Here is a 179699-nt window from a genome sequence, read left to right as displayed (position 1 = left end):
CTCCAACCGATCCAGAGGACCGGCCGGGGATGTCAACATATCTGGCGTTGACTTTTGGCACGCTGTTGAGTTCTCAAGGAACGGACACTTCCTTCAGGCGGCCTTCCGACCGGCCCTCCGGGCGCTTCGTTCTTTCGTGTTTCCAGCTTATCAGATGTTTTCCGCTCCGTTTTCCGGAGTTTCGATCCGACTCGCTTTCGTCTTCTGCGACCTGACGGCCTGTCCGACGTTTCAAACTCTAGCCGATCCCCGCTCCGAAAAGCGAATCCGCCGCAATCTCCGAAAACGCGCACAGCAAATACGAACGGAGACGCGAAAAGGACGCGACCCGTCACGGATCAACTGGGTGGTTCTTGAGGATTGGCCGCCCCGGGACCGTCCACGCAGATGCGTGTCCGGTGCTCCCTGCCGAGCGACTAGGTAACACTACGCCGATCGGTGGGCAGGTGCAAACGCGTCCGTACGGACCACCCAGTCGCAGGTTGGCCGGGTGTTCTCCACGTGAGCCGCGTTGGGCTGGTCGTTGGTGTCGATCCGGTGGCGTGCGGTGGGGCGGTCCTGACCGCCGGCGGTGTGGCGGGCGAGTAGGCGGGCGTCCCGGGCGACGGGGTCGGCGTCGACGTACCAGAGCTCGCGCAGCAGCGCCCGGGCGTCCTTCCAGGGGGTGGTGGGCGAGGCGAGGTAGTTGCCTTCGGTGACGACCAGGCGGGTGCAGGGGCGGATCAGGTGGCGGGCGGCGACGGGTTCGTCCAGCGTGCGGTCGAAGTCGGGCACGTAGATGTCGTGGAAGCGGTCGGCGGCGACGCGCTGGACAAGGGCGAGGTAGCCGCGGGCGTCGAAGGTCTCGGGGGCGCCCTTGCGGGAGCGCAGGTCGAGGCGGTCGAGCTGGGCGTTGGAGAGGTGGAAGCCGTCCAACGGGAGGTAGGCCGCGGTGTCGGGGCCCTCGTGGCGGTTGACCTCGTCGATCAGCAGGCGGGCGAGGGTGGACTTTCCGGCGGCGGGCGGGCCGGCCAGGCCGAGGAGTACTCGGCCGGTTCCGCTGCCGGGGCCACGCAGCAGACCGAGTGCGCGGGACACGGCGGTCGCTGCGGGGGCGGAAGTCGGCCGGGCGGACGGTGCGGTGGGAGACGTTGCTGCAGCGGGGGTGCCTTCGGCGTGCATGGCCCGCCACCCTACGCGTCGGTGGGGGCGGTGAGAACGGGCGCATCGAGCGTGAGCGTGGCAGCGTCTGCGTCCAGCGTGGCGGGGACGCCGAGCGGGACGGTGATCGAGGACGGGGCGTGGCCGAAGCCGAGTTCCCAGACGACCGGGACTCCGAGTTCGCCGAAGTGGTCGAGCATCACGGCACGTACGCCGTCGAGCGGCCCGCACAGGTCCCAGGAGCCGAGGACCACGCCCGCAACTCCCTCCAGGGCTCCGCTGCGTCGCAGCTGGGTGAGGATTCGGTCGAGTTGGTAGGGCTGCTCGTTGACGTCCTCCAGGATGAGCAGCCCGCCGGCGAAGGACGGGCGGGCACCGGGGGTACCGCGGTCGGCGGCAAGCAGGGAGACGCAGCCGCCCATCAGGACGCCGTGTGCGCGGCCGGGAACCAGCGTCGCGGCGTCGGGGCCCGCAAGGACGGTCGTGGTGGCCGGCTCGAACAGAGTGCGGCGGAGGTGCTCGGCGGTCGGCGCGTCGGTGCTGAAGACGCCGGCGCCGGGCATCGGGCCGTAGAGAGTGGGGACGCCGAGGCGCTGGGCGACGGCCTCGTGCAGGACAGTGATGTCGCTGAACCCGATCAGGGGTTTGGGCGGGGCGGCGCGCATCGCGGCCCAGTCCAGGAGGTCGACCATCCGGTGGACGCCGAAGCCGCCGCGCACACAGAGGACGGCGGCGATGTCGGGGTCCAGCCAGGCCGCCTGCAGGTCGGCGGCACGGTGGGCGTCGATGCCCGCGAGGTACGGCAGGGTGGGGTGGGTGTCGTGGACGTGCGGGAAGACCACCACCTCCAGACCCCAGGACCGGAGGATGTCCGTTCCGAGGGCGAGTCGTGCGGAGTCGACCGCGCCGCTGGGGGCGACGAGGGCAATGCGGTCACCGGGACGGAGCGGGCGCAACGGCATCAGGAGACTCCTTTGTGGTGTGGTGCGCGGGTGGGACCGCGAACTGGGCACGGCACGTGAGCCGGCGGATGGTCTGCCTGCGGATCGGTGGTCTGCCTGCTGACGGTATCCCCCGGCAGTGAACTCGCCACCCTGTTGCGGTTGCTGCCGATCTGCCAGGTTTCCGGGGCGGAGTGCGCGGGCCGCTGCGGGCGGACGGCCCGCGCACCGGTCGGGTCGGTCAGAAGGTGCCCATCGCGGTGCGGACCTCGGTGAGGGTGCGGTCGGCGATCGCGTTGGCGCGGGCGTTGCCGGTGTGCAGGACTTCCCGGAGCAGCGCGCGGTCGGCGGCCAGTTCGGCGCGGCGGGTCCGCAGGGGGCGGAGGTATTCGTTGACCGCCTCGGTGGCGGTGCGCTTGAGCCGGGCGGCTCCGCCGGAGCCGATCTCCTCGGCGACGGCGTGCGGGTCGCGGTCCTGGCAGAGGGCGATCAACAGCACCAGGTTGGAGACCCCGGGGCGGGTCTCGGGGTCGTAGCTGATGTAACGGTCGTTGTCGGTGACCGCGCCGCGCAGCAGTCGCGCGGTCTCGTCCTCGTCGGCGCCGAGGGTGATGGCGTTGCCCCGGCTTTTGCTCATCTTTCCGGCGTCGGTGCCGAGGAGCAGCGGGGCTTCGGACAGCAGGGCCTGCGGTTCGGGGAACAGCGGGGTGTAGCGGTCGTTGAAGCGGCGGGCGATGGTGCGGGTGGTTTCCAGGTGCGGGAGTTGGTCCTGGCCGACCGGGACCAGGTCCGCTTTGCAGAACAGCAGGTCGGCGGCCTGGTGGACGGGATAGGTGAACATCAGCCCGCTGACCGTCGCCTGCCGGGAGTGGGCGATCTCGTCCTTGACGGTGGGGTTGCGGGAGAGTTCGGCGACGCTGATCAGGCTGAGGAAGGGCAGCATCAGCTGGTTGAGGGCGGGGACGGCGCTGTGGGTGAAGATCGTGGCCCGGTCCGGGTCGACTCCGGCGGCCAGGTAGTCGAGGACCAGGTTCTCGGCGTGCTCGGCGACCCGGTCGGCCCGGTCCCGGTCGGTGATCACCTGGTAGTCGGCGATCACGATCATCAACTCGATGCCCTGGCGCTGGAGTTGGACCCGCTTCTGGAGCGTGCCGAAGTAGTGGCCGAGGTGCAGAGGTCCGGTCGGGCGGTCGCCGGTCAGGATGCGGCGGTGGCCTTCGGCGCTGGATGCGATCAGCGGGTTGGCGGTGCTGGGCGCGGCGTCCGAGACGGCGGAAGCGGCGGAGACGGCAGAAGCGGCGGTCATGGCGGGAGTTCTCCTCCGATTGCGGTGGTGACCGCCCGCCGGGGTGGGCCCGGGTCCGTCGAAGGTGCTCACGCCGGGGCCGCCCGTACGGACGGCCCTGGAGTCATGCGAGGGGATCGGCCGTCCTAGGACGGCCACCAGCACAGGCATGACGAGAGAGACATGCCCTCACCATAACGTGGCGGCCAGGTCGACGGGCGGGATTCGGGCAGGACGGGGCGGAACCGCCAGGCTGTGCAGGCACGTCCCTTGGCCCGGCGCGCACTGGTGGTGCAGGATCGGGCGAGCCGAGAATCCGGAGGATTTGCAGCCATGACCTCGCTCGACCAGAACGCGCCGAACCGGCCGGACGCGAACGCCAGTGGCGCTGTGGCGAGCGCGGATCCGGCAGGCCCCGGCGCGGGGCATGGCTCGGCACTGTCCGGGTCGGACCTGGACGGGTCCGCCGACGCCGATGCGGACGGTCACAGAGCACCGGACGCCCGCGACGGGACCGCCGCCGGGTTGCCGGCAGTGCCGGGCCCGGCGCGGGACGCCGACGGTCTCAGGCCGTCGGGTGCCGAGAACGTGGTGCCGGGCGTGACGGGTGGGATGGGCATGGCGGCCGGGAGCACAGGCACTCCTGGGTCGCCCGGCTGGTCGTCAGGGGCGTGGGGCGCGGGCGCGGTGGCAGGACGCACGCGGCTGCCACGACGGCCGACACCTTCACGGCGGCTGAGTCAGGTGCGCGCCGTTCCGCCCGCGTCGGCACCGTTCGGCGGCACCGCGCCGACCGGACTGGTCGCCGCCGAAGTGGAGACCTTGCCGGCTGCCCCCGTGGGTGTGCCGATGGGCGTGCTGATCGGCGGGTCGCCCGGGCCGATCGACAGTGCCGGCCCTGGTGTGGCGCGGGTCGCGGAGCGTCGGGTGTCCGCCCGGTTGCTGCGGTTCGGCTCCGGAACCTGCCAGGTGGTGCTGCCGGAGTGGCGGCCGGCCATCGCAGTGTCGGTCCCCACTGAGCAGTTGCAGCGCTCGACCGGGATGAGCCCGGAGGAGCTGCGCTCCGCCCTGCTCTCGGTGGTGATCAACCCGGAGGCTGTGCACGACCGCGAACTGGGGCTGCGCGACTGGCAGGCCGAGGTCCCGGCGGCTCGCGGACGCCGGAGGGGTCGACGCCAGGTCCGTTGAGCGGCTCACTCGGCTGCGGCTTCGGCATCGGCTGCGGCTTCGACGCAGGCGCGGACGCAGTTGTGGGCGCGGTTGCGGGCGTCATCACGTCGGCACTGCGGGTGCCGTGACGGGGCCGGGTGACGGGTGACGGGTGCGAATGCTCGGGGACGGGCGGCTCCTCCGCGCGTGCTGCCGGAGTCCGGTGTGGCCGGGGTGTTGCGGCCTGCCGGGCCTTCCGTCAATTGCGCTGTTTCGTATCGGAGTTGGGCACGTAGCCGAGGTGGACGGGGACGAGCGGACCGGGTTCCGAAGACCGGAGTCCGGCCACCAGCTCCGCCAGGTTCGGCGGCCACAGCGGATCGGCATCCGGCGCGGCCAGCTCGGCGGGCGTCCACCAACGCCACCCGAGGATGCCGTCGGCGCGGTGGGCCGCCGCCACGTCTCCTGGCTCGCGTCGCGGACCGTAGGTCAGGAAGATGTGCTCGCTCTGGCGAACGGGTATGCCGTGCCAGGTGAAGTCGTGCTCCCAGGTGCAGAGGAGTTCGCCGGGCCGGAGGTCGGTCCAGCCGGTCTCCTCGCGCAGCTCACGGAGCGCTCCTTCGGCGGGCGTTTCACCCGACTCCAGGCCGCCGCCCGGGGCGTTCCAGTGCACCCCGACTTCGGAGTTGTCCGATCGGAACAGGAACACCTCACCTTCCGGCGAGAGCACCACCGTTCGCGCCGCTCGACGGGGTAGCCGCTCGCCCTTGGGCTTCTGACGTCCTGTGATCCACTGCACACGGAGAGCCTGACAGGACGACTGCCGAACTGTCGATCGAGTTTTCGGTCGCAGCGGCGGGCCGGAGGGCTCCGGACCCGACGACGTGCCGGGCCCGGAGCTGTGGCGGGGGCAATCAGCCCGGTACCGGGGCTGGGTGTCCCTCCGCGATGAAGGCGTTCCACAGCTTGGCGTAGGCGCCGTCGCGGCCGAGCAGGTCGGCGTGGGTGCCGTCCTCCACTATTCGTCCGTGGTCGAGGACGACGATCCGGTCGGCGCGTTCGGCGGTGGTGAGCCGGTGGGCGATGACCAGGGTGGTGCGTCCGCCGCTGAGCCGGTCGGCGGCGTGGTTGACGGCTGCTTCGGTGGCGAGGTCGAGCGCGGCGGTGGCCTCGTCGAGAAGCAGGATGTCGGGATCGACCAGTTCGGCCCGGGCGAGGGCGATGAGCTGGCGCTGGCCGGCCGAGAGATTGCGGCCGCGGCCGGCAACGGTGTGTCGGTAGCCGCCGGCAAGCCGGGTGATCATGTCGTGCGCGCCGACCGCCTTGGCCGCGGCTTCGACTTCGGCGTCACTCGCATCGGGGCGGCCGTAGGCAATGGCGTCGCGGACCGTACCGGCGAACAGGTACGCCTCCTGCGGGACGACACCGAGCCGGTGCCGGTAGTCCTCCAGGTCGTAGCGGGTCAGGTCGGTGCCGTCGACCCGGACGGTGCCGCCGGTGGCGTCGTAGAACCGGGCGACCAGCTTGACCAGGGTGGACTTGCCGGCGCCGGTCTCGCCGACCAGCGCGACGGTCTGGCCGGCCGGTATGTGCAGGTCGATGCCGGAGAGCACCTCGGGACTGCCCTCGCCCCCGCCGTTGTAGGCGAAGCCGACGTTCTCGAAGGTGATCTCGCCGCGCAGCGTCCCGACCGGGAAGGGCTGTTCGGCCTGGGGCGTGCTGGTGGGAGTGCGCAGCAGCTCGCCGATCCGGCCGAGGCCGACGGCGGCCTGCTGGTAACCGTCGAAGATCTGCGAGAGCTGGCTGACCGGGGCGAAGAACAGGTCGATGTACAGCAGGTACGCGACCAGGGCGCCAATGCTCAGGGTGCCGTGATCGACCCGGGAGGCGCCGGCGATCAGCACCAGGGTGGCGGCGACGCTGGACAGGAACTGCACGAACGGGAAGTACAGCGAGATGTACAGCTGGGCCTTGACCCGGGCGTGCCGGTAGGCGAGGCCGCGTTCGACGAACCGGTCCGTGTTGGCGTCCTGGCGGCGGAAGGCCTGGACGATCCGCATGCCGGCGACGTTCTCCTGCAGATCGGCGTTGACGGTGCTGATCAGGTCGCGGGAGATCTGGTACTGGTGCGCGGACTTCTTGCGGAACACCAGGGTGGCGATGATCAGCGGCGGCAACACCATGAGGACCATCAGGGAGAGGCCCGGATCGATCACGACCAGGGCCGCGAAGATTCCGAGGAAGGTGAACAGGCTGACCACGGCCGTGACCACACCGGTCTGCAGGAACGAAGATATGGAATCCACATCGGTCGTCATGCGGGTCATGATCCGACCGGTCAGCTCGCGCTCGTAGTAGTCGAGGCCGAGCCGGTTGAGGTGGGCGAAGATCTTCAGGCGCAGGGTGTAGAGGACGCGTTCGCCGGTACGCCCGGAAACCTTGCTCTCGGTCGCCTGCACCAGCCAGTCCAGCAGGACGATGACGAGTGCCAGCAGGGCGGCGATCGCGACGCCCCCGATGGCGGCCTTGTTGACGCCGTCGTCGATGCCGTGCCGGATCAGGACCGGCAAGGTCAGACCGGCCGCGGTGTCCAGCGCGACCAGCAGCAGCGCAAGCAGCAGCGGGCGGCGGAACGGGGCGAGCAGCCGGGCGAGGTTGAAGCCGGGGTCGGCGGCCTCGGCCTGCGCGATCGGGATGTCAGGGGTGTCGGTCGCGGGTGCCAGCGCGGCGACCTTGGCGAGCAGTTCGGCGTCGGCACCGGGCTTCGCGGCGACCGGCTCGGCCTTCTCGGCCTTCGCGGGCTCCTCGTCCGGCTCGGGCCGGGCGGCGGGGGCGGCCAGCGCGTCAGGGTCCGTGATCAGCGAGCGGTAGCGCGGACATCGAGCGGTGAGTTCCTCGTGGGTGCCGATGTCGATCAGCCGGCCGGCGTCCAGGACAGCGATGCGGTCGGCGAGTTGCAGGGTGGAACGGCGGTGCGCGATCAGCAGGGTGGTGCGGCCCGCCATCACGCTGTGCAACGCATCGTGGATCTCCGCCTCGATCTGCGGGTCGACCGCCGAGGTGGCGTCGTCGAGCAGCAGGATGCGCGGGTCGGTGAGGACGGCTCGGGCCAGGGCGATGCGCTGGCGCTGGCCGCCGGAGAGGGTGAGGCCCTGCTCGCCGACCTTGGTGTCGTAGCCGGCGGGAAGTTCGCGGATGAAACCGTCGGCCTGGGCGATCCGGGCGGCAGCGAGGATCTGCTCCTCGGTGGCCTCGGGGTGGCCGTAGGCAATGTTGGTGCGGACCGTCTCGGAGAACAGGAAGCTCTCCTCCGGCACGATGCCGATGGCGCCGCGCACCGAGTCGAGGGTGGCCTGGCGGAGGTCCTGTCCGAACAGTCGGACGGTGCCGGAGGTGGGGTCGTAGAAGCGGGGCACCAGCTGGGCGACGGTCGACTTGCCGGAGCCGGAGGCGCCGACCAGGGCCAGGGTCTCCCCCGGCTCGATCCGCAGGCTGAGGCCGTCCAGCACCGGGACGCCGTCGGGAACGCTGCCGGGCTCGGGGTGTTCCTCGGCCCGGTAGTGGAAGGCGACCTGGTCGAGCTCCAGCGCGGGTGTTCCGACCGGGGCCGCATCCGGATCGAGCGGCCGGGCGTCCGCGATCTCGGAGACCAGCGGGCGTTGGTCGATCAGCTGAAGGACTCGTTCGACACCGGCGCGGGTCTGCTGGGCGACGGTGATCACCATGGCGAGCATCCGGACCGGGCCGGTCATCTGCGCCAGGTAGGTGGAGAAGGCGACAAAGGTGCCGAGGGTGACATCGCCCCGGACGGCCAGCCAGCCGCCGATGGCGAGCACCGCGACCTGCCCGAGTGCGGGAACGGTCTGCATCGCCGGGGTGTAGCGGGCATTCAACCGGATCGAACGGAGCCGGGCGGCGAACAGCTCCCGCGAGGCCCGCTCCAGCTTGCCGCGTTCCTGTGCCTCCTGGCCGAAGCCCTTGACCACCCGGACGCCGCCGACTGCGGCATCCACCACGCCGGCCACCTCCGCGGCCTGCTGTTGGGCGGCCCAGGTCGCCGGGAAGAGGCGCTTGCGGCTGAGCGTGGAGAGCCACCACAGGGCCGGAGTCATCACCAGCGCGATCAGGGTGAGCGGCAGTGACAGCCAGAACATGACCAGCAACGACATGCCGAACATCAGGGCGTAGCCCGTCATCATCGGCAGCATCGAAAGCAGCCCGTTGACGAGTTGCAGGTCGGAGGTGGCACGGCCGACCACCTGCCCGGTGTCCAGCCGGTCCTGACGGTGCCCATCGAGTCCGGTCAGCGAGCGAAACAGGTCGGCGCGCATGTCGTGCTGGACGTCCAACGCGAGCTGCCCGCCGTAGTAACGGCGGATCTGCGTGCACAGGAACACCGCAGCGGCCGCGACCAGGAGCAGCACCGCCCAGGGCATGAGCGGGCGACGGTGCGTGGTGATCACGTCATCGATGATCAGCTTGGTGATGAGCGGGACGATCGCGGTGATCGCCATACCGACCAGCGACGACCCGAAGGACAGCGACAGGTTGCGACGGTAGCGCCAGCAGTAGCCACCGAGCCGGCGGAGCCAGCCTTGCTCTGGGAAACCTTGAGTCTCGGGCATATTTAGTGATGCTAACCATTCGGCCGATTGAGCGTCCATCGGATTCGACAGGCGCATAGGAGGCTGAACGACCCGTGGTCGAGCTTCCTTCCCGTCTTCAGCCTGCCCACGGCACGCGGGGGTGCGCCTCCTACGGTCGGCTGCACTTGGGTCGGCCGATCGTCCTAGGCGGGGGTACAGCCAGCTTCAACTCGGGCACTGGAGCTGCCCTGAAATTCGCAGGTCAGACGGTTGAGCGCGGCTCCACCACCGCAGCGGCGGCCGCCCCGAACGCGCCGTGGGCCAACGTGCGCAGCAGTGCCGCCATCGCGTCACGGGTCAGGCCGGCCCGCTCGGCGGCGAGGTCCGCCGGAGCGGCCTGCGGCGCAGCGCTGTGCGGGGTGGAGTTCAGCAGGCCGAAGACCGCGTGCACGGCGGCGCGGGCGACCGGTTCGGCCTCGGCGGCGGCCAGCGCGGCGAAGGCCTCGCGCACCACCGCGACCCACAGCTCGACATAGCCGCGCTGCAGCCGACGGACCCGGCGACGGTCCTCCTCCTTGAGGTGGAGCAGCTCGCGGTCGTGCAGGATGATCAGGTCCCGGTCGTCCAGCGCGAAGTCGATGTGGCCGTCGATCAGGGAGTCCAGCGCGGCCTGCGGCCCGGCGGCCGCCCCGGCCCGGCGTCGGCCCTCCTCCAGCAGGCGCTCGCTGATGCCGACCAGGAGGTCGGCGAGCATCGCGTCCTTGCCCGCGAAGTGCCGGTACAGGCCGGGCCCGCTGATGCCGACCGCCTTGCCGATCTCGTCCACGCCGACGCCGAGGAAACCGCGGGCGGCGAACAGCCTGGCGGCCTCCTTCCGGATCTGGTCACGGCGTGGGAGCACGGGGGCGGCGGGGCGGTTGGGCATGCTGCCCATCGTAGACAGTCGGGTTATCGCTGGTTAACCTGGCCGCAGAGTTAACGCTCATTAACACGGGCTGGCCGGCTCGCCCTTCGGCCTGCCCGGATCCGAATCCGAGGGCAAGGGAGCTCTTGGGATGGTCCCCTCTTCGGCACCGACCTCATCGTGGTCTCCGGCTTCGCCTCGAAACGCTTCCGCATCGACGCAGCCGGCAACGCTGTTCGACGCCGCCGCCGCACCGGCGCCCCGTCTGGAGAGCGCGGTCGACCCGGCGTCACCCGCCGGTCTCGCCAACGCGCAGGCCCACCGGGCGCTGGTCTCCGAGCTTCGCGAGAAGCTCGCGACGGCAGCACTCGGCGGCGGCGAGAAGGCTCGCACCAAGCACACCGCCCGCGGCAAGCTCCTGCCGCGCGACCGGGTGGACACGCTGCTCGATCCCGGTTCGCCCTTCCTGGAGCTGGCCCCGCTGGCGGCCGACGGCCTGTACGACGGGGCCGCCCCCGCCGCCGGTGTGATCGCCGGCATCGGACGGGTCGCCGGACGCGAGGTCCTGGTGGTGGCCAACGACGCCACCGTCAAGGGCGGCACCTACTACCCGATGACGGTGAAGAAGCACCTTCGCGCGCAGGAGGTGGCCCTGGAGAACCGGCTGCCCTGCATCTACCTGGTGGACTCGGGCGGCGCGTTCCTGCCGATGCAGGACGAAGTGTTCCCCGACCGCGACCACTTCGGCCGGATCTTCTACAACCAGGCGCGCCTGTCCGCCGCCGGGATCCCGCAGATCGCGGCGGTGCTCGGCTCGTGCACCGCGGGCGGCGCCTACGTTCCCGCGATGAGCGACCAGGCAGTGATCGTCCGCAACCAGGGCACCATCTTCCTCGGCGGCCCACCGCTGGTGAAGGCAGCCACCGGCGAGGTGGTGACCGCGGAGGAACTCGGCGGCGGTGACCTGCACTCGCGGACCTCCGGCGTGACGGACCACCTGGCGGAGGACGACGCGCACGCGCTCTCCATCGTCCGCACCATCGTGGCCGGACTCGGCCCGCGCGCCGCGAAGCCCTGGCCGCTCGCCCCGGTCGAGCCGCCCGCGGTCGACCCGGCCGGCCTGTACGGCGTGGTGCCGGTGGACCCGCGCACCCCTTATGACGTGCGCGAGGTGATCGCCCGCCTGGTCGACGGCAGCCGATTCGCAGAGTTCAAGGCGGAGTACGGCACCACCCTGGTGACCGGGTTCGCCCGCATCCACGGCCACCCGGTCGGCATCGTCGCCAACAACGGCGTCCTGTTCGCCGAGTCCGCGCTCAAGGGCGCGCACTTCATCGAGTTGTGCGACCAGCGGGGCATCCCCCTCCTCTTCCTGCAGAACATCACCGGCTTCATGGTGGGTCGCCAGTACGAGGCCGGCGGCATCGCCAAGCACGGCGCCAAGATGGTCACCGCGGTGGCCTGCACCCGGGTGCCGAAGCTGACGGTGGTCATCGGCGGTTCGTACGGCGCGGGCAACTATTCGATGTGCGGCCGGGCCTACTCGCCTCGCTTCCTGTGGATGTGGCCGAACGCGAAGATCTCCGTCATGGGCGGGGAGCAGGCGGCCTCCGTACTGGCGACGGTCCGACGCGACCAGTTCGAGGCCCGGGGCGAGGACTGGCCGGCCGAGGCCGAGGACGAGTTCAAGCGCCCGGTCCGCGAGCAGTACGAGCGACAGGGCAATGCCTACTACGCCACCGCACGGCTGTGGGACGACGGCGTGATCGACCCCATGCAGACCCGAACCGCACTCGGCCTGGCGCTCACCGCCTGCGCCAACGCCCCGCTCGCCGAACCCCGCCCGTTCGGAGTCTTCCGCATGTGACGCCCTGCCGGAGCGCCGAGCCGCAGGCCGGTCACCACTTCTGATGCTTCGTCAATTCGCTCACCCGTTCTCCTTGCAACGGAGGCACACCTCCATGTTCGACACCGTGCTCGTCGCCAACCGCGGCGAGATCGCGCTGCGGGTGATCCGCACCCTGCGCCGGCTGGGCGTGCGCTCGGTCGCCGTGCACAGCGACGCGGACGCGGACGCCCCGCACGTCCGGGCCGCCGACCTCGCGGTCCGACTCGGGCCCGCCGACCGGAGCGACAGCTCGGCCGCCGAGACCTACTTGCGCACCGACCTGATCCTCGACGCCGCCCGCCGGACCGGCGCGCAGGCCGTCCACCCCGGCTACGGGTTCCTCGCCGAGAACCCCGCCTTCGCCGAGGCCTGCACGCAGGCCGGGCTGGTCTTCATCGGCCCGCCGCCGGCCGCGGTGGAACTGATGGGCGACAAGATCAACGCCAAGGAAGCCGTCCGGACCGCCGGCGTGCCCGTCGTCCCCGGCAGCGAGGACGGCGCGCCCAGCGACGAGCAGCTGATCGAGGCGGCGACCCGGATCGGCTACCCGGTGCTGCTCAAGCCCTCGGCCGGCGGCGGCGGCAAGGGCATGCGGCTGGTCCGCGACCCGGCCGACCTGCCCGCCGAGCTCGCCGCCGCCCGCCGGGTGGCCCGCACCGCGTTCGGCGACGACACCCTGCTGCTGGAGCGCTGGGTGGACCAACCGCGCCACATCGAGGTTCAGGTCCTGGCCGACACCCACGGCCGGACCGTCCACCTCGGCGAGCGCGAGTGCAGCCTCCAGCGTCGCCATCAGAAACTCATCGAAGAGGCTCCTTCCGTCCTGTTGAACACCCGGACCCGGGCCGCGATGGGCGCAGCCGCGGTGCGTGCTGCCGAAGCCTGTGGCTACACCGGCGCCGGCACGGTCGAGTTCATCGTTCCCGGCGGGAATCCCGTCGGAGCCGACGCGGACGACGTCCTCGACTTCTTCTTCATGGAGATGAACACCCGCCTCCAGGTGGAACACCCCGTCACGGAACTGGCCGTCTCGGTCGACGGCCCCGAAGGCCCGCAGCGGCTCGACCTGGTCGAGTGGCAGCTGCGCGTCGCTTCGGGCGAGATGCTGTCGTTCACACAGTCCGACATCTCCTTCCAGGGCCACGCAATCGAGGCCCGTATCTGCGCCGAGGACCCGGAGCGGGACTTCCTGCCCACCGGCGGTGAGGTACTGCTGCTGGACGAACCCTCGGGCGAGGGCATCCGGGTGGACTCCGGAATCGCACCCGGCGACCGGATCGGCAGCCTGTACGACCCGATGCTCGCCAAGGTGATCGCGTACGGGCCCGACCGCCCGACCGCCATCCGTCGGCTGCGGGCCGCGCTCGCCGAGACCCGCATCCTGGGCGTCACCACCAATACCGGCTACCTGCGCCGGCTGCTGGCTCAGCCCGAGGTGACCGCAGGTCAACTCGACACCGGACTGGTGGAACGCAGCGCCCAGCAGGACCCCTCCCTGCTCAGCTCTCCGTACACCCGACCCGACACGATCGACCTGCTCTACTTCGCCGCCGCGCTGGTGCGACAGCTCGAACTCGGCCACGCCGACGCCTCCGACGGCTGGACCGACCCCTTCTCCCTCCCTTCCGGGTGGCGGCTTGGTGGCGAACCTGCATGGACCACGCACCGGCTCCGGCTTGCCGGTCGCGATCCGGTCGCCGTGAGTTGCCGAATGACTACCAGTGGTGAATTCGAGAGCGCTATCGGTTTTTCCGGCGCCAAGACCCCGGAGTGGGAGGTCAGGCTCGACGGAGGCACCATCCGGAAGGCCCGCGCCAGCCGGGACGGAAACCTCCTCCGCCTTGCGGTTGACGGCCTGCAGGCCAGTTTCACGGTCGCGGAGGAACGCACCGCGGAAGGCATCACGACCTGGCTCGGCACCGACGGAGACGCGTGGCCCGTTCACCCGTTCGACGCAATCGCCGAGCGCGCCGCCGCCGGGACCGTCCACCACGGGACCCTCACCGCCCCGATGCCCGGCACCGTCACCGTGGTGAAGGTCGAGGCCGGCGAACAGGTCCGGCGCGGGCAGGCGCTGCTCGTTCTGGAGGCGATGAAGATGGAGCACGTCATCTCCGCGCCGCACGACGGCACCGTCGAGGACCTACGGGTCACCGCCGGTGCGACTGTCGCGATGGATGAGCCGCTGGTCGCGGTCGCCCCCGCCGACCAGGAAACCGTCACCACTGCCGAGGCGGAAGCCGGCGTCAGCACTGGAGCGGAAGTCGGGCCCACCGCGGAGCTGTCGGAGGCTGCACGATGACCACCTCTTCCGACCGGGCCGCAACCGAGCCGACCGTGCTGGAACTCGGCCTTCCGGCCCCGGTGCGTGACCCCGATCTGCCCGCCCGAGTGCGTATCCACGAGGTCGGCGCCCGCGACGGACTGCAGAACGAGAGCAGCCTCGTCCCTGTCGAGATCAAGGCGGAGTTCATCGCCCGGCTCGCCGCCGCAGGCTTGCGCACCGTGGAGGCCACCAGCTTCGTCCACCCGAAGTGGGTGCCGCAGCTGGCTGACGCCGAGGAGCTGATGCCGCGACTGGCCGAGCTGCCGGACCGGTGTCCGGGCCTGCGACTGCCCGTCCTGGTGCCGAACGAGCGCGGACTGGACCGAGCGCTGGCCCACCGCGTCGCCGAGGTCGCCGTGTTCGCCAGCGCCACCGAGACGTTCGCCCGGCGCAATCTCAACCGCTCGGCGGACGAGGCGATGGCCATGTTCCGGCCTGTGGTCGAGCGCGCCACCGCGGCGGGCGTCCCGGTGCGCGGCTACCTGTCGATGTGCTTCGGAGACCCGTGGGAAGGGCCGGTACCGATCGCCCAGGTGGTCCGGCACGGCCTGACCCTGCTGGAAATGGGCTGCGCCGAGCTGAGTCTCGGCGACACCATCGGCGTCGCGACCCCCGGCCAGGTCAAGGCACTGATCGACGAATTCACTCGATCCGGCGTTCCGATCGGCCGGGTCGCGGTGCACTTCCACGACACCTACGGGCAGGCGCTGGCCAACACGCTGGCCGCGCTCCGCTCCGGCGTGACGGTGGTGGACGCCTCCGCCGGCGGCCTCGGCGGCTGCCCGTACGCCAAGAGCGCGACCGGCAACCTGGCGACCGAGGACCTGGTCTGGATGCTGCACGGCCTGGGCATCGAGACCGGCGTCGACCTGGCCTCGCTTGCCGAAACCAGCGGCTGGATGGCACGTCGGCTCGGCCGCCCCAGCCCTTCGCGGACCGTCCGCGCCCTGCTCGGGCCCACGGCCTGACTCCTGACTCCACAACCCCCACCCGGCCCACCAGGCCTCGATCCCGGGAGGACCACCCGTGCTCGACCACCGACTGAGCAGTGACTACGAGGAACTCCGCCGCACCGTCGCGGAGTTTGCCAACGACGTGGTTGCGCCGAAGATCGGCGAATACTACGAGCAGAATGAATTCCCGTACGAAATCATTCGCGAAATGGGACGGATGGGCCTGTTCGGGCTGCCGTTCCCCGAGGAGTACGGCGGCATGGGCGGCGACTACTTCGCGCTCTGCCTGGCCCTGGAGGAACTGGCCCGGGTCGATTCCTCGGTGGCCATCACGCTGGAGGCCGCGGTCTCGCTCGGTGCCATGCCGATCCACCTCTTCGGCACCGAGGAGCAGAAGCGTGAGTGGCTGCCGAAGTTGACGTCGGGCCAGATGCTCGGCGCGTTCGGCCTGACCGAGCCCGAGGGCGGCACCGACGCCGGCGGGACCCGCACCACCGCGCGGTATGACGAGGCCACCGACGAGTGGGTGATCAACGGCAGCAAATGCTTCATCACCAATTCCGGAACCGATATCACCGGGCTGGTGACCGTCACCGCGCTGACCGAACCGACCACACATTCGAGTGATGAGGGCGTAAATCACTCGCCCACGCGGGAAATCTCCTCCATTATCGTCCCCACTGGAACCCCCGGGTTCCAGGTGTCGAAGAAGTACTCGAAGGTCGGGTGGAACGCCTCCGACACCCGCGAACTGTCCTTCAGCGACTGCCGAGTCCCCGCGGCCAACCTGCTTGGTCGCCAGGGCCGCGGCTACGCCCAGTTCCTTCGCATCCTCGACGAGGGCCGCATCGCCATCGCGGCCCTGGCCACCGGCCTGGCCCAGGGATGCGTCGACCAGTCACTGTCCTACGCCGCCACTCGCCGCGCCTTCGGCCGGCCGATCGGCGCCAACCAGGTCATCCAGTTCAAGCTCGCCGACATGGAGATGCGCGCACACACCTCCCGCCTGGCCTGGCGGGACGCCGCCTCCCGGCTGCTGCACTCCGAGCCCTTCAAGAAGGAGGCAGCCATTGCCAAGCTGTACGCCTCCGAGGCGGCGGTCGACAACGCGCGCGAGGCGACCCAGATCCACGGCGGCTACGGCTTCATGAACGAGTACCCGGTCGCCAGGTTCTGGCGCGACTGCAAGATCCTGGAGATCGGCGAGGGCACCTCCGAGGTCCAGCGAATGCTGATCGCGCGCGAGCTCGGCGTCAACTCCTGAACAACTCCTGAATCAGGCACCAATACAGCACTTCTGACGGTTCGTCACCTTCACGCGAGTCCGGACCGCCGCGTCCCGGACCCACCTGCAGGGCGGCCTGCCGGTCAAGGCCGAAGCGGCGGCAGAGCCGACGTCCTGGCGTCGGTGTCGATCTGGTCGTAGCGCTCCAACGCCAGTTGGAACGCGGTCGGCTCGATCCTCACCGCGCCGGAGAACGGCCCGCTCATCACCGCCACCATGCTCACCCCGAACGCAACGGAGGCACCCACGAAGCACATCAGCATCAGATTCCGCGCGGTGGCCATCAGCCCGATCACCGACGGCGTGGCAAGCACGAACACCGCGCCCACCAGTAGGCCACCGATCGCCACCACCGGCACGGACGCACGAATATCACCCAGTCGCGCGTTCCGCATGGAGTTGACGTCGGACAGGCTGTGCAGCACGTCGGTCCGTGCGCTCGTCTCCGCCGGAGTCTGCACCGCGGCGTGATCGACCGCAGCCTGCACCTCGTCGACCGCCTGCCAGGCGGCCTGACTACCGATGTCGTGCTGCATCGTCGCCCACTCCTCGTCGATCACCACCTTGGTGTAGTTCCGCAGCCGGTCCCGAACCAATGACCGGTCGGCGTCCGCCAGGCCACCGGCATTCCAGTAGGCCTCCGCGAGAGCCCGCGACTCCTCGTAGGTGTGCTGGCGCGCCGAATTCAGCTGCTGCCAGGTGCCGGCAATGCTGAAGCCCAGAAAGAGCGCGAAGAAGCCGAGGATCGCCGCCCCGGCAAAGGACAGCGCCTGCGGTGTCGTGGACCCCTCCCGCGCCCGCTTGGTCCGTCCCAGCAGCAGGCCGATCACCAACGCGAGCGCCGCACCCGACACGGCGGCGATTGCGACGATCAGCATCGGCACCGCCCGTTCCCGCTGCTCCGGACGCCCTGCCTCGAACCGGGCCGGTCGTGGGACGCCGTCCACCGCCGGAACCCGAGGATGTCCTCCTGCGGCACATCGTTCCTTGACTCGACAACAGTTGCGCCATCGACAACCCCACGAATCACCAGGGCAGTTACCGACCCGCCGTCAGCCGATCGGCCCAGGTCCCCGCGCGCCTTCACCGCCGCCACCGGCCCCGGACGGAGAACGACGCCGCCAACACGCACAGCACCGGAAGGAGAATGGCCAACAGCAGCATCGTCACCTGGGTGATGTCCCACAGGTCGTCCTCTCCCTCCTGGGGCGTCCAGTCCTCGTCCCCGGGCTGGGCCTGCGCCTGCCCGCCCGGCGACTGGCCGCCGCCGGACGCCCCTGCCCCGGGGCCCGCCCCCTCGCTCTGTCCGGCCGTCGCACCCGAAATCGGCCCAGGGGTCGCCGTCCCACCGCTCCCGGGCCCTACGCCCGGATTGGCCGGCCCAGCCCCAACCAGCTTGCCTCCGAGCCCGGTTGAAGCGCCGCCCGTCCCCGGCGCAGCAAAGGGCGAGGCCGGCAGCGCGAAGGCCGTCCCGCCCGGCAGCAGCGCTGGTGCTGCGCCAGGCAGGAAAGGTGTCAGCAACTGGCCCGCGGCAGCCGCCGCCGCAGGCTGCCCGGGAGCGGCGGCAGCAGCCCCTCCAGCCGGAATGGGCACGGGGAGCAGCCCCGCCGAGCCCGCCGCTCCTCCCGCCACGCCGCCCCCGGCCCCGGCCCCAGCCCCAGGGGCGGCGGCGCCGGGAGCAGCTGCTGCGGCCGCAGCCGCACCGGCTGCTGTCCCTGTCCCCGTACCGGCGCCGGCACCAGTGCCCGTGCCAGCGCCGGTGCCAGGAGCCGCGCCGGTCCCCGTGCCCGTGCCGGTGCCGGTACCGCCGCCAGCGCCGGTGCCGGGAGCTGCGCCGGCCCCGGTCCCGGTGCCCGGGCCGGCCCCAGTGCCCGGGCCCGTGCCGGGGGCGGTTCCTTCGCCCGGTGCAGCGGGCGGAGTCGGCGCCGTGGCGGGAGGGGTCGGGCTGAGCCCGTCGTAGGCTCCGGGCGCGTCGGCGAAGACCTTGCGCCGCGCTTGGAGGCTGCCGTCCGGACCGATCGTCGCGTCGTCCGCCAGGCCGTCGGCGCGCGCCGTACCGGTCTGGTGACCCGGGTGAGCAATCCCAGTGGCCTGGCAGTCGACGCTCTGCCCGGGGGCCAGCGTGAGCCCGGTGTCGGGGCCCGAGCAGATCACTGCCCCCACGTCGGGCAACCCTTCGACCACCGCGATGTCGGTGACCGGGACATCGCCGAACACCTCCAGGCGGTACCGGAGTTCAACGGTCCCGCCGACGACTGTCAGCACTCTCGGCACGGCACTGCGGCTGCTGACAGAGGGCGCCGCTTCCGGAACGGACCGACCGGCTGGGGCGACGCCCGTGCCGGTAGGTGCTCCCACCCGGGTGAGGAGAAGGCCGGCGGTGATGCCCTGGTAGCCGACGGGTGCGTTCACGTGGGCCTGCGGCAGTCGGTTGGGGGCCTGGGCGGTGGCGGTGACCTCGGCTGCCTGGGATCCGCCCAGGACGGTGAAGGAGGCGGTGCAGTCGAGGCTGCCGCCCGGCGGGATGCTTCGGCCGGTGTCGCATTGGGCCTGTCCCCCCGGGAGTTGAGGGTCGCTCAGCACGACATCGGTGAGCTGGTATTCGGCATGGTTGGTGAGGTGGTAGGTCCGATCCGCCACCTCGTCCGCGCGGAGTCTTACGTTCAGGTCGGCACTGGTGTTCGTACGGACGTCCATGGTCAGGACGTCGCCCACCTCCCCGCCCCGGGTGGCGCCAGGTTCCGAAGTCCAGGCTGCAAGGGCGGTCGGCACCAACAGGACAGCTCCGAGTAAGGCCGGCGCGGGGTGGCGATCAGCGCTTGCCACCCGCGCGCGCCATCTGGCCATCGGCAGGCCGATATGACGATGAATCACCTACGAATGGTTCACCACGTACCGGATCGGCAGCTGATCTGACGCACACGGCGACGCCGGAACGACTCGTTCGGCCGTATCGGAGCGCCGAACGACCCGACCCCGCGGGCCGCCCCGGGCTGCGGATGGCCAGTTCCTCCTGCCCGCATCCGGCCATGATCCGACGGCCGCCCGTGGTGCGCCGGGTGGGGCGGGAGGGAAGGGCCAGGAAGAAGCGGAGCCGGGAGGTGAAGCCAGGGGACGGCCCGGGAGGTGCCGCCAAGGTAGAGGTGGATGCGGGGCGGCGTCTGCGTGATCAGGGAATGACGATGACGGGGCGGTTGGCGCGGCGGGCGAGGCGGCCGGAGACCGAGCCGAAGATCTTGCCGAGCAGCCCGTGGGTGCTGCCGACCACGATGGCGTCCGCGGCGTACTCGCGGCCGACCTCTTCGATCTCGTGGCAGATGTCCCCACCCCGTTCGACCAGGATCCAGGGGACGCCGGAGAGGAAGTCGGCGCAGGCGAGTTCGAGGCCGAGGATCTCGGTGCGCTGGTCGGGGAGGTCGACGAAGACGGGCGGCTCGCAGCCGGCCCAGACCGTGGCGGGGAGCCGGTTGGCGACGTGGACGATCACCAGTCCGCACTGGGAGCGGCGGGCCATGCCGACGGCGTAGGCCAGGGCGCGTTCGCTGGAGAGCGAGCCGTCGAAGCCGACCACCACGCCATGCTGGAACTGCGGATCGCAGGAGCGTGAGCCGTGCTCCTGAAGCTGCGGTTCGCCATCGCCGTCGCGGCGGCCGACGGTCGGACGGGAGCTGTCGGTCATCGCGTCCTCCGCAGTACCGGGTTGTGGGACGACGGCAGGATCCGCCGCCGTGCCAGGAGTGACAGGGGTCGGGGCCGGGCGCCCAGGGTCGTGGGGCCCGGGTTGGCTCGCACGTCGACGGCGGGCGAAGCGTCCGAGCACGCCCATGTGCCCGGCAGCAGCCGTCCCACTCGCCCAGGACGGCCAACTCGCCCAACTCGCCCCATCAGGACGACCCGCGTGACCCGGGTGGCCCGGATGACGCGGGTGGCCCGCCCCGTCGGAGCGGCCCACCTGGCCGGAGTGGTCGGGCGCGTCCTCGGCGTCGTGGTGTCCGCCGGCGGCACCGGTGTCGCCGTCTCCGCACACGTCCGCACGGCGGCCTTCACCGTCTCGTCGACGACCGTCTCCGTCTTCGGAGCCGTCAGCGTCGGGGTGGCGGCGTGCCGGGGCGGCTCCCGGCGGGGTGCCGAGGAGCTCGGTGGTGGAACTGTCGTCCCGTGAACTGCCGTGGGCAGAACCGGAAGGATCTCGACCAGCCATGGCTCAAAACTCTTCAACCGGGATGGGACTGCACAGAGGGACACAGCGGCGGACCGCCCTGGCCCGGGGGAAGGCACGACCGAGGCGGCGGACCGTTCGGAAACGACAACCACCGTTGGCGACCTGTGCCTTTCAGAGTACGGCGCGGAATGGGCCGCACCCAGCGGCGAAGCCCTCAGTACGACCAGGTTCCCGCTTGTGGGGGAATCACACGCCGGCGTGTGCGCCCCTTCTGCGGCGGGTTCCATGGAGCTTGACCGACGACCTGCGGTGCGCGCAACAGGGCAGGCACACAACGTGATCCGACTGTCATCGTCAGAGATCGCCGCTGCCCGAGGACGGTGCGGGTGAGCTGTCGGCCGGGGCCCCGCACGGCAGTTGGAGGGGCGCGAAAGAGGGAATTGGGGCGATCATGGCCCGAGTTGAGTGCGTACCAGCCGGATTCGGCCAATTCATGGGAATTCGATTCGCCTTTGGCAATTGCCACCTGCATATGGGGCGCCCACTGGCACCATGCTCGACATGCCGCTGCTGTTGCTCGACCTCGACAACACCTTGCTGCCCAGGGATGCCGCGTTCCGAGCCTGGGCAGAAGACTTCCTCACCGAGAACGGCCTGCCCACCGACGACATCGACTGGTTGGTCATGCTCGACGGCAGCGGCTACGTGCCGCGGAGCACCGTACTGGGCGCGGCGAAACGCCGCTACGGCATCGACCACTCGATCGAATCGATGCTCGGGCACTACCGACACAGCATCAACTCCCACATCAACTGCCCGGATTCACACGTGAGCGCGTTACGCGCGGCCCGCGAGGCGGGGTGGACGCTGGGGATCGTCAGCAACGGCGGAACGCTGCCGCAGTTGGAGAAGATCCGGCTCACCGGGCTGGCCGCCATGGTGGACGGCTGGGTCATTTCGGAGGAGGCCCGCTGCGTCAAACCGGATCCGTTGATCTTCGAAATCGCGGCGCGCCGCTGCGGGTTCCGCCCGGCGAGCGACTGGACCGCGCAGACCTGGATGGTCGGCGACTACGGTCCGTCCGACATCGCAGGGGCAGAAGCCACCGGGCTCCGCAGTGTCTGGTTGCACCACGGCCGTCCGTGGGCCGAGCGGGGCTACCGTCCGACGGTCAGCGCGCCGAACCTTCCGGATGCGGTGCGCCTGATTCTCGGCGCGGCCGAACGCCCCACCACAGCAAGGAACTTCGCCGCCGCAATACCCGGCCGCAAGCGCCCGCCCCGTACCCGCATCGCCATCCCGGCCTCCAGGCTGGCCCCCGCCTCCGCCCCGAACGGGCTGAGGCCGCCCTTCGCCCAGCCCGTGTCGTTCACCCGGGCAGTGCCGCTGACCCCGCTCGGTCCCGTCTCCGCCTCCGCCATCTCCCCTGCCGGCGCCCAGGCCGCGCCGATCGCAGCGTCGACCGGTGCATCGGCCGTCGCAGCGCCGGTCGCACCGTCCGGTCGGCCCTCCGCCCTGCCGCCCGTCGCATAGGACCCCGCGGGGCCCCTGGGCCCCCTCCGGGCAACGCCTCGGCAGCCGGCGAGCACTTCCCCGAGGCGGGCACCGAACTTCCGCACAGCAAGGTCGAGTTGCCAGGTCATGGCTCATGCCGCAGATCGGCCACGCATGAGACTGGCACCGCATGAGATGGCACCGCATCCGACCGCCACCGCGTCCCGGCCGCGCCCTGCCGCCGCCACGCCCCACCGCCCCGCGTCCCACCACCACCGCGTCCGGCCGCCGACGTTTCCAGCTGGCGACGTTTCCAGCTGGCGGCGCTTCCGGCTGGCGATGCTCCCTCACGTGTATTCGAGGTCCTGCCCCGACGGGCCGGTGGCGGGGTGGGAGTGGCCCCTCGGCGAGGGATTGGATTCGGACGAATGTACGGCCCGGGCTCGGCGGCGTGGGGCGCAGGGCGGGGTGGCTGGCCGATGGGGGGTCTTGGGGTGGGTGGGGCCAGTGGGGCTGGTGTGGCAGGAGAGAAATGGTGGGCACGAAGTGACGGAGTGTGAGGTGGGAGGCGGTCGGAGGTGGCCGGTTCGGGTTGGGCCGAGGGGCTGACGGGGCGCGGGGATCATGGCTCAGGTGTGCGCTGTGGCGCGTGGGAGGTAGGTTCACGCCCCCGATTTGAACCGTATGTTTTCGGCCAACTTGCGGGCCCGACCCGCCGTTCGGGCAAAGTCGCAGCACACAGCGGCCGGCGGGTGCACCGTTGGCGGGTAAATCATGAACAGGTCGTGCGACAACCAGCCACGGTTGCCCGCGCCCCCTTCACAGCGGGGTCGACGGGTGCCACGCTTCGTGATCGAATGCTTCACGCCAAATTGCCATGTCGACATAGCGTCGGATGGTGAACTTGTCACAACGGCAACGGTCCACCAAGTAGATTCGATCTTGGCTCGCAGAGCGGCAGCCGAGACCACCACACCACCGAGGGGGCTGGAGCGCCTTGAGCAGGGTGAGCAGGAGCGACGCGGGTCCTGAAGGCGGCCGCCAGCCGTCGGGCCTTCCCGGTGGCGGGTCGAGACTCGGCAAGTTCGGTGGCACGTCGCCCGGTTCACTCGGTACGGGATCGACTGGCCATCAGTTCAACGGCGGCAACACACCATTGACGGCCGGTCAGTACACCACAACTCCGGCTCCGCAGCCTCCCTCCACCGTCGCCGGTCACGGCAGTCTCGCCACCGGCCCGTCCGGCCCCTCCACCATGGGCCCCGGCTCCGACACGCTCACCGCCACCGGCCCGGGCGTGCTGGGCTCGCCGCGCAAGCTGGCCGGGCGGCGACGACGCGAGACGGTGGCGGTGCTGCTGTTCAGTGGGGCGCCGATCTTCGAGAGCTCGATCCCGCTGTCGGTGTTCGGCGTGGACCGGCAGGACGCCGGAGTCCCCCGCTACCGCCTGCTGGTGTGCGCCGGCGAGGAGGGACCGCTGACCACCACCGGCGGTCTGACCCTCACCGCACCCTACGGGCTGGAGGCCCTGTCCCGGGCCGGCACCATCGTGGTCCCCGCCTGGCGCTCGATCTCGCAGCCGCCGCCGGTCGAAGCCATCGCCGCCCTGCGCAAGGCGCACCACGAGGGGGCCAGGATCATCGGCCTCTGCACCGGCGCCTTCGTCCTGGCCGCGGCCGGGCTGCTCGACGGGCGTCCGGCGACCACCCACTGGATGTACGCGCCGACGCTGGCCAAGCGCTACCCGCGGGTCCACGTCGATCCGCGCGAGCTGTTCGTGGACGACGGCGACGTGCTGACCTCCGCCGGGACCGCGGCCGGCATCGACCTGTGCCTGCACGTGGTCCGCACCGACCACGGCGCGGAGGCCGCCAACGCGCTCGCCCGAAGGCTGGTGGTGCCCAACCGGCGCGGTGGCGGAGGTCAGGCCCAATACATCGATCAGTCTTTACCTGAAGAGATCGGCAACGACCCGCTGGCCGAGGTGGTCACCTGGGCGTTGGAGAACCTCAACCAGCAGTTCGACGTCGAGGTCCTGGCGGCCCGCGCCTACATGTCGCGGCGCACCTTCGACCGCCGGTTCCGCACGCTCACCGGCAGTGCCCCGCTGCAGTGGCTGATCACCCAGCGGGTGCTGCAGGCGCAGCGGTTGCTGGAGACCTCCGACCTGTCGGTGGACGACGTGGCCCGCCGGTGCGGCTTCCGCTCCCCGGTGGCGCTGCGCGGTCACTTCCGCCGCCAGCTCGGTGTCTCCCCGGCCGCGTACCGGACCACCTTCCGGGCCCGCCGTCCGGCTGCCGGCGCTTCGGCGCTGCCCGCGCCGGGTGTCCCGGCCGAGCGCGCCGCAGGTGCGCCGGGCGGTTCGGTGGCCGGACAGGGCGGGCACGGCCAGCAGGCCCAGGGCCCGTCCGGGAACGTCGGGGTGACACACGGCCAGGGTGCCGCTGCGGCCACGGCCAACGGTCCCGGCACGGGTGGTCCGGCCGGTGCGGCGGGGCGTCCGCGGCAGCGTCCGCTGGTGCCGCCGCAGGCCGGCCCGCCGGCGGGAGCGTTCGGTTCGCGGGCGCCGGAACGTCCGGGCGACCCCCGGTACACCGGCCGTCCCAGCGGCGCCGGGGGCACGGGATCGGTGCAGCCCGGTCACCCGGGCGGGCAGTCCGGCGTCCCGTACCCGGGCGCCCACCAGGGTCCTCCGCCCGCGCATGCGCACGCGCAGCCGTCGCCCGGCCAGCCGGTGCGGCCCAGTGCGGCGTACCCGGGCGGTCGCGGCTCGGCGCCGGTCGATCGGCCCGACCGCGCCACCGGGCCGGAGCGCACCGACCTTCCGGAGCACGTCGACCGTCCGGACCGTCCGGTGGAGCACGCGATCGCGGAGGAGCCGGACGGTCAGCAGCCCAGCGCCCGCGGTCGGCAGTCGGCGCACCGTCCGGAGGCCGAGCCGGAGCGCGGGGCGCGCGGGACGGCGGACTTCACCCCGGACGGGGCGCGTGCAGTGTCGGGGGCGCGTGATCGCGCCGTAGGGTGAGGGGCGTGAATGAGCGTTTGGTATGGATCGACTGTGAGATGACCGGCCTCGACCTCGATCGGGACGCCCTGATCGAGGTCGCCGCCCTGGTGACCGACTCCGAGCTGAACGTGCTCGGCGAGGGCGTGGATGTGATCATCCGCCCGCCCGCGGAGGCGCTGGAGAACATGCCCGAGGTGGTGCGCGAGATGCACACCGCCTCGGGCCTGCTCGACGAGCTCGCGGACGGCCTGACCATGGACGAGGCCCAGGCGCAGGTGCTGGCGTACATCCGCGAGCACGTGCCGGAGGCCGGCAAGGCGCCGCTGTGCGGAAACTCGGTGGGCACCGACCGCGGCTTCCTGTCCCGGGACATGTCGGAACTCGAGAGGCACCTGCACTACCGGATAGTGGACGTCTCCTCGATCAAGGAGCTGGCCCGCCGCTGGTACCCCCGCGCCTACTACAACAGCCCGCAGAAGGGCGGCAGCCACCGCGCGCTGGCGGACATCCGCGAGTCGATCGCCGAACTCCGCTACTACCGCGAGGCGGTGTTCGTGCCGCAGCCCGGTCCGGACACCGACACCGTCCGGGAGATCGCCGCCCGCCACCAGGTGTCCACCACCTGACCAGGGCTCGGGTCGGAGTGCTCCGGGAAACCCTGGCGCAAGCACCCCTCGGCATCCTGTAGAGTTCTTCCTGTCGGAGCGGGAACGCGAAAGCGGGAAAGCGCCGGACAGATGGTGGGCGTAGCTCAGTTGGTAGAGCACCTGGTTGTGGTCCAGGTGGCCGCGGGTTCGAGTCCCGTCGCTCACCCCATCGAAGAAGGGCCCTGGTCAAGGGAATTGACCAGGGCCCTTCTTGTATTTCCGCACCGGCCGCCACATCCGGCTCCGGCCGCAGCACTCAAGACGCGCACCCGCACACCCGCACACCCGCACACCCGCACACCCGCACACCTGACGCGACATCATCACGGTCGTCGATCCGTTCCACCATGGACGTCGAAGCTACCTGTCAGTAACATCGGCGCCATGACCACTACTGCGATCGGCCAGCTGCTCACCGACACCGTCCCGATGGTGAAGACCCTGCAGCTGGAGTACCTGGAGACCACCCCGGAGCGGGCCGTGCTGCGGCTGCCCGACCTGCCGGAGTACCGCAACCACGTGGGCGGCCCGCACGCGGGCGCGATGTTCACGCTGGCCGAGTCGGCGAGCGGCGCGATCGTGCTGGCCGCGTTCGGCGACCAGCTGGGCCGCGCGGTCCCGCTGCCCACGGTCGGCGAGATCTCGTTCAAGAAGCTCGCTCGCGGCGTGGTGACGGCCACGGCCACGCTGGGCCGCCCGGTCGCCGACGTGCTCGCCGAGCTGGACGAGGGCAAGCGCCCCGAGTTCCCGATCACCGTCGAGATCACCCGCGAGGACGGCGCCGTCACCGGCGTCCTGGAGATCGTCTGGACGCTGCGCCCCAACTCCTGACCCACGCCGAGATCTCGGGCCCGCAGCCGAACGCCGGGCCCGAGCTCCGGCCCGGGCCCGCACCCGGGCCCGCACCCGCGCCCGCGCCCGCACCGGACGGGGACCGCACCGCCGCACCCGAGCTCCGGCCCCACCGGCACCCAGGCCCGACCCGAAGCGCCCCGCCCCGACCCGACCTGAGCCGAACCGGACCGAACCGGACCGAGCCGAACCGGACCGGACCGAGCCGAACCGGACCGAACCGGACCGAGTCGAGCCGAGCCGGACCGGACCGCCTGGCCCACCCCGCCCCAAGTCCCGGTCAGGCCGAGTCGCGGACGATCAGCTCGGTCGCCAGCACCACCTGCCGCCGCGCGCGGCCGCGTTCGGCGATCTCGTCCAGCAGCAGCCGGACCATCGTGCGCCCCATCTCCTCGATCGGCTGGCGAACGCTGGTCATCGGCGGATCGGTGTGCCGGGCCACGATCGAGTCGTCGAAGCCGATCACGGCGACGTCGTCGGGGATCCGTCGGCCGGCGGCTCGCAGTACCTGCATGGCGCCGGCCGCCATCACGTCGGACGCGCAGAACACGCCGTCCAGGTCGGGCCGCCGTTCCAGGAGTTCGCGCATCGCGCTCCGTCCGCCTTCCTCGGTGAAGTCGGCCCGGCCGACCAGCTCCTCGTCGTAGGTGTGCCCGGCCTCCTCCAGGGCCCGGCGGTAGCCGCCGAGTCGGGCCTGGGCGACCTCCATGTCCAGCGGGCCGGTGAGGGTGGCGACCTGGCGGCAGCCGCGGCGCAGCAGGTGTCGGACGGCCATCCGGGCGCCGCCCGCGTTGTCGGCGTGGACGTAGCTGAGCGGTTCGAGGTCGCCGCGCCGGCCGGCCAGCACCGACGGGATCTCCAGGCGCTCCAGCAGAGCCGGTAGCGGGTCGTCGCGGTGCACCGACACCACCAGGACGCCGTCGACCCGCTGGGCCGTCAGGTAGGCCGAGAGGCGCTCGCGCTCGCGCTGGTTGCGGACCAGGATCAGCAGCAACTGGAGGTCGGTCTCGGCGAGTTCGGCCGAGACGCCGCTGATGATGTCGGAGAAGTACGGCTCGGAGAACAGCCGGGTCTCGGCCTCGGGGACGACCAGCGCGATGGAGTCGGTGCGCGAGGTGACCAGCGTGCGGGCGGCCCGGTTGGGGACGTAGCCGAGTTCGGCGATGGCGTTCTGGACGGCCTCGCGGGCCTTGGCGCTGACCCGGGGCGAGCCGTTGACGACCCGGGAGACGGTGCCGCGGCCGACGCCGGCCAGCGCGGCCACCTCCTCCAGGGTGGGGCGCGCGGCGGCTCTGCCCCCGGCGTCCGGACGGGGCGCTTCGGGGCGCTGTGCGGTCGGGCTCATCGCTGCACCTCTCGGTCTCTGTGAGGAATGGGACGGGCGGGGCGGACGGGTCGAACGGAACAGGCAGGACCGGGCAGCGCGGTCGGTACCCGGCCCCGCCGAGGCCTCCCACCCCCGCACGCGACGCACGGTCCTCCCACGCCCGCACGCGACGCACGATCCGCCCACGCCAGTACGGGCGACGGCCCGCCCGAGCCGGTACGGACGGGTTCATTGTGGCCGGTCCCGCACCGCCCACCACCACCCGGGGCCGACCGCACTTCGCCCCCGGAGCAGCTCGATCCCAGCGCGGGCCCCGGCACCGGCCCGAGCCGCGGCCCCAACGCCGTTCCCAGCACCGACCCCAGCACCGACCCGAGCCGCGGTCCCGGCACCGACCCGAGCCGCGGTCCCGGCACCGACCCAACCACAGCCTGCCCACAGCCCGCCCACGCCCCGCCCGCGCCCCGCCCGCGACCGCGCGCAGCCCGGCACCGCCCACCCGCGGCCCGGAAACGCTCCGGCAACGTTTGCGTCACCACGTCTTGACACTCACCCCCGCGACCCAGCAACCTTCCGGCATGCCAGATGTGGGAGCGCTCCCACACTGTAGCCAACATTCGGCGCACAAAGAACATCCCAGAACCTCTCCGCTCCACCCCGGAAGACCCGGATCACCACCCGGACAAAGGAGTTCGCCCCATGCGCACCACCTCCCGCCCCCGCAGAGCCGCCGTTCTCGCCACTGCGGCAGTGGCCACCTCCGCCCTGCTGCTCTCGGCCTGCTCGTCCGGCTCGGACAGCGGTGGCAGCGGCAGCGGTTCGAACGACGCCAACGCGAAGGTCACCCTGACGGTCGGCGACTTCGGCACCTTCGGCTACAAGGAGGCCGGCCTGTACGACGAGTACATGGCCGCGCACCCGAACGTCACGATCAAGTACGACACCGTCCAGGACGGCCAGAAGTACTGGGACGCGCTGACCACCCACCTGGCGTCCGGCAGCGGTCTGGCCGACGTCCAGGCGGTCGAGGTCGGCTACATCGCGCAGGCCGCCAACACCCTGGGCGACAAGTTCGTGGACCTCGGCAAGGCCGACGGTGTCAACCCGGCCAACTGGCTGGACTGGAAGACGAAGCAGGCCACCACCCCGAAGGGTGCGCTGATCGGCCTGGGCACCGACATCGGCCCAATGGCGATCTGCTACCGCACGGACCTGTTCCAGCAGGCCGGTCTGCCCACCGACCGCACCGAGGTCGGCAAGCTGTGGGCGGGCGACTGGTCGAAGTTCGTCGACGCGGGCAAGACCTACCAGTCGAAGGCTCCGGCGGGGACGTTCTTCACCGACTCCGCCTCCGGCCTGTTCAACGCCGCACTGTCGGCCGAGCCCCTCCAGTACTCGGACGAGAGCGGCAAGTTGGTCTACAAGGACAGCCCGGGCGTCAAGAAGGCCTGGGACCTGTCGGTCTCCGCCGCACAGGCGAAGATCAGCGCCGGTCTGCGCCAGTTCCAGGACCCGTGGAACGCGGCGTTCGCCAACGCCAAGTTCGCCACCGTGGTCTGCCCGTCCTGGATGACCGGCGTCATCAGCAAGTACTCGGGCGACTCCGGCAAGGGCAAGTGGGACGTCGCGGCCCCGCCGGTCGCCGGCAACTGGGGCGGCGCGTTCCTGACCGTCCCGAAGGCCGGCAAGCACACCAAGGAGGCCGCCGCGCTGGCCGCCTGGCTGACCGCGCCGGAGCAGCAGGCCAAGGTGTTCACCAAGGTCGGCAACCTGCCGTCGACCATCGGCGGCCTCCAGCAGCCCGCCGTCCAGGGCGCCAAGGCGGAGTACCTGAGCAACGCCCCGACCGGCCAGATCTTCGCCGCGTCCGCGCAGTCCATCAAGCCGGCGCCGATCGGTGAGCAGGACGGCAACGTGAAGACGATCATCACCGACAACGGCGTCCTCGACATCGAGGAGCACGGCACCGACCCGGCCAAGGCCTGGAGCAACGTCACCAAGCTGGTCGACGACAAGGTCGGCCACTGACCCGGGCCAGTACCCGCCGGCCGCCGACCCGGGCCGACACCCCAACCGTCGACACCCCCGGCGCCGGCCGCCGACCCGGGCCGACACCCCCGCCGACCCCCGCCGACCGCCGCCGACCGCCGGTGACCGCCACTGGTGACAGCCGCCGGTGACCTCCGGTGACCGGCCCCAACTGCCCGGCCGGGTCCGCCCACCCGGCCGGGCGCCGTTCCGCCGCCCCTCGCCACCTCCGGGAAGGAAACCCCAAGTGGCCACCAACGTCCGCGCCGAGGCCCCGCCCGTCGCCCCGGGGCGCCCCGCCTGGCGCTCCCGCCTGTACCGGTTCGACCTGAAGGCGTCGCCGTACGCCTTCATCGCCCCGTTCTTCCTCTGCTTCGCCGCCTTCGGCCTGTTCCCGCTGATCTGGACGGGCTGGCTGTCGCTGCACTACGTCGACCTGCTGAAGCCGGACGTGCTGGAGTGGAAGGGCCTCGGCAACTACACCCGGCTGTGGTCCAACGACCAGTTCTGGACGGCGCTGCGCAACACGTTCACGATCGGGGTGATCTCCACCGTCCCGCAGCTGCTGATGGCGCTGGGGCTCGCCCACCTGCTGAACTACCGGATGCGGGCCCGCGGTTTCTTCCGGGTCGCGATCCTCGCCCCGTACGCCACCTCGATCGCCGCCGCGACCCTGGTGTTCGTCCAACTGTTCAACCCGGACTACGGGTTCATCAACTGGGCGCTGGACGCGGTCGGCATCCACCACACCAACTGGTACGCCGACACCTGGCCGTCGCAGATCGCCATCTCCACGATCGTCACCTGGCGCTGGACCGGCTACAACGCGCTGATCTACCTGGCCGCGATGCAGGCGGTGCCGAAGGACCTGTACGAGGCGGCCGGTCTGGACGGGGCCAACCGCTGGCAGCAGTTCACCCGGATCACCGTCCCGTCGATCCGGCCGACCATCCTGTTCACCATCATCGTCTCGACCATCGGCGCGACCCAGCTGTTCGGCGAGCCGATGCTGTTCGGCGGCGGGGTGGGCGTGTCCGGCGGATCCGCGCACCAGTTCCAGACGCTCAGCCTGTACATGTACGAACTGGGCTGGCCGTCACGCCAGTTGGGCCGGGCCTCGGCGGTGGCCTGGACGATGCTGCTGATCCTGCTGCTGATCGGCCTGGTGCAGTTCCTGATCACCCGTTACCGCAAGCGCCACGAGCTGGGAGGCTGACATGGCCGCCACCCTGTCCACCCCCACCCCCGCCCCCGGCAGTGCGCGGCGGGCCGAGCAGGACCGTCCGCGCGGACTGTTCCGCCGTCGGGCCGGCGACCACGACAAGGCCGGCCCGGTCGCCTACCTGCTGCTGGCCGTCGCCGCGGTGGTCTCGTTGTTCCCGCTGTACTGGACCTTCGTCGCGGCATCGAACACCGGCGAGCGGGTGGCCCAGTCGCCGCCGCCGATGGTTCCCGGAGACCGGTTGTGGGCCAATGTCTCCACCGCCTGGGAGCAGGCCGACATGGGCACGGCGCTGCTGAACTCCACCGTGGTGGCGGGCTGTGTGGCACTGTCCACGGTGCTGTTCTCCACGCTGGCCGGCTTCGCCTTCGCCAAGTTGCGCTTCCGCGGCCGGAACGCGCTGCTCACCCTGGTGGTCGCCACCATGACCATTCCGCCGCAGCTCAGCGTGATCCCGCTGTACCGGATCATCACGAAGCTGGACTGGGGCAACCACCTGCAGTCGGTCATCCTGCCCTCGCTGGTGGCGGCGTTCGGCGTGTTCTTCATGCGTCAGTTCCTGTCCGAGGCACTGCCGTTCGAGCTGATCGAGGCGGCCCGGGTGGACGGCGCACACAGCCTGCGGATCATCTGGCACGTGGTGTTCCCGGTGGCCAGGCCCGCGATGGCGGTGCTCGGCATGCTGGTGTTCGTCCAGTCCTGGAACGACTTCTTCTGGCCCTTCGTGGTCCTCACCCAGCAGAACCCGACCGTGCAGGTCGCGCTCTCGGCGATCGGCGGCGGCTCGGGCCACGACATCAACCAGGCCGTGATCATGACCGGCGCGTTGGTCGGCACCCTGCCGCTGCTACTGATATTCGCCGTTCTGGGGAAGCACATTGTCGGCGGGATCACGTCCGGCGCCGTCAAGAGCTGACCCTCTGGAAGACCCCGGTACCTCCGCCCTGTCCACCCCTCAGCCATGGGAGCGCTCCCGAATGACCATGACCGATCCGACCACCGCCGCCCACGCCGCCGCGTCGGCCCCCCGGGTCGCCTTCCCGGCCGGCTTCGCCTGGGGCGCGGCCACCGCGGCCTACCAGATCGAGGGCGCCGCCGCCGAGGACGGCCGCACCCCCTCCATCTGGGACACCTTCTGCCGCACCCCCGGGAAGGTCGCGAACGGCGACACCGGCGACATCGCGGTCGACCACTACCACCGCTTCCGCGAGGACGTCCGGCTGATGGCCGACCTCGGCCTCACCTCGTACCGGTTCTCGCTGTCCTGGCCGCGGATCCAGCCGACCGGCCGCGGCCCCGCCGTGGAGCGCGGACTCGACTTCTACCGGGCCCTGGTGGACACCCTGCTGGAGCACGGCATCTCCCCCGTCGCCACCCTCTACCACTGGGACCTCCCGGAGCACCTGGAGCAGGCCGGCGGCTGGCCGGTCCGCGAGACCGCCCACCGCTTCGCCGACTACGCGGCGCTCGCCGCCCGCGCGCTCGGCGACCGGGTGCCGCTCTGGACCACCTTCAACGAGCCCTGGTGCAGCGCCTTCCTGGGCTACGGCTCCGGCGTCCACGCCCCCGGCCGCACCAACCCGGCGGCCGCGCTCAAGGCCGCCCACCACCTCAACCTCGGCCACGGTCTGGCCGTCGGCGCGCTGCGCGAACTGCTGCCGGCGTCCGCGCAGGTCGCGGTCTCGCTCAACCTGCACCTGGTCCGCCCGCTCACCGACAGCGCCGAGGACCGGGAGGCGGCCCGCCGGATCGACGCGGTCGGCAACCGGATCTGGACCGGCCCGATGTTCGGCGGCGGCTACCCCGCGGACCTGATCGCCGACACCGCCTCGATCGTCGACTGGGACGAGTTGGTCCGGCCCGGCGACGAGGCCGAGATCGGCCGGCCGATCGACCTGCTCGGCCTCAACTACTACAACCCGACCGTCGTTTCGGCCCCGCAGAAGGACGCCGCGCACGCCGGGACGGACGGCCCCGCCCGCTTCGACGGCCACGGCGACAGCGCGCACAGCCCCTGGCCCGGCGCCGAGGACGTGGTCTTCCACCTCGCCAACGACGACCTCACCGCGATGGGCTGGCCGATCGACGCCACCGGCCTGTCCGAATCGCTGATCGGCATGCACCGCGACTTCGGCCTGCCGCTGATGGTCACCGAGAACGGCGCCGCCTTCGAGGACGTGGCCGGCCCGGACGGCGAGGTCGACGACCCGGAGCGGATCCGCTACCTCCGCCTGCACCTGTCGGCGGTGGCCGACGCGATCGCCGCCGGGGCGGACGTCCGCGGCTACTACCTCTGGTCGCTGCTGGACAACTTCGAGTGGGCGTACGGGTACGACAAGCGTTTCGGCATCGTGCGCGTCGACTACGAGACCCAGCGGCGCACCCCCAAGGCCAGCGCCCGCTGGTACGCGGAGGTGATCCGACGCGGGGGGCTCGACTGACGACCTCCCCGCATCCCACTCGATGTGACGGAGTGTGAGCGACGGCCGTGACCGGCGAGGCCCCGGTTCGTTCTCCCCTGGTGTGCGAACCAACCACGCGAAACGGCTGCGACGTTCGGACACCCCCCGGCGCCGGTGGGGCCGGCCCGGGGCGCTGGCGGCGGGCGGGGTGCTCGCCGTCCAGCTGCTGGGCCTGGCCCTCGGCGCCGCCGACGCCCACGCCACCGGGGCCGGCGCCGCCACCGCCCACCCCCGCATCCTCGGTCCGGGCTCCCCCGCCGACGAGACCGCGCTGCTCGGCGGCACCGGCCCCGCGCTGACCGGCGCGGTCGGCGAACTCGGCGCCGTCCTGGAGCAGCACCTCCGCAACGGTGAGCTCCCGCTCCCCGGCCAGCACGCCGACGGCCCCGACGCCTTCGCCATCGCCACCAGGCTGCTCTCCGGCGTCCCCCAGCAGTCCCGCACCGAGGACCGCGCCTCCCGCTCCGGCCCCACCGAAGGCCGCCCCGCAGCCCGTGTTCCCGCCCCTGCCGCCCCCGCCGACCCCGCCCAGGACCAGGCCACCCCGCTCCCCTCCCGCCGGCACGTCGACAACCTCACCACCTCGCCCGACCGGCTCCCGCCGCCCCCCGCCCCCACTCCCGGGAACGACGCCCCGCTCGCCCCGCTGGCCGCCACCCCCGCCGACCCCGACGACGGAGACTCCACCGCCGCCGTCCTCCTCCCCATCGCCGCCGGCCTCCTCCTCACCGCCGCCGCCACCTACAAACACCGCGGCCTCCCGGGCGGCCACTGACCGTTCTCCCCGACGGCCTGCCGATCCCCGACCCGGTGTCGTCGACGCCACCGCAGCCGTGCCAACCGTTCCGGCCCGACCCGGACCTGGCCGCGGTGCTGCGCCGGGCGACCGTCAGCAGCTCAGCCGAAGGCCTTCGGCGGCGGGGCCGGGGACCGGACGGCCCGGGTGTCGGGGACGGGGGTGGCGCCGGCGAGGAAGTCGGCGAGGTCGCGGGCGTGGAGGAGGCGGGCCTGGGCGGGGTCGGCGGCCAGGCGGCGGGTGAGGTCGGTGAGCGGGAGCGGGGTGTGGGCGGCGGCCAGGACCAGGTTGCCGAAGCGCTTGCCGCGCAGGACGGCGGGGTCGGCGATCAGGCAGACCTCGGGGAAGACCGCCAGCAGGGTCGCGGCCTGGGCGCGGGCGAAGGCGAGTTGGCCGCCGTCGGTGATGTTGGCGACGTAGCGGCCGGCCCCCGTCAGGGCGCTCGCGGCGAGCTGGGCGAACTCGACGGTGGCGCAGTGGGCCGGGACCCTGGCACCCGCGAAGACGTCGGCGATCACCAGGTCGGTGGAGCCCTCCGGGGTGCGTACCAGGACGGCGCGGGCATCGCCGCCGCGGACCCGGATCTGCCAGCCGCGGTCGAGCGGCAGCTCGGTGCGGACGAGTTCGGTGAGCGCGGTGTCGATCTCGGCGACCTGCTGCCGGGAGCGCGGCCGGGTGGCGGCCGTGTAGCGGGCCAGGGTGAGCGCGCCGCCGCCGAGGTGGAGTACCGAGATCGGCTGGCGCGCGGGGGCCGCGAGGTCGATCAGGTGGCCGATCCGCCGCTGGTACTCGAAGCCGAGGTGGGTGGGGTCGGCGAGGTCCACCAGCGACTGCGGGGCGCCGTCGAGGACGAGCTCCCAGGCGTGCGGCCGGTCGCGGTCGGGGCGCAGTTCGGCGGTGCCGGAGGCGACCGTCGCGGTCAGCGGGCCCTCGGTGTGTGCGCGGCCGGGGACGGCGGGGGCGGGGGTGGTACGTGAGCGGCCCATACGCCCATTATCCGATGATCACCCGAACCCCGACCTCGCAGGGCGCATCGCAGGGCGCACCGCGGCGCACACCGCAGAACGCGCCGCCGGCCGCCGCCGGCGCAGCTCAGAGCGGCCCCAGCCCGCCCGCCGTGAGGGTGGTCGCGGCTTCGCAGAGCGCCGAGCGGAGCACCCACGCGTCGGTGGGGCGGACGCAGTGCTGCGGGCCGGACGGCGGGATGATCCAGCAGGGGTCGGTGGGCGGGAGCAGCTCGGCCCCCGGGGTACAGGTCGAGCCGGGCAGGTGCCAGCGCAGCGCGGTGCCCGCGGGGACGAGGAAGGCGATCGCCGAGCCCCCGGCGCACTGCTGGACGGCCCCGCAGGCCCGCCGCAGCCGGAGGATGTCGACCGCTTCGAGCCCGTGCCGGACCTGCACCGTCACGGTGTCGTACTGGACGACCCGCCCGACCACACCACCGCCCGGGCCGGCGCCGGTGCAGGCGGAGACGGCCGACGGGGCGGGCAGCACGGCCGGGGCAGCCGGGCGGCGGTACTGGGGAACTCCGGTGGCCATGGGGGACCTCCTGTCGCCTGGGGTCGCGCGGACACCGGACGGCGCTCCGCCACCCGGTCGGGCAACGGGGGCCGGCACGGGAGGGGGCCCGTGTCGCCGGTGTCCATGTATCAGGACAACGCGCGACCGGGCGTCCAGGCCACGGCCTCGGATACGGCAAGCCATGGCATTTCATGGCGGAACGCAGCAACTCTGTCCGCATTGTCCGCAATTGACCCACCCTCGAATGACAACCCACTGTGTACGCCGAGTAACTGCGGGTACTGTCGTGCCGACGCGGCGGCCCTCACTCGGAGCCCGTCGCGACCGCGTCGGTACGACCTCGGAGTGCAGCATGGCAGCCACGCGGACCGGCAAGCCCCGGCCGGCGACCGTCCCCAACCAGGCGATGCGGGCGCTGCGCGGCGACCTCTCCCCCAGGGAGTTCGCCACGCTGGTCCGTCGGCGGGCTCGGGAGATCGGCGAGCACGTGTCCTGCGACGCGCGCTACATCGGGCGGGTGGAGGCCGGAGAGATCCGCTGCCCCAACTACGCCTACCAGCGGGTGTTCCGGCACATGTGGCCGGAGAAGTCGCTGGTGGATCTCGGATTCGCCCCACGCAAGGCCGCCCGCCGCACCTCGCCCAACTCCGACCGGACCGTCGACCCGAGCACCGCTCCGAGCACCGCCCTGACCACCGACCGGCCCCTCCGTCCCACCGCGCCACCATCCACCGATCCGGCCGTCGGACCTGCCGTCCCGGTAGGCCCGCCGGACCCGTCACATCGCTATGACGAGGAGGACGACGTGCTTCGCCGTACGTTTCTGAATGGTGCCCCCGCCGCAGCGGCAGCCGCACTCGGCATGGACAGGTTGCCGCAGTCCGCCGCCCCACCGCAGCCCGCCGACCCGGCGGCGTCGGAGCGCCGCCGGGTCGGCGCGGCCGAGGTGCGCGGCGTCGAGCAGGTGGTCCGGGACATCCGGCTGCTGGACGACGTGCACGGCGCGGACAGCCTGTTCGAGCTGGCCGGCCAGTCGCTGCGCAGCGCCTACCTCCTGCTCAACGACGGCGACTACAACGAGGCCACCGGGCGCCGCCTCCAGCGCGGCGCCGGCGAACTCGCCATCTCGGTGGGCTGGTTGGCGCACGACTCGAACCGGCTGCTGGAGGCCAGGTCGTTCTACTCGGAGGCGCTGGCCACCGCCCGGATGACCCAGGACGCGGCCCTGGAGGCGCACGTCTTCAGCAACATCTCCTTCCTGGCCCGGGAGGACGGCCGGGCCCGAGAGGCGCTGCGGGCCGCGCAGGCCGGGCAGGCCGCAGCCGCCGGGCTGGGTTCGGAGCGGCTGCGGTCGCTGATGGCGATGCGCGAGGCCAACAGCTGGTCGCTGCTCGGCGACCGGAGGGCCTACGAGCAGGCGTTGACCCGGGCGTACGCGCTCTTCGACCGGGGGCCGCGAGACGCCGACCCGGAGTGGATGTCCTTCTTCGGGGAGGCCGAGTTGGCGGGTCAGGAGGCGCAGTGCTGGGCGCGGCTCGGCGACTGGGAGCGGGCGAGTGTCCGGGCCGAGCAGGCGGTGGGGCTCCAACTGCCGCACTTCGTCCGCAACCGGGCGCTGTACACCGCCGAGTTGGCGCGCGACCGGCTGGGCCGGGGCGATCTGGCGGGCGCCGCCGTGCACGGGGGCGCGGCGGTGGCGATGTTCGACCAGGTCCGCTCGACGCGGATCCGCAGCATGGTGGCCCACACCGCGGATCAGCTGCGCGCGCACTCCTCCGTGCCGGAGGTACGGACGTTCCTGGAGCGCTACGACGACGCCACGGCCGCCTGACCGACCGTCAGGACGGCTGCTCCAGGTGGCTGTGGTCGTTCCAGATCTCGACCGCGGGCAGCCCGTACTCCCAGGACAGCACGGAGAGCGCGGCGGTGCCGAGCTTGAAGCGCTGCGCGTACTCGGGCGGGAGGCCGAGCCAGCGGGCGGTGAGGATGCGCAGCAGGTGGCCGTGGGCGAACAGCACGACCTCGCAGTCGGCGCAGTGCATGGTGGTGGTGTTCGCGTCGGGGACGCCGTGCCGCGCGTTGAGTTCGGCGAGGAAGGAGTCGACCCGGGCGGCCACCTCGGAAAGCTTCTCGCCGCCGGGCACGCCGTCGCGCCAGATCAGCCAGCCGGGCCGGTCGGTGGCGCGGATGTCGGCGCCGGTGCGGCCCTCGTACTGGCCGTAGTCCCATTCGAGCAGTTCGGGGCGGTCGACGGCGCGGTCGCCGAAGCCGGCGAGTTCGGCGGTGTCGCGGGCGCGGGAGAGCGGGCTGGTGTAGACGGTCGCCTCGGGCAGGCCGTTCCACGGGGCGCGGGAGAGGCGCTCGCCGAGGGCGCGGGCCATGCCGCGGCCTTCGTCGGTGAGCGGGATGTCGGTGCGGCCGGTGTGCCGGCCGGTGGCCGACCAGGCGGTCTCGCCGTGGCGGACCAGCACGATACGGGCGGGCATGGGGGTCTACCTCGTTCGAAGGGAGCTCGAAAGCGATCTCGAAGGCGTTCTCGATGGGCTTCGAGGACTGCGGTGCGCGGGCCGCGCCGTTGCGGACCTGCGGCCCATGATCCCTCACCGGGAGCGCCGGATCGAGCGACGGGCTCCGCTTTGTCGGCGCCGGATGCGAGACTGGGCCGCACCATGAACGTCTCGCACTTGGGGCAGGCTTCCCCGCCGCTTCGGCGGCTCTCCGAGCTGCGCGGCTCCGCGCCGCAGCGCAGTCTCGACGCCCGGGCCCTCGCCGCTCTCGCCGCCAATCCCGGATGCCGCCGCCGCGCGCTGCTGGATGCCGCGGGGGTGGACAAGACCGCGCTGGCCGACCGGTTGGGCCGGCCCGCGCCGTTCGGCCAGTCGCCGTTCGCGATCCGTCGCGGCCTGCAGTTCGAGTCCCGTCTGAAGCGGGACGCCTACGCGGTGCTGCTGGAGCCGCTGCGCAGGCTGCTGGGGGTGCCCGAGGAGGAGGTGGCGTCGTTGGCGGTGCCGGATCTGCTGCCGTCGCAGTCCCCTGCGGTGCGCGCGGAGCGGACGCTGGCGGCGCTGGCCGAGGCCTCGGCCGATCCGGCGGCGTGGACGTTGCTGGACCATCCGATGCTGCGCCTGGAGGTGGCCGGCAGCCCGGCGTACCTGGAGCCGGACGCGGTGGTGGTGCACGGCGGCCGGTGCACCGTGGTGGAGATCAAGTCCTTTCCGGTGCTGGACGGTTCGGCCGATCCGGCGAAGGTCGGCGCGGCGGCCCGGCAGGCCGCGGTGTACGTGCTGGCCCTCCAGGAGGCGGCGGCCCGGCTGGCCGGCCGCGAGCCGTCCGCCGATCCCTACGCGGTGCAGGAGCTGCCGGGCGCACCGGAGTTGACGGCGCTGCTGGTCTGCCCGAAGGACTTCTCCAACCGCCCGGTCGCGGTGCCGGTCGATGTGCGGCGCGAACTGTCCACCACCCGGCGGCAGTTGTCGCGGATGACCAGGGTGGAGCAGTTGCTCGCGGCGCTGCCCGAGGGGGTGACCTTCGACCTGGCGCGGGACGACTCGGGGGCGCCGACCCGTCCGGTCGAGGAGTTGGCCGAGGCGGTGGCGGCGGTGCCGGCGGCGTACGGGCCGGAGTGCATCTCGACCTGCGAGCTGGGTTTCCACTGCCGGGCGCAGGCCAGGTGTGCGGGCGCGGTGGAGCAGTTGGGCCGCGGGGTGCGCGGGGAGCTGGGTTCGCTGCGCACCGTGGAGGCGGCGCTGGCGGCGGCCGAGCGGGGTTCCGAGCCGGGCGTGGAGCCCGCGCTGCTGGCGGAGCTGGGCCTGGACGAGGCGTCCGAGCGGCTGGCGTACGCGGCGCGGCTGCGGGCGGAGGCGCTGACGGCCGGGGGCGTGCGGTGAGCCTGCTGTCCACGCTGGCGCGCCTGGAGGCGGTGCGCGGTCAGCGGGCGGAGCCGTTGGCGACGGTGCGGCACCGTCATCTGTCGGAGCGTCCGATGGTGCTGGTGCCGTTGGCGGCGGCGGGTGAGGCGGGTGCGCCGCTGGCGGTGCTGCTGGGGACGGACCGGGAGGCGCCGCGGCTGCACCTGGTGCCGCAGCCGTTGAACCGGACGCAGCGTTCGGAGTTCCTGGCGGCGATGGCGGCGGACGTGGTGCCGTACCTGGAGTCGTTCGGCGAGCAGGTGGAGTTGCTGGAGGGTTCGGAGAAGGACCCGGTCAGCGGCGAGAAGGTGCCGGTGGTGCGGGAGTTGTGCGCGGACGCGCCGCAGCTGGTGGTGCCGAACGCGGCGGGGGTGGCGCATCTGGCGCTGCTGGGGCGTTCCACCCGGTTCCGCCGCACGGCGGAGGACCCGGATCCGGGCGAGTACCCGGCGCCGACCCGGGTTCCGCTGCTGGGGCGGTGGTTGACGCACCTGACGGACCGGGCGCAGGTGCCGGGTTCGTCGATGCTGCTGGCGATGACGGGGCTGCTGGCGCGGCACTTCGCGACGGGGCAGTCGAATCTGGAGGACCAGCATCTGGCGGCCCGGCTGGCCTGGCATCTTCCGCCGGAGGGTCTGGAGCCGGCCGTGACGGGTGCGGCGGCCTCGGAGTGGGTGGAGTCGGCGCGCGACCGGGACGGTCTGCTGGTGCATCCGCCGGCCGGTCCGGCGACGGATCCGAGGTTCGACGAGCGGGTGCTGGCCCCGGCGATCCTGCGGCACGACGCGGCGGCGGCGCTGTGGGAGCGGGCCGAGGCCTCGCGGGACGCGGCGGAGTCGGGCCGCGCGGCCGGGCTGGTCGAGCGGGCCCGGGCGGAGCTGGCCCGGGTGCTGCTGGCGGCGACGCTGCCGACCTGGCACGACGTGTGGCACGGTCTGGATCTGCTGCGGGAGCTGCCGCCGGCGGGTCATCTGCCGGACCGCTGGGAGAGCGACCGCTGGTCGTTCACCATGCACCGGGACCGGGTGGCGGCGGGCGAGCCGCCGCAGCCGCGCCGGGACGACGCGGTGACGGCGGCCCGCAAGCTGGCGCAGCGCGAGCGGGAGCAGGCGAAGCTGGAGATCCAGGAGGCGCTGGACGATCCGCTGGCGATGGCGGAGCGCCGGCTCGCGGGCGAGGCGTTCGCCGGCGAGGTGGTGGACGTGGTGCCGGAGTGGTCCGAGGGCCGTTCCCCGAAGCCGCGTCCGCTGCTGGTGGTGCGGACGGGCGACCGTCCGCACGCCGATCCGGGCCGGGAGGTGTACCGGGCGCACGCGGAGCCGGCGCAGCGGGCGGAGATCGTCTCGTCGGAGCCGGGCGAGGTGGTGGTGCGGCTGCTGTCGGGCATGGGCCGGCGGAAGGATCCGGAGCCGGGCAGTGTGCCGGCGGCGGGCGACCGGGTGGTGTTCACGCTGTTCGAGTTGACGCCCCGCCAGTCGGCGCCGTTGCCGGAGCCGGCGGACACTCCGTGGACGCACGGCGGCCCGCCGGTGGTCGGCGAGGATTCACCGGCCGGTTCGGACGAATGGGAATGACGTACGGATGAGCTTCTCTGGAGACCTGGTGACCGACCCTCAGGATGCGCTGTCGACGGGCGCGTTGTCGCCGGGCGAGGCCGCGGACCGGGCCGTGGCGGGGATTCTGGACGCGGTGGTGCGGCCGCGGCCGGGCGCCCCGCGCGGGGTGGTGGTGGATTCCCCGCCGGGTGCGGGCAAGTCGACGCTGGTGGTGCGGGCGGCTCGGGAGCTGGTGGGTGCGGGCGAGCGGTTGATGATCGTCGCGCAGACCAACAGCCAGGTGGACGACCTGGTGGACCGGTTGGCGTCGAAGGCCCCGGAGATGTCGATCGGCCGGCTGCACGCGGGTGATTCCAAGCCCGCGCCGGAGGCGTTGCGGCATGCGAACGTCACCGCCAGGGACAAGGTCGCGGATCTGCTGGAGCAGGACGTGGTGATCTCCACGGCGGCGAAGTGGCAGTGGGTGAAGACCGAGCAGCCGTGGCGGCAGGCGATCGTGGACGAGGCGTACCAGATGCGTTCGGATGCGCTGCTGGCGGTGGCCCGGCTGTTCGAGCGGGCGCTGTTCGTGGGTGATCCGGGCCAGCTGGATCCGTTCACGGTGGTGGGCACCGACCAGTGGGCGGGCCTGTCGTACGACCCGTCGAGTTCGGCGGTGGTGACGCTGCTGGCGCACAATCCGGCGATCCGGCCGCACCGGCTGCCGGTGTCGTGGCGGCTGCCCGCTTCGGCGGCGCCGTTGATCTCCTCGGCGTTCTACCCGTACACGCCGTTCCGTTCGGGCACCGGCCCGGGCGAGCGGACGCTGCATCCGGGGGTGCGTGCGGACGGTTCGGCGGTGGACGCGGCGATCGACGAGGCGGCCGACAGCGGCTGGGCGCTGCTGGAGTTGCCGGCCCGGCACACGGTGCGCACCGACGCGCAGGCGGTGGCGGCGGTGGCGAGGACGGTGCTGCGGCTGCTGGAGCGGGAGCTGACGGCGGTCTCGGAGCAGGGTTCGGCGCCGTTGACGGCGGGCCGGGTGGCGGTGGGGACGGCGCACCGGGACCAGGCGGCGGCGGTGCGGGCGGAGCTGGCGCGGCTGGGGGTGCCGGTGGATCCGGCGCTGGGCGAGGCGGTGACGGTGGACACCGCGAACCGGCTGCAGGGCCGGGAGTACGACGTCACGGTGGTGCTGCATCCGCTGTCGGGGCGTCCGGACGCGACGGCGTTCCACCTGGAGACGGGCCGGCTGTGCGTGCTGGCGTCGCGGCACCGGCATGCGTGCATCGTGGTGGCGCGGGCGGGCATCGCGGAGTTGTTGGACGAGCATCCGGCGACGGAGCCGGTGCAGCTGGGGGTGGCGGTGAAGTTCCCGGACGGCTGGGAGGCGAACCACGCGGTGCTGGCCCGGCTGTCGGAGCACCGGGTGCGCCTGTCCTGATGCGCCCCGGCGCGCGGCGGGCGGCGCGCGCCGGTGGCGGGGAATAGCAACCGGGGGCGCACCGTTCCGCTACCTGCGGTCCGCGCGCGACAATGGACGACGGCCGTCTTCCCCTTCACCACCCCGGAGGTGCCCCGCCATGCCCGACTCGCACCCGCAGGCGTCCGACCAGAGCGGTACGCCGGTTCCGGCTGCCGTACCGGCCGTGCCGGGGCCTGGCGATCGGGGGCGTCGGATCCGCCCGGCCCAGTTGATATTCGAACCGGAGGGCAAGGAGCCCGAGCCGGAGCGCTTCTTCGACCTGGAGTCGATCGCCGATCCGGCCGAACTGCTGTCCCGCTCCACCGAGTTGGCGTTGGCGTTCCGCGCCGCGGCGGAGCGCGCCACGGACTTCCAGGCGATCGCCGCGGCCCAGCTCGCCGACCCGCGCCGCTTCGACGCGCTCTCGCCGGAGCAGATCGCCGAGCGCGCCGAGTGGACGCCCGACTACGCGCTGAAGATGGTCGAGTACGGCCGCACCCTGCAACGTCGCGGCCCGGAGGAGTGACCGCCCGGTAGTCCACTGGCATATGCGGCGGGCGATGGTACGCCCTCGCCTCCGCCGGTGTCCGCCGAACGCGGTTTTCGGCCCGACCCCGGGCGTGTCGGGGCCACGCTGGGCGGGTGGACATCTGGACCTATCAGGCCGTCGAGTACGTCAGCGTCGCCGGAGAGGCGTGGCTGGCCTCCGCCAGCGAGTACCCGAGCAGCATGCGCGCACTGTGGGAGGCCCGCCCGTGGGTGCCGGCCGTCCTGCCGTGCGGCCGGGTCTTCGACGTGATCAGCATGCCGGCGGTGTTCGGCCGCCGGGTGCTCGACGAACTGTGGGCGTCCGGCCCGGGCTGCGGCCCGGTGGCCGCCTTCCGCGGCCGTACCCTGCTGTTCGCCCAGCCGGGCACCGCGGCCCGGCTGCGCACCCTGCTGGCCTGGGAGGAGTGGGCCCGGGACGTCCCGCCGCTGCTCTGCCACGGCATCGGCGACGCGGTGACCGTCCCCCCGGTCCAGCGCGCGGCGGACTCCACCGACACCGCCGGCGGGCGCTGGATCGTCGCCCCCGACACCCGCGAGCCCTGGCTCCCGGGCGCCTCCGTCCTCGTCTGGGCCTGCGTCCGCGCCGCCCGCGCCCGCACCCCGCGCGAGTCGGGCGACCTGCTGCCGAACACCCGCTGAACCCCGGGCGCCCGACAGGCGGCACTCCGGCCGGAAACGGATTTGGGCTCCGGCCCCGGCCGCTGCTAAAGTCTTCCACGTCAGCAAGCGCCGCTAGCTCAGTTGGTTAGAGCAGCTGACTCTTAATCAGCGGGTCCGGGGTTCGAGTCCCTGGCGGCGCACAGACAGTCGAAGGCCCCTCGCGCAAGCGGGGGGCCTTCGCCGTTCCCGGGGCGTCCCGGGGCGTCCCGGCAGGCCCGCGCGGTCTCGATCGGATGTGCGTAAAGGACTGCTAATGTCCCGGTCATGGCGTCCGACGACCTGTATTCCGACTGGGCGGCCTGGCTCGACGCCGAGCTTGCCGAGGCCGAGGCGGCCGCGTTGCGCGCCCATCGGCGGGACGGGATCCAGCGGCGGTTGCGGCGGGTGTCCGTGTGGACGGGGGCGGTGACGCTGGCGGCCGGCCTGGGGTTCGGGCTGGTGTACACGGCGCAGCACGGTCCGGCGCCGCGCCCGGCGGGGCCGACGGCCTCGGTGGCGCCGACCCCGGAGGGCTGATCGCCCAGGTCAGGGCAGCAGGACCACGGACAGTCGGCGCGGTCCGTGGACGCCTCTGACCCGGATCATTTCGATGTCGGCGGTGGCGGACGGCCCGCTGATGAAGGTGAGCGGGCGCGCCGGGTCGAGGGCGGCGAGCGCGCCGGGCAGCGCGGAGTGCACCTGGGCGGCGCGGACCACGCAGACGTGCAGGTCGGGCAGCAGGGTGGCGGCGCGCCGGCCCTGGCCGGGTCCGCCGTCGAGGATCAGGGTGCCGGATTCGGCGACGGCGGCGGTACAGGCCGTCAGCACGGCGTCGGTGGCGTCGAGTCGGGCGGTGTCCAGCGGCGGCCGGTCGGGGCGGATGTCGCCGGTCCAGTCGGCGGTCCATGCGTCGGGCAGCCCGGCGGGCACCACCACGCTGCGTGCGCCGTCGAGGGCCCGGGCCACGGCGGCGCCGGCGTCGTCCGCGCGCAGCACGGCCGCCCCGTACTCGTTGAGCCGTTCGGCGAACAGGTCGAGCACGGCGGGGCGGTCGGCCCGGTCGAGGCCGGGGGCGTGCCGCAGGTACTGCCGGGGCGCGGCCGGGGCGGGCGGGACGGCGGCGGCGCGGATCCGGCGGAGGATCTCGGTGCGGGCGTCGGTCACTTGGTGTCTCCTTCGGTCCGCTTCCACCAGCTGCGGAAGGACTCCCGGGGGATGGCGGGGAGGGTACGGCTGTCGGTCCAGCCGCCGAGCGGGCCGGGCAGGCTGATCCGCCGGGGCAGCAGCAGCGGGCCGACCACGCCGATGCTCTTCACGGCGGCCTTCCAGGCGGCCTGATGCTCCATCACGCCGCCGACGGCGCCGAGCGCGGCGCGTTCGACGGGGTGTTTCCCGCCGTCGGCGACCTGGGCGCGCAGGTCGAGCAGCACGTCGGTGAAGCGGATCCGCACCGGGCAGACGTCGTTGCAGGCGCCGCACAGGGTGGAGGCGTACGGCAGGGAGGCGGTCTGCGGGTCGTCGAGGCCCTTGAGCAGCGGGTTGAGGATCGCGCCGATCGGCCCGGGGTAGACGGAGCCGTAGGCGTGGCCGCCGGTGCGCTCGTACACGGGGCAGATGTTCATGCAGGCGCCGCAGCGGATGCAGCGCAGGGCCTGACGGCCCGTCGGGTCGGCGAGGGCGCGGGTGCGGCCGTTGTCGACCAGGACGAGGTGGAAGGTCCCCGGGCCGTCGCCGTCCGTGGTGCCGGTCCAGGTGCTGGTGTAGGGGGCCATCCGTTCGCCGGTGGCGTTGCGGGCGAGCAGTTGCAGGAAGACTTCGAGGTCCTGCCAGCGGGGGACGGTCTTCTCGATGCCGACGACGGAGATCAGGGTGTCGGCGAGGGTGAGGCACATCCGGCCGTTGCCCTCGGATTCGACGACCACCAGGGTGCCGGTCTCGGCGACCAGGAAGTTGGCGCCGGAGACGGCGACCTTCGCGCCGAGGAACTTCTCCCGCAGGTGCAGCCGGGCCGCTTCGGCGAGTTCGGCGGGTTCGTCGGTGAGCCCTTCGGGTGCGGGGCGGCCGTGCCGGCCCATTTCGCGGACGAAGATGTCGCGGATCTCGCTGCGGTTGCGGTGCAGTGCGGGCACCACGACGTGCGAGGGCAGGTCGTCGCCGAGTTGGACGATGGTGGCGGCGAGGTCGGTCTCGCGGGCGTTGATGCCGGCGGCCTCGAGGGCGGCGTCGAGGCCGATCTCCTCGGTGAGCATCGACTTGACCTTGACGATCTCGCGTTCGCCGGTGGCCCGGACCAGGTCGGTGACGATCCGGTTGGCCTCGGCGGCGTCGCGGGCCCAGTGCACGGTACCGCCGGCCGCGGTGACCTTCTCCTCCACCTGGAGCAGGTACTCCTCCAGGTTGGCCAGCACCTGGTCCTTGATCCCGGCGGCGGCGTCGCGCAGTTCCTCCCAGTCGGGGCGTTCGGCGGCCAGGACCGCCCGCTTGCCGCGGATGGTGTGGGTGGCGCGGCGGACGTTCTCCCGCAGTTGCCGGTTGCCGACCTCGCGTTCGGCGGCCTCCGGGAACGCCGGCCAGCCCAGGAACGACCTCGTCATCGCGCACTCTCCACCACGGGGACGCCGGGCAGCGGCCCGTCCTGTTCGGTCCGGGCCAGGATCTCCACCAGGTGCAGGGTGCGCACCGGGTGGCCGTCCTTGGTGAGCCGGCCGCCGATGTTCATCAGGCAGGAGTTGTCGACGGCGGCCAGTACGGACGCGCCGGTCTCCAGCACGTGCCGGGCCTTGTCGCCGTTCATCGCGCCGGAGACGGCCGGGTTCTTCACCGAGAAGGTGCCGCCGAAGCCGCAGCACTCGTCCTGTGCGGGCAGTTCGACGAAGTCGATGCCCCGGACGGCGCGCAGCAGCCTGTAGGGCCGCTCCCCCAGTCCGGTGGCCCGCAGGCTGTGGCAGGTCGGGTGGTAGGTGACCCGGTGCGGGAAGTACGCGCCGACCTCGACGACGCCCAGCCGGTCGGTCAGGTACTCCGTCAGTTCGACCACCCGGGGCGCGAGTTCGGCGACGGCCCGGGCCAGCCCGGGGTCGTCCACCGCCGCCAGGGGGTAGGCCTCGGCGGGCATTCCGGCGCAGGACGCGGAGGGCACCACGATCTGCTCGTAGCCGCCGAAGGTGTCCACGAAGTGCCGCGCCAGTTTGGCGGTCTCCTTGCGGTAGCCGGTGTTGAAGTGCATCTGCCCGCAGCAGCTCTGGGCCGGCGGGAAGTCCACCTCGACGCCGAGGCGGCGCAGCAGGGTGACGGTGGCGCGGCCGGTGCCGGGGAACAGGGTGTCGTTCAGGCAGGTCACGAACAGGGCGGTGGATGGGTGGGGGTCGTTCGGAGGCATGTTGGCATCATAGATGCAAGCTTGGATGCAAGGCGGGATTGCGGCAGAATGGCGGCGTGACCGAAGCCGCCGCGCCCTCCGCCGCCGACCCGCAGTCCACCGCGGAGCGGGCCTACCAGCACGTCCGAACCCGGCTGCTCGACGGCTCCTGGCCGGGCGGCACGCTGCTCTCCGAGGGCGTGGTCGCGATCGAGCTGGGCCTGTCCCGCACCCCCGTCCGGGAGGCGTTCCTGCGCCTGCAGTCGGAGGGCTTCCTGCGCCTGTACCCGAAGCGCGGCGCGCAGGTCGTCCCGATCGCCCCGGGCGAGGCCCGGAACGTGCTGGCCGCCCGGGTGCTGTTCGAACGCGCCGCCGTCGACGCCCTGGCCGAGCGCGGCCCGGACGCGCTGACCGCCGCCGCGGCCGAGCTGCGCGCCGCCTGCGAGCACCGCGACCCGCACCCGGTGGAGGCCGGCCGGCACTTCCACCTGGCCCTGCTGCGGGCGGCCGGCAACCCGGTCCTGACCTCCCTGTACGAGACCCTGTGGGACCGTCAGATACGCATCTCCGCCGCCGCCACCGCGACTCCCGCGCACGCCGACGAGGACCACGCCGAACACCGGGCGCTCGCCGACGCCCTCGCCGTCCCCGACCCGGAGCTGGCCCGCGCGCTCATCTCGGCGCACGCGGACTCCCTGCTGGCGCGCATCAGCTGACGCGGGGGACGACGAAGGCCCCGGGGAACGCTCCCCGGGGCCTTCGTGCGAAGCGCCTACTTTCGGCCGCGCAGCTCCCGGTAGCGGCCGACCAGGGACGCGGTGGAGGCGTCCAGCGCCTCGGTGCCCTCGCCGGTCAGCAGCACCGGCTCGATCTTCTTGGCCAGCACCTTGCCGAGCTCGACGCCCCACTGGTCGAAGGAGTCGATGTTCCAGATCGCGCCCTGGACGAACACCTTGTGCTCGTAGAGGGCGATCAGCTGGCCGAGCACGTGCGGGGTGAGCTCGTCGGCCAGGATGGTGGTGGTCGGGTGGTTGCCGCGGAAGGTCTTGTGCGGAACCAGCTCGGCGGGCACGCCCTCGGCCGCGACCTCCTCGGCGGTCCTGCCGAACGCCAGTGCCTGGGTCTGCGCGAAGAAGTTGGCCATCAGCAGGTCGTGCTGGGCGACCAGGCCGGCCTGGAGGTCGTCGACCGGGCGGGCGAAGCCCAGGAAGTCGGCCGGGATGACCTTCGTCCCCTGGTGCAGCAGCTGGTAGTAGGCGTGCTGCCCGTTGGTGCCGGGGGTGCCCCACACCACGGGGCCGGTCTGCCAGTCGACGGGGCGGCCGTCGCGGTCCACCGACTTGCCGTTGGACTCCATGTCGAGCTGCTGGAGGTACGCGGTGAACTTCGACAGGTAGTGCGAGTACGGCAGCACCGCGTGCGCCTGGGCGTCGAAGAACGCGCCGTACCAGACCCCGAGCAGGCCCAGCAGCAGCGGGACGTTCTGCTCGGCGGGCGCGGTGCGGAAGTGCTCGTCGACCAGGTGGAAGCCGGCCAGCATCTCCTGGAAGCGCTCCGAGCCGATCGCGATCATCAGCGACAGGCCGATCGCCGAGTCGTACGAGTAGCGGCCGCCCACCCAGTCCCAGAACTCGAACATGTTGGCGGTGTCGATGCCGAAGTCGGCGACGCCCTGCGCGTTGGTGGACAGCGCCACGAAGTGCTTGGCGACGGCCTCCTCGCCCGCGCCGAGCTGCTCCAGCAGCCAGCTGCGGGCGGCGACCGCGTTGGTGACGGTCTCGATGGTGGTGAAGGTCTTCGAGGCGACGATGAACAGCGTCTCGGCGGCGTCCAGGTCGCGCACCGCCTCGTGCAGGTCCGCGCCGTCCACGTTGGAGACGAAACGGACCGTCAGGTCCCGGTCGGTGAAGGAGCGCAGCGCCTCGTAGGCCATCGCCGGGCCGAGGTCGGAGCCGCCGATGCCGATGTTGACGACGTTGCGGATCCGCTTGCCGGTGTGCCCGGTCCAGGCGCCGGAGCGCACCCGCTCGGAGAAGTCGGCCATCTTGTCCAGCACCGCGTGCACGGCGGGGACGACGTTCTCCCCGTCGACCTCGACGACCGCCTCCCGCGGGGCGCGCAGCGCGGTGTGCAGGACGGCCCGGTTCTCGGTGGTGTTGATCTTCTCGCCGCGGAACATGGCGTCCCGCAGCTCGGCGACGCCGGTGGCAGCGGCGAGCTCGCGCAGCAGGCCGAGGGTGCGGTCGGTGATCAAGTGCTTCGAGTAGTCGACGAAGAGGTCGCCGACCTGGAGGGTGTAGCGGCTGCCCCGGTCGGGGTCGGCGGCGAACAGCTCACGCAGGTGCCGGTCGCCGAGCTCGGCCCGGTGCTTGCCCAGCGCGGCCCATTGCGGAGTGCGGTCCAACGGGGTCCGGCCGTTGGCGGGGGTGTCCGACATCGCTTGCTCCTTGCGTCATGCGGGTGCCGATACCGGCAGGTCCGGCGGGCGGGTTGCGCTGGGCCGGCCGGTACGGTGCGTCAGCCTCATCCGTCGTCAGCTCTGCCCGGCCCAACCCTATTCCCTGCGGAGCGCCCGGCCGGGACATCCACTCGCTTGCACACCCGCCGGTCGACGGACCGTCACTTCCTGGCCGACTGGAGGTCGAGCGTCCGCAGCACGTGGTCCGCGATCTCGGGGTCGGCGCCGGCCTCGCCGCGGGCGATCAGCACCTCGCGGCGGGACGCGGCGATCATCTCCTGCTCGACCGCGAACGCCTGCCGCCACTTCTTGCCGCGGCGCTTCGCCTCCAGCGCCTCCTCCTCCTCGTACCGGTCCGGGCAGAGCCGGGCCAGCCGGTCGTGCTGGCGCTCGCGCAGCCGGTCGGTGATCTCCGGCGGCAGCTGGTCCTGCTCCTCCAGCTCGGTCAGCCGGTGCAGTCCGGCCTTGGCGGCCCGCCACCACAGGTCCCTGACGGCCTGCTCGTGGGCGTCGTGGCCGCTGTCCATGCCGAGCAGCTTCACCACGTACGGCAGCGTCAGGCCCTGCACCACCAGGGTGAACAGGACCACGCTGAAGGCGATGAAGATGATCTCGCTGCGGGCCGGGAAGTCCAGCCCGTTGTGCAGGGTCAGCGGAATGGCGAGGGCCAGCGCGACGGTGGCCACGCCGCGCATGCCGGACCACCACAGCACCACGGTCTCCCGCCAGCTGATCGGGGTGTCCTCGTCGCCGTGGCTGAGCCGTTTGGACAGCCAGGCGGCGGGCAGCAGCCACAGCAGTCGGACCACGACCACCACGGCGATCACGATCGCGGTGTCGCCGAGCATGGTGTGCCAGGTGTCCTTGACGTCCCGCAGGACGGTGGACAGCTCCAGGCCGATCAGGCCGAACGCGACGCCGGTGATCAGGGTCTCGACGATCTCCCAGAACGCGTTGCCGACCAGCCGGTACGACACCTCGTCGGCGTCGGTCGCCCGGTCCGCCAGGTACAGCGCGCAGACCACCACGGCGAGCACGCCCGAGCCGTGCGCCTCCTCCGCCAGGGCGTACGCGGCGAACGGCACCAGCAGGTTCAGCGCCACCTGCTGGGTCGGGTCCTCCAGCAGCCCGGCCAGCTTGGCGTTGGCCCAGCCCAGGCCGACGCCGACCACCACCGCGACCACCGCGGACAGCAGGAACCGCAGCACCGCGTGCCCCACCGAGAGGTCGCCGTCGACCACCGCCTCGATCGCCAGCGAGTACACGACGATCGCGGTGACGTCGTTGAACAGGCCCTCGCTCTCCAGCACCGCGACCAGCCGGCGCGGCAGCCCGACCTCGCCGGCCACCGCGACGGCGGCCACCGGGTCGGGCGGCGAGACCAGCGCGCCCAGCGCCACCGCGGCGGCGAGCGGCGCGGCCGGCACCAGCCAGGAGAACACGCCCGCGACGGCCGTGGTCGTGACGATCACCAGCGCGACCGCCAGCAGCAGGATCGACCGGATGTTGGCCTTGAAGTACCGCACCGAGGAACGCCGCGCGACCGCGAAGATCAGCGGCGGCAGCACCAGCGGGAGGATGAACTCCGGGTCGATCTCCACGTTGGGAATCTGCGGCACCACCGCGAACACCAGACCGACCATGGTCATCAGCACCGGTTGCGGGATCCGTGTCTTCCGCGCCAACGGCATCGTCACCACTGAGGCGAGCAGCACCAGAAAAAGCAGTGACAGCTGGCCCACGATGGTTCCTCTCGACGGAAGCGGATGGCCCGGTTCAGCATACGTTCCCGCCCCAACCGGACCGATTGTGTGTTTCCGGCGCTGACCAGGTAGTGTTCTCTCCGTCAGCAAGCGCCGCTAGCTCAGTTGGTTAGAGCAGCTGACTCTTAATCAGCGGGTCCGGGGTTCGAGTCCCTGGCGGCGCACAGACGGCACGAAGGCCCCTCACTCCGGTGAGGGGCCTTCTGCGTTGTTCCGCTCAGGCCGGACGCCGCTCATTGACGCACAGCACGTTGCCGTCCGGGTCCTTGAACCAGGCGGCCCGCATGCCGTCGACCTCCGCGACGCCGTTCAGGGTCTTCAGCCCCGGCTGGTCGTACTCCTCGAACACCACGCCACGACCGCGCAGTTCGATCATCTCGGTGTCCAGATCGGCGACCTTCCAACTGGCCAACGTGTGCCCGGCCCGGCCCCCGTAGGGCGTCTCGTACAGCGAGAACTCACAGCCCCCGGACCGGAACGTGACGTCCACTCCCTCCGCCACCAGCTCCAGCCCGAGCGTCCCGCCGTAGTACCCCTTCGCCCGCCCGAGGTCGGTCACCGGAATCACCGCACACAACGGCGCATCTCCCAGCATCACCACCACCTCCTCCCCTCAGGCTAGGCACCCGCCCCCACCCGGGCGACCGCCCGCGACCGCCGCCACCGCCTGCGGCGGGCCGGGGGAGGGAAGGACCGCAGGGGGTGCGGGGAGCCGCCGAGGCCCGCCGCGGGCGAACGGCCGGGGCCGGCTGCCGCATGCGGCAGCCGGCCTCTTCTCCCTGCGGAGCTGTCAGCCGAAGTAGCTGTGGAAGTTGTTCGAGAACTCGTTCTTGTTGTAGTTGTCCCAGTTGATCGACCAGGTCATCAGGCCGCGCAGGTTCGGCTGCTTGCCGGCCCGCGGGGTGTAGGAGCCGCAGCCGGTGCCCTTGGTGAGGCAGTCGAGGGCCTGGTTGACCACCGACGGGGCGACGTAGCCGTTGCCCGCGTAGGTGTTCGCGGGCATGCCGATCGCGACCTGGGAGGGCTTGAGCGCCGGGAACATGTTGGCGGTGTTGCCGGCCACCGGGAAGCCCGCGAGCAGCATGTCGGTCATCGCGATGTGGAAGTCCGCGCCGCCCATGTTGTGGTACTGGTTGTCGAGGCCCATGATCGACCCCGAGTTGTAGTCCTGGACGTGAAGCAGCGTCAGGTCGTCCCGCAGCGCGTAGATGACCGGCAGGAAGGCGCCGGCCCGCGGGTCCTGGCCGCCCCAGGGGCCCGAGCCGTAGTACTGGTAGCCGAGCTGGACGAAGAACGTCTCCGGCGCCATGGTCAGCTGGAAGTTCGCCCCGTACTTGGCCTTCAAGGTCTTCACGGCGGAGATCAGGTTGGTGATCACCGGCGTGGTCGGGTTCTTGAAGTCGTTGTCGCCGGTGTTCAGCGACAGCGAGTGCCCCTCGAAGTCGATGTCGAGACCGTCCAGGCCCCACTTGTCGATGATCGAGGAGACCGAGGAGACGAAGGCGTCCCGCGCGGCGGTGGTGGTGAGCTGCACTTCGCCGTTCTGGCCGCCGATCGACAGCAGCACCTTCTTGCCCTTGGCCTGCTTGGCGGCGATCGCCGTCTTGAAGTCGGCGTCGGACTCCACGCCCGGGCACTGGGCGACCGGGCAGCGGTTGAAGTGGATGTTGCCGGAGGTGATGGAGTCCGGCTCGCCGAAGGCCAGGTCGATGATGTCCCAGCTGTCCGGCACGTCCGACATCTTCATGTACCCGGCGCCGTTGGCGAAGCTCGCGTGCAGGTACCCGACCAGCGCGTGGCTCCCGGGCGGCGGCGGCGGAGTGCTCGCCGAGCTCGACGGACTGGCCGAAGCCGAAGCGGACGCCGACGTGGACGGAGACGCGGAGGCCGAGGCCGAGGCGGACGCGGAGACGGACGGAGACGGGGACGCGGGGACGGACGCGCTCGGCGAGGCCGGCGCGCCGGGCCCGTCGAGCGAGATGTCGTCCGCGTAGTAGGTGCCCTGCCCGTACCAGCCGTGGGTGAAGACGGTCGCCGAGGTCTGGGTGGCGGTCGTGGTGAAGCTGACGGCGAGCTTCTGGTAGGCGCCTCCGGTGCTGGGCGTCCAGGTCGAGGCGCCACCGTCGACGCCGAGGTAGACGTACGCGCCGTTGACGTACGCGCTGAGCGTGTACGTGGTGTTGGGGGCGACGGCGACGGTCTGGGTGCACTGGGCGGTGTCGGTGGCCGAGGCCGCGCCGGCCAGCGCGTAGGTGCCGGTGCGGGCGTGGCCGGTGACGACGCTGCCGGTGCTGCCGCTGCAGGTCCAGGGGTTCAGCGTGCCGGACTCGAAACCGCCGTTGACCAGGAATTCGCCGGCCGAGGCCGACCCGCTCAGACCGAAGCTGATCGCGACCGCGCCTGCGGCCGCCACCGCCCAGGCCGTTCCGGCGGCGAGCAGCCGCTTTCTTCCGGGAGTGCGCATGTGGGGATGCTCCTGCCTCTGTGTGGGGGACGCCCGTCTCCGCCCGCCGGACTGTGGGGGTTCCGGCCCGGGTCGTGCCGCCGCACCGGCACGCACCCTGGGAGTTGGACTAGACCACTGAACCGAACCCGGCCGGTCCCTGTCAATGCACCGGCGGCGGGCGTTCACTGACGGCCGGTCAGCTTCTCCCCCAGCTCGTCGAAGTCGGCGGCGACCACCCGCCGGCCGCCGTCGCCGATGAACAGCACCCGGGGCGGTTCGGTCCGGAAGTCCAGCGCGATCGGCAGGTCGGCGCCCAGGTCCCCGATCAGCCGCACCCGTTCCGGATCGACGCCGAGGCCCCGCCCGGATCCGCCGCAACCGCTCCGGTGCCTGCGCCGTGTGCTCCCCCGCTCCCGTCGCCCGGGCCGACCGCGTTTGCGGGCCCCGGCCGCCGATCGAACCATGGAGTGGTGCCCGGATATCTGCGTTTCCCCCATGTACGCGACGGTCTGCTCGCCTTCACCGCCGAGGACGACGTCTGGGTGGCGCCGCTCGGCGGGGACGGCGGGGTCGGGCGGGCCTGGCGGGTCAGTGCCGACCGGACCAGGGTGAGCCACCCCAGGCTCTCGCCGGACGGCGCCTCGCTGGCCTGGACGAGCTGGTTCGCGCTGACGCCGGAGGTGTTCACCGCCCCGGTGGCGGGCGGTTCGGCGACCCGGTTGACGTACTGGGGGAGCCAGGACACCCGGGTGCGCGGCTGGCTGCCGAACGGGGACGTGCTGGCGGTCAGCTCGTACCACGAGCCGTTCGCGCACTACACCTGGGCGTGGGAGCTGCCGCCGGACGGTTCGCCGGGGCGCCGGATGCCGTGGGGGCCGGTCGCGGACGCGCAGATGGGCTCCGGTCACACGGTGCTGCTGACCGATGCCGCTCCGCACGAGCCGGCGGCCTGGAAGCGCTACCGGGGCGGCGCGAAGGGGCGGCTGTGGGTGGACCACGACCTGCTGCTGCCGGACCTGCCGGGGCACCTGGCCGCGCCGATGCCGGTGGCGACCCCGGCGGGGACCAGGGTGGCGTTCCTGTCCGACCACGAGGGCGTCGGCAACGTGTACTCGGTCCGTCCGGACGGCACCGACCTGCGCCGGCACACCGACCACGCCACCTACTACGCGCGGGAGGCCGCCACCGACGGGACCAGGATCGTCTACCAGCACGCCGGCGACCTGTGGCTGCTGGACGGCCTGGACGCGCCGCAACCGCGCCGCCTGGAGGTGCCGCTCGGCGGGGCCCGGACCGGCCGTCGCCCGTACCAGGTGAGCGCGGCGAACAACGTCAAGGACCTGGCCTGCGACGCCACCGGCCGGGCCGGGGTGATCAATGTGCGCGGCTCGCTGTACTGGCTGACCCACCGGGAGGGCCCGGCCCGGGTGCTGGCCGACACGCCGGGGGTGCGCTGCCGGCTGCCGCTGGTGCTCGGCTGGGGCGGGCAGGCGGCCTGGGTGACCGACGCGGAGGGCGAGGACGCGATCGAGCTGGCGCCGCTGCCCGGCCGGGACGGTGCGACGGACCCGCAGGTCCCGCACCGGCTGATCGCGTCGGGCCGGATCGGCCGGGTCCAGGAGCTGTCCGCGTCCCCCGACGGCAACCGGCTCGCGGTGGCCTGCTCGGACGGCCGGCTGCTGCTGGTGGACACCGCCGAGGGCGGCGTCACCGAGGTCGCCGCGTCCCGGTTCGGGCCGGTCTCCAGCCCGGCGTTCTCCCCGGACTCGCAGTGGCTGACCTGGTCGCAGCCGGTCGCGGGCCGCTCGCTGCGGGCGGTCCGGCTGGCCCGGGTGGACCGGCCGGAGCGGGCGATCGACGTGACCGGCGGCCGGTTCGAGGACGAGCATCCGGTGTTCACCCGGGACGGCCGGTTCCTGGTGTTCCTGTCCTGGCGCGGCTTCGACCCGGTGCACGACGTGCACACCGGCGACCTGTCCTTTCCGCTCGGCTGCCGCCCGTACCTGGTGCCGCTGGCCGCCGACACCCCGTCGCCGTTCGCCTCCCCGGCGGAGGGCCGCCCGCCGGTCGGCCTGGACCCGGAGGAGGCCACCGGCGACGGCACCGTGCGGGTGGACGAGGAGGGGCTGAGCAAGCGCCTGGTGCCGTTCCCGGTGATCGCCTCCAAGTACTCGGCGACGGCGCCGGTGCGCGGCGGCGTGGTGTGGCTGCGCTGGCCGATCTCCGGCGCGCTCGGCCAGACCTTCGCCAACCCGGAGGACACCTCCGGCCGTCCGGCGCTGGAGTTCTTCGACCTGGCCCGGGGCCGCCGCAGCACGCTGGTCGAGCAGTTGGACGGCTTCGCGGTGTCCGCCGACGGCTCGGCGGTGTCGGTGTTCTCGGCCGGCTCGCTCAAGCTGTACCTGCTGTCCGCGCCCGGCGCGCCGCTCGCCGTCGACCTGCGCCGGATCACCCACACCGCACACCCGGCCGCCGAGTGGCGGCAGTCGTACTTCGAGGCGGCCCGGATCGTCGCCGACCAGTTCTGGGACGCCGGCATGTGCGGCCTCGACTGGCCCGAACTCACCGACCAGTACGCCCCGTTGCTGGACCGGGTGGCCTCCCCCGACGACTTCGCCGACCTGCTGCGCGAGCTGCTCGGCGAGCTCGGCACCTCGCACGCCTACGTCACCCCGTCCCGGCGCGGCGAGGGGCCCGCGCTCGCCCAGCTGCCGCTCGGCCTGCTCGGCGCCAACGCGCACCGCGACCCGGACGGCCGCTGGCTGGTCGACCGGATCCTGCCCGGCGAGTCCTCCGACCCCAAGGCCCGTGCGCCGCTCGCCGGTTACGGTCTGCGCGACGGCGACGAGCTGCTCGCCGTGGACGGCCGCCCGCCCGACCCGGTGCGCGGCCCCACGCCGCTGCTGGCCGGAACGGGCGGCACCACGGTGGAGCTGACGATCCGCCAGGGCGAGCGGCTGCGCCGGATCGCCGTCACCCCGCTCACCGACGAGCGGCCCATCCGCTACCAGGACTGGGTGGCCAAACGGCGGAGCCTGGTGCGGGAGTTCAGCAACGGCGTGTGCGGCTATCTGCACATCCCGGACCTCGGCGGCTCCGGCTGGGCCCAGTTCAACCGCGACCTCCGCTCCGAACTCGCCCACCCCGCCGTGGTGCTGGACGTCCGCGGGAACGCCGGCGGCAATGTCTCCGAGCTGGTCCTGGAGAAGCTCCGCCGCCGCGTCCTGGCCTGGGACTTCACCCGCGGCCGGCAGCCGGTCCGCTGGCCCCGGGACGCGCCGCGCGGCCCCGTGGTGGCGCTCGCCGACCATGCCACCAGCTCCGACGGCGACGTCATCATCGCCGCGATCAAGGCGCTCTCGCTCGGCCCGGTGGTCGGCACCCGCACCTGGGGCGGCGTGGTCGGCATGACCGGCCGGCACGCGCTCGGCGACGGCACCCAGATCTCCGTCCCGAAGACCGCCTCCTGGTTCACCGGCGGCGTCGGCTTCTCGATCGAGAACCGCGGCGTCGCCCCCGACATCGAGGTGGTCCGCACCCCGCGCGACTGGGCGCGCGGCGAGCACACCGACCTCGCCGCCGCCGTCACCCTCGCCCTCGACCTGCTCACCACCACCCCCGCCGCCGCGCCCCCGCCGCCCACCGCCGCCCGTCCGAACCTCCGCCGCCCGCCGCTGCCGCCACGGCCGTAGACCCGCGGCGCCCCCGGAACGCCGACGTGGCCGACCCCCGCCGGGGTCGGCCACGTCGGTGCGCCGGTCAGCCGTGGCGGCGGGACCGCCGACGGACGGTCAGGAGGATCGCGCCGCCCGCGGCGACCAGGGCGGCCGCGGTGGCGGCCAGGACGCCGGTGTTGCTGCCGGTGGAGGCGAGCTCCGGGGTGTCCGCGGTGGCGGACGCGGAGGGCGTGGCGGTCACCGGGGGCGCGGTGGTCGTGGTGGACGCGGAGGGCGCGGGGCTCGCCGGCGCGCCGGTGCCGGGCGCCGCGGTCGGGGTGGTCGACCCGCTGGGCTTCGGGCTCGCCGGGGCGGTCGGGGTCAACGCGGGCAGGTCGACGATGTTGCTCGTCGGGGTGGTGTCGCCGTCCGCCGCGGCGGCCGCGGAGATCATGTAGTACTTGACCTTCTCCGCGACCGAGGTCGACGTGGTGACCGTCAGCTCGACGGTGGACGTCTCGCCGTCCGCCAGCGGCCGGTCCAGCGCGCCCGAGGCGCCCCAGATCGCCGGGTCGCAGCCCAGCCGCGTGGGCAGTTCGACCGTCTTGCCGTCGTGCACCCAGGACACCGTGGTGTTGTCGGGGTTCATCACGCCGAGCTGGGTGAACACCACCGGCACCACCGTCACGTGCTGGTACGCGGCCCCGGTCCGGTTCGTCTCGGTGATCCGCACCCGCCAGGTCGCCTTGCCGTCCTTGACCTGCGGCTTCGGGTCGACGGTGGTCTTGAGCTGCACCGTCCCGTTGTGGGTCGCGCCTTCGACCGCCGTCTCGCCCGGCAGCTTGACCTCGCCGAAGGAGCACGGGATCAGCGGCCGGCTGTCCGCCCAGGCGGTGCCACCGGCCACGCCGGTGGCGGCGAGCATCAGCGCGGCGACGGCGGCGGCCTTCGTCACGGAAGCGGTGGACGGCACGGGCCGACGGGTGGTCATGGTGTACCCCTGGGGTTCGAGAGAGTGGACGCCGAGGCGTGGAGGTCGCGTCCGGCCGGCCGATTCCCCCCGGCCCGGTCCGTCGCGCAAGAGAGATCCTTCCGGTTCCACGTCCCTGGGACGTACACCTCCTGTCACCGGACTGTCACGGCGTCCGGGCCGCCCGTCGACGGCCCCGGACAGGCGAACGCCGGCACCCGCGGGGCGCCGGCGGTCCGCTGGTCGGGGTCAGCTCCAGGGGTCGCCCTCGGAGGTCATGTTCTCGGCGGCCTCGCGGTCCTCGCGGTCCTGCCGGACTCGGCGTTCGGCGTCGTCGCGGGCGCGTTCCGCACGGTCGCCGAAGGCGTCGGCGGCCTCGTCGTGGGCGAGCGCGGCCCGTTCGGCGGGGTCGGGGGCGGGCGGCTGGGCGGGGTGGTGGCGGAACCTGTCGAAGATGCCCATGTCTCCTCCTCGGGTGGGCGCCCCCCTGCTTCGGTGCCTCACTTGTCACGGTACGCCGCCGGGGATCGGTCACACGCACCCGTGCGGGCTCCGCCCACCCTCGCACCGGCCCCCGGGCGTCGCACCCGGACGGCCCCGGCTCACCCGCCCGGCCCAGACCGCAGCCGCGCCGGGGTCGGGACCGAACTGCCGTGCACAACAAGGGAGATGGTCGATGTTTTCGGGCGGATCGCAGGCCCCGGACGTGGCCGCCGCGCGCCCCGCCACCCGAGGCTGAGGGGGTCAACCGGTCCCGGCCGTGCCGCCGGGGCGCCCCGCAGCCGCACCCCGAGAGGTGAGCGCGCCATGTCCGGTCACACCGAGAGCTCCACCGAGGAAGCGGTCGACGCCCTGGTCCGGGGCGGGCGCCAGGCCCTGCAGGAGTACGCGGGTCTCACCCAGGAGCGGGTGGACCGGATCGTGCGGAAGGCCTCGCTGGCCGCGCTCGCCGCGCACACCCGGCTGGCGGCGTCGGCGGTCGAGGAGACCGGGCGCGGGGTGTTCGAGGACAAGGCGGTGAAGAACGTCTTCGCCTGCGAGCACGTCACGCACGCGACGGCCGGGATGCGGACGGTCGGGGTGATCGCCCGGGACGAGCTCGACGGGATCGTGGAGATCGCCGAGCCGGTGGGCGTGGTGGCCGCGCTGACCCCGGCGACCGACCCGACCTCCACCACGATCTTCAAGGCGCTGATCGCACTGAAGACCCGCAACCCGATCGTGTTCGCCTTCCACCCGTCGGCGCAGCGCTGCTCGGCGGAGGCGGCCCGGATCGTCCGGGACGCGGCGGTCGCGGCGGGCGCCCCGGCGCACTGCGTGCAGTGGATCGACCGGCCGTCGACGGCGGCGACCGAGGCGCTGATGCGGCACGAAGGGGTGGCGACGATCCTGGCCACCGGCGGCAACTCGACGGTGCGGGCGGCGTATTCGTGCGGGAAGCCGGCGCTGGGCGTGGGCGCGGGGAACGTTCCGGCGTACGTGGAGAAGAGCGCCGATCTGAAGTGCGCGGTGAACGACATCGTGCTGTCGCGGTCCTTCGACAACGGGATGATGTGCGCCGCCGAGCAGGCGGTGATCCTGGACGACGAGGTGTACGACGCGGCGCTGGCGGAGTTCCGGACGCTGCGGGCGCACCTGGCGGGCCCGGAGGAGAAGGCGCTGTTGGAGCGGTACCTGTTCGGCGGGGACGCCGAGCCGGCCGGGCAGTCGGCGCAGGCGGTCGCCCGGGCGGCGGGCTTCGAGGTGCCGGAGGACACCTCGGTGATCCTGGCGGAGGTCGCCGACGTGGGCGGGGCGGAGCCGCTGACCGGGCCGAAGCCCTGCCCGGTGCTGGCGGTCCTGCGGGCCGGGTCGCGCGCGCAGGGCGTCGGACTCGCGGCGCGGCTGGTGGAGTTCGACGGCCCGGGGCATTCGGCGGCGGTGCACACCGCGGACGCGGCATTCGCCGAGGAGTTCGGCGCCGGGGTGCGGGCCTGCCGGATCGTCTGGAACGCGCCGAGTTCGCAGGGCGGCATCGGCGACGTCTACCAGGCGTTCCTGCCGTCGCTGACGCCGGGTTGCGGCTCCCGGGGCCGCACGTCGGTGTCGGGGAACGCGTCGGCGCTGCACCTGGTCACCGTCAAGCGGATCGGGCGGCGCAGCACCAACATGCAGTGGTTCAAGGTCCCGCCGAAGATCTTCTTCGAGCGGGGCTCGCTGTCGTACCTGGCGGACATGCGCGGCGCCCGCCGGGTGGTGGTCGTGACCGACCGGACGATGGTGGAGATCGGCCACCTGGAGCGGGTCCGGGAGGTGCTGCGCCGGCGGTCGGAGCCGGTGGAGGTGCGGGTGGTGGATTTCGTCGAGCCGGACCCGAGCGTCGCGACGGTGGAGAAGGGCGCGGAGCTGATGCGCGGCTTCCGGCCGGACACCGTCGTGGCGCTGGGCGGCGGTGCGCCGATCGACGCGGCGAAGGTGATGTGGCTGATGTACGAGCACCCGGAGGTGGAGTTCGCGGACCTGAAGGAGAAGTTCTTCGACATCCGCCGGCGTGCCTTCGCCTTCCCCGACCTGGGCGAGCGGGCGAAGCTGGTGTGCGTGCCGACCACGTCGGGCACCGGCAGCGAAGTCACCCCGTTCGCGGTGGTGACCGACCCGGAGACCGGGCGGAGGTTCCCGCTGGCGGACTACGCGCTGACTCCGACGGTGGCGATCGTGGACCCGGCGCTCACCACGGACCTGCCGGCGGCGGTGACGGCGGACTCCGGTTTCGACGCGCTGACGCACTGCATCGAGACGTATGTGTCGGTGTACGCCAACGACTTCACCGACGGCCTGGCGCTGCAGGGCGTCCGGCTGGTCTTCGAGAACCTGGCGGCGGCGGTCCACGACGGCCCGAACGACCCGGTGGCGCGGGAGCGGATGCACAACGCCGGGACGATCGCGGGCATAGCGTTCGGTTCGGCGTTCCTGGGCGCGGTGCACGCGATGGCGCACACCCTGGGCGCGACCTTCCGGGTGGCGCACGGGCGGGCCAACGCGCTGCTGCTGCCGCACGTGATCCGCTGGAACGGCGGCGCGCCGGCCAGGGTGACGGGCTGGCCGAAGTACCGGAGCTACTCGGCGCCGGAGCGCTACCGGCAGATCGCCCGGACGCTGGGCCTGGCCGCCGACACTCCCGAGCAGGGCGTGGAGTCGCTGGCGCTGGCGGTGGAGGAGCTGCGCGAGCGGGTCGGCATGCCGCGTTCGTTCAAGGAGGCGGGGGTGGACGAGGCCGCGTTCCTGGCCGGGCTGGAGCGGCAGGCGATGAACGCGTACGAGGACCAGTGCGCGCCGGCCAATCCGCGGCTGCCGATGCTGCGGGACCTGCGGCGGCTGATGACGCAGGCGTACTACGGCGACGACCGGGCGGTGTGAGTGCGCGCGGCCTGCCGACTTCGAGGACGAAGGTCCCGCTGATCAGGACTTTTCGAGCCCATGTGCACATGTGAATCGTTTCACAATGGTGCCCGTAGGCGAGAGGCGGGAGGCGGGGCAATGACCACGCAGCATGCGGAGCGCACCCACGGCGGTGCCTGGGACGGCTTCAAGGGCGGCCTGTGGCGGGACGCCGTCGACGTCCGCGACTTCATCCAGCGGAACTACACCCCGTACGAGGGCGACGCCGCATTCCTGTCCGGTCCGACCGAACGGACCGCGGCGATCTGGCGGCGGATCACCGACCTGTTCCCCGCGGAGCGCGCCAAGGGCGTCCTGGACATCTCCTGGGACACGCCGTCCACCATCACCGCGCACGCCCCCGGGTACATCGACCGGGACAACGAGCTGATCGTCGGCCTGCAGACCGACGCCCCGCTGAAGCGGGCGATCATGCCGAACGGCGGCTGGCGGATGGTCGCCGGCGCGCTGGAGACGTACGGCTACCCGGTGGACCCGGAGCTGGCGGCCTTCTTCACCGTCCACCGCAAGACCCACAACGCGGGCGTGTTCGACGCCTACACCCCCGAGATCAGGGCCGCCCGCAAGGCCGGCGTCGTCACCGGCCTGCCGGACGCGTACGGGCGGGGCCGGATCATCGGCGACTACCGGCGGGTGGCGCTGTACGGCGTGGACCGGCTGATCGCCGCCAAGCGCGAGGAGAAGGCCGGCCTGGACGCCGCGCCGCGCGACCCCCGCGCGCTGGAGGACACCATCCGGGAGCGCGAGGAACTCTCCGAGCAGATCCGCGCCCTGGGGGAGCTCAAGGCGATGGCCGCGAGCTACGGCCACGACCTCTCCGGCCCGGCCGCCACCGCCCAACAGGCCGTCCAGTGGCTGTACTTCGCCTATCTGGCGGCCGTGAAGGAGCAGAACGGCGCGGCCATGTCGCTCGGCCGCACCTCGACCTTCCTGGACGTCTACCTGGAACGCGACCTGGCCGACGGCCGGCTGACGGAGCGCCAGGCCCAGGAGTTGATCGACGACTTCGTGATCAAGCTGCGGATCGTCCGCTTCCTGCGCACCCCCGAGTACGACGAGCTGTTCTCCGGGGACCCGACCTGGGTCACCGAGTCGATCGGCGGCATCGGCGCCGACGGCCGCCCGCTGGTCACCCGCACCTCGTTCCGCTACCTGCAGACCCTGTACAACCTGGGCCCGGCCCCCGAGCCCAACCTGACGGTGCTCTGGTCGCCGGAACTCCCCCGGGGCTTCAAGGAGTTCTGCGCGCAGGTGTCCGTCGACACCTCCAGCGTGCAGTACGAGTCGGACGAGCTGATGCGCCCGCGCTTCGGCGACGACACCGCGATCGCCTGCTGCGTCTCCGCGATGGAGGTCGGCAAGCAGATGCAGTTCTTCGGCGCCCGGGTCAACCTCGCCAAGACGCTGCTGTACGCGATCAACGGCGGACGGGACGAGATCACCGGCGAGCAGGTCGGCCCCGACACCGGCCCGATCACCTCCGAAGTCCTCGACCACGAGGAGGTGTCGGCCCGCTTCGACCGGCAGCTGGAGTGGCTGGCCGAGACGTACGTGCACGCGCTGAACGTCATCCACTACATGCACGACAAGTACGCGTACGAGCGCCTGGAGATGGCCCTGCACGACCGCGCCGTGCGGCGCACCATGGCCTGCGGCATCGCCGGCCTCGCGGTGGCGGCGGACTCGCTGTCGGCGATCAGGTACGCGACGGTGCGGCCGGTGCGCGACGCGTCCGGCCTGGCGGTCGACTACACCGTGGAGGGCGAGTACCCGGCGTACGGCAACAACGACGACCGGGTGGACCAGCTGGCGGTAGAGCTGGTCGAGGAGTTCATGCGCAAGGTCCGCAAGCACCCCACCTACCGGGGCGCCGAGCACACCCAGTCGGTGCTGACCATCACCTCGAACGTGGTCTACGGCAGGAAGACCGGCTCCACCCCCGACGGCCGCCGCTCCGGCGAACCGTTCTCCCCGGGCGCCAACCCGATGAACGGCCGCGACACCCACGGCTACGTGGCGAGCGCCATGTCGGTGGCGAAACTCCCCTACGACGCGGCCGAAGACGGCATCTCGCTGACCAACACCGTCACCCCCGACGCGCTGGGCCGCACCCGCGAGGAGCGGGTGCGCAACCTGGCGGGCGTCCTGGACGGGTACACGGCCGTCGGCGGGTTCCACATGAACGTCAACGTGCTGAACCGGGACACCCTGCTGGACGCCATGGCCCACCCCGAGAAGTACCCGCAGCTGACCATCCGGGTCAGCGGCTACGCGGTCAACTTCGTCCGGCTGACCAGGGAGCAGCAGCTGGACGTCGTCAACCGCACCTTCCACGGCTCGCTCTGAGCCTTCGTCGACAGGTCCCAGGAGGCGCCACCGTGACCACCGCTGTTCCGAAGGCCAGTGGCTCGGTGCACTCCTGGGACCTGTCGACCGGCGTGGACGGCCCCGGCACCCGGTTCGTGGCGTTCCTCGCCGGGTGCCCGCTGAACTGCCTGTACTGCCACAACCCCGACACCCGGCGACTGCGCAACGGCAGGCGGACGACCGCGGACGAGGTGGTCGCCGAGGCCGCCGGGTACGCCGCGTTCATCCACGCCGCCGGCGGCGGCGCCACCCTCTCCGGCGGCGAACCCCTGCTCCAGCCGCGCTTCGCCGGCGAGCTGCTGCACCGTTTCAAGCACGAGCTGGGCCTGCACACCGCGCTCGACACCTCGGGCTTCCTCGGCGCCCGGGCGAGTGACGCGCTGCTCGCCGACACCGACCTCGTCCTGCTCGACATCAAGTCCTGGGACCGCGAGCTGTACCGCCGTCTGACCGGCCGGCGGCTCGAACCCACGCTGGACTTCGCCCGCCGGCTGGCCGCCCTCGGCAAGGAGGTCCACCTGCGCTTCGTGCTGGTCCCCGGCCTCACCGACCCGCCGGAGAACGTCGCCGGGGTCGCCGCGTTCGCCGCCGGCCTCGGCAACGTCTCCCGGGTCGACGTCCTCCCCTTCCACAAGCTCGGCCGGGCCAAGTGGGACGCGCTGGGCCGCGAGTTCACCCTCGCCGACACCCCCGCCCCGACCCGGGAACAGGTGCGGGCCGCGTGCGACGCCTTCGCCGCACACGGCCTGCACGCGGTGTGACGCCTGTCCGGTCCCGCGTCAGCCGGAGATCGAGGCGGAACCGGTCTCCAGGTGGCCGGTGAAGCGCTGCGACCAACTGGCGTCGCCGCTGACCGTCACCGTGAAGTCGTACCAGCCGTTGGTGTAGGCCGCCGCGTTGAAGAAGTCACTGACGGCAGCCCCCGGGGCGACCTGGTAGGTCCACGGGCCGTCGGTGCGGTAGTTGGTCGAGGTGACGGTGAACGTCACCGCGGCGGCGCCCGCGTTGGCGAACTTGAACCAGACGGCGAGCTTGCCGGTGTCGGGGGCGGGCGCGTACGTCACGGTGACGGCGGCGTTCTTGCCGGCGGCGGTGGCGTCCCCGGTGAAGCGGCGCAGGAAGCGGTTCGGGCCGACCACCGTCAGGTCGTACTTGCCCCCGCCGTAGCCGGTGCCGCAGTTGAAGAAGTCGCTGGTCGCCGCGCCCGGGTCCACCGTGTACTGCCAGGGGCCACCGGAGCGGTAGGCGTTGGCGTAGGCCGCGAAGTGGCTGGTGGCGCTGCCCGCGTTGGACATCGCGATCCAGACCTTCGTCACCCCGGCGGAGCCGAACTCCAGGTGGTCCAGGTTCGCCACCGGCTGGTACGGCAGCGCACGCGCCGGACGGGTGCCGGCCTCCTGCGCGGGCAGCTGGTTGTTGACCGGGGCCGGGTTGGGCAGCGGGCCGCAGGCGGCCAGGCCGATGGTCGCCGAGGTGTCGGGCAGCGCGGGCATCCCGTACACCGGGTTGGCGAAGTCGAACAGGCCGGTCAGGTCGCCGCACACCCGGCGCCGCCAGTCCGAGATGTTCACGCAGGTCGCGGGCCTGCCCTGGGCGGCCGTCCACTTCTCCAGGAAGCGCAGCACCGAGGTGTGGTCGAACGTCTCCGAGGACACCCAGCCGCCGCGGCTCCACGGCGAGATCGCGAGCATCGGGACGCGGAACCCCAGACCGATGTTGACGCCGCTGTAGAACTCCCCGGCGGTGCCGGCCGGCGCGGCCGGCGGCGGGACGTGGTCGAAGAAGCCGTCGTTCTCGTCGTAATTGACGAACAGGATCGAGGAGTTGAAGACGTTCGGGTCGGCGTTCAGCGCGTCGATCACGTTGTGCACGAAGTGCGCGCCGTCGGTGGGCGTGGCGTACGGGTGCTCCGAGGAGGCCTGGTCGGGCACGATCCACGACACCTGCGGCAGGGTGCCCGCCAGCACGTCCGCCTTGATCGCCGCCACGATGTCGTCCGGGGTCCTGTTGGTGACCTTCGGGACGGAGCCCATGCCCTTCACCGCGAGGGCGCTGCCCGCCGGGGCCGAGGAGAACTGGCTGAAGTACGCCAAGGCGTTGTCGCCGTAGTTGTCCGCCGCGTTCTGGTAGACCTTCCAGCTCACCCCCGCGTTCTCCAGCGCCTCCGCGTACGTCTGCCAGCGCAGCCCCGACTCGTCGCCGCCGTCGTACGCCGGGCCGCCCGCCGCGCCGGACGGGTCGATCTGGCCGGACCAGTGGTAAGTGCGGTTCGGGCCGGTCGCGCTCAGCACCGAGCAGTGGTAGGCGTCGCAGACCGTCCAGTTGTCGGCCAGCGCGAAGTGGAACGGGATGTCCGCCCTGGTCAGGTACCCGAGCGTGCGGACGGTGCCCTTGGCGGACACCCAGGAGTCCAGCTTGCCGCCGTTCCACGCGTTGTGCTGATCGGCCCAGGCATGACTCAGGTCCCCATTGCACTGCGCCAGCCGCGCCGGGTCCGCACCGCCGGCCGGCTTGGTGGCGCTGAACTGCCACGGGTACTGGCGGCCCAGCAGGTTCGGCTGGTTGAACACGCTGTAGCCGCCGGATATCTGGATCGCCGAGCGGTCCGCGAAGCCGCGCACGCCCTTGAGCGTGCCGAAGTAGTGGTCGAAGCTCCGGTTCTCCTGCATCAGGATCACGATGTGCTTGGCGTCGGTGATCGTCCCCGTGGTCCCCGCCGGCGCCGCGACCGCCGGAGCCGCCCCGCCCCCGACCACCGACCCGGCGACCGCCGCACCGGCCGCCGCGCTCGCCGACAGTGCCATGAACTTCCTACGACTCAGCTCTGCCACTCTGACCCGCCCGCCCTTCGGCTGCTGATGATGTTGTTCAGACACCTCGCGCCCGAACGCCGAGCATCCTCACGCAACCGGGGCGGCATGGCCATGACTTGCACCGAACGTTCGTCGTACGGACCACCAGATGAACGACGGGTGCGACGCCCACCGGGGGCACGCCGCACCGGGCGGGCAGAACCCGGCCGACACCCCCGTCAGCCCTTCACGGTGATCCCCAACGCCTGAGCGAACTGCGGTGCCAGGTCCAGCAGTTGGCCCGTCGAGATGATCGCCCCCCGCAGCCCCAGGTGCCCGTCCGGCAGGGACAGGCTCGCGGCCCGGCGCAGGTCCACCTGCTTGAGCGTCGCGCCGCGCAGCCGCACGTCGTCCAGCGTGGAGCCGGGGAACGTCACGTCGGTGAGCTTGGCGTCGGCAAGGTCGACGTCGCGCAGCAGGCAGTCCTCGAAGACCACGTCGCGCAGCGTCGCCCCGCGCAGGTTGACCGCCTCCAGCTTGCACCCGCGGAAGACCGTGCGGCGGATCGCCGAGCTGTACGCGGAGATGCCGGCCAGCACTGTGGAGTCGATCTCGGCGTCCTGCCACTCGCTCTCGGCGAGGTCGACGCCGACCAGTCGCCCGCCGTGCAGCCACACCTCGTTGAAGCCGGCCCGCCGCAGCTTCGCGTCCTCCGCGCGGACGCCGGTGAACGCGCACTCCAGGAAGGTCGCGCCGCCGAGCTGCCCGGTCAGGTCGAGGTCGTCGAAGTGGACGGTGTCGTAGCGGACGTCGGCCCGCAGCGGCCCGGTGTGGCGTTGCAGCAGGTGGGCGTAGGGGAGGTCTTCCAGGCGCACGGGGTTCGTCAGCTCCGTTTCACGATCGGCGGTCTCGGCGGGTGCCACCCCCCAGCGTCGCAGCCGGCACCGACAGTACGGCCGGCTGCGCGGCGGCGCATGCAGCGCACGGGTGAAACGATTGACCGGGTTCCGACCGCTTTTGACTTCCCGTCAGGCGAAGTTGACGCCGCAGTGCGCGATCCGGGTGACAGGTGGGGCCGTCCGGGGCGTGTGGTGCGCAGCTTGTCCCGTCCGCCCCGTTTGGCCCGATAGATTCCTCTGCGGATGGACGGGCGAAGGCCGCTTCACGGGCAACGCGGAAGGTCAAGGAGGAAGGCGCGGACACTGGGGGCGGACCTTGCCACTGCGCCCCCGCGTCCGCCCGCCGGCACTCCTCGCGATCACCGCGCTGTCCGGCGGCGCCTGACGGCCGGCCGGACCATCCCCGTTCGCCGGGCCCGGTGGCCTGCCGGCGGTGTCCGTGCAGGTGTCCACCGAGGTCAGCGAGGTCGTCGTGAACTGGGTCGATGGGGCCATCCTGGTCGGCATGCTGGTGAGCACCGCCGCCTGCATGCTGCTGGTGCAGCGCTACGCCTCCGTCCCCGCCCGGGTGAACTGCAACGACGTGGCGGGCTTCATCTTCGCCGCGGTCGGCGCGTTCTACGCGGTGCTGGTGGCGTTCGTGGTGATCGTGGTGTGGGAGAACACCTCGACCGCGCGGGCGACCACCTTCGACGAGGCGGACTCGCTCGCCGGGGTCTACTGGATGTCCCGCCAGATGCCGCTGCCGCAGGGCGCCCAGCTGGAAGGGCTGACGCTCAGCTACGCGCACGCGGTGGTGAACACCGAGTGGCAGGAGATGGCCGGACACCGGAGCGACCCGGGGGCGACCGAGCTGATGTACCAGATCCGCGACAACGCGCTGTCCTTCAACCCGAACGGCGACCAGCAGTCGGCGATCTACCAGAACCTGATCGGCCACGTGGACGGCCTGGCCAGCAAGCGCCGCGCCCGGCTGAACCTGATCCAGGACTGCGTGCCGCCGCTGCTGTGGGTGGCGCTGATCGTCGGCGCGGTGGTCACCATCGCCTTCACCTTCCTGTTCGGGCTGTCCAACACCTGGGCGCACCTGGCGATGGTGCTGTCGCTGGCCGGGCTGATCGCGCTGTCGCTGATCGCGATCAAGGAGATGAACTACCCGTTCGTCGGGCCGAACAAGGTGAAGTCGACCGCCTTCGACGTGTTCCTGGCCCGGCTCCCACCCCCGCGCTGAGCGCGCGGCACGCTGCGTGGCGAAACCGTCACGATTCGGTGGAACCGCACCGGACGTGTAATGTTCTCCAGGTCAGCAGGCGCCGCTAGCTCAGTTGGTTAGAGCAGCTGACTCTTAATCAGCGGGTCCGGGGTTCGAGTCCCTGGCGGCGCACAGACAACCGAAGGCCCCTCGCGGAAGCGGGGGGCCTTCGGCGTTCCTCCGACCCCGGAAACCCGGTTTCACCGCAGGTCGGGAACCGTGTAATGTTCTCTCCGTCAGCAAGCGCCGCTAGCTCAGTTGGTTAGAGCAGCTGACTCTTAATCAGCGGGTCCGGGGTTCGAGTCCCTGGCGGCGCACAGACAGCCGAAGGCCCCTCGCGAGAGCGAGGGGCCTTCGGCGTTCCGGCGTTCCGGCGCTCAGCCGTTGCGGCGCGGCACGACTCGATCGTGCGAGCGGGCCGACCATGTCCCCGTCCGGGGCCCACTCGTTGATGAGACGAAGGACACGCAACTAAGCGGGATTTAAAGATCGTCTTAGGAGAAATAGGACATAGGTCCCTAACATCTGACAAGTCGATCGATCAAGCTGGCGAGGTTCATGCCATCGCCCGAGCGAGCAGCCCGTCCGGGGCCTGCGGGAAGGTCTCCGTTGCCTCGAAAGCCCCGTGAACGCACCCCACGAACCGGCTGGCGCCGGCTGATACCCACGTGGAAGACCACGCTGATCGGCCTGGCCGCCTCGATGCTGCTGGGCGTCGGCCTGTTCGCCCTGGGCGTCGCCCTGGTCAAGGTGCCGGACGCGCACGCCGCGGCCACCGCCCAGTCCAACACCTGGCTGTACTCGGACGGCACGCTGCTGGCCCGCACCGGGCAGACCAACCGGCAGAACGTCGGGCTGGACAAGGTCTCCCAGGACGCGCAGCACGCCGCGCTGGCCGCCGAGGACCGCAACTTCTACTCGGAGGGCGCGGTCAACTTCAAGGGCATGGCCCGCGCCGCCTTCAACACCGCCTCCGGCGGCGCCACCCAGGGCGGCTCGACGATCACCCAGCAGTACGTGAAGAACGCGTACCTGAACCAGAAGCAGACCGTCAGCCGCAAGGTGAAGGAAGTCTTCATCGCGTTCAAGGTCGACGCCACCCAGAGCAAGGACGAGATCCTCTCCTCCTACCTGAACACCTCGTACTACGGGCGCGGCGCGTACGGCATCCAGGCCGCCGCGCAGGCCTACTTCGGGGTGGACGCCAGCCAGTTGAACGCCGCCCAGGGCGCGTACCTGGCGACCCTGCTGAACGCGCCCAGCGCCTTCGACGTGTCCTCGGCGACCGAGGCCGGCAAGGAGAAGGCGGTGGCGCGCTGGAACTACGTGCTCGACGGCATGGTGTCGAAGAACTGGCTGGGCGCCGACGAGCGCAAGCAGCTGGCCTTCCCGGACGTGCAGGCGCCGAAGTCCGCGCCGGGCCTGTCCGGGCAGGCGGGCTACCTGGTGGCCGCCGCCACCTCGTACCTGACCGACAACCACATCGTCAGTGACGCCCAGCTCGCCCAGGGCGGCTACACCATCACGCTGACCGTGGACTCCAAGAAGCAGCAGCAGCTTCAGGACGCGGTGCAGACCCAGCTGACCGACAACCTGAAGCCGGACACCCGCAAGGCCGACGCGGCCGCGCAGGCCGGCGCGGTGTCGGTCGACCCGAAGACCGGCCAGGTGCTGGCGCTGTACGGCGGCACCGACGCCACCAAGCACTGGATCGACAACGCCACCCGCACCGACTACCAGGCCGGCTCCACCTTCAAGGCGATCGCCCTGGCCGCCGCCCTGGACTCCGGGGCGCGCACCCAGAACGGCGACCGGATCAGCGCCGACACCGTGTACGACGGCACCAACCGGCGGCCGGTGCGCGGCGCCAAGGGCGTGCCCTACGCGCCGCCGAACGAGGGCGAGCGCTCGTACGGTCAGATAAGCCTCCAGCAGGCCACCGACTGGTCGGTGAACTCGGTGTTCGCGCAGCTCGCCCAGGACACCGGGCTGGAGAAGGTCCGCTCCACCGCGGTGGCGCTCGGCCTGCCGGCCGACACCCCGGGCCTGAAGGCCGTCCCGTCGATCCCGCTGGGCTCGTCCACCCCGAGCGCGCTGGAACTCGCCGGGGTGTACGCCGCGCTGGACAACGACGGCCAGCAGATCACCCCGTGGCTGGTGAAGTCGCTGGACTCCGGCGGCGAGCAGGTCGCGCTGCCCGAGCACAAGGCCACCCAGGCGATCTCCAAGAACGCCGCCCGCGCCACCACCTCGATCCTCCAGGGCGTCATCGACGACCAGGGCGGCACCGGCTACCGCGCCGCCTCGCTGAACCGCCCGGCGGCCGGCAAGACCGGCACCACCGACGACTCCAAGTCGGTCTGGTTCGCCGGCTACACGCCCGAACTGGTCACCGTGGTCGGCCTGTTCGGCCAGGACCCGGCCACCGGCAAGCAGGTCACGCTGGACGGCGTCGGCGGCTCGGGCAGCGCGGCGGGCGGCAAGTTCCCGGCGCAGATCTGGACGACCTACATGAAGTCGGCGCTGTCCGGCCAGCCGGTCAGCTCCTTCCCCGGCACGGTCCGCACGCCGTCCACCACCGTCCCGTCCACGCCGTCCGAGCCCGCCTCGCCGACCCAGAGCCCGTCCGCGACGGACGGCGCGACCTCCGCGCCGTCCCCGTCGGCCGACGACGGCAGCGGCGCCGGCCGGCCCAGCTCGCGGCCCACCGACGGCGGCGGCAGCGGTGGCACCGGCGGCGGCAACGGCGGGCAGCCCCAGCCCAGCCGCACCCCGTCCGCCAAGCCCAGCGGGGGTGCCACCAGCACGCCGACGCCGACCCCGACGGCGGGAACCGGCGGCGGCGGGCTGCTCGGCACCCAGGACCAAACCGCGGGATAGCGCCTTACGACAGAGGGGTCCGGGCTGGCACAATGCGGCGATGCACAGCAGCTCGGACCCCTCCGCCATGTCGCTCGACCCGCACACGGCGCCCGATCTCCACCGGCCGGACCCCCGCCCCTCCCCCGCCCCGGCCCGCCGCGCCGCCAAGCTGGGCCTGGCGCTGGCACTGGTCTCCGCGGTCGCCTTCGGCGGGTCCGGGACGGCGGCGAAACCCCTGATCGAGGCCGGGCTCTCCCCCACCCACACGGTGTGGCTGCGAGTGGCCGGCGCGGCGCTGGTGCTGCTGCCGATCGCCTGGAAGCACCGCGACGCGGTGCTCCGCCGGCCCGGACTGCTGATCGGCTTCGGCCTGCTCGCCGTCGCCGGCGTGCAGGCCTGCTACTTCGCGGCGATCTCCCGCATCCCGGTCGGCGTGGCGCTGCTGATCGAATACCTGGGCCCGCCACTGCTGCTCGCCTGGGTCCGCCTGGTGCAGCGGCGCCCCGTCTCCCGCCGCGCGACGGCCGGCGCGGGCGTCGCGGTGGCCGGCCTGGCCTGCGTCGTCGAGGTCTGGCACGGCCTGTCCTTCGACCCGCTCGGCGTCCTGTTCGCCCTCGGCGCGGCCTGCTGCCAGGTCGGCTACTTCGTCCTCGCCGACGCCGGCCGGGAGGGCGAACGCCCCGTCGACCCGATGGCGGTCTCCGCGTACGGCCTGCTGATCGGCGCGATCCTGCTCACCGCCTTCACCCGCCCCTGGGACGCCGACTGGTCACTCCTGGCCCACTCGGTCACCATGAACGGCCACCACCTGCCGGCCCTGGTCCCCGCCCTGTGGATGGTCCTGGTCGCCACCGTCCTCGCCTACCTCACCGGCGTCGCCTCGGTCCAGTACCTCTCCCCGCCCGTCGCCGGCGTCGTCGCCAACCTCGAAGCCGTGGTCGCCACCGTCCTCGCCTGGATCCTCCTCGGCGAACACCTCGGCACCGCCCAACTCGCCGGCGGCGCCCTCGTCCTGGCCGGCGCCTTCGCCGCCCAGTCGGCCTCCGCCGGCAAGCGCTGAGCCCTCCGGGCCGGGAGGCCCCGGCGGCCACCGGCCCGCCGACAGTCCGGGCGGCCCGCTCCGAGGCGGTGCCTGCGGGCTGCCGGAATCGCCGCTCCCCCAGCTGCTCCCCGCTACCCGTGCGGCCTGCCGAGGGCGGTCCCGTCTCCCGTCAGGACGGCAGGGTCTGCCGGTGCGGGGCGAGTTCGGGGCCGGTGGTGGTGGGGACGAACTCGGTGATGCGGTACTCGGTGGCGCCGGCCCGGACGAACGGGTCGGTGGCGGCCAGGGCCTCGACGGCGGCCCGGCTCTCGGCGACGGCGACGATGACGCCGCCGTCCCGCGGGACCTTGCGGCCGGAGGCGAGGAAGGCGCCGCTCGCGTAGTGCTGCTCCAGCCAGGCAACGTGGGCGGGCAGCAGCGCGTCGATGCGCTCCAGCGGGGCGGTGTAGGTCAGTTCGAGGATGAACACGCGATCATCGTACGACCTGCGGCCCGCCGGGCCGGATCAGGCCGGACTCGTAGGCGGCGATGACCAGTTGGGCCCGGTCGCGGGCGACGAGCTTCTGCAGCAGCCGGCCGATGTGGGTCTTCACGGTGGAGAGGCTGACGTGCAGGTGCGCGGCGATCTCCTCGTTGGACAGGCCGAGTCCGACCAGCGTCAGCACCTCCCGTTCGCGCTCGGTGGTGCCGTCGAGCGCCGCGCGGACGGTCGCGGGCTCGGGGCGGCGGGTGTACTCCTCGATCAGTCGGCGCGTCACCCGGGGCGCCAGCAGCGCCTGCCCGGCCGCCACCACCCGTACTGCCTCCAGGAGTTCGGCCGGGCGGGTGTCCTTGAGCAGGAACCCGGCCGCGCCCGCGCGCAGCGCCGCGAACGCGTAGTCGTCCAGGTCGAAGGTGGTCAGCACCAGGACCCGGAGGTCGGCCAGCGCCGGGTCCGCGGCGAGTTCGCGAGTCGCCCCGATGCCGTCCAGCCGGGGCATCCGGATGTCCATCAGCACCACGTCCGGCCGCTCGCGCCGGGCGAGTTCGACCGCCTCGATGCCGTCCGCGGCCTCGCCGACCGCCGTCAGGTCGGGGGCCGAGTCGATCAGCAGCCGGAAGCTGCCGCGCACCAGCGCCTGGTCGTCGGCGACCAGCACCCGGATCACCGGGCCACCGCCAGGGGGAGGACCGCCGAGACCTCGAAGCCGCGCCCGGCCGGCCGGCGGCCGGCCCGGAACTCCCCGCCGTGCACGGCGACCCGCTCCCGCATCCCCGCCAGCCCGTGGCCGCCGCCCCCGCCCGGACCGCCGCCGCGGCCCTCGTCCGAGACGGTCAGCGCCAGCGCGTCCGCCCGGTAGTCGAGCAGCACCCGGCAGCGGTCGGTGCCCGCGTGCCGCACCACGTTGGTCACCGCCTCCTGCACCACCCGGTAGCCGGCGAGCTCCAGGCCGGGCGGCAACTCCCGTCGCTCGCCGAGAAGTTCGAGCTCCACCCGGACTCCGGCGGCGGCCGCCCGGCGGATCACCTCGTCCAGTTCGGACAGTCTCGGCGCGGGCAGCCGGTCGCCGTCCGCGCCGGTTCGCAGCACGCCCAGCAGCGCCCGCATCTCGTCCAGTGCGGTGCGGCTGGTCTCCTCGATCGACGCCAGCGCGCGGCGCGCCTGCTCCGGCTGCCGGTCCGCGATGTGGTTGGCGACGCCGGCCTGGACCGCGATCACGCCGAGGCTGTGCGCGACCACGTCGTGCAGTTCACGGGCGATCAGCAGATGCTCCTCGCGCAGCCGGGACCGCTCGCTCTCGGCCCGGCGGCGGCGGCGCTGGTCCGCCGCGTACCCGGCCGTCCAACCGGTGACCAGGATCAGTACGGGCGTCAACGACGCGGCGGGGCCGCCGAGTTCGGGCCGCGCCCAGGGCCAGTGCAGGACGCCCGATCGGCACGCCGCGGCCACCGCCACGGCGGCGACGGGCAGGGCGACGGCGGCCCGGCCCGGCAGCACCCGCGGGACGGGGTACAGCACCACGGCGACGGCCGCCCACGGCGCGGGCGAGGCCGCCGTCCCCGCGCTCAGCGCCGCCAGCGCGAGCACGGCCGACACCACGGCGACCGGACGGCGGCGGGCGAGCGGCGCGGCGAGCGCCGCCACCGCGACCATCGCCCAGTCCGCAGGGCGCGGGCCCGGCGCGAGGCCGGGCCGGTCCCACGCCGTCGGCACCGCGAGCCCGGTCAGCACGGCGGCCGTGACGGCGGCCGTGACGACGCCCGGAACGGCCCGCAGCCAGGCGGCGGGCGGTCGGTGCAGATCCATGGGCGCCACGTTAACCGCCGCCGACGGCACGGCGGATCGGACCGTGGGACGACAGCGCCCGTCGTCCCCGGGTGCGACGGCAGCCCGCGCGACGGCCCGCAGCCCGCCCCCGGTACCGCCGTGATTCCCGGCCCGGGGCACGACGCGGTGCGGGCCCGACGACAGCGAGGGTGTGCGGGTCCGAACCGAGGAGGGACTTGTGATCGAGACTCGTGGTCTGGGGCGCCGCTACCGCGGCGGCTGGGCGTTGCGGGGGTGCACGCTGGAGGTGCCGGCCGGGCGGACGGTGGGGCTGGTCGGGCCGAACGGGGCGGGCAAGAGCACGCTGTTGCAGTTGGCGGTGGGTCTGCTGGGCCCGAGCGAGGGCGAGTTGCGGGTGCTGGGCGGCCCGCCGGCCGCGCGGCTGGCCCGGATCGGGTTCGTCGGCCAGGACGCCCCGGTGCACCGGTCGTTGACGGTGGCCGAGCACCTGACGCTCGGCGCCCGGCTGAACCGCCACTGGGACCGCGCGGGGGCGCAGCGCCGGATCGAGGAGCTGGGGCTGGATCCGGGGCGGCGCGCGGGTCGCCTGTCGGGCGGGCAGCGGGCCCAGCTCGCGTTGACGCTGGCGCTGGCCAAGCGGCCGGAGCTGCTGGTGCTGGACGAGCCGGTGGCGGCGCTGGACCCGCTGGCCCGGCGGGAGTTCCTGGACGGCCTGGCGCGGGCCCGCGCCGACCGCGGGGCGACGGTGCTGCTCTCCTCGCACCTGGTCTCCGACCTGTCGCGGGACTGCGACCACCTGATCGTGCTCGGCCGCGGCCGGGTGCGGGCGGCAGGCCCGCTGGCGGACCTGCTGGCCGGCCGCGACCTGGAGGAGTACGTGCTGGAGCAGTTGGAGGAGGCGCGATGAGCTGGCTGACGTGGCGCCAGTACCGGGCGCAGGCGTGGGTGGCGCTGGCCGTGCTGGCCGCCGTCTGCGCCGTCCTGCTCCCGACCGGCCGCCGACTGGCGGACCTGTACGACTCCAGCGGGCTGCCCGGCTGCGCCCGCACGGGGGTGGGCTGCGCGCAGGCCCGGTCGGCGTTCGCCGCGGCGGTGCGCGCCGATGCCGCCGTCACCTCGCTGTTCTACCTGGCGGTGGTGCTGCTGCTGGTGCTGCCCGTACTGCTCGGCATGTTCGCGGGGGTGCCGCTGGTGGCCCGCGAGCTGGAGTCGGGTTCGTTCCGGCTGACGTGGACGCAGGGCGTCACCCGGACCAGGTGGCTGGCCGTCCGGCTGGGCCTGGTCGGCGGCGCGGTGCTGGTGCTGTCCGGGCTACTGACGCTCGTGGTGAGCCGGTGGGCGGCGCCGCTGGACCGGGCGGCGGGGCTGCCCGGCGGGGACGGCGAGTCCGCGCTGCCGGGCCGGTTCGGTCCGCTGGTGTTCGCCGCGCACGGGCTCGCGCCGGTCGGGTGGGCCCTGTTCGGCTTCGTGGCAGGGGTGGCGGCCGGTCTGCTGGTACGCCGTCAGGTCGCGGCGATGGCGCTGGTGCTGGCGGTCGTGGCGGCGGTGCAGGTGCTGGTGCCACTGGTGGTGCGGGCGCATCTGGCGGCGCCGGTGCGGGCGGAGAGCGCGGTGGTGCTGGCGCCGGACCGGCCCGGGGTGATCCGGATCGAGGGCGGGCGGCTGTTCGTCTCCACTCCGGTGGCGGCGCCCGGCGCGTGGGTGGTGTCGGTGCGGACGCTGAACGCCGACGGCCGGCCGTTCACCGCGGCCGCCCCCGAGGTGTGCGGCCCGGACGGTTCGCCACAGCGGTGCCGGGACGCGATCGACGCGATGCACCTGTCACAGCGCGCCGAGTACCAGCCCGCCGAACGCTACTGGGCATTCCAGTGGACGGAGGCCGGAGGGCTGGCGCTGCTCTCGACGGCCGTCGCGGCAGGCTGCGCCATCCGACTGCGGCACAACGCGACGGCCTGACAGCCGGTCGACGGGCACTCGGCGACCAGCCCGCGACCGGCCCGACCGAACCCGCGTTCGGGGGCACCGGCGCCGCTCCCGGCGGCCTTCGCAGCGGGCCGCACCGTCGGACTGCGACGCGACGCGGCGACCCGACGGGCACTCGGCGACCAGTCGGCGACCAGTCGGCGACCGGCCCGGCCGAACCGGGCTCGGGGACACCGGCGCTGCTCCCGACGGCCGTCGCGGGCGGCCCGACGGGCAAACTCGGCGGCCGGCCCGGCCGAACCGCGCTCGGGGCACCGGCACCGCTCCCGGCGGCCTTCGCAGCGGGCCGCGCCGTCCGACTGCGACACGAGGGCCTGACGGGCACTCAATGACCGTCCGGCAGGCGACCTGCACTCCGTCAACGCCCGCCCAGTGGCCCGAACGGCCTCTCGGCGCCCGCTCCGCGACCGGCCCGGCCGAACCCGCGTTCGGGGCACCGGCGCTACTCCCGACGGCCTTCGCAGCGGGCGGCCCACCGTCCGAGGCCCTGACGGGCACTCAATGACCGTCCGGCAGGCGACCTGCACCCTGTCGACGCCCGCCCAGTGGCCCGGCGGGCGCTCGACGTCCGCTCAGCGGCCGGTCCAGCCGAACCAGGTGAGGTGGCCGAGGGGCCAGACCACGGCGGCGGTCGGGCCGACGATGTCGGCGACGGGGACGGCGCCGCCGCCGGGCTGGTCGCGGTGGTAGCGGGAGTCGGCGGAGTCGCTGCGGTGGTCGCCCTCGACCCAGACGTGGTCGGCGGGGACGGTGACGGGGCCGAAGTCCAGGCCGGCGCAGGAGTCGTCGCCGGGGTGCAGGTAGGGCTCGGAGACGGGCTGGCCGTCGACGGTGAGGGTGGTGCCGCGGCAGGCGACGGTCTGGCCGCCGGTGGCGATGACCCGCTTGACCAGGTAGTCGTCGCCGGGCGGCAGCAGGCCGATCGCGCTGAGGCCGGAGTGGATCGCGCCGGTGAGGGCGTTGCTGTCCTTGGGGGTCGGCGGCAGCCAGCCGCCCGGGTCCTTGAACACCACGGGCTCGCCCGGTTCGGGCTTCCAACCGGTGAGCGGGGCGAGCTTGTTGACCGCGACCCGGTCGCCGACCTGCAGGGTGTTCTCCATCGAGCCGGACGGGATGGAGAACATCTGGAACAGGCAGGACTTGATCACCACCGCGATCACCAGGCCGACGGCGATCATCACGGGCAGTTCCACGTACCAGGGCCGGCGCCTGCGCCAGCCCTGCACCTGCGTGGTCTCCTCGGTCACCGCAACCGACACCGACACCGCCTCCTCCGAAGAACAGCACGCTAACCCGCCCGCCGGACGGGGCGAAATCCGGCCCTTACGCGGACCGGACGGGGCGGTCAGTTCGCGGGGCGGGCGCTGTCGCCGGCGATCGCCTCGTGATGCCTGATCACCTCGGCGATGATGAAGTTGAGGAATTTCTCGGCGAACACCGGGTCCAGGTGGGCGCTGACGGCCAGTTCGCGCAGCCGGGCGATCTGCCGGCGCTCGCGCTCCGGGTCGGCCGGCGGCAGCCGGTGCTCGGCCTTGAGCCGGCCGACCTGCTGGGTGGCCTTGAAGCGCTCGGCGAGCATGTGGACGACGGCGGCGTCGATGTTGTCGATCGACTCGCGCAGGCGGGTCAGCTCGGCCCGCACGGCCGGGTCGATCTCCGCCGGGGCGGGGGTGGGCTGGTCCGTCATGGGCGTGGCTCCGATGCGGGTTCGGGTGGGCGCCCGGCGCGGCGGGGTGCGGCGGGCGGGCCGGGCGCGGGCGAACGGCCAATCTAACAGGGCAAACACGCCGCTTTGGCCCCGATCGGCGGCGCGTTCCGGGATGTGGGACGACCGTCGGACGGATCGCGCGCTGATCCGACGGGAACGGCCGGACAGGCCATAGGCTGGGCGGGCCGCGGCCGCAAGTGCGGTCGTGGGTGGAGCAGTTCGACCGGCAGTTCCCCTTACAGGAGGTATCTGATCGTGGCAACGACCCGCACCGCGCACACCGAGTGGGAGGGCAACCTGCTCGACGGCAAGGGCCTGGTGACCCTCGACTCCTCCGGCATCGGCCAGTACCCGGTGTCCTGGCCGTCCCGGGCCGAGGCCGCGAACGGGAAGACCAGCCCGGAGGAGCTGATCGCGGCCGCGCACTCGGCGTGCTTCTCGATGGCGCTGTCGCACGGCCTGTCCGGCGCCGGCACCCCGCCGGCCAAGCTGGAGACCAAGGCGGACGTGACGTTCCAGCCGGGCACCGGCATCACCGGCATCCACCTGACCGTGGTCGGCACCGTCCCGGGTCTGGACGAGGCGGGTTTCGTGAAGGCCGCCGAGGACGCGAAGGCGAACTGCCCGGTGAGCCAGGCGCTGGCCGGCACCACCATCACGCTCTCCGCGTCGCTGGCCTGACCTGCCTTCACTCGTCGCGCCATTACGGCGTGTGAGCGCGAGCGTACGCCCCCGGCGTGCACCGAACCCGGTGTGCGCCGGGGCTCTCGCACGTAATGTCGGGGGACATCTGCGGACAATCCGCCCGAATGACCCCGACGGCGGTCGCGCACAGTTACACCGGCGGCCTATGATCGGCGGACGTGGCCGAAGGCCGCCGACAGCTCTCCGGTCATCGGCCGGGGTCGGCGGGGCGGGGCCGCGGGCCGGTCTCCGCCCGCGTGGGTGTCGGCCGTGATCAGTGGCAGCAGCGGACGGGAGCGTGCCGTGCCGGGCCGGAACGTCGGGGCCGACGCACACCATCGGGGTGGGCGGCCCGAAACGCCGCGCCCGCAGGACAGTGCGAACTCCCCCAGAACAGCCACCGGCCCGGACCGGATCTGCACCGTCTGCGGCAGTCTGCTGAGCGCCGACTCCGCGCACCTGGCCGACGCGCTGCGGGCCAGCGAGTCGCGCTTCCGCGCCGCGTTCTCCGACGCCGGCATCGGCATGGCGCTGATCGACACCGACGACCTGGTGATCGAGGGCAACCCGGCGTTCGCGGCCATGCTCGGCCGGGAGACCGCCGAACTCTCCGGCCTGCACATCCATCAGATCATCGACCCGGAGGACCCGTCCCGGCTCCGCTACCGCGAGCTGGTGCGCGGCGAGCGCGACCGGATGCGCACCGAGAAACGGCTCAAGCACCAGGGCGGGCGCGAGGTCTGGGGCCGGGTCACCGTGTCGCTGATCCGCGACGGCGCGGGCCTCCCGTACTACACGCTGGTGATGGTCGAGGACATCACCGAGCAGCGCCAGCTCGGCGACCGGCTCGCCTACCAGGCGCTGCACGACCCGCTGACCAGGCTGCCGAACCGGACGCTGTTCTTCGAACGCCTGGAGTCCGCGTTCAAGCCCGCCGGGCAGGCCGGGCCGAAGGACGTGGACGGCGAACCCCGGATCGGGCTGTGCTACGTCGACCTGGACGGCTTCGCGGCCATCAACGAGACGCTCGGCCACCACATCGGCGACCAGCTGCTGGTCGCCGTCGCCGCCCGGTTGGAGCACGGATTCGCCGACAGCGAGGGCCACTTGGTGGCCCGCCTCGGCGGCGACGAGTTCGCCGTGCTGGTCACCGACAGCGCCGGCCACCAGCAGCTCACCCACCTGGCGGCCGGGCTGATGGACGCCCTGGAGCGGCCCTTCGAGGTGGCCGGGCACCGGCTGACGGTGACCGCGTCGATCGGTGTGGTGGAACGCCCGGTGCGCGGCTCCACCCCCACCGACCTGATCCGCGACGCCGACTCCACCCTGTACTGGTCGAAGGCCGACGGCCGGGCCCGTTGGACGCTGTACGACCGCGACCGCGGCGCCGACCAGCTGACCCGCCACCTGCTGGCCACCGCACTGCGCCCGGCCGTCGAGCGCGGCGAGTTCCTCGTCGAGTACCAGCCGCTGGTGGGCCTGGCCGACGGCGCGGTGCACGGCGCGGAGTCGCTGGTGCGCTGGCTCCACCCCCGCTACGGGCTGCTGTCGCCGGACCGTTTCATCCCGCTCGCCGAGGAGTCCGGGGCGATCGTGCCGCTCGGCAAGTGGGTGCTGGAGGAGTCGTGCCGTCAGGCCCGGCGCTGGCTGGACGAGTTCCCGGACGCCGAGACCTTCATCTCGGTCAACCTGGCCGCCCGCCAGATCTGGGACTCCGACGTGGTCGCCGACGTCGCCGAGGTGCTGGAGCGCACCGGGCTGCCCGCCCGACTGCTCCAGCTGGAGATCACCGAGAGCGCGATCCTCGGCCCCAGCGGGCGCCCGCTACAGGCGTTGCAGGCGCTCGCCGACATGGGCGTGCGGATCGCGATCGACGACTTCGGCACCGGCTACTCGAACCTCGCCTACCTGTCCCGCCTGCCGGTGCACGCGCTCAAGCTGGACGGCACGTTCATCGAGGCGTTCCGGGAGAGCGCGCCCGGTGACGGCGGGCGGCGGCGCGCCGCCGACGAACAGATCGTCGGCGCCGTCGTGCAGTTGGCGCACGCGCTGGGCCTGACCGTCACCGCCGAGGGCATCGAGAACGCCGCCCAGGCCGAGCGCCTGCGGCAGACCGGCTGCGACTTCGCCCAGGGCTGGCACTTCGCCCGCCCGGGCGCGGCCGACCGGATCGTGGAGATACTGCGGGAGCGCTCCCGCCCGTGAGCCGTCGGCCGGTCCGGCCGCAACCGGTCCGGCCCGCTCAGCCGGTCGGGCCGGTTCAGCCGGTGAGGCCGGTTCAGCCGGTTCAGCCGGTGAGGCCGTACGCCTCGGCGATCATCCCGTAGGACTCCAGGCGGTTCCGGTGGCCGTGGATGTGCGAGGTCACCATCAGCTCGTCCGCGCCGGTGCGCCGGCGCAGCGCCTCCAGGCCGTCGGCGACCTCCTTCGGGGTGCCGAGCACCACGTTGGCCAGCCAGGACTCCATGAAGTCCTCCTCGACCATGGAGTAGGGGTGCGCGGCGGCCTCCTCCGGGGTGGGGATCGGCCCGGGCCGGCCCTGGCGCAGCCGCAGCATGCCGAGGCCGGCCGAGCGGGCCAGCCACAGCGCCCGCTCGGTGGTCTCGGCGGCGACCGCGCTGACCCCGATCAGCGCGTACGGCTCGGCCAGGACGTCGGACGGGCGGAAGGTGTCCCGGTACAGGTCGAGCGCGGGCACCGTGTTGGCGGCGGAGAAGTGGTGCGCGAACGCGAACGGCAGGCCGAGCCCCGCGGAGAGCTGCGCGGAGAAGCCGGAGGAGCCGAGCAGCCAGATCGGCGGGCGGCTGTTCGAGCGCGGGACGGCCTCCAGCCGGGCGTAGGGGTGGCCCTCGGGGAAGTCGCCGTCCAGGAAGTGGGTGAGTTCGGCGAGCTGGCGGGGGAAGTCGTCGGCGCCGTCGGCCAGGCCGCGGCGCAGCGCCCGGGCGGTGGCCTGGTCGGTGCCGGGGGCGCGGCCGAGCCCGAGGTCGATCCGGCCGGGGTGCAGGGCCTCCAGCAGGCCGAACTGTTCGGCGATCGACAGCGGGGCGTGGTTGGGGAGCATCACGCCGCCGGAGCCGAGCCGCAGGGTGCTGGTGTGCGCGCCGAGGTGGGCGAGCAGCACGGCGGGCACCGAGGAGGCGACGCCGGGCATGCCGTGGTGCTCGGCGACCCAGAACCGGTGGTAGCGCCAGCTCTCGGCGCTGCGGGCGAGTTCGGTGGTGGCGGCGAGCGCCTCGCCGGCGGTGTGGCCGGTGCCGACGGTGGCGAGGTCGAGGATGGACAGCGGGGCGGGGGCGGTGCCGGCGGCCCGGCCGCGGATCCGGTCGTCGTCGCCGAGGTTCCGGTCGGTCGGTGCGGTGGTCATACGGCGTGCCCTCCTGGTGCCCGGGCCGGGCGCCAGGGCGTTCGTCGGAGCACAACCGGTCGGGCGGTCGGGCTGTTCCCGCTGTCCGGGGCGGATCGCCGAGAAGGCACGACGGGCCACCTGGGAGGCGCGGCGGCTGGCGAGTTCACGCCAGCGCGAGAAGTCGCCAGCCGCGGTGGTCGAGTCGGGCCCGGCGGATGCGGCAGGCTGGTGATCGTCGCCGAGGATCCACCGCCTCCGCGCACCGTATGGGACCCGCGGGCTCGACCAGCGCCGCGGATCCTCCCCGAGCCCCCGCAGCGGCACCCCGCCGGGGGCTCTCAGCGTGTCCGGACACGTGTGCGGCATTCCACACGGGGGTGCTTCAGGTGATGAAAGGTGTCCGCGCTAGCGTGGACTCCCTGTGCAGCTGCCTCTCCCCCGGGCGGGCTGGAGGGAGAGAACTTTGGACGCCAACGCCGTGATCGCACCGGCGTGGTACTGCGCACTCGCGCTGGTCGCGGTGCTCGGTGACGCTTTCCTGCCGTTCCTGCCCAGCGGGACGCTGGTGGTGCTGGCCGTACTGAAGACCGGCCAGGTGGGCGGCTCGCCGCTGCCGCTGGCCGCGGGCGTCGCGGTGGCGTCCTTCCTCGGCGACCTGCTGCTGCTCCAGCTGGCCCGGCGCGGCGCGCCCGCGGTGAATCGGCGCCTGGCCCGCCGGCCGCGGCTGGCGGCCAACGTGGCCCGGGTGCAGCGGGCCCTGACCGGCCGCACCACCAGCCGGACGGCGGCGGCGATCGTGATCGTGGCGCGCTTCGTCCCGGCCGGGCGGACGGTGCTGGATCTGGCGGTCGGTCACTCCGACAACCGGCCGTGGACCTTCCTGCGCTGGTCGGCGGTGGCCGCGGTGGTGTGGGCGGCGTACATCGTCAGCCTGGGCTGGCTGAACCTGCACTGGTTCGACACCGAGTGGCTGAGTCTGGCGATCTCCTCGGTGGCGGCGACCGCGGTCAGCAGCCTGGTGGTCCAACTGGTGCGCCGTCGCCGCCGGCTGGCCGTACTGGTCGAGGGCGAACCGGTCTGACGAGGGGCGCTGCCTCGGGAGTTGTGTCCCAGGACGGCAACAGGACGGGCCCGGCGGGAGCCGAACGGGGCCGCGTCGCGTGGTGACCGATTGAGGGTGGGCGGCGTTGGACCGCCCGTCCCGGGCATGCCATCCTTGAGTGGCTAAACCGTCAAATTGTCCGAGTTTGCCAGAAGTTGACCATCCGGAGCCGCGGCCGGCGTCCGGATCTTCTTCTGGTCGGGCCCACTGCGGCAGGGGAGACCATGAGCACCATCTCGCGCAGGACAGTGCTGTCCGCCACGGCGGCCACCGCGGCCCTGGGGGCCGTCGCCGCCTGTTCGAGCGGAGGCGGTGCGAGCAACCGCCCCGGCTCGGACTCCGGCTCCGGAAGCGGCGGCGGCAGCAAGCCCGCGCCCGGCCAGTCCTCCGCCAAGGGCACCCCGATCGGCGACGGCTCGAACGCCGACACCGGCCCGCAGCCGAACCAGCCGAAGCCGGAGAAGCTGAAGCCCGGTGAGGCGCCGCCGCAGTTCGTGGTGTTCTCCTGGGACGGCGCGGGCGCCACCGACGACGGCCAGTTCGCCCGCTTCCTCAAGCTCGCCGAGGACCACAAGGCGACGATGACGTTCTTCCTCTCCGGCATCTACGCGCTGCCGAAGGAGAAGTCCTCGCTGTACCACCCGCCGAAGCACTCGCAGGGCGCCTCCGACATCCCGTTCCTGTCCGAGGGCGCGGTCCGCAACACGCTGAAGCTGGTCAGCCAGGCGTGGCTGGCCGGCCACGAGATCGGCACCCACTTCAACGGCCACTTCTGCTCGACCCGCTCGGACGGCAACGGCGTCAACAAGTGGACGCCGGAGGACTGGGAGAGCGAGATCGAGCAGGCCGTCGGCTTCGTCACCCAGTGGAAGACCAACACCGGGTTCACCGACGTCGACCCGCTGCCCTTCGACTACAAGAAGGAGCTGATCGGCGGCCGCACCCCGTGCCTGGAGGGCCAGAAGGCGCTGCTGCCGACCGCCGCCAAGCTCGGCTGGAAGTACGACGCCAGCTCGCCCGGCGGGCAGCAGATCTGGCCGCAGAAGGTCCAGGACGGCAAGATCTGGGACTTCCCGCTGCAGGGCATCCCGTTCCCCGGGCACAACTTCCAGGTGCTGTCGATGGATTACAACATCCTGGCCAACCAGTCCGCCGGCTCCACCAAGGGCGACCCGGGCAAGTACGGCCAGTGGCGCGACCAGGCCCGGGACTCCTACCTGGCGGGCTTCAACCGCGCCTACACCACCAACCGCGCGCCGTTCTTCGTCGGCAACCACTTCGAGCAGTGGAACGGCGGCATCTACATGGACGCCGTCGAGGAGACCCTGAAGGAGATCGCCGGCAAGCCGGACGTCCGCCTGGTCTCGTTCCGGCAGCTGGTCGACTGGCTGGAGGCGCAGGACCAGTCCACGCTGCGCAAGCTGCGCACGCTCAACGTCGGCCAGGCCCCGACGGGCGGCTGGCAGTCCTTCCTCGGCACCGCCTGACGGTCCGTCGCTTCACCCCACCGCCGCCGTCCCCGCCCCGGTCGCCGCACTGCGCGGCCGGGGTGCGCGCCGCGGGTAGCGGGCCTGCACGGCGGCGACGATCGTCTCGGACGCCCGCCCGTCGCCGTACGGGGACGGCAGCTCGGCGAGCCGCGCCGCAGCGCCCCGGTCGGCGAGCAACTCGCTTAGTGCGGCGTCGAGTTCGGGCCCGGGGCGGGCCAGCCGGGCGAATCCGGCGCGGACCGCCTCCGGGCGTTCGGTGGAGTTGCGGACCACCACCAGGGGCCGTTTGAGCACCGTGCACTCCTCCTGGACGCCGCCGGAGTCGGAGACCAGCAGCCGGCAGTGCCGGGCCAGCGCCAGGAACGCGGCGTGGTCGAGCGGCTCGATCGGGCGCAGCCCCCCGCCGGGGGTGAACAGTCCGGCGGCGGCGGCCCGGGTGCGGGGGTGCAGCGGCAGCAGCACCGGCAGGTCGAGGGCGTCGAGCCGGCCGAGCAGCCGGGCCAGCCGGTCCGGGTCGTCGGTGTTCTCGGGCCGGTGGACGGTGGCCAGCAGGTAGTTCTCGGGGGTGACGCCGTACCGGGCCAGCACGGCGCGGGCGGTGCGGGCGTCGGGCAGGGTGGCGAGGGTGGCCTCGACCACGGTGTTGCCGGTGACCAGGATCTGCCGCGGGTCGATGCCTTCGCGCAGCAGGTGGGCGGCGGCCGTCCGGGTGGGCGCGCAGTGCAGGTCGGCGAGCGGGGCGATGACGCGCCGGTTGGCCTCCTCGGGCATGTCGCGGTCGAAGGACCGCAGGCCCGCTTCGACGTGGACCACGGGGATGCCCGCGCAGTGCGCGGCGAGCGCCCCGGCGGCGGCGGTGTTGGTGTCGCCCTGGACGATGGCGGCGGCGGGCGGGTGTGCGGCGAAGTGGCGGCTGAGTTCGTCGATCATCCGGCCGATCTGCCGGCCGCGGGGTTCGCCGCCGACGCCGTCCAGCCGGTGGTGCGGGGCGGGCAGGCCGTAGCCGGTGAAGAAGGCGGTGGTGAGCGCCGGGTCCCAGTGCTGTCCGGTCCACACCAGGCGGGCGCGCGGGCCCAACAGGCGGGTGACGGCGGCGAGTTTGACGATCTCCGGCCGGGTTCCGAGGACCAGGGCAAGGTCGCGGGAGGTCATGGTGCTCCGTGAGGGGGCGGGACGACGGACCGAACGCCGAGCGGCCGGCGGACAGGAATGCGAATGGCCCTCACATGGTCGTGACGGGCCGTCATGGCGCGTCGCACGCCGCGCCCTTGCCGTCCGTCCGGGTTCGCGGACCACCTGTCCGGCGGAGCCGCCGGGGCCGCCGCCGTCCGAGGTGACGCTCCGTCGCCGGGCGTGGCACCGACGGCCGAGCGCCGCGGGCCCCGGGCGTGGGGCGTCCGTGTGGTCTTCCGGCGGACCCGCGCGTCGCTGCGGTCTGATGATCTGCCCGGCAGTCACCTTGGGCTCGGCCCGGAAGCCACCAGGCCGAGACGAGAGGAGACGACCGTGTACGGACCCATCGCCCATGGCATCCCGCCGGCCGCGGCCGGCGGCGGCGTGCTGGCCACCACCGGTTCGCCCGGACTCGGCCTCGCCGCCGCCCTGGCCACCGGCCTGCTGCTGGTCGGTGTGCTGCTGGTGCGGCGCGGCCGGCTGGCCACCACCCCGCCCGACGCCGGGCGCCCCGGCCCGGACCGCCGCCCCTGACCTCCCCCGGACCGGGTGGGACGACCGCCGGTCCGGCCCGTCCGCCCCCTCGCGTGGAGCCGCCCATGCCCGCCACCGCACTCTCCGGACCGCCGGCCCGGTCGGCCGCCCGCACCCGCCCCGGCCCCCTCGCCGCGGTGTGCGGCCCGCTCCTGCTCGCCCTGACCGGCCTGCTGGTCGGCGGCGAACACCTCTACCGCAACCTGGAGTTGACCGCCGTCGCCCAGGTCGCGACCCACCTGCTGGGGCTGCGCACCCTGCTGCTGCCGAGCCCGAGCGCACCGGTGCTGTACGCGGGCGGGCCGGACCACTTCGAACGCGGCATCGCGCTGACCACCGGGTGCAGCAGCGCCCTGCTGATCGCCCCGTTCGCGCTGGTCCTCGGCCTGCTGCTGCTGTTCGGCCACCGCCGCCCGGGCCGGCTGCTGCTGGCCCTGGCGCTGGCCACCGCGCTGATCGCCGGCACCAACCTGGGCCGGCTCACCCTGATCGTCGCCATGCAGCACCGCTACGGCAGCGCCGGTTTCGAGTGGGCGCACGTGCTGCTCGGCTCGGTGCTGATGATGGTCGCCGCCCTCGCGGCCCTGCTGCTCTGCCTCGCCGTGGTCGCCCGCGGCTCCGCCCCCGCCGAGGAGGTCGCCCGGTGACCCTGCTCGACCTCTCCGTCTGCCTGTCCTTCATCCTCGGCGTCGGCTTCCTCGGCTACGTCGGGGTGATCGTGACGGGCTTCCTGCGCGCCCGGCCGGACTCCCCCGGCGACCCGTCCGGCTACCAGTGGCACTTCGCCGTCCCCTGCCGCGACGAGGAGTCGGTGATCGGCCTCACCCTCGACCACCTGCACCGGCGCTTCCCCGCCGCCCACCTGTGGGTGGTGGACGACCACTCGACGGACCGCACCGCGGAGGTGGTCCTCGCCCTGGCCACCGCGGGGCTGCCCGTCCACCTGGTGCGCCGCCGGCTGCCGAACGCCCGCACCGGCAAGGGCGACGCGCTGAACGCCGCCTACCACGCGCTGGAGGACTGGCTGCCCCCCGGCACCGACCCGGACCGGGTGGTGCTCACCGTGGTCGACGCCGACGGCCGCCCCTCGCCCAACCTGCTGCACGTGCTGGCCGGGCCGGCCTCGTTCGGCGACCCGGCGATCGGCGCCGTCCAGGTGGAGGTCCGGATGTCCAACCGGGCGGTGGCCGCGCCGCTGCCCGGCCGGAGCCGGGCCGCCAACGCCCGCGCCCGGCTGCTGGCCCGGCTCCAGGACCTGGAGTTCCGCGGGCCGATCTCCGCCATGCAGATCACCCGGCGCCGCACCGGCACCGTCAACGTCGGCGGCAACGGGCAGGCCAACCGGCTCAGCGCGCTGCGCGCGGTCGCCGCCGAGACCGGCGACCCCTGGGGCCGGGCCCTGCTGGAGGACTTCGAGCTGGGCCTGCGGATGATGCTGGCCGGCCGCCGCAACGGCTACACCACCACGGCCTGGGTCGAGCAGGAGGCGCTGTGGAGCGTCCGGCAGCTGCTCACCCAGCGGGTGCGGTGGGCGCAGGGCTCGATGCAGTGCGCCCGGTACCTGCCGCGGATCTGGAGCTCCCGGGAGTTCAGCGCGCTGGGCTTCCTGGAGGTGGGCTATTTCATGGCGCAGCCCTGGCTGCAGGTGGTCGGCATGTTCGCCTACCTGGTGCCGATCGGGGTGTTCGGCTACCACGCCTGGGCGTACCCGGAGTTCACCATGGACTTCCTGGCGCACGGCGGCGCCCTGCTGATCGGCCTGTACCTGCTGCTCGGGGTGACGGAGTTCGCCGTCTGGGGGCCGCTGTACCGGCGCCGCTGCGAGCGGGACATCGGCCGGGGCCCGGCGCTGGGCTACGGGCTGGCGCTGGCGGTCTACGCGTTCGGGACGTACCTGGTCGCCGTGCGCGCGTTCTGGCGGCTGGTGCGCGGCGAGCAGGGCTGGCACAAGACCGCACGGACAGGCACGTACTGACGATTCGTCAGTTTTTTCGGCCGACTACTCCATTCGACCGGACTTCCCGGCCAATCACATAAACCGCTTGTCACATCAGGGAATTGATCGAAAGCCATCGGAATCGGCAGTACATCCTCCCCCAGAAAGGCGGTCCGTTCGTGACCACCGTCCCCACCCGCACCCGCGTCCTGGCCGGCGCAGCCCTCGCGGCCGGCCTGTTCTGCTCCGCCGCCCCGGCGTTCGCCGCCCTCACCTCCCCCGAAGCGACGGCGTACGTGGTCTCGGCCGACGCGCTGAACAACAACGTGGCCGTCCCGCCGCAACCCCTGTCCACCTACCCGCCCGGCGGCACCCAGACCGAAATCGGCCTGACCGTCGGCCCGTTCGCCACCAACTCGACGCTCACCTCCACCACCGCGGGCGACCCGACGCTCGGCACCTCCTCGGCGTCCGCCACCGTCGACCAGCTGGGCCTGACCCTCGGGCCGGGCCTGACCGGGGACGTGAGCGGCGTCCAGGCGACCTGCAACGCCACCCCGAACGGCGCCACCGGCAACGGCATCATCGCCAGCGGCACCCTCACCGTCCTGGGCATCCCGACCACCCTGGAGGCGAACGCCCCGAAGAACACCAGCGTCACCGTGCCCGGCCTCGGCGATCTGATCCTCAACGAGCAGTCCACCGACGCCAACGGCGTGCTCACCGTCAACGCGCTGCACCTGACCCTGCTGCCCACCCTCGGCGGCGCCAACGTGATCATCGGCCACGTCGAGTGCGGCGGTGCCCCGGCGGCCACGGCCGTCCCGATGGTCAACACCCAGGTCGGGCTGATCGGCGGCTCGCTGGCCGCCGCGACCGTCCTCGGCAGCGTGTACCTGCGGCGCCGCGCCTGACCGGGGCGGGCCCGACAGCCGGGTGCCCTCTCCCTCCGAACGGCGGAGGCGGGAGGGCACCGGGCTGTCCGCGCTCAGACCAGCAGGTCGGCCAGCCGGTCGGCCCGGATGATCGAGTAGTGGCTGGTGCCGGCCACCAGCTCGGTCGGGACGGCGACCTTCGCCGCTGTCAGCCGGCCCTCGTCGTACAGCGCCTGCGGCTCGTTCAGCAGGCCGCGCTCGGCGTACAGGAACCGGGTCGGGACGGTGAGGCGGTGGATCGCGCCGGCCGCCTCCGCGTCGAGCAGCACCTGGGCGCCGTCGGTGGTGATCGCCTCGTGGACGCAGGAGGAGACCAGCGCGGGGGCCTCGCCGACCAGGTCGCGCTGGGTGTACGCGTCCAACTCGTCGTCCCAGTCGGCGAACGCGGGGTGCGCCTGCCAGAACGCGCGGTACGCCTCACGGCTCTCGAAGGTCATCGACAGCCGGGCCAGCGCCGGGCCGAGCACCGCGGCCAGCGCGTCCTCCTCGCGGACGCCCTCGGGCAGCGGGAAGGTCACCGCGCCGTCGACCAGGACCAGGTCGGCCAGCAGCTCCGGGTACCGGGCCGCGGCGACGGCCGACACCCAGGCGCCCATCGAGTGGCCGACCAGCCGGACCGGGCCGGCGTCCAGCCGGCGGATCAGCGCGGCGACGTCCTCCGCGTGCCGGCCGAGCCCCCACGGGCCGGGCAGGTCGCGGCTGGCGGCCCGGCCGCGCAGGTCGGGGGCGTACAGCGAGACCCGACCGTCGAGCAGCCGGGCCAGGCCCGCCCAGGCCAGCGCGTTGGCGGTGATGCCGTGCACGGCGACCACCACGGGCGCGCCGGGGTCGGCGGCCGGCCAGTGCAGGACGGCGAGGTCGCCGCCGTCGACGGGGACGGTGAGGTGCTGGGGGAGGGTCATGCGGCGCCTTCCGGGACGACGGTGACGGACACCTTGGCGGCCCTGGCGGCCCGGCCCGCCCGCAGCCGGGCGGGCAGCTTGGCCAGACCGCCGGGCAGCAGGTAGACCACGGCGACGAAGAGCGTACCGAGCAGGAACAGCGGCTGGGAGAGCGGAACCCGCAGCACGGACGGGAGTTCGGCGATGGACGCGGAGTTCGCGAGGTCGCCGAGCCGGTGCGCGGCCCAGGTGTAGAGCACGCCGCCGAGCAGCGGACCCCACCGGGTGCCGGAGCCGCCGAGCACCACCATCACCAGCAGCGCCAGCGTCGCGTCCGAGCTCGCGGCCTGCGGGGTGGCGCCGCCGGTGAGCAGCAGGTAGACCACGCCGCCCGCGCCGGCCAGGCCGCCGGACACGGTGAACGCGACCAGCTTGAAGCCGTACGGCCGCAGGCCCAGCACCTCGACCCGGCGCTCGTTCTCCCGGATGCCGGCCCACACCCGGCCGGTCGGCGAGGAGACCGTCCAGTGCACCACGGCGAGCGTGACGACCAGGTAGAGCACCGCGATCCAGTACAGGTTGGCGGTGTTCTGAATGCCGATCAGCGCGTCCGGCAGGTGCTCGGCGGGCGCCGAGCGGCCCTCCTCGCCGCCGGTCAGGCCGCCGGGGTTGCGCTGCACCAGGATCGCCCCGGCCTGCGCGAACGCCAGCGTGACCATGGAGAAGCCGATGCCGGTGACCTTCAGCGACACCGAGCCCAGCAGCAGCGCCAGCGCGATCGAGCAGGCGATGCCGAACACCGCGGCCGGCACGAAGCCGAGGCCGAGCTCCAGCATCGCCAGGTCGGTGGCGTACAGGCCGGTGGCGAAGTACAGGGCGTGCCCGAAGGAGAGCAGACCGGTGCGGCCGAGCAGCAGGTCGTAGCCGGTGGCGAGGCCGCCGTAGACCAGGCACAGCGCGATCAGCTGGAGGCTGCCGGGGCTGCCGAGCGGTCCGTCCAGCAGGCCGGGCAGCGGCAGGGTGCTGTACGGCGCGATCACCAGGACGATCAGCAGGGCGAGCGGCCACCAGCGCTTGAGGTGGGTGGTCATGCGAGTCTCCCGGTCAGTCCGCGCGGCTTGACGAGCAGCAGCACGGCGAGCAGGACCACGACGGAGAGATCCCCCAGACCTGCTGCGGTGTAGTAGTTGGCGAACTGCTGGACCAGGCCGACGCCGACCGAGGCGACGGCGGCGCCGGTGACGGAGCCCATGCCGCCCATCACGACGACCACGAAGGCGAAGATCAGCAGGCCGGTGCCCTGGCCGGGGTTGATCGAGCCGAAGTACAGGCCGGCCAGCGCCCCGCCGAGCGAGGCGGCGGCGCCGCCGATGGCGAAGACCAGGGTGAACGCCTTGCGGACGTCGATGCCGAGCGCGGTGACCATGGCCCGGTCCTCGACGCCGGCCCGGACGATCAGGCCGTAGCGGGTCTTCGCCAGGAACAGCCGCAGCAGCACCAGCACCACCAGCGCGGCGGCCATCAGCACGAAGCGGTTGACGGGCACGGTCGCGCCCAGCAGCTTCACGGTGCCGGACAGCGCATCGGGCTGCGGGAACGGCCGGGCGTCGGCGCCCCAGATGCCCATGATCAGGGCGGGCAGGGCGAGTCCGACGCCGACGGTGGCGAGGATCTGGTCGCGCGGCCGGGAGTACAGCGGGCGGATCAGCGCGAGTTCGAGCAGCACCGAGGCGGCGGTGCCGACCGCGGTGCCGAACGGGACGGCCAGCCAGAAGCCCATCCCGCCGTCGGTGGCGGCCCACCAGGCGGCGTACGCGCCGATCGACAGCAGCGCGCCGTGCGCGAAGTTGAGCACGTCCATCAGGCCGAAGATCAGCGAGAGGCCGGAGGCGACCAGGAAGTACAGCGCGCCGAGCCCGAGTCCGGTGCAGGCGAGCAGGACGACGGTGTTCATCAGGGTGTCACCTCATGGGCGGGGCGGTGGCTGCCGACGCCGAGCAGGCGGCGGGCGGCGTCCTCGTCGGCGAGCAGCGCGCGGGCGTCGCCCTGGTGGGCGGTGCGGCCGTCGGCGAGGACGGCGCACTGGCCGGCGACCCGGCGGACCAGGGCCAGGTTCTGTTCGACCAGCAGCACGGGGACGGTCTCGGCGGCCCGGGCGAGCACGTCGGCGACCTCGGTGACGATCTTCGGGGCGAGGCCCTTGGTGGGTTCGTCGGCGATGATCAGCCGGTTGCCGTTGAGCAGCGTGCGGGCGATCGCGACCATCTGCTGCTGGCCGCCCGACAGGGTTCCGGCGGCCTGCCTGTGACGCTGCTTCAGCTCGGGGAACAGCTCGAACACCAGGTCGTAGTCGGGAGTCGAATCCCTTTCCGCCAGGCGCAGGTTCTCGGCGACGGTCAGGCCGGCGAAGATGCCGCGGTCCTCGGGCGCGTAGCCGATGCCGTGACGGACCACCAGGTGGGTGGGCAGCCTGCCGATGTCGGCGCCGTCGAAGAGCAGCGAGCCGGTCCGCGGGACGAGTCCCATGACGGCCTTGACGGTGGTGGTCTTGCCGGCGCCGTTGCGGCCGAGCAGTGCGGTGACTCCGGTGGCGGCGACGTCCAGGTCCACCCCGTGCAGGATGTGCAGCCCGTCGATCACCACCTTCAACTCGCGGACCGCGAGCAGGGTTTCGATCACAGCGCCTCCCCGAGGTAGGCCCCCTGGACGGTCTCGTCCGCCATCACGGCCTCGGGGGTGTCGAGTGCGAGCAGGGTGCCGTGGTGCATCACGGCGAGCCGGTCGGCCAGGCCCAGCAGCACGTCCATGTGGTGCTCGACCATCAGGACGGTGCGGCCCTGCCGGTGCACGGAGCGGATCAGCTCGACCAGGGCGGGCACCTCCTCGGCGCTCACCCCGGCCATCGGCTCGTCGAGCAGGATCAGCCGGGGGTCGCCCACCAGCAGCACCGCGAGCTCCAGCTTCCGCTTGCCGCCGTGCGACAGGGAGCCGGCCAGGTCGTCGGCCTGGTCGGCGAGGCCGGTGCGCTCCAGGGTCTCCTCGACCTGCTGCCGGTACCGGTCGGCGCGCCGCCAGATCCGGTAGGACGCGGCGGGCCCGGCGGCGGCCTGGGCAGCGAGTCGGACGTGGTCGGCGACGGTCAGGCCGGGCCACAGCGAGGAGGTCTGGAAGGTCCGGCCGAGGCCCCGCCGGGCCCGGGCGGGCACCGGCAGGGCGGTGATGTCGGCGCCGTCCAGATGGAGGGTGCCGTGACTGGCCGGGTAGATCCCGGAGATCAGGTTGAACAGGGAGGTCTTGCCCGCCCCGTTCGGGCCGATGAAGGCGACGAACTCGCCTTCGGCGACGTCGAAGGTGACGTCCTGGACGATCGGGACGCCGCGGACCGACCAGCCGAGGCCGTTCAGCCGCAGCACCGGGGCGGGGGTGCTCATTGCGGTCAGCCCGCCATCTTGGCGACCGGCGGGGCGACCTGCTCGGCGGACAGCACCTTCTCCGCGGTGGGCTTGGCGTCGGCGCCGGTGCCGGTCAGCTTGACCTGGAACATCGGCTGGAGCAGCGCGTGGTCCTCGGCGCGGACGGTGAGCTTGCCCTTGACGCCGTCGAAGCTCCAGCCCTCCAGGGACTTCACCAGCGCGTCGGTGTCCGCGTCGGAGCCCTTGTTGGCCTCCAGCGCGTGCACCACCATCTGCGCGGCGGTGAAGCCGTCCGGGGTGAACAGGTCGGACTTGGAGCCGTTCTTGGTGACGAAGTCGTTCATCGCCAGCTCGGCCTCGGTGCCGCCGGCCGCGCCGGAGAAGTAGTGGTTCAGGAAGTCGATCTTCTCGGCGGCCGGGCCGAACAGCGGGTACGAGGCGGCCACGTCGAGGCCGGTGACGACCTTGGTCGAGGAGAACACGTCCTGCTGGTTGAGCGAGGTCCACAGCGCGGAGGCGGTGTCGCCGGCCCAGGCGACGAACAGCAGGTCGGGCTTGGCGGCCTTGGCCTGGGTGGCGAACGGCGTCAGGTCGGTGGCGGACGGCGGGGCCAGCACCGCGTCCACGGTGGCGCCCTCGCCGCCGAGGACGTCCTTGACGGCGGCCACGTTGGCCTGGCCGAAGGCGTTGTCCTGGGCGAGGACGGTGACCTTCTTGCCCTTGGCGTCGCCGATGAACGACGCCGCGGCCCTGGTGTCCTGGTACGACTGCCGGCCGGAGCGGAAGGTGTACTTGTTCAGGCCGGTGACCTTGTCCGCGGCGGCCGGGCCGCTGATGAACAGCACCTTGTTCTGCGCGGCGATCGGGCCGACCTGAAGGGCCACGCCGGACGCGGTGGAGCCCGCCAGGATCTTGTAGTTCTTGCCGATCAGGTCCTTGGCCGCGGAGACGGCCTTCGCCGGGTCGCCCGCGTCGTCCTGCTCGGCGATCTCCACCGGGTGCCCGTCGACCGCGCCCGTGCCCTTGGTGGCGTACGACAGGCCGGCCTTGAAGCCCTCCAGGTACTGCTTGCCGTAGGCCGCCAGCGGACCGGTCTTGGAGTAGACCAGGCCGACCTTGACCGGGCTCGTGTCGCCCCCGCCCGCCTCGGCCGAGGTGCCCGCCGTACCGGCCTTGGCGCAAGCGGACGCGAGCAGCACGCAGGCGGCCAGCGCGGCGAGCTTGCGGACGGGTCGTCTGGGGGTGGCGTCCGTGACTGACATGGTGGGGAGCTCCTGACGTGCCTGTGCTGGTGGGATGCCGGAACCGTAGGGGGGTCGCCCGGAAGGCGACATGTGACGGGCGCACGCATCGGTGGCTCGTTCTGTGTGGGTCGGCGACATGTTGCGGCGCCACTCCTCGCAAGGTGTGCGCCGGACACATGGATCCACCTCGCCCCATGGCGTCGTCCGCCATGGAAAGCGTCGGGGCCTGCGACGAGTGTGGTGCGGCAGTCAGCCCTCCCCCTTCGAGAAGGTGGCCCCCTTGGACAAGGTCCTGGACTCCCCCGCCCGCGCGGTCGGGGACATTCCCGACGGCGCGGTGCTCGCGGTCGGCGGCTTCGGCCTGTGCGGCATCCCGTCCACCCTGATCGGCGCGCTCGTGGACGCGGGCACCACCGGCCTGCAGGTGGTCTCCAACAACTGCGGGGTCGACGACTGGGGCCTCGGCCTGCTGCTGCGGGCCGGCCGGATCGCCCGCATGACCTCCAGCTACGTCGGCGAGAACAAGGAGTTCGCCCGCCAGTACCTGAACGGCGAACTCGAGGTCGAACTGACCCCGCAGGGCACCCTGGCGGAACGCCTGCGGGCCGGCGGCGCGGGCATCCCCGCGTTCTACACCCCCGCCGGCACCGGCACCCAGGTCGAGGAGGGCGGCCTGCCCTGGCGGTACGCCCCCGGCGGCGGCGCCGTCGCGGTCGCCTCCCCGCCGAAGGAGGTCCGCGAGTTCGGCGGCCGCCGCTACCTGCTGGAGGAGGCGATCGTCGCCGACTTCGCGCTGGTCCGCGCCGAGATCGCCGACCGGCACGGCAACTGCGTCTTCCACGCCGCCGCCCGCAACTTCAACCCGCTGTGCGCCGCCGCCGGCCGCACCACGATCGTCGAGGCCGACCGGATCGTCGAACCGGGCGAGATCCCGCCGGACGCCGTCCACCTGCCCGGCGTCCACGTCGACCGCGTCGTCGCCGCCGACCCCGCCGACCGCCGGATCGAGCGCCGCACCGTCAGTCTTCCCGCCGCCTCGAAGGAGTCCTGATGACCGCCCTGCTGGACCCCCGCGACGCGCTCGCCGCGCGGGCCGCCCGCGAACTGCGCGACGGCCAGTACGTCAACCTCGGCATCGGCCTGCCCACCCTGATCCCCAACCACCTGCCCGCCGGCGTGCACGTCGTCCTGCACTCGGAGAACGGCATCCTCGGCGTCGGCCCCTATCCGGCGGACGCCGACGTCCACCCCGACCTGATCAACGCCGGCAAGGAGACCGTCACCGTCAACCCCGGCGCCGCCTACTTCGACTCGGCGTTCTCCTTCGGCATGGTGCGCTCCGGCCGGATCGACGTCTCGGTGCTCGGCGCGATGCAGGTCTCGGCGGGCGGCGACCTCGCCAACTGGATGATCCCCGGCAAGATGGTCAAGGGCATGGGCGGCGCGATGGACCTGGTCCACGGCGCCCGCCGCCTGATCGTGGTGATGGAGCACACCGCGAAGGACGGCGCCCCGAAGATCGTCGACGAGCTCACCCTCCCCGCCACCGGCCGCGCCGTCGTCCACCGCATCGTCACCGACCTCGCCGTCCTCGACGTCACCCCGGACGGCCTGCGCCTGGTCGAACTCGCCGACGGCGTCAGCCTGGAGCAACTCCGCGCGGCGACGGAGCCGCCGGTCCTCACCGACTGACAGCAGCGCCCCGGACCCCGAAGGGCCCGGGGCGCTCCGCCCTCCCGCTACTTCACGTTCGGGATGCTCCAGTCGACCGCCTTCTGCCCGAACCCCTCCAGCGCGGCGTTGATCTGCGAGAACGGCTTCGTCCCGAAGAAGGTCTTCTGCGACAGCGGCGACGGGTGCCCGCTCTGCACCACCACGTGCTTCTCGGTGTCGATCAGCGACAGCTTCTTCTTCGCGTAGCCGCCCCACAGCACGAACACGCAGGGCTCCTCGCGGGCGCTGACCGCCTTGATCACCGCGTCGGTGAACTTCTCCCAGCCCTGGTTCTTGTGCGAGTTGGCCTGGTGCGCACGCACCGTGAGCACCGCGTTCAGCAGCAGCACGCCCTGCTCGGCCCACGGCATCAGGTAGCCGTTGTCGGGCATCGCGAAGCCGCCGGTCTCCGGCGCGGCGAAGAGCCCGAGGTCGGTGTTGAGCTCCTTGTAGATGTTGCGCAGCGACGGCGGGACCTTCACGCCGGGCAGCACCGAGAAGCTCATGCCGTGCGCCTGGCCGTTGTCGTGGTACGGGTCCTGACCGAGGATCAGCACCCGGACGTCCTGGTACGCGGTCACGTCCAACGCCGAGAACTCCTGCCCGGCGGGCGGGAACACCTCGTGCTCGGCCCGCTCGGCCGCCAGGAACTCCGACAGCTTCGCGAAGTACGGCTTGCCGGTCTCCTCGGCGAGCACCGCGCGCCAGGACTCCGGCAGCTCCAGGGTGCCGCCCACGGACGCCTCGGCCAGCTCCGTCACGTTGTACCTCCCACCGGCCGCGCCGCACGGCGACCGCTCGATCGTTCCCGGGCCCGTGGCGGACCCGCTGCGAAGAACGCTACACAGTCGCGCCGACAGCCCGCTCCGCCCGCCGCACCCGCGCCGCCTCCCAGCCGATCACCCCGACCAGCACCGCCGCCAGCAGGCTCAGCACGGCCAGCGCGGGCAGCCGGTGCAGCGGGGTGAGCAGCAGCAGCGCCAGCAGCGCGGCCACCAGCAGGCCTGCGGTCAGCCGGGTCGGCGAGAGCTTCCCGAACATCATCCAGCGGGTGTAGTTGAAGGACAGCAGGTACAGCGCGCTGCCGCCGTACAGCAGCCCGAGCGCACCGCCGCCGAGCGCCGCCCCGGGCCGGGCCACCGTCTCGGCGAAGCCCACCGCGACGGTGATCACGCCGGCGATCAACGCCAGGTGACCGTACGAGAACACCCGCCGCAGCACGTCGCGGCGCGAACTCGCGGTCTCCATGGCGTGCCGCATCGCGTCGGCGGCGTACCCGAAGTACTGCCACCACAGCGCGCAGGAGATCACGAACGCCACGGCCACCGAGACCAGTCGGCCCGCGTGCAGCGGGGCGCCGGCCACCGGGGCGCCGATCCCGACGATCGACTCGCCGAGCGCCACCAGCAGGAACAGGCCGAAGCGCTCCGGCAGGTGGCCCGGGTGGTACTCGACCTTCGCCAGCCGCCGCCGGAACAGCAGCGGCGCCGACAGGTCCGCCGTCGCGCCCACCGCCCACAGCAACTCCCGTGCGGGGGACGCCAACAGGCCGCCGATCACCAGCAGCGGCCCGCTGAAGAACGCGCCCACCCCGTACGGGCCGATCCAGATCTGCCGCACCCGGCGGGCCAGCAGTCCGACCAGCAGCAGCCGGGCCGCCCAGTACGCGGCGCCGAACAGCACGCCGCGGTCGCCGAACGCCCCCGGCAGGGCGAGCGCCAGGAACAGCCCCGCCAGGCCCACCCCGAAGATCCCGATCCGGTCCCGCGGATTGTCCACGTCCCGGATGTTGGCCTGCACCGTGGTGCCCACCCAGCACCAGTACACCGGCACGAACGCCACCAGGGCCCGCCCGCAGCCCGCCCAGTCGTGGTGGTGGTGCAGCAGCGCCGACACCTGCGTCACCGCGAACACGAACACCAGGTCGAAGTACAGCTCCGCCCAGGTGACGCGCTTCTCCCCCATCCGAACTCCCCCGCACGACCCGCTCCTTGACGCTCCATCACGAACGAGCGACCGGCAAAGGCTACCCGGACCGTTATCGCCCCTCCCCTGACGCACCGTCCGTTCGTACCGCTATCTTGAAAGGTGGCCAGTGCCACCGGCGGGCCACCACGGGGGTGGGTCCGCCCAGGGGAGGGGGATCGGCAGATGAGTGACGTCTCCGGCAACGGGATGTCGGGGTTCGTGTACAACGCAGTGAACGTCGCGGAGGTCTTCGCCACGCAGGCCATGGTCGCCGACTCGCAGGCCCGGGCCCTGAACGGCCAGGTCGGCAGCGGGGCGATGAAGGTCGAGGTCGAGAACCTGCAGACCTTCAAGAACAAGGTCGACCAGATCCTGAGCGACCTCGACGGCTCCCCCGCGAGCCACGGCGAGGTCTCCCAGCAGACGCTGACGCCCGGTCAACTCGGCCAGAACTTCGGCCAGGTCGGCGACCTGATGACCGCGTACACCACCGTGCACACCAACCTGGAACAGCTGTCGCAGAGCCTCGCCGCCCAGATCACGGCGATGAGCGCGAGCATCGGCCAGGCCGCCGGCAACTACAGCAACAGCGAGGCCGAGCAGCAGAGCCGGTTCAGCTCGATCTCCTACCCCGGCGCACTGCCCGCACCCGCCGCAGCCGGCGACCCGAGGACCGCCTACACGGCCCGCCCGCAGGCCCCGTCCACCGGCACCCAGCAAGGCGCGTACTGACGGATCGATGTCTCCGGCGACGGAGAAACGGGGGAGACAAGAGATGAGAAACCTCGAGGACGACGGCGACAGCGAGATCGCCGGCGCCAGCCACGAGCAGCTGGTGGCCATGGTCCAGCACACGGACCCGAACGCCGTCCTTCAGGTGGCCCGACGACTGATGGCCGCCTCCAACAAGATGGACGACATCAGCGAAGAGCTGCACGCCCACATGAGCGGCCTCGACTGGGAGGGCACCGCCGCCGACAGCTTCAAGAACTGGGGCAACCAGGTCTCGAACGCCACCATGGGCCTGGCCACGTACTCGCGGAACGCCGGCACCTACATGGCCTCCGCCGGCGAGATGCTCTCCGAAGTCAGGTCCGCGATGCCGCCGGTGCCGCACGCCGACATCGCGGCCGTCGGCCGGTACAACGACCAGCCCAACGACCTCGTCAACGGCGGCGGCGGCGTCCTCGGCGGCATGCTCGGCATCGGCAGCGGGGCCGGAAAGTGGGCGGCCGGCGAGATCGCCGGGTTCGTCGACTCCGACTGGGTCACGCCCGACCAGGCCAAAGCCGCGCAGCAGCGGGTAACCCAGGCGCACAACGAGGCCATCCACCAGATGACCAAGCTGAGCCAGGCGTACGAGCAGGCGACCGTCCGGCTCAACTCGGTGGAGCCGCCGGTGTTTCCGCCGCTGCCGGACGGCGGTCAGCGGCACGACGACATGGTGGACGTCCCGGTCGGCGGGGGCAGCGGAGGCGGTACGGGCGGCGGCGGAGGCGGCGGCACCCTGCCGCATCCGCCCAGGGTTTCGCCGATACCGTCCCCGAAGCCGACGCCGACGCCGACGCCGCAGCCACCTACGCCGATCCAACCGCCGACACCGCCGTACGACCCGCCGTACCAAGGGGGGCCGGTCAGGCCGATCGGCCCGATTCTTCCGCACCCTCCGATCCAGAACCCGCCGCCCGTCACTCCCCCGGTCACGGGTCCGGTCGTCGTCATCGACCACACGGACCCGCCGCCGACTTCCGGGGGCGGCAGCACAGGCAGTGGTGGCGGCGGCGGCCCGGTGCTCGGCGGCGGTGGCGGTGGCGGCTACCCGGGCGGTGGGGGTGGCGGTGGCGGCTACCCGGGCGGTGGGGGTGGCGGTGGCGGCTACCCCGGCGGTGGCGGTGGTTACCCGGGCGCGCCGATCGGCGGCGGCCCGATCGGCGGCGGCAGCACCGGACGGACCGGTGGCTCGGGTGTCCCGGGCACCAGCGGCACGGCCGCTGCGTCCTCCGGCCAGGCCGGACAGGCGGGGCGCACGGGCGCCTCGGGCTCGGGCGGCATGCCGCACGGCGGCGGCGGTATGGGCGGCGGCGCCCGTGGCGGGGCCGGCGGCGGCGCCCGCAGCAGCGGGCTGGTCAACCGGGCCGGCGGCACCGTCGGCGGGAAGCGCGGGCCGGCCTCGGGCGGCGAGTTCACGCCGGGCGGCACCGGGCTGCGCGCCCGGGGCGAGCGGGGCGCCAACGGCCAGGCCGGCCAGGGCGGGTTCGGCGGCGGCCACGGCGGCGCGAACCGCAAGGGCAAGCCGCAGGGCAAGCGTCCCGACTACCTGACCGAGGACGAGGACACCTGGACGTCCGGCATGGGCCCGGCCAACCCGGGTGTGATCGAGTAGGAACCGCATCGGCTGCCCGGCCGCAGGGGAATAGCGCTCCTGTGGCCGGGCAGCATCGTGCGGTCGGGGGCAAGTCACTCGCCGAACTCATCGGCGTGCGAAGGAGTTTGTGATGCGGCGAACGGGCAGGACAGGACGGGGGCGGCGGCTGGCCGCAGCGACGGCGGTCGCGGGCGTCCTGTGGGGGTGGACGACGGGGCCCGCGCTTGCAGCGGACTCGATCCGCGCGCAGGAGTGGCACCTGGACGCGATGCACGCCGACGAGATGTGGCAGACCAGCACCGGATCCGGTATCACCGTGGCCGTGATCGACACCGGGGTGAAGGCCGACGTGCCCGATCTGGCCGGGCAAGTGGTGGTCGGCACGAACCTCAGCCACGAGTCCGGGAGTGAGACCGCCCCCAAGGACGGCCACGGAACGAAGATGTCCAGCGCCATCGCCGGCACCGGCAAGGGGCTGGACGGCAAGGGTGCGTACGGTCTCGCGCCCGGAGCGAAGATCCTCCCGATCAGGGTCGACCTGGACAACGGGACCGGCGACAGCCAGGTCATGGACGAGGTCTCCCGGGGCATTACCTACGCCGTTGATCACAACGCGAAGATCGTCAATATGTCGCTGGGCATCCCAGTGCGCTCACTGCAGTCCGCCGACGTCGACAAGCTCCGGGCTGCGGTCGACCATGCGGTGTCCCGTGGCGTCCTGCTGTTCGCCGCCGTCGGTAACACCGGCAACACCGACAACCGCCTCGAATACCCGGCCGCGATGAGCGGCGTGGTCGGCGTGAGCGCCACCGACCAGGACGGGAAGGTCACGGCGGAGTCGGAGCACGGCCCGCAGGTCACGCTCGCCGCACCGGGCCAGGACATCTACGGCGCGTGCACCGGAGCGTCCGGCTACTGCAAGGGAACCGGAACCTCGGACGCCACCGCCCTGGTCTCCGCCTCCGCCGCCCTGATCTGGTCGGCACACCCCGACTGGACGGGCAATCAGGTCCTGCGCGTCCTGATCAACACCGCCAGCAACTCGACGCAGCGCAGCGACTATCTCGGTTACGGCATCGTCCGCCCCCGGATCGCGCTGACCGACCCCGGCGACCCGGGCCCCGCCGACGTCAGCCCGCTGCCTGCCGCGTCCGCGCCCGCGCCCGCCCCGGGGAAGTCGACCGGTGCGCAGCCGGGCGGGGCCGCGAGTGCGCCCGCCGACCCCGGGCAGGGGCAGGACACGGCCGGGTCGCAGCCGCCCGCGGCCGCGGACGCGTCCTCGAAGAGCGGCAACACGCCGCTGCTGATCGGCGGCGGCGTGGTCGCCGTGGTGCTGCTGCTCGTGGTGGTGGCGATCGTGCTCCGCAGCCGCCGGTCCGCGGCCGCCGCCCCGGTGCCGCCGGCCCCGTTCCCCGGCCAGCAGCCGCCGTACGGCCAGGCTCCCCCGCCGCCGCCGTACGGCCAGGCGCCCCAGGCACCGCAGCCCCCGTACGGCCAACCCCCTTACGGCCAGCCGCCGCAGCAGCCCCACGGCCAGCAGCCACCGCCGTACGGTCAGCAGCCGCCGTACGGCCAGCAGCCCCCGGCCAACGGCGGCAACCCGTACGCGAGCTGAGGTCGGCCGGTGGGGCGCACTAGGCTGGCCGCGTTGGGGCAGCCAGTGGCGCCCGGCCGGCCAGCGGTGTCCGGTCGGAGCGATGCACATTGATCGTTCGACCGTCGCAAGACCGAGGAGAGACCCACCGTGGCAGATCGCAAGCCCATCGAGACCTGGCTGACCGACATGGACGGAGTCCTCATCCACGAGGGCGTGCCGATCCCCGGGGCCGATGCCTTCATCAAGCGGCTGCGTGAGTCCGGAAAGCCGTTCCTGGTGCTCACCAACAACTCCATCTACACCCAGCGCGACCTGCACGCCCGGCTGTCCCGGATGGGGCTGGACGTGCCGGCCGAGCACATCTGGACGTCCGCGCTGGCCACCGCGAAGTTCCTCTCGGACCAGCGCCCGAACGGCACCGCGTACGTGATCGGCGAGGCGGGCCTGACCACCGCGCTGCACGACGTCGGCTACGTGCTGACCGACACCGACCCGGACTTCGTGGTGCTCGGCGAGACCCGCACCTACTCGTTCGAGGCGATGACGAAGGCGGTCCGGCTGATCGACGCGGGCGCCCGGTTCATCGCCACCAACCCGGACGAGACCGGCCCGTCCGCGGAGGGTGCGCTGCCGGCGACCGGTGCGGTCGCGGCGCTGATCACCAAGGCCACCGGGGTGGAGCCGTACTTCGTCGGCAAGCCGAACCCGCTGATGATGCGGGCCGGTCTGAACGCGATCGGCGCGCACTCGGAGAACAGCGCGATGATCGGCGACCGGATGGACACCGACATCGTCTCCGGCATGGAGGCCGGCATGTCGACCTTCCTGGTGCTGACCGGTCTCACCCAGGCCGGCGACGTGGACCGATTCCCGTACCGCCCGACCCAGGTGGTGGAGTCCATCGCGGACCTGGTCGAGCTGATCTGACCGGTTTCCCCGGAGGGCCTCTCGTCACCCGGCGAGGGGCCCTCCCGGCTGTTCGGGCCAGACCACGGGCCCCGGCCCGGGATGCCGCGACCGTCCCTGCCGACCGGTCGCCGACCACCGCCCGGAGCGCCGTCACCGCCCGGTTCGCCGACGCCGTGTGACCGCCCGGTCCCGGCCCGTCGCGGCGGGCCGGGGCCGCCTCAAGGCCTCCTTAAGCGGCTCCTAACTACTCTGACGGAACGTCAACTTCCTTGCGCCGCACGGCTAACGTCCCGGACACACCCTCCGCCCGACGCAAGGAGCCCCCGCCCGTGGCTTCCGTCCGCCGCACCGCCGTCCTGCTGGCCACCACCGCCCTGCTCGGCGGCCCGGCCGTCGCGCCCGCCGCGGCGGCCGGCACCGCCGCCCACGCCGACCGGGACGCCGGCCAGGGCGTGCTGCTGTCGCTCGGCTCGGTGCTGCTGCTCACCGGCGCGGCCGCTGCCACCGCGCGCCGCCGCACCGGGCCCGCCGGACCGCCCCGACCTGGCGGAACGGACCGGGCGGCCTCCGTCGCTCCGGGGGACGGGGATGGTTGAGTGGGGGTCATGAGCACGCCCCCTGCACCGTTTCGCGTCGGCCTGATCGGCTACGGCCTGGCCGGTTCGGCCTTCCACGCCCCGCTGATCGCCACCACTCCCGGGCTGCGACTGGACGCGGTGGTCACCGCCAACCCCGACCGCCGCGCCCAGCTGCACCGCGACCACCCCGGCGCCCGCGCCCTCGACACCCCCGACCAGCTGTTCGAGGACGCCGACCGCTTCGACCTGGTGGTGATCGCCTCCCCCAACCGCACCCACGTTCCGCTCGCCCGGACCGCCCTGCTGGCCGGCCTGGCCACCGTCGTCGACAAGCCGCTCGCCGCGACCAGCGCCGAGGGCCGCGACCTGTGCGAGTTCGCCGAGAAGTCCGGCCTGCTGCTGTCGGTGTTCCAGAACCGGCGCTGGGACGGCGACTTCCTCACCGCCCGCCGGCTGATCGAGGACGGCCGGCTCGGCCGGGTGCACCGCTTCGAGTCCCGCTTCGAACGGTTCCGTCCCAAGCCGAAGCCCGGCTGGCGCGAACTCGCCGACCCCGCCGAGGTCGGCGGCACCCTGTACGACCTGGGCAGCCACCTGGTCGACCAGGCCCTCGCGCTGTTCGGGCCGGTCGAGACGGTGTACGCCGAGATCGACGTCCGCCGGGACGGCGCGGTGGTCGACGACGACGCCTTCCTCGCCCTCACCCACACCGGCGGTGTCCGCTCCCAGCTGTGGACCAGCGCCCTGACCCCGCTCGCCGGCCCCCGTCTGCGGGTCCTCGGCGACAGCGCCGGCTACGTCAAGTTCGGCATGGACCCGCAGGAGGCCGCCCTGCGGGCCGGCCGCCGTCCCGGACCGGACAGCCACTGGGGGGACGACGACCCCGCCGCGTACGGCCTGCTCGGCACCGACGGCGACGCCGAGCCGATCCCCACCGACCCCGGTGACTACCCGGCGTTCTACGCGGGCATCGCCGCCTCGCTCGCCGACCGCACCCCGCCGCCGGTCGACCCCCGGGACGCCGTCGCCACGCTCACCGTCCTGGAGGCCGCCCGCGCCTCCGCGGCCACCGCGAGCGTCGTCCGCCTGCCCTGAGCCGCGCCGTCACCGGCGGGGCGGGAGAGCGACTGCCGTTCCCCGCCCCGCCGGTGACGAGGCATCGAGGCGTCGAGGCGTCGAGGCGTCGAGCCCGCGAACGGCCTCCCGGTCGTGCGCCCTCAGCCCGTGGCGCCCCGGCCCGCCAGGTAGGCGTCGATCTCGCCGGTCAGCCGCCGCTTGCCCGCCGCGTCCAGGAAGGACGCCTCCACCGCGTTGCGGGCGAGCGCGGCGATCCCGGTCTCGTCCAGGCCGAGCAGCTTCGCGGCGACCGCGTACTCGGTGTTCAGGTCGGTGCCGAACATCGGCGGGTCGTCGCTGTTGACGGTGACGAGCAGGCCGGCGTCGACCATCTGCCGGATCGGGTGGTCCTCGATCCGCTCGACCACCCGGGTGGCCAGGTTGGACGTCGGGCAGACCTCCAGCGGGATCCGGTGCTCGCCGAGGTGGTCGAGCAGCGCCGGGTCCTTGACCGACTGGGTGCCGTGGCCGATGCGTTCCGCGCCGAGCACCCGGATCGCGTCCCAGACCGTCTCCGGCCCGGTGGACTCGCCAGCGTGCGGCACGCTGTGCAGGCCGGCCGCCCGGGCCCGGTCGAAGTACGGCTTGAACTGCGGGCGCGGCACGCCGATCTCGGGGCCGCCGAGGCCGAACGAGACCAGCCCGGCGGGCGCGAGGTCGAGGGCGAGGCGGGCGGTCTCCTCGGCGGAGGCCAACCCGGCCTCGCCGGGGATGTCGAAGCACCAGCGCAGCACGACGCCGAGTTCCTTCTCGGCGGCCAGCCGGGCGTCCTCGATCGCCTCCATGAAGGCGACGTCGGGGATGCCGCGGCGGACCGACGAGTACGGCGTGACGGTCAGTTCGGCGTAGCGGATGTTCTGCCGGGCCATGTCCTGGGCGACGCCGTAGGTCAGCGAGCGGACGTCCTCGGCGTCGCGGATCAGGTCGACGACGCTCAGGTACACCTCGATGAAGTGCGCGAAGTCGGTGAACGTGAAGTACTCCGCGAGCGCCTCCGGGTCCGTCGGGACCTTGGTGGTTCCGGCGTGCCGCGCGGCGAGTTCGGCGACGACGCGCGGTGAGGCCGAGCCGACGTGGTGCACGTGCAGCTCCGCCTTCGGCATTCCGGCGATGAACGCCTCGATCCCCTGGACTCGCTCGGCCATGGTTCGCTCCCGTCTACTCACCCTGATCCGGACAGACCTCGCATGCTAACCCGCCGCCGCGGACGGCGTTGTCACCACTTGGCGGTCACCTTCTGCAGCAGCGCCCGGACCTGGGCGCGGCCCTCGAAGACCTGCTGGTTCGGGGCGAGGTCGACGAAGACCGTCACCACGACCGGGCCCTTGCGGGCGGTGATGGCGGAGTACGGCCGCTCCGGGGTCGTGGTGCCGTCGTCGTTGTGGTAGACGGCCAGGCCTTCCTCCGAGTACACCTCGTCGGCTCCCGGCACCTTGGGCGACTCGATGTCGTGCGCGGAGATGGTCTCGGTGCCGTCCTCGTCCTTGTAGTTCGGGCAGCGCCTGACGTTGGCCGCCGACTCCGCCATGTCCTGGTGCGCGGCGTCGGCGGTGGTGAACTGCGCGGCGACGCTGCTGCCCCAGAGCTCCTCGCCGTCGGGCCGCTGCGCGCGCACGTACCGGCCGGTGTTGGCGACCAGCCCCTTGACCGTCCCGTCCTCCTTGTTCAGGCAGGACTTGTCCATCGTGTAGTTGGTCAGGCTGGTGTCGTCGTCGTCGCGGGTCTCGAACCCGGCGCCCCAGTCGGCGGGAGTCAGCGCGAGCTTGTCGGTCCTGGCCTGCGCGGCCGCGTCACCCCCCGCGACGGCACTGCTGCTCGGCTTGTCGCTCGCCTTGCCGGTCGGCTTTCCGCTCGGCTTGCCACCGGCCGACGCCGTCGCCGTCGGCGTGCTCTGCCCGGCCGCCCCCGTGGCCGCCTCGTCGTCGTTGCAGGCCGTCAGCACCAGTCCGGCCGCCGCCAGGGCGGCGATCCGCAGTGCGAGCGTGCGTGCGTGAACCGTCTTCACGGTCTGTCCCCCATGGAAATTCAAGGCCGCGACCCCCCTGGCCGTGCCGATCGGTCGATCACCCTACCGAACCGGTCGGACACCCGCGCACCGAATCCGGCAGCGGACGGTTCGTCAACCACCCAGCGCCGTACTGACGGTGTGGATGAGCAGGCCCGCCATCGCGCCGACCACGGTGCCGTTGATCCGGATGAACTGGAGGTCGCGGCCGACGTTGGCCTCGATCTTGCGGGAGGCGTCGTCGGCGTCCCAGCCGGCCACCGTGTCGGAGATCAGCGAGGTGATCTCCTGCCGGTAGGTGGAGACCACGTACTCGGCGGCGTCCAGCAGCCAGCCGTCGGTCTTGGCCTGGAGTTTGGCGTCGGTGGCGAGGCGGCGGCCGAGCGAGTGCAGGCCCTGGGTGATCCGGCGGCGCAGTTCGCTGTCCCGGTCCTCGGCGGCGTTCAGCACCAGGGTGCGCACCGCCGACCAGGAGGAGGCGATCAGGTCCTGCACCTCGGGGCGGGCCAGCAGGTCGGACTTGGCGCGTTCGACCCGGGCGATGGTCTCCGGGTCGTGCTGGAGTTCCTTCGCGAAGTCGGCGAGGAAGTTGTCGAGGGCGCCGCGCGCGGGGTGCTCGGGGTCGTCGCGGACGTCGGTGACGAAACGCAGCAGTTCCTTGTAGACCCGTTCGCCGACCTGGTGGTCGATGAACCGGGGCGTCCAGCCGGGGGTCTTGGCGGTGACCCGGCCGACCACCTCGACGTGGTGCTCGACCAGCCAGTCGCGGGCCCGGACCGCGACCAGGTCGACCATGCCCTTGTGGCCGCCGTCCGCGACGATCTTGCCGAGCAGCCGGCCGGCGGGTTCGGCGACCGAGGTGGCGGCGGCCCGCCGGGTGATCGCCTCGGCGACCACGGCCTGTACGTCCTCGTCGCGCAGCACCGCGAGGACGCCGCGCAGCGCGGCGGCGGCCTCGTGGGTGACGCGTTCGGCGCTGCCGGGCGCGGACAGCCACTCGCCGAACCGCCGGGCCACGCCGATCCTGCCGAGTCTGGCCCGGACCACCGGCGCGGACAGGAAGTTGTCGCCGACGAAGTCGCCGAGCGAGCGCCCGAACGCGTCCTTCTTGGTGGGGATGATCGCGGTGTGCGGGATCGGCAGTCCGAACGGGCGGCGGAACAGCGCGGTGACGGCGAACCAGTCGGCGAGCGCGCCGACCATGCCGGCCTCGGCGGCGGCGGCCACGTAGCCGGCCCAACTGCCCGCGCCGGCGGCCCCGGCCCAGGTGGCGAGGCCGAAGACGACCGTGGCCAGGCCGAGCAGGCCGGTGGCGATGGCCTTCATCCGCCGTACGCCCTGTCGCTTGGCCTCGTCGGCGGCGGTGAAGCTGACTCCGGTTGCCCTCTCGTCCACACTCACCCCGCCAGACTCGCACACCGGTCCTGCGGGACGACCGCCGCCTCGCGAATCCGCCGCTACCGCAGGGCGTTCCCTCCCCCGAGGACGATCCGCCGCACCCCTTCCCAGCGCGCCGGGTCGGTGACCCGGCGGCCGTCGAGCAGCACCTGCACGCCCGGGAAGTCGACGGCGCCGAGGTCGCGGTACTCGGGGTGGTCGGCCTGGACGACCAGCGCGGCGGCGGGCTTGCCGTCGTCGGGCGGCAGGCCGAGCGCGGCGAGTTCCTCCGGCGTGTACAGCGGGTCGCTGACGCCGACCTGCGCGCCCGCCGCGCGCAGCGCCTCGACCAGCGGGAACACCCCGGAGACGGCGGTCTCCTTGACGCCGCCCCGGTAGGCCGCGCCGAGCACGGTGACGGCGACGCCGTCCAGCGGGCCGAGCGCGCCCGCCAGCAGGCCGACCGCGTACGCCGGGACCTGCTCGTTGGCCTCCCGGGCGGCGCGCACCACGCTCGCCTCCGGGTCGTTCCACAGGTACAGCCGCGGGTAGACCGGGATGCAGTGCCCGCCGACCGCGATGCCGGGCCGGTGCAGGTGGCTGTAGGGCTGCGAGTTGCAGGCGTCGATCACCTCGGCGAGGTCGACGCCGACCCGGTCGGCGAGCCGGGCGAACTGGTTGACCAGCGCGATGTTGACGTCCCGGTAGGTGGTCTCGGCGAGCTTGGCGAACTCGGCGGCCTCCGGCCCGCTGAGCGGCCACACGCCGTTGCCGCGCGGCAGGTCGGGGCGCGGGTCGAAGTCCAGCACCGCCCGGTAGAACGCGACGCCGCGCCGGGTGGACGCCTCGTCGATGCCGCCGACCAGCTTGGGGTAGCGCCGCAGGTCGGCGAAGACCCGCCCGGTGCGGACCCGTTCGGGGCTGAACACCAGCGCGAAGTCCCGGCCGGCGGTCAGCCCGGAGCCGGCCTCCAGCCGCCGGGCGAACCGGCCGCGCACGGTGCCCACCGGCAGCGTGGTCTCGTAGCTGATCAGCGTGCCGGGCCGCAGGCCGGCGGCGACCGCGTCGGTGGCGGCGTCCAGCAGCGCGAAGTCGGGGTTGCCGTCGGCGTCGGTGAGCAGCGGGACGACGATCACCACGGCGTCGGCCGCGGCGGTGGCGGCGGCGGTGTCGGTGGTGGCGTGCAGCCGTCCGGCGGCGACGGTCTCGGCGAGCAGTTCGTCGAGGCGGGCCTCGCGGGGGAAGGGCGGCCGCCCGGCGGTGACGGCGGCGACCACCGCGGGGGCGATGTCGGCGCCGGTGACCCGGTGGCCCTTGGTGGCGAACTGGACGGCCAGTGGCAGGCCGATCTTGCCCAGTCCGACCACGCAGATCTGCATCGCCGTCACTCGATCACCTTCCGGTAAGGGTTTCTGCGTCACCGGGCGGCCCGCAGCGGTCCGGGACGGGCGCGCAGCGCCTTCCGGGTGCGGCGCAGCACGGTGCGCACCGGGGCGGGGACCATCCGCCGCCAGCCGGTGGGGCCGGGGGCTCGGCCGGCGTCGAACAGCGTGTCGGGCAGGCCGAGCCGCCGGTCGCGGTACATCGGGTAGTGGGCGTACATCCGGCCGCCGCGGCGTTCGACGGGGGCGGGGCCGTGGTCCCGTTCCCACTCGATCAGCTCGCACAGGACGGCGAGTTCGCCGCGCCGGGCGAGCGCGAGCCGCAGCCGGGCGGGCACCGGGACGGCGCCGAACACGCCGGGCGAGCAGTGCCGGTCGAGCAGCCGACCGATCTCGCCGAGGATGCGCCGCTGCATGGCGGGCGGTTCGGCGAGGAACTGCTCCTGCAGCACCTGCGGGACGTCCCAGCTGAAGTAGCGTTCCCGGACGGCGTCGCGGACCGGCCCGGGGCGGGTGCCGCGCTCCAGCACCTCCTGGACGGCGTCCATGGCGCGCAGCCGGTCGATCGGCCCGGCGCGGTGGGTGACGTTGGAGCGGTCCTGCCGCAGCACCAGGTGGTAGTAGTCGTAGTCGGCGAGCACGGACACCTTGCGGGCGTTCAGCAGCGCGCCGAGGGTGAACGGCTGGTCGGAGCAGACCGGCAGGTCCTCGCGGCGGCGCAGGCCGTGGCTGAGCACCAGGGAGCGGCGGAACATCTTGGTGTCGGCCAGCGCCCAGGCGAGCGCGGAGTCGGTGAAGTCGACCTGTTCGGCGGTGCGCTCGAAGATGCCCTGCGGGACGACCCGGCCGTTCTCGCCGACGAGTTTGGGGATCAGCACGTCGCACTGCCAGCGGTCGGCGGCGTCGACCATCCGCGCCAGCGCCTCGGGGCCGAGCCAGTCGTCGGCCCCGAGGTACATCAGGTAGCGGCCGCGGGCCAGGTCGGTGCCGCGGTTGGTGGGCTTCGCGGGCCCGCCGGACGCGGGCTGCCGGACGGTGCGCAGCAGCCCGGGGTGGGCGGCGGCGAACCGGGCGAGTTCCTCGGTGCTGCCGTCGCTCGACCCGTCGTCGACGGCGACGACTTCCATCCGGTCCGCGCCGATGGTCTGTTCGACCAGCGAGTTCAGGCAGGCGGTGAGGTAGGGCATGGTGTCGTGGACGGCGATCACCACGCTGACGTCCGGTTCGTGCTCGGTCACGAGAATGCCAACTCCCGTACCGGCCGTTCGGTCACCTCCCCCACCCGATCGAGTGAGCGGGACGTTCCTACGACGTCAGGCGACGGGTTCGGCGTCCGCGCCGGCGTAGATCCGGGCGATCACGTCCTCGATGGCGGGTTCGCGCACCGACAGGTCGACCAGCGGGTAGCGCTCGGCGACGGCGGCGACCAGCGGTGCGGCGCTCTGCCGGGCCGGGAACGCCAGCCACTGCCGGGGGCCCTCGACCTTGACGGTGCGCACCCCGGGCAGGTCGATCGGCGGGTGCGGGCCGGCCAGGTCGACGACCAGGGTGCGTTCGCTCTCGCCGGCCGCGTGCAGGGCCTCCAGCGGGCCGTCCAGCACCAGCCGGCCGTGGTCGATCACCATCACCCGGCCGCACAGCTGCTCGATGTCGGTGAGGTCGTGGGTGGTGAGCAGCACGGTGGTGCGCTGTTCCCGGTTGGTCTCGCGGAGGAACTCGCGGACCTTGGTCCTGCTGATCACGTCGAGTCCGATGGTCGGCTCGTCCAGGTAGAGCACGCTCGGGTCGTGCAGCAGGGCGGCGGCGAGGTCGCCGCGCATCCGCTGGCCGAGCGAGAGCTGCCGTACCGGGGTGTCCAACAGTGCGCCCAGGTCGAGCAGTTCGACGCACCGGTCGAAGTTGGCCCGGTACCGGGCGTCGGGGATCCGGTAGATCCGGCGGGCCAGTTCGTAGCTGTCGCGCAGCGGCAGGTCCCACCACAGGGTGGTGCGCTGGCCGAACACCACGCCGATCCGCCGGGCCAGCGCGGCCCGTCTGGCCGCGGGGTCGACGCCGGCGACCCGCAGCCGCCCGCCGCTGGGCACCAGGATGCCGGTGAGCATCTTCACCGTCGTCGACTTGCCCGCCCCGTTCGGCCCGATGTAGCCGACGCACTCCCCTTCCTCGACCTGGAAGGTCAGCCCGTCCACGGCCCGCACCTCGCGCTTCTCGCGCCGCCAGCGGCCCTTCCCGGTCCGGACGGTGAAAGTCCGCCGGACGTCCTCGACCTCGATCACCGCCATGGTCTCCCCTTCCTCTCAACTGCCGGTCGAACGGTAGGCCCGCAGCCCGGCCCGCCAGGCCAGCCCGGCGGCCAGCACGCAGAGCGCGGCCGCGACCGGCGAGGCGAACTGGAACGCGACGGGCAGCCCGAGCGGGTCGGGCCGGCCCAGGATGTGCAGCGCGGGCAGCCAGTTGACGAACGCCAGCGGCACTCCGAAGACGGTGCCCGCGACGACCTCCTTGGCGAACATCGTCGGCGGGTACCGGAGCAGCGTGCCGCCGCCGTAGGTGATCGAGTTCTGCAGTTCGGCGGCGTCGCCCCACCAGAACTGCACGCAGGAGCAGCCGACGAAGACCGCGCAGAAGATCACCGTGCCGCACAGCAGCAGGCCGGGCACCATCAGCACCCGGTCCCAGGTCCACCGCACGTCCAGCGCGGCGAGCGCCCAGCCGAGCACCGCGAGCGCCTGCGCCAGGCGGCCCAGCCGCCGCAACGAGAAGCGTTCGGCGGCGAGTTGGGCCAGTGCGGGGGCAGGCCGGATCAGCATGGTGTCCAGTGCGCCGGAGCGCACCCGCTCGCCCAGCCCGCTCACCGAGCCGACCAGGAAGTTGGCCGCGCCGAGCGCCACCGAGCTCGTCCCGTACAGGAACCCGGTCTCCGCGAGCGTCCAGCCGGCCAGCCGGCCGGCCTGCCGGAACATCAGGATCAGCACCGCGAAGTCCAGGAACGTGATCAGTGTGTTCGCGGCCAGGCCCAGCACGAACGACGTCCGGTACGCCAGCATGGACCGGCCCCACATCGCGGCGATCAGCCACCACGACCGCACCGCCCAGCCCGCCCGGGCGGCGAGCGACTCCTGCTCAACCACCCTGCACCACCACCCTGCGCACCGCGAGCGCCTGCACTGCCCGGCCCGCCGCCAACAGGGCTGCCGCCCATGCCAGTTGGAATGCGTACAGGGTCAACAGGCTATGCCCGGTGCGCCGTTGGAGCAGCACGTCGGCGGGCAGCTGCACCATCGCCGAGAACGGCAGCATCCGCGCCAACTCCCCCAGCGCGCCCGGGAACAGGGCCAGCGGCAGCAGCGTCCCGGAGAAGAACATCGACAGCACCATCACCGCCGCCCGCACCCCCTCCGTGTCGTGCAGCCAGAACCCCGCCAGCGACACCAGGAACCGCACCCCGAAGCTCACCACCACCGCCAGCGCCACCGCCAGCAGGAACTCCAGCCACACCAACGGCCGTGCGGGCAGCGCCAGTTCGAACACCAGCGCGCCCAGCGCGAGCGGCAGCGCGCCCCGGGTGATCAGCTGGTACCCCGCCCGCCCCAGGTCCGAGGCCAGCCACCACCCCTGGAAGTCCACCGGCCGGTACAGGTCGATCGCGATGTCCCCGCTCCGGAACCGCGCCTGCACGTCGTCCTGGAACCCGCCGCCCCACACCGCGACGGTCGCCAACAGCGCCTGGCCGATCCACACGTACGTCACCGCCTGCCGCGCGTCGTACCCGCCCAGCCCCGGCCGCACCTGCCACAGCGCGAGCATCGTCGACGCCAGGATCCACCCGAAGACGGAATTGGTCACCACCCCGGCCACCGTCGCGGCCCGGTACGTCGAGTACCGCCGGAACGTGCCGCGGGCGACGGCTGAGTAGACCCCGGGCATCACTGGCTCCTCGGCGGAAGGACGCACAATCAGGGGCGCGGGAAGCTGCGAGAGGGGGAGACGCACCACGTCCGCAAGATCGCGACGCAGGACGGTGGCCTGCATGTGCTCGCGACCTTACGGACGTGGCGTGCGCTTGTCGCGCGGTTTTCCTCGGCTTACCTCTTACAGGTACAGCCCGGTCGACCCCTCCAGATCCCCGAACCGCCCCGCCGCCACCGCGTGCAGGTCGCGTTCCCGGAGCAGCACGTAGGTCGCTCCGCGGACCTCCACCTCAAGCTTGTCCTCCGGGTCGTACAGCACCCGGTCGCCGGGCTCCACGGACCGGACGCTCTGGCCGACGGCCACCGCCTCGGCCCAGGTGCAGCGGCGCGAAAGCTCCGCGGTGGCGGGGATCAGGATGCCGCCGGTGGATCGGCGTTCGCCTTCGCCGGTCTCGGTCCTGACGAGGACCCGGTCGTGCAGCATCCGAATCGGAAGCTTCTCCCCGAGCCGGTCGTGTCTGCTCTGCGCGTCGTTCTCACTCACGCTCCGACCGTACCGGACCGCGAAAACGGCGGGGTCCCGGGCGTCCGAACCCGGGGCCCCGCCGTCCGCGGGAACCGTCTCAGCCCTTGCGACGCCGGCGTGCGGACGCGATGAGCAGCACCACGCCGACGCCGACCAGCGCCACCGGCACGATCCGCTCGGGCCGGGGCCGCCCGTCCTCGTCGACGAACTTCGACGTGACCTGCTCGACGGCGCCGCTCGCGGCGACGTACGCCCGGCCGGCCTTCTGCTCGACCGTCGCGCGCAGCTTGGCCTTGGTCTGGGCGGCGACGGTGGCCGGGTGCACCCGCATGGCGAGTTCGTCGAGGGTCGCGGCGAGCCTGTCCCTGGTCCCGGCGATGTCCGCCTCGATCTGGGCCGTCGTGCGCGGTGCCGACGTGTCCTTGCTGCTCGCTGCCACTGGGGCCACCCCATCTCTGTTACCGCTAGGTACTTCTCTGCACCGACAGTCTGTCAGCTCCTCGTCGCGCTCGCGCAGCGCCACCCACCAACGGAGGTAGGTTGGCTGCCAGCACGAGATTCCCGTCCTGGCTCAGAGGAGAGAAGCACCATCGTGAGCGAGCGCCTGCAGGCGGGCGACACCGCCCCCGCCTTCACCCTGTCCGACGCCGACGGAAACCGGGTGTCGCTGGCCGACCACCTGGGCCGCAAGGTGATCGTCTACTTCTACCCGGCGGCGCTGACCCCGGGCTGCACCAAGCAGGCCTGCGACTTCACGGACAACCTGGAGGTCTTCGCGGGCGCGGGCTACGACGTGATCGGCATCTCGCCGGACAAGCCGGAGAAGCTCGGCAAGTTCCGCGAGAAGGAGGACCTGAAGGTCACGCTGCTGTCGGACCCGGAGCACCAGGTGCTGGAGGCGTACGGCGCGTACGGCGAGAAGGTGAACTACGGCCGCACCTACCAGGGCGTGATCCGTTCCACCGTGATCGTGGACGAGCAGGGCAAGGTGGAGCGGGCGCTCTACAACGTCCGGGCCACCGGCCACGTCGCGAAGCTGCTGAAGGACCTGAAGGTCGGCCAGTAGCGGCTCCCGGAGGCATCGCAGCGGTGGCGGCCGACCCCCCGACCGGGTCGACCGCCACCGCCGTTCATGGGCTCGGGATCAGCAGGTCCCGAGGTCCGTCCAGACGCCCCAGGCGCCGCTCAGCGACGGGTCCTCGCCCGCGGTCCACCACTTGTTCTGGTAGTAGTGGCCCTGCCACGACACCTTGGTGACGGCGGCGTAGGTGGTGGCGGCGCTCCAGCTCGGCGCACCCGAGCAGTTGCCGGCCGAGGCCGACGGCGAGGCCGACTTGGACGGCGAGGCGGAGGCGCTGGCCGACGCGGACGGCGACGCCGACTGCGAGGGCGAGGCGGAGGCACTGGCCGAGGCCGACGCGGACGCCGAGGTGCTGGGCGACGGCGAGCCGGTGCCGGCGGTGGTGCCGCGGGTGTAGTCGCCGGTGATGCCGTACAGGGTGCCGCCGACGTTGACGGTCCAGTTGGCGGGGGTGGAGACCGGCAGGTAGTAGACGAAGGCGACGTCGACCGAGGCGCCGGGCGCCAGCGACTGCCAGGTCGGCAGCTTCAGCGAGACGCGGTTGTAGACGCCCTTCAGGCCGCCGATGTTGTTGCCCGTGTGGTCGGACCGGATGACCTTGGACCCGAAGCCGGACTGGTCGGCGGCGTTGCTGGGCGCCGAGGTCGCGTAGTCGAACTGGAACTCGGTGCCGCCCGGCAGGGTGACGGTCGAGTTGTTGACGATGTGGATCTTCGGGTTGATCGGGTAGTTGTTGTCGCCCAGCGCGAAGTTGGTGAACGACACGTCGATCGGCAGGGTCTGCTGCGGCAGCGCGACGGTGGAGCGGGTCGCACCGTACGCCGAGGCCGACTTGAACTTGTCGTACAGCAGCGAGGTCATGGTGTTGCCCTGGACGTACTCGCCCTTGCCGCCGTTGGCGGTGGCGTCCCACTTGTAGTCGCCGGCGAGCTCCCAGATCATCGCGCCGCCGACGCCCTGGTTGACCACGTAGTCGGCCTTGGCGCCGATGGACTGGTCGTCCTCGGTGGAGAGGAAGACCTTCTTGTCGGCGTTCCACAGCCACGGCGAGGCCAGCGCCGCGCTGTAGTTGCGGGCGTAGCTGCCCTTGAGCGAGGTGTCGCTGACGCCGTACTTGGAGAGGTAGTCCGGCACGACGCCGTTCTCCAGGTTCTTGGCGTGCCACATCGGGTTGGAGCCGGCCGGCGACTCCTTGCCGTTGTCGTCCAGGTCGTGCCAGATGTTGTCGATGCCGACGGCGCCGTCACCACAGGTGGTCAGGCCGGAGCCGGCCGGGCAGTTGGTGGTGGAGGCGGTGCCCCACAGGCCGTTGGTGCCGCCCTGCACGTTCTGGAAGCCGCGGGTGTAGTACGGCACGCCGAGGTTGATCCGGCCGGCCGGCATCGCGCCGCGGAAGTAGTGGACGGCCCAGTCGCCGTTCAGGTAGCCGATCCCGCCGTACTGCGAGGTGCCGTACACGTTGGCGGCCGCCAGCTCGCCGTCCTTGCCGTCGTCGTACAGCGCGGCGTTCGGGCCGACGTACTTGTTCCAGGCGCCGTGCAGGTCGTACGACATGATGTTGACGTAGTCCAGGTACTGGGTGACCTGGAAGGTCTCCATGCCGCGCAGCAGGTAGCCCGAGGACGGGGCGGCGACCGACAGCAGGTAGTACTTGCCGTCGGCGGCGGAGGCCCGGTCGAGCTTCTCCCGCATGGTCTTCATCAGCGCCGCGTAGCCCTTCATCAGGGACGCGCGCTTGGCGTTGGAGATGGAGTAGTCGAGCGGGTTGCCCGCGTCCTTCATCGAGGTCGGGTACTCGTAGTCGAGGTCGACGCCGTTGAAGCCGTACTTCTTGATGAAGTTGACGGCGGAGTCCGCGAAGGTGTTGATGCCGGCCTGGTTGACCGACCCGTCCGCGTTGACGGTCATCGAGTAGAAGCCGCCGGAGTTGACCCGCTTGCCCGAGTCGTCGAAGTAGCCGCCGGTCTCGGCCCAACCGCCCACCGAGACCATGGTCTTGACGTTCGGGTACTGCTTCTTGTACTTCGTGAGCAGGTTGAAGTGGCCCTTGTACGGGAGCGACGGGTCCATCTCCGCGCCGGCCACGCCCGGGAAGGTCATCCCGGTGGCGGCGTTGTCCGCGCTGTCGCTGCCCACCGAGAGGGTGTTGTCGCTGCCGACGTGCGCGAACGCGTAGTTGAGGTGGGTGACCTTGTCCCAGGGGATGTTGTTCACCAGGTAGGCGGGCGTGCCGTCCTTGCCGGTGCGCCAGCCGGTGAAGTAGCCGATGACGCGGCGCTGGTGGTCGGCGCCCATCTGCTCGCGGCCGTTGGTGTCGTAGACGTTGCAGTAGGGCACGTCGACGCCGGGCGTGGTGTACATGCCGTCGGGGCGGCACGCCTGGTTGTCGACGGCGGCGGCGGACGGGGCGACGCCGAGCGTGCTCATCAGCAGGCCCGCCAGCCCCGCCGCGGCGGTGGTGGCGAACGCCACCTTGCGGCCGGTCTTCTGACGGCCCGCAGCGGTGGGGCGCTGCTCCGTCGTGTGTCGGATCAACACTCGGTCCTCCAGGAGAGAGTGTCGCGTGCACGCCTGTGGGAGGGCATGCACATGTGGGGGAAGTTCCGCCGAACTTAAAAGGTCTGGACCACCCGCGTCAACAGGTCTGTACCAACTTGGCAAGAAAGGCCGAACCGTCCGCACTCGGACGATCCGGCCTTCCCCAGGGCGAGTTGACGCTACTTCATGCTTCCGGTCATCGCGTTGACCAGCAAACCGGACGGGTCGTCGCCCTCCAGCGAGTAGGCGAATATGCCACCCAGACCCTTGCTCGTGGCGTACGCGCCGCGCGCCGCGATGGCCTGCGGGGTGTCACCGGTGAACAGGTTGACGCCGTCGTAGATCCACGAGCTCTGCGTGGTCGGGTCCCAGTGCACGGTGGAGCCGGTGGTCTTCCCGGCCGCCGCCAGCTCCTTCCAGAACGCCACCCCGGCGGTCTGGCTGGTGCTCTGCGCCCCGGACGGGCCGGTCGCGGTCTGGTACAGGCCGAAATTGGAGCCGGCCGGCACGCCGGTCCAGCCGCGGAAGTAGAACGGCACGCCCAGCGCCAGCTTCTGCGCCGGGAACCCGCCCTTGATGCCGTACGCGGGGGCGCCGGTCAGGTAGGCGTTGACCGCGTTGTCCACGGTGTACTTCTGCGTGCCGGGGGCGACCGGGTTGCTCGGGTCGTTCGGGCTGTCGTACAGCGGGTCCTGGAGGTTGGTCGGGCCGGTGGCCTCCCAGGCGCCGTGCATGTCGTAGGACATCACGTTGCCGTAGTCCAGGTACTTGCCGATCTGGTCGGTCTGCAGCAGCGCGATCTTGTCCTGGCCGCTCGGCAGCGCCGCGGTCAGCAGGTACTTCTTGCCGACGGTCTGCCCGTACGCGTCCAGCTGGTTGCGGAACTCGGCCAGCAGCGCGGTGAAGTTGGCGGTGTCGGCGGCCGAGTAGTGGTTGCCGGTGTGGCCGCCCGCGGAGGCCGGGTACTCCCAGTCGATGTCGATGCCGTCGAAGACGCCCATCGCGGCCGCGGTGCCGCCGGTGATGTCGCCCTGGATCGAGGGCAGGTTGCCCTTGATGAACATGTCGATGCAGGAGGAGACCAGCTTCTTGCGCGAGGCGTCGGTGGCCGCCGCGTCCGAGAAGTACTTCGAGTAGGTCCAGCCGCCCAGCGACATGGTGATCTTCAGGTTCGGGTACTTCGCCTTCAGCTCGCGCAGCTGGTTGAAGTTGCCCTTCAGCGGCTGGGTCCAGGCGTCGGTGGTGCCGTCCACCGAGATGTCCGAGGTGTAGCCCTTCTGGTAGTCCGCGAACGCGTCGCCCGCGCCGTCGCCGGCGTTCGGGTTGTTGTCGTTGGTGTCCGCGGCCTTGATGGTCTCGAAGCAGCTCAGCGTGGACGGGTTGATGTTGGCGAACGCGTACGTCATGGTGTTCAGCCCGCTCGCCGCGCCGGTGGCCGCCATGGTGGACGGGTAGTACTTGTTGCCGTAGATCCCCCACTGCGCGAAGTACGCCGACTTCAGCGGCCCGGTCGCCGCCGCGCCCGTGCTGACGGTGACCGGCGCGGAGTAGCCGCTGCTGTGGCCGTCCTTGTCGTAGCCCTGCACGGTGAAGGTGTACGAGGTGTTCGGCAGCAGCGAGGAGACCGTCACCGACGTTCCCATCGAGGTCGCGGTCTGCACGCCGCCGGAGAAGATCCGGTACACCGCGCTGTTGCCGTTCTGCGCGTTGTCGGCGGAGGCGTTCCACTTCAGCGTCACCGCGGTGTTCGCCACGCTCGCCGTCAGCCCGGTCGGCGTGGTCACCACCCCGTCCCCGCCCGGCGTCCCGGTCGCCGACGAACTCGCCGACGGCGACGCGCTGTTGCTGCTGCTCGGCGAAGCACTGGCCGAAGCCGAAGCCGACGCGGACGCCGACGCACTCGTGCTCGCCGACGGGCTGGTGGAGCCCGAGCCGCCGCCCGGCCCGGTGAGGGTCAGGTCGTCCGCGTAGTACGTGCCCTGGCCGTACCAGCCGTGGGTGTAGACCGTCACCGAGGTGGTCGACGCCCCGGTGCTGAAGGTGGTGCTGCGGTTGACCCAATCGGCGCTGGAGCCCCAGGAGTTGGTGTCGGTGGTCCCGGTGCCGGTGACGCCCAGGTAGGCGTAGTTGCCCTTCAGCCAGCCGCTCAGGCTGTACGTGGTGTTCGGGCTGACCGCGACGGTCTGCGAGCACTGCGCGGTGTCGGACGCGGAGGCCGCCGCCTGCAGCGCGTAGCCGCCGCCGTGCGGGGCGGCGGAGGTGATCGAGCCGAGGCCGCCGGAGCAGCTCCAGCCGGACAGCGTGCCGGTCTCGAAGTCGCCGTTGGCCAGCAGGTTGACGGTGGCGGCCGAGGAGGCGCCGCCGAGCGCGGTGACCAGTCCGGCGGCCCCGGCCACCAGGGCGGCCGCGGTGGCCAGCGCGGTGCCGGCCTTCAAGGGGGTTCTACGGGCGGGACGTTCGGGCATGAGTCGCTCCAATGTTCACGCCCGCCTGTGGGGGACGGACGCCGTGGGGGAGGAATGACGCGGCGCGAACGTACGTGGTCTGGACCACACTGGTCAATAGGTCTGTACCAATTCTCAGCCTGGCCGACGACGGCCCGAACGCCGCCCGAAAGGGTGGTGCACGCCGAGGTGACGGACAAGTAGCATGACGGGGAAGTCCCTGCCTGCGGTCTTGGCGGAATTGGCAGACGCCCGGGTTTTAGGTGCCCGTGAGAGCAATCTCGTGAGGGTTCGAGTCCCTCAGGCCGCACAGCCGACGAAGGGCCCGCCCGGGAGATCCCGGGCGGGCCCTTCGCATGTCGACGCGCGGTCTCAGCCCAGCAGTTCGGCGACCACCGGGGCGAGCGACCGGAACGCCTGGCCGCGGTGGCTGATCGCGTTCTTCTCCTCGGCGCTCAGCTCGGCGCAGGTCCGGCTCTCGCCGAGCGGCTGCAGGATCGGGTCGTAGCCGAAGCCGCCGCTGCCGGCCGGCTCGGTGCGCAGGGTGCCGTGCAGCCGGCCCTCGACCACCCGCTCGGTGCCGTCGGGCAGCGCGAGCGCGGCGGCGCAGGCGAAGGACGCGGCGCGGTGCTCGGCCGCGATGTCGCCGAGCTGGGCGAGCAGCAGGTCCAGGTTGGCCCGGTCGTCGCCGTGCCGGCCGGCCCAGCGGGCGGAGAAGATGCCGGGCGCCCCGCCCAGCACGTCGACGCACAGCCCGGAGTCGTCGGCGACGGCCGGGAGCCCGGTGGCGCGCGCCAGCGCGTGCGCCTTCAGCAGGGCGTTCTCGGCGAAGGTCACGCCGGTCTCGGGAACGTCCGGCACCTCGGGAAAGGCGTCCGCGCCGACCAGTTCGACGTCCAGTCCGGCCGCGCCGAGGATGTCGCGCAGCTCGGCGACCTTGTGCTGGTTACGGGTGGCGAGAACGAGTCGCTTGGTCATGCCGCAAGCCTAACCACCCGACATGCTCAGCCCGTGCACACCTTGCTGACCCGGCCGGCGGCGTCGCCGAGCGGTCCGAGGTCGGGCGTCTCGTTGTTGTCGACGGCCTTCTGCACCTTGTCGACCTGGGTCTGCAGGTCGCCGACGGCCTTGGCCAGGTCGGCGTCGCTGGAGTTCCGGCCGATCTTGTCGACGTCGCCCTTGATCTTCTGCACGGCCTTCCCGGCGGCGGCCGGGTCCTTGTCGGCGTTGTTGTACGCGCTGCCGAGCTGCGCCACGTCGGTGGTCAGTTGCACCGCGGTGTTGGCGCAGCTGACCGCCTTCTCCGCGGCGGAACAGCTGACCGCGCTCAGCGGCAGGATCAGCACCATCGCTGCGACGGCGAGCGTGGTGGTGCGGTTGATGCTGAGCGGCTGCTGCATCGGCGAGTCCTCCAGGAGGGTGTGCGGGCTCACAGCGAACGTTAAGGGTCTGCCCGCGTGCCTGTACAGCACACGCGGGCGGGCCCTCTCGTTCTGACGGCCGTTCGGCCCACCGCGGTTCCCCGGAGGACTACAGGCCCAGCGCCTTGCGCTGGATCTCGTCGAGCTCGGCGCAGCCCAGGCTGCCCAGGTCGAGCAGCTGGTTGAGCAGATCGCGGTCGAACGGGGCGCCCTCGGCGGTGCCCTGGACCTCGACGAAGCGGCCGTCGGAGGTGCAGACGATGTTCATGTCGGTCTCCGCGCGGACGTCCTCCTCGTAGCGGAGGTCGAGCATCGGGACGCCGTCGATGATGCCGACGCTGACCGCGCTGACGCCGCCGGTGATCGGCTGGCCCTTGGCGCGCAGCAGCTTCTTCTCGCGGGCCCAGGAGACCGCGTCGACCAGCGCCACGTACGCGCCGGTGATCGCCGCGGTGCGGGTGCCGCCGTCGGCCTGGAGGACGTCGCAGTCCAGCACGATGGTGTTCTCGGCGAGCGCCCGGTGGTCGACCACGGCGCGCAGCGAACGGCCGATCAGCCGGCTGATCTCGTGGGTGCGGCCGCCGATCTTGCCGCGCACGGACTCGCGGTCGCCGCGGGTGTTGGTGGCGCGCGGAAGCATGGAGTACTCGGCGGTGACCCAGCCCTCGCCGCTGCCCTTGCGCCAGCGCGGGACGCCCTCGGTGACGCTGGCGGTGCACAGCACCTTGGTGTCGCCGTAGGAGACCAGGACGGATCCTTCGGCGTGCTTGCTCCAGCCCCGTTCGATGGTGATCGGGCGGAGCTGGTCGGGGGTGCGGCCGTCGATGCGTGACATGCGAACGAGCGTATCCCGTCCGGCTCCCGGCCCTGCCCCCGGACGTGCGACGGCCCGTCGCCGGAGGTTCGGCGACGGGCCGTCGGGGCCGGCGGGGGCTCGGCTCACATCATGTCTTCGATTTCGGCGGCGATCGGGTCGGCGTCGGTGCCGATGACGACCTGGATGGCCGTGCCCATCTTCACCACACCGTGGGCGCCGGCCGCCTTGAGCGCCGCCTCGTCGACCTTGGAGGCGTCGTGGACCTCGGTGCGCAGCCGGGTGATGCAACCCTCGACCTCGTCGATGTTGTCGATTCCGCCGAGACCGGCGACGATCTTCTCAGCCTTGCTGGCCATGGTCTTTCTCCCTCTGTCTCGGCGCTTCGGCGGTCGGTCGCCGGGTGCCGTACTGCTGTGCGGTGGTACCGGCCGGAAGTGACTCGGGGTCAGTCTGCCGCGCCTTCCGACGGCGCGACCAGCATCACCCGATTCCGGACGATATGCCATGTTGGTCCACGTTCGGACCAGCTCCGCGCGCGGCCCGCTCCGGGACCGCCCGAGGATGACGATCACCGGGTACTCGAACCCGGCGGACCGCCCCGGCCTCCAGAACTGGTCTACACCAATTGTAGGTGTACTCCCAGAACGCCGGACGGTCCACCGGTGTTCCTGGCCCCACCCACGGACGGACCGGGACCGGACGGAAGCACGGAGGCCGACGAATGCGTTCAACGGGCGCCACGGCCAACCAGAGCACCTGGTGGCACACCTTCTACGGCGGCCTGCAGAAGATGGGCCGCAGCCTCCAGCTGCCGGTCGCCGTGCTGCCCGCGGCCGGCATCCTCACCCGCCTCGGCCAGGACGACATCTTCGGCAGGGACGGCCTCGGCTGGGACCGGGTCGCCGCGGCCATCGCCGCCGCCGGCGGCGCGCTCCTCGACCCGGCGCTCGGCCTGCCCCTGCTGTTCTGCATCGGCGTGGCGATCGGCATGGCCAAGAAGGCGGACGGCTCCACCGCGCTCGCCGCGGTGGCGGGCTTCCTGGTCTACTACGCCGTCCTGCGGGCCTTCCCGAAGGCCTGCCCGGCGCCCTCGGTGCTGGAGCAGACGGTCTGCATCGACTTCGAGGCCAAGACGGCGGTGAAGGTGGACTTCCAGAATCCCGGCGTGCTCGGCGGCATTCTGATGGGTCTGTTCTCGGCCTGGCTCTGGGTGCGCTACCACCGGGTCAGGCTGGTCGACTGGCTGGGCTTCTTCAACGGCCGCCGCCTGGTACCGATGATCACCGCCCTGGTCGGCCTGCTGTTCGGCTCGCTGATGGTGTGGATCTGGCAGCCGATCGGCACCGGCCTGGCCGACTTCTCCAAGTGGCTGTCCGACCTGGGCGCCGGCGGCGCCGGCATCTTCGGCCTCGCCAACCGCGCGCTGCTGCTGGTCGGCATGCACCAGCTGCTGAACACCTTCGTCTGGTTCCAGTTCGGCACCTTCACCAACCCGCACACCGGCAAGACCGCCACCGGCGACATCGGCCGCTTCCTGGCGGGCGACCCGTCGGCGGGCCAGTTCCTCTCCGGCTTCTTCCCGATCATGATGTTCGCGCTCCCCGCCGCCGCGATGGCCATCGCCGCCTCCGCCAAGCCGCACCGCCGCAAGGAGATCTACGGCCTGATGACCTCGGTCGCGCTGACCTCCTTCGTCACCGGCGTCACCGAGCCGATCGAGTACTCCTTCGCCTACGTGGCCCCGCTGCTGTACGGCATCCACGCCCTGCTCACCGGCGCCTCGATGGCCGTCACCTGGGGGCTCGGCGTCCATGACGGCTTCAGTTTCTCGGCCGGCCTGATCGACTACGTGATCAACTGGAACCTGGCCACCAAACCCTGGCTGATCATCCCGATCGGCCTGTGCTTCGCGGTGGTCTACTACGCGGTCTTCCGATTCGTGATCGTCAAGTTCGACCTGAAGACACCGGGACGCGAGGACGAGGGCCAGATCGAGGATCCGACCAAGTCCTGACGGATTCGCCCCGAACGCCCCCGGTGGGAGACAATTCCCCACCGGGGGCGCGGTGTTGTTCGGGGCCCGACGGGGCGTCGCCCGGTCGAAGGTTTCGATTCCGCGGCACTTGCGAAGGCCGACCTTCGGAGGGTTCCGGAGCCTGTTCGGCGCGTGCTAGAAACGGGAACGGGCCACCAATGGTCTAGACCACGATCGCGCTGCCGTGAGGAACCGCCCGCTATGAGTACGACCGAACCGAACTCGCAGGCGGCAGCGGCGGGACGGGCGCTGCGCTCCCGGGTCTTCCCCGCCCTGCAGAAGATCGGCCGCAGCCTCCAGCTCCCGATCGCCGTCCTCCCCGCCGCGGGCATCCTGCTGCGCCTCGGCCAGGACGACGTCTTCGGCCCCAAGGGACTCGGCTGGACCAAGGTCGCCGAGGTCTTCGCCGCGTCCGGCCACGCCGTGTTCGACTGGATGCCGCTGCTGTTCTGCGTCGCCATCGCGATCGGCTACGCCAAGAAGTCCGACGGCTCCACCGCCCTCGCCGCCCTGGTCGGCTTCCTGACCTACCACCAGGTGCTCACCGCCTTCCCCAAGACCGACTACCAGGTGCTGCCCGGCAAGGACATCGCGGCCACCTACCAGGACCCCGGGGTGCTCGGCGGCGTGGTCGTCGGCCTGCTCTCCGCCCTCCTCTGGCAGCGCCTGCACCGCACCCGGCTGGTCGACTGGCTCGGCTTCTTCAACGGCCGCCGCCTGGTGCCCATCGTGATGGCCTTCGTCGGCACCGGACTCGGCGTCTTCTTCGGCCTGTGCTGGGGCCCGATCGGATCCGTCGTCGACGACTTCAGCAACTGGGTGATCGGCCTCGGCGCGCTCGGCTCCGGGGTCTTCGGCCTGATCAACCGCGGCCTGCTGCCGTTCGGCCTGCACCAGATTGCCAACACCTTCTTCTGGCAGCAGGCCGGCAACTACACCGTGGACGGCCACGTCATCCACGGCGACCAGACCCGGTTCTTCCAACACGATCCCGGCGCCGGCCAGTTCATGTCCGGATTCTTCCCCGTCATGATGTTCGGCCTGCCCGCCGCGGCCCTCGCCATCGCCCACTGCGCCCGCCCCGAACGCCGCCGCGCCGTCCTCGGCATGATGCTCTCGCTCGCCCTCACCTCCTTCGTCACCGGCATCACCGAACCCATCGAGTTCGCCTTCGTCTTCATCGCCCCCGCCCTCTACGCCACCCACGCCCTCCTCACCGGCCTGTCCATGGCCGTCACCTGGGCCCTCGGCGTCCACCACGGCTTCACCTTCTCCGCCGGCGCCATCGACTACGTCCTCAACTGGGGCTACGCCACCAGACCTTGGCTGATCATCCCGATCGGACTGGTGTTCGCGGCGGTCTACTACACGGCCTTCCGCTTCGTCATCCTCCGCTTCGACCTGAAGACCCCGGGCCGCGAGGAGGAGGACTTCGAAGAGGGGTGAACGTCCAGGTGCGAGAGCTGCCGGGTGCGAACCAAGGGGCGCGGGGAACTGCGCGAAGCGGAAGGCACACGCCGGCAAGATCGCGCCCCCGACAGCCACCTGCACGTGAAAGCGCCCCTCAGATCCACCCGAGCCGCGTCGCGTGCACCCCCGCCTGGAACCGCGACTGCGCCCCCAGCGCCGCCGTCAGATCCGCCACCAGCCGCCGCACCGTCCGGTCCGAGATCTCCAGCTTCCGGCCGATCGCCTGATCCGTCAGCCCCGCCGCGAGCAGCCGCAGCACCTCCCGGTGCCGGTCGTCCGGCGCCGTCCGGCCCAACAGCTCCGGCGGAACCCAACTCGCCGCCCAGAAGTGCTCGAAGAGCTCACGGACCACCGAGACCACCGCCTGGTCCCGCACCACCACCGCCGCCGTGCCCGGCGGCTCGCCCGGTGCGGGCAGGACGGCGAGGTGGGAGTCGACCACGATCAGCCACAGCGGCAGCGTGTGCGCGACCCGGATGCTCGCGCCGGCGGCGGTGAGCGCCTGGACGTGGGCGAGCACGGCCGGCTGGTGCAGTGCGGCGGCGGGGTAGATGGTGCGCAGCGCGACCCGGTGGGCGAGGGCGATGCGTTCGCGGGCGAGTTTCTCGGCGAGGCCGGTCTCGGACTGGTCCTGGCCGGGCCGCAGGGACAGCGCCTCGGTGCGGGCGGCGCGGGCGGCGTCCTCCAACAGGGCGGCGATCCGGTCGGGGCCGCGGACCAGTTCGTGGGCGGCGGCGGTACGCAGTGGCAGGTAGTGGCGGTGCAGGTGCTCGACCTGCGCGTGGGTGCGGCGGGCCTCACCGAGCAGCGCGGCGAACCGGTGGTCGGAGTCGGCGAGCAACTGGCGGACCGCGGTGTCGATGGAGACGGCGGCCAGGCCGCTCGCGGTGGCGGTGGTCGGCCCGACCAGTCCGAGGCCGTGCAGCTCGTCCAGCGCCCGGGTGAACTCGGCTTCCTCGCAGTCGAGTTCCGCGCGCAGGGAGTCCAGCGGGCAGCCGGGGTCGGCGAGCAGCCGGGCGTACAGGGCGGTGCTGGTCTCCACCCTTCCGGAGCCTAGGGCCGCGACCGGTGGGCGGACTCCGTGATTTCACCATTCGAGACGGCTGCTCCGGTGGCGGCCATGGCCCGATCCGGCGGGCCCGGGGGCCTTCGCGGGGACGGCCGGGCTGTCCAGGATGGCGGGCATGGCGATTCCCGAGTCTTCCGTGATCTGGTTCGACGGCGCGCTGGTGCCCTGGCACGAGGCGCGCGTCCATGTGCTGACCCATGCGCTGCACTACGGCACCGGGGTGCTGGAGGGCACCCGGGTGTTCGCGACGGCCGACGGGCCGGCGGTGTTCCGGCTGCCCGAGCACCTGGCCCGGCTGGACCGCAGCGCCCGCATGCTCCGCATGGAACTGCCGTATTCGACCGAGGAGTTGGCGGCGGCGACGGTGGCGCTGGTGGCGGCGAACGGCCACCGGGAGTGCTACCTGCGACACCTGGCGTTCCTCGGGTACGGCTCGATGGGGCTGGACATGCGCCACTCCGCCACCAGCGTGTCGATCGCGTCCTGGGAGTGGCCGGCCTACCTGCCCGAGGGCCGCGGGCTGCGGTTGATGACCAGCAGTTGGCGGCGCATCGACCCCAACTCCGTTCCCCCGGCGGCGAAGGCGACCGGACCCTACCTGAACTCGGCGCTGGCCCGCCGGGAGGCCACCGACGCCGGGTTCGACGAGGCGCTGCTGCTGGCCCCGGACGGGACGGTCGGCGAGTGCAGTTCGGAGAACGTGTTCGCGGTGCGCGGCGGCGTGCTGCGGACCACCCCGGCCGGCGCGGGGGCACTGGAGGGGATCACCCGGGACACCCTGCTGACGCTGGCCCGCGACCTGGGCGCGGAGGTCCGGGTGGAGCCGCTGCTGCGTTCGGACCTGTACGCGGCGGACGAGGTGTTCATCTCCGGGACAGCCGCCGGAGTGGTCCCGGTCGGCTCCTTGGACAATCGCGAACTACCCTCGCACGAGGGAGAGTTGACCAAGGCGCTGGCACAGGCGTACCGGGCCGCGGTGTGCGGCGAGGACGCCCGGTACCGGCACTGGCTGACGCCGGTTCACACCTCGTAGACGGCTCCGGCGCGGGCCAGGTCGACCGGGCCGGGGTAGACGGCGGCGGCGTCGCGGCGGTTGCGTTCGGCGTCGGTCCACGGCGGGATGTGGGTGAGCACCAGCCGCTCGGCGCCGGCCCGTACGGCGTGCTCGCCGGCCTGCCGGCCGTTGAGGTGGATGGAGTCGAAGGTCTCCTTGCCGTGGGTGTACGCCGCCTCGCACAGGAACAGGTCGGCGCCGCGGGCGAGTTCGACCAGGCCCGGGCAGACGCCGGTGTCGCCGGAGTACACCAGGCTGCGGCCGCCGTGCTCGATCCGGAAGCCGTACGCCTCGGTGTCCAGGTGGTTGACGCGGGCGGCGGTGACGGTGAGCGGGCCGAGGGACAGCCGGGCGCCGTCGGAGAGGTCGCGGAAGTCGAAGACCTCGGTCATGCCTGGCTTCTCCGGCATGTCGTAGGCACGGGCCAGGCGCCCCGCCGTCCCGGCGGGGCCGTAGACGGGCAGCAGCTCGGGGCAGCCCTCGACCCGGTAGTTGCGGGCCACCCAGTAGGCGCACAGGTCGACGCAGTGGTCGGCGTGCAGGTGGCTGAGCAGCACCGCGTCCACGTCGTACAGGCCGGTGTGTTTCTGCAGGTTGCCGAGGGCGCCGTTGCCGAGGTCGACGACCAGGCGGTAGCCGTCGGCCTCCACCAGGTAGCTGGAGCACGGGGACTCCACGGACGGGAAGCTCCCCGAGCACCCCACCACGGTCAGTTTCATGTCGAGCCCTTCCCGCCCCGTCGGGCCATCGTCCGCGGCCGTCCGCGCCGCCGGGGGCGGAGCGGCTTCTTTGAGTGTCGAGGGTAAGGGCCGGGCGGCACTTTGCCCCCTCTCCCGTGCCGCGCTGTGGGCGGAATCACCAGGACGGGGCGGGGAGTTTCAGCGCCGCCCGGGACGGGCCCTGGCCCAGTCCCGGATGGTCTGCGGGTACCAGCGGGGACGGCCCAGGGCGTCCAGCCGGTCGGGGTTCGGGAGCAGGCCGTGGCGCTTGTAGTGGCGGACGGTCTCGGCCTGCACGCCGATGTGACGGGCGATCTCGACGTAGGACCAGAGCTTCCGGCCGGGCATGGCTGCCCACCTCCACGGTGACGGTGAACCAAGGGTGCGCCGTCAGCCTCGGGGGCGGGTGCGCGCGGCGGGGGCGCGGCAGGCCGCGGTGGCGGTTCCGTGACAGAGCGGTCACCGGGGACGGACAAATACCGGGATGTCACAGTGGTCTGACGATCGGACCTGCATACCGTACGAACGCCGACGGCGCGGCCCCGAGCAGGGTGCCGCGCCGCGGTGTTGACGTTCCGTCAGGCCCAGAGCTGTCCCTGCAGGGCCTCGACCGCCGCCTCGGTGGACTCGGCGGTGTAGATGCCGGTGGACAGGTACTTCCAGCCGCCGTCGGCGACCACGAAGACCACGTCCGCCCGCTCCCCGGCCCGGGCCGCCTTGCGGGCCACCCCGATCGCGGCGTGCAGGATCGCGCCGGTGGACACGCCCGCGAAGATGCCCTCCTGCTGGAGCAGTTCACGAGTCCGGGCGACCGCGTCGGCGGAGCCGACCGAGAACCGGGTGGTGAGCACCTCGGCGTCGTACAGCTCGGGGACGAAGCCCTCGTCGAGGTTGCGCAGGCCGTACACCAGGTCGTCGTAGCGCGGCTCGGCGGCGACGATCTGCACGCCGGGGACCTTCTCGCGCAGGTACCGGCCGACGCCCATCAGGGTGCCGGTGGTGCCCAGGCCCGCCACGAAGTGGGTGACGGTCGGCAGGTCGGCGAGAATCTCCGGGCCGGTGCCGTGGTAGTGCGCGCCGGCGTTGTCCGGGTTGCCGTACTGGTAGAGCATCACCCAGTCGGGGTGCTCGGCGGCGATCTCCTTGGCGATGCGCACCGCGGTGTTGGAGCCGCCGGCGGCCGGCGAGGGGATGATCTCCGCGCCCCACATCCGCAGCAGCTCGCGGCGCTCCTCGCTGGTGTTCTCCGGCATCACGCAGACCATCCGGTAGCCCTTGAGCTTGGCCGCCATGGCGAGCGAGATGCCGGTGTTGCCGCTGGTCGGCTCCAGGATCGTGCAGCCCGGGGTGAGCCGGCCGTCCGCCTCGGCGCGCTCGATCATGTGCAGCGCCGGCCGGTCCTTGATCGACCCGGTGGGATTGCGGTCCTCCAGCTTGGCCCACAGCGTGACCAGGCCGTCGTCGTTGCCGGGCACGGCCGCGGACAGCCGCGGCAGCCGCACCAGCGGAGTGTTGCCGACGGCCTCGATCGGGCTGTCGTAACGCATTACTTCATACCGCCGGCCACGGCGGGGAGGATGGTGACGCTGTCGCCGTCGGAGAGCGTGGTGGCCACGCCGTCCAGGAAGCGGACGTCCTCGTCGTTCAGGTAGACGTTGACGAAGCGGCGCAGCTCGCCGCCGTCCAGCAGGCGGGCGGCGATGCCGGGGTGGCGGGCGTCGAGGTCGGTGAACAGCTCCCCGAGGTCGGCGCCGTTGCCGTCGACGGCCTTGGCGCCGTCGGTGTAGGTACGGAGGATGGTCGGGATGCGGACCTCGATGGCCATGGCTGCGCTCCTGTGGGGTGAAGTCGGTTGCCGGGCCGGGCGGGGCACGGCGGGAGGAAGGGCCCCGGGGCGGCCGGGACGGGAGGGTCGAAAGGCTGTCGGTCGGCTCTGCCGGTCAGCGCGCGGCAGTGCCGGGACAGATCGCGCTGGCGAGCCGGCACAGGTCGACGTGCAGGCGCGCCACGAGGCGGGTGCCTGGGGCCTGAATGCTCACATCGACGGAACGCATGGACTCATCGTATAGATTCCCGCCCCCGCTTTGACATGCTTGTCTCGCCATCCGGTCGACAGCGTCCCGCGCAATGAGAAGACGGGCCCGCCCGCCGCGCGGTGCGCGGCCGTGGCGGGCCCGTCGGCGGGCGGCGGGCTCAGGCCTGGTAGGCCTCGACCACCTGGACGTCTTCCTCCGTGATCACGCCGTCCACGATGCGGAACGAGCGGAACTGGTAGGGGTCGTCCTCGCCGGTGCCCTCGGCGGTGGAGACCAGCACGTAGTGGGCGAACGGCTCGGAGGCGTAGCTCACGTCGGTGCGGGACGGGTAGGCCTCGGTGGCGGTGTGCGAGTGGTAGATCACCACCGGCTCCTCGTCCAGGTCGTCCATCTCGCGGTAGAGCTTCAGCAGGTCGCCGGAGTCGAACTCGTAGAAGGTGGGCGAGCGGGCCGCGTTGAGCATCGGGACGAACCGCTCGGGCCGGCCGGTGCCGGCCGGTCCGGCGATCACGCCGCACGCCTCGTCCGGGTGGTCGGCGCGGGCGTGGGCGACCATCCGGTCGCGCAGTTCTCGGGTGATGGTCAGCATGCGGCCAGGATAGCGAGCGGTCATTCACCGCTTCCGGCGTGCAGGTGGGAGTGCGGATCGCCGTGCACGGCCGCCGGGTCGCGGCGGCCGATCGCCCGGTAGCCGACGATCAGCACCAGCGCCCAGAACGGGAAGACGTACAGCGAGATCCGGGCGGTCGGGTCGAGCGCGATCAGCACCAGGACCATCACCAGGAAGCCCAGCGCCACCCAGCGGGTCCAACTGCCGCCGGGCGCACGGAAGGTCGGCGCGGGCAGCCGGCCGGACTTCCAGGCGGCGTGGTAGCGGAGCTGGCTGGCCAGGATGACCCCCCAGGTCCACAGGCCGCAGACGGTGGCGACCGAGGTGATGTACTCGAACGCCCGCTCCGGGACGAGGTAGTTGAGCACCACGCCGACGCCCATCAGCAGGCAGGAGACGGTGATCGCGGCGGCGGGGGTGCGGCTGGCGGTGAGCCGGGTGAGCCGGCCGGGGGCCAGTCGGCGCAGTGCCAGGTCGCGCAGCATCCGACCGGTGGAGTACATCCCGGAGTTGCAGGAGGACAGCGCCGCGGTGAGCACCACGAAGTTGATGATGCCGGCCGCCGCGGGGATGCCGACCTTGCCGAACGCGGCCACGAACGGGCTGACGCCGGGCTCGAATTCGGTCCACGGCACCAGCGACAGGATGATCAGCAGGGCGCCGACGTAGAACAGCACGATCCGCACCGGAAGGGTGTTGATCGCCCGCGGCAGGGTCTTCTCGGGGTTCTCGCTCTCGCCCGCGGTGACACCGACCAACTCCACGCCCAGGTAGGCGAACATGACGATCTGCAGGGACATCACGGCGGCCCCGAAGCCCTTGGGGAAGAAGCCGCCGTTGTTCCACAGGTGGGTGATCGAGGCGGTGTCGCCGGCCGCGGAGAAGCCGAAGACCAGCACGCCGATGCCGATCAGGATCATGCCGACGATCGCGGTGACCTTGACCATGGAGAACCAGAACTCGATCTCGCCGAACAGCTTCACCGAGATCAGGTTGGCGGCGTACAGCAGCACCAGGAACACCAGCGCCGTTCCCCACTGCGGGACGCCCGGTTCCCAGAACCGCACGTAGACGGCGGCGGCGGTGGTCTCCGCCATGCCGGTGACCACCCAGAACAGCCAGTACGTCCAGCCGGTGACGAAGCCGGCGAACGGGCCGAGGAACTCCCGGGCGTACTCGGCGAAGCTGCCCGAGACCGGGCGGTAGGTGAGCAGTTCGCCGAGCGCCCGCATGATCACGAAGATCACCACGCCGGCCACCGCGTAGGCGAGCAGCAGGCTCGGGCCGGCCTTGGAGATCGCGGTGCCGGCGCCGAGGAACAGGCCGGTGCCGATCGCGCCGCCGATCGCGATCATCTGGATCTGCCGGCTGTTGAGGCCGCGCTCGTAGCCCTCCTCGTCGGGGACGGCGTCGGTCTCCTCGTCCGCCTCGTGTGCCATCTGCTGCCCACCTCGCCTCCCGGTCCGCGCCGACCGGCCGGCCGCGCGCGCCACTCCCTCGGGAGGTCGAGTCAATCATGCGAAAAGCCCCACAACCGCCCGAGTACGGGCGTCAGTGGGGCAATCCGACCATATGAACGAATCGGGCGGCCGAGCGGCTCAGCCGGTCATCGCCTCCAGCAGGCTCTCCTGCATCGCGCCCAGCCACAGGTAGGCGATCACCAGCGGCTTGCGCGGGTCGTCGTCCGGCAGGTCGTACAGGCCGTCGTCGTCCTCCTCGCTGACCTCCAGCCGGGAGCCCAGCGTCAGCCGCAGGTCGTTGAGCGCGCCCAGCCAGCGCGGGCAGTCCCCGGCGCCGACCGCGACCACGCCGCCCCCGCCGCCGAGGCCGTCCAGCGCCCGCACCACCAGGAGGGCGTCCTCGCGCTTGCGGGCCCGCAGGTCCAGCTCGGTGTAGCGGCGGAACTCGGAGGCCATCTCGGCGTCCTGCGGGTCCTTCGGGGCGCCCGGGCCGCCGTACGCGTCGGGGAACAGCCGCAGCAGCGCCGGGTCCTCGGGCGCCTCGCTGGGGCCCTCGGCGAACAGCGCCGCCAGCGGGTCCTCGTGCTCGCCGCCGGGCGGCGGGCCGATCAGCTCCAGCATCTGCACTTCCAGCGAGCGCAGGATGGAGGCCTCGAACTCGTCCAGCGGGATCGCCGCGCCGCCGCTCGCGGCGCTCTCGAACAAACCGGCCATGTGTTTCGGATCAGTCCCTCGTGGATCGGTGGGTGACGGGCCGTCAGTCGTGCTGAAGGGTGGCCCAGAGGCCGTAGCCGTGCATCGCCTGCACGTCGCGCTCCATCTCCTCGCGGGTGCCGCTGGAGACCACCGCCCGCCCCTTGGTGTGCACGTCCATCATCAGCCGGCGCGCCTTGTCCTTCGGATAGCCGAAGTAGCTCTGGAAGACGTACTGCACGTAGGTCATCAGATTGACCGGGTCGTTGTGGACGATGGTGACCCAGGGAGTGTCCGGCTCCGTGACCGGAACCCCCTCCACCTCCGGGCGCTCGATCTCCACCGGCGCGACACTCACAGTCCGTCTCTCCTCGTCGACCTCGATCTTCCCCTCGGCCCATGCTTCCATCCGTGGGACGCCGGAGCGAATCAGGGTCGTCCGACACGTGGCCCGGAAGGGAAATCGTCACTCTGACGCTAAGTGGTAGTAGCATCATTCCCATGGACGCCATCACCGCGCAGCGCAGCTCCGCGCTGCTCACCGACCGCTACGAGCTGACCATGCTGCAGGCCGCCCTGCGCAGCGGCGCCGCCCACCGCCGCTCGGTCTTCGAGGTGTTCACCCGCCGCCTGCCCAACGGCCGCCGCTACGGCGTGCTGGCCGGCACCGGCCGGGTGCTGGACGCCGTGGAGAACTTCCGGTTCACCACGCCGCAGCTCGACTGGCTCGCCGACCAGCGGGTGGTGGACGAGGACACGCTGCGTTACCTCGCCGACTACCGCTTCGCCGGCGACATCCACGGCTACCCCGAGGGCGAGGTGTACTTCCCCGGCTCGCCGCTGCTGACCGTCGAGGGCAGCTTCGCCGAGGCGGTGATCCTGGAGACGGTGATCCTGTCGATCCTCAACTTCGACTCGGCGATCGCCGCCGCGGCGTCCCGGATGAGCGCCGCCGCCGGGGACCGGCCGGTGATCGAGATGGGTGCCCGGCGCGCCCACGAGCAGGCCGCCGTCGCCGCCGCCCGGGCCGCCTACCTGGCCGGTTTCTCCGCCACCTCCGACCTGGAGGCCGGCTTCACCTACGGCATCCCGACCACCGGCACCGCCGCGCACGCCTTCACCCTGCTGCACGACAGCGAGAAGGACGCCTTCACCGCACAGATCGAGTCGATGGGCCGCGCCACCACGCTGCTGGTCGACACCTACGACCTCGCCGAGGCGGTCCGCACCGCCGTCGAGGTGGCCGGCCCCGGCCTCGGCGCCGTCCGGATCGACTCCGGCGACCTGACCCTGCTCGCCCACCGGGTCCGCCGCCAGCTCGACGAGCTCGGCGCCACCGACACGAAGATCATCGTCACCTCGGACCTCGACGAGTACGCCATCGCCGCCCTGGCCGCCGCGCCCGTGAACGGCTACGGCGTCGGCACCAGCCTGGTCACCGGCAGCGGCCACCCGACCTGCGCGATGGTCTACAAGCTGGTCGCCCGCGAGGCCACGCCCGGCGGCGAGCTGGTCCCGGTCGCCAAGCGCTCGGCCGGCGGCAAGACCAGCATCGGCGGCCGCAAGTGGGCCGCCCGCCGCCCCGACGCCGACGGCGTCGCCGAGGCCGAGGTGGTCGGCACCGGCCCGGTGCCCGCCGAACTGGAGCCGCACCTGCTGCACGTCCCGCTGATCACCGCCGGCGAGGTGGTCGGCCGCGAGTCGCTGGACGCCGCCCGCGAACGCCACCGCCGCGCCCGCGCCGGGCTGCCGCTGTCCGCCACCCAGCTGTCCCGCGGCGAGCCGGTGATCGGCACCGAGCGGTACACCGGCTGAGCCCTTCCGCCTCCGCCCGGCACTGCCTAGAGTGCCAACCGCTCCACCGCCCTCCCCCACACCGACGCGGCCCCGACCCCCGGGCTCCGGACCGCACCACCCAACGAGAGAAGCCAGCCATGCACCGGGCCCTGATCGTCGTCGACGTGCAGAACGACTTCTGCGAAGGCGGCAGCCTTCCCGTCGCCGGCGGGGCCGAGGTCGCGGCCGCGATCACCGACCTGATCGCCGATTCCGCCCCCGGCTACGCCCACATCGTCGCCACCCGCGACCACCACATCGAGCCCGGTGCGCACTTCGCCGCCGAACCGGACTACGTCGACTCCTGGCCCGCGCACTGCGTGGCCGGCACCGAAGGCGTGGGCTTCCACCCCAACTTCGCCCCCTCGGTGACCTCCGGCGCGATCGAGGCGGTGTTCTCCAAGGGCGCGTACGCCGCCGCCTACAGCGGCTTCGAGGGCCTCGACGAGCACGGCGGCACCCTCGCCGACTGGCTGAACGAACGCGGCGTCACCGACGTCGACGTGGTCGGCATCGCGACCGACCACTGCGTCCGCGCCACCGCCCTGGACGCCGCCCGGGAGGGCTTCGGCACCCGCGTCCTGCTCGACCTGACGGCCGGGGTCGCGCCCGCCACCACCGGTGCCGCGCTCGACGAACTGCGCACCGCGGGCGTCGAGTTGATCGGCACGCCGGTGGTCCGCAGCTGACCGGCAGTCACTTTGCCGCTGCTCAGCGCCCGGTGACCACCAGGGCCACCACGTCCTCGCCGCCGAGCCGGTAGGCATCCGCCAACTCGCCGCCGACCGCGTCCCGTTCGGCGGCGAGCCGGGACGAGCCGACGTACACCACGCGCACCCCGAGGTACTCCATCCGGTGCTGCCCGGCCCGCACCCAGGCCGCCTCGCCCTCGCTGACGCAGCGCACCTCGGAGTCCACCTCCACCGCCACCGCCGCCTCCGGCCAGAACAGGTCCGGCACCGCGATGTACGTCCCGCCGCGCATCCGCAGCTCCGGGCCGGGCAGCGGCAGCGGCAGGCCCCGCTCGACGGCCAGCTCCAGCAGCGAGGCCAGCGCGAACTCCCGCTGCGCGGCGAGCAGTTCGTCCACCGCCGCACGCACCCGCGGCTCCCCGAGCAGCTCCGCCTCGGCCAGCTCCGCCATCAACTCGGCCGTGTCGCAGCCGTTTTCGCGTTCCAGCGCTTCGCGCAGCACCGCCCGCAGCACCCCCGGGCCGACCTGTCCGCTCTCGAACGCGCCCTGCTCGGACCACTCGCGGATCGCGTCCGCGACCGCCCGGGCGACCGTCGCGCAGGCCAGTCCGTGCACCTCGCGCGCCACCAACTCCCGTTCGGTGCGCCGGATCCGGACCTGTCCGGCGTCGCGCAGCCGGCGCTGCCGGGGCACCAGGACCTCCACCCCGAGCACCGCGGGCAGCCGCGGCATCGACACGAACCCGTACAGCGCCAGCGCCGCCGCCCCGGTGATCACCGCCCGCTCCCGGCCGCCCTCGGCCCGACCGTTCTGGGCGGCGTACAGCAGCGCCGCCCACATCCGTTGCTCCGGGGTCGGCGGACCCTCCTGCAGCAGGTACACCCGGGGCAGCAGCCGCTGCCACGGACCGCCCTGCCGGCAGTGCTCGCTCACCAGGCGGGCGGGCACCCCCCGGGCGCGCAACTGGCTGGCCGTCACCACATTCTGCTGGCGCCGGGCGAGCTCTTCGAGAGAGGTGGGCTGCTGCGGAATCCGGTAGCTCATACCGACCACATTCCCCCTCGCCCCCGACAGCCGACGCCGGACCTGACGACCTGTTACCCAACCGTCGTCAAACCGGGACGGCCCTGCACTAAAGTCCTCATACCCTCACCCATTCGGCGGATCGGATGTTCGAACCATTGTCGGATCAGGTCGGACTTACCGCCTACAATCCGATTTTCATTGGATCAACACAGATTTCGATCCGGTCGGACTCGGCCCGCCGACCTGCGAGATCTGACCGACCGTGACCGATCCCACACGCAGTGGCACGCCCCGCGGCGTCGGCGGGTGTTCCGAATTGCCTACCATCAGGCTCATGTCCCGCGACGAGTCATCCGCCCAGCGCGCCGCCAGACTGCGCCTCGGCCGCCTGCCCGGCTACGTCCGCCAACCCGATCCCGCCCGGCGCGGCGGAGAGGACGGACGTGCGTACAAGAAGGGCTGGGAAGTCCGTTTCACGGCGCGCAGCGAAGAGGAGATAACCGAGATCCGCGAGCTGGTCACGGCCGCCGGGTTCGCCCCCGCGCGCCCGTTCTTCAAGGGCCACCAGCTGATCCAGCCGGTGTACGGGATCGCCGCGGTGCAGGCCTACTTGGCCGCCCGCGAGGCCGCCGAGGAGACCGGCCGGATCCGCCGCACCGCCGCCATCCCCGCGCAGTCGCGCCGCGAGCCCGACAGCGTGGCCGCCGCCGCGCGGGCCGCCGAGTCGGCGGCCGCGGAGGCCGCGAGCGAGGCGGCCGCACAGGCCGGCGCCCAGGCCCGCGCCCGGGCGGGCGGCTGGGCCGGAGCGCAGCACGACGCGCAGTACGACGCGCAGGCCGACGCGCAGGCCGATGTGCGGAGCGACGCACGGGGCGATGTGCGGGGCGGAGGCCCCAGGGCCGTTCTGCGGCCCGTTCGCAAGACGGGTGGCCCCGAGGCCCACTGACCGCCCCACAAGGTCGCCAGGGAGCCCTTCCGGGCTCCCTGGGGCGGTTTTTGACGGATCGTCAGCCTCGCGGGGCGGCAATCGGGCCCGATCCGGGGGTTTTTCGGGCGCCCGGCCCGGCAAGGAGGTTCAGACCTCCGCCGGGGCGTGGTCGACATGGACGGTGGCCGCCAGCAGTCGGGGGACGGCGCGGATCAGCGCCCGCTCGGCGGCCGCCGCCACCTGGTGCCCGGCCACCACCGTCAGGGTGCGGTCCACCACCACCTCCGCCTCGGCCCGCAGCGCGTGCCCGATCCAGCGCATCCGCACCGCACCCACCCCGCGCACCCCGTCCACCATGGCCAGTTCCCGTTCCGCCGCGTCCACCAGGGCCGGGTCGACGGCGTCCATCAGCCGTCGGCCCACCTCACGGACCGTGCCGCGCAGCACCAGCAGGATCGCCAGCGTGATCAGCAGGCCCACCACCGGGTCGGCGAGCCGCCAGCCCAGTGCGCTGCCGGCCGCGCCGAGCAGCACCGCCAGCGAGGTCAGCCCGTCGGTGCGGGCGTGCATGCCGTCCGCGACCAGCGCCGCCGAGCCGATCCGCCGCCCGGTGACGATCCGGTAGCGGGCCACCCACTCGTTGCCGACGCACCCCGCGACGGCCGCGCCCGCCACCGCCCATAGGTGCCCGACCGGCTGCGGATGCAGCAGCCGCTCCACCGCCGTCCAGCCCGCGACCAGCGAGGACGCCGCCACCGCCAGCACCACCGCGACGCCCGCCAGGTCCTCCGCCCGCCCGTACCCGTACGTGTAGCTGCGGTTCGCCGCCCGCCGACCGAGCAGGAACGCCACGCCCAGCGGGACGGCGGTCAGCGCGTCGGCGGCGTTGTGGACGGTGTCGCCCAGCAGCGCGACCGACCCCGACAGCACCGCGATCGCCGCCTGCACCGCGGCGGTGAAGGCGAGCACCGACAGCGAGATCCACAGCGTCCGCAGGCCCTCCGCCGAGGACTCCAGGGCCGCGTCGACCCGGTCGGCGGCGTCGTGCGAGTGCGGGCGCAGCAAGTGGGCCAGGCGGTGGGCGAGGCCGTGCCGATGCCCGTGCTCGTGCGGCTCGTGCGGGTGGTCGTCGTGATCCGGGTGCGGGTGGTCGTCGTGATCCGGGTGCGGGTGGTCGTCGTGATCCGGGTGCGGGTGTCGGTGTGCGTGCCGGTGTACGTGTCGGTGTGCGTGTTCGTCGGGGTGCTGCCGGTTCGATGTGTGATGGTGGTCATGCCCGTGGTCCGGGTTTCGCCCGTGAAGGTGAGCCCCGTTGCCGTGTCCGCGTTCACCCATGAGGCCTACAGTGGCACACCAACTGCCTTGCAGCCACTGCCGATCTACCATCTCTGACCAGCTGCAACGCACTCGCAGCTGCGTCCGGCGGGCGGCGGTTGCTGACGGGTCGTCACACAACGTCCGGAAGCGGGCCCGGCCCCGGGCATCTCAGCAGACTTGTCACCCACAGCACCCGCCCGAGGGCCTAGAGTGAGCGTTGACGCTCCCCGTCCGGACCCAGATCGAGAGGCAGCTGATGTGACCGACCGTCATATCCCGGCCGCGGACTCGGCTTGCGCTGATCGGTCCACCGAACTTCCGCGCGTCTCGGTCGAGTTCGCGGCGTTCTGCGAACTGCACGAGCCTCGGTACTGCAGCTACGCCCGGGTCTGGTTCCAGGAACCCGCCGCCGCGCACCGGGTGGTCCGGCTCGCCCTGTCCGAACTGGCCGAGGTCTGGCCGGCCGTGCTGGAGAGCCCCAATCCGGCCGCTGCGGCCTGGCAGATCCTCCGCGACACCGTCACCGAGCAGCACGCGCTGGCCGGCGCCGAACGGCTGCGCCCGGACGTCGACACCGACGAGGACCTGGCAATCCTGCACTACGTGGTCGGCCTGGCCACGCCCGAGATCGCCGACGTGGTGGGCATCGACACCGCCAAGATCACCAGCCAGCTCCGACACACCCACCGGCGGCGCGCCACCGACTGGTGACCGGCGCCCTCGACGACACGGGTCGGCCGGGCACCGCACGGGCCCGAATACCGGCGCGCGCGGGAGGCCGTGCGCCCCCAATGTGCCTCGGCCACCCTGACGCACGTTCGCCGGCGGCCCGCCGGGCGTCCGCGCCGGGCGTCCGCGCCGGGCGTCCGCGCCGGGCGCACCGTGCACCTCACGCATCCGAACGCACTCGACCGCATTCGCACATACCCGTACTCATCCGTACGCACCCGCACCGCTCGTGAGCGAGATCACCGGCGGGTGCGCTACCAAAGGGTCGTCCGACGGCGAAGGATGACGTGCTGTAGGCCCAGGACGGAGGAGCTCTCGAATGCCCATCGACCATGCCGTCGCGATGTTCCGGCACCAGGCCGACGCCTGTGCGGAGCTCGGCTCCCCGCTGTCCGCCGCACTGTTGCGCCGGGCCGCCGATGACCTGGCCGCGGGCGGCCCGTGCGCCGCGGCGATCGCCGGCCACGAGGACGCCCCCGGTCCGTCGGCCGTCGCCCTGCGCCTGCTCGGCGCCGTCCATGCCCTGGTGATCTCCGGCCGGGCGCCCGGACTCGCCGCCCACTACCCGAGCGTGGGCGGCGCCTTCGACCCGGCCGACCCGGACGCCCCCTGGCCGGCGTTCCGCACCACCGTCGCCGACCACCTGCCGTGGATCCGCGAGTGGCTCACCCGCCCGCCGCAGACCAACGAGGTCGGCCGCGCCAACCTGCTGCTCACCGGCCTGGTCTGGGCACAGCGCCGGCTCGCCCGGACTGCCCCGGACGCCGCTCCGGACGCCGCGTCGGCCACCGCGCCGGCCACCGCGCCGCTGCCGGTGCGGCTGCACGAGCTCGGCTCCTCCGCCGGCCTCAACCTCCTTGCCGAGCAGTTCCGTTGCGCCTCGCCCGGGTTCACGTACGGGCCGGCGGACTCACCGGTGGTGCTCGCCGACGCCTGGCGGGGCGAGCCGCCGGCCTGGCTGCGGGACGCGCCGCTCCAGCGAGTGGTGGAGCGGCGCGGCTGCGACCCGACGCCGATCGACCCGCGCTCCGCCGACGGGGCGCTCGCCCTGCGCGCCTACCTGTGGGCGGACCAACTCCCGCGGCTGGAAAGGCTGAACGGCGCGCTCGCCGTCGCCGCCCGGATCCCCGCCCCGGTCGAACCGGTCGGCGCGGCCGAGTTCCTGCGCAGCGTCCGGGTCGCCGACGGCACGCTCACCGTGGTCTGGCACTCGATCATGCGCCAGTACGTCCCCGCCGAGGAATGGCGGTCCGCAGAAGGCGAGTTGGAGCGCCTGGCGGCCTCGTCCGGGCCGTCCGCGCCGTTCGTCCACCTCGCCCTGGAACCGCGCCGGGTCGGCGCCGGCCACCGCTTCCTGTTCACCGCCCGACTCGGCACGGGGCCCACCACCGTGCTCGCCGAAGCGGTGCCGCACGGGCTGCCGGCATGGACGCCGGAGCCCGGCGACCCGGCCCTGGAGTTCGATCAACTCGCCTGATGCTGCTGCCCGGTGACGTCGTAGCGGTGGTGCACCGGGTCGTGGATCACGTAGCGGGCGAAGGACTCCACGGTGAACCGGGCGCCGTCGCTGCGCAGTCCGGTGCGCGCCCGGGCGGCGTCCGGCACGGCCTCCAGCGCATGCGCCAACTGATCGACGGCGGCGGCGAGTTCGACCGAGACCGCCGCCGGGTCCTGCTCGCCGTAGCGCTCCTCGTCGGCGGTCGCGTCCTGGTCCCAGTTGGCGAACTGCGGATCGTCCTCGGCCAGCATCAGGTTCAGCCGCACCACGCACAGCCGGTACACGTCCCGCACGTGGCAGGCGTACTCCAGCGCCGACCACACCTCCGGCCGCGGCCGCTCCCGCAGCCGGGCCGGATCGCCCGCCAGCAGCTCCGTCCAGGCCGCCGCGTTCGCCCGGAACATGCCCGGGATCTGCTCGAACGCGACCGTCGGGGTGTCCAGGCCGCACTCCGGGCAGGGGCGCTCCAGCACCCAGGTCCAGTCCTTGGTGTCAGGGATCATCATGCGCCCAGCATCGCCCGCCTCTTCCCCGCCCCACCAGGGGCGCCACCGCCACCGATCGTCGAGATCCCGCCACCCGTCGCGGCCGACGCCCCGCAGCTGACGACCCGTGAGCGAACGACTTCCGGGCAGGGCGTAGCATGCTCCCGACTCGCGGACCGGTCTCCTTGCGGCGAGCGGGTCGCTCGTACACAAACAGGGGGGATTCTCATGACTGTCCGCACTCCGGTGCGCGCCGCGCTGTGCCTGCTGTCGGCCGCCGCCGTCCTGGTCCCGGTCGCCGGCTGCGCCAAGAAGCCGTCGGACGACGGCCACCAGGCCGCGGCCGGCGCCGCGGTCGAGCTTTCGCCCAGCCCGACGGCCTCCGCCACACCGTCGCCGACGCCGACGCCGTCCGAGTCCGCCACGCCGTCGGCCTCCGCGACACCCGGCGCCTCGGACTCCCCGAAGCCGTCCCGCAGCGCCACCCCCACTCCCACCCGCACCGCGACCCGCCCGCCGACCGCCGCCCCCGCCCCCGTCGCCAAGGCCGGCCCGGTCGCACCCCCGCCGCCCGCCGTCCCGCCGCACACCCCGCCGCTGCAGAGCTCCTGCAAGCCGTCCTACACCGGCACCAACGAGCCCAAGTCCGCCGTCGGCGACGCGCTCGCCGCCGCCGCGGCCAAGACCCGCACCTTCGCCCTCAGCGCCCCCTCCGGCGGCCGCACCTCCGACACCCTCCCGCCCCTGCCGGCCGCCCTGGTCAAGGCGATCGCCTGGCAGGAGAGCGGCTGGCAGTCCGCGATCCTCGCCTGCGACGGCGGCATCGGCACCATGCAGGTCATGCCCGGCACCGTCTCCACCATGAACGCCAAGTACAACAACACCTCCGACCCCAACACCCTGGCCGGCAACGTCCAGCTCGGCACCGAGTACCTCGACTGGCTGGTCGCCTACTACGGCGACTCCTGCTTCGGCGGCAACTACGACCTCTCCCCCGACCCCGTCAGCGGCAAGACCCCCCTGCTCGACCTGGTCGTCGCCGCCTACAACGCCGGCGCGGGCAACGTCCACTACAACCTCGTCACCGACCCCGCCACCGGCGCCCAGATCGGCCAGTCCGTCATCCCGAACCCGTCGTACGTCGCCAACGTGAAGGCCCTGATGACCAAGGCCCCCTGGACCACCGCGAGTTGATGCGCCCCGCGCGCTACCCCTCAGCCGCCAGCGCGGCGGCGACCCGACCCGCAACGTCGTCCATCGCCGCCGCCGTCAAGGCCCGCTCCCCCGCACCCAACAGCCCGAACACCCGGGGGCCGCGCAGCTCCACCCCCAGCCTCGCCCCGCGCGGCACCACATGAAAATGCACATGCCGGAAGCCCGCTGCCTCCCCGAACTGCGCCACATAGGCCTTCTCACACCCCGTCACCACCTCCACCGCCCGCGCCAACCGCACCAACCACCCACCCAGCGACGCCGCCTCCGCCCCGGTCAGCTCCGCCATCGACTCCAGGTGCCGCCTCGGCAACAACACCAGCCAACCCGGCAGCGCACAGTCCACCGCGTGCACCACCCGCCAGTGCTCGTCCACAGCGATGCGCTCATACCGCGGCAACCCCTCGAACTCGGCCTCGCGCGCACACGCATAACACCCCGCCACGCCCCGCCCCTCCCACCCTCCACACACACAACGGCCCCCCGAGGCGCGGCAGAGCCACTCCCCGAGGAGCCGTCAACCTACAGCTCTCTCACCGCTGATACGGATTTCCCCCACCCGGCGGCTGCTGCGGCGGATACGGCGCCTGCTGCTGCGGGTACGGCGGAGGCGGGTAACCCTGACCCGCCTGCTGCCCATAGCCGGACCCGGCCTGCTGCGGCGGATACCCGCGCCCGGGGCCACCACCCGGACCACCGGGGCCGGTCGGACCGCCGGGGCCGCCGCCGTTGCCGCTCTTGGAGCGCCGGACCAGCAGCACGATCACCACGATGACGATCAGGCCGAGGACACCGCCGCCGACCGCGATCAGCATTCCGTTGCTGCTCTTGGAGTCGCTGCTCGCCTGCGGGGTGGTGGAGTCACCACCGGCCTGAGGCGTCTTCGCGGGATCCGTCGCGGGGGTACCGGAATCCGCCGAGGACGAGCCTGCGCGATGGAGCAACGGATTCTCCTTCGGCCCGTTGTCCACCGCGGAGTTGGGGGCCAACGACGCAGAAGGGGAAACAATTCCATAGCCGTACTGATCGTTCGGGAAGGTTCCCTTGCCCTGGGGCTTCACAGCACTCTTGATCATGCGGTTGATGACCTGGCCTGCCGACAGGTTCGGATACTTCGACCTGATCAATGCCGCCGTCGCCGAGACGTATGCAGTCGCGTCAGACGTTCCGTTCGCCGTACCGTAGCCCTGCTTCCCGTTCGCACGGTAGATGTTGGCACCCGGAGCCGCCAGCGTCACCTGGGGACCGGTAGCCGAATTCGGCCACAGGTCACCGCTCTCCTCCACCGCTGTCGCCACAACCACCCCTGGGAAAACCGCCGGGCAGCTGATCTTTACGGACGGGTTGTTTCCGGAACCTGCGACGAGTACAACATCCCTCTGGAGTGCATAGTTGATGGCATCCTGATAGCCGTCGTCAAGCTGGCTTCCCGCGATGAAGGACATATTGATGACCTTCGCGTTCTGGTCGACCGCATAGCGGATCGCCTTGCCGATTTCCGTGCCGCTCGCCGACTTCAGGTCATTGAGGCCTCCGACATTGACCTTCACGGGAAGGATCTTCGCCTTCGGCGCGAGTCCAATGATCCCGGCGTTGTCGCCGTGCCCGCGCCCGGCAATGAGGCTGGCCATGCCAGTTCCGTGGCCATCGCTGTCGCTTCGACCATCAGCGCCACCATCTGCGAAGTCCGCACCAGGAAGAACCTGCCCAACCAAATCGGGGTGCTCCCCCACACCAGCGTCGATGACAGCAACTACCACGCCCTCGCCCTGGCTGATCGGCCAAACCTTCTCGGCCACGCTGTACTTCTTGAGCACCCACTGCCCATCACGAATCTCGTCTGCGGTCGCCGGCCCCGCGCTGACACCCCACACCAAGGCCCCCGCCACTGCCACGGCCGACCACCGCCAGACACCCCGCCCGTCCCGCACTCCCAACTCCCCCTCAGTGCCGGTGCCACAGACACCGAACTCACTCAACAAAACGGTCCCTCGACGTCGGCTCACCGATATCGAGGGACCGTCAACCGATCGCTCTCTCAACGCTGATACGGATTCCCCCCGCCCGGCGGCTGCTGCGGCGGATACGGCGCCTGCTGCTGCGGGTACGGCGGAGGCGGGTAACCCTGACCCGGCTGCGGCTGCCCATAGCCGGGCCCGGGCTGCTGCGGCGGATACCCGTGCCCGGGGCCACCACCCGGACCACCGGGGCCGGTCGGACCGCCGGGGCCGCCGCCGTTGCCGCTCTTGGAACGCCGGACCAGCAGCACGATCACCACGATGACGATCAGGCCGAGGACACCACCGCCGACCGCGATCAGCATTCCGTTGCTGCTCTTGGAATCACTGCTCGCCTGCGGGGAGTCACCACCGGCCTGAGGCGTCTTTGCCGGATCCGTCGCGCCGGCCCCCGGAGACTTGGGGGACGCTCCGTCACCCGAACCCGCGCGCTTGACCAGCGGGTTCTCCTTCGGACCGTTGTCCACCTCCGGGTTGGGTGCCAACGCGCCCGACGGAGATGCAACGCCATACCCGTACTGGTCGTTCGGGAACGTCCCCTTGTTCGGCAGCTGTACCGCACTCTTGATCATCCGGTTGATGACCTGACCCGCCGACAGGTCCGGGTATTTCGACCGCACCAGCGCGGCAATCGCGGAGACGTACGCCGTCGAGTCGGACGTGCCGTCACCAGTGCTGTATCCCTGCTTCCCGTTTGCGCGGTAGATGTTGGCACCCGGAGCGGCAAGCGTCATCTCAGGCCCCGTGGTCTCCTTTCCCCACACGTCGCCGCTTTCCTCAATCGCCCCAACTACGACCACTCCCGGGAAGCAAGCAGGGCAACGGATCTCCCCACCAGGGCTGTTACCGGAGGAGGAAACAAGGACTACATCCCGTTGGAAGGCATAGTTGATCGCATCCTGATATCCATCATCAGATTTGACTCCCCCACCGAAGGACATGCTGATGACCTTCGCGCCATTGTCGACCGCGTAGCGGATCGCCTTGCCGATCTCCACCCCGTCACCGGTCTGGATGTTCGAAGCATCACCGACGTGAATCTTCACAGGAAGAATCTTGGCCTTGGGTGCGAGGCCCATGATTCCCGCACCGTCGCCATGTCCGTGCCCAGCAATGATGCTCGCCATTCCGGTCCCATGGCCGTCGGCGTCACTTCGCCCGTCCTTGCCAGGACTTGTGAAGTCCGCGCCGGGGAGCACCTGGCCAGTAAGGTCTGGGTGGTCTCCAACGCCGGTGTCGATGACGGCAACGATCACCCCGTCGCCCTTGCTGATCGGCCAGACCTTCTCGGCCGCGCTGTAGCTGTTCAGCGCCCACTGCCCATCGCGAATGGTGTCCGCGGTCGCCGGCCCCGCGCTGACACCCCACACCAAGGCCCCCGCAGCGAGCGCGGCCAGACCACGCACGGATCGACTGGTCGTCAAGCCTCGTCACCCCACTCGTTGGAGCGGCCGCCCCGCAGATCGACGGATCTGCGGAGCGGCCGGTCGCATTCGACTGTTCTACTGACCGAACGTCATTCCACCACGTCCGGGTTGACCTGAGCACCCGATGCCCAGGTTTCCTCATCCTCGACGAGGTAGTCCGGACGGTCCTTGCCGCGCTTCTTGTCCTTCTTGCCTGCCTGGCCGTGGCCGCCCATGCCGCCGCCGTGCCCAGCACCGGCTTGCCCCTGGCTGCCGGCCTGACCGCCCGCACCGCCTTGGCCAAGACGGTTGCGGCCGATGCCTGAGCCACCTTCGGTGAATGCGCGGCCCCCAGCATTGGCATGGGTCGACTCGCCGATGACGCCACCGGCCTTTCCAGCCAGGCCGCCACCGGAACGCGCGCCAATGCCACTACCGCCGGCACCGCCGCCAACGCCCAGGCCACCGCCGGAACGCGCACCCATGCCGCTGGCACCGCCCGCACCTGCGCCTCCACCCGGGCCACCGCTGCCACCCAGGCCCCCGGAACCGAAGGTGCCGGCCTTGGAGACGCTGTTGCCGCTGAACCCGGCGCGGCTGGTGCCGATACCGGATCCGCCGCCGAGCAGTCCGCCTTCGCCGCGGCCGGTCAGGTTGCCTCCGGCACCGCCGGACGACCCCAGCCCGCCGCTGCCGGACGGGCCATGCACTCCGCCGGCTCCACCAGCACCACCGATCGTCCCGGCTCCGCCACGGACGCCGCCGTTCGCGCCCTGGATGCCGTCGATGCCCGTACCCGGCCCCTTCGGCTGCGGGACCGGATTGGCCGTACCTCCGGAGATGCCTGCATCGGTCGGCCGAACCACGGCCTGCTGGAGCTTCGGGGCCTGAGGCGTGCGGCTGCTCACCGAACTCTGACCGGAGGTACGGGATCCGGAGGACCCCGTCGGCGCACTGTTCGGCCCAGCAATTCCAGCCCCGATACCCATGATCAGCGCACCGAGGGCGGAGGCACCACCATTGTCCGGTGGCTGCAGATCCTTCGAGTCGTCGAGGCGAGCGAGGGGCGGCTTCAAGTAGTTCGTTGTGGCGCGGTAGCTCGCAGCAAGCGTCTGCATGACCGTAACCGCCTGCTGCTTACGCGTGTCCGCGATGGCAGTGCGGGTGTCTTCGTTGTCGATACCGACCGTCTGCTGTGCAGTGTCGCTGATCGCGTCGCCCACCTTGGCAAAGAACCCGGGTTCCTCGGGCATGTCGCGCTTGGCCTTGTCGATGGCCTCGGACATCATCTCCAGGGCGTTTGCGGCGTCGTTCGAATAGGCCGCAACGTTGTTGACGGTGTTGGCCAGCGTGGTCATCCGCGAGTAGAACGCGTCGCTGGTGTCGCCCTGCCAGGAGTCGCTGGCATCGGCGGCCGCAGTGTTCAGCGCCGTACGGATCTGCTTGAGGGTGTTGGTGGCGCGGCGCCAGGGATCGGCGGCGGCCATGACCGCACCGGAGTCCATCGACTGGACCATGCTGCGCATCTGGCCATGGCTGTAGGAGTTGAAGTTGGTCATGTCGGTCACGGTTGGCTCCCCTCACACCGAACATCGGCTCGGGCGTCGCCCGGTGCCGCTGTGTGTCGAATGATCAAAACTTCGGCCTCGGCTCTCCGCTGCCCGACGGCGACACGTTCCCGGCCGGCGGCACCGCCTGTGGTGCTGCCGCGGTCGTACGCTGAGTCGAGGTCACCGGAGTGGGGGCCACCGTGGACCAACCGTCACTCGCCAGCTTCAGATGCTTGCTGGCGTTGTGTTCCTGCTCCTCATAGTTGGTTGCGGTACGGTCCGCATTCTGTTGCGCCTCGTCGATCGACTGCTGGATCTGATCGAGGACCGCCCTCAGCCCCTCCCGCATGTCGCCGTACTTCTGGTGCAACGCCGCGGCCTCCGGAAAGCTGCCGAACGCCGCCGGGCTCAGCCCCGTCTGGCCGTGGACCTTTGCGCCGCCCGCGCCGTCCTCGAACTCCTTGAGCAGTCCTCGGACTTGCGCCGCGAACGCGCGCAGGCTGTCGACCTCTACCTGGTAGCCGTTGCCGCCTGTGCTCATGTAACTCGTACCTCCCCCGTACCTGCTGCCCGCTGGACTGCCCGCTCGACCGCCTGGGGCCTGATGGAAAGTTGGCTCCAGTCCATATGTCTAACACATGGAACGGTCCGTCAAGACGCCAGCGGGGGAAGGGGCGTGGGGTCAGGGGGTGGGGGCGGTGGCGGCAAGGGCCTGGCGGCAGAGGGAGTCGGCTCGGCGGGTGGTTTCGGGGAGGCGGTAGGAGGGGGTGAGGGCGAGGGTGACGGCGGTGGCTTCGGGTAGACCGATGCGGTGACCGACGGAGAGGAAGACGGGTTTGACACCCTCGCGGGTGCGGACGGCGCGGCCGACCGTCTCGGGGCCGTCGAGGAGCGGGGACCAGTCGCCGCGGTGTTCGCCGGGCGGTTCGTGGGTGAAGGTGAAGGGGTTCTTGGCGATTCCGAGGGTGGGCAGGCCGGTGTGGACGCCGAGGTGGCTGGCGAGGCCGAGGCGGCGGGGGTGGGCGAGGCCGTAGCCGTCGCAGACGATCAGGTCGGGGGTGCGGGTGAGTCGGGACAGGGCGTCGAGGACGGCGGGGAGTTCACGGAAGGCGAGCAGTCCCGGGAGGTAGGGGAAGGCCACCCGGCCGACGGCGGTGGCCTGTTCGACGACGTCGAGGGTCGTGTAGTCGAGCAGGACGGCCGCGGCGGCGACCACGTCGCGTTCGTCGTCGTAGGCGACGTCGACGCCGGCGATCAGGGTGCCGGGGCGGCGCGGGGGTTCGGGGCCCTCGGGGACGACCAGGGGGCGCAGGCGCTCCTGTTCGGCGCGGGCGGCTTCCGCGGTGGTGGGCCAGTCGGCGGGGACGGTCACGGGGGGCTCCGGGCGGTCGGATCGGGGTGGCGCGGGGCGGCCACCCGCCCCGGTGTTGTCCGTGGGCACGCTATCGTCCGGGGCCCGGGGCGGAGACCGCGGCCGGGAGCCGAAAGCGTGAGCCCGTGCGCCCCCTGTGCCCCCGAACAGCTCAACTCCCAAAGGCTAGGCTGAACTTACCGATGCGGGCCGGAGAACCTGGCCCGGCCCCGCTTCCCCGCGCGAAGGGTTGTCCGCCATGACGCGCCCCACCGCCAGTCCGATCGCGACCGCCGGTCCGATCGCCGCCGTCCGCCCGATCGCCGCCCGCCCGATCGCCGCCCGCCCCGGCCCGGCGCAGGTGGCTGTCGGTGCCGTGATCGCGACGGTCGCCGCCGTGGTCCTGCTGGCCGTGTCCGGGGAGACGGCGGTGTGGCGGGTCGCGGTGCTGGTCGGGTTCGCGGTCGCGCTCGGGACGCTGTCCGCCGTCCTGCTCACCGCCCGCCCCCGCGTACCGGCGGCTCCGGCGGCTCCGGCGGCTCCGGGGGCGAGCGCCCCGAAGCAGTCCGCGCGTCCGTACGAATACGCCCACCGGTCCCAGTAGCCCGAGCGAGGTCGGCAACCGGCGGAGGGCACAACGACTCCCGGGTCCGCGGCAGGTCGATGGCTGCCGCGGGCCCGGGGCCCAACCGCGGAACCGGGGGCGGCCGTCAGGCGGTGGAGACCACCACGGTCTTGGCGGCCTTGTCGTGGATGCACTGGCGGTAGGGCCGGTCGAACACGCCGAACAGGCCGTCGACGGGCCACCAGAGGCCACCGCAACAGAGCAGGGCGGGGACGACGAAGGTGGCGGCGCGGGTCCAGGCGGCGCCGGAGGTCGGGGACGAGCCATCGGCGAGCATCGCGACGCGGAGCTTCATCAGTTTCTTGCCGAAGGTCTGACCGTCCCGGCTGAGCATCAGACCGTCGTAGATCAGGAAGAGCAGGTAGCCGAGCCAGGCCGAGCCGACCCACCCGTCCTGCCGGCCGAAGCTGACGAACGGCAGCAGCACCAGGACGGCGACGACCTCCACCATGATCCAGTCCATCACCGTGGCAATGATCCGCGCGCCCCAGCCGCCGAGCGCGGGCATCCCGGGGATCGGTCCGGGGCCGGGCGCTCCGTAGGGCGAGCCGTGCTGGCCTCCGTAGGGCGAGCCGTGCGGGCCTCCGGGGGGCGGGGTCTGGCCGGGCGGCGGGCCGTCACCGGGCGGCCGGTTGCCGTAGGGGGATCCCGATCCGGGCGGCGCACCGTACTGGCCCCCGTAGCTGGGCGGCGTGTCGTACGGGCTGTCCGCCGACGGCGGCTGCTTGTCGAAGGAAGGCTTGCCGCCCTCCTCCTCCGGCTCGGTCCCAGAGGGGTCGTGGGTGCTCATGCCACGAGTAGAACACCGCAATTCCTGGGATGTTTGGACATTCGCGCCGTTTCCGTCCGTTCAGCGGCGGCCGACGGCAAGCGGCACTGACGGCGCATCGGCCGAGCCCCCGTCAGCGCCGGCCCACCAACGGGCCGCCGTCAGCGCCGCCCCACCCGAACCACCCTGGTCCGGGCCGCCCGGTCGTGCCAGCCGCGTCGGGCGGGACGGTCCAGCAGCGGCGCGAACAGGCCCACCAGCAGGACGTTGCCGAGCCCGCCCACCAGCCAGCGCAGCAACGAACGCCCGAAGCCCGGCGGACGGGTGCCGCCCACCACGACCACCCGGACCCGGGCCAGCCGCTTGCCGAAGGTCTGGCCCGTCCGCGCGACCGGCAGCACCTGGTACAGCAGCGCGAACAGCAGCAGCACGCCGATCACCACGCCCAGCCGGCCCAGCACCACCTGGTCCAGCAGCCACACCTGGTGCTGACGGCCGGTCAACCGGGCGGCCAGCTGCGCCTGCTCGATCTTCTTCCGGACGTGCTCCGCGACGGTGGCCGCCATCGGCACCGCGACGGCCGCCCCGACCACCACCGTCACCGCCGCGTCGACCAGCCATCCGAACGCCCGCATCGCGATCCCCGCCGGGACGGGCGCCGGAGCCGCCGCCTTCCGCTGCTCGCCGCCACCACTGCCGCTGCTGCTGCGCACCCGCGCGGCGGGACGCGACGCCTCGGCCGGGGCGACCCGCGGCCCCGCTTCACCCACCGGCGGCCCCGCCCGGCCCTCGCGCGGCGGCCGCACCCGCTCACTGGTGACATGCGCCGCCCGCGGCTCCCGCGCGGCCCGCTCCAGCGGCGACAACGGCTCGGCGGCAGCGGCAGCGGCAGCAGCGGTAGCGGCAGCCGCAGCCGCCGCGGCCGCAACAGGAGCGACCGGGACGGCCGGGGCCTCGGCGGGTGCCGCGTCGACGCCCCAGGAGACTCGCCGCGGAGCCTCCCCGGTGTCCATCAGCCCACGCTGCGCCCGTGGGTCCGCCCGCCAGCCCGAACCTGCGCCGGAACCCGCACCCGAACCCGCGCCCGGAGGGACGGCAGAACCGGCACCCGAACCGTCCCCGGAACCGGCGGCCGACTCGGCGCTGGGCACGTCCTCCGCGACCGGCGCGCTCGCGCGCGCTCCACTCGCACGCGCTCCGCTCGAACGTGTTCCGCCGGGGCGCACTCCACCCCCACGCGCCTCCCCCGCGCTCCGCCCCCGCAGCGGCTCGTACACCGGTCGCGGCTCGTACAGCGGCCCCGGCGCGACCGACATCCCCACCGAACCGTCACCGTCTGCGTCTCCGGCAGCGGCCCCGCCCCCGTGCCAGGGCGTCCCGCCGAGCGGTTGGGCCGGGCGCGGCACGACCTCCTCCACGATCACCGGCTCCACCGGAACCCGCTCCCCGCCCTGCACCCCGCCCGCAGCCTCGAACCCGGCTGCGGACCCGGCCACGGACCCGCCCTCGAACCCGGCCGCGAACCCGCTCTCGGCCGCGAACGCCTCCGCGATCTCGCGACGCTCCCGGACGCCCCGCGCCTCCCGCGCCTCCCCCACCGGCACCCGCGGTGCCACCACCGCCGCCTCCCCGGCCGACAGCGGCACAGCAGCCGGCACAGCAGCCGGCACGGCAGTCGGCACCCCGGCCGGCACCGCAGCCTGAGCCGCCACCGGCCCCAGACGGAGCGCGGCCGCCGTGGCCCAGGACTCCCCGGCGGCGGGCTGGAGGCCGTTGCCGGTGACGGCCCAGGGGGTGGGCTCGACGGGGCGCACCGGGGATGTCCCGGCGAGGGGGAGGATCTCGACGGCGGCGGGCAGGGGTTCCACCGGGTCGGGGTGGGCGGGCATGTTGAAGGCGGTGTGGGCGCCGGTCTCGTCGAGGTAGATGGGGCCGGTCTCGATCAGCGGGCCGGTGGGCGCGGCGGGGACGAGGCCGGGCGGGAGGCTGTAGGGCGGCGGGCCGAGGTAGCGGGCGACGAAGCGCGGGGGCTGGAGCTGTTCGCCGGGGGCGGGGGCGGCGCGGCTGGTGCCGGGCACCCAGGCGTGGCCGGCCCAGTAGCGGACGAAGCCGGGTACCGAGGGGTCGGGGTAGTAGCCGGGTGCGCCGGCTTCGGCGGGCACGGTCGTGCCGAGCGTCGGTGCTGCGGTGGGGAGCCGGTCCGTCATTGCCTCTTCCTTCGTACCGGCACCGCGGCGTGCAGGTGTGCGGATGTGCGCAACAGGGCCGCCGCGGGCGGAGAGTCGCCGGGCAGTCACAAAGAGTAGTACCTGGAGGGGCCCGGTCCGCCTGGTTCGTCGGAACTCGTGAAACAGGTGGAACGGGACGGACTCGAGTGGTACGGCGCGAGTCCTGGGAGTCGGGTCGGTCGCACCGGGGGGCTGTGGTCGGCCGGTCCGGTGTCCTGTCCGGTGTCCCGCCCGGAACAACCGGGGCGGCGGGGAAAAGGTTCTGCGGAAAGTCCGCCGGAAAAGTTCTCGGAAACCCGTGTAAGAGTGCGCGGCGCCCGTCGTCTCTCGGGTGTGCGGTCGATCGGCGGCCTCACACGGAGGCGAGAGGGTGAGCGGCCATGGCCGGACAGTCGACCGGAGTGGTGGAGCAGGAGCTGGAGCTGGAACTGGTGCTGTCGCCGGAGCGCAGCGTCGCGGTGCCGGCGCGGCTGTCGTACGGGAGCCACGACCCGTTCGCGGTGTACGTGACCTTCCACCTGGACAGCGGGACGCCGGTCACCTGGGTGTTCGCCCGTGAGCTGCTGGTGGAGGGAACGTTCCGCCCGTGCGGTCAGGGCGACGTGCGGATCTGGCCGACCCGGGCGGGGCGGCGCAGCGTGCTGTGCATGGCGCTGAGCTCGCCGGCCGGCGACGCGCTGCTGGAGGCGCCGCTGCCGGTGGTGGCGGCCTGGCTGGAGCGGGCGCACCGGCTGGTGCCGCCGGGTGCCGAGCTGGAGGCGATGGACCTGGACGGCTCGCTCGCCGAGTTGCTGGCGTGACGGCCCGCGCCGGGCTCCGGGCGGGAGTCGGCGGGGCCGGTGCTCAGTGGGCCGCGGGGGCCTTCTGGGTGTCGGTGCTGCCGAGCCCGTCGGGGTCGGTGCGCGGGGCGGGGAGGCGGACCAGCGGGGCGCCGGCGGCGCGGCGGCGGGAGTGCACGCGCAGGCCGGCGACGGCCAGGAAGCACAGGCCGAGCAGGGGGTAGATCGAGGCGGGCAGCTGGCTCGGGACGGGCAGGTGCAGGTCCAGGTCGCCCTTGTGCGGGACGACCCACATCGCGAACGAGAGGAAGCCGAACAGGGTCAGGCCGAACACGATCCGCCAGCGGGCGCGCCGGACGGCGGCGGGGCGGGAGCGTTCGTGGGCGGCCTCGGCGGCGAGCAGCACCAGCATCGGCACGCACCACACCCAGTGGTGGGTCCAGCTGATCGGGGAGACCAGCACGGCGGTGACCAGCGCGGCGCACACGCTCCAGGCGTCGGCCCGCGGCGACCAGCGGGCGCTGCGGTGGGCCCAGAGGGCGATGCCGAGGCCGCCGACGGCGACCAGGGCGGCGAGCGCGGTGGCGGGCAGTCCGGGGTTCTCGGTGTGCAGCAGGCGGGCGACCAGGCCGGTCAGCGACTGGTTGTCGACGATGACGGTCTTGCCGACCCGGGTGGAGTCGAACAGGTACTTCGTCCAGAAGCCGTGGGTGGCGTCCGGCAGGACCAGCGCGCCGATCAGGAAGGTGCCGACGAAGGCGGCGGCGGCCACCATGGCGGCCCGGACCCGGCCGGTGATCAGCAGGTAGACGGCGAACAGGCCGGGGGTGACCTTGATGCCGGCGGCGATGCCGATGGCGAGGCCCTTGGAGCGGGCGTGGTCGGGGCGGGTGAGGTCCCAGAGGATCAGGCAGGCCAGCGCGAGGTTGATCTGCCCGTAGCGCAGGGTGGTGAAGACGGGTTCCAGCCAGACGCCCAGTCCGGTGATCAGGATCACGCCGATCGGTCGCAGTTCGCGGCGCGGCCAGCCGACCAGCTTGAAGGACAGGTGGGCCAGGGTGGCCAGCAGCAGCAGGTTCCCGAGGGTGACGGCGACCCGCAGGAACGGTACGCCGAACCAGGTGGTCGGCACGAACAGCATGGCGGCGAACGGCGGGTAGGTCGCGGGCAGGTCCCACTTGGTGACCCGCAGCGCGTACAGGTCCTGGCCGTGGGCGACGGCGGAGCCCTCGGCCCGGTAGACGATCATGTCGACCATCGAGGTGCCGACGAAGTGCCGCACGGTCGCGTAGCCGAGCAGCGAGACCAGCGCGACCGCGGTGGCGGTGCGCAGCTGCCGCCGGGGTGCGGCGCGCAGCGCGGCAAGGACGGCGGCGAGCAGGCGGGCGGGTGCGGTGAGGGCGCGCTGCCAGGCGGGAACGGCCGGCCGATCGGGCCCGCCGGAGGGTGTGGCGCGCTCTGCTTGCACCGTGGTCACTGTGTTGCTCCGTCCGCCGTTCGACCTGCGCTGGGCCAGCAGCCGACACTACCGGACCTCCCGCCCCGCGCCACCGGTCGCGGACGTGATCGTGGTCGCTCCGAAGCCCCGTCCTGACGAGCGGCCCGGACGGCGGCCCGGACGAACGGCTCGGACGAACGGCCCTACGAGGTCCGACGAGGTCCGGACGAGGGGCAGCGGCAAGGAGTAGGGGTAAGGAGTAGAGGCACAGAGGAGTAGGAGTACGGACCGGAGGTGGCGGACGCCGATCCGGTCGCGGTCGCCCCGGGCTCCCCTCCGGGGGCCCACCCGCAGCGGTCACGGGGAAGGGTGACCGGCCGGGCGCGGCCCCGGCCCGGGGCGACCGCTGGTTCGAGTGGCCGCGTCAGGGAGTCGATCGGCCGGGCGCCCGGCGTGCGGTCGGCCACCGCACACCACGGGCTGCGCGCCGACGCGGACGACGATCGGCGTGGGCCGACCCTAGCGGGACCGGTGGGCCGGATCGGCACGGCCGGGGCGGCATCAGACGCCGCTGAGGCGGTACTAGGGAGTACTTAAGGAAGAGGAGCGACACCAGCTGTCGCCCCCGCGGTAACAGCTGCTGTGTCGGTTTCATCGGCCGGTGGTCAGTCCTTGCGGATCAGTCGGCCGGAGCGGCGCCGTTGCTGGCGCGGCAGTTCGACTTGGGTGCGGGTGTTGAGCCGCACCGCGATCTCGGCGCCGCCGAGCGCGGCGGCGCGGCCGAGGGTGACGTCGCCGCCGGTGCCCTCGGCGAGTTTGCGGACGATGTCCAGGCCGAGGCCGGTGGAGCCCTCGCCGCCGTGGCCGGCGCCGCGGCGGATCGCCGGGGCCGGGTCGGCGAAGCCCGGTCCGGCGTCACCGACCAGGACGGTCACGGCGTCCTCGGTGACGGTCAGGTCGACGGCGAAGGCGGTGCCGACGGCGGTGTGCCGGAAGACGTTGCCGAGCAGCGCGTCGACGGCGGCGGCCAGGTCGCCGCGCTGCACGGGCACGGGCGCCGGTTCCGCGTCGCCGGCCAGCTGCCAGGGCCGGCCCTCGTCCTCGGCGAGGGCCGACCAGAACGCGACGCGTTCGCGGATCACTTCGGTGGCGTCGCAGCCGAGGACGACCGGCGGGGCGTCCACGGGGTCCCGGCGGGCGGTGCGGATGATCTGGTCGACCTCGCGTTCGAGCTGGGCGACGGCGTGCCGGGTGGCGTCGGCGGCGTCGCCCGCGCCGAGTGCGGCGGCGTTGAGCCGGAGCACGGTGAGCGGGGTGCGCAGCCGGTGCGACAGGTCGGCGGCGAGTTCCCGTTCGGCGGCGAGCAGGTGCACGACCCGGTCGGCCATGGCGTTGAACGCGTAGGCGGCTTCGCGGAGTTCTTCGGGTGCGCCCGCCGCTTCGGAGCCGTCGACCGGGACGCGGACGGCGAGGTTGCCGGAGCCGAGCGAGCGGGCGGCGGCGGCGAGGCGGCGGGCAGAGCGGACGATCCGGGTGCCCATGCGGTCGGCGACCGCGACGGAGACCGCGACCAGGGCGAGCGCGACGCCGGAGAGCACCAGCCAGGCGGTGCCGACGCCGCGCGACAGATCGGCGTCGGGGACGAACACCTCGACCACGGCGACCCGGCCGTTGTCGACGGCGACCGGTTCGAGCAGGGCGTAGCCGCCGCCGGTGCGGACGGTGCCGCCCCGGAACCGGCGCTCGCCCTGGTCGTCGACGGAGCTGAACTGCCCGGGGTCGATCCGGGCGTTGCCGACCACCGGACCGTCGGGCAGGTGGACGGCCAGCCGGTCCTGGGCGCCGGCGTCGGTGGAGGCCAGGGCGCGGGCGATGGCGGCCTGGTCGGTGGTGATGGCGAGCGCGGGGCCGAGCGCGGCGGCCTGCCGCTGGGCGGTGGTGATCGCCCGGTCGCGGGCGGTGTGCTGGACGACCAGGCCGAGCGGGATGAGGAACGCCAGCGCGACCATGACGGTGCCGGCGACGGCCGCCTTGACCATCGCCCAGCGCAGCGAGCGGAGCAGGCGTTTCATGTCGTGCACCCGACCGGTCCGACGGGCGCTTCCAGCCGGACGCCGACGCCGCGCACGGTGTGCAGGTAGCGCGGGCTGGAGGCGGTCTCGCCGAGTTTGCGGCGCAGCCAGGACAGGTGGACGTCGATGGTCTGGTCGCCGCCGTAGGTCTGCCGCCACACCTCGGCCAGGATCTCCTTGCGCGGGACGACCACGCCGGGCCGGGCGGCGAGGAAGGCCAGCAGGTCGAACTCGCGCCGGGTGAGATCGAGGCGTTCTCCGTCGAGCAGCGCCTCGCGCCGCTGCGGGTCGATGGCGAGGCCGCCGACCCGCAGGATCTGAGGCGCCATCAGGGAGCCGCCGCCGAGCCGGCGCAGCACGGCTGCCATCCGGGCGGTGAGGTGTTCCCCGGAGAACGGTTTCACCAGGTAGTCGTCCGCGCCGTCGTTCAGCAGCCGGACGATCTCCGCCTCGTCGTCGCGGGCCGTGGAGATGATGACCGGCACGTTGGTCAGTCCGCGGATCATCTTGAGCGCCTCGCTGCCGTCCAGATCGGGCAGGCCCAGATCGAGGATCACCAGGTCGCAGCCGACCTGGGCGACTTCGCGCAGCGCCTCCAGGGCGGTGCCGACGGAGCGCACGGCGTGGCCGGAATCGGCCAGATGGCGGATCAGGGCGGAACGCACAAAGGGGTCGTCCTCGACCACAAGCACTGTTGCCATGGGGCTGCACGGTACGGCATCGCGACCAACTGGTCTGTACCTCGGGGGGTAGGGGCGGTGCCGGTCGGGGGCCTGACGGATCCTCTGGAACCGTGATCTGCAAGGTTGCTGAGGATTAATGGGGTCACTGACCTGCCCGTGACCTGAGTACGGCAGGATGGCCCGCAATGCGGAGCGGATGGGTTCAACTGGGCGCCTGGACGGCAGCCACCGGGGCGGCGGTGGCGCTGTCCTGGCTCGGCGTGCACGCGGTACTGGCCGACACGGTGTTCGAAGGGCCGGTGGCGCTGCCGCTGCCGCCGACGGCCACCTCGCACCCGGGGCCGGCGGCGACCGTGCCGCCGCCCTCGACGACGGGCGTCCCGTCGGCCGCTCCGGGCGACCCGGGCGGCTCCGACAGTCCGGGCCCGGCCGGCGCCACGACGCCCCCGCACCCCGGTCCGGCCCCGGACCCGAGCGCGGACCCGGCCCCGGTTCCGGCCCCGAGCCGGAGCCAGTCCTCGCCGTCGCACAGCACCGCGGCGATCCGCGCCACGCCGAGCAGCACCACCGGGACGGTGAAGAGCTACCTGATGCCGGGCGGCCGGGTGGCGCTCGACATCCGGGAGCACGACGCCGAGTTGGTGTCGGCGACCCCGGAGGCCGGCTGGACGATGCAGGTCTGGCACGGCGACCAGTGGCTGCGGGTGCTGTTCTCCAAGGACGACCGGGCCTCCCAGGTGTACGTGACGTGGAACGGCTACCAGCCGGACGTGCAGGTCGTCCCGGGGTGACGCGCAGCTCGGGGGGCTGACGGGCGGCCCGCGCCGACCCCACAATGTCGGTCGAAGCCCGCACCACCGAGGAGCCGCCCGTGCCCCCGCAGCCCGATGCCATCGACGCACTGGACGGAAAGCTGATCCGGCTGCTCGCCGAGGAGCCGCGGATCGGGGTGCTGGAGTGTTCGCGCCGCCTGCAGGTGGCGCGCGGCACGGTGCAGGCCCGGCTGGACCGGTTGCAGGCCCGCGGGGTGATCGGCGGGTTCGGCCCGCAGGTGGATCCGGGGGCGCTGGGCTATCCGGTGACGGCGTTCGCGACGCTGGAGATCTCGCAGGGGCAGGGCTCGGTGGTCCGGGCGCACCTGGCGGCGGTGCCGGAGGTGCTGGAGCTGCACACCATCACCGGGCACGGCGACATGCTGGTGCGGATCGTGGCCCGGTCCAACGCGGATCTGCAGCGGGTGATCGACCGGGTGGTCGGCTTCGACGGGATCGTCCGGGCGTCCACCGCGATCGCCCTGGAGAACCCGGTGCCGTACCGGATCCTGCCGCTGGTGGAGCAGGCCGCGGGCGCCGCGGACGGGATCTGACGGCGGGCCGCGCCGATCACCGGGCGCCGCGGACGGGGCCTGACGGCGGGCATCGCCGATCGCCTCCCGGGGGCGGGCGCGAGCCGGGCCCGGCGGGGCCGATCGTGCCGGGCGACGACCCGCCTGCGCTCGCGGTGGCGCCGCCGCTCCCGCCGGCGCACCGGTCGACGGCTGCGGCCGGGACGCTGCGGGCCCGGGCCGGCCGGGACGTGACGACTGCCGCGCCCGGCCTGCGGGCCGCCGGCCCGACGCGGCGTCAGGGCCGGTTCAGCAGTGCGGGACGGCGCCGCCGTCGTGCAGCGCCTGGAGGGCGGCGACCGACTCGGCGAGGGTGTCCACCGGGACGAGCTGGAGCCCGTCGGGGGTGTTGACCTTGGCCTGCGTGCACTCGCTGCGCGGCAGCAGGAACACGGTGGCCCCGTCGCGGGACGCCGCCTGGGTTTTCAGCGGGACGCCGCCGACCGGGCCGACCCGCCCCTCCGCGTCGATGGTGCCGGTGCCCGCCACGATCCGGCCGCCGGTCAGGTCGCCGCCCCGGCCGTCGCCGGCGATCTTGTCCACGATGCCCAGGGCCAGCATCTGGCCCGCGCTCGGCCCGCCGATGTCGCCGAGGTCGATGGTGACCTGCACCTGGTCCGGCGACAGGTGCAGGTAGCCCAGGGCGGCCGTCGTGGCGTCGTCCCGGGACTGCGTCATCTGCTGCTGCGTCACCTGGTTGGCCTGCGCCGGGTTGCTCTGCGGGTAGACCTCGTCGGTGGGCACCACGACCTGCTTGGGGGCGACCCAGGCCCGCAGCGAGTCCCACAGGGAGTTGCGGTGCCCCGGCTCGGTGGCCGTGATGGTGACCATCCGCAGCTGGCCCTGGGTGGCGCGCTGCTGCGCCCCGGAGACGGTGATCACCTGTCGGCCCTTGTAGGCGCCCAGGGTGTCGGCGGTGACGCCGGGCCACTCCAGGGTGTAGGGCAGCGGTACGAACGCGGCCACCGCGAACAGTGCCAGCACCGGCAGCGCGCACAGGGCGAGGGCGCGGCTGCGCGGGGCGGTCAGGGCCGTGGGCAGGTTCTGGAGAGGCACACCCCGCATCCAAACACACCGGGGCCGCCGCCAGGGACGGCCGCGCGGATCGACCGCCCCCCGGCGTCCGGTTTCAGCGCAGCGCGTCGGCGACCTCGGTGGCCGCCTCCACCACGCGCGGGCCGACCCGCTCGGGCACCAGGCCGTTGAGCATCACCACGCCGACGCTGCCCTCGATGCCGCTCAGGCCGATCAGCGCGGCGGCGGCGCCGCAGGCGCCCGACTGCTCCTCGGCGCGGGTGATCACGAAGCCGTGCTCGGGGCGGCGCTGGCCGGGGAAGCCGCGGGCGTCCAGGATCGCCCGGCCGGCCGCGCTCTCGGTGAGCGGGTGGCGCAGGCCGGTGCGGTAGGCGACGTGGAAGTCCGTCCAGGTCGGTTCGACCACGGCGACGGCGAGCGCCTCGTTGCCGTCGACCAGGGTGAGGTGGGCGGTGGCGCCGAGGTCCTCGGCGAGCGAGCGCAGCGCGGGCAGCGCGGCCTCGCGCAGCAGCGGGTGCACCCGGTGGGCGAGGCGCAGCACGCCGAGGCCGACCCGGGCGCGGCCGCCGATGTCGCGGCGGACCAGTCCGTGCTGCTCCAGGGTGGCCAGCAGGCGGTACACCACCGTGCGGTTGACGGCCAGTCGGGCGGCCAGCTCGGTCACCGTCAGCCCGCGCTCGGAGTCGGCAAGCAGTTTCAGTACCCGGACACCCCGGTCCAGGGTCTGAGAGGTCTCAGCAGTCACGAACGCCAGGTCCTTTCCGCGGCGAATCCGACCCTACGGCACAACTACCTTTGGCTGCACCGGAATTGATCAAACGCCAGCGGGGTTTCCGGCGTGGGAGTCCGGACTCGGCGCCGTCGGCCGGGCACAGGGCTCCGCGGTTGTCCGGCCGGGCTGCGGGGTGGGGGCCCGGACGGGATTTGGGCAGACGCTAGTGAACGGGAGGTGTGCTGCGGAAGTGGTTGTTCAAAATCCGATCCACATCGTTGGAAAGTCGCGACCAAAAAACGGACAAGGCACCCAAAACTCCCGAGCCCGCCGCTCTGGTGTTCGATATCTGACCGGTAGCCGGACATCCGGCCCCGACCGCGAGGGGTCAGAGGAGGTTGCGGCCGACGGTCCAGAGCACGGCCGCGGCCAGCACCGCGGCGACGCCGCGCGGCCCGAGGCGCAGCTTCCAGCGCCGGCCGGCCAGCCCGTGGCGCAGCCGCACCAGGTACCAGGCGGCGACGAAGGGGAGCGCGAGCAGCAGCGCGGCGTTGTCGTGCCAGGCGGCGAGCAGGTCGCCGTGCAGCAGGTCCCACGCCATCCGGGTGCCGCCGCAGCCGGGGCACTGAAGGCCCGTCAGCCGTCGCCACGGGCAGAACGGCAGGGCCTGGCCGGGCAGGTGCGGGTTCCGGGTGTACAGGTAGGCCGCACCGGCCGACCCGGCGGCGAGCAGCCCGAGCGGGTTGGCGACGGGGTGCCGCAGCAGGGCGAACGGCGAACGGCCGGCGCCCCCGCCGCGGGTGTCCGCGGGGCGGGGGTGCCGGCCGTTCGCCTCGGCGCGCAAGGTCAGCCCTGCAGCAGGCGGCCCTGGGCGTCGGTGCGGTCGTTGCTGACCAGGAAGAGGATGCCGTCGATCAGCGACCAGACGCCGAAGCCGCCGCAGGTGAGCAGCTGGGCGATGCCGATGCCGACGTGGCCGGTGTAGAAGCGGCCGATGCCGAGGTAGCCGAGCAGGATCTGCAGGACGCCCGCGACGATCTTCGACTTGTCGGACATCTGCGGGTTCTGGTTGGGGTACGCCACGATGGCTCCTCTTTCGCGTGCGGGCCGGAGCGTCGGACGGGACGGCATCGGCAGGTCGGCCGCATGCCGAGGCGCACCAACGTGTTGGTCCCCCCCGGCACCGGCATGCGGAAGATTAGCGGATCATCTGACCGCCCGTCTCCACATATTCTTTGCCAAGCCTTGGTGAAAATTCTGACGGCCCGTCAAGGTGGTGCTCCCGGCGAGGCGGTCACCCCTGGGTGGCCCACTCCCGAATTTTCCCGATCCGCGCCTTCAGCTGGTTGGCCGTGGCCTGCGCGGTGAGCGGCCCGCCGCACTGGCGGCGCAGCTCGTTGTGGATGGTGCCGTGCGGCTGGCTGGTGCGGTGGTGCCAGGCGGCGACCAGCGCGTTCAGCTCCTTGCGCAGCTCGCGCAGCTCCTGATGGGTGACCACCGGGCGCTCGTCCGCGGGGAGCTCCAGCAGGTCGGCCTCCTCGGCGGGACGGCCCTTGGAGCGCTGGATCTGCCGGTGCTGGCGCTTCTGCAGCAGCATCTGCACCTGGTCGGGTTCGAGCAGGCCCGGGATGCCGAGGTAGTCCTCCTCCTCCTCGCTGCCGGGGTGCGCCTGCATGCCGAACTCCATGGCGTTGTACAGCACCCGGTCGAAGACCGCCTCGCTGCCCAGCGCCTCGTAGGAGAACTCCTCGCTGCCGGTGTCCGGCCCGTCATTGGCCTTCTCGGCCTCGGCGAGCAGCCGGTCCTCCTCGTCGAACAGGCCCTCGCCGTCCTTCTTCGGGCGGTCCAGCACGTGGTCGCGCTGGAGCTCCATCTCGTTGGCGAAGCCGAGCAGCATCGGGATGGTCGGCAGGAACACCGAGGCGGTCTCGCCGCGCTTGCGGGCCCGGACGAAGCGACCGACGGCCTGCGCGAAGAACAGCGGGGTGGAGATCGAGGTGGCGTACACGCCGACGCACAGCCGGGGCACGTCGACGCCCTCGGACACCATGCGCACCGCGACCATCCAGCGCGAGGTGCCCTCGGCGTAGTCGGAGATCCGCTTGGACGCCTCGTTCTCGTCGGAGAGCACCAGCGTGACCTTCTCGCCGGAGATCTCACGCAGCATCTTGGCGTAGGCGCGGGCCACCGTCTGGTCGGTGGCGATCACCAGGCCGCCGGCGTCCGGGATGCCCTTGCGGACCTCGGTCAGCCGCCGGTCGGCGGCCTGCAGCACCGCCGGGATCCACTCGCCCTGCGGGGACAGCGCGGTGCGCCAGGCCTGCGCGATCAGGTCCTTGGTCATCGGCTCGCCGAGCCGGGCCTCCAGCTCGTCGCCGGACTTGGTGCGCCAGCGCATGTTGCCGGAGTAGCTGAGGAAGATCACCGGGCGGACCACGTGGTCGGCGAGCGCGTGCCCGTAGCCGTAGGTGTAGTCGGCGACGGACTTGCGGATGCCGTCGCTGCCCGCGTCGTAGGCGACGAACGGGATCGGGTTGGTGTCCGAGCGGAACGGCGTACCGGTCAGCGCGAGCCGGCGGGTGGCGGGCTCGAACGCCTCGAAGCAGGCCTCGCCCCAGGACTTGGAGTCGCCGGCGTGGTGGATCTCGTCCATGATCACCAGCGTCTTGCGGGCCTCGGTCCGGTTGCGGTGCAGCATCGGGTTGACCCCGACGCCCGCGTAGGTGACCACGATGCCGTGGAAGTCCTTGGACAGCGGGCCCGAGGAGTACGCCGGGTCCAGCCGGATGCCTATCCGGGCGGCGGCCTCCGCCCACTGCTTCTTCAGGTGCTCGGTGGGCGCGACCACGGTGACCTGCTGCACCAGGTGGTTGTGCAGCAGGTAGGACGCCAGGGTCAGGGCGAAGGTGGTCTTTCCGGCGCCCGGGGTGGCGACCGCCAGGAAGTCCCGGGGCTGCTTCTCGATGTACTTGTCCAGCGCGCCCTGCTGCCAGGCGCGGAGCCTGCCCGCGGTGCCCCAGGGAGCACGGCCGGGGAAGGCCGGGGAGAGGTGTGCGGCGGCGGAGGTGCCGGTGGGACGGGGGTGGTGGCTGTCGACGTGCGAGAACAGCGGGGCCATCGAGGAGGAGGCGGCGGTAGTCACGGTCTCCGAACGGGGTCGTCGCAGGTCAGGGCCTGTGCAAGGCCCGTCTCCCGCGGTCGGCGGGCGGTCGTGGAACCCGCCCAGCCTAGCCCCTTCCGAGGGTCGGACCGCGGCGACAGCACCCGCCTGTGGCGCGCGTCCCACTCCCGTCGCGCGGCGCTCACCACACCTTCACGCGGCACGGTCGGCCGTTCACGGTGATCGCTTCCGGGGCGGTGTACGGGTGCGTCACGGCGCCGGTGGAGCCGGCCCCCGGGCCGGTGTCGGGCGGCGGCGCGGCCGCGCTGCGGGGCAGCACCGCGCCGCCCTCCTCGCGGCCCCGGCCGGAGCCAGGCCGGAGCGCCACCAGCCGCTCGCCGTCGTCGGTCGGCCAGCGCAGCGTCCGGCCCCCGGGCGGGCGGTCGGAGGTCCTGCGGACGGTCGGCCACGCGGTGAACCGGCCCCCGCCCTGGGCGGTGATCCGGTGGCCGACCTCGCACACCGGCTCCCGCGACCCGCCGCCGCCCGGCGAAGCCGGCACCAGCACGCCCAGCAGCGCCATCACGCTGCCCACCAGCCCGGCCAGGCCCCGGTTGACCCGGCGCAGCAGGGCGAGCCGGCCCCGGCAGTCCGCGCAGTGCGGCAGGTGCCGTTCGACCCGCTGCTCGGCCCGCCGTCCGGCCCGGCCCCGGGCCTGCCCGGCCAGCGCCTGCCAGTGCCCGGCGCAGGACGGGTTGCGCGGGCGGCCCGGGTAGTCGCGCAGGTACGCCAGCCGCAGCCCCTCGCGGGCCCGGTGCACCAGCACCGCCGCCGCGCCGCGCCGCACCCCGAGCCGGGCCCCGATCTCGCCGGGCGGCAGCCCCTCCACCTCGGCCAGCCACAGCGCGTGCGCCCACCGCTCGGGCAGCTGGGCGAGCAGCCGCCGCATCCGGTCGATCTCGGCGATCCGGGCGGCCGGGTCGCCGCTCTCCCCGCCGGGCACGTCCGGCGCGGCCCGTTCGCGCACCGGGACGGCGGCCAGGTGGCGGACGGTGGTGGCCAGGTACGCCCGCGGGTCCTCGATCAGCTGCCCGGCGGCCAGCCGCCGCCACACCCGCAGGTGGGCCTCGGCGACCAGGTCCTCGGCCAGCCAGCGGTCGCCGCCGGTGAGGACGCCGGCGTAGCGCAGCAGCCCGCGCTGGTGGCTGCGGTAGAGCTCGGTGTACGCGGCGAGCGGTGGGCTTCCGGCCGTCCGCACTGCTGGCTCCACGATCTCGTCCTCCCCTGGCCCGGCCGGACCGGCGGCGGCCCGGTCGGCTCCCGCGATCCTGCCCGGAAAACCGGGCGTATGCCCACAACACCCCCACACCGGGCGACCGTTATATCCGATTGATCCCTGCCGCTGTGGCGCAGATCACTCAAAAGAATTGCAAAACCGCTGTAATCCCACCCACTCCTTCCGACTCTTCAGTCACGGAAGGCGACACCGGTCGCACCCCCACACTCCGGAGGAATCGTCGTGTCCGCAGCCCCCGCACCGGTCGAACAACACACCCAGGCCCGCCTGATCCTCGGCACCCACCGCTCCGCCCTGCTCCGGGTCACCCTGCGCTACCGCGCCGAGGACCCGCTGGCCGTCCGCATGCTCTTCCCGGCCGAGTACGCGCTGGACGCCGACCCGTACGACCCCAACGGACCGATCGACCCGCACGATCCGTTCGACACCGCCGCCTCCGACGACCGGTCCGCCCCCGACATCGAGTGGGTGTTCGCCCGCCAGCTGCTCTCCGCCGGCCTGGACCGGACGGCCGGCGAGGGCGACGTCCGGATCCGGCCCTCGTTCGGCATGCGCACCATGGTCGAACTGCGCTCCCCCGAGGGCGTCGCACTGCTCCAGTTCGCCCGCTCCGACCTGCGCCGCTTCCTGTGGCGCAGCCAGCTGGCCGTCCCGGAGGGCCAGGAGCTGCGGCACCTGGACTGCGACCGGGCGCTCGCCGAGCTGCTGGCCTGAGCCCCGCCGGAGGTGGGCGGACCTTCAGGCCCGTCGCGTGCGCACCAGGTGCGCGTAGACCACCACGTTCCCGTCCCAGCCGCCCTCGCGGGTGTAGGCGCCCCCACAGGTGATCAGCCGCAGCTGGGCGTCGGGCGTGGCCGCGTACACCTTGACGTCGGGGAACTCGCGCTTCGGGTAGACCTCCACGCCGTCCACCTGGAACCAGGCGGTGGCCCGGTCGGCCCGGGCGACCTCCACCTGGTCGCCCCGGCGCAGCGCGCCCAGCCGGTAGAACACCGCCGGGCCGTGCGCGGTGTCGACGTGCCCGGCCAGCACCGCCGTGCCGCTCGACCCGGGGGCCGCGCCGCCCCGGTACCAGCCCGCCAGGTTGCCGTCCGCCTCGGGCGGCGGCTGCAGGCGGCCCGCGCCGTCCAGTCCCAGCTGGCCCACGGGGGCGTCCACGCCCAGCGCCGGGATCCGGACCCGCACCGGCGGCGAGGACGGCAGCGGCGGCACGGCGGGCCCGACCGGCGTCCCGTCGTAGGCCTGCGCGGCGACCGGGGCCGGCGGCAGCGCGCCCAGCACGCCGCCGTGCAGCAGCCACGCCCCCGTCACGATCGCCCCCGAGGCCAGCGCCGCCCCGCGCCACGCCCGCTCGCCCACCGCACCCTCCAGTCGCGCCGAACCGTTCCGCCCAGTCAACCGACCGCTGCCCGGCCCGGCACGCCCGGCGTTCCGCCCGGGTGATCCGCCCTCAGGGCCGGCCGCGGCGCAGCCGGGGGCGGGTCAGGAAGCCCTCGGCGAGCGCGTTGGCCAGGCCGATCGCGGGCAGTTCGGAGGCCTTGTCGTACAGCACGTACCGGGGCTGCCAGTCCGGGCGGTAGCGGGCGTTGGCCCGGTACAGCGACTCCAGCTGCCACCAGCGCGACAGGAACCGCAGCACGCCGCGCCACAGGCGCAGCACCGGCCCCGCGCCGAGCCGTTCCTCGAACACCTCGCGGAACATCGCGAAGTTCAGCGACACCCGCCGCACCTCGGGCTCGCCGCCGTCCCGGGCGTGTTCGAGCAGCCGCGCCACGGTGTACTCGACCAGCCCGTTGTCGGACTCCCGGTCGCGCCGCATCAGGTCGAGCGACAGGCCGTCCGAGCCCCACGGGACGAAGGACAGCAGGGCGGCAGTCCGGCCGGCCTCGTCGCGGCACTCGGCGACCAGGCAGTCGCCGTCGGCGGGGTCGCCGAGCCGGCCGAGCGCCATCGAGAAGCCGCGCTCGGTGCGGCCGTGCCGCCAGGCGTCGGCGATCCGCACCAGGTCGGCGAACTCCTCGGCGGGGATGTCCCGGTGACGGCGGATCACCACCCGGTACCCGGCCCGCTCGACCCGGCGGCAGGTCTGCCGCAGGCCGCGCATCTCCCGCCCGTCCAGGGTGAACCGGGCCGGCTCGACCACCGCCTCGTCGCCGAGGTTCAGCGCCCGCAGCCCCGCCACCCGGGCGTACACGGTGCCGCCCCGCTCGCCGGCGCCGGTGACGGCGGGGATCCAGGCGTGCGCGCGGGCCTGCCGCTGCCACTCCTCGATCGCCTGCGGCCAGGCCTCCGGGTCGCCGATCGGATCGCCCGAGGCCAGCGCCACACCGTTGACCACCCGGTAGGCGACGGCGGCCTTGCCGCTCGCCGAGAAGCACAGCGACTTGTCGCGGCGCAGCGCGAAGTACCCGAGCGAGTCCCGCCCGCCATGCCGCGCCAGCAGTCGACGCACCTTCAGTTCGTCCTCGGGGCTCTGCTGCTCGGCGCCGCGCGGGGAACGCAGCAGGATCCGCAGGGTGAGCAGCAGCAGCGCGGTGCCGAGCAGGTTGACCGCGACGTCGATCCAGCGCGGCACGTCCACGCCGGTGACCCGGACGACGTGCGAGAGGGTGACCAGCCGCAGCAGCGCGTACCGGGCGGCCTCGCCCCAGTCCGGCACTCCCCCGGTGTGCCAGAGCCGGACGGCGACCGCGCCGAGGCCGGTGAGCAGCGCCCCGCCGGCCACCAGCACCGCGGTCGCCAGCGGCAGGTTCCCCCGTCCGCCGCGCACCTGGAACACCGGGCGGCTCAGCAGCAGGGCCAGCAGCACGGCGAGGGTCAGCCCGGCGGAGAACCAGTTGAACGGGTGCGCACGGTACTCGGGGAAGGCCAGCGCCAGCCCGTACAGCACGGCGTGCGCCAGGACGACCACCAGCGCGGCGATCCAGGCGGCGCGTTTGCGGCGGCGCAGCATCACCGCGAGCAGACCGGCCAGCAGCGCGGTGGTGAACCCGGAGGTGACCAGCGCGGGCGTGAAGTACTCGCCGCGGTCGACCCGTTGGACCTGCGCGCGGAACGGGGCGACGACCGCGCCGAACAGGTCGATCACGGTGACGATCCGCAGGTACCAGCGGGCGAAGGCGGCGCAGCGCAGCTGCCGGCGCGCGGGCTGCGGCGCCTCGACGGCCGCGGGCGGCGGCGCCACCGGCGCCGCCGCGGCGGGTTCGACGGCCTCCACGGGTTCCAGGTCGGCGTCGGGGCTGCCGGCCAGCAGGTCGTAGACGGTGGTCTTGGCGGCGACCAGGCGGCGGTGGATGCGCTCCTCGCGCCGCTCGGCGCGCGCCAGCCGGCGGGGCCGCGCCCGGTAGCGCCAGCGCGCCCACGGACTCTGTGGCCGGGCCAGCCGCACCGCGCCGACCAGGGCGAGCGGCCAGAGCATGATGCCGAGCAGCCCCGTCCAGGTCTTGCCCTTGAGCAGGCTGACCACCACCAGCGCGAGCAGCCCGCAGGCCCCCGCCAGGGTCGGCCCGTCGGGGTGCCGGGCGAAGCCGCCGAGCGGGAGCTCGCCGAGCAGCAGCAGTCCGATCATGGCGACGGCGAGCATCACGGCGTCCACCGAAGTGCGTCCCTGGGTGGACCAGTAGACGTCCTTCAGATGCAGCACCAGCGCGAACTCGTCCAGCACCAGTCCGCAGCCGACCCCGAACCCGAACCCGAGCACGTTCCACCAGGAGCCGCCGTCGCCGCGCACCGCGAACGCGGCGACGCCGCAGATCAGCAGCATGGCCTGGCCGAACACCACGTGGTGGATGTGCAGCCCGCCCGGGGTGACGTTGCCGGGCCACCAGCGGACCTGGGCGCGGATCAGCCGGGTGCTGATCCGGATGAACAGGAACGACAGCACCAGGCCGAGCAGCAGCAGGAACAGCGGCTCCCGTCCGGTGTCGACGATCCGGTCCCGGTAGGCGTCCAGCAGCGACTGCCACATCGGCGGGTGCGACCTCCATGTCCAGGGTCCGATCCGGTCCGTGCCATCTGATGCCAGCTCAACTGTCCGATGCCGGTGCCGCACCGGCCCGGTGCGCCGAACAGGTGAGCCTTCCGGCCCGGCGTCCCTCGGTCATCCGTACCCAGGGCCGTGCTTACCGGCACGACACGGCGGCCCGTGCGATGCTGAGGCGGACTCCCCCGGACGACGCACCGTTCATTCCAGCTGATGGACCGTCCCTCCGGCCGGTGCCTTCCCCTTACTCCCTGGTGAACGGATGTGAGACATGGACGCCCTCTCCCGCAGGACGCTGCTGGCCGCCGGTGCGGCGACCGCCGCCACCCTCGCGGCCGGCTGCGCGAGCACCACCTCCGGGAGCGAGGGCGGCGCCGCCCAGCCGGCCCGGGCCGACGGCCTCGCCACCACCAGCAGCCCCAGCGCCGTCCCCAAGCCCCCGGCCACCCTGATCGGCGACGGCTCCACCTCCGACACCGGCCCCCAGCCCAACCAGCCCAACCCGGAACCGCTGGAACCCGGCCAGAAGCCCCCGCAGTTCGTGGTGTTCTCCTGGGACGGCGCGGGCGAACTCGACGACCACCTGTTCAGCCGGTTCCGGGACCTCGCCAAGGACCACAATGCCACCATGACGTTCTTCCTCTCGGGCATCTACACCCTGCCCGAGTCGAAGAAGTCCATGTACCACCCGCCGCAGCACCAGGTCGGCGCCTCCGACATCGGCTACCTGAGCGACGAGCACATCCGCGCCACCATCGAGCAGATCAGCGCCGCCTGGCTGGACGGCCACGAGATCGGCACCCACTTCAACGGGCACTTCTGCGGCGCCAACGGCGGCGGCCGCTGGTCCCCCGAGGACTGGGACAGCGAAATCCAGCAGGCCATGGACTTCGTCATGAACTGGAAGACCAACACCGGCATCACCGACCTGCCCGCGCTGCCCTTCGACTACCGCAAGGAACTGATCGGCGGCCGCACCCCCTGCCTGGAAGGCCAGCGCGGCCTGCTCCCCACCGCCGTCAAGCGCGGCTGGAAGTACGACAGTTCGGGCCCCGGCGGCCTCCAGATGTGGCCGCAGAAGTTCGCCGGCGGCGCGCTGTGGGACATGCCGCTGCAGTCCATCCCGTTCCCCGGGCACAGCTTCCAGGTGCTCTCGATGGACTACAACATCATGTACAACCAGTCCGGCGACAACACCAAGGGCGACCCCGGCCGCCGCGCCTTCTGGCAGACCCAGGCCCGCGACTCCTACCTGGCCGGCTTCGACCGCGCCTACAACGGCAACCGGGCGCCGTTCATCATCGGCAACCACTTCGAGGGCTGGAACGGCGGCATCTACATGAACGCCGTCGAGGACGTCCTGAGGGCCATCGCCGACAAGCCCGAAGTCCGGATGGTCTCCTTCCGGCAGCTGGTCGAGTGGCTGGAGGTCCAGGACCCGGCCGTGCTCAAGAAGCTCCAGGCCCTCACCCCCGGCCAGAGCCCCGACGCCGGCTGGAGCAACTACCTGGGCGGGGCAGGCACCGCAGCCTCCGCCCCCGCCGCCACCACCCGCCCGAGCGTCCCCCCGGTCTCCGGCGGAAAGTAGCCCCCCGCACGGGACGCCCGGCCCCTCCGTCGGACACCCCACTCCTCCCCCCGGGCCCTCGGCGCAACCGCCGGGGGCCCGGCCCTCCGCCCGGGCACTCTTCCGTCGGACTCTCAGCCCTTCGCCCGAGCCGTCGTCCCTCCCGCCAGGGGCCCGTCCTCCCGCCAGGCACCCGGCTCCCCTACCGAAGGCGCAGGCCCTCGCCCCGGCCACGGCGACACTCTCCCGTCGGACGCTCAGCCCTCCGCCCGCCAGGGCCCGGCTCGCTCCGCCCGAGCCCGTCACTCCGCGCCCGGACCACCAGGTCCCCCGCCGGACGCCCCGCTCCCCGGACCCTCGACTCCCCGCCGAAGGCTCAGCTCTTCGCCCCCGCCCGCGGCGCTCTCCCGTTGGGCGCTCAGCCCTTCCCCCCCCCGGGCCATCCACCCTCCCGCCAGGGCCCGGCTCGCTCCGCCCGAGCCCGTCACTTCGGCCGAACCGTCAGGCCCCCACCGGACGCCCCGCTCCCGGACCCTCGACTCCCCGCCGAAGGCTCAGCTCTTCGCCCCGGCCACCGCGGCCCGGCCGGAGAGCGCGGCGCCGAGCAGTGCGACCACCGGCATGATCAGGAAGACCGCGGCGAACGCCCCCGCCGGCAGCGCCGAGTCGCGGGCCACCGCGCTCACCGCCCCGCCGCCCAGCGCCGCGAACAGCACGCCCGCCAGGCCGGTCAGCAGGACGTTGCCCAGCGCGTCGCTCAGCTGCAGCGCGGCCGAGTTCTCACCGGTCTCCTCCGGTGCGGACAGCTTCATCATCAGCACGCTGATGCTGGCGATCGCGAGGCCCATCCCGACGCCGCCGACCGCCCAGGCCGCCGCCGTCACCCAGACCGGCACCGACGAGAACAGCACCAGCGCCGCCGCGCCGATCGCCACCGCGGTCAGCACGAACCCGTACCGGATCATCGCCCCCCGGTAGCGCTCGGCACCCGGTCGGCCCTGCAGCCACGACCCCAGCGCCCAGGACAGTCCGCCCGGTGCCAGCGTCAGGCCCGCCATGGTCACCGACAGTCCGCGCTGGGTCTGCATCATCAGCGGGATGAACAGCTCGGACGCGAAGAACGCGCCCGCCGCCAGCCCGCGCAGCAGGATCACCGTCGGCAGGCCGCGGGCCGCCCGCAGCGTCCCCTTCGGCAGCAGCCGCAGCACCGCCGGACCGATCAGCGCCACGCCGGCGGCCGCCGGCAGCAGCGACCAGCCGTCCAGCCGCTGGCCCGCGTACTGCAGCAGCGCCGCGCCCACCGCGACCATCGCCGCGTCCCGGGTCCGCCGCCAGTCGTACGGCTGCACCTGCAGCGGCGGCTGGCGGCGCTCGGAACGGCGCAGCGCCGGGCCCATCACCGCGAGCGGCAGCAGCACCAGCGCCGGCACCGCGAGGAACACCCAGCGCCAGCCGAGGTGCTGGGTGACCGCGCCGGAGATCACCGGGCCGAGGATGGACGGCAGCACCCAGGCCGCCGAGAACGCGGCGAACACCGCCGGGCGCAGCCGCTCCGGGAACGCCCGGCCGACCACCACGTACAGTGCCACGATCACCAGTCCGCCGCCCAGGCCCTGCACCGCCCGGCCCGCGACGAACATCCACATGTTCACGGCGGTGCCGGCGGTCACCAGTCCAGCCGCGAACACCGCGATCCCGGTGAACAGCGGCACCAGCGGCCCGCGCCGGTCGCACAGCTGCCCCGACACCACCATCGCCAGCAGCGTGGTGGTGAAGTAGGCGGAGAACGCGAACGCGTACAGGGCGATGCCGTCGAGCTGCTGGGCCGCGGTCGGCATCGCGGTGTTCACCGCGGTCGCCTCGAAGGCCAGCAGCAGCACCACCGAGACGATGCCCAGCGTCAACGCCCGCCAGGGGCCGCTGAGCACACCTCCCGTGCCGTCGTCGGGTATCTGCTGCGGTGCTGCCGTTTCGGCCGGGGAGGTGGTGGTCACCTCGATATGGTAAGTGCCGTCCTGCCAGTTTGATCCTGACCCTTCGGCGAAGCGGAACCGCCGCCACCGGCCCGGGACCTCGGCCGTTTCCTCAGTGCAGCACCTTCAGCCCCACCACTCCGGCCAGGATCAGCACCAGGCAGGTGATCCGGGCCGCACTCACCGCGTCCCCCATCGCCACCATCCCGTAGAGCGCCGTCCCCACCGCGCCGATGCCCACCCACACCGCGTAGCCCGTCCCCAGCGGGATCGACCGCATCGCGTACGCCAGCCCGCCCATCGACAGGGCCAGCGCCACCCCGAACACCACACTCGGCACCAGTCGGGAGAACCCCTTGCTGGCCTCCAGGGCCACCGCCCAGACGGTCTCCAGCACACCGGCCACGATCAGAACCACCCACGCCATGACGACGAACTCCTCGCAGTAGTCGAACCACCTACCGCGCCGTCTTGTCATGCCGGGTACGACGCACCTCGTCCGGGACGGGCCACCAGCACCCGCCTCGTTCCCGACCGTAGCACAGCGCCGCCACACGGAATTCATGAATGAATTCTCGCTTTCCGTTGACGCCGCCCCGATCCTGCCCGCTATAGTGAATTCACCGGAACGAACCGGAGCAGCCCACGACGACAGGAGAAGGCGATGAACAGGAAGCCGGTGGCCCTCGCAGCGCCCCGCACCTGTGCCCCCTGTCCCGGCTGCCGGTGTTCCCTCTCCTGTTGCGCCTGACCGCAACCTCCCGCGCCGCCAGGCTGGTTGACGCCTGCGCGCACCCCTCACGACCGTGTGCCCGAGTGGTTCAGGGAACCGTCTGCAAAACGGTTTACACGGGTTCGATTCCCGTCACGGTCTCTTCCGGAATTCACCGGGCGCGATTTATGCACCGCCGCGCCCGGTGAATTCCGCTGCCATTTTCCGGCCCGGAATTTCCGCTCGACTGCCGCCGGGATTCCGCTCGGCCGCCGCTCGGCCGCCACTCCGCTGCCGCCCGACTGACGCTCGGACTCCCGGCGGAACGGCGGCGGGCGCCGGTGACGATCCCCCAGGACCATCACCGGCGCCCGCCGCTCCCTGCTACCGCCTGCTACTCGATGACCGGCGGGTTCGCCGTGCCACCGCGCCAGGTCTCCTCGTCCTCGATCAGGTAGTCGGGACGGTGACCCTCGGCCTTCTTCTTCCGGTTGGCGCTCCCGGAGCCCGGCGCACCGTGCATCCCGTTCGCACCGCCCTGTCCGGCGCCGCGGCCCTTGCCGATGCCCGAACCGCCCTCGGTGAACGCCCGGCCACCGGCACCGCCGGCCTTGGCGCCGCCGATCGTGCCACCGGCCTTGCGCACCAGGCCGCTGCCGCTCTTCCCGCCGGCACCGCCCTTCGCGCCACCGGCACCACCCATGCCGCCGCCGTGCATACCGCCGGCGCCACCGGCACCGGCCGCACCACGACCGCCCGCAGCACCCGCGCCGCCGGCACCCGCGGCCCCGGCCCCACCGGCCTTGCCCGCGCCACCGACACCGCCGGCACCGCCGACCTTGCCCGCGCTGCCACCGCCGCCGAGCCCACCGGTCCCGAGCCCGCCGGTACGACCACCACCGGACCCGCCGCCACCGGGCAGATACCCGCCGCCGCCGGCACCCGGCACGTAGCCACCGCCACCGCCGAACCCGCCACCGCCACCGGCCCCACCGCCGCCACCACCGGGCCCCGGCAGAGTCCCAACCCCACCGGGCAGCCCACCATTGGGCCCACCAGGCAGCCCACCGCCACTCTCAGGCGGCGTCCACCCGTCCAGCCCCGTGGACGGCGGGTTCCACTGCTGCCCCGGATTGATCGGCGGCAACGTGTGCGAGGGCGGCGTCGGATCCACCTGCCCCGGAGACCATGGCGTCTGCTGCCCCGGCCCCTGGGGCGGGGTGTACCCGGGCGGAGTCGACGGCAGGTCCTTGGGGTGTCCCTCGGGGTACTTCGGCATCGGCGAGCTGGGAGGGATCTGGTTGGGCGGGGGGCTGGCCTGCGGCGGGGGCGGGTAGGCCTCAAGGCCGCCGTCGTAGTCCTTCTTCGGCGGGCTCTCGAGGTAGCTCGCCGCCTCGGCGTACTGAGGGCCGAGGTGCTCCATGACGCCGATTGCGTACTGATGGGCGACCTCGGTCGCCGACAGGTCATGAGCGTTCTTGTTCACCGCGTCGATGCGGTTCATCCCCGAGGCGAGGTCGCGTTTGAAGCCTTCGTCGGAAGAGGCGAAGCCGTCGTTGAGGGTCTTGCCGACCCGGTCCATGAAGCTGGGGACCTTGATCTGCGACATCGTCGACTTGGTCTGCTGCAACGCGGTTGCCGCATAGTCCATGGCGACCGAGGTGTTCTGCGCATGTGCAGCGGTGTTGGTCAGGCTCTGCTGGATCTGACCGCCCTTCTGCGCAAAACCCTGGGACGCAGCGCCTTCCCAGTGCGTGGTGGCGTGCTGGACCGCCTGCTGCAAGTCCGCAGCGACCTGGGTCAGCTCCTGGTGAACGCTCTTCCAGTGCTCTCCGACGTCGCGGATCTGCTGCGGGCTGGAGTGCCCGACCATGTCCTTGAGCGGGATGAGGGCGTAGTGGTCGAACGAACTCTTGCGTGAGGCCATGTCACACCACCTTCGGGCTCAGCTGGTTCATCTGCGCCTGCTTCTCGAGCTCACCGCCGGTGTATGCGGCATGAGCGGTCTGGGTCTTGTCGCCGTACTCGTTGATCAGCGCGTCAAGATCCGAGATCGTCTGGGTCAGGAACGCCTGCATCTTGCCGTGCGCTTCGTACAGCGCTTGCGCCTCGACGAAGTCGCCGCCGAAGGCATCCCGGGGGATGTCGGTCTTGTACTTCGCATTGGTGCCACACGTGCTGATGTTCTGCTGGAGGGCCCGCAGTCGTTTGACAACTGCCTCCAGCTCATCCGGGTTTACGCGGAATCCGTCGGACACGAGGCCCTCTCCCCCTGGAGTGTCGAAACTTCCCCGTGGTAGCGCTCTGGTGGGTGGGCTGACCGTTTAACTCAGAGCGTTCGATCGTATCGCGTTCGGAGGGCGCCTTGACACGCCCTTGACGCGACTGATTACTGCCCCTGGTAAGGGTTCTGATAGGGCGTCGGCGGCTGCGGCGGGTAGCCGGGCGGCGGCTGCTGACCGTACTGCGGAGCTCCGGGCTGCTGGCCGTAAGGCTGCTGCTGGACAGGTGGCCAACCCTGCGGAGCGCCGTACGGAGCCGGACCACCCGGCTGACCGGGCATGCTCTGCGACCGGTTGCGCCGTCGGCTGGCCGTCGCCACGATCGCGAGGACCACAATGAGCAGCACCACTGCGCCACCGATCACACCGAGGATCAACGGCACGGCCGAGTTGGACGACTGCTTCAGCTCAGGCACCGCTGCCGGGTCGCCCGGCCCGGCCCCGGGGTCGGCGGGGCTTCCATCACCAGCAGTCGCCCCGGCACCGGCTGCGGGACTTGAACCGCCGTCGTTCACGCCGGCCGGAAGCGCAAGAGGCCCTTGGGCCGACCCCGCCGGAATGTCCATCGTCAGCGCTTCGTAGGGACGCACGACGCCATAGCCGTAGTGCGCGTCGGGAAGCTTGCTCGCACCAGCGGGCTGCGACGCCGACTTGACCAACCGCTGTGCGACCTGCCCAGCCGTCAGCTTCGGGAACTTGGCGCGCACCAGCGCCGCAGTGGCGGCAACGTAAGGAGCCGCGAAGGAGGTGCCGTCACCCATGCAGTACTGGCCACCGCTGCATCCGCCTGCGGAGACAATGCGCACACCCGGTGCCGAAAGAAGCACCTGCGGACCGAAGTTGGACTTCGCCCAGATCTTCAGGTCCTGAGAGACTGCGCCGACCGCGAGAACCCCCGGGTCCGCAGCGGGGTACCCCACCGAGCTTCCGTCGTTTCCCGTGGCAGCCACAATCAGGACATCGTGCTCATAGGCGTAGGCCACAGCGTCACTCTCGCGGGCGCTGGTCGCCGGCCCGCCCTGCGAAATGTTGATCACCTTCGCGCCGTTGTCGACCGCCCACTTGATGGCATCAGGGATCCCGTCCCGGTCCCCGGCACCGGTCTTGTAGATGGGCAGGATCTTCACCCCGGGAGCCAAGCCCACCACGCCGTCGGCGTGGCCGGTGCCATGGCCCTGGCCGGCGATCAGGCTCGCCACCCCGGTGCCGTGCGGGTCGGAGGTGTCCGTTTCGTGGCCGCCGCCGCTCGGGTCGTACCCGGGCAGCACATGGCCCGCGAGGTCCGGATGGTTGGGGTCCACTCCGCTGTCGATGACCGCGACGGTGACCCCCTCGCCATTGGTGATCGACCACACCTTGCTGAGGTCGAAGTACTGGTTCGCCCATTGCCCGTCACGAACCTGGTCCGCGGACGCCGCCGGCAGTCCTGCCAGCAGGAAGCCCGCGGTCAGTGTGGTCGCGCCGAGCACGCGCGTGAGTCTCGTCAGCCTCATCAGTACCCCGTCAGTCGAGTGACAGCCCGTTCGTTCTCGCAACGCCCCCGGAACGCAGGACAGTCCGATCGTATCGCCCGCCCCGGCCCGTGCGCAGACCCCCGGTGACGGGGCGACTTCATTTCGCCTGCCGTGACCGGCCGCTGCAGCAAGGCTTCTGATGCAGCGTCCGCTGCGGCAGGGGCCCATCAGGCGAGCGTCGCGTCCTCCGGGAGGATCGGCAGTCGGCCGACCGGGAGGCCGGTGGCGGCGCGGACGGCGGCGGCGACGGCGGCGGGGGCGACGACGGCGGGGGCGGCGCTGACGGCTTTGGCACCGAAGGGGGCGACGACGTCGCGTTCTTCGAGGAGGGCGGCGATGCGGATGTCGGGGGTGTCGAGGGCGGTGGGGAGGCGGTAGCCGGTGAGGGAGGCGTTGAGGGGGATGCCGTGTTCGGTGCGGAGGTTTTCGAGCAGGGCGAGTCCGACGCCCTGGGCGACGGCGCCCTCGATGCGGTTCTCGATCTGGCGGGGGTTGAGGGCCCGGCCGACGTCCTGGGCGACGGTCATGTCGA

The 179699-nt window shown here is 72.6% G+C and carries 157 protein-coding genes, 7 tRNA genes, 1 pseudogene and 1 riboswitch (1 of these 166 only partly in view); of the genes and pseudogenes, 71 read left to right on the top strand and 94 right to left on the bottom strand.

The genetic code is table 11. The features are described from left to right. Positions 1-426: 426 nt before the first annotated feature. From ACIQF6_RS27890 to trpS, 3 genes are all read right to left on the bottom strand, one after another. Positions 427-1077, bottom strand: a complete 651-nt coding sequence (locus ACIQF6_RS27890) for a nucleoside/nucleotide kinase family protein (protein WP_400899744.1) — start codon at positions 1075-1077, stop codon at positions 427-429. A gap of 95 nt (positions 1078-1172) precedes the next feature. Beyond that, positions 1173-2102 carry an LD-carboxypeptidase gene (locus ACIQF6_RS27885; protein ID WP_400899742.1) on the bottom strand — a complete coding sequence of 310 codons (930 nt, stop codon included), beginning with the start codon at positions 2100-2102 and terminating at the stop codon, positions 1173-1175. A 220-nt stretch (positions 2103-2322) separates the two neighbouring features. Beyond that, positions 2323-3387, bottom strand: a complete 1065-nt coding sequence (trpS, locus tag ACIQF6_RS27880; RefSeq protein WP_400899740.1) for a tryptophan--tRNA ligase — start codon at positions 3385-3387, stop codon at positions 2323-2325. A gap of 312 nt (positions 3388-3699) precedes the next feature. On the opposite strand from trpS, the gene ACIQF6_RS27875 reads away from it, so the two are divergent. After that, the gene (locus ACIQF6_RS27875) at positions 3700-4554 is read left to right on the top strand and encodes a hypothetical protein (protein WP_400899738.1); all 855 of its coding nucleotides are present in this window, start codon (positions 3700-3702) and stop codon (positions 4552-4554) included. A gap of 220 nt (positions 4555-4774) precedes the next feature. Here the strand turns inward: ACIQF6_RS27875 and ACIQF6_RS27870 are convergent, their stop codons facing one another. From ACIQF6_RS27870 to ACIQF6_RS27860, 3 genes are all read right to left on the bottom strand, one after another. Then, the gene (locus ACIQF6_RS27870; RefSeq protein ID WP_400899736.1) at positions 4775-5224 is read right to left on the bottom strand and encodes an NUDIX hydrolase; all 450 of its coding nucleotides are present in this window, start codon (positions 5222-5224) and stop codon (positions 4775-4777) included. A gap of 205 nt (positions 5225-5429) precedes the next feature. Continuing rightward, on the bottom strand, positions 5430-9140 hold the full coding sequence (locus tag ACIQF6_RS27865; protein WP_400899734.1) for an ABC transporter ATP-binding protein: 3711 nt from the start codon (positions 9138-9140) through the stop codon (positions 5430-5432). Between the two features lie 223 nt (positions 9141-9363). Continuing rightward, the gene (locus ACIQF6_RS27860; RefSeq protein WP_400899732.1) at positions 9364-10026 is read right to left on the bottom strand and encodes a TetR/AcrR family transcriptional regulator; all 663 of its coding nucleotides are present in this window, start codon (positions 10024-10026) and stop codon (positions 9364-9366) included. A gap of 130 nt (positions 10027-10156) precedes the next feature. Between ACIQF6_RS27860 and ACIQF6_RS27855 the strand changes: the two genes are divergently transcribed. The 4 genes from ACIQF6_RS27855 (at position 10157) to ACIQF6_RS27840 (ending at position 16436) form a co-directional block, all read left to right on the top strand. Beyond that, complete coding sequence (locus ACIQF6_RS27855) at positions 10157-11872, top strand: carboxyl transferase domain-containing protein (RefSeq protein ID WP_400899730.1); 1716 nt, start codon at positions 10157-10159, stop codon at positions 11870-11872. Positions 11873-11966: 94 nt separating this feature from the next. Continuing rightward, positions 11967-14195 (top strand): acetyl/propionyl/methylcrotonyl-CoA carboxylase subunit alpha, encoded by a 2229-nt coding sequence (locus tag ACIQF6_RS27850; protein ID WP_400899728.1) that lies wholly within the window; start codon positions 11967-11969, stop codon positions 14193-14195. Further along, positions 14192-15187, top strand: a complete 996-nt coding sequence (locus ACIQF6_RS27845) for a hydroxymethylglutaryl-CoA lyase (protein ID WP_400899726.1) — start codon at positions 14192-14194, stop codon at positions 15185-15187. The genes ACIQF6_RS27850 and ACIQF6_RS27845 overlap by 4 nt, the downstream gene beginning before the upstream one ends. Positions 15188-15245: 58 nt before the next feature. Continuing rightward, the gene (locus ACIQF6_RS27840) at positions 15246-16436 is read left to right on the top strand and encodes an acyl-CoA dehydrogenase family protein (RefSeq protein ID WP_400899724.1); all 1191 of its coding nucleotides are present in this window, start codon (positions 15246-15248) and stop codon (positions 16434-16436) included. Positions 16437-16540: 104 nt separating this feature from the next. Here ACIQF6_RS27840 and ACIQF6_RS27835 read toward each other — a convergent pair whose 3' ends face one another. The 3 genes from ACIQF6_RS27835 to ACIQF6_RS27825 form a co-directional block, all read right to left on the bottom strand. Continuing rightward, positions 16541-17341: a hypothetical protein gene (locus ACIQF6_RS27835; protein ID WP_400899722.1), complete on the bottom strand. Its 801-nt coding sequence runs from the start codon at positions 17339-17341 to the stop codon at positions 16541-16543. A gap of 199 nt (positions 17342-17540) precedes the next feature. After that, on the bottom strand, positions 17541-19172 hold the full coding sequence (locus ACIQF6_RS27830; RefSeq protein ID WP_400899720.1) for a hypothetical protein: 1632 nt from the start codon (positions 19170-19172) through the stop codon (positions 17541-17543). 454 nt (positions 19173-19626) lie between these two features. Then, entirely contained in the window at positions 19627-20136 is a 510-nt protein-coding gene (locus tag ACIQF6_RS27825) for a universal stress protein (protein ID WP_400899718.1), read from the bottom strand. A 219-nt stretch (positions 20137-20355) separates the two neighbouring features. Between ACIQF6_RS27825 and ACIQF6_RS27820 the strand changes: the two genes are divergently transcribed. The 6 genes and pseudogenes from ACIQF6_RS27820 (at position 20356) to ACIQF6_RS27795 (ending at position 26598) form a co-directional block, all read left to right on the top strand. Further along, positions 20356-20619, top strand: coding sequence for a hypothetical protein (locus tag ACIQF6_RS27820; RefSeq protein ID WP_400899716.1), 264 nt, complete (start codon positions 20356-20358; stop codon positions 20617-20619). Positions 20620-21171: 552 nt separating this feature from the next. Next, a complete protein-coding gene (locus tag ACIQF6_RS27815) occupies positions 21172-22152 on the top strand; it encodes an HAD family hydrolase (RefSeq protein WP_400899714.1) in 981 nt (326 codons plus the stop codon). A gap of 1216 nt (positions 22153-23368) precedes the next feature. Next, positions 23369-24415, top strand: a pseudogene (locus tag ACIQF6_RS27810) (helix-turn-helix domain-containing protein); the annotation flags it as partial. 728 nt (positions 24416-25143) lie between these two features. After that, complete coding sequence (gene orn / locus ACIQF6_RS27805) at positions 25144-25746, top strand: oligoribonuclease (RefSeq protein WP_400899712.1); 603 nt, start codon at positions 25144-25146, stop codon at positions 25744-25746. 114 nt (positions 25747-25860) lie between these two features. Next, positions 25861-25936 (top strand) — tRNA-His (locus ACIQF6_RS27800). Positions 25937-26151: 215 nt separating this feature from the next. Beyond that, positions 26152-26598 (top strand): DUF4442 domain-containing protein, encoded by a 447-nt coding sequence (locus tag ACIQF6_RS27795; protein ID WP_073815179.1) that lies wholly within the window; start codon positions 26152-26154, stop codon positions 26596-26598. 301 nt (positions 26599-26899) lie between these two features. On the opposite strand, the gene ACIQF6_RS27790 is transcribed toward ACIQF6_RS27795, so the two are convergent. Continuing rightward, on the bottom strand, positions 26900-27964 hold the full coding sequence (locus ACIQF6_RS27790) for a LacI family DNA-binding transcriptional regulator (protein WP_400899709.1): 1065 nt from the start codon (positions 27962-27964) through the stop codon (positions 26900-26902). A 681-nt stretch (positions 27965-28645) separates the two neighbouring features. Between ACIQF6_RS27790 and ACIQF6_RS27785 the strand changes: the two genes are divergently transcribed. The 5 genes from ACIQF6_RS27785 (at position 28646) to ACIQF6_RS27765 (ending at position 34433) form a co-directional block, all read left to right on the top strand. Continuing rightward, positions 28646-29974 carry an ABC transporter substrate-binding protein gene (locus ACIQF6_RS27785; RefSeq protein ID WP_400899707.1) on the top strand — a complete coding sequence of 443 codons (1329 nt, stop codon included), beginning with the start codon at positions 28646-28648 and terminating at the stop codon, positions 29972-29974. A gap of 247 nt (positions 29975-30221) precedes the next feature. Beyond that, positions 30222-31190, top strand: coding sequence for a carbohydrate ABC transporter permease (locus ACIQF6_RS27780; RefSeq protein ID WP_400899705.1), 969 nt, complete (start codon positions 30222-30224; stop codon positions 31188-31190). A 1-nt stretch (position 31191) separates the two neighbouring features. Next, positions 31192-32112, top strand: coding sequence for a carbohydrate ABC transporter permease (locus ACIQF6_RS27775; RefSeq protein WP_400899703.1), 921 nt, complete (start codon positions 31192-31194; stop codon positions 32110-32112). Positions 32113-32173: 61 nt separating this feature from the next. After that, complete coding sequence (locus ACIQF6_RS27770; RefSeq protein ID WP_400899701.1) at positions 32174-33637, top strand: glycoside hydrolase family 1 protein; 1464 nt, start codon at positions 32174-32176, stop codon at positions 33635-33637. Between the two features lie 82 nt (positions 33638-33719). Then, the gene (locus ACIQF6_RS27765) at positions 33720-34433 is read left to right on the top strand and encodes a hypothetical protein (RefSeq protein WP_400899699.1); all 714 of its coding nucleotides are present in this window, start codon (positions 33720-33722) and stop codon (positions 34431-34433) included. A gap of 122 nt (positions 34434-34555) precedes the next feature. On the opposite strand, the gene ACIQF6_RS27760 is transcribed toward ACIQF6_RS27765, so the two are convergent. Together ACIQF6_RS27760 and ACIQF6_RS27755 are read right to left on the bottom strand one after the other, a co-directional pair. Next, positions 34556-35440, bottom strand: coding sequence for a spermidine synthase (locus ACIQF6_RS27760; protein WP_400899697.1), 885 nt, complete (start codon positions 35438-35440; stop codon positions 34556-34558). A 106-nt stretch (positions 35441-35546) separates the two neighbouring features. Further along, positions 35547-35993: a hypothetical protein gene (locus ACIQF6_RS27755; protein ID WP_400899695.1), complete on the bottom strand. Its 447-nt coding sequence runs from the start codon at positions 35991-35993 to the stop codon at positions 35547-35549. A 334-nt stretch (positions 35994-36327) separates the two neighbouring features. Here ACIQF6_RS27755 and ACIQF6_RS27750 point away from each other — a divergent pair, with 334 nt between their 5' ends. Next, the gene (locus ACIQF6_RS27750; RefSeq protein WP_400899693.1) at positions 36328-37806 is read left to right on the top strand and encodes a tetratricopeptide repeat protein; all 1479 of its coding nucleotides are present in this window, start codon (positions 36328-36330) and stop codon (positions 37804-37806) included. A gap of 7 nt (positions 37807-37813) precedes the next feature. Here ACIQF6_RS27750 and ACIQF6_RS27745 read toward each other — a convergent pair whose 3' ends face one another. Beyond that, a complete protein-coding gene (locus ACIQF6_RS27745; protein WP_400899691.1) occupies positions 37814-38461 on the bottom strand; it encodes a histidine phosphatase family protein in 648 nt (215 codons plus the stop codon). 183 nt (positions 38462-38644) lie between these two features. Here ACIQF6_RS27745 and ACIQF6_RS27740 point away from each other — a divergent pair, with 183 nt between their 5' ends. The 7 genes from ACIQF6_RS27740 (at position 38645) to ACIQF6_RS27710 (ending at position 44608) form a co-directional block, all read left to right on the top strand. Further along, a complete protein-coding gene (locus ACIQF6_RS27740) occupies positions 38645-39862 on the top strand; it encodes a hypothetical protein (protein WP_400899689.1) in 1218 nt (405 codons plus the stop codon). Then, a complete protein-coding gene (locus ACIQF6_RS27735) occupies positions 39859-41457 on the top strand; it encodes a hypothetical protein (protein ID WP_400899687.1) in 1599 nt (532 codons plus the stop codon). The genes ACIQF6_RS27740 and ACIQF6_RS27735 overlap by 4 nt, the downstream gene beginning before the upstream one ends. 7 nt (positions 41458-41464) lie before the next feature. Continuing rightward, positions 41465-42862, top strand: a complete 1398-nt coding sequence (locus tag ACIQF6_RS27730) for an AAA family ATPase (protein WP_400899685.1) — start codon at positions 41465-41467, stop codon at positions 42860-42862. A gap of 139 nt (positions 42863-43001) precedes the next feature. Further along, positions 43002-43409 carry a hypothetical protein gene (locus ACIQF6_RS27725; RefSeq protein ID WP_400899683.1) on the top strand — a complete coding sequence of 136 codons (408 nt, stop codon included), beginning with the start codon at positions 43002-43004 and terminating at the stop codon, positions 43407-43409. Positions 43410-43525: 116 nt separating this feature from the next. Continuing rightward, positions 43526-44071, top strand: coding sequence for a bifunctional DNA primase/polymerase (locus ACIQF6_RS27720; RefSeq protein WP_400899681.1), 546 nt, complete (start codon positions 43526-43528; stop codon positions 44069-44071). An 87-nt stretch (positions 44072-44158) separates the two neighbouring features. Continuing rightward, positions 44159-44232, top strand: a tRNA-Lys gene (locus tag ACIQF6_RS27715). A 124-nt stretch (positions 44233-44356) separates the two neighbouring features. Further along, on the top strand, positions 44357-44608 hold the full coding sequence (locus tag ACIQF6_RS27710; protein WP_400899679.1) for a hypothetical protein: 252 nt from the start codon (positions 44357-44359) through the stop codon (positions 44606-44608). Positions 44609-44617: 9 nt separating this feature from the next. On the opposite strand, the gene ACIQF6_RS27705 is transcribed toward ACIQF6_RS27710, so the two are convergent. Genes ACIQF6_RS27705 through ACIQF6_RS27695 form a run of 3 tightly spaced genes read right to left on the bottom strand, consistent with a single transcriptional unit; the run spans position 44618 to position 47450 of the window. After that, entirely contained in the window at positions 44618-45235 is a 618-nt protein-coding gene (locus ACIQF6_RS27705) for a lactate utilization protein C (protein ID WP_400899677.1), read from the bottom strand. Further along, entirely contained in the window at positions 45232-46665 is a 1434-nt protein-coding gene (locus ACIQF6_RS27700) for a LutB/LldF family L-lactate oxidation iron-sulfur protein (RefSeq protein WP_400899675.1), read from the bottom strand. Before ACIQF6_RS27700 ends, ACIQF6_RS27705 begins: the two co-directional genes overlap by 4 nt. After that, the gene (locus ACIQF6_RS27695; RefSeq protein WP_400899673.1) at positions 46662-47450 is read right to left on the bottom strand and encodes a (Fe-S)-binding protein; all 789 of its coding nucleotides are present in this window, start codon (positions 47448-47450) and stop codon (positions 46662-46664) included. Before ACIQF6_RS27695 ends, ACIQF6_RS27700 begins: the two co-directional genes overlap by 4 nt. 56 nt (positions 47451-47506) lie before the next feature. Here ACIQF6_RS27695 and ACIQF6_RS27690 point away from each other — a divergent pair, with 56 nt between their 5' ends. Further along, positions 47507-48145, top strand: coding sequence for a GntR family transcriptional regulator (locus tag ACIQF6_RS27690; RefSeq protein ID WP_400899671.1), 639 nt, complete (start codon positions 47507-47509; stop codon positions 48143-48145). Between the two features lie 56 nt (positions 48146-48201). Here ACIQF6_RS27690 and pgi read toward each other — a convergent pair whose 3' ends face one another. After that, positions 48202-49866 carry a glucose-6-phosphate isomerase gene (gene pgi / locus ACIQF6_RS27685; RefSeq protein WP_400899669.1) on the bottom strand — a complete coding sequence of 555 codons (1665 nt, stop codon included), beginning with the start codon at positions 49864-49866 and terminating at the stop codon, positions 48202-48204. Positions 49867-50048: 182 nt separating this feature from the next. Further along, entirely contained in the window at positions 50049-51629 is a 1581-nt protein-coding gene (locus tag ACIQF6_RS27680; RefSeq protein ID WP_400899667.1) for a Na+/H+ antiporter, read from the bottom strand. Positions 51630-51740: 111 nt separating this feature from the next. Between ACIQF6_RS27680 and ACIQF6_RS27675 the strand changes: the two genes are divergently transcribed. Beyond that, positions 51741-51814: transfer RNA gene (locus ACIQF6_RS27675), tRNA-Lys, on the top strand. 53 nt (positions 51815-51867) lie between these two features. On the opposite strand, the gene ACIQF6_RS27670 is transcribed toward ACIQF6_RS27675, so the two are convergent. From ACIQF6_RS27670 to ACIQF6_RS27660, 3 genes are all read right to left on the bottom strand, one after another. Continuing rightward, positions 51868-52245 carry a VOC family protein gene (locus ACIQF6_RS27670; protein WP_400899769.1) on the bottom strand — a complete coding sequence of 126 codons (378 nt, stop codon included), beginning with the start codon at positions 52243-52245 and terminating at the stop codon, positions 51868-51870. A 195-nt stretch (positions 52246-52440) separates the two neighbouring features. After that, positions 52441-54114, bottom strand: coding sequence for a chitinase (locus tag ACIQF6_RS27665; protein ID WP_400899665.1), 1674 nt, complete (start codon positions 54112-54114; stop codon positions 52441-52443). Positions 54115-54278: 164 nt separating this feature from the next. Beyond that, on the bottom strand, positions 54279-54431 hold the full coding sequence (locus ACIQF6_RS27660) for a hypothetical protein (RefSeq protein ID WP_400899663.1): 153 nt from the start codon (positions 54429-54431) through the stop codon (positions 54279-54281). A 132-nt stretch (positions 54432-54563) separates the two neighbouring features. On the opposite strand from ACIQF6_RS27660, the gene ACIQF6_RS27655 reads away from it, so the two are divergent. Beyond that, positions 54564-57788: a S41 family peptidase gene (locus ACIQF6_RS27655; protein WP_400899661.1), complete on the top strand. Its 3225-nt coding sequence runs from the start codon at positions 54564-54566 to the stop codon at positions 57786-57788. 67 nt (positions 57789-57855) lie between these two features. Here the strand turns inward: ACIQF6_RS27655 and ACIQF6_RS27650 are convergent, their stop codons facing one another. Together ACIQF6_RS27650 and ACIQF6_RS27645 are read right to left on the bottom strand one after the other, a co-directional pair. Continuing rightward, entirely contained in the window at positions 57856-58743 is an 888-nt protein-coding gene (locus ACIQF6_RS27650) for an LPXTG cell wall anchor domain-containing protein (RefSeq protein ID WP_400899659.1), read from the bottom strand. Positions 58744-58971: 228 nt separating this feature from the next. Then, positions 58972-59184 carry a hypothetical protein gene (locus tag ACIQF6_RS27645; RefSeq protein ID WP_400899657.1) on the bottom strand — a complete coding sequence of 71 codons (213 nt, stop codon included), beginning with the start codon at positions 59182-59184 and terminating at the stop codon, positions 58972-58974. Between the two features lie 345 nt (positions 59185-59529). On the opposite strand from ACIQF6_RS27645, the gene adhE reads away from it, so the two are divergent. The 3 genes from adhE (at position 59530) to pflA (ending at position 65288) form a co-directional block, all read left to right on the top strand. Then, the gene (adhE, locus tag ACIQF6_RS27640; RefSeq protein WP_400899655.1) at positions 59530-62118 is read left to right on the top strand and encodes a bifunctional acetaldehyde-CoA/alcohol dehydrogenase; all 2589 of its coding nucleotides are present in this window, start codon (positions 59530-59532) and stop codon (positions 62116-62118) included. A 120-nt stretch (positions 62119-62238) separates the two neighbouring features. Continuing rightward, positions 62239-64506 (top strand): formate C-acetyltransferase, encoded by a 2268-nt coding sequence (gene pflB, locus ACIQF6_RS27635; protein WP_400899653.1) that lies wholly within the window; start codon positions 62239-62241, stop codon positions 64504-64506. Between the two features lie 32 nt (positions 64507-64538). Further along, positions 64539-65288: a pyruvate formate-lyase-activating protein gene (gene pflA, locus ACIQF6_RS27630; RefSeq protein ID WP_400899651.1), complete on the top strand. Its 750-nt coding sequence runs from the start codon at positions 64539-64541 to the stop codon at positions 65286-65288. Between the two features lie 18 nt (positions 65289-65306). Here pflA and ACIQF6_RS27625 read toward each other — a convergent pair whose 3' ends face one another. Next, the gene (locus tag ACIQF6_RS27625; RefSeq protein WP_400899649.1) at positions 65307-67358 is read right to left on the bottom strand and encodes a phosphocholine-specific phospholipase C; all 2052 of its coding nucleotides are present in this window, start codon (positions 67356-67358) and stop codon (positions 65307-65309) included. 200 nt (positions 67359-67558) lie between these two features. Beyond that, positions 67559-68194: a pentapeptide repeat-containing protein gene (locus tag ACIQF6_RS27620; protein ID WP_400899647.1), complete on the bottom strand. Its 636-nt coding sequence runs from the start codon at positions 68192-68194 to the stop codon at positions 67559-67561. A gap of 457 nt (positions 68195-68651) precedes the next feature. On the opposite strand from ACIQF6_RS27620, the gene ACIQF6_RS27615 reads away from it, so the two are divergent. The 5 genes from ACIQF6_RS27615 (at position 68652) to ACIQF6_RS27595 (ending at position 73392) form a co-directional block, all read left to right on the top strand. Beyond that, complete coding sequence (locus ACIQF6_RS27615; protein WP_400899645.1) at positions 68652-69449, top strand: hypothetical protein; 798 nt, start codon at positions 68652-68654, stop codon at positions 69447-69449. Positions 69450-69528: 79 nt separating this feature from the next. After that, positions 69529-69602 (top strand) — tRNA-Lys (locus ACIQF6_RS27610). Positions 69603-69713: 111 nt separating this feature from the next. After that, positions 69714-69787: transfer RNA gene (locus ACIQF6_RS27605), tRNA-Lys, on the top strand. 292 nt (positions 69788-70079) lie between these two features. Further along, the gene (locus tag ACIQF6_RS27600; protein ID WP_400899643.1) at positions 70080-72350 is read left to right on the top strand and encodes a transglycosylase domain-containing protein; all 2271 of its coding nucleotides are present in this window, start codon (positions 70080-70082) and stop codon (positions 72348-72350) included. 40 nt (positions 72351-72390) lie between these two features. Beyond that, entirely contained in the window at positions 72391-73392 is a 1002-nt protein-coding gene (locus ACIQF6_RS27595; protein WP_400899641.1) for an EamA family transporter, read from the top strand. A 151-nt stretch (positions 73393-73543) separates the two neighbouring features. Here ACIQF6_RS27595 and ACIQF6_RS27590 read toward each other — a convergent pair whose 3' ends face one another. Genes ACIQF6_RS27590 through ACIQF6_RS27580 form a run of 3 tightly spaced genes read right to left on the bottom strand, consistent with a single transcriptional unit; the run spans position 73544 to position 75661 of the window. Beyond that, positions 73544-73843: a YciI family protein gene (locus ACIQF6_RS27590; protein WP_400899639.1), complete on the bottom strand. Its 300-nt coding sequence runs from the start codon at positions 73841-73843 to the stop codon at positions 73544-73546. 4 nt (positions 73844-73847) lie between these two features. Further along, the gene (locus ACIQF6_RS27585; RefSeq protein WP_400899637.1) at positions 73848-74522 is read right to left on the bottom strand and encodes a response regulator; all 675 of its coding nucleotides are present in this window, start codon (positions 74520-74522) and stop codon (positions 73848-73850) included. Further along, positions 74519-75661 (bottom strand): sensor histidine kinase, encoded by a 1143-nt coding sequence (locus ACIQF6_RS27580; RefSeq protein ID WP_400899635.1) that lies wholly within the window; start codon positions 75659-75661, stop codon positions 74519-74521. The genes ACIQF6_RS27585 and ACIQF6_RS27580 overlap by 4 nt, the downstream gene beginning before the upstream one ends. A gap of 199 nt (positions 75662-75860) precedes the next feature. Between ACIQF6_RS27580 and ACIQF6_RS27575 the strand changes: the two genes are divergently transcribed. Both ACIQF6_RS27575 and ACIQF6_RS27570 read left to right on the top strand, forming a co-directional pair. After that, a complete protein-coding gene (locus tag ACIQF6_RS27575) occupies positions 75861-76550 on the top strand; it encodes an ABC transporter ATP-binding protein (RefSeq protein WP_400899633.1) in 690 nt (229 codons plus the stop codon). After that, positions 76547-77599 carry a transporter gene (locus ACIQF6_RS27570; RefSeq protein ID WP_400899631.1) on the top strand — a complete coding sequence of 351 codons (1053 nt, stop codon included), beginning with the start codon at positions 76547-76549 and terminating at the stop codon, positions 77597-77599. Before ACIQF6_RS27575 ends, ACIQF6_RS27570 begins: the two co-directional genes overlap by 4 nt. A gap of 599 nt (positions 77600-78198) precedes the next feature. Here ACIQF6_RS27570 and lepB read toward each other — a convergent pair. Further along, entirely contained in the window at positions 78199-78885 is a 687-nt protein-coding gene (gene lepB, locus ACIQF6_RS27565) for a signal peptidase I (RefSeq protein WP_400899629.1), read from the bottom strand. An 86-nt stretch (positions 78886-78971) separates the two neighbouring features. Then, positions 78972-79313: a chorismate mutase gene (locus ACIQF6_RS27560; protein ID WP_400899627.1), complete on the bottom strand. Its 342-nt coding sequence runs from the start codon at positions 79311-79313 to the stop codon at positions 78972-78974. Between the two features lie 276 nt (positions 79314-79589). On the opposite strand from ACIQF6_RS27560, the gene ACIQF6_RS27555 reads away from it, so the two are divergent. Both ACIQF6_RS27555 and ACIQF6_RS27550 read left to right on the top strand, forming a co-directional pair. After that, complete coding sequence (locus tag ACIQF6_RS27555) at positions 79590-80015, top strand: OsmC family protein (RefSeq protein ID WP_400899625.1); 426 nt, start codon at positions 79590-79592, stop codon at positions 80013-80015. Positions 80016-80288: 273 nt separating this feature from the next. Further along, entirely contained in the window at positions 80289-82223 is a 1935-nt protein-coding gene (locus tag ACIQF6_RS27550) for a putative bifunctional diguanylate cyclase/phosphodiesterase (RefSeq protein ID WP_400899623.1), read from the top strand. 82 nt (positions 82224-82305) lie between these two features. Here ACIQF6_RS27550 and ACIQF6_RS27545 read toward each other — a convergent pair whose 3' ends face one another. Next, entirely contained in the window at positions 82306-83382 is a 1077-nt protein-coding gene (locus ACIQF6_RS27545; RefSeq protein ID WP_400899621.1) for an LLM class flavin-dependent oxidoreductase, read from the bottom strand. Between the two features lie 445 nt (positions 83383-83827). Between ACIQF6_RS27545 and ACIQF6_RS27540 the strand changes: the two genes are divergently transcribed. Beyond that, complete coding sequence (locus tag ACIQF6_RS27540; RefSeq protein ID WP_400899619.1) at positions 83828-84445, top strand: VTT domain-containing protein; 618 nt, start codon at positions 83828-83830, stop codon at positions 84443-84445. Positions 84446-84690: 245 nt separating this feature from the next. Continuing rightward, positions 84691-85953, top strand: a complete 1263-nt coding sequence (locus ACIQF6_RS27535) for a hypothetical protein (RefSeq protein ID WP_400899617.1) — start codon at positions 84691-84693, stop codon at positions 85951-85953. Between the two features lie 12 nt (positions 85954-85965). Here ACIQF6_RS27535 and wecB read toward each other — a convergent pair whose 3' ends face one another. Further along, on the bottom strand, positions 85966-87108 hold the full coding sequence (wecB, locus tag ACIQF6_RS27530; protein WP_400899615.1) for a non-hydrolyzing UDP-N-acetylglucosamine 2-epimerase: 1143 nt from the start codon (positions 87106-87108) through the stop codon (positions 85966-85968). Positions 87109-87462: 354 nt separating this feature from the next. Here wecB and ACIQF6_RS27525 point away from each other — a divergent pair, with 354 nt between their 5' ends. From ACIQF6_RS27525 to ACIQF6_RS27510, 4 genes are all read left to right on the top strand, one after another. Then, positions 87463-87663, top strand: a complete 201-nt coding sequence (locus tag ACIQF6_RS27525) for a hypothetical protein (protein WP_400899613.1) — start codon at positions 87463-87465, stop codon at positions 87661-87663. 65 nt (positions 87664-87728) lie between these two features. Beyond that, positions 87729-88310 carry an archaeosortase/exosortase family protein gene (locus ACIQF6_RS27520; protein ID WP_400899611.1) on the top strand — a complete coding sequence of 194 codons (582 nt, stop codon included), beginning with the start codon at positions 87729-87731 and terminating at the stop codon, positions 88308-88310. Next, on the top strand, positions 88307-89638 hold the full coding sequence (locus ACIQF6_RS27515; protein ID WP_400899609.1) for a glycosyltransferase: 1332 nt from the start codon (positions 88307-88309) through the stop codon (positions 89636-89638). The genes ACIQF6_RS27520 and ACIQF6_RS27515 overlap by 4 nt, the downstream gene beginning before the upstream one ends. A 140-nt stretch (positions 89639-89778) precedes the next feature. Then, a complete protein-coding gene (locus ACIQF6_RS27510) occupies positions 89779-90513 on the top strand; it encodes a choice-of-anchor P family protein (protein ID WP_400899607.1) in 735 nt (244 codons plus the stop codon). 74 nt (positions 90514-90587) lie between these two features. Here the strand turns inward: ACIQF6_RS27510 and ACIQF6_RS27505 are convergent, their stop codons facing one another. From ACIQF6_RS27505 to ACIQF6_RS27480, 6 genes are read right to left on the bottom strand one after another with little or no spacing between them, the layout of a single operon-like run. Then, complete coding sequence (locus tag ACIQF6_RS27505; RefSeq protein WP_400899605.1) at positions 90588-91436, bottom strand: alpha/beta fold hydrolase; 849 nt, start codon at positions 91434-91436, stop codon at positions 90588-90590. Further along, complete coding sequence (locus ACIQF6_RS27500; RefSeq protein WP_400899603.1) at positions 91433-92506, bottom strand: branched-chain amino acid ABC transporter permease; 1074 nt, start codon at positions 92504-92506, stop codon at positions 91433-91435. Before ACIQF6_RS27500 ends, ACIQF6_RS27505 begins: the two co-directional genes overlap by 4 nt. Beyond that, positions 92503-93369 carry a branched-chain amino acid ABC transporter permease gene (locus ACIQF6_RS27495; RefSeq protein ID WP_400899601.1) on the bottom strand — a complete coding sequence of 289 codons (867 nt, stop codon included), beginning with the start codon at positions 93367-93369 and terminating at the stop codon, positions 92503-92505. The genes ACIQF6_RS27500 and ACIQF6_RS27495 overlap by 4 nt, the downstream gene beginning before the upstream one ends. After that, positions 93369-94094 carry an ABC transporter ATP-binding protein gene (locus ACIQF6_RS27490; protein ID WP_400899599.1) on the bottom strand — a complete coding sequence of 242 codons (726 nt, stop codon included), beginning with the start codon at positions 94092-94094 and terminating at the stop codon, positions 93369-93371. The genes ACIQF6_RS27495 and ACIQF6_RS27490 overlap by 1 nt, the downstream gene beginning before the upstream one ends. Then, entirely contained in the window at positions 94091-94846 is a 756-nt protein-coding gene (locus ACIQF6_RS27485; protein ID WP_400899597.1) for an ABC transporter ATP-binding protein, read from the bottom strand. The genes ACIQF6_RS27490 and ACIQF6_RS27485 overlap by 4 nt, the downstream gene beginning before the upstream one ends. Positions 94847-94851: 5 nt before the next feature. Further along, positions 94852-96090 carry a substrate-binding domain-containing protein gene (locus ACIQF6_RS27480; protein WP_400899595.1) on the bottom strand — a complete coding sequence of 413 codons (1239 nt, stop codon included), beginning with the start codon at positions 96088-96090 and terminating at the stop codon, positions 94852-94854. A 262-nt stretch (positions 96091-96352) separates the two neighbouring features. Between ACIQF6_RS27480 and ACIQF6_RS27475 the strand changes: the two genes are divergently transcribed. Both ACIQF6_RS27475 and ACIQF6_RS27470 read left to right on the top strand, forming a co-directional pair. Further along, complete coding sequence (locus ACIQF6_RS27475; protein WP_400899593.1) at positions 96353-97123, top strand: CoA transferase subunit A; 771 nt, start codon at positions 96353-96355, stop codon at positions 97121-97123. Then, the gene (locus tag ACIQF6_RS27470) at positions 97123-97764 is read left to right on the top strand and encodes a 3-oxoacid CoA-transferase subunit B (RefSeq protein WP_400899591.1); all 642 of its coding nucleotides are present in this window, start codon (positions 97123-97125) and stop codon (positions 97762-97764) included. Before ACIQF6_RS27475 ends, ACIQF6_RS27470 begins: the two co-directional genes overlap by 1 nt. A 47-nt stretch (positions 97765-97811) precedes the next feature. Here ACIQF6_RS27470 and ACIQF6_RS27465 read toward each other — a convergent pair whose 3' ends face one another. Beyond that, a complete protein-coding gene (locus ACIQF6_RS27465) occupies positions 97812-98546 on the bottom strand; it encodes a uracil-DNA glycosylase (protein ID WP_400899589.1) in 735 nt (244 codons plus the stop codon). 79 nt (positions 98547-98625) lie between these two features. After that, positions 98626-99750 (bottom strand): low temperature requirement protein A, encoded by a 1125-nt coding sequence (locus ACIQF6_RS27460; RefSeq protein WP_400899587.1) that lies wholly within the window; start codon positions 99748-99750, stop codon positions 98626-98628. A 186-nt stretch (positions 99751-99936) separates the two neighbouring features. Between ACIQF6_RS27460 and ACIQF6_RS27455 the strand changes: the two genes are divergently transcribed. The 6 genes from ACIQF6_RS27455 to ACIQF6_RS27430 all read left to right on the top strand — a co-directional run bounded on the left by ACIQF6_RS27455 (position 99937) and on the right by ACIQF6_RS27430 (position 106297). Further along, positions 99937-100485 carry a type VII secretion target gene (locus ACIQF6_RS27455; RefSeq protein ID WP_400899585.1) on the top strand — a complete coding sequence of 183 codons (549 nt, stop codon included), beginning with the start codon at positions 99937-99939 and terminating at the stop codon, positions 100483-100485. Positions 100486-100528: 43 nt separating this feature from the next. Further along, positions 100529-102136, top strand: a complete 1608-nt coding sequence (locus tag ACIQF6_RS27450) for a WXG100 family type VII secretion target (protein ID WP_400899583.1) — start codon at positions 100529-100531, stop codon at positions 102134-102136. 112 nt (positions 102137-102248) lie between these two features. After that, positions 102249-103733, top strand: a complete 1485-nt coding sequence (gene mycP / locus ACIQF6_RS27445) for a type VII secretion-associated serine protease mycosin (RefSeq protein WP_400899581.1) — start codon at positions 102249-102251, stop codon at positions 103731-103733. Positions 103734-103862: 129 nt separating this feature from the next. Further along, entirely contained in the window at positions 103863-104642 is a 780-nt protein-coding gene (locus ACIQF6_RS27440) for an HAD-IIA family hydrolase (protein ID WP_043914117.1), read from the top strand. Between the two features lie 311 nt (positions 104643-104953). Further along, positions 104954-105220 (top strand): hypothetical protein, encoded by a 267-nt coding sequence (locus ACIQF6_RS27435; protein ID WP_400899579.1) that lies wholly within the window; start codon positions 104954-104956, stop codon positions 105218-105220. A gap of 9 nt (positions 105221-105229) precedes the next feature. Then, positions 105230-106297 (top strand): Gfo/Idh/MocA family oxidoreductase, encoded by a 1068-nt coding sequence (locus ACIQF6_RS27430; protein ID WP_400899577.1) that lies wholly within the window; start codon positions 105230-105232, stop codon positions 106295-106297. A gap of 122 nt (positions 106298-106419) precedes the next feature. On the opposite strand, the gene ACIQF6_RS27425 is transcribed toward ACIQF6_RS27430, so the two are convergent. The 10 genes from ACIQF6_RS27425 to ACIQF6_RS27380 all read right to left on the bottom strand — a co-directional run bounded on the left by ACIQF6_RS27425 (position 106420) and on the right by ACIQF6_RS27380 (position 115958). Continuing rightward, complete coding sequence (locus ACIQF6_RS27425) at positions 106420-107463, bottom strand: adenosine deaminase (RefSeq protein ID WP_400899575.1); 1044 nt, start codon at positions 107461-107463, stop codon at positions 106420-106422. A 71-nt stretch (positions 107464-107534) separates the two neighbouring features. Continuing rightward, on the bottom strand, positions 107535-108323 hold the full coding sequence (locus ACIQF6_RS27420; RefSeq protein WP_400899573.1) for a hypothetical protein: 789 nt from the start codon (positions 108321-108323) through the stop codon (positions 107535-107537). Between the two features lie 114 nt (positions 108324-108437). After that, positions 108438-109718 (bottom strand): DUF445 domain-containing protein, encoded by a 1281-nt coding sequence (locus ACIQF6_RS27415; protein ID WP_400899767.1) that lies wholly within the window; start codon positions 109716-109718, stop codon positions 108438-108440. Between the two features lie 62 nt (positions 109719-109780). After that, positions 109781-111079: a nucleotide sugar dehydrogenase gene (locus tag ACIQF6_RS27410; RefSeq protein ID WP_400899765.1), complete on the bottom strand. Its 1299-nt coding sequence runs from the start codon at positions 111077-111079 to the stop codon at positions 109781-109783. A 38-nt stretch (positions 111080-111117) separates the two neighbouring features. Further along, positions 111118-112320 carry a glycosyltransferase family 2 protein gene (locus ACIQF6_RS27405; protein WP_400899571.1) on the bottom strand — a complete coding sequence of 401 codons (1203 nt, stop codon included), beginning with the start codon at positions 112318-112320 and terminating at the stop codon, positions 111118-111120. Between the two features lie 75 nt (positions 112321-112395). Then, positions 112396-113364 (bottom strand): ATP-binding cassette domain-containing protein, encoded by a 969-nt coding sequence (locus tag ACIQF6_RS27400; RefSeq protein WP_400899569.1) that lies wholly within the window; start codon positions 113362-113364, stop codon positions 112396-112398. Positions 113365-113379: 15 nt separating this feature from the next. Beyond that, positions 113380-114213, bottom strand: coding sequence for an ABC transporter permease (locus ACIQF6_RS27395; protein WP_400899567.1), 834 nt, complete (start codon positions 114211-114213; stop codon positions 113380-113382). After that, on the bottom strand, positions 114206-115009 hold the full coding sequence (locus tag ACIQF6_RS27390) for an ABC transporter permease (RefSeq protein WP_400899565.1): 804 nt from the start codon (positions 115007-115009) through the stop codon (positions 114206-114208). Before ACIQF6_RS27390 ends, ACIQF6_RS27395 begins: the two co-directional genes overlap by 8 nt. Before the next feature lie 165 nt (positions 115010-115174). Next, a complete protein-coding gene (locus ACIQF6_RS27385; RefSeq protein ID WP_400899763.1) occupies positions 115175-115477 on the bottom strand; it encodes a GroES family chaperonin in 303 nt (100 codons plus the stop codon). A 139-nt stretch (positions 115478-115616) separates the two neighbouring features. After that, entirely contained in the window at positions 115617-115958 is a 342-nt protein-coding gene (locus ACIQF6_RS27380) for a DUF3618 domain-containing protein (protein WP_400899563.1), read from the bottom strand. A 153-nt stretch (positions 115959-116111) separates the two neighbouring features. On the opposite strand from ACIQF6_RS27380, the gene bcp reads away from it, so the two are divergent. After that, a complete protein-coding gene (gene bcp / locus ACIQF6_RS27375) occupies positions 116112-116585 on the top strand; it encodes a thioredoxin-dependent thiol peroxidase (RefSeq protein ID WP_400899561.1) in 474 nt (157 codons plus the stop codon). A gap of 78 nt (positions 116586-116663) precedes the next feature. Here the strand turns inward: bcp and ACIQF6_RS27370 are convergent, their stop codons facing one another. Together ACIQF6_RS27370 and ACIQF6_RS27365 are read right to left on the bottom strand one after the other, a co-directional pair. Next, complete coding sequence (locus tag ACIQF6_RS27370) at positions 116664-119027, bottom strand: chitinase C-terminal domain-containing protein (protein WP_400899761.1); 2364 nt, start codon at positions 119025-119027, stop codon at positions 116664-116666. A 290-nt stretch (positions 119028-119317) separates the two neighbouring features. Then, positions 119318-121603 carry a glycosyl hydrolase family 18 protein gene (locus tag ACIQF6_RS27365; RefSeq protein ID WP_400899559.1) on the bottom strand — a complete coding sequence of 762 codons (2286 nt, stop codon included), beginning with the start codon at positions 121601-121603 and terminating at the stop codon, positions 119318-119320. Positions 121604-121808: 205 nt separating this feature from the next. Here ACIQF6_RS27365 and ACIQF6_RS27360 point away from each other — a divergent pair. Continuing rightward, positions 121809-121892, top strand: a tRNA-Leu gene (locus tag ACIQF6_RS27360). A gap of 62 nt (positions 121893-121954) precedes the next feature. On the opposite strand, the gene rdgB is transcribed toward ACIQF6_RS27360, so the two are convergent. The 4 genes from rdgB to ACIQF6_RS27340 form a co-directional block, all read right to left on the bottom strand. Then, positions 121955-122560 (bottom strand): RdgB/HAM1 family non-canonical purine NTP pyrophosphatase, encoded by a 606-nt coding sequence (gene rdgB, locus ACIQF6_RS27355; RefSeq protein WP_400899557.1) that lies wholly within the window; start codon positions 122558-122560, stop codon positions 121955-121957. A gap of 26 nt (positions 122561-122586) precedes the next feature. Beyond that, the gene (locus tag ACIQF6_RS27350) at positions 122587-123015 is read right to left on the bottom strand and encodes a hypothetical protein (protein WP_400899555.1); all 429 of its coding nucleotides are present in this window, start codon (positions 123013-123015) and stop codon (positions 122587-122589) included. A gap of 97 nt (positions 123016-123112) precedes the next feature. Continuing rightward, positions 123113-123838 carry a ribonuclease PH gene (gene rph / locus ACIQF6_RS27345; RefSeq protein ID WP_400899553.1) on the bottom strand — a complete coding sequence of 242 codons (726 nt, stop codon included), beginning with the start codon at positions 123836-123838 and terminating at the stop codon, positions 123113-123115. A gap of 104 nt (positions 123839-123942) precedes the next feature. Then, positions 123943-124176: a glucose PTS transporter subunit EIIB gene (locus tag ACIQF6_RS27340; RefSeq protein ID WP_061444474.1), complete on the bottom strand. Its 234-nt coding sequence runs from the start codon at positions 124174-124176 to the stop codon at positions 123943-123945. A gap of 365 nt (positions 124177-124541) precedes the next feature. On the opposite strand from ACIQF6_RS27340, the gene ACIQF6_RS27335 reads away from it, so the two are divergent. Both ACIQF6_RS27335 and ACIQF6_RS27330 read left to right on the top strand, forming a co-directional pair. Beyond that, the gene (locus tag ACIQF6_RS27335) at positions 124542-125834 is read left to right on the top strand and encodes a PTS transporter subunit EIIC (protein ID WP_400899550.1); all 1293 of its coding nucleotides are present in this window, start codon (positions 124542-124544) and stop codon (positions 125832-125834) included. Positions 125835-126056: 222 nt separating this feature from the next. Then, entirely contained in the window at positions 126057-127301 is a 1245-nt protein-coding gene (locus tag ACIQF6_RS27330) for a PTS transporter subunit EIIC (protein ID WP_400899548.1), read from the top strand. Between the two features lie 118 nt (positions 127302-127419). On the opposite strand, the gene ACIQF6_RS27325 is transcribed toward ACIQF6_RS27330, so the two are convergent. Then, entirely contained in the window at positions 127420-128367 is a 948-nt protein-coding gene (locus ACIQF6_RS27325; RefSeq protein WP_400899546.1) for a LuxR C-terminal-related transcriptional regulator, read from the bottom strand. Between the two features lie 142 nt (positions 128368-128509). Between ACIQF6_RS27325 and ACIQF6_RS27320 the strand changes: the two genes are divergently transcribed. Next, on the top strand, positions 128510-129427 hold the full coding sequence (locus ACIQF6_RS27320; protein WP_400899544.1) for a branched-chain amino acid transaminase: 918 nt from the start codon (positions 128510-128512) through the stop codon (positions 129425-129427). Here the strand turns inward: ACIQF6_RS27320 and ACIQF6_RS27315 are convergent. The 9 genes from ACIQF6_RS27315 to clpS all read right to left on the bottom strand — a co-directional run bounded on the left by ACIQF6_RS27315 (position 129415) and on the right by clpS (position 135324). Then, positions 129415-130167 carry an MBL fold metallo-hydrolase gene (locus ACIQF6_RS27315; protein WP_400899542.1) on the bottom strand — a complete coding sequence of 251 codons (753 nt, stop codon included), beginning with the start codon at positions 130165-130167 and terminating at the stop codon, positions 129415-129417. The genes ACIQF6_RS27320 and ACIQF6_RS27315 overlap by 13 nt on opposite strands. 159 nt (positions 130168-130326) lie before the next feature. Then, positions 130327-130515, bottom strand: coding sequence for a MerR family transcriptional regulator (locus ACIQF6_RS27310; RefSeq protein WP_400899540.1), 189 nt, complete (start codon positions 130513-130515; stop codon positions 130327-130329). A 230-nt stretch (positions 130516-130745) separates the two neighbouring features. Next, entirely contained in the window at positions 130746-131714 is a 969-nt protein-coding gene (locus tag ACIQF6_RS27305; RefSeq protein ID WP_035863054.1) for a PLP-dependent cysteine synthase family protein, read from the bottom strand. Next, positions 131714-131992 (bottom strand): MoaD/ThiS family protein, encoded by a 279-nt coding sequence (locus ACIQF6_RS27300; protein ID WP_400899538.1) that lies wholly within the window; start codon positions 131990-131992, stop codon positions 131714-131716. Before ACIQF6_RS27300 ends, ACIQF6_RS27305 begins: the two co-directional genes overlap by 1 nt. Positions 131993-132107: 115 nt before the next feature. After that, on the bottom strand, positions 132108-132221 hold the full coding sequence (locus tag ACIQF6_RS27295; protein ID WP_338015809.1) for a putative leader peptide: 114 nt from the start codon (positions 132219-132221) through the stop codon (positions 132108-132110). A gap of 139 nt (positions 132222-132360) precedes the next feature. Next, complete coding sequence (locus tag ACIQF6_RS27290) at positions 132361-132792, bottom strand: Mov34/MPN/PAD-1 family protein (RefSeq protein WP_400899535.1); 432 nt, start codon at positions 132790-132792, stop codon at positions 132361-132363. A 20-nt stretch (positions 132793-132812) separates the two neighbouring features. After that, positions 132813-134252, bottom strand: coding sequence for an amino acid permease (locus tag ACIQF6_RS27285; protein WP_400899533.1), 1440 nt, complete (start codon positions 134250-134252; stop codon positions 132813-132815). A 159-nt stretch (positions 134253-134411) separates the two neighbouring features. Beyond that, the gene (locus ACIQF6_RS27280; RefSeq protein WP_400899531.1) at positions 134412-134987 is read right to left on the bottom strand and encodes a DUF2017 domain-containing protein; all 576 of its coding nucleotides are present in this window, start codon (positions 134985-134987) and stop codon (positions 134412-134414) included. A gap of 43 nt (positions 134988-135030) precedes the next feature. Beyond that, complete coding sequence (gene clpS / locus ACIQF6_RS27275; RefSeq protein WP_400899529.1) at positions 135031-135324, bottom strand: ATP-dependent Clp protease adapter ClpS; 294 nt, start codon at positions 135322-135324, stop codon at positions 135031-135033. A 143-nt stretch (positions 135325-135467) separates the two neighbouring features. Between clpS and ACIQF6_RS27270 the strand changes: the two genes are divergently transcribed. Next, the gene (locus ACIQF6_RS27270; protein WP_400899527.1) at positions 135468-136781 is read left to right on the top strand and encodes a nicotinate phosphoribosyltransferase; all 1314 of its coding nucleotides are present in this window, start codon (positions 135468-135470) and stop codon (positions 136779-136781) included. A 119-nt stretch (positions 136782-136900) separates the two neighbouring features. Beyond that, a complete protein-coding gene (locus ACIQF6_RS27265) occupies positions 136901-137491 on the top strand; it encodes an isochorismatase family protein (protein ID WP_400899525.1) in 591 nt (196 codons plus the stop codon). A gap of 22 nt (positions 137492-137513) precedes the next feature. Here ACIQF6_RS27265 and ACIQF6_RS27260 read toward each other — a convergent pair whose 3' ends face one another. Next, positions 137514-138539, bottom strand: coding sequence for a hypothetical protein (locus ACIQF6_RS27260; protein ID WP_400899523.1), 1026 nt, complete (start codon positions 138537-138539; stop codon positions 137514-137516). Between the two features lie 316 nt (positions 138540-138855). Here ACIQF6_RS27260 and ACIQF6_RS27255 point away from each other — a divergent pair, with 316 nt between their 5' ends. Then, positions 138856-139467 (top strand): hypothetical protein, encoded by a 612-nt coding sequence (locus ACIQF6_RS27255; protein ID WP_400899521.1) that lies wholly within the window; start codon positions 138856-138858, stop codon positions 139465-139467. Between the two features lie 129 nt (positions 139468-139596). Here the strand turns inward: ACIQF6_RS27255 and ACIQF6_RS27250 are convergent, their stop codons facing one another. After that, a complete protein-coding gene (locus ACIQF6_RS27250; RefSeq protein ID WP_400899519.1) occupies positions 139597-140784 on the bottom strand; it encodes a cation diffusion facilitator family transporter in 1188 nt (395 codons plus the stop codon). 240 nt (positions 140785-141024) lie between these two features. Between ACIQF6_RS27250 and ACIQF6_RS27245 the strand changes: the two genes are divergently transcribed. Next, entirely contained in the window at positions 141025-141477 is a 453-nt protein-coding gene (locus tag ACIQF6_RS27245) for a hypothetical protein (RefSeq protein WP_400899517.1), read from the top strand. 337 nt (positions 141478-141814) lie between these two features. Beyond that, positions 141815-142972, top strand: coding sequence for a DUF2332 domain-containing protein (locus ACIQF6_RS27240; protein WP_400899515.1), 1158 nt, complete (start codon positions 141815-141817; stop codon positions 142970-142972). On the opposite strand, the gene ACIQF6_RS27235 is transcribed toward ACIQF6_RS27240, so the two are convergent. Then, positions 142960-143499, bottom strand: a complete 540-nt coding sequence (locus ACIQF6_RS27235; RefSeq protein ID WP_400899513.1) for a DinB family protein — start codon at positions 143497-143499, stop codon at positions 142960-142962. The two genes, ACIQF6_RS27240 and ACIQF6_RS27235, sit on opposite strands and share 13 nt — an antisense overlap. 207 nt (positions 143500-143706) lie before the next feature. On the opposite strand from ACIQF6_RS27235, the gene ACIQF6_RS27230 reads away from it, so the two are divergent. Continuing rightward, positions 143707-144672 carry a transglycosylase SLT domain-containing protein gene (locus tag ACIQF6_RS27230; protein WP_400899511.1) on the top strand — a complete coding sequence of 322 codons (966 nt, stop codon included), beginning with the start codon at positions 143707-143709 and terminating at the stop codon, positions 144670-144672. Positions 144673-144685: 13 nt separating this feature from the next. Here the strand turns inward: ACIQF6_RS27230 and ACIQF6_RS27225 are convergent, their stop codons facing one another. The 6 genes from ACIQF6_RS27225 to ACIQF6_RS27200 form a co-directional block, all read right to left on the bottom strand. After that, entirely contained in the window at positions 144686-145066 is a 381-nt protein-coding gene (locus ACIQF6_RS27225; protein WP_400899509.1) for an HIT family protein, read from the bottom strand. 157 nt (positions 145067-145223) lie between these two features. After that, positions 145224-146489, bottom strand: coding sequence for a S8 family serine peptidase (locus tag ACIQF6_RS27220; protein WP_400899507.1), 1266 nt, complete (start codon positions 146487-146489; stop codon positions 145224-145226). Between the two features lie 239 nt (positions 146490-146728). Further along, positions 146729-148132 (bottom strand): S8 family serine peptidase, encoded by a 1404-nt coding sequence (locus ACIQF6_RS27215; protein ID WP_400899505.1) that lies wholly within the window; start codon positions 148130-148132, stop codon positions 146729-146731. A 92-nt stretch (positions 148133-148224) separates the two neighbouring features. After that, a complete protein-coding gene (locus tag ACIQF6_RS27210) occupies positions 148225-149682 on the bottom strand; it encodes a WXG100 family type VII secretion target (RefSeq protein ID WP_400899503.1) in 1458 nt (485 codons plus the stop codon). A gap of 64 nt (positions 149683-149746) precedes the next feature. Then, a complete protein-coding gene (locus tag ACIQF6_RS27205; RefSeq protein ID WP_400899501.1) occupies positions 149747-150205 on the bottom strand; it encodes a hypothetical protein in 459 nt (152 codons plus the stop codon). A 141-nt stretch (positions 150206-150346) separates the two neighbouring features. Beyond that, positions 150347-151036 carry an endonuclease V gene (locus ACIQF6_RS27200; RefSeq protein WP_400899499.1) on the bottom strand — a complete coding sequence of 230 codons (690 nt, stop codon included), beginning with the start codon at positions 151034-151036 and terminating at the stop codon, positions 150347-150349. 238 nt (positions 151037-151274) lie between these two features. On the opposite strand from ACIQF6_RS27200, the gene ACIQF6_RS27195 reads away from it, so the two are divergent. Further along, positions 151275-151619, top strand: coding sequence for a hypothetical protein (locus tag ACIQF6_RS27195; RefSeq protein ID WP_400899497.1), 345 nt, complete (start codon positions 151275-151277; stop codon positions 151617-151619). A 106-nt stretch (positions 151620-151725) separates the two neighbouring features. On the opposite strand, the gene ACIQF6_RS27190 is transcribed toward ACIQF6_RS27195, so the two are convergent. Further along, a complete protein-coding gene (locus ACIQF6_RS27190; protein ID WP_400899495.1) occupies positions 151726-152430 on the bottom strand; it encodes an RDD family protein in 705 nt (234 codons plus the stop codon). A 140-nt stretch (positions 152431-152570) separates the two neighbouring features. After that, positions 152571-154616 (bottom strand): RDD family protein, encoded by a 2046-nt coding sequence (locus ACIQF6_RS27185; RefSeq protein ID WP_400899493.1) that lies wholly within the window; start codon positions 154614-154616, stop codon positions 152571-152573. A 401-nt stretch (positions 154617-155017) separates the two neighbouring features. Here ACIQF6_RS27185 and ACIQF6_RS27180 point away from each other — a divergent pair, with 401 nt between their 5' ends. Then, entirely contained in the window at positions 155018-155437 is a 420-nt protein-coding gene (locus tag ACIQF6_RS27180; protein ID WP_400899491.1) for an SsgA family sporulation/cell division regulator, read from the top strand. A 43-nt stretch (positions 155438-155480) separates the two neighbouring features. On the opposite strand, the gene ACIQF6_RS27175 is transcribed toward ACIQF6_RS27180, so the two are convergent. From ACIQF6_RS27175 to ACIQF6_RS27165, 3 genes are all read right to left on the bottom strand, one after another. Continuing rightward, positions 155481-156893: a glycosyltransferase 87 family protein gene (locus tag ACIQF6_RS27175; protein ID WP_400899489.1), complete on the bottom strand. Its 1413-nt coding sequence runs from the start codon at positions 156891-156893 to the stop codon at positions 155481-155483. A gap of 626 nt (positions 156894-157519) precedes the next feature. Then, entirely contained in the window at positions 157520-158905 is a 1386-nt protein-coding gene (locus ACIQF6_RS27170) for a sensor histidine kinase (protein ID WP_400899759.1), read from the bottom strand. A 17-nt stretch (positions 158906-158922) separates the two neighbouring features. Then, entirely contained in the window at positions 158923-159627 is a 705-nt protein-coding gene (locus tag ACIQF6_RS27165) for a response regulator transcription factor (protein ID WP_400899487.1), read from the bottom strand. A 167-nt stretch (positions 159628-159794) separates the two neighbouring features. Here ACIQF6_RS27165 and ACIQF6_RS27160 point away from each other — a divergent pair, with 167 nt between their 5' ends. Further along, complete coding sequence (locus tag ACIQF6_RS27160) at positions 159795-160400, top strand: hypothetical protein (RefSeq protein WP_400899485.1); 606 nt, start codon at positions 159795-159797, stop codon at positions 160398-160400. An 80-nt stretch (positions 160401-160480) separates the two neighbouring features. Beyond that, the gene (locus ACIQF6_RS27155; RefSeq protein WP_400899483.1) at positions 160481-160975 is read left to right on the top strand and encodes an Lrp/AsnC family transcriptional regulator; all 495 of its coding nucleotides are present in this window, start codon (positions 160481-160483) and stop codon (positions 160973-160975) included. Positions 160976-161242: 267 nt separating this feature from the next. Here ACIQF6_RS27155 and ACIQF6_RS27150 read toward each other — a convergent pair whose 3' ends face one another. From ACIQF6_RS27150 to ACIQF6_RS27125, 6 genes are all read right to left on the bottom strand, one after another. After that, positions 161243-162058: a S16 family serine protease gene (locus tag ACIQF6_RS27150; RefSeq protein ID WP_400899481.1), complete on the bottom strand. Its 816-nt coding sequence runs from the start codon at positions 162056-162058 to the stop codon at positions 161243-161245. Between the two features lie 64 nt (positions 162059-162122). Further along, a complete protein-coding gene (locus ACIQF6_RS27145) occupies positions 162123-162773 on the bottom strand; it encodes an IclR family transcriptional regulator (protein ID WP_400899479.1) in 651 nt (216 codons plus the stop codon). Between the two features lie 355 nt (positions 162774-163128). Continuing rightward, complete coding sequence (locus ACIQF6_RS27140; protein ID WP_400899757.1) at positions 163129-163506, bottom strand: DUF2752 domain-containing protein; 378 nt, start codon at positions 163504-163506, stop codon at positions 163129-163131. Positions 163507-163586: 80 nt separating this feature from the next. Continuing rightward, the gene (locus ACIQF6_RS27135; RefSeq protein WP_400899755.1) at positions 163587-163796 is read right to left on the bottom strand and encodes a TM2 domain-containing protein; all 210 of its coding nucleotides are present in this window, start codon (positions 163794-163796) and stop codon (positions 163587-163589) included. A 238-nt stretch (positions 163797-164034) separates the two neighbouring features. After that, positions 164035-165858: a DEAD/DEAH box helicase gene (locus tag ACIQF6_RS27130; RefSeq protein WP_400899752.1), complete on the bottom strand. Its 1824-nt coding sequence runs from the start codon at positions 165856-165858 to the stop codon at positions 164035-164037. Between the two features lie 184 nt (positions 165859-166042). Beyond that, a complete protein-coding gene (locus ACIQF6_RS27125) occupies positions 166043-167110 on the bottom strand; it encodes a sigma factor-like helix-turn-helix DNA-binding protein (RefSeq protein ID WP_400899477.1) in 1068 nt (355 codons plus the stop codon). 249 nt (positions 167111-167359) lie between these two features. On the opposite strand from ACIQF6_RS27125, the gene ACIQF6_RS27120 reads away from it, so the two are divergent. Beyond that, complete coding sequence (locus ACIQF6_RS27120; protein ID WP_400899475.1) at positions 167360-167851, top strand: SsgA family sporulation/cell division regulator; 492 nt, start codon at positions 167360-167362, stop codon at positions 167849-167851. A 24-nt stretch (positions 167852-167875) separates the two neighbouring features. Here ACIQF6_RS27120 and ACIQF6_RS27115 read toward each other — a convergent pair whose 3' ends face one another. After that, complete coding sequence (locus ACIQF6_RS27115; protein WP_400899473.1) at positions 167876-168496, bottom strand: class F sortase; 621 nt, start codon at positions 168494-168496, stop codon at positions 167876-167878. Between the two features lie 91 nt (positions 168497-168587). Then, the gene (locus tag ACIQF6_RS27110) at positions 168588-171104 is read right to left on the bottom strand and encodes a phosphatidylglycerol lysyltransferase domain-containing protein (RefSeq protein WP_400899471.1); all 2517 of its coding nucleotides are present in this window, start codon (positions 171102-171104) and stop codon (positions 168588-168590) included. 286 nt (positions 171105-171390) lie between these two features. Between ACIQF6_RS27110 and ACIQF6_RS27105 the strand changes: the two genes are divergently transcribed. Further along, the gene (locus ACIQF6_RS27105) at positions 171391-172707 is read left to right on the top strand and encodes a hypothetical protein (protein WP_400899469.1); all 1317 of its coding nucleotides are present in this window, start codon (positions 171391-171393) and stop codon (positions 172705-172707) included. A 533-nt stretch (positions 172708-173240) separates the two neighbouring features. Here ACIQF6_RS27105 and ACIQF6_RS27100 read toward each other — a convergent pair. Together ACIQF6_RS27100 and ACIQF6_RS27095 are read right to left on the bottom strand one after the other, a co-directional pair. Then, positions 173241-174680, bottom strand: a complete 1440-nt coding sequence (locus ACIQF6_RS27100; RefSeq protein WP_400899467.1) for an MFS transporter — start codon at positions 174678-174680, stop codon at positions 173241-173243. Positions 174681-174771: 91 nt separating this feature from the next. After that, complete coding sequence (locus ACIQF6_RS27095) at positions 174772-175086, bottom strand: DMT family transporter (protein ID WP_400899465.1); 315 nt, start codon at positions 175084-175086, stop codon at positions 174772-174774. Between the two features lie 33 nt (positions 175087-175119). Next, positions 175120-175186, bottom strand: a riboswitch (guanidine-III (ykkC-III) riboswitch). A 275-nt stretch (positions 175187-175461) separates the two neighbouring features. Here ACIQF6_RS27095 and ACIQF6_RS27090 point away from each other — a divergent pair. Further along, a tRNA-Cys gene (locus ACIQF6_RS27090) sits at positions 175462-175533 on the top strand. A 232-nt stretch (positions 175534-175765) separates the two neighbouring features. Here ACIQF6_RS27090 and ACIQF6_RS27085 read toward each other — a convergent pair. From ACIQF6_RS27085 to ACIQF6_RS27070, 4 genes are all read right to left on the bottom strand, one after another. After that, positions 175766-177298: a WXG100 family type VII secretion target gene (locus ACIQF6_RS27085; protein ID WP_400899463.1), complete on the bottom strand. Its 1533-nt coding sequence runs from the start codon at positions 177296-177298 to the stop codon at positions 175766-175768. A 1-nt stretch (position 177299) separates the two neighbouring features. Further along, entirely contained in the window at positions 177300-177629 is a 330-nt protein-coding gene (locus tag ACIQF6_RS27080; RefSeq protein WP_400899461.1) for a hypothetical protein, read from the bottom strand. Between the two features lie 131 nt (positions 177630-177760). Further along, positions 177761-179122 (bottom strand): S8 family serine peptidase, encoded by a 1362-nt coding sequence (locus ACIQF6_RS27075; protein WP_400899459.1) that lies wholly within the window; start codon positions 179120-179122, stop codon positions 177761-177763. A gap of 212 nt (positions 179123-179334) precedes the next feature. After that, positions 179335-179699, bottom strand: partial view of a xanthine dehydrogenase family protein molybdopterin-binding subunit gene (locus tag ACIQF6_RS27070; protein ID WP_400899457.1) — the final stretch only. Its footprint extends 1954 nt past the window's final position; 365 of the gene's 2319 nt are visible here — the last part of the coding sequence; the start codon falls outside the window, past its right edge; the stop codon is at positions 179335-179337.

It is taken from the genome of Kitasatospora sp. NPDC092948 (assembly GCF_044754805.1).
Classification (GTDB): domain Bacteria; phylum Actinomycetota; class Actinomycetes; order Streptomycetales; family Streptomycetaceae; genus Kitasatospora.
The sequence above is the reverse complement of the archived record's forward strand: the minus strand, read 5'-3'. Positions and strand labels throughout refer to the sequence as shown.

Coding starts and splice junctions, on each gene's coding strand:
- ACIQF6_RS27885 (WP_400899742.1), bottom strand. CDS start 2,102: ATGCCGTTGCGCCCGCTCCGTCCCGGTGACCGCATTGCCCTCGTCGCC.
- trpS (WP_400899740.1), bottom strand. CDS start 3,387: ATGACCGCCGCTTCTGCCGTCTCCGCCGCTTCCGCCGTCTCGGACGCC.
- ACIQF6_RS27875 (WP_400899738.1), top strand. CDS start 3,700: ATGACCTCGCTCGACCAGAACGCGCCGAACCGGCCGGACGCGAACGCC.
- ACIQF6_RS27865 (WP_400899734.1), bottom strand. CDS start 9,140: ATGCCCGAGACTCAAGGTTTCCCAGAGCAAGGCTGGCTCCGCCGGCTC.
- ACIQF6_RS27860 (WP_400899732.1), bottom strand. CDS start 10,026: ATGCCCAACCGCCCCGCCGCCCCCGTGCTCCCACGCCGTGACCAGATC.
- ACIQF6_RS27855 (WP_400899730.1), top strand. CDS start 10,157: ATGGTCCCCTCTTCGGCACCGACCTCATCGTGGTCTCCGGCTTCGCCT.
- ACIQF6_RS27850 (WP_400899728.1), top strand. CDS start 11,967: ATGTTCGACACCGTGCTCGTCGCCAACCGCGGCGAGATCGCGCTGCGG.
- ACIQF6_RS27845 (WP_400899726.1), top strand. CDS start 14,192: ATGACCACCTCTTCCGACCGGGCCGCAACCGAGCCGACCGTGCTGGAA.
- ACIQF6_RS27825 (WP_400899718.1), bottom strand. CDS start 20,136: ATGACCGACAGCTCCCGTCCGACCGTCGGCCGCCGCGACGGCGATGGC.
- ACIQF6_RS27815 (WP_400899714.1), top strand. CDS start 21,172: ATGCTCGACATGCCGCTGCTGTTGCTCGACCTCGACAACACCTTGCTG.
- ACIQF6_RS27795 (WP_073815179.1), top strand. CDS start 26,152: ATGACCACTACTGCGATCGGCCAGCTGCTCACCGACACCGTCCCGATG.
- ACIQF6_RS27790 (WP_400899709.1), bottom strand. CDS start 27,964: ATGAGCCCGACCGCACAGCGCCCCGAAGCGCCCCGTCCGGACGCCGGG.
- ACIQF6_RS27785 (WP_400899707.1), top strand. CDS start 28,646: ATGCGCACCACCTCCCGCCCCCGCAGAGCCGCCGTTCTCGCCACTGCG.
- ACIQF6_RS27775 (WP_400899703.1), top strand. CDS start 31,192: ATGGCCGCCACCCTGTCCACCCCCACCCCCGCCCCCGGCAGTGCGCGG.
- ACIQF6_RS27770 (WP_400899701.1), top strand. CDS start 32,174: ATGACCATGACCGATCCGACCACCGCCGCCCACGCCGCCGCGTCGGCC.
- ACIQF6_RS27760 (WP_400899697.1), bottom strand. CDS start 35,440: ATGGGCCGCTCACGTACCACCCCCGCCCCCGCCGTCCCCGGCCGCGCA.
- ACIQF6_RS27755 (WP_400899695.1), bottom strand. CDS start 35,993: ATGGCCACCGGAGTTCCCCAGTACCGCCGCCCGGCTGCCCCGGCCGTG.
- ACIQF6_RS27750 (WP_400899693.1), top strand. CDS start 36,328: ATGGCAGCCACGCGGACCGGCAAGCCCCGGCCGGCGACCGTCCCCAAC.
- ACIQF6_RS27745 (WP_400899691.1), bottom strand. CDS start 38,461: ATGCCCGCCCGTATCGTGCTGGTCCGCCACGGCGAGACCGCCTGGTCG.
- ACIQF6_RS27740 (WP_400899689.1), top strand. CDS start 38,645: ATGAACGTCTCGCACTTGGGGCAGGCTTCCCCGCCGCTTCGGCGGCTC.
- ACIQF6_RS27730 (WP_400899685.1), top strand. CDS start 41,465: ATGAGCTTCTCTGGAGACCTGGTGACCGACCCTCAGGATGCGCTGTCG.
- ACIQF6_RS27725 (WP_400899683.1), top strand. CDS start 43,002: ATGCCCGACTCGCACCCGCAGGCGTCCGACCAGAGCGGTACGCCGGTT.
- ACIQF6_RS27710 (WP_400899679.1), top strand. CDS start 44,357: ATGGCGTCCGACGACCTGTATTCCGACTGGGCGGCCTGGCTCGACGCC.
- ACIQF6_RS27700 (WP_400899675.1), bottom strand. CDS start 46,665: ATGACGAGGTCGTTCCTGGGCTGGCCGGCGTTCCCGGAGGCCGCCGAA.
- ACIQF6_RS27695 (WP_400899673.1), bottom strand. CDS start 47,450: ATGCCTCCGAACGACCCCCACCCATCCACCGCCCTGTTCGTGACCTGC.
- pgi (WP_400899669.1), bottom strand. CDS start 49,866: ATGTCGGACACCCCCGCCAACGGCCGGACCCCGTTGGACCGCACTCCG.
- ACIQF6_RS27670 (WP_400899769.1), bottom strand. CDS start 52,245: ATGCTGGGAGATGCGCCGTTGTGTGCGGTGATTCCGGTGACCGACCTC.
- ACIQF6_RS27665 (WP_400899665.1), bottom strand. CDS start 54,114: ATGCGCACTCCCGGAAGAAAGCGGCTGCTCGCCGCCGGAACGGCCTGG.
- ACIQF6_RS27650 (WP_400899659.1), bottom strand. CDS start 58,743: ATGACCACCCGTCGGCCCGTGCCGTCCACCGCTTCCGTGACGAAGGCC.
- ACIQF6_RS27645 (WP_400899657.1), bottom strand. CDS start 59,184: ATGGGCATCTTCGACAGGTTCCGCCACCACCCCGCCCAGCCGCCCGCC.
- adhE (WP_400899655.1), top strand. CDS start 59,530: ATGTCCGGTCACACCGAGAGCTCCACCGAGGAAGCGGTCGACGCCCTG.
- pflB (WP_400899653.1), top strand. CDS start 62,239: ATGACCACGCAGCATGCGGAGCGCACCCACGGCGGTGCCTGGGACGGC.
- ACIQF6_RS27595 (WP_400899641.1), top strand. CDS start 72,391: ATGCACAGCAGCTCGGACCCCTCCGCCATGTCGCTCGACCCGCACACG.
- ACIQF6_RS27580 (WP_400899635.1), bottom strand. CDS start 75,661: ATGGATCTGCACCGACCGCCCGCCGCCTGGCTGCGGGCCGTTCCGGGC.
- ACIQF6_RS27570 (WP_400899631.1), top strand. CDS start 76,547: ATGAGCTGGCTGACGTGGCGCCAGTACCGGGCGCAGGCGTGGGTGGCG.
- ACIQF6_RS27560 (WP_400899627.1), bottom strand. CDS start 79,313: ATGACGGACCAGCCCACCCCCGCCCCGGCGGAGATCGACCCGGCCGTG.
- ACIQF6_RS27545 (WP_400899621.1), bottom strand. CDS start 83,382: ATGACCACCGCACCGACCGACCGGAACCTCGGCGACGACGACCGGATC.
- ACIQF6_RS27535 (WP_400899617.1), top strand. CDS start 84,691: ATGAGCACCATCTCGCGCAGGACAGTGCTGTCCGCCACGGCGGCCACC.
- wecB (WP_400899615.1), bottom strand. CDS start 87,108: ATGACCTCCCGCGACCTTGCCCTGGTCCTCGGAACCCGGCCGGAGATC.
- ACIQF6_RS27520 (WP_400899611.1), top strand. CDS start 87,729: ATGCCCGCCACCGCACTCTCCGGACCGCCGGCCCGGTCGGCCGCCCGC.
- ACIQF6_RS27505 (WP_400899605.1), bottom strand. CDS start 91,436: ATGACCCTCCCCCAGCACCTCACCGTCCCCGTCGACGGCGGCGACCTC.
- ACIQF6_RS27500 (WP_400899603.1), bottom strand. CDS start 92,506: ATGACCACCCACCTCAAGCGCTGGTGGCCGCTCGCCCTGCTGATCGTC.
- ACIQF6_RS27495 (WP_400899601.1), bottom strand. CDS start 93,369: ATGAACACCGTCGTCCTGCTCGCCTGCACCGGACTCGGGCTCGGCGCG.
- ACIQF6_RS27485 (WP_400899597.1), bottom strand. CDS start 94,846: ATGAGCACCCCCGCCCCGGTGCTGCGGCTGAACGGCCTCGGCTGGTCG.
- ACIQF6_RS27480 (WP_400899595.1), bottom strand. CDS start 96,090: ATGTCAGTCACGGACGCCACCCCCAGACGACCCGTCCGCAAGCTCGCC.
- ACIQF6_RS27470 (WP_400899591.1), top strand. CDS start 97,123: ATGACCGCCCTGCTGGACCCCCGCGACGCGCTCGCCGCGCGGGCCGCC.
- ACIQF6_RS27460 (WP_400899587.1), bottom strand. CDS start 99,750: ATGGGGGAGAAGCGCGTCACCTGGGCGGAGCTGTACTTCGACCTGGTG.
- ACIQF6_RS27455 (WP_400899585.1), top strand. CDS start 99,937: ATGAGTGACGTCTCCGGCAACGGGATGTCGGGGTTCGTGTACAACGCA.
- ACIQF6_RS27450 (WP_400899583.1), top strand. CDS start 100,529: ATGAGAAACCTCGAGGACGACGGCGACAGCGAGATCGCCGGCGCCAGC.
- mycP (WP_400899581.1), top strand. CDS start 102,249: ATGCGGCGAACGGGCAGGACAGGACGGGGGCGGCGGCTGGCCGCAGCG.
- ACIQF6_RS27430 (WP_400899577.1), top strand. CDS start 105,230: ATGAGCACGCCCCCTGCACCGTTTCGCGTCGGCCTGATCGGCTACGGC.
- ACIQF6_RS27425 (WP_400899575.1), bottom strand. CDS start 107,463: ATGGCCGAGCGAGTCCAGGGGATCGAGGCGTTCATCGCCGGAATGCCG.
- ACIQF6_RS27410 (WP_400899765.1), bottom strand. CDS start 111,079: ATGCAGATCTGCGTGGTCGGACTGGGCAAGATCGGCCTGCCACTGGCC.
- ACIQF6_RS27400 (WP_400899569.1), bottom strand. CDS start 113,364: ATGGCGGTGATCGAGGTCGAGGACGTCCGGCGGACTTTCACCGTCCGG.
- ACIQF6_RS27390 (WP_400899565.1), bottom strand. CDS start 115,009: ATGCCCGGGGTCTACTCAGCCGTCGCCCGCGGCACGTTCCGGCGGTAC.
- ACIQF6_RS27385 (WP_400899763.1), bottom strand. CDS start 115,477: ATGCTGCACGACCGGGTCCTCGTCAGGACCGAGACCGGCGAAGGCGAA.
- ACIQF6_RS27370 (WP_400899761.1), bottom strand. CDS start 119,027: ATGAGCACGCTCGGCGTCGCCCCGTCCGCCGCCGCCGTCGACAACCAG.
- ACIQF6_RS27365 (WP_400899559.1), bottom strand. CDS start 121,603: ATGCCCGAACGTCCCGCCCGTAGAACCCCCTTGAAGGCCGGCACCGCG.
- rdgB (WP_400899557.1), bottom strand. CDS start 122,560: ATGACCAAGCGACTCGTTCTCGCCACCCGTAACCAGCACAAGGTCGCC.
- rph (WP_400899553.1), bottom strand. CDS start 123,838: ATGTCACGCATCGACGGCCGCACCCCCGACCAGCTCCGCCCGATCACC.
- ACIQF6_RS27340 (WP_061444474.1), bottom strand. CDS start 124,176: ATGGCCAGCAAGGCTGAGAAGATCGTCGCCGGTCTCGGCGGAATCGAC.
- ACIQF6_RS27335 (WP_400899550.1), top strand. CDS start 124,542: ATGCGTTCAACGGGCGCCACGGCCAACCAGAGCACCTGGTGGCACACC.
- ACIQF6_RS27330 (WP_400899548.1), top strand. CDS start 126,057: ATGAGTACGACCGAACCGAACTCGCAGGCGGCAGCGGCGGGACGGGCG.
- ACIQF6_RS27320 (WP_400899544.1), top strand. CDS start 128,510: ATGGCGATTCCCGAGTCTTCCGTGATCTGGTTCGACGGCGCGCTGGTG.
- ACIQF6_RS27315 (WP_400899542.1), bottom strand. CDS start 130,167: ATGAAACTGACCGTGGTGGGGTGCTCGGGGAGCTTCCCGTCCGTGGAG.
- ACIQF6_RS27310 (WP_400899540.1), bottom strand. CDS start 130,515: ATGCCCGGCCGGAAGCTCTGGTCCTACGTCGAGATCGCCCGTCACATC.
- ACIQF6_RS27305 (WP_035863054.1), bottom strand. CDS start 131,714: ATGCGTTACGACAGCCCGATCGAGGCCGTCGGCAACACTCCGCTGGTG.
- ACIQF6_RS27300 (WP_400899538.1), bottom strand. CDS start 131,992: ATGGCCATCGAGGTCCGCATCCCGACCATCCTCCGTACCTACACCGAC.
- ACIQF6_RS27295 (WP_338015809.1), bottom strand. CDS start 132,221: ATGCGTTCCGTCGATGTGAGCATTCAGGCCCCAGGCACCCGCCTCGTG.
- ACIQF6_RS27290 (WP_400899535.1), bottom strand. CDS start 132,792: ATGCTGACCATCACCCGAGAACTGCGCGACCGGATGGTCGCCCACGCC.
- ACIQF6_RS27285 (WP_400899533.1), bottom strand. CDS start 134,252: ATGGCACACGAGGCGGACGAGGAGACCGACGCCGTCCCCGACGAGGAG.
- ACIQF6_RS27280 (WP_400899531.1), bottom strand. CDS start 134,987: ATGGCCGGTTTGTTCGAGAGCGCCGCGAGCGGCGGCGCGGCGATCCCG.
- ACIQF6_RS27270 (WP_400899527.1), top strand. CDS start 135,468: ATGGACGCCATCACCGCGCAGCGCAGCTCCGCGCTGCTCACCGACCGC.
- ACIQF6_RS27265 (WP_400899525.1), top strand. CDS start 136,901: ATGCACCGGGCCCTGATCGTCGTCGACGTGCAGAACGACTTCTGCGAA.
- ACIQF6_RS27260 (WP_400899523.1), bottom strand. CDS start 138,539: ATGAGCTACCGGATTCCGCAGCAGCCCACCTCTCTCGAAGAGCTCGCC.
- ACIQF6_RS27255 (WP_400899521.1), top strand. CDS start 138,856: ATGTCCCGCGACGAGTCATCCGCCCAGCGCGCCGCCAGACTGCGCCTC.
- ACIQF6_RS27250 (WP_400899519.1), bottom strand. CDS start 140,784: ATGGGTGAACGCGGACACGGCAACGGGGCTCACCTTCACGGGCGAAAC.
- ACIQF6_RS27240 (WP_400899515.1), top strand. CDS start 141,815: ATGCCCATCGACCATGCCGTCGCGATGTTCCGGCACCAGGCCGACGCC.
- ACIQF6_RS27235 (WP_400899513.1), bottom strand. CDS start 143,499: ATGATGATCCCTGACACCAAGGACTGGACCTGGGTGCTGGAGCGCCCC.
- ACIQF6_RS27230 (WP_400899511.1), top strand. CDS start 143,707: ATGACTGTCCGCACTCCGGTGCGCGCCGCGCTGTGCCTGCTGTCGGCC.
- ACIQF6_RS27205 (WP_400899501.1), bottom strand. CDS start 150,205: ATGAGCACAGGCGGCAACGGCTACCAGGTAGAGGTCGACAGCCTGCGC.
- ACIQF6_RS27195 (WP_400899497.1), top strand. CDS start 151,275: ATGACGCGCCCCACCGCCAGTCCGATCGCGACCGCCGGTCCGATCGCC.
- ACIQF6_RS27190 (WP_400899495.1), bottom strand. CDS start 152,430: ATGAGCACCCACGACCCCTCTGGGACCGAGCCGGAGGAGGAGGGCGGC.
- ACIQF6_RS27185 (WP_400899493.1), bottom strand. CDS start 154,616: ATGACGGACCGGCTCCCCACCGCAGCACCGACGCTCGGCACGACCGTG.
- ACIQF6_RS27180 (WP_400899491.1), top strand. CDS start 155,018: ATGGCCGGACAGTCGACCGGAGTGGTGGAGCAGGAGCTGGAGCTGGAA.
- ACIQF6_RS27165 (WP_400899487.1), bottom strand. CDS start 159,627: ATGGCAACAGTGCTTGTGGTCGAGGACGACCCCTTTGTGCGTTCCGCC.
- ACIQF6_RS27160 (WP_400899485.1), top strand. CDS start 159,795: ATGCGGAGCGGATGGGTTCAACTGGGCGCCTGGACGGCAGCCACCGGG.
- ACIQF6_RS27150 (WP_400899481.1), bottom strand. CDS start 162,058: ATGCGGGGTGTGCCTCTCCAGAACCTGCCCACGGCCCTGACCGCCCCG.
- ACIQF6_RS27135 (WP_400899755.1), bottom strand. CDS start 163,796: ATGTCCGACAAGTCGAAGATCGTCGCGGGCGTCCTGCAGATCCTGCTC.
- ACIQF6_RS27130 (WP_400899752.1), bottom strand. CDS start 165,858: ATGGCCCCGCTGTTCTCGCACGTCGACAGCCACCACCCCCGTCCCACC.
- ACIQF6_RS27110 (WP_400899471.1), bottom strand. CDS start 171,104: ATGTGGCAGTCGCTGCTGGACGCCTACCGGGACCGGATCGTCGACACC.
- ACIQF6_RS27105 (WP_400899469.1), top strand. CDS start 171,391: ATGGACGCCCTCTCCCGCAGGACGCTGCTGGCCGCCGGTGCGGCGACC.
- ACIQF6_RS27095 (WP_400899465.1), bottom strand. CDS start 175,086: ATGGCGTGGGTGGTTCTGATCGTGGCCGGTGTGCTGGAGACCGTCTGG.
- ACIQF6_RS27085 (WP_400899463.1), bottom strand. CDS start 177,298: ATGGCCTCACGCAAGAGTTCGTTCGACCACTACGCCCTCATCCCGCTC.